At 56.5% G+C, this 230686-nt stretch carries 189 protein-coding genes, 2 pseudogenes and 1 riboswitch (2 of these 192 only partly in view); of the genes and pseudogenes, 115 read left to right on the forward strand and 76 right to left on the reverse strand.

Annotated features, from left to right (window positions below):
* The 8 genes from ACQE3E_RS04570 to ACQE3E_RS04605 all read left to right on the forward strand — a co-directional run.
* A protein-coding gene (locus tag ACQE3E_RS04570; RefSeq protein ID WP_427501271.1) for an ABC transporter permease crosses the window boundary here: on the forward strand, window positions 1–956 show its 3' portion. Its footprint begins 52 nt before the window's first position; only the last 956 of its 1008 coding nucleotides appear in the window; the start codon falls outside the window, past its left edge; it ends in the stop codon at window positions 954–956.
* Between the two features lie 421 nt (window positions 957–1377).
* Window positions 1378–1454: riboswitch (cyclic di-GMP riboswitch) on the forward strand.
* A 100-nt stretch (window positions 1455–1554) separates the two neighbouring features.
* Complete coding sequence (locus ACQE3E_RS04575) at window positions 1555–2325, forward strand: hypothetical protein (RefSeq protein ID WP_313728928.1); 771 nt, start codon at window positions 1555–1557, stop codon at window positions 2323–2325.
* A 133-nt stretch (window positions 2326–2458) separates the two neighbouring features.
* Window positions 2459–3244 carry a VPLPA-CTERM sorting domain-containing protein gene (locus tag ACQE3E_RS04580; RefSeq protein WP_313728927.1) on the forward strand — a complete coding sequence of 262 codons (786 nt, stop codon included), beginning with the start codon at window positions 2459–2461 and terminating at the stop codon, window positions 3242–3244.
* A gap of 28 nt (window positions 3245–3272) precedes the next feature.
* Window positions 3273–4133: a hypothetical protein gene (locus ACQE3E_RS04585; protein ID WP_313728926.1), complete on the forward strand. Its 861-nt coding sequence runs from the start codon at window positions 3273–3275 to the stop codon at window positions 4131–4133.
* Window positions 4133–5815 (forward strand): sialidase family protein, encoded by a 1683-nt coding sequence (locus ACQE3E_RS04590; protein WP_313728925.1) that lies wholly within the window; start codon window positions 4133–4135, stop codon window positions 5813–5815. Before ACQE3E_RS04585 ends, ACQE3E_RS04590 begins: the two co-directional genes overlap by 1 nt.
* A gap of 539 nt (window positions 5816–6354) precedes the next feature.
* A complete protein-coding gene (locus tag ACQE3E_RS04595) occupies window positions 6355–6561 on the forward strand; it encodes a DUF6494 family protein (RefSeq protein ID WP_064024387.1) in 207 nt (68 codons plus the stop codon).
* Window positions 6562–6685: 124 nt separating this feature from the next.
* The gene (locus ACQE3E_RS04600; RefSeq protein WP_313728924.1) at window positions 6686–8221 is read left to right on the forward strand and encodes a cation:proton antiporter family protein; all 1536 of its coding nucleotides are present in this window, start codon (window positions 6686–6688) and stop codon (window positions 8219–8221) included.
* A gap of 51 nt (window positions 8222–8272) precedes the next feature.
* Window positions 8273–8650 carry a VanZ family protein gene (locus tag ACQE3E_RS04605; RefSeq protein ID WP_426991116.1) on the forward strand — a complete coding sequence of 126 codons (378 nt, stop codon included), beginning with the start codon at window positions 8273–8275 and terminating at the stop codon, window positions 8648–8650.
* A gap of 4 nt (window positions 8651–8654) precedes the next feature.
* On the opposite strand, the gene ACQE3E_RS04610 is transcribed toward ACQE3E_RS04605, so the two are convergent.
* Window positions 8655–10007 carry a DUF3999 family protein gene (locus tag ACQE3E_RS04610; protein WP_427501272.1) on the reverse strand — a complete coding sequence of 451 codons (1353 nt, stop codon included), beginning with the start codon at window positions 10005–10007 and terminating at the stop codon, window positions 8655–8657.
* Complete coding sequence (locus tag ACQE3E_RS04615) at window positions 10004–12526, reverse strand: DUF2339 domain-containing protein (protein ID WP_313728862.1); 2523 nt, start codon at window positions 12524–12526, stop codon at window positions 10004–10006. The genes ACQE3E_RS04610 and ACQE3E_RS04615 overlap by 4 nt, the downstream gene beginning before the upstream one ends.
* Window positions 12527–12779: 253 nt before the next feature.
* On the opposite strand from ACQE3E_RS04615, the gene ACQE3E_RS04620 reads away from it, so the two are divergent.
* Window positions 12780–14387 carry a methyl-accepting chemotaxis protein gene (locus ACQE3E_RS04620; RefSeq protein ID WP_313728861.1) on the forward strand — a complete coding sequence of 536 codons (1608 nt, stop codon included), beginning with the start codon at window positions 12780–12782 and terminating at the stop codon, window positions 14385–14387.
* Between the two features lie 208 nt (window positions 14388–14595).
* Window positions 14596–15498, forward strand: coding sequence for a DMT family transporter (locus ACQE3E_RS04625; RefSeq protein ID WP_064024374.1), 903 nt, complete (start codon window positions 14596–14598; stop codon window positions 15496–15498).
* A gap of 10 nt (window positions 15499–15508) precedes the next feature.
* Here the strand turns inward: ACQE3E_RS04625 and recN are convergent, their stop codons facing one another.
* Both recN and ACQE3E_RS04635 read right to left on the reverse strand, forming a co-directional pair.
* On the reverse strand, window positions 15509–17188 hold the full coding sequence (recN, locus tag ACQE3E_RS04630) for a DNA repair protein RecN (protein ID WP_313728860.1): 1680 nt from the start codon (window positions 17186–17188) through the stop codon (window positions 15509–15511).
* A 1-nt stretch (window position 17189) separates the two neighbouring features.
* Window positions 17190–18077 carry an NAD(+) kinase gene (locus tag ACQE3E_RS04635; protein ID WP_168031899.1) on the reverse strand — a complete coding sequence of 296 codons (888 nt, stop codon included), beginning with the start codon at window positions 18075–18077 and terminating at the stop codon, window positions 17190–17192.
* Window positions 18078–18457: 380 nt separating this feature from the next.
* Here ACQE3E_RS04635 and hrcA point away from each other — a divergent pair, with 380 nt between their 5' ends.
* From hrcA to dapB, 5 genes are all read left to right on the forward strand, one after another.
* On the forward strand, window positions 18458–19498 hold the full coding sequence (gene hrcA / locus ACQE3E_RS04640) for a heat-inducible transcriptional repressor HrcA (protein ID WP_313728859.1): 1041 nt from the start codon (window positions 18458–18460) through the stop codon (window positions 19496–19498).
* A 51-nt stretch (window positions 19499–19549) separates the two neighbouring features.
* Entirely contained in the window at window positions 19550–20185 is a 636-nt protein-coding gene (gene grpE / locus ACQE3E_RS04645) for a nucleotide exchange factor GrpE (protein ID WP_313728857.1), read from the forward strand.
* A 71-nt stretch (window positions 20186–20256) separates the two neighbouring features.
* A complete protein-coding gene (gene dnaK, locus ACQE3E_RS04650; RefSeq protein ID WP_071155154.1) occupies window positions 20257–22185 on the forward strand; it encodes a molecular chaperone DnaK in 1929 nt (642 codons plus the stop codon).
* Between the two features lie 125 nt (window positions 22186–22310).
* Entirely contained in the window at window positions 22311–23450 is a 1140-nt protein-coding gene (gene dnaJ, locus ACQE3E_RS04655) for a molecular chaperone DnaJ (protein ID WP_071155152.1), read from the forward strand.
* Window positions 23450–24259, forward strand: coding sequence for a 4-hydroxy-tetrahydrodipicolinate reductase (gene dapB / locus ACQE3E_RS04660; RefSeq protein ID WP_071155300.1), 810 nt, complete (start codon window positions 23450–23452; stop codon window positions 24257–24259). Before dnaJ ends, dapB begins: the two co-directional genes overlap by 1 nt.
* A 48-nt stretch (window positions 24260–24307) precedes the next feature.
* On the opposite strand, the gene ACQE3E_RS04665 is transcribed toward dapB, so the two are convergent.
* Window positions 24308–24745: an NUDIX domain-containing protein gene (locus ACQE3E_RS04665; protein ID WP_064031026.1), complete on the reverse strand. Its 438-nt coding sequence runs from the start codon at window positions 24743–24745 to the stop codon at window positions 24308–24310.
* A gap of 178 nt (window positions 24746–24923) precedes the next feature.
* Here ACQE3E_RS04665 and rapA point away from each other — a divergent pair, with 178 nt between their 5' ends.
* Window positions 24924–27689 (forward strand): RNA polymerase-associated protein RapA, encoded by a 2766-nt coding sequence (rapA, locus tag ACQE3E_RS04670; protein ID WP_313728856.1) that lies wholly within the window; start codon window positions 24924–24926, stop codon window positions 27687–27689.
* 23 nt (window positions 27690–27712) lie between these two features.
* On the opposite strand, the gene ACQE3E_RS04675 is transcribed toward rapA, so the two are convergent.
* Window positions 27713–28075, reverse strand: a complete 363-nt coding sequence (locus tag ACQE3E_RS04675; protein WP_071155148.1) for a PilZ domain-containing protein — start codon at window positions 28073–28075, stop codon at window positions 27713–27715.
* Window positions 28076–28226: 151 nt separating this feature from the next.
* Between ACQE3E_RS04675 and ACQE3E_RS04680 the strand changes: the two genes are divergently transcribed.
* On the forward strand, window positions 28227–29516 hold the full coding sequence (locus ACQE3E_RS04680; protein WP_313728854.1) for a DEAD/DEAH box helicase: 1290 nt from the start codon (window positions 28227–28229) through the stop codon (window positions 29514–29516).
* Between the two features lie 55 nt (window positions 29517–29571).
* Here ACQE3E_RS04680 and ACQE3E_RS04685 read toward each other — a convergent pair whose 3' ends face one another.
* Window positions 29572–30801: a molybdenum ABC transporter ATP-binding protein gene (locus ACQE3E_RS04685; protein WP_313728853.1), complete on the reverse strand. Its 1230-nt coding sequence runs from the start codon at window positions 30799–30801 to the stop codon at window positions 29572–29574.
* Window positions 30802–31449: 648 nt separating this feature from the next.
* Between ACQE3E_RS04685 and ACQE3E_RS04690 the strand changes: the two genes are divergently transcribed.
* From ACQE3E_RS04690 to ACQE3E_RS04700, 3 genes are read left to right on the forward strand one after another with little or no spacing between them, the layout of a single operon-like run.
* On the forward strand, window positions 31450–32025 hold the full coding sequence (locus ACQE3E_RS04690; protein WP_313728852.1) for a hypothetical protein: 576 nt from the start codon (window positions 31450–31452) through the stop codon (window positions 32023–32025).
* A gap of 33 nt (window positions 32026–32058) precedes the next feature.
* Window positions 32059–32367: a rhodanese-like domain-containing protein gene (locus tag ACQE3E_RS04695; protein WP_064031031.1), complete on the forward strand. Its 309-nt coding sequence runs from the start codon at window positions 32059–32061 to the stop codon at window positions 32365–32367.
* Window positions 32368–32377: 10 nt separating this feature from the next.
* On the forward strand, window positions 32378–33082 hold the full coding sequence (locus tag ACQE3E_RS04700) for a dinitrogenase iron-molybdenum cofactor biosynthesis protein (RefSeq protein ID WP_064031032.1): 705 nt from the start codon (window positions 32378–32380) through the stop codon (window positions 33080–33082).
* 69 nt (window positions 33083–33151) lie between these two features.
* Here ACQE3E_RS04700 and ACQE3E_RS04705 read toward each other — a convergent pair whose 3' ends face one another.
* Complete coding sequence (locus ACQE3E_RS04705; protein WP_313728851.1) at window positions 33152–33799, reverse strand: DUF2959 domain-containing protein; 648 nt, start codon at window positions 33797–33799, stop codon at window positions 33152–33154.
* A 280-nt stretch (window positions 33800–34079) separates the two neighbouring features.
* Between ACQE3E_RS04705 and ACQE3E_RS04710 the strand changes: the two genes are divergently transcribed.
* Window positions 34080–34244, forward strand: a complete 165-nt coding sequence (locus tag ACQE3E_RS04710; protein WP_168031883.1) for a hypothetical protein — start codon at window positions 34080–34082, stop codon at window positions 34242–34244.
* Between the two features lie 112 nt (window positions 34245–34356).
* On the opposite strand, the gene ACQE3E_RS04715 is transcribed toward ACQE3E_RS04710, so the two are convergent.
* Complete coding sequence (locus ACQE3E_RS04715; RefSeq protein ID WP_313728849.1) at window positions 34357–35682, reverse strand: replication-associated recombination protein A; 1326 nt, start codon at window positions 35680–35682, stop codon at window positions 34357–34359.
* A 134-nt stretch (window positions 35683–35816) separates the two neighbouring features.
* Here ACQE3E_RS04715 and accA point away from each other — a divergent pair, with 134 nt between their 5' ends.
* From accA to ACQE3E_RS04755, 8 genes are all read left to right on the forward strand, one after another.
* Window positions 35817–36791, forward strand: a complete 975-nt coding sequence (gene accA, locus ACQE3E_RS04720) for an acetyl-CoA carboxylase carboxyl transferase subunit alpha (protein ID WP_064031034.1) — start codon at window positions 35817–35819, stop codon at window positions 36789–36791.
* 69 nt (window positions 36792–36860) lie between these two features.
* A complete protein-coding gene (gene tilS, locus ACQE3E_RS04725) occupies window positions 36861–38180 on the forward strand; it encodes a tRNA lysidine(34) synthetase TilS (protein ID WP_313728848.1) in 1320 nt (439 codons plus the stop codon).
* 34 nt (window positions 38181–38214) lie between these two features.
* Window positions 38215–38403 carry a hypothetical protein gene (locus tag ACQE3E_RS04730; protein ID WP_064031036.1) on the forward strand — a complete coding sequence of 63 codons (189 nt, stop codon included), beginning with the start codon at window positions 38215–38217 and terminating at the stop codon, window positions 38401–38403.
* A gap of 1 nt (window position 38404) precedes the next feature.
* Window positions 38405–38602, forward strand: a complete 198-nt coding sequence (locus ACQE3E_RS04735) for a hypothetical protein (RefSeq protein WP_071154794.1) — start codon at window positions 38405–38407, stop codon at window positions 38600–38602.
* Window positions 38603–38673: 71 nt separating this feature from the next.
* A complete protein-coding gene (locus tag ACQE3E_RS04740) occupies window positions 38674–39663 on the forward strand; it encodes a nodulation protein NodZ (RefSeq protein ID WP_082885668.1) in 990 nt (329 codons plus the stop codon).
* Between the two features lie 9 nt (window positions 39664–39672).
* Window positions 39673–40866 (forward strand): glycosyltransferase family 92 protein, encoded by a 1194-nt coding sequence (locus ACQE3E_RS04745; protein WP_071154795.1) that lies wholly within the window; start codon window positions 39673–39675, stop codon window positions 40864–40866.
* A gap of 96 nt (window positions 40867–40962) precedes the next feature.
* Entirely contained in the window at window positions 40963–41445 is a 483-nt protein-coding gene (locus ACQE3E_RS04750; protein WP_313728406.1) for a helix-turn-helix domain-containing protein, read from the forward strand.
* Complete coding sequence (locus ACQE3E_RS04755) at window positions 41364–41960, forward strand: IS630 family transposase (RefSeq protein ID WP_313728407.1); 597 nt, start codon at window positions 41364–41366, stop codon at window positions 41958–41960. Before ACQE3E_RS04750 ends, ACQE3E_RS04755 begins: the two co-directional genes overlap by 82 nt.
* A gap of 102 nt (window positions 41961–42062) precedes the next feature.
* Here ACQE3E_RS04755 and ACQE3E_RS04760 read toward each other — a convergent pair whose 3' ends face one another.
* Window positions 42063–42281: a hypothetical protein gene (locus tag ACQE3E_RS04760; RefSeq protein ID WP_281022433.1), complete on the reverse strand. Its 219-nt coding sequence runs from the start codon at window positions 42279–42281 to the stop codon at window positions 42063–42065.
* A gap of 209 nt (window positions 42282–42490) precedes the next feature.
* On the opposite strand from ACQE3E_RS04760, the gene ACQE3E_RS04765 reads away from it, so the two are divergent.
* The 7 genes from ACQE3E_RS04765 (at window position 42491) to truD (ending at window position 48919) form a co-directional block, all read left to right on the forward strand.
* Window positions 42491–44119, forward strand: a complete 1629-nt coding sequence (locus ACQE3E_RS04765) for a CTP synthase (protein ID WP_064031040.1) — start codon at window positions 42491–42493, stop codon at window positions 44117–44119.
* Between the two features lie 24 nt (window positions 44120–44143).
* Window positions 44144–44992: a 3-deoxy-8-phosphooctulonate synthase gene (gene kdsA / locus ACQE3E_RS04770; RefSeq protein ID WP_168031873.1), complete on the forward strand. Its 849-nt coding sequence runs from the start codon at window positions 44144–44146 to the stop codon at window positions 44990–44992.
* A 32-nt stretch (window positions 44993–45024) separates the two neighbouring features.
* On the forward strand, window positions 45025–46308 hold the full coding sequence (gene eno / locus ACQE3E_RS04775; RefSeq protein ID WP_313729460.1) for a phosphopyruvate hydratase: 1284 nt from the start codon (window positions 45025–45027) through the stop codon (window positions 46306–46308).
* Window positions 46309–46434: 126 nt separating this feature from the next.
* On the forward strand, window positions 46435–46704 hold the full coding sequence (locus tag ACQE3E_RS04780; RefSeq protein ID WP_064031043.1) for a septum formation initiator family protein: 270 nt from the start codon (window positions 46435–46437) through the stop codon (window positions 46702–46704).
* Window positions 46705–46707: 3 nt separating this feature from the next.
* Complete coding sequence (gene ispD, locus ACQE3E_RS04785; protein ID WP_313728845.1) at window positions 46708–47403, forward strand: 2-C-methyl-D-erythritol 4-phosphate cytidylyltransferase; 696 nt, start codon at window positions 46708–46710, stop codon at window positions 47401–47403.
* Window positions 47400–47873, forward strand: coding sequence for a 2-C-methyl-D-erythritol 2,4-cyclodiphosphate synthase (ispF, locus tag ACQE3E_RS04790; RefSeq protein WP_313728844.1), 474 nt, complete (start codon window positions 47400–47402; stop codon window positions 47871–47873). Before ispD ends, ispF begins: the two co-directional genes overlap by 4 nt.
* Entirely contained in the window at window positions 47870–48919 is a 1050-nt protein-coding gene (gene truD / locus ACQE3E_RS04795; RefSeq protein ID WP_313728843.1) for a tRNA pseudouridine(13) synthase TruD, read from the forward strand. The genes ispF and truD overlap by 4 nt, the downstream gene beginning before the upstream one ends.
* Here truD and ACQE3E_RS04800 read toward each other — a convergent pair.
* Window positions 48916–49719 (reverse strand): cytochrome C assembly family protein, encoded by an 804-nt coding sequence (locus tag ACQE3E_RS04800; protein ID WP_313728842.1) that lies wholly within the window; start codon window positions 49717–49719, stop codon window positions 48916–48918. The two genes, truD and ACQE3E_RS04800, sit on opposite strands and share 4 nt — an antisense overlap.
* 118 nt (window positions 49720–49837) lie before the next feature.
* On the opposite strand from ACQE3E_RS04800, the gene ffh reads away from it, so the two are divergent.
* The 9 genes from ffh to ACQE3E_RS04845 all read left to right on the forward strand — a co-directional run bounded on the left by ffh (window position 49838) and on the right by ACQE3E_RS04845 (window position 55935).
* A complete protein-coding gene (gene ffh / locus ACQE3E_RS04805; protein ID WP_064031048.1) occupies window positions 49838–51193 on the forward strand; it encodes a signal recognition particle protein in 1356 nt (451 codons plus the stop codon).
* An 86-nt stretch (window positions 51194–51279) separates the two neighbouring features.
* Window positions 51280–51531 (forward strand): 30S ribosomal protein S16, encoded by a 252-nt coding sequence (rpsP, locus tag ACQE3E_RS04810; protein WP_064031049.1) that lies wholly within the window; start codon window positions 51280–51282, stop codon window positions 51529–51531.
* Window positions 51532–51537: 6 nt separating this feature from the next.
* Window positions 51538–52047, forward strand: coding sequence for a ribosome maturation factor RimM (gene rimM, locus ACQE3E_RS04815; RefSeq protein ID WP_168031867.1), 510 nt, complete (start codon window positions 51538–51540; stop codon window positions 52045–52047).
* A gap of 13 nt (window positions 52048–52060) precedes the next feature.
* Entirely contained in the window at window positions 52061–52804 is a 744-nt protein-coding gene (gene trmD / locus ACQE3E_RS04820) for a tRNA (guanosine(37)-N1)-methyltransferase TrmD (RefSeq protein ID WP_071154801.1), read from the forward strand.
* A 12-nt stretch (window positions 52805–52816) separates the two neighbouring features.
* Window positions 52817–53164: a 50S ribosomal protein L19 gene (rplS, locus tag ACQE3E_RS04825; protein ID WP_064031052.1), complete on the forward strand. Its 348-nt coding sequence runs from the start codon at window positions 52817–52819 to the stop codon at window positions 53162–53164.
* 90 nt (window positions 53165–53254) lie between these two features.
* Window positions 53255–53752: a methylated-DNA--[protein]-cysteine S-methyltransferase gene (locus tag ACQE3E_RS04830; RefSeq protein ID WP_064031053.1), complete on the forward strand. Its 498-nt coding sequence runs from the start codon at window positions 53255–53257 to the stop codon at window positions 53750–53752.
* Between the two features lie 8 nt (window positions 53753–53760).
* Window positions 53761–54645: a site-specific tyrosine recombinase XerD gene (gene xerD, locus ACQE3E_RS04835; RefSeq protein WP_313728841.1), complete on the forward strand. Its 885-nt coding sequence runs from the start codon at window positions 53761–53763 to the stop codon at window positions 54643–54645.
* Between the two features lie 2 nt (window positions 54646–54647).
* Complete coding sequence (lpxA, locus tag ACQE3E_RS04840; RefSeq protein WP_064031055.1) at window positions 54648–55421, forward strand: acyl-ACP--UDP-N-acetylglucosamine O-acyltransferase; 774 nt, start codon at window positions 54648–54650, stop codon at window positions 55419–55421.
* A 94-nt stretch (window positions 55422–55515) separates the two neighbouring features.
* Complete coding sequence (locus tag ACQE3E_RS04845; protein ID WP_064031056.1) at window positions 55516–55935, forward strand: response regulator transcription factor; 420 nt, start codon at window positions 55516–55518, stop codon at window positions 55933–55935.
* Window positions 55936–55983: 48 nt separating this feature from the next.
* On the opposite strand, the gene ACQE3E_RS04850 is transcribed toward ACQE3E_RS04845, so the two are convergent.
* The 5 genes from ACQE3E_RS04850 to msrB all read right to left on the reverse strand — a co-directional run bounded on the left by ACQE3E_RS04850 (window position 55984) and on the right by msrB (window position 62830).
* Window positions 55984–58158, reverse strand: a complete 2175-nt coding sequence (locus ACQE3E_RS04850; RefSeq protein ID WP_313728840.1) for a TonB-dependent receptor plug domain-containing protein — start codon at window positions 58156–58158, stop codon at window positions 55984–55986.
* Window positions 58155–60515, reverse strand: coding sequence for an EAL domain-containing protein (locus ACQE3E_RS04855; RefSeq protein ID WP_064031058.1), 2361 nt, complete (start codon window positions 60513–60515; stop codon window positions 58155–58157). Before ACQE3E_RS04855 ends, ACQE3E_RS04850 begins: the two co-directional genes overlap by 4 nt.
* Entirely contained in the window at window positions 60508–61005 is a 498-nt protein-coding gene (locus ACQE3E_RS04860) for a YfiR family protein (protein WP_231883738.1), read from the reverse strand. The genes ACQE3E_RS04855 and ACQE3E_RS04860 overlap by 8 nt, the downstream gene beginning before the upstream one ends.
* A gap of 131 nt (window positions 61006–61136) precedes the next feature.
* Window positions 61137–62441 (reverse strand): M18 family aminopeptidase, encoded by a 1305-nt coding sequence (locus ACQE3E_RS04865; protein ID WP_313728839.1) that lies wholly within the window; start codon window positions 62439–62441, stop codon window positions 61137–61139.
* Window positions 62438–62830, reverse strand: coding sequence for a peptide-methionine (R)-S-oxide reductase MsrB (msrB, locus tag ACQE3E_RS04870; RefSeq protein WP_427501273.1), 393 nt, complete (start codon window positions 62828–62830; stop codon window positions 62438–62440). Before msrB ends, ACQE3E_RS04865 begins: the two co-directional genes overlap by 4 nt.
* A 290-nt stretch (window positions 62831–63120) precedes the next feature.
* Between msrB and ACQE3E_RS04875 the strand changes: the two genes are divergently transcribed.
* The 3 genes from ACQE3E_RS04875 (at window position 63121) to ACQE3E_RS04885 (ending at window position 65248) form a co-directional block, all read left to right on the forward strand.
* The gene (locus tag ACQE3E_RS04875; protein WP_313728838.1) at window positions 63121–64398 is read left to right on the forward strand and encodes an NAD(P)/FAD-dependent oxidoreductase; all 1278 of its coding nucleotides are present in this window, start codon (window positions 63121–63123) and stop codon (window positions 64396–64398) included.
* Between the two features lie 9 nt (window positions 64399–64407).
* On the forward strand, window positions 64408–64608 hold the full coding sequence (locus ACQE3E_RS04880) for a YgaP family membrane protein (RefSeq protein ID WP_064031063.1): 201 nt from the start codon (window positions 64408–64410) through the stop codon (window positions 64606–64608).
* Window positions 64609–64780: 172 nt separating this feature from the next.
* Complete coding sequence (locus ACQE3E_RS04885; protein ID WP_071154807.1) at window positions 64781–65248, forward strand: Hsp20 family protein; 468 nt, start codon at window positions 64781–64783, stop codon at window positions 65246–65248.
* A gap of 89 nt (window positions 65249–65337) precedes the next feature.
* Here the strand turns inward: ACQE3E_RS04885 and ACQE3E_RS04890 are convergent, their stop codons facing one another.
* The 3 genes from ACQE3E_RS04890 to ACQE3E_RS04900 are packed head-to-tail and all read right to left on the reverse strand — an operon-like array spanning window position 65338 to window position 69483.
* Window positions 65338–65961 carry an inorganic pyrophosphatase gene (locus ACQE3E_RS04890; protein WP_313728837.1) on the reverse strand — a complete coding sequence of 208 codons (624 nt, stop codon included), beginning with the start codon at window positions 65959–65961 and terminating at the stop codon, window positions 65338–65340.
* On the reverse strand, window positions 65958–66929 hold the full coding sequence (locus ACQE3E_RS04895; protein WP_313728836.1) for a transglutaminase family protein: 972 nt from the start codon (window positions 66927–66929) through the stop codon (window positions 65958–65960). The genes ACQE3E_RS04890 and ACQE3E_RS04895 overlap by 4 nt, the downstream gene beginning before the upstream one ends.
* A gap of 13 nt (window positions 66930–66942) precedes the next feature.
* Window positions 66943–69483 carry a circularly permuted type 2 ATP-grasp protein gene (locus ACQE3E_RS04900; RefSeq protein WP_313728835.1) on the reverse strand — a complete coding sequence of 847 codons (2541 nt, stop codon included), beginning with the start codon at window positions 69481–69483 and terminating at the stop codon, window positions 66943–66945.
* Between the two features lie 441 nt (window positions 69484–69924).
* Between ACQE3E_RS04900 and ACQE3E_RS04905 the strand changes: the two genes are divergently transcribed.
* Both ACQE3E_RS04905 and ACQE3E_RS04910 read left to right on the forward strand, forming a co-directional pair.
* On the forward strand, window positions 69925–71382 hold the full coding sequence (locus ACQE3E_RS04905; RefSeq protein ID WP_313728834.1) for a circularly permuted type 2 ATP-grasp protein: 1458 nt from the start codon (window positions 69925–69927) through the stop codon (window positions 71380–71382).
* Between the two features lies 1 nt (window position 71383).
* Entirely contained in the window at window positions 71384–72352 is a 969-nt protein-coding gene (locus tag ACQE3E_RS04910) for an alpha-E domain-containing protein (protein WP_064031068.1), read from the forward strand.
* A 171-nt stretch (window positions 72353–72523) separates the two neighbouring features.
* Here ACQE3E_RS04910 and ACQE3E_RS04915 read toward each other — a convergent pair whose 3' ends face one another.
* Entirely contained in the window at window positions 72524–73276 is a 753-nt protein-coding gene (locus tag ACQE3E_RS04915; RefSeq protein ID WP_071154809.1) for a peptidase, read from the reverse strand.
* 348 nt (window positions 73277–73624) lie between these two features.
* Between ACQE3E_RS04915 and ACQE3E_RS04920 the strand changes: the two genes are divergently transcribed.
* Window positions 73625–75724, forward strand: a complete 2100-nt coding sequence (locus ACQE3E_RS04920) for a cache domain-containing protein (RefSeq protein ID WP_427501274.1) — start codon at window positions 73625–73627, stop codon at window positions 75722–75724.
* Between the two features lie 322 nt (window positions 75725–76046).
* Here ACQE3E_RS04920 and eutC read toward each other — a convergent pair whose 3' ends face one another.
* From eutC to hslV, 8 genes are all read right to left on the reverse strand, one after another.
* A complete protein-coding gene (gene eutC, locus ACQE3E_RS04925) occupies window positions 76047–76823 on the reverse strand; it encodes an ethanolamine ammonia-lyase subunit EutC (RefSeq protein ID WP_313728832.1) in 777 nt (258 codons plus the stop codon).
* Complete coding sequence (locus ACQE3E_RS04930; RefSeq protein ID WP_313728831.1) at window positions 76820–78199, reverse strand: ethanolamine ammonia-lyase subunit EutB; 1380 nt, start codon at window positions 78197–78199, stop codon at window positions 76820–76822. Before ACQE3E_RS04930 ends, eutC begins: the two co-directional genes overlap by 4 nt.
* Before the next feature lie 398 nt (window positions 78200–78597).
* On the reverse strand, window positions 78598–80166 hold the full coding sequence (ubiB, locus tag ACQE3E_RS04935; protein WP_427501275.1) for a ubiquinone biosynthesis regulatory protein kinase UbiB: 1569 nt from the start codon (window positions 80164–80166) through the stop codon (window positions 78598–78600).
* A gap of 11 nt (window positions 80167–80177) precedes the next feature.
* On the reverse strand, window positions 80178–80822 hold the full coding sequence (locus ACQE3E_RS04940; protein ID WP_427501276.1) for a ubiquinone biosynthesis accessory factor UbiJ: 645 nt from the start codon (window positions 80820–80822) through the stop codon (window positions 80178–80180).
* A gap of 72 nt (window positions 80823–80894) precedes the next feature.
* Window positions 80895–81644, reverse strand: coding sequence for a bifunctional demethylmenaquinone methyltransferase/2-methoxy-6-polyprenyl-1,4-benzoquinol methylase UbiE (gene ubiE / locus ACQE3E_RS04945; RefSeq protein ID WP_427501277.1), 750 nt, complete (start codon window positions 81642–81644; stop codon window positions 80895–80897).
* An 8-nt stretch (window positions 81645–81652) separates the two neighbouring features.
* Window positions 81653–82042 carry a gamma-butyrobetaine hydroxylase-like domain-containing protein gene (locus tag ACQE3E_RS04950; RefSeq protein WP_064024251.1) on the reverse strand — a complete coding sequence of 130 codons (390 nt, stop codon included), beginning with the start codon at window positions 82040–82042 and terminating at the stop codon, window positions 81653–81655.
* 3 nt (window positions 82043–82045) lie between these two features.
* A complete protein-coding gene (hslU, locus tag ACQE3E_RS04955) occupies window positions 82046–83365 on the reverse strand; it encodes an ATP-dependent protease ATPase subunit HslU (protein ID WP_426991081.1) in 1320 nt (439 codons plus the stop codon).
* Window positions 83362–83931 (reverse strand): ATP-dependent protease subunit HslV, encoded by a 570-nt coding sequence (hslV, locus tag ACQE3E_RS04960; RefSeq protein WP_071154817.1) that lies wholly within the window; start codon window positions 83929–83931, stop codon window positions 83362–83364. Before hslV ends, hslU begins: the two co-directional genes overlap by 4 nt.
* A 214-nt stretch (window positions 83932–84145) precedes the next feature.
* Here hslV and ACQE3E_RS04965 point away from each other — a divergent pair, with 214 nt between their 5' ends.
* Window positions 84146–84592: a hypothetical protein gene (locus ACQE3E_RS04965; RefSeq protein WP_064024245.1), complete on the forward strand. Its 447-nt coding sequence runs from the start codon at window positions 84146–84148 to the stop codon at window positions 84590–84592.
* Here ACQE3E_RS04965 and ACQE3E_RS04970 read toward each other — a convergent pair.
* The 4 genes from ACQE3E_RS04970 to ACQE3E_RS04985 are packed head-to-tail and all read right to left on the reverse strand — an operon-like array spanning window position 84586 to window position 87292.
* Window positions 84586–85050, reverse strand: a complete 465-nt coding sequence (locus tag ACQE3E_RS04970) for a nucleoside deaminase (protein ID WP_427501278.1) — start codon at window positions 85048–85050, stop codon at window positions 84586–84588. The two genes, ACQE3E_RS04965 and ACQE3E_RS04970, sit on opposite strands and share 7 nt — an antisense overlap.
* Window positions 85050–86114, reverse strand: coding sequence for a homoserine O-succinyltransferase MetA (gene metA / locus ACQE3E_RS04975; RefSeq protein WP_427501279.1), 1065 nt, complete (start codon window positions 86112–86114; stop codon window positions 85050–85052). The genes ACQE3E_RS04970 and metA overlap by 1 nt, the downstream gene beginning before the upstream one ends.
* A 13-nt stretch (window positions 86115–86127) precedes the next feature.
* Window positions 86128–86976 (reverse strand): hypothetical protein, encoded by an 849-nt coding sequence (locus ACQE3E_RS04980; RefSeq protein WP_064024237.1) that lies wholly within the window; start codon window positions 86974–86976, stop codon window positions 86128–86130.
* A gap of 13 nt (window positions 86977–86989) precedes the next feature.
* Window positions 86990–87292, reverse strand: a complete 303-nt coding sequence (locus tag ACQE3E_RS04985; RefSeq protein ID WP_064024235.1) for a DUF6763 family protein — start codon at window positions 87290–87292, stop codon at window positions 86990–86992.
* 119 nt (window positions 87293–87411) lie between these two features.
* Between ACQE3E_RS04985 and ACQE3E_RS04990 the strand changes: the two genes are divergently transcribed.
* Window positions 87412–87624, forward strand: coding sequence for a SlyX family protein (locus tag ACQE3E_RS04990; protein ID WP_064024233.1), 213 nt, complete (start codon window positions 87412–87414; stop codon window positions 87622–87624).
* 37 nt (window positions 87625–87661) lie between these two features.
* On the opposite strand, the gene ACQE3E_RS04995 is transcribed toward ACQE3E_RS04990, so the two are convergent.
* Window positions 87662–88972 carry a D-alanyl-D-alanine carboxypeptidase family protein gene (locus ACQE3E_RS04995; protein WP_427501637.1) on the reverse strand — a complete coding sequence of 437 codons (1311 nt, stop codon included), beginning with the start codon at window positions 88970–88972 and terminating at the stop codon, window positions 87662–87664.
* Window positions 88973–89245: 273 nt separating this feature from the next.
* Between ACQE3E_RS04995 and ACQE3E_RS05000 the strand changes: the two genes are divergently transcribed.
* A complete protein-coding gene (locus ACQE3E_RS05000; protein ID WP_064024231.1) occupies window positions 89246–90034 on the forward strand; it encodes a PEP-CTERM/exosortase system-associated acyltransferase in 789 nt (262 codons plus the stop codon).
* A gap of 214 nt (window positions 90035–90248) precedes the next feature.
* Here ACQE3E_RS05000 and ACQE3E_RS05005 read toward each other — a convergent pair whose 3' ends face one another.
* From ACQE3E_RS05005 to ACQE3E_RS05020, 4 genes are all read right to left on the reverse strand, one after another.
* Complete coding sequence (locus ACQE3E_RS05005; RefSeq protein ID WP_396642534.1) at window positions 90249–91490, reverse strand: glycerophosphodiester phosphodiesterase; 1242 nt, start codon at window positions 91488–91490, stop codon at window positions 90249–90251.
* Between the two features lie 40 nt (window positions 91491–91530).
* Window positions 91531–93102: an alkaline phosphatase D family protein gene (locus ACQE3E_RS05010; RefSeq protein ID WP_427501280.1), complete on the reverse strand. Its 1572-nt coding sequence runs from the start codon at window positions 93100–93102 to the stop codon at window positions 91531–91533.
* A gap of 392 nt (window positions 93103–93494) precedes the next feature.
* A complete protein-coding gene (locus ACQE3E_RS05015) occupies window positions 93495–94358 on the reverse strand; it encodes a pirin family protein (protein WP_071154825.1) in 864 nt (287 codons plus the stop codon).
* 268 nt (window positions 94359–94626) lie between these two features.
* Window positions 94627–95226, reverse strand: a complete 600-nt coding sequence (locus ACQE3E_RS05020) for an FMN-dependent NADH-azoreductase (protein ID WP_427501281.1) — start codon at window positions 95224–95226, stop codon at window positions 94627–94629.
* Window positions 95227–95296: 70 nt separating this feature from the next.
* On the opposite strand from ACQE3E_RS05020, the gene ACQE3E_RS05025 reads away from it, so the two are divergent.
* From ACQE3E_RS05025 to ACQE3E_RS05040, 4 genes are all read left to right on the forward strand, one after another.
* Window positions 95297–96232, forward strand: coding sequence for a LysR family transcriptional regulator (locus ACQE3E_RS05025; RefSeq protein WP_427501282.1), 936 nt, complete (start codon window positions 95297–95299; stop codon window positions 96230–96232).
* A gap of 781 nt (window positions 96233–97013) precedes the next feature.
* A complete protein-coding gene (locus ACQE3E_RS05030) occupies window positions 97014–97877 on the forward strand; it encodes a PEP-CTERM sorting domain-containing protein (protein ID WP_427501283.1) in 864 nt (287 codons plus the stop codon).
* A 78-nt stretch (window positions 97878–97955) separates the two neighbouring features.
* Window positions 97956–98777, forward strand: coding sequence for a hypothetical protein (locus tag ACQE3E_RS05035; protein ID WP_427501284.1), 822 nt, complete (start codon window positions 97956–97958; stop codon window positions 98775–98777).
* Window positions 98758–100356 carry an FAD-binding oxidoreductase gene (locus ACQE3E_RS05040; RefSeq protein WP_071154829.1) on the forward strand — a complete coding sequence of 533 codons (1599 nt, stop codon included), beginning with the start codon at window positions 98758–98760 and terminating at the stop codon, window positions 100354–100356. The genes ACQE3E_RS05035 and ACQE3E_RS05040 overlap by 20 nt, the downstream gene beginning before the upstream one ends.
* 111 nt (window positions 100357–100467) lie before the next feature.
* Here ACQE3E_RS05040 and ACQE3E_RS05045 read toward each other — a convergent pair whose 3' ends face one another.
* From ACQE3E_RS05045 to ACQE3E_RS05075, 7 genes are all read right to left on the reverse strand, one after another.
* Window positions 100468–101595, reverse strand: coding sequence for an SDR family oxidoreductase (locus ACQE3E_RS05045; RefSeq protein ID WP_427501285.1), 1128 nt, complete (start codon window positions 101593–101595; stop codon window positions 100468–100470).
* A 43-nt stretch (window positions 101596–101638) separates the two neighbouring features.
* Entirely contained in the window at window positions 101639–103417 is a 1779-nt protein-coding gene (locus ACQE3E_RS05050) for an AMP-dependent synthetase/ligase (RefSeq protein ID WP_427501286.1), read from the reverse strand.
* Window positions 103395–104309, reverse strand: coding sequence for a hypothetical protein (locus ACQE3E_RS05055; RefSeq protein WP_313728820.1), 915 nt, complete (start codon window positions 104307–104309; stop codon window positions 103395–103397). The genes ACQE3E_RS05050 and ACQE3E_RS05055 overlap by 23 nt, the downstream gene beginning before the upstream one ends.
* A 259-nt stretch (window positions 104310–104568) precedes the next feature.
* Window positions 104569–105957, reverse strand: a complete 1389-nt coding sequence (locus ACQE3E_RS05060; RefSeq protein ID WP_064024211.1) for a TIGR03013 family XrtA/PEP-CTERM system glycosyltransferase — start codon at window positions 105955–105957, stop codon at window positions 104569–104571.
* Window positions 105958–105986: 29 nt separating this feature from the next.
* Window positions 105987–106763: a S1C family serine protease gene (locus ACQE3E_RS05065; RefSeq protein WP_313728819.1), complete on the reverse strand. Its 777-nt coding sequence runs from the start codon at window positions 106761–106763 to the stop codon at window positions 105987–105989.
* 307 nt (window positions 106764–107070) lie between these two features.
* Entirely contained in the window at window positions 107071–107841 is a 771-nt protein-coding gene (locus tag ACQE3E_RS05070; RefSeq protein WP_313728818.1) for a UDP-2,3-diacylglucosamine diphosphatase, read from the reverse strand.
* A gap of 4 nt (window positions 107842–107845) precedes the next feature.
* Window positions 107846–108358 (reverse strand): peptidylprolyl isomerase, encoded by a 513-nt coding sequence (locus ACQE3E_RS05075; protein ID WP_269454742.1) that lies wholly within the window; start codon window positions 108356–108358, stop codon window positions 107846–107848.
* A gap of 181 nt (window positions 108359–108539) precedes the next feature.
* Between ACQE3E_RS05075 and cysS the strand changes: the two genes are divergently transcribed.
* Together cysS and fchA are read left to right on the forward strand one after the other, a co-directional pair.
* Window positions 108540–109913, forward strand: coding sequence for a cysteine--tRNA ligase (gene cysS, locus ACQE3E_RS05080; protein ID WP_313728817.1), 1374 nt, complete (start codon window positions 108540–108542; stop codon window positions 109911–109913).
* Between the two features lie 9 nt (window positions 109914–109922).
* The gene (gene fchA / locus ACQE3E_RS05085; protein WP_313728816.1) at window positions 109923–110552 is read left to right on the forward strand and encodes a methenyltetrahydrofolate cyclohydrolase; all 630 of its coding nucleotides are present in this window, start codon (window positions 109923–109925) and stop codon (window positions 110550–110552) included.
* A gap of 241 nt (window positions 110553–110793) precedes the next feature.
* Here the strand turns inward: fchA and nifA are convergent, their stop codons facing one another.
* Together nifA and nifL are read right to left on the reverse strand one after the other, a co-directional pair.
* Complete coding sequence (gene nifA, locus ACQE3E_RS05090; RefSeq protein WP_064024199.1) at window positions 110794–112320, reverse strand: nif-specific transcriptional activator NifA; 1527 nt, start codon at window positions 112318–112320, stop codon at window positions 110794–110796.
* Window positions 112313–113947 (reverse strand): nitrogen fixation negative regulator NifL, encoded by a 1635-nt coding sequence (nifL, locus tag ACQE3E_RS05095; RefSeq protein ID WP_313728815.1) that lies wholly within the window; start codon window positions 113945–113947, stop codon window positions 112313–112315. The genes nifA and nifL overlap by 8 nt, the downstream gene beginning before the upstream one ends.
* A gap of 344 nt (window positions 113948–114291) precedes the next feature.
* Here nifL and rsxA point away from each other — a divergent pair, with 344 nt between their 5' ends.
* The 11 genes from rsxA to ACQE3E_RS05150 all read left to right on the forward strand — a co-directional run bounded on the left by rsxA (window position 114292) and on the right by ACQE3E_RS05150 (window position 123035).
* On the forward strand, window positions 114292–114873 hold the full coding sequence (gene rsxA, locus ACQE3E_RS05100) for an electron transport complex subunit RsxA (RefSeq protein ID WP_064024198.1): 582 nt from the start codon (window positions 114292–114294) through the stop codon (window positions 114871–114873).
* Between the two features lie 11 nt (window positions 114874–114884).
* Window positions 114885–115418, forward strand: coding sequence for an electron transport complex subunit RsxB (rsxB, locus tag ACQE3E_RS05105; protein ID WP_064024196.1), 534 nt, complete (start codon window positions 114885–114887; stop codon window positions 115416–115418).
* Between the two features lie 11 nt (window positions 115419–115429).
* Complete coding sequence (rsxC, locus tag ACQE3E_RS05110) at window positions 115430–116944, forward strand: electron transport complex subunit RsxC (RefSeq protein ID WP_313728814.1); 1515 nt, start codon at window positions 115430–115432, stop codon at window positions 116942–116944.
* Window positions 116941–118002: an RnfABCDGE type electron transport complex subunit D gene (locus ACQE3E_RS05115; RefSeq protein WP_313728813.1), complete on the forward strand. Its 1062-nt coding sequence runs from the start codon at window positions 116941–116943 to the stop codon at window positions 118000–118002. Before rsxC ends, ACQE3E_RS05115 begins: the two co-directional genes overlap by 4 nt.
* 8 nt (window positions 118003–118010) lie before the next feature.
* Entirely contained in the window at window positions 118011–118748 is a 738-nt protein-coding gene (gene rsxG / locus ACQE3E_RS05120; RefSeq protein WP_083385532.1) for an electron transport complex subunit RsxG, read from the forward strand.
* Window positions 118749–118789: 41 nt separating this feature from the next.
* Window positions 118790–119494 carry an electron transport complex subunit E gene (locus ACQE3E_RS05125; protein ID WP_064024189.1) on the forward strand — a complete coding sequence of 235 codons (705 nt, stop codon included), beginning with the start codon at window positions 118790–118792 and terminating at the stop codon, window positions 119492–119494.
* A 12-nt stretch (window positions 119495–119506) separates the two neighbouring features.
* A complete protein-coding gene (locus ACQE3E_RS05130) occupies window positions 119507–119770 on the forward strand; it encodes an RnfH family protein (protein WP_064024187.1) in 264 nt (87 codons plus the stop codon).
* A 2-nt stretch (window positions 119771–119772) separates the two neighbouring features.
* Complete coding sequence (locus tag ACQE3E_RS05135) at window positions 119773–119976, forward strand: (2Fe-2S)-binding protein (RefSeq protein WP_313728812.1); 204 nt, start codon at window positions 119773–119775, stop codon at window positions 119974–119976.
* Between the two features lie 23 nt (window positions 119977–119999).
* Entirely contained in the window at window positions 120000–120464 is a 465-nt protein-coding gene (gene bfr / locus ACQE3E_RS05140; RefSeq protein WP_064024262.1) for a bacterioferritin, read from the forward strand.
* Window positions 120465–120791: 327 nt separating this feature from the next.
* The gene (locus tag ACQE3E_RS05145; RefSeq protein ID WP_313728811.1) at window positions 120792–122093 is read left to right on the forward strand and encodes a sigma-54 interaction domain-containing protein; all 1302 of its coding nucleotides are present in this window, start codon (window positions 120792–120794) and stop codon (window positions 122091–122093) included.
* An 18-nt stretch (window positions 122094–122111) separates the two neighbouring features.
* Window positions 122112–123035: an HDOD domain-containing protein gene (locus ACQE3E_RS05150; protein WP_313728810.1), complete on the forward strand. Its 924-nt coding sequence runs from the start codon at window positions 122112–122114 to the stop codon at window positions 123033–123035.
* Window positions 123036–123045: 10 nt separating this feature from the next.
* On the opposite strand, the gene ACQE3E_RS05155 is transcribed toward ACQE3E_RS05150, so the two are convergent.
* From ACQE3E_RS05155 to ACQE3E_RS05180, 6 genes are all read right to left on the reverse strand, one after another.
* Entirely contained in the window at window positions 123046–123834 is a 789-nt protein-coding gene (locus ACQE3E_RS05155) for an elongation factor-1 alpha (protein ID WP_071154839.1), read from the reverse strand.
* A 76-nt stretch (window positions 123835–123910) separates the two neighbouring features.
* Window positions 123911–124561: a c-type cytochrome gene (locus tag ACQE3E_RS05160; RefSeq protein ID WP_313728809.1), complete on the reverse strand. Its 651-nt coding sequence runs from the start codon at window positions 124559–124561 to the stop codon at window positions 123911–123913.
* A 2-nt stretch (window positions 124562–124563) separates the two neighbouring features.
* A complete protein-coding gene (locus ACQE3E_RS05165; protein ID WP_313728808.1) occupies window positions 124564–126183 on the reverse strand; it encodes a cbb3-type cytochrome c oxidase subunit I in 1620 nt (539 codons plus the stop codon).
* Window positions 126176–126700, reverse strand: a complete 525-nt coding sequence (locus ACQE3E_RS05170) for a cytochrome C oxidase subunit II (protein WP_064024177.1) — start codon at window positions 126698–126700, stop codon at window positions 126176–126178. Before ACQE3E_RS05170 ends, ACQE3E_RS05165 begins: the two co-directional genes overlap by 8 nt.
* A gap of 9 nt (window positions 126701–126709) precedes the next feature.
* Window positions 126710–126862, reverse strand: a complete 153-nt coding sequence (locus ACQE3E_RS05175; RefSeq protein WP_168031802.1) for a hypothetical protein — start codon at window positions 126860–126862, stop codon at window positions 126710–126712.
* Window positions 126863–127024: 162 nt separating this feature from the next.
* Complete coding sequence (locus ACQE3E_RS05180) at window positions 127025–127717, reverse strand: thiopurine S-methyltransferase (RefSeq protein WP_281022474.1); 693 nt, start codon at window positions 127715–127717, stop codon at window positions 127025–127027.
* Between the two features lie 396 nt (window positions 127718–128113).
* Between ACQE3E_RS05180 and ACQE3E_RS05185 the strand changes: the two genes are divergently transcribed.
* The 5 genes from ACQE3E_RS05185 (at window position 128114) to ACQE3E_RS05205 (ending at window position 132256) form a co-directional block, all read left to right on the forward strand.
* Window positions 128114–129352, forward strand: a complete 1239-nt coding sequence (locus tag ACQE3E_RS05185) for a glutamate-5-semialdehyde dehydrogenase (protein ID WP_409521100.1) — start codon at window positions 128114–128116, stop codon at window positions 129350–129352.
* The gene (gene nadD / locus ACQE3E_RS05190; RefSeq protein ID WP_281022476.1) at window positions 129352–129993 is read left to right on the forward strand and encodes a nicotinate-nucleotide adenylyltransferase; all 642 of its coding nucleotides are present in this window, start codon (window positions 129352–129354) and stop codon (window positions 129991–129993) included. Before ACQE3E_RS05185 ends, nadD begins: the two co-directional genes overlap by 1 nt.
* Complete coding sequence (gene rsfS, locus ACQE3E_RS05195; RefSeq protein ID WP_064024169.1) at window positions 129994–130329, forward strand: ribosome silencing factor; 336 nt, start codon at window positions 129994–129996, stop codon at window positions 130327–130329.
* 90 nt (window positions 130330–130419) lie between these two features.
* Window positions 130420–131100, forward strand: coding sequence for a hypothetical protein (locus tag ACQE3E_RS05200; RefSeq protein WP_313728806.1), 681 nt, complete (start codon window positions 130420–130422; stop codon window positions 131098–131100).
* Window positions 131090–132256 carry a flagella assembly protein FlgT middle domain-containing protein gene (locus ACQE3E_RS05205; protein ID WP_427501287.1) on the forward strand — a complete coding sequence of 389 codons (1167 nt, stop codon included), beginning with the start codon at window positions 131090–131092 and terminating at the stop codon, window positions 132254–132256. The genes ACQE3E_RS05200 and ACQE3E_RS05205 overlap by 11 nt, the downstream gene beginning before the upstream one ends.
* On the opposite strand, the gene ACQE3E_RS05210 is transcribed toward ACQE3E_RS05205, so the two are convergent.
* The 3 genes from ACQE3E_RS05210 to ACQE3E_RS05220 form a co-directional block, all read right to left on the reverse strand.
* Entirely contained in the window at window positions 132253–132744 is a 492-nt protein-coding gene (locus tag ACQE3E_RS05210) for a glutathione peroxidase (RefSeq protein ID WP_313728804.1), read from the reverse strand. The two genes, ACQE3E_RS05205 and ACQE3E_RS05210, sit on opposite strands and share 4 nt — an antisense overlap.
* Before the next feature lie 63 nt (window positions 132745–132807).
* Window positions 132808–133458, reverse strand: coding sequence for a hypothetical protein (locus ACQE3E_RS05215; protein ID WP_313728803.1), 651 nt, complete (start codon window positions 133456–133458; stop codon window positions 132808–132810).
* A gap of 261 nt (window positions 133459–133719) precedes the next feature.
* Window positions 133720–135744: a reprolysin-like metallopeptidase gene (locus tag ACQE3E_RS05220; protein WP_313728802.1), complete on the reverse strand. Its 2025-nt coding sequence runs from the start codon at window positions 135742–135744 to the stop codon at window positions 133720–133722.
* Window positions 135745–135990: 246 nt separating this feature from the next.
* Between ACQE3E_RS05220 and ACQE3E_RS05225 the strand changes: the two genes are divergently transcribed.
* The gene (locus tag ACQE3E_RS05225) at window positions 135991–136722 is read left to right on the forward strand and encodes a DUF5765 domain-containing protein (RefSeq protein WP_064024157.1); all 732 of its coding nucleotides are present in this window, start codon (window positions 135991–135993) and stop codon (window positions 136720–136722) included.
* A 47-nt stretch (window positions 136723–136769) separates the two neighbouring features.
* Here the strand turns inward: ACQE3E_RS05225 and ACQE3E_RS05230 are convergent, their stop codons facing one another.
* From ACQE3E_RS05230 to ACQE3E_RS05240, 3 genes are all read right to left on the reverse strand, one after another.
* A complete protein-coding gene (locus ACQE3E_RS05230) occupies window positions 136770–137339 on the reverse strand; it encodes a hypothetical protein (protein ID WP_313728801.1) in 570 nt (189 codons plus the stop codon).
* A gap of 65 nt (window positions 137340–137404) precedes the next feature.
* Complete coding sequence (locus ACQE3E_RS05235; protein ID WP_427501288.1) at window positions 137405–139930, reverse strand: ExeM/NucH family extracellular endonuclease; 2526 nt, start codon at window positions 139928–139930, stop codon at window positions 137405–137407.
* A gap of 245 nt (window positions 139931–140175) precedes the next feature.
* Window positions 140176–141051, reverse strand: coding sequence for a carbohydrate kinase family protein (locus ACQE3E_RS05240; RefSeq protein ID WP_427501289.1), 876 nt, complete (start codon window positions 141049–141051; stop codon window positions 140176–140178).
* Window positions 141052–141255: 204 nt separating this feature from the next.
* On the opposite strand from ACQE3E_RS05240, the gene ACQE3E_RS05245 reads away from it, so the two are divergent.
* The 4 genes from ACQE3E_RS05245 (at window position 141256) to ACQE3E_RS05260 (ending at window position 148260) form a co-directional block, all read left to right on the forward strand.
* A complete protein-coding gene (locus ACQE3E_RS05245) occupies window positions 141256–142683 on the forward strand; it encodes a circularly permuted type 2 ATP-grasp protein (RefSeq protein WP_071154853.1) in 1428 nt (475 codons plus the stop codon).
* On the forward strand, window positions 142677–143618 hold the full coding sequence (locus tag ACQE3E_RS05250) for an alpha-E domain-containing protein (RefSeq protein WP_071154854.1): 942 nt from the start codon (window positions 142677–142679) through the stop codon (window positions 143616–143618). The genes ACQE3E_RS05245 and ACQE3E_RS05250 overlap by 7 nt, the downstream gene beginning before the upstream one ends.
* 74 nt (window positions 143619–143692) lie before the next feature.
* Window positions 143693–144949 carry a hypothetical protein gene (locus tag ACQE3E_RS05255; RefSeq protein WP_064024574.1) on the forward strand — a complete coding sequence of 419 codons (1257 nt, stop codon included), beginning with the start codon at window positions 143693–143695 and terminating at the stop codon, window positions 144947–144949.
* Entirely contained in the window at window positions 144946–148260 is a 3315-nt protein-coding gene (locus tag ACQE3E_RS05260; RefSeq protein ID WP_427501290.1) for a DUF2126 domain-containing protein, read from the forward strand. The genes ACQE3E_RS05255 and ACQE3E_RS05260 overlap by 4 nt, the downstream gene beginning before the upstream one ends.
* 166 nt (window positions 148261–148426) lie before the next feature.
* Here ACQE3E_RS05260 and ACQE3E_RS05265 read toward each other — a convergent pair whose 3' ends face one another.
* The 7 genes from ACQE3E_RS05265 to ACQE3E_RS05295 all read right to left on the reverse strand — a co-directional run bounded on the left by ACQE3E_RS05265 (window position 148427) and on the right by ACQE3E_RS05295 (window position 159502).
* Entirely contained in the window at window positions 148427–150040 is a 1614-nt protein-coding gene (locus ACQE3E_RS05265) for a methyl-accepting chemotaxis protein (RefSeq protein ID WP_427501291.1), read from the reverse strand.
* 136 nt (window positions 150041–150176) lie between these two features.
* Window positions 150177–151397 carry a PepSY-associated TM helix domain-containing protein gene (locus tag ACQE3E_RS05270; RefSeq protein ID WP_427501292.1) on the reverse strand — a complete coding sequence of 407 codons (1221 nt, stop codon included), beginning with the start codon at window positions 151395–151397 and terminating at the stop codon, window positions 150177–150179.
* Between the two features lie 210 nt (window positions 151398–151607).
* Entirely contained in the window at window positions 151608–154148 is a 2541-nt protein-coding gene (locus tag ACQE3E_RS05275) for a TonB-dependent siderophore receptor (protein ID WP_427501293.1), read from the reverse strand.
* Window positions 154149–154250: 102 nt separating this feature from the next.
* Entirely contained in the window at window positions 154251–155225 is a 975-nt protein-coding gene (locus ACQE3E_RS05280) for a FecR family protein (RefSeq protein ID WP_313728795.1), read from the reverse strand.
* A 61-nt stretch (window positions 155226–155286) separates the two neighbouring features.
* Window positions 155287–155901 (reverse strand): RNA polymerase sigma factor, encoded by a 615-nt coding sequence (locus tag ACQE3E_RS05285; RefSeq protein WP_231883524.1) that lies wholly within the window; start codon window positions 155899–155901, stop codon window positions 155287–155289.
* A 132-nt stretch (window positions 155902–156033) separates the two neighbouring features.
* Window positions 156034–158457 (reverse strand): Lon protease family protein, encoded by a 2424-nt coding sequence (locus tag ACQE3E_RS05290; RefSeq protein WP_313728794.1) that lies wholly within the window; start codon window positions 158455–158457, stop codon window positions 156034–156036.
* 58 nt (window positions 158458–158515) lie between these two features.
* Complete coding sequence (locus ACQE3E_RS05295) at window positions 158516–159502, reverse strand: helix-turn-helix domain-containing protein (protein ID WP_313728793.1); 987 nt, start codon at window positions 159500–159502, stop codon at window positions 158516–158518.
* Between the two features lie 130 nt (window positions 159503–159632).
* On the opposite strand from ACQE3E_RS05295, the gene ACQE3E_RS05300 reads away from it, so the two are divergent.
* Window positions 159633–160070, forward strand: a complete 438-nt coding sequence (locus tag ACQE3E_RS05300; RefSeq protein ID WP_064024560.1) for a hypothetical protein — start codon at window positions 159633–159635, stop codon at window positions 160068–160070.
* On the opposite strand, the gene ACQE3E_RS05305 is transcribed toward ACQE3E_RS05300, so the two are convergent.
* On the reverse strand, window positions 160058–161266 hold the full coding sequence (locus ACQE3E_RS05305; RefSeq protein WP_168031768.1) for a glycosyltransferase: 1209 nt from the start codon (window positions 161264–161266) through the stop codon (window positions 160058–160060). The two genes, ACQE3E_RS05300 and ACQE3E_RS05305, sit on opposite strands and share 13 nt — an antisense overlap.
* A gap of 201 nt (window positions 161267–161467) precedes the next feature.
* On the opposite strand from ACQE3E_RS05305, the gene ACQE3E_RS05310 reads away from it, so the two are divergent.
* The 4 genes from ACQE3E_RS05310 to ACQE3E_RS05325 all read left to right on the forward strand — a co-directional run bounded on the left by ACQE3E_RS05310 (window position 161468) and on the right by ACQE3E_RS05325 (window position 170545).
* Entirely contained in the window at window positions 161468–163315 is a 1848-nt protein-coding gene (locus tag ACQE3E_RS05310; protein WP_313729457.1) for an autotransporter domain-containing protein, read from the forward strand.
* A gap of 173 nt (window positions 163316–163488) precedes the next feature.
* The gene (locus ACQE3E_RS05315) at window positions 163489–165324 is read left to right on the forward strand and encodes a HAMP domain-containing methyl-accepting chemotaxis protein (RefSeq protein WP_064024556.1); all 1836 of its coding nucleotides are present in this window, start codon (window positions 163489–163491) and stop codon (window positions 165322–165324) included.
* A gap of 37 nt (window positions 165325–165361) precedes the next feature.
* Complete coding sequence (locus ACQE3E_RS05320; protein ID WP_313728792.1) at window positions 165362–169417, forward strand: response regulator; 4056 nt, start codon at window positions 165362–165364, stop codon at window positions 169415–169417.
* Between the two features lie 9 nt (window positions 169418–169426).
* Window positions 169427–170545, forward strand: a complete 1119-nt coding sequence (locus ACQE3E_RS05325) for an HD domain-containing phosphohydrolase (protein WP_071154867.1) — start codon at window positions 169427–169429, stop codon at window positions 170543–170545.
* 7 nt (window positions 170546–170552) lie between these two features.
* Here the strand turns inward: ACQE3E_RS05325 and ACQE3E_RS05330 are convergent, their stop codons facing one another.
* On the reverse strand, window positions 170553–171452 hold the full coding sequence (locus tag ACQE3E_RS05330) for a LysR family transcriptional regulator (protein WP_427501294.1): 900 nt from the start codon (window positions 171450–171452) through the stop codon (window positions 170553–170555).
* A gap of 143 nt (window positions 171453–171595) precedes the next feature.
* Between ACQE3E_RS05330 and ppc the strand changes: the two genes are divergently transcribed.
* The 10 genes from ppc to ACQE3E_RS05380 all read left to right on the forward strand — a co-directional run bounded on the left by ppc (window position 171596) and on the right by ACQE3E_RS05380 (window position 185293).
* Complete coding sequence (gene ppc, locus ACQE3E_RS05335) at window positions 171596–174382, forward strand: phosphoenolpyruvate carboxylase (RefSeq protein WP_281022494.1); 2787 nt, start codon at window positions 171596–171598, stop codon at window positions 174380–174382.
* A gap of 46 nt (window positions 174383–174428) precedes the next feature.
* Entirely contained in the window at window positions 174429–174875 is a 447-nt protein-coding gene (locus ACQE3E_RS05340) for a hypothetical protein (protein ID WP_313728791.1), read from the forward strand.
* A 152-nt stretch (window positions 174876–175027) separates the two neighbouring features.
* The gene (locus ACQE3E_RS05345) at window positions 175028–177073 is read left to right on the forward strand and encodes an ATP-binding cassette domain-containing protein (protein WP_082885306.1); all 2046 of its coding nucleotides are present in this window, start codon (window positions 175028–175030) and stop codon (window positions 177071–177073) included.
* Window positions 177057–178367: an HlyD family secretion protein gene (locus ACQE3E_RS05350; protein ID WP_313728790.1), complete on the forward strand. Its 1311-nt coding sequence runs from the start codon at window positions 177057–177059 to the stop codon at window positions 178365–178367. The genes ACQE3E_RS05345 and ACQE3E_RS05350 overlap by 17 nt, the downstream gene beginning before the upstream one ends.
* A complete protein-coding gene (locus ACQE3E_RS05355; protein WP_313728789.1) occupies window positions 178364–180154 on the forward strand; it encodes a TolC family protein in 1791 nt (596 codons plus the stop codon). Before ACQE3E_RS05350 ends, ACQE3E_RS05355 begins: the two co-directional genes overlap by 4 nt.
* Before the next feature lie 203 nt (window positions 180155–180357).
* A complete protein-coding gene (locus ACQE3E_RS05360) occupies window positions 180358–181191 on the forward strand; it encodes a hypothetical protein (RefSeq protein ID WP_313728788.1) in 834 nt (277 codons plus the stop codon).
* 81 nt (window positions 181192–181272) lie between these two features.
* A complete protein-coding gene (locus ACQE3E_RS05365; protein ID WP_313728787.1) occupies window positions 181273–181950 on the forward strand; it encodes a transaldolase family protein in 678 nt (225 codons plus the stop codon).
* A 12-nt stretch (window positions 181951–181962) separates the two neighbouring features.
* A complete protein-coding gene (locus ACQE3E_RS05370) occupies window positions 181963–183525 on the forward strand; it encodes an NCS2 family permease (RefSeq protein ID WP_313728786.1) in 1563 nt (520 codons plus the stop codon).
* A gap of 738 nt (window positions 183526–184263) precedes the next feature.
* Entirely contained in the window at window positions 184264–184803 is a 540-nt protein-coding gene (locus ACQE3E_RS05375) for an REP-associated tyrosine transposase (protein ID WP_313728785.1), read from the forward strand.
* 316 nt (window positions 184804–185119) lie between these two features.
* A complete protein-coding gene (locus tag ACQE3E_RS05380; RefSeq protein ID WP_168031754.1) occupies window positions 185120–185293 on the forward strand; it encodes a hypothetical protein in 174 nt (57 codons plus the stop codon).
* Here ACQE3E_RS05380 and ACQE3E_RS05385 read toward each other — a convergent pair.
* Entirely contained in the window at window positions 185290–185958 is a 669-nt protein-coding gene (locus tag ACQE3E_RS05385) for a Crp/Fnr family transcriptional regulator (protein WP_313728784.1), read from the reverse strand. The genes ACQE3E_RS05380 and ACQE3E_RS05385 overlap by 4 nt on opposite strands.
* Window positions 185959–186137: 179 nt before the next feature.
* Here ACQE3E_RS05385 and ACQE3E_RS05390 point away from each other — a divergent pair, with 179 nt between their 5' ends.
* Window positions 186138–186686 (forward strand): hypothetical protein, encoded by a 549-nt coding sequence (locus ACQE3E_RS05390; RefSeq protein WP_427501295.1) that lies wholly within the window; start codon window positions 186138–186140, stop codon window positions 186684–186686.
* A 604-nt stretch (window positions 186687–187290) separates the two neighbouring features.
* Here the strand turns inward: ACQE3E_RS05390 and ACQE3E_RS05395 are convergent.
* Window positions 187291–187959, reverse strand: coding sequence for a hypothetical protein (locus ACQE3E_RS05395; protein WP_427501296.1), 669 nt, complete (start codon window positions 187957–187959; stop codon window positions 187291–187293).
* A 435-nt stretch (window positions 187960–188394) separates the two neighbouring features.
* Between ACQE3E_RS05395 and ACQE3E_RS05400 the strand changes: the two genes are divergently transcribed.
* Window positions 188395–188847, forward strand: a complete 453-nt coding sequence (locus ACQE3E_RS05400; protein ID WP_313728778.1) for a helix-turn-helix transcriptional regulator — start codon at window positions 188395–188397, stop codon at window positions 188845–188847.
* A gap of 81 nt (window positions 188848–188928) precedes the next feature.
* Here the strand turns inward: ACQE3E_RS05400 and ACQE3E_RS05405 are convergent, their stop codons facing one another.
* Complete coding sequence (locus ACQE3E_RS05405; protein WP_313728777.1) at window positions 188929–190341, reverse strand: PLP-dependent aminotransferase family protein; 1413 nt, start codon at window positions 190339–190341, stop codon at window positions 188929–188931.
* 162 nt (window positions 190342–190503) lie between these two features.
* Between ACQE3E_RS05405 and ilvE the strand changes: the two genes are divergently transcribed.
* The 5 genes from ilvE to ACQE3E_RS05430 all read left to right on the forward strand — a co-directional run bounded on the left by ilvE (window position 190504) and on the right by ACQE3E_RS05430 (window position 194069).
* The gene (ilvE, locus tag ACQE3E_RS05410) at window positions 190504–191382 is read left to right on the forward strand and encodes a branched-chain-amino-acid transaminase (RefSeq protein WP_313728776.1); all 879 of its coding nucleotides are present in this window, start codon (window positions 190504–190506) and stop codon (window positions 191380–191382) included.
* 274 nt (window positions 191383–191656) lie between these two features.
* Window positions 191657–192067, forward strand: coding sequence for a MauE/DoxX family redox-associated membrane protein (locus tag ACQE3E_RS05415; protein WP_313728775.1), 411 nt, complete (start codon window positions 191657–191659; stop codon window positions 192065–192067).
* Window positions 192068–192108: 41 nt separating this feature from the next.
* Window positions 192109–192897, forward strand: coding sequence for a transglycosylase domain-containing protein (locus ACQE3E_RS05420; protein ID WP_313728774.1), 789 nt, complete (start codon window positions 192109–192111; stop codon window positions 192895–192897).
* 129 nt (window positions 192898–193026) lie between these two features.
* Complete coding sequence (locus ACQE3E_RS05425; RefSeq protein WP_313729456.1) at window positions 193027–193335, forward strand: SPFH domain-containing protein; 309 nt, start codon at window positions 193027–193029, stop codon at window positions 193333–193335.
* Between the two features lie 35 nt (window positions 193336–193370).
* The gene (locus tag ACQE3E_RS05430) at window positions 193371–194069 is read left to right on the forward strand and encodes a sugar kinase (protein WP_313728773.1); all 699 of its coding nucleotides are present in this window, start codon (window positions 193371–193373) and stop codon (window positions 194067–194069) included.
* Window positions 194070–194249: 180 nt separating this feature from the next.
* Here ACQE3E_RS05430 and ACQE3E_RS05435 read toward each other — a convergent pair.
* A pseudogene (locus ACQE3E_RS05435) lies at window positions 194250–194465 on the reverse strand (IS256 family transposase); the annotation flags it as partial.
* Between the two features lie 407 nt (window positions 194466–194872).
* On the opposite strand from ACQE3E_RS05435, the gene ACQE3E_RS05440 reads away from it, so the two are divergent.
* The 8 genes from ACQE3E_RS05440 (at window position 194873) to ACQE3E_RS05475 (ending at window position 220280) form a co-directional block, all read left to right on the forward strand.
* Window positions 194873–200167 (forward strand): amino acid adenylation domain-containing protein, encoded by a 5295-nt coding sequence (locus tag ACQE3E_RS05440; protein WP_427501297.1) that lies wholly within the window; start codon window positions 194873–194875, stop codon window positions 200165–200167.
* An 88-nt stretch (window positions 200168–200255) separates the two neighbouring features.
* Entirely contained in the window at window positions 200256–201863 is a 1608-nt protein-coding gene (locus ACQE3E_RS05445) for an MBL fold metallo-hydrolase (RefSeq protein ID WP_427501298.1), read from the forward strand.
* Between the two features lie 38 nt (window positions 201864–201901).
* Window positions 201902–205243, forward strand: a complete 3342-nt coding sequence (locus ACQE3E_RS05450) for an amino acid adenylation domain-containing protein (RefSeq protein ID WP_427501299.1) — start codon at window positions 201902–201904, stop codon at window positions 205241–205243.
* Window positions 205240–213156, forward strand: coding sequence for an amino acid adenylation domain-containing protein (locus tag ACQE3E_RS05455; RefSeq protein ID WP_427501300.1), 7917 nt, complete (start codon window positions 205240–205242; stop codon window positions 213154–213156). Before ACQE3E_RS05450 ends, ACQE3E_RS05455 begins: the two co-directional genes overlap by 4 nt.
* Before the next feature lie 109 nt (window positions 213157–213265).
* Window positions 213266–215743, forward strand: a complete 2478-nt coding sequence (locus ACQE3E_RS05460) for a TonB-dependent siderophore receptor (RefSeq protein ID WP_313728768.1) — start codon at window positions 213266–213268, stop codon at window positions 215741–215743.
* Window positions 215744–215796: 53 nt separating this feature from the next.
* The gene (locus ACQE3E_RS05465) at window positions 215797–216966 is read left to right on the forward strand and encodes a PepSY-associated TM helix domain-containing protein (RefSeq protein ID WP_313728767.1); all 1170 of its coding nucleotides are present in this window, start codon (window positions 215797–215799) and stop codon (window positions 216964–216966) included.
* 48 nt (window positions 216967–217014) lie between these two features.
* Window positions 217015–218220, forward strand: coding sequence for a sulfotransferase (locus tag ACQE3E_RS05470; protein ID WP_313728766.1), 1206 nt, complete (start codon window positions 217015–217017; stop codon window positions 218218–218220).
* Between the two features lie 56 nt (window positions 218221–218276).
* Window positions 218277–220280: a carbamoyltransferase family protein gene (locus ACQE3E_RS05475; RefSeq protein WP_313728765.1), complete on the forward strand. Its 2004-nt coding sequence runs from the start codon at window positions 218277–218279 to the stop codon at window positions 220278–220280.
* Between the two features lie 75 nt (window positions 220281–220355).
* Here the strand turns inward: ACQE3E_RS05475 and cysC are convergent, their stop codons facing one another.
* The 3 genes from cysC to ACQE3E_RS05490 all read right to left on the reverse strand — a co-directional run bounded on the left by cysC (window position 220356) and on the right by ACQE3E_RS05490 (window position 222116).
* The gene (gene cysC / locus ACQE3E_RS05480) at window positions 220356–220970 is read right to left on the reverse strand and encodes an adenylyl-sulfate kinase (RefSeq protein ID WP_313728764.1); all 615 of its coding nucleotides are present in this window, start codon (window positions 220968–220970) and stop codon (window positions 220356–220358) included.
* A 187-nt stretch (window positions 220971–221157) separates the two neighbouring features.
* The gene (locus ACQE3E_RS05485; RefSeq protein WP_064025298.1) at window positions 221158–221379 is read right to left on the reverse strand and encodes an MbtH family protein; all 222 of its coding nucleotides are present in this window, start codon (window positions 221377–221379) and stop codon (window positions 221158–221160) included.
* A 221-nt stretch (window positions 221380–221600) separates the two neighbouring features.
* Window positions 221601–222116, reverse strand: a complete 516-nt coding sequence (locus ACQE3E_RS05490; RefSeq protein ID WP_427501301.1) for an RNA polymerase sigma factor — start codon at window positions 222114–222116, stop codon at window positions 221601–221603.
* Window positions 222117–222557: 441 nt separating this feature from the next.
* Here ACQE3E_RS05490 and ACQE3E_RS05495 point away from each other — a divergent pair, with 441 nt between their 5' ends.
* The 3 genes from ACQE3E_RS05495 to ACQE3E_RS05505 all read left to right on the forward strand — a co-directional run bounded on the left by ACQE3E_RS05495 (window position 222558) and on the right by ACQE3E_RS05505 (window position 227734).
* Window positions 222558–224243 (forward strand): cyclic peptide export ABC transporter, encoded by a 1686-nt coding sequence (locus tag ACQE3E_RS05495; protein ID WP_313728762.1) that lies wholly within the window; start codon window positions 222558–222560, stop codon window positions 224241–224243.
* On the forward strand, window positions 224240–226663 hold the full coding sequence (locus ACQE3E_RS05500; RefSeq protein ID WP_427501302.1) for a penicillin acylase family protein: 2424 nt from the start codon (window positions 224240–224242) through the stop codon (window positions 226661–226663). The genes ACQE3E_RS05495 and ACQE3E_RS05500 overlap by 4 nt, the downstream gene beginning before the upstream one ends.
* Before the next feature lie 114 nt (window positions 226664–226777).
* Window positions 226778–227734 carry a FecR family protein gene (locus tag ACQE3E_RS05505; RefSeq protein WP_313728760.1) on the forward strand — a complete coding sequence of 319 codons (957 nt, stop codon included), beginning with the start codon at window positions 226778–226780 and terminating at the stop codon, window positions 227732–227734.
* A 230-nt stretch (window positions 227735–227964) separates the two neighbouring features.
* On the opposite strand, the pseudogene ACQE3E_RS05510 reads toward ACQE3E_RS05505, so the two are convergent.
* Window positions 227965–228277 (reverse strand): annotated as a pseudogene (locus ACQE3E_RS05510) (adenylyl-sulfate kinase).
* A gap of 760 nt (window positions 228278–229037) precedes the next feature.
* On the opposite strand from ACQE3E_RS05510, the gene zwf reads away from it, so the two are divergent.
* The gene (gene zwf, locus ACQE3E_RS05515) at window positions 229038–230525 is read left to right on the forward strand and encodes a glucose-6-phosphate dehydrogenase (RefSeq protein ID WP_313728759.1); all 1488 of its coding nucleotides are present in this window, start codon (window positions 229038–229040) and stop codon (window positions 230523–230525) included.
* Between the two features lie 17 nt (window positions 230526–230542).
* Here the strand turns inward: zwf and ACQE3E_RS05520 are convergent, their stop codons facing one another.
* A protein-coding gene (locus ACQE3E_RS05520; protein ID WP_064025286.1) for a hemolysin family protein crosses the window boundary here: on the reverse strand, window positions 230543–230686 show its final stretch. Its footprint extends 1167 nt past the window's final position; only the last 144 of its 1311 coding nucleotides appear in the window; its start codon lies off the right edge, out of view; the stop codon is at window positions 230543–230545.

Genomic DNA, 230686 nt, shown 5'->3' on the forward strand with positions numbered 1-230686 from the left:
ACAAAGCCACCTGGATCTGGAATTTCGTGTTTCCGGTGATTTTGATCGTCGGCATAGCGGCGATATTCGACGATCAGGACAGCGCGCTGTTTAAAGTGGGCGTGACCGGCGAGGCTAATTCGCAGATTACCGCGTTTAAGACCACCCAATATCTGCAATTCATCGACTACCCGGAACTGGATAAGGCGTTAGCCAAACTCCAGCATCATCAACTGGATATGGTGGTGCAAGGGGGGGCGGAAAACGGGTATTGGATAAACGACAGTTCCGGGCAGGGCTATCTGCTGGAAAAAGTCCTGCTGGCCGGCGATCCAGCCGCCACCTGGAAAAAGCAAGTGGTTTCCGGGCGGCGGGTACGCTACCTCGATTGGGTTTTGCCCGGCATTTTAGCCATCAACATCATGCACGGCGGTTTGTTCGGAGTCGGATTTACGATCGTCAGGTATCGCAAAAGCGGCGTGCTTAAACGCTTGAAAGCCTCGCCGGTCAACGCTTTTGAGTTCCTGTCGGCGCAAGTCGTCAGCCGGCTGGGGCTGTTGATGCTGGCGGTCGTGCTGCAATTTGTCGCGATGAACGTCTTGTTCGACTTTTTAGTGCAGGGGGCTTATGCCTTGTTGGCGCTGATAGCGGTACTCGGTTCGGTAACTTTGATCAGTCTAGGTTTGTTGATGGCGAGCCGGACCGGTAGCGAGGAGTTGGCCTTGGGCATCCTGAACCTGCTGACCTTGCCGATGATACTGCTGTCCGGGGTTTGGTTTTCGCTGGAAGGCGCACCGGCGCTGTTGCAGAACCTGACGCTGATTTTCCCGCTAACCCACATGCTGCAAGCGGCTCGCGCGGTCATGATCGACGGCGCCGGTTTGGCCGAGATAGCACCGGCGTTGATGAGCCTGGCCGCGATGACGCTGTTGTTTCTAACGACCGCCGCGCTGCGGTTTAAATGGGTGGAAGATTGAGGATCGGTCAATCCATGGAGGTCCGTGCGACTCACCGGGAGCTGGCGCATTCCGCCCGTTGATTCGACGCGGCTTAGGTTTCAATTGTTACAAATACCGGCAAATCGTTTGAATAGGTGATTTCACGCAGTTGCTGAGGCAAATCACGTGGTTTGGGTTTGTTTGGCCGTCGGTAAAAATGTTAGTCGTTGTAAAACAATGACTTTTTAATTGGCCTGGTCTTTGCTGTTAGATCAGCAACTCGGGAAATGACGATAGGTTTATGTCGGCGGGTTTGCGTTTCGCGACGCCCTCTCTAAGCCAGTATCGTTGGGTTTCGAGCCTTGGCGGCTGCCCAATGACGGCATCTTGCGCCGTTCGGAAAAGCCGCCGGAAATCTAGGAAAACCTCGCTCAAGGATTCGGGCGATGCCGCACGGAAGCGGCAATTTCGCCACATCCGCCGCGAGGCGGAGCCGGAAAGCCACGGGTCTTGGAATAAGACGGCCGGGTTGCCTTCGAACTTTGGGCTCTGCAATGGGATGTGACGCGCTTCCATCCGTATCGGGGCCTGGATTTTGCCCATTAAATCAATCTTAGATCGTTTTGTAAGGAAAACAATGAACCTATTAAACAAACACAGTTTGAAAGCGGCCTATGCCGGCGTTCTGGCAATCAGCGTATTCGGCGGCGGTCTGTTAACGGCAGGCGATGCCAACGCGGCCCTCGTTAGCGGCGTCGCGAATATGACCATCGACAATTCAGCATTTACCTCGGCCGTTGGCGGTTCCGAAGGTTGGTATATCGCCAATTTTTGGGACGAGACTTATAACGCAACGCCGATCGATCTGGACACGACCGGCGGTGTTGCTCTCAGTCAGACCGAGACCTTCAGCGTTTCGTTGCCGGTGAACGCCAATGGCACCACCATCAGCTACGGCGCGAGAAAGCAGGAGGCCACGACGATGGATGCCAGCAACACGGCGGCAGGCCAAATCGGCTTGAGCGGTGCATTTCGGATGGAACCCGCCGGTGGCGGCTCCTACCTGAACCCCGGTGATTTTTACCTGAAAAAAGCCGGTGGGACGTGGAATATCTTTACCTACAGCGCCGGTTTTAGTAGCCCCGCGCAAGATCCAGCCTTGTTCCGCTTGGTGAATGCCACCGAGTCGGTAAACGGTAACGGCGAATTATCGCTAAGCGGCGATTTGTATCTTTCCACTTTGGGTTACTCCTGGAATTTGCTGTTTAACGGCAGCACATCGGTCAAAGTGGGTACCTTCAATCTGGCGCCCGCCGCAGTGCCGCTGCCGGCCGGCGTGTGGTTGTTCGGGAGCGGATTGGTTGGCCTGTTAGGCGCTTCCAGAGGTAAATCGGGCTTATCCGCCTAAGCCTACCAGACCGCTCAACCTTCCGTCGCAAAAGGCTGCGGGGCGCTTTGCTTTCCGTTAACGGACGGGGGTAGAGCCTGAACTTGGCCGGTAAGCGACTTATTAGAAACCCAATTTTTTTCAAGGAATACGCATGAAATTTCTATACCTGATCGTGCTGTCGTTAACCCTTGCCGCGACATCCGCGCATGGCGCTACCGTATCCGGAGGTTCGCTGATTATCAATATCGATCGAGACGCTTTCGAGAACGGTATCGATTTGGATAGGACCGCTGCGCCATCCATATACGTCGAGGAATACTACGACGCTTCGCTGGCCTCAAAAACCTTTGAAGAGTTGCGCGATTACAATACGCCCGTCGATCTGACCGATTACGCGGCGAACGAAATTCCGGCCACCGGATTGAAATTTACCGTCAATGGCGCGCATGTGGCTGACAACCCGTCGGGTCGGCACAATAGCGCCACTACCTTCACGTTCGACCCTAACGACATTACCGGCACCGCGTCGGGCTCTATCGGCCTGGCCGGCGGCCTGCGCTATCGAGTGGATGTCACGCCCCCCACTAACCGGGTATTAATGGGCGACATGACGCTGACCTATAATCCCGCGGAAGCGCTAAAAACGCCGGAAAGTTCGGATTGGGTCATTTACAACACCCTCGGCTTTAAAGCGGTGGCTTTCGAGTTGTTTAACGTGGTTTCCGAGATCAACGGAAACGTGCTGTCTTTGAGCGGCGAGTTGGGTTACGGTTGGGGATTCGATCATCTTGGGGCCGGTCCGGCCCGCAATGCTAATGCGCGCATCGGTACCTTCAGCTTTCAAACCTCCGTGGTCCCGCTGCCGGCCGCCGTCTGGATGTTTATGACCGGCTTAATCGGCATGGGCGTGAGCGGTTTTCGCAACAGATCCGCTTGATCGGGATATCAGTTAACAGGAGGTTTCGATGACATGCCATCGCCTTGAAACATCAAAATACTTGACCGTGGTTTCGACGGTTTTCGCGCTGGTCGCCGGCGGATTCGTTACGCAGGCCGATGCCGCGTTGTTAAACGCGAATTCCGGAGGCACCTTCACGATGAATCTGGACCGCGATGCTTTAGCGCTCTCCAACTTCGGCTCGTTGACCCAGCCGGGATACTTTCTGGCGCAATATTTCGACACCATCGAGTCCGACTACACGGTTCGCACCGATTCGTCGTTTTACTTCAATAATCCGACGCGTGTCGAAATTTCAGCCGTGAACTTGGTACACGACATCACCCCCGTCAGTGCCAGCAACCCCAGCGGTCAGCTTTCCGGCCGCAACGTCCAAGCCACGACGCCGGACTTCTCAATCGATTCGGACACCTTGGCGGGTACCGGCACGATGGGCATGACCGGCGTCGAGATGTTTCGAGGAAGCTTTTCCGGCACCTTGCTGAACGGCGATTACTCGCTGAAATACGACCCGGAGGCGCGGCAGACCATGTGGGATGCCTTTGGCGTTTCGGGCACGCCGGGCGGCTGGTATTTGCAGAATAACGTTTCGTTTAGCGCGGTGGCTTACGAATTGGCTAATTTGCGGTTGCAGTACAGCAGTGCCGGCGATTGGATGCTCAGCGGCGATTTATTACTGTCCCCCGAAAACGCGTTCTTTTTGAAAAATACCGTCTTGGCCGATTTGGGGGATTTTTGTTTAGGCGTGGGTGCCTATAGCGGTTGCGGCCAAGTGGCCGCCGTTCCATTGCCTTCGGCGGTTTGGTTCTTCGCTTCGGGGATTGCCGGTATCGGTATCAACGGCTATCGCCGATTCAGGAGGGCGTGATGGACGTTCGCCTAGGTCGCGTCGTGCCGTTGCCGCGAGGGATTTTCGCCCATTGCTTGGGCTTGAGCGTGTTAGCGGTCTGCGGCGCGATGCCGGAAAGCGCCGCTGCGCAATCGCTGTTTCCGTACGGACCGTATTCGAGCATTCAAATGAATGTGGACCCGGCCGGCGACAATATCGCCGGCGACGCGGCTCACGAGCCGACGATCGCTCTCGATCCGAATAACCCAGACCGGTTGGTCGCGGGCTGGAAGCAATTTGCCAGTATCGCTTCGGGCAGCCGGGAAGGCGGTTGGACTTATAGCGACGACGGCGGTAAGCACTGGCATTTTCAAGGCGTGGTGACGCCGGGCGAACAACGGACCAACATCATGGTGGATGTCGATTCGGCGGGCAATTTCTACTACCAGAGTCTGCATTACGACAGCACCGGCAACTTCGCGGCGGACGTGCAGGTCTTCAAGTCGCTGGATGGCGGCGTCAGCTGGCAAGCGCCGGTCTACGCACACGGCGAAGGCGCGGATAAAGGCCGAATCGGCATAGACCGGAGCGGAACCGCCAGCGACGGCCATATTTATTTACACTGGCGGGAAGGTTTGGACGACAAGCGTTTTACCCGCTCGGTTGACGGCGGCCTGAGCTACGAAGCGCCGGTCAGCGTGCCGGAAAACCCGTCGTTCGGTACCATCGGCGTAGGTGCCAACGGCGAAGTGTATCTGGCCGGTCGTAAGGAAAGCGGCAGCTTGGTGGGTACCAAGCTGGTCTACGACGGTTATTTGTTCGCCACCTCGTTGAACGCTCGCGATCCCAACGCAATACCAAGTTTCACGACCCAAGCCATCGATATGGGCGGTTCGCCGATCACCTTCATGATTCCCAACAATCCCAACCCGCTTGGTCCGATCGGCGATATTCAAGTCGCCGTCGATCATTCGGCAGGTGCGTTGCGCAACAACATTTATCTGCTGGCTCCGGTCGATCCGCCGGGCACGGACAATCTGGACGTCAACTTTATCCGCAGCAGCGACGGCGGGCTGACCTGGTCGGCGCCGCTACGCATCAACACGGATACGGCGGACCGGAACGCCTTTCAATGGTTTCCGATGTTGGGCGTTGCCGACAACTCGCGGATCGATGCGGTTTGGTACGACACCCGAGAAAAACTCCAAGCCGGCACATCCCAGTTGTTTTATTCCTACTCATGGGACGGCGGGGCGACTTGGAGTCCGAATCGAGCGGTCACCGCGACCTTCAACACCCAAACCGGTTATCCGTTGGGCGTCGATAAAATCGGCGACTATAGCCATCTGGTTTCCGACAAATACGGCGCTCACGTGTCCTACACCGCGACCTACAACGGCGAGCAGGATGTGTACTATTTGAACGTATTTCCGGATTGCAATAACAACGGCAAATCCGACGTCTTGGACATCGAGCAACGCCAAAGCGGCGATACCAACCAAAATCATCTGCCCGACGCTTGCGAAAACATGACCGTGACCGGCGATCAAGACGGCGACCGCGATGTCGATTTACTCGACCTCAATGTCGTGCTGGCCGCTCGAAACAAACCGGCGAGCGGTGCCGGCGACCCCAGGGATTTGGATCATAACGGCACGATCAATGTGCTCGACTCGCGCAAACTGGCCCTGTTGTGTACGCGACCGCAATGCGCGAAGTAAGCTCGCGGGATTCGATACACACGTCTTGGATACGATCGCTTTAACCGTTCCCCTTCACTTCCGATTGACGTCACCGACCTGCCGCTCGGTGACGGCTTGTTCGAATCGCCGTTCCCTGCTCTCGAGAAATCGGAACTGGCATGCTTTCATGTTTGTGCAAATCATCGGTTTTATCCTACTGACACGGCTACTTGTTCTGTACCGGCGAGTAGATAAAAGACGTCACACGATGATGACCGGCCTGCTAAAACGCTCCAATCCTTCGAATCGTAGCCGTTTGGCAGCGTAGCGACTTACCACCGCTGCCAAGGTCATTGATCTATTGACTCGCGATATCGGGATCACGGCCCGACGAGTCGGCGAATTTCGGCGGAATCCTTTTCAATGTTCATGATCCGGCCGATGGCTCGGCCTCTTCGCCTATCGCTAAGCCGAGAATGCACCGATCCGTGATAATCTGCTAGCCGAGGCGATGGCGCCGCGAGTTCCGCGCGTCGATTCGTCGCTTCGACTTTTTATAACGTGCCCGGGGGATGACGATGAACGAAGATACCTTGAATTTGGAAGTCCGTAAGTTCCTGAAAACCGTTGGGATCGCTTCGCAGCGCGAACTGGAGCACGCGGTGTTGAAAGCGGTCGAGGCCGGCATACTCGAGGGTTCGGAGACTCTCGCGGTGGCGATGACCTTGGAGGCGCCCGCGCTGGGGATACGTCACACCATCGAGGGCAGTATCGCGCTGGAATAGTTTCCGCGCCTAACGTTGCGATTGGCGTCGGCGCGAGACGGCCGACGGTCCTTGACTTGTCCAGCGACTCTATTTTTAAGACCGGCCCGCATGGCTGGCCGTTTTGACTCAGCATGATTGATTTATGACCGAACTGATCTGGATCGCCGCCGCTTATTTGGCTGGCATGGTCGCCAGCCGCTTGTCGTTTCCACCCTTGGTCGGCTACTTGGCCGCCGGCTATGCCCTACATGGTTTGCAAATCGCGCCGTTGCCGAATCTTGGTCACGTGGCGGAAATCGGCATCGAACTGTTGCTGTTTTCGGTCGGTTTGAAGCTGAAGCCTTCGTCGCTGATCCGCCGCGAGGTGTTAAGCGTCGGCGGTTTGCACCTGTTGCTGACGGCGGTGACATCGGCGTTGGTGTTTTTCTGGCTGGAACAAAAGGTGACCGGCGGTTTGGTGTTGGGAGTCAGTTTGGCGTTTTCCAGCACCGTGTTGGCGATCAAGGTATTGGAAGACAACGGCGAATTGTCGACGCTGCACGGCCGCGACGTGCTGAGTATTCTAATTTTGCAGGACATTGTCGCGATCGTCTTGTTGGCGGTGGCGGACGGCAAACAACCCCAGCCTTGGGCTTTGGCCTTGTTGGCCTTGCCGCTGTTGCGGCCCCTGGCGCATCGGATTTTGTCGGCCAGTCGCGCCTCCGAATTGAAACTGCTGCTGGGAGTCTGCTTGGCGCTGGCCGGCGGCGTCGCGGCCGAACGGGTCGGCATTTCCGCCGACATCGGCGCGCTGCTGACCGGCGTGATGCTGGCGACCCATCCCAAGATCGACGAATTGACCGATCGGCTGTGGAGCTTGAAGGAGTTGTTTCTGGTGGCCTTCTTTCTGCAAATCGGTCTGGCCGATCTGCCGAATCGCGAACAGGTGACGCTGGCCTTAAGTTTACTCGGCTTGCTGCCGCTGCAAGGCGTGTTATTTTTCGGGTTGTTTCTGTTCGCCGGCTTGCGCGCGCGCACCGCTTTCGTGTCGTCGTTGGCCTTGATGACTTATAGCGAATTTGCATTGATCACGACCGGCGCGGTGGTCAACGCCGGTTTGCTGACCGAGGATTGGAAGGCGATTATCAGTTTGGCCGTGGCGGGCTCACTGGCGGTGGCGGCGCCGCTGAACCGCTACTCGCACCGCTTGTTCGGCTGGGCCGAGTGCTGGCTGGTGCGTTTCGAAAAACAATCCGGGAATCCCGACCGCTTGCCGGAATCCTTCGGTGCTGCCGAATGGCTGGTGATCGGCATGGGCCGCACCGGCGTCGCCGCCTATCGGGCGTTGTGCGAGCGCGAACAACGGGTGGTCGGGCTGGACGCCGACCCGACCGTGCTGGAAACCCTGTTGGGTAATGGGCGGCGCGTGGTCTACGGCGATGCCGAGGACAGCGAGCTGTGGAGCGGTTTGCCGCTGGAGCGCGTCAGGGGGATTTTATTGACGGTGCCGGCGTACGAGGTGCGCTGCGCCGCGATCGAGCAATTGAGGCGGCGCGGCTATCTTGGCCAGATCGGCGCGATTTGCTATCACGCCGAGGAAGCCGATCACATGAAAACGCTGGGTGCCGATTTTGTGATACATCCGCTGGTCGAGGCCGGCAATCAATTGGCCAAACAATTGCTCGAAGGCGGCGCGTAGGCTTGGCCGACATCGAACCCTGGGTAAATTACGATAAATGGATAGAAAAAGATGAGAGCATTCCGGGACTGGACCGCGTTGGCGGCGTTTTGCGGCTTGATTTTCTGGTTGTCGGCGCAGGAGAGTTTGCCGGTCAAGATGCACTTCGAGTTTCAGGACAAAGTCCAGCACGCGCTAGCTTATTTCGTGATGGAGGTGTGCAGTTGGCGGGCGTTTCGGCATCGGCTGGCTGAGCGCCGCTTACTAGGCTTGGTCAGCGTCGCCTATTGCAGTTTGTACGGGATCAGCGACGAATGGCACCAGTCCTTCGTGCCGGGGCGCGAGCCGGGCGTCGGCGATTGGTTGGCCGACAGCTTGGGCGCGGCGTTGGCGGCCGGAGCGCTTTACGTCGCCGGCCACAGATCGGTTCTGGCCTGGATCGCGCGCTGACCGTTTATTTCGGCAAGTCGCCGAGCCGCTTGCCGGCCCGGTAAAGGCTCCAGGCCAATATCGGCACCACCAACGCGATCGCGCCGAGCAGAAATGCTCGGCTGTTCAGCAAGTTTCTCAGGGAATTGTCGGCGCCAGTCTGGCCAGTTGCGAGCGCCTCGCCCAAGTTGGCCGGCGTCGGGACGATACCTTGCCGCAGCAATTCGCCGATCGCGGCGGTGTCGTACCGGGCCGGCGCCAGGCCGGCGTTTCCGTAAGTCAGGCGATACGCGCTATTGGGGTTGGCGATAAACAACAAGCGATAGTTTTTGCCCAGTCCGGTCAGCGCGGTGATTTGCAGTCGCGGATTGTCTTGATTGTGAATCACCAAGCGATATCGCTCTCCGCGTTGTTCCGGAAAGTCGATCCGGGTCTCGGCTTGCTGGATGTCACCGAAGCGCAAAGCCCGCAGTTGCCCGCTGCTTAGGGTTTGCCAAGCCGAGTCGCCGCCGCCGGTTCGAGGCGTCTGCAGTTCGACATCGCGTTGAAAGCTGGGCGTGGCGACGTCCAGCCGCAGCCCGGTCAGCGGCAGTTTGCGGCTGTCGATGTCGATTAGGGTGGCGCGTCGCTCGGCGTCTTCGTGTACCTGAAAGTCCGGCAACGGATAGTCGACGACGGTTTCGGCCTCGGCGCGGCTTTCCGAGCGCAGATGCCAGAACTCGATCCGCTCGACATGTAGTGGCTCCCGATACAGGGTTTGCGTTTCGCTGCGTTCCAATTCCTCGTGGCCTTGCATACGCCGGGTCAGCGCCGTGATTTCCGCGATCCGGGTTTGGCCGGTCTTGCCGACCAGGATTTTGAAATAGCGGTCGCCGTTGGCGGGCAAGGACACGTCGAGATTGGCGATCGCCAAGTGCCGGGAGTAATCGTAAACCGCCGCGTGCTCGGTCAGCGTCCGCCAGTGTTCGCCGTCGTTCGAGCCTTGTACCGTGAGTTCGTACTCGAAATCGTGTTGAGCGGTGATCAGCGTCAAGCCGTCGGCGGGTTCGGCGTTGTCGGCGAGGTGGACTTCGAAGCTCAGGCTGTCGCCAGCGGTTTGCAGCGCGGTGATCTGGCCGAGGCTGGGGCGGCGGCTACGGACCGTTTTGGTCGCGGCGGCCGGGCGCAACAGAAACGGTGTCTCGACGGCTTGGCCGTCGAGCAGACGTAGATCGCCGAAGTCGGCGGCGCTGGCGGCGTAGATTTGGCTGTCCAATTCCACGGCCAACAGCGCCTGACCGTTACCGGGCGCTTGCTGGACGGGGCGGCTGAATTCGGTCGCGCCCACCGGGGCGGACAGCGACAGCCAGCAGACTAAAAAGGCGTTACTGGGGCTCATCGTTTGCTCTCGGTCTCGGCGTTAGCGGCGAAGTTTTGCCGGTAGCGCATGTAGAAAAACGCGCCGCCGAGTACCAGCATGCCCAGTACGATGAAGGCGACGATTCGGTAAATTTGTTCCAGGCGGGCCAGGTCGACGAAGAACACTTTCCAGGCCACGATCGCAAACAAGACCAAACCGGCCAAGCGCAGTGCGGCGACTTCGCGGCGGATGCCGTGGTAGACCGACGTCAACGCGAACAGCGACCATAGAATCGTCACGCCGCCGGAGCGCAAGCCGGGCAAATAATGCAGCAACAGCGAATTGGTTTCCAGGCTGAGAAACGCGAACAACAATACCAGCGCCGCCGTGCCCAGCCAGCGGCGCACGTCGGCGGCGCTGCCTTCGTCGCCTTCCAGCCGGCGGAAAGCCAGGGCCAGAAACAGGATAATCGCGCCGAAGTCCAGCAGCCGCATCAGCGCCGATTCGAAGCGGTAAGTGCCGCCGTAATGCAAAGTCAGCAAACTGTCGCCGATCGCGGCGTGACCCAGCGTCAGGCCCCAGGAAGGCAAATCGAAAAACGTCAGTTTGATCGCCAGGCCGATCAGCAGCCAACGCAGGCCGGCTAACATGAGCTGGCCGGAGCCGGTCATGTAGCGATTCAGCAGTAGCGCGCCCAAGCCTAGCCAGACCAGCGTCAATGCCGGCGCTTGCAGTGGCGGATACAAGTAGGCCAGGCTGCGGTAGAGTTCCAATTGCAGCGTGACGAATACCAGGGCTACAACGATTAGTGCGATGACGGCCAAGACGCCGCCGTCCTTCAGCCAGACCGGCACGTCCTGGGCCGGCGAACAAGCCAATTCCGTCGCCGGTGCCGGTTTTTCGATCAGTGTATAGGCCAGCGCCATCGACAGTATCGGGATGCCGAAGCTGACCAGGCGTTCTATCAGCCCGAACCAGAATTCGCCCGGCGCGGCGTCCCCAGTCGCCCCTTCCGCGTATTGGCCGGGCAAATCGATGAAAGCGTAGCGGGCGACGACCAGCAAATACAACAGGTAGGCGGTTTGGCGTAAAAACGCGCTACGCACTTTGCCGGCCATCCAAATCATCACCAGTGCTTGCAACGACCAACTGACGGTGATCCATTGCTTGGACAAGATTAACGGCACCGCCACGCTCAGAAAGAACGCCGCCAAGCCGATAAACCCGACTACCAACTCTCTATCCTCGATGCGGCGGGCCAAGCAGTAATACACGTGGCCGACATAGAATGCCGACAGGGCGAGGCACGGCAACGCGGTCCAGACTTGCCCGTATTCGGTGGCGATCAACTCGTAAGCGGTGCCGAAATAGATCGCCGCGTTGACCGCCAGCGCGACCAAGTCCAGCAGCGTCGAGCGTTGCCGATTGACCAGGCAAAACAAAAACACCGTCGTCGAATACAACACGAAAAATCCGGTCAGAAACGGCAGCACTTGCCAAAAGTAGCCGGACTCGTAGCGTTGCATCGCCGCGAAAAACAGCAGATAGTTGAAGGCGAAGCCGAGAAAATTCAGTACATGCCATTGCTTGTACCAGTTCACCGCCAGAATGCCGCCGCCCAGCAACAGCATATAGCTGAACAAGCCGACGAAATTCACTTGACCGGTGGACAGCAAAATCGGCGTGCAATAGCCGCCGATGATGGCGAAGATCGCCACCAGCATCGCGTCCAGCCGGATCGCCAACGCGGCGGCGCTGGCGGTAACCGTCAACATCAAGCCGAAGGCCGGATAGGCGCCGAGCAGGTGGTAAAAGGCGTAAGCGGCGAACACGCTGAAATACAGCACCGCTATGCCGCCGCCCAACAAGCCCTGGCTGAACAAATGGTACTGGCCGCCGACTAGGCGCACGCCGCCGACGATCATCGCCAGTCCGGTCAATACGCTGAGCGCGACCCGTGCCTGTTCGCCGAGCAAGCCGTTATCGATCGAATATTTCAGAAAAAAGCCGATGCCGGTGACCAGGATTAGGACGCCGATGCGCAGCAACCAGTTGCTGGCGACCGCGTATTCGATCGAAACGCCGTCCGGACGGTGGCCCTCGCCAACTACGATCCAGTTCCAGATTTGTTGGAGTGCTTGCCTTGCCGCCAATTCGAAACGGCTCGGTTCGGCGACTTGCCAGCCGGCGGTTTGCCAAGCGTCGTTGGGAGCGGGTGTGCTCGCCGTCGGTTCGGTGTCGGCCGGTTCCGCTCGGCTGGGTTCGGGTGCCGTCGTCTCCACCGATGCGGCGCGGGGTTCGAACAATATCTGCTCCCGCGCCGGCGTTTGCGCGTCGAAACTGGCTGGCGCGGCGGCCGGACGCTCGGTGCCGACGCGTTCCGTCAACGTCAGCAGCAGTTTGCGGTCCTCGCGCAAAGCGGCGTGCAGGTCGGCGAGCGAATCCTTGATTTCCCGGTTGATTTCGCGTTGCCGGTTGAGCAGTAGAACCAGCAGTACGATTACGACGATCGGCACGACGACCGCAACCACGGCGAGCAGTTCGAAAATATCGTCCAAGGTGGGACTCCCGGTCTATAGTTAAAGCGAGCGGAGGCTGTGGCCGGCAGGGCCGGTTTCGAGCCGTTTCGCAACCTTAGCATATTTATGAAAAATGACCGGGCGGCCGCTGGAGTGGTCGTTGCCACCTGATTGCGGAGACCGGCGGAAAAATGACCAGGAACGCAATTTTTCGCATGGGTCGTTCAGGTTTCCCCGCGCGGTGCCGATGACTCGTGATAAATTTCCAAGGAATGTTAAGCGGCCCAGAACTATGAACAGTCAAACTACTATCCAATCAAAAATTCTGCTCAGCATCGCCAGCGTGTTTGTGGTGTTGATGTTGGTCAGTAACGTGTTCATGGCCGGCCGCCAGAAAGATATGGTGCAAGCGCTGGCAACCGACAAAGCTAAAAATATCGCCGCCGGCTATTTCGACGGTATCAACACCCTGATGCTGACCGGCTCGATGTCTCAGGTCGAAGTGTTGCGGGAAAAGGCTTTGTCGCATCCCGGCGTCAGCGAGGTGCGCCTGATTCGCGGCAACGGGATCGTCGAGTTGCACGGTAAAGGCAAGCCCGAGCAAGCGGTCGTCGACGAACTCGATCGGCGCGGCCTGAGCGGTGAAGCGCTGATACGCCACGGCAACGATGCCAACGGGCGTTGGGTGACCGTGGTCGAGCCGATCCTGGCCAGCAGCAATTTTCGCGGCACCAATTGCCTGACCTGCCATCCGGTCAAGGAAGGCGAGGTGTTGGGCGCGGTGCGGGTATCCTATTCGCTGGCGAGCCTGGACGACCAAATTAACCAAGATCTGATCGCCGGATCGGCGATTTCGTTGGCGATGTTCGCCGCCGGCTTGTTGCTGGTCAATATTCTGATGCGGCGCATCGTCGTCAACCCGCTGGTGACGATGCGCGACACCGTCGATGCCATCGCTCGCCATTCGGATTTGACCGCGCGCTTGCCGGTCAACAGCGGCGATGAAATCGGCCAGGTCAGCACCTCGTTTAACTCGATGTTGGCTAATTTCGCGGCGAGTTTGAACCGGGTGTCTGACGTCAGCCGTTTACTGACCGACGCCACCGATCGCATCGCCACCGTATCGAGGCAAACCTCGCAGGCGGCCAGTCAGCAGCAGAGGGAAACCGAAAACGTCATTCAGGCGATCCACGAACTGGAGGAATCGGTGAGGGATGTGCGGCACGGCGCTGACGGTGCGGCGCGGGCTTCGGTCGAGGCCGACCAGCAAGCCGCCCAGGGCGCGGAAACCACCAAAAACGCCATCGACGGCATCTATGTGCTGGTCAGCGAAATCGAGCGGGCCTCGGAAGTCATCAAGCGCCTGGACCAAAAAAGCAACGGCGTCGGCGCGGTGTTGGACGTGATCAAGGGCTTGGCCGAACAAACGAACTTGCTGGCGCTGAACGCCGCGATCGAGGCGGCTAGGGCCGGCGAACAAGGCCGGGGCTTCGCGGTAGTGGCCGACGAGGTCAGAACGCTGGCGACCCGCTCGCATCAGGCGACTGAAGAGATCGAGAAAATCATCGACCAATTGCAGCGCGAGGCCAAGGAGGCGGTGACGGTGATGGATAAAGCCAAAACCAGCGCCGAGCAACGCCGCGAACAAGTCCAAAGCGCCGATCTAGGTTTAAGCGCGATTGCCGAGCGGGTGACTCAGATTCGCTCGTTGAATTCGCAAATGGCCTTGGTGGCCGACAATCAAAGCCGTGTCGCGCAACATGTCGGCCAAAGCATCGGCAACATTGGCGGCTTGACCGATCGCACTTCGCAAGATGCCGCGCAAACCAGCGACGCCAGCCGCGAGTTGGTGCAACTGGCCGTGCAGTTGAATGAATTGGTCGGTAAATTCCGCCGTTAACGCGCTACGTTTGACAGTTTTGGCCGGTCCGGCTTATAGTCGCCCCATGAGTCGTTTTTTTTCGTCACGTTTTGCAAACAAGTCATGGCTATGGGCTTTGCTCACGGCCGTGGTGTTTGCGTTGTTCTAATATCAGTTCAAACCACCGCGGGCTCGACCGCGGTGGCTTTGTCATTTGCCTAGGGCTCGCACCAGCACAGGAGCCCTAATGAAGTCCCTTAGCACCACCTCCACTCAAACCCTGCTCGGTTACGGCCTGGCGGCCTTGGCCGCGATCGGTTTTTCCGCCAAGACGATATTGGTCAAGCTTGCCTATGTGCAAGCCGTCGATGCCGTGACGTTATTGGCGTTGCGGATGGCGTTTTCGGTGCCGTTTTTCCTGATCGTCGCGTTTCAGCAACGCGGACCCGCCGCGCGGCCGTCCCTGACGGCTCGGGATTATTGGGTCGTCGGTGTGCTCGGTTTGCTTGGCTATTACCTGTCCAGTCTGCTCGATTTCACCGGTTTGCAATATATCTCCGCCGGTCTGGAACGCTTGATTTTGTTCTTGTACCCAACCTTGGTGCTGGCGATGTCGGCACTGTGGTTGAAAAAGCCGTTCGGGTTCAGGGAACTGACGGCAGTCTTGCTGAGTTATAGCGGGATCGCACTGGTGTTCGTCGGCGAGTTGGATGGGGGCGGCGATACATTGTGGTTGGGGGCCGCTTACGTGTTTGCCGGCACGGTCAGCTATGCGCTGTACTTGCTGGGCGCGGGCCAGGCCATCGCTCGCTTGGGCGCGATGCGCTTTACCGCGTACGCAATGTTGGTCGCGTGCGCGGCGTCGATCTTACAGTTCGTGTTGACGCATCCGCCGGAGGCCTTGCTGTTGCCGATGCCGGTATACCAGTTGAGTTTGGCAATGGCGATCGTCTCGACGGTGTTGCCGGTGTTCATGCTGTCGGCGGCGATCCGCCGGATCGGTTCGGGCCATGCCTCGCTGGTCGGCACGATAGGGCCGGTTTCGACGTTGCTGATGGCGGCGGTATTCCTCGGCGAACCGATGACGCTATGGCAGGTCGGCGGGGCAGCTCTGGTACTAATGGGCGTACTGAGTTTGTCGGTGCGTTGATGCCCGCCGGCTAGGCTTCGCCGCCGCCCAGGCTCAGCATTTCTCGGGCGTGCGCCAAGGTGTTTTCGGTGATGGTGACGCCGCCCAGCATTCGCGCCACCTCCGCGACCCGTTCGTCCTCGCAGAGTTTGCGAACCGTCGACGAGGTGACTGCGGCATTTTGGTTTTTGGCGACGAATAAATGCTGATGGGCTTGCGAAGCGACTTGCGGCAAGTGCGTGACGCACAGCACTTGCCGGTTCAAACTCAGCCGGCGCAGCTTTTGGCCGACGATCTCGGCGATGCCGCCGCCGATGCCGGAATCGACCTCGTCGAAGATCATCGTCGGCGTGGTCTTATCGGTGCTGGTCGTGACTTGTATCGCCAAGCTGATCCTAGACAGTTCGCCGCCCGACGCCACCTTGGCCAAGGGTTTGGCGGGCAAGCCCGGATTGGTGCTGATCAGAAACTCGATGCGATCCAGGCCGTTGCGTTGCGGCTCGTTGCCATCCTCCCGGTCGAGCTTGACCAGGAACTCGCCGTGCGGCAGGCCCAATTCCTTGATTGCGTCGGAAATGCGGTGCTGCAACTCGTCGCCGGCCCGGCGCCGGCTGGCGGATAATGCCGTCGCCAATTCGCGGTATTGCGCCAGCAGACGCTCGCAATCGGCTTGCAGAACTTCGATGCGCTCGCCGCTATGGCTGAGATTGTTCAACTCCAGCGCGAATTGCTCGGCCAGCGCCGGTAATTCCTCGGCTGGTACCTTGTGTTTGCGGCTCAGGCGTTGAATCACGCCAATCTGGTTTTCCAGCCAGCTCAGTTGGCCGGGATCGGCTTCCTGATTCTCCAGGAAGCGCCGCAGTTGTTGGGTGGCTTCGCCGATCTGGATTTCGGCGTCGCTCAGCAATTCGACGATGCCGTTCAATTCGGCGGCGTATTGGCTTAATTCGCCGACCGAGTGGATCACGTGACCCAGCATGTCGGCGACCGATTGCTGGTCGTTGTCGTAGAGGATGTCGAGCTGTTGTTGACCGACGCCCAAAATTCTACCCAGGTTAGCCAGTTTGTTGTGCTCGTCGGCCAGGGCCTGATAATCGAAATTTTCCAGATCCAGTTGCTGCAACTCTTCTAGCTGATAACGCAGCAGCTCCTCGCGTTCGGCTTGGTCACTACCGGACTTTTGCAGTTGTTGCAGTTCTTTATGGGCTAGCCGCCAGTTTTGTTGGCAGGCGTTCAGATCGTTGAGCAATTCGGCGTGGTCGGCGAATCCGTCCAGCAGCAGACGCTGTTCGTCGGCATCGAGCAGCGTCAAATGGGCATGTTGGCCGTGGATCTCGACCAATTGCCGGCTCAGCGTTTGCAGTGTTTGCAGATTGACCGGCCGGTTGTTGATATAGGCCTTGGAGCGGCCGTCTTCGCTAACGGTGCGACGGACCAGGCATTGGCCGTCGTCGTCCAATTCGTGGTCGATCAGCCATTGGCTAACCAGCGGTGCCTTGGATAGATCGAATTCGATGTTGATTTCGGCGCGCTTGCTGCCGGGGCGCACGTAGCCGGAATCGGCGCGATCGCCCAACGCCAAGCCCAGCGCGGTCAGCAATATCGATTTGCCGGCCCCGGTTTCGCCGGTCAGCACCGACATACCGGGTTCCAGGTCCAGGTCCAGTTTGTCGACCACGGCCAGATCGAGAATGTTCAGGTTCAACAGCATGTCATTTGGCGGAATAACCGCCGCTCCAGTTCAGTTTGCTTCGCAGAATGTGGAAGAAATCGTGGTCTTCCGGGTGCAGAATGTTAATCGGTTTGTCGGCTTTTCGAATGACGATCGTGTCGTTAATGCGCACGTCCGGGATTTCTAAATGATCGCAGGTGACCAGGGCGTTGATTTGCTTGGTCTGGCTGAAACGGATCTCGATCGTGGCTTTGTCGTCGATGACGATGGACCGATTGGACAGCATGTGCGGATTCAGCGGGACCAGTACCAGCGCATTTAGGGTTGGATGCAGAATCGGTCCGCCGGCCGACAGCGCATAGGCGGTCGAACCGGTCGGTGTCGCGACGATCAGGCCGTCGGAACGCTGGGTGTTTAGGAACACGCCGTCGATGCTGGTGACGATTTCGATCATGCTCGGCGTGACCCAACGATGCACGACGACCTCGTTGACCGCGGTCTGGCGATGGATGAGTTCGCCGTCGCGGATGATGGCGGCCTGTAACAAATGACGCTGTTCGGTCTGGTAGCGGCCGTCGAGGATTTGCGCCAGGCGGCTCAGCAACTGGTCCGGAGAAATGTCCACCAGAAATCCCAGTCGGCCGAGGTTGACGCCGAGCAGCGGAGTGTCGAAATCGGCGGCGGCGCGGGCGGCGGTCAGGAACGTGCCGTCGCCGCCGACCGCGATCAGCAGATCGCAGCATTCCGGCAGCCGGTTGATGTGCATGCCGACGACGCCTTCGGCTTCGATTAGCTCGGCGCTTCGGCTATCGGTGGCCACCGAGTGACCGCGCTGCAGCAAAAAGCGGTAGAGCTCGCTGAGCGTGGCGGCGATACCCGGATCGCCGAATTTGCCGATGATGCCGATGCGTTGAAAGGGTGAAGGCATGTTTGAGCCGGGATTCAAAAATGCCTGGGATTATACAAACAATTCGAGCAGGCACTAGCGAAGCTTCGCCCTCGGCGTCGCGAGTACGTCGGTCGGCGCGGCCGGAATATCGGCGTCGGCCAAATTCCGTGCGGTTCGGTGTCGTTAACACCCTGAATTTGTTGCCAGGTAATGGCCGTGCCGCGACCAGGCATTCCCGTAGGCGTCGGGCCAATGTCTGAAATCGGGCGCTATCCACCGGCATTGCGAATGCCCGAGATCCCCGACAGGCTTGGGTTCGCACGGATTTTAGGCGGATTGACAAGGCTCCGGGCACCTGTTAGCTTTCCCCTCTGGCACTCGTTACGTTGGAGTGCTAACGAATTTTCTAGGGTGTCAATGTGGCTAGCGGACCGGATTTAAACGAAAGATCGGCGTATTTGCTGAAGGCCTTGGTTGAGCGTTACATACAAGACGGTCAGCCGGTCGGCTCGCGGGTATTGTCCAAGGATCCGCTGCTTAAGCTCAGTCCGGCCAGCATTCGCAACGTCATGGCCGATCTCGAGGAAATGGGCTTGATCCATTCGCCGCACACCTCGGCGGGCCGGGTGCCGACCGTGGCCGGATACCGTTTGTTTGTCGATAGTCTGTTGACGGTCAAGCCGCTGGCGTCCAGTGATCTGGATCAATTGCAAAGCGGTTTGCTGGCCGATGCGGACAAAACCGGCGACGTGCTCAGCAAGGCCTCCAGGCTGCTGTCGGATATGACCCATATGGCTGGTGTCGTCACCCTGCCGCGCCGTGAGATGGTCACGTTGCGACACATCGAATTCCTGCCGATGTCCAGCATGCGCGTACTGGTGATTTTTGTCACCGATGGCGAGGAAGTTCATAACAAAATCATCCATACCCAGCGTCAATTTAGCCCGGCCGAACTGCAACAGGCCGCCAATTACATGAATTCGGTTTACGCCGGCCTCAGTCTGGCCAAGATCCGCGAGCAAGTGTTGCGGGAGATGGAGCAAGATCAGCAGCGCGTCAATCAAGGCATGATAGACGCGGTTAGCATGGCGCAACTGACCTTCGCCCAACAACCCAACGACGATTACGTGTTGAGCGGCGAAACCAATCTGATGGGCTTTTCCGAATTATCCGACATGGACCGTCTGAAACAGCTGTTCGAGGCGTTCAGCCAAAAGCGCGGCGTGATCCATTTGCTGGATCAATGCCTGTTGGCCGACGGCGTGCAGATTTTTATCGGCGAAGAGTCAGGCTATAGTGCATTCGACCATTGCAGCTTGGTCACGGCGCCTTATTCGGTCAACGACGAGGTGGTTGGCGTGTTGGGCGTGATCGGCCCAACCCGGATGGCGTATGAAAAAGTGATTCCGTTCGTCGACGTGACGGCAAAAATATTGGGCGCGGCCTTGAATCCCAAATAATCGCCCTTATCGTAAGGCCGACCTAATATTTTAAGAACCACGGAGTCCCAAATGAGCCATCAGCAATCGAGTCACGAACAGCAATCCGACGCCGAATTGATCGCCGAGGTGCTGGAGCAGACCAAAGAAGCCGGCGAAGACGTTGTTGCCGAGGCAACCGAGGCCGGCGAAGTCAGCGTCGAAAGCCTGCGGCAACAACTGGAGCAAGCCCAACAACAAGCCGCCGCGAATCTGGACAAGGCTTTGCGCGTGCAGGCCGACATGGAAAATCTGAAAAAACGCGTACAAAAGGATTTGGACGACGAGCGTAAATACGGCTTGGCCAAGTTCGCCAAGGAATTGCTTAGCGTGTTGGACAGTCTCGAGCTTGGCGTGCAGGCGGCGACCGGCGATAGTCCGGAAGTGGCTAAATTGCGCGAAGGCAGCGTGCTGACCATTAAGCAATTCGAATCGGTGTTCGCCAAATTCAATATCGAAGTCCTCGATCCGACCGGGCAAGCTTTTAATCCCGAGTTGCATCAAGCCATGGCGATGCAGCCCAGCGTCAGCGCCGAACCCAATACGGTTTTGAACGTGTTTCAAAAAGGCTACATCTTAAACGGCCGTTTGCTGCGCCCCGCGATGGTGGTGGTGGCCAAGGCCGAGGACAAACCCGCCGACAGCGCGAAAGTTGACGAACAGGCTTGAAATTTCATCGATCAACCGCATATCGCCAATAACTTTTTAACTAATACCTAATTCAAGTCTGGAGAATCTCAATGGCTAAAATCATCGGAATCGACCTAGGAACCACCAACTCCTGCGTCGCGGTCCTGGAAAACGGCACCGCGCGGGTCATCGAAAACAGTGAAGGCGCGCGTACCACGCCGTCCATCATCGCCTTCACCGGCGACAACGAAGTGCTGGTCGGTCAGTCCGCCAAACGTCAGGCGGTGACCAACCCCGAAAATACCTTGTTCGCGATCAAGCGCTTGATCGGCCGCCGTTTCAAAGAAGACGCGGTACAGAAAGACATCAAAATGGTGCCTTACAAAATCATGGAAGCCAACAACGGCGACGCTTGGGTCGAGTGCCACGGTAAAAAAATGGCGCCGCCGGAAGTGTCTTCCCGCGTGTTGATGAAGTTGAAAAAAGACGCCGAAGCCTTCCTGGGCGAAGAAGTCACCGAAGCGGTCATCACCGTACCGGCTTACTTCAACGATTCGCAACGCCAAGCGACTAAAGATGCGGGCCGGATCGCCGGTCTGGACGTCAAACGCATCATCAACGAGCCAACCGCGGCGGCGTTGGCGTTCGGCATGGACAAACCGAAAGGCGATACCACCATCGCGGTCTACGACTTGGGTGGCGGTACCTTCGATATTTCCATCATCGAAATCGCCGAAATCGAAGGCGAGCACCAGTTCGAAGTATTGGCCACCAACGGCGACACCTTCCTGGGCGGTGAAGACTTCGACTTGCGCATCATCGATTTCCTGGCCGGGGAATTTAAAAAAGACACCGGCATCGATTTGCACAACGATCCATTGGCGCTGCAACGTCTAAAAGAATCTGCGGAGAAAGCGAAAATCGAGTTGTCTTCCGCCGAGCAAACAGACATCAACCTGCCGTATATCACCGCAGATGCGTCCGGTCCGAAGCACTTGAACGTCAAACTGACCCGCGCCAAACTGGAATCGCTGGTTGACGAACTGATCGAGCGCACCAAAGGTCCTTGCTTGCAAGCGATTAAAGATGCCGGCATTTCGACCTCGAAAATCAACGACGTGATTTTGGTGGGTGGTCAAACTCGGATGCCGAAAGTGCAGGCCTTCGTTAAAGAATTGTTCGGCAAAGAGCCGCGCAAAGACGTCAACCCTGACGAAGCGGTAGCGCTGGGTGCGGCGATTCAAGCCGGCGTATTGGGCGGCGACGTCAAGGACGTGTTGCTGCTGGACGTCACGCCATTGTCGTTGGGTATCGAAACCCTGGGCGGGGTGATGACCAAACTGATCGAGAAAAACACCACGATCCCAACCAATGCTTCGCAAGTATTCTCGACCGCCGAAGACAGTCAAACCGCGGTCACCGTGCATGTGTTGCAGGGCGAGCGGGAAATGGCGTCAGGCAACAAATCGCTGGGCCGTTTCGATTTGCAGGACATTCCGCCTGCGCCGCGCGGTATTCCGCAAATCGAAGTGTCGTTCGACATCGACGCCAACGGTATCCTGAACGTGTCGGCCAAGGATAAAGCCACTGGCAAGAAGCAATCCATTGTGATCAAGGCGTCCAGCGGTTTGTCGGATGCCGAAGTCGAGCGCATGATCAAGGACGCCGAAGCGCATGCCGATGAAGACCGCAAACTGAAAGAGCTGGTTTCTGCGCGTAACTCGGCGGAAGGCATGATCCACGCGACCGAAAAGTCGTTGAAGGAATTGGGCGACCAAGTCACCGGCGACGAAAAATCGGCGATCGAAGCGGCCATCAGCGACTTGCAGGGCGTGTTGAAAGGCGACGACAAGGACGCTATCGAAGCCAAAACCGCCGCGCTGACCGAGCTTTCGGGTAAACTGGCCGAACGGGTTTACGCCCAAAAAGGCGGAGCGGACGCCGCTGCCGGCGAAGCCCATGCGGCTAGCGGCCAGCAAGCCGAAGACCACAATGTGGTCGATGCCGAGTTCGAGGAAGTGAAGGACGACAAAAAATAATCCTCACCGGGGAGCCTCTCGCCGTTAACGGAGAGAGTCAGGGTGAAAGGTGTTAATCACCCTCATCGTTCCATTCATTCAACACACTAAATAACCGCTGGTAAACGCCGGCGGTTTTCTACGTTATGGCAAAAGAAGATTTTTACAAACTGTTGGAAGTCGATCGTAACGCCAGCGAAGCCGAGATCAAAAAGAGCTATCGCAAAATGGCGATGAAGTATCATCCCGACCGCAACAAGGACAATCCGGAAGACGCCGAGAAGAAATTCAAGCAAATCAAGGAGGCCTACGAGATATTGTCCGATTCGAAGAAGCGGGCGGCCTACGATCAGTTTGGTCATGCAGGCGTCGATCCGTCGATGGGTGGCGGCCGCGGCGGTTTCAGCGGGGCGGAAAGCTTTAGCGACATTTTCGGCGATGTGTTCGGCGACATTTTCGGCGGCGGTGGCGGACGGCAGCGCAGCAGCGTCCAGCGCGGCGCGGATTTGCGTTATAACCTGGAGTTGACGCTGGAAGAAGCCGTCGGCGGTACCGAAGCGACCGTCAAGGTGCCGGTGCTGGTCGCCTGCGGCGAATGTAACGGCAGCGGCGCCAAGAAGGGCAGCAGCCCGGTCACCTGTTCGACTTGCCACGGTCATGGCCAAGTGCGGATGCAACAAGGCTTTTTCTCGGTGCAGCAAACCTGTCCGACCTGTCACGGTACCGGCAAGCAAATCAAGGACCCTTGTCCGAAATGCTACGGGCAAGGCCGTATTCAGGAAACCAAAACGCTGTCGGTCAAGGTGCCGGCCGGCGTCGATACCGGCGACCGGATTCGCTTGGCCGGCGAGGGCGAGGCCGGTATCAACGGCGGTCCGTCCGGCGATTTGTACGTTCAGGTTCAGGTTAAGGAGCATCCGATCTTTACCCGCGACGGTGCGAATCTCTATTGCGAAGTGCCCATCAGCTTTCCGACCGCCTGCTTGGGCGGCGAGTTGGAAGTGCCGACCCTGGACGGCAAGGTGATGCTGAAAATCCCGCCGGAAACCCAGACCGGCAAAATGTTTCGATTGCGCGGCAAGGGTGTCAAGCCTGTACGTGGCGGAGCCATAGGCGACTTGCTGTGCCGGGTACAGATAGAAACGCCGGTGCGCTTGACCAAGGATCAGCAGGCTCTGATCGAGCAACTGCAAGTCTCCCTCAGCGGTGGCGGTAAACAACATAGTCCCCAGGAACATAGCTGGATGGACGGTGTGAAAAGCTTTTTCGACAAGTTGACGGGATGATGGCGATGCGTATCGGCGTGGTGGGTGCTTCCGGGCGCATGGGATTGTGTTTGTTGAAAGCGGCGTTAGCCGCGCCGCAAGCCGAATTGACGGTCGCGATTTCGCGGCCGGACAGTTTGGCGATAGGCAAGGATGCCGGCGATTTGGCCGGCGTTTCGCCGGCCGGCGTGCCGGTCGGCGACGATTTGGCGGCAGTCGTGGATTGTTTCGACGCGCTGATCGATTTTACCCGGCCGGATGCGACGATGGCCTACCTGGACGTCTGCCGGCAAGCCGGGAAAAAACTTGTCATCGGTACCACCGGGTTTAGCGAGAGCCAAAAAGCGGCAATCGCAGAGGCCGCGCGGGACATCGCAATCGTGATGGCGCCCAATTTCAGTGTCGGCGTCAATCTGTCGTTGAAGTTGCTGGAAACGACCGCGAAAGTGATGGGCGATTACACCGACATCGAAGTCATCGAAGCCCACCACCGGCACAAGATCGATGCTCCGTCCGGCACCGCATTACGGATGGGCGAAGTCGTCGCGGCGGCGCTGGGCCGGGACTTAAAGGACTGCGCCGTTTACGGACGGGAAGGCGAGACCGGTGCCCGCGATCGTAAAACCATTGGATTTTCGACGATACGGGCCGGCGATATCGTCGGCGAGCACACCGTGATGTTTGCCGACGAAGGTGAACGCGTCGAAATCACCCACAAAGCCAGCAGCCGGATGACCTTCGCCAACGGCGCGGTGCGCGCCGCTATTTGGCTGGCCGACAAATCCAGCGGTCTTTACGATATGCAGGACGTACTGGGTTTGAAAAACTGAGTTTTCTCGAACGCGCCCTGCGGGCCACGCACTCGAATCAGCGTCCACTTATATTCTTAGCGGCGCTATTTCTCCGGTCAGTTTATAATGACGGTAGTCGGCTATGACCAATGCGTGATCGAAGGCCAAAACCGGCGGCAAATTGTCAAAGGTAAACAAACCGCAATTCTTGGCGTCGTCGGCCGCTGTTGGCGAGCCGTGAGCTTCCGCGATGTAAACCGCCGTCGCGGTGTGGTTGCGCGGATCGCGTTGCGGATTGGAATAAATGCCCAGCAATGCAGTCAGACGAACGTCAAGACCGGTTTCCTCCGCTGCTTCCCTAACCGCGGCATGTTCAACCGTTTCACCGACATCGACAAAGCCACCCGGCACAGCCCAGCCGTAAGGCGGGTATTTGCGTTCGATCAACACGAAGGGGCGCTGCGGGTGGTCGATCAGTTCGATCAGAATATCGGCTGCAATCAAAGGCGTAATCGGTTTGGGCATCACAGTGTCCTGTTTTCGAGTGAGGGGGAGCTTGTTGGGCGGATTTAACCATGTTTTCCCCATTTTTCGGAAGCCGACGGAGTCGTTGGATCGATACCGATACCGGACGTAAAGTGGAAAGACCAGAGGCTATCGGCGATGGTCGTACGGTCGGCATAACAGACAGACAACTAAATCAATGAACGAATTTATTCCCGGCCAACGCTGGATTAGCAACACCGAATCTGAGCTCGGCTTAGGCATGGTATTGGAAGCCGAATACAATCGCGTCACGGTGCTTTTCCTGGCGACCGGCGATCGGCGGGTTTACGCGCGCGATAACGCTCCGCTGACGCGGGTCAGGTTCGCGGAAGGCGATACCGTCGAATCGGTGGAATACGTCAAGATCAGCGTACAGCAAGTGGACGAGCACGCCGGGCTGTTGACCTATATCGGTGTCGACGAAGACGGCGGATTGCAGCAAATTGACGAGATGGAACTCAACCACCATATTCAATTCAACAAGCCGCAAGATCGATTGTTCACCGGCCAGTTCGACCCGACCGCCTGGTATTTGCTGCGCTACGAAACCTGGCGGCGCCAGCAACGCCATCAACAGTCGGCGGTCAAGGGGCTGCAAGGCGCGCGCGCCGCGCTGATTCCCCATCAATTGTATATCGCGCATCAGGCCGCTAACCGCGCCGCGCCGCGCATTATGCTGGCGGATGAAGTCGGTTTAGGGAAAACCATAGAAGCCGGCTTGATCATTCAACACCGTCTGATTAACGGCTTGAGCGAACGAGTTTTGATTTTGGTGCCCGAAAGCCTGATGTACCAATGGTTGGTTGAAATGTTGCGGCGCTTCAATCTGCGTTTCAGCCTGTTCGACGAAACCCGTTGCATGTCGTTCAACGACGACGGCAATCCGTTTCAAAACGAGCAATTGATACTGTGCAGCCAACAGTTTTTTGCTGACTTTCCCGTTCGCCAGCCACAAGCGTTGGCGGCCGGCTGGGATATGGTCGTCGTCGACGAGGCCCATCATTTGGAATGGAGCGAGACCGCCCCCAGCGTCGAGTACCGTTTCGTCGAGCAGTTGGCGCAAGCGGTGCCGGGCTTGGTGTTGTTGACCGCCACGCCGGAGCAATTGGGCAAGGAGAGTCATTTCGCCCGCTTGAGATTGCTCGATCCCGATCGCTTCTACAGCTTTGCGCAATATCTGCAAGACGAAAAGCAATTCGAGCCGGTGGCGCAGTTGGCGAATCGGCTGATTTCCGGTGAGCCGTTAAACGAGGCAGAGCAAGTCGAGTTAGGCGAGTTGTTGAAACACGACAATGCCGAAGCATGGCTGAAGCAAGTCAACGACAGTAATGTCGGCGCGCGCGAGGAATTGATCAAGTTGCTGTTGGATCACCACGGCACGGGTCGGATCTTGTTCAGAAACTCCCGACATACGGTCAAAGGTTTTCCGGACCGGGAACGCCATGGTTATCCGATTCTCGGCGAGGACACCGCCGAACTCGCCGACAGTCCCTATCTGTTTTGGCTGATTGACACCTTGAAGACCCTCGGCGACGAGAAGGCGTTGCTGATTTGCCGGCGAGCCGACACCGTGATCCAGCTGGAGCAAATACTGCGACATCACGTGGGACATACCGCGGCGGTATTTCACGAGGGCATGAGTATCGTTGAGCGGGACCGAGCGGCGGCATTCTTTGCCGATGAAGACAGTCGGGCGCAGGTTCTGTTGTGTTCGGAGATCGGCAGCGAGGGGCGCAACTTTCAATTCGTGCGGCATCTGTTTCTGTTCGATTTGCCGGAAAACCCCGATTTGCTGCAACAGCGTATCGGCCGATTGGATAGGATCGGCCAAAAGCATGTGATACAGATCCACATTCCCTACCTGGTCGGCAGTTCGCGCGAGGTGTTGTTTCGCTGGTTCGACGAAGGTTTGGACGCGTTTCGACATAACGTTTCGGCGGCGTCGCAGGTGGCCAAAGCCTTGAGTGGGCCGTTGTCGGCGGCGTTGGCCAGTCGCGAGCGAGCAGCGGTTGAAGTGTTGATAGAAGAAACTCGCCAGCTGAATGCGCGCCTCGAAGCGGAATTGCAGAAGGGCCGCGATTTGTTGCTGGAACTGAACTCCTGCCGTCCGGAGCCTGCTCGGCAATTGGTCGAAGCCATTCACGCCAGCGAATCCGATGGCAGTTTGTGGCCTTATCTGGAGGATATTTTCGATTGCTACGGCGTCGACGTCGAGTACCACTCCAAGGCTTGCCATATCCTGCGGCCCAGCGAAAATCTGCGCATTTCGCATTTTCCGATGTTGCAGGACGACGGCTTGACCGTAACGGTGGCTCGGGATATTGCGTTGGCGCGCGAGGACATGTTGTTTCTGACCGCCGAACATCCGATGGTTTTGGCGGCGATGGATTTGGTGTTGTCTAGCGAGACGGGCAATGCCGCGGTCAGCGTGGTCAGGCATGCACAATTGAAGGCCGGCCAATTTTTGTTGGAATTGCTGTTCGTACTCGAGTGTAGTGCGCCGGCCGAACTGCAAATTGGCCGGTTTTTGCCGCATACGCCGATTCGGGTGTTGATAGACCAAAACAAGATGGATCTAACGGCGTCGGTCAGCCATGACAGTCTGATCGAAACCGGCGATAAGTTCGAGAAGGCCCAAATCAGTCAGTTTTTGAATAGCCAACGCCAGCATATTCAGGAGATGATCAAAGTAGCGGAACAAGCCGCTGGCGGCAAGGCCCAGCAATTGATTGGCGAAGCCACCAATCGAATGGTGGCGGCATTGACCGGTGAAATCAAGCGGATGGTCAGGCTGAAAAAAGTCAATCCGGCGATCAAGGATGCCGAGATCGAACAACTCAAGGAAATGACGATGTTATCGCACGAGAGCATACAGGACGCGCAATTGCGTCTGGATGCGGTTCGTTTCGTGATTACCGCTTGAGCCGGATCGCGCCGGACGGTGTTTTAATTGGTTTTGATCAACACGGTACTTTCGTCAAGTTCGACGCACTCGAACATCAGATCGTCTATCGACCCTTCGACGTGGTCGATGTAATGCAGGCCGCATTCGGATTCGCTGTGCTGATGCTTGATAACGCCGTGCACGCTGAACGGCGTGCCGGATTCCGGCAATATCATCGTGATCTTGATTTTGCCGACTATATCGTCCGCCAGCGGCTTGCGAAGCCGGACGCGAATGCCGCTGTAGCTAATATCGAGGATATCGGCCTCGAACGCCAGCTCCTTGGCTGTCGTGGGGTTGAAAACGATACCTGCCTGCAGGCCTCTAGGTCTTACTCTAAGGTGATTGCGCTTCTCGGGTTTCATCGTTTGGCTCCTGCGGAATGATGAAGGGCGTCCTTCCTCGGGTCATAAAATTTCAGAATAAATATAGCCGTATTTTGGACACGGTTGTCATGTCCCGAATTTTTTCCAAATTTTCCCGAATTATATGACGGAAACAACATAAGGTTAATCCATGCTATTTTCAGAACTCGGTCTTTCCGAGCAAATTCTTAGAGCCGTTGCCGAACAAGGTTACGAAACGCCTACTCCGATTCAGGAGCAAGCGATCCCGGTGATATTGCAGGGGCGGGACGTGCTGGCCGGTGCTCAGACCGGCACCGGCAAAACCGCGGGCTTTACACTGCCTTTGTTGCAATTGCTGCAACAAGCGCCTGTGAGGAAAAAGCCCCGACCTATTCGGGTGTTGATCCTAACGCCGACCCGCGAACTGGCGCTGCAGGTCTACGAGAGCGTTTGCTCTTACGGTAAGCATCTGCCGTTTTTTGCGGAAGCGATTTTCGGGGGCGTCAGCAGCAAGCCGCAAATCCAAAAATTGCAGCGCGGAACCGATATCGTGGTTGCGACTCCCGGCCGCTTGTTGGATTTGATCCAGCAAGGCTATGCGGACCTGTCGCAAATCGAGTATTTCGTGCTCGACGAAGCCGACCGGATGCTGGATATGGGGTTTATCCGCGACATCCGCAAAATTATCCAATTATTGCCGGCACGGCGCCAGAATCTGTTGTTTTCGGCAACGTATTCGCCGGAGATCAGCACGCTGGCTGAACAATTGTTGAGCGACCCGGTCGAGATTGCCGTTGCCAAACGCAATTCGGCGGCGGAAACCGTGTCGCAGTTGGTCTACGGTATCAAGCGCGAGTCCAAGCGCGAATTGCTGGCGCATCTGATCGGCGACGGCCGGTGGCAGCAGGTGCTGGTTTTCGTGCGTACCAAGCACGGCGCGGATCGCTTGTGCAAGCAGCTGATCAAGGATGGCATACGCTGCGCGGCCTTGCACGGCGACAAGAGCCAGGGAGCCAGGACCCGCGCGCTGGACGATTTTAAAAGCGGTGCGATCACGGCACTGGTGGCGACCGACATCGCCGCACGCGGGCTTGATATCGACCAGTTGCCGCATGTTGTCAATTACGATCTACCGCAAGTCGCCGAGGACTATGTGCATCGCATCGGACGCACTGGCCGGGCCGGCGCGGAAGGGCAGGCAATCTCGTTGGTCGATGCTGAAGAAGCGCAATTGTTGGCGGCAATCGAAAAACTCCTGAAAAAGTCGATTCCGCGGGTTGCCGATACAGGCTACGAAAAAGTGTCGCTGGAACCGGTTTCCGCCAAGTCTCAGTCCAAGGCCAAGCCTAAGGCAGCGGCTAAACCTCGGTCGCAAGCTCGGCCCGGCGACCGTCCGGGCGAACGTGCTCGGGGCGGCCGGCCGCCTCGAGCCGCTGCCGGTGGCGCGCGCGGGCGATGAGTGGGCCCGTCGCTTAGTGGATAGGCTACAACAGATGTATAGGATTTAGTTGTGCTTAGGCCTGAATGATTCGCTCGGTTACTTGCTTGATTTCGACGGCGCTATTTGCGATAGCGTGGTGGAAGCCGTGGGCTGTGGGCGCGGTTTCAAGTAAGTGATAGTGATCCGGACCTACGCTAATCACGCGTTGGTATGACTGAGTTTGAAGTTCGCGCAGATAAGCGATCGAATGGGTCTTGATCAAGCAATAAACCGTATCGCCTTCCTGTAGAGCCATATCGCGGGCCGCGCCGTGGGTAATTTCGGCCAGCAACGCGCCGCCGCAATCGATTTGCACAATTAAGCTCTCTCCGCTGGGAATAAGCGCGCAGATGCGGCCCTTGATCTGGTTCTGGATCGAAATGCCGCTTAAGTAGCCGCGCGACAGCGCGATGTCGTTGGCGCGGATCGATACCTGGGTCCCGCTGCCCGGAGCCAATTGCGGCCTCAGCGGCAGCGCCAACGGCAGCCCGAAACTGTCTGCCTGGGTGTGGCCGGCGGAATGGTCGTGATGACGTATGGTGACTGGCAGCAAATTGTCTATCTGACGCATGCCCAGATAGCGAAGCATGCCTTGTCCCTTGGCGATTTCCGGTAATGAGCCGCTACGCGTCACCTTCCCCTGATCCAGCACGATCAATTGGTCGGTCAAGTCGAGGATTTCCCCTAAGGATTGACTGGCGTAGAGTGCGGGCAGGTTGAGTTCGATTTGAGCGCGCTTGAGCAGTGCCAATAGCAGCGGCCGGTAGTCGTGGCCTATCGTCGCAAAGGTGTCGTCCAGCAGGAGCAAGCGCGGCGACTTCACCAGCGACCGGGCCAAGGCCACCCGTTGCCTTTCCCCGGCTGAAAGCAGCGGTAAGGGTTGGTCGAGCAGACTGCCCAATTCGAGTAACTCGATCAAGAACGGTAGCTTGAAGTTTCTCCGATGCCTCAGCGTGCGCTCGCGGGTGGCGTTCAAGTTTTCGCGGACGGTTTCGGACGGATCGGCGCAATCCAGTTGTAGTACGGCGCCTACCGGACGTTGTTCGCGCGGCATGACGATACCCTTGCGACTGTCGAACAAGATCTTGCCGTCGACCAGAATGTAGCCGCTATGCGGCTGAATGGCGCCTGCGATCAAGCCCAGCAAGGTGCTTTTGCCGGCGCCGGATTTCCCGAGCAGGCCCATGCTGTTGTCATTGATCGCCAGCGATGTGGTCAGGTCGAAATGGCCTCTGCGCAATTTGACGTTCATTTCTAACAACATGGTGGCCTCGCTAGTTTGGTGGGTGATCGTTGCTCTCGAAGAGCCAGGGTTAACCGGCGAACGCTATCGTCAACGCCCCGACTTAAAGATCGCGCTTGTCGGCAGGTTTTCTTTGACAGCTTGGCCGGAACAGGTGTTTCAGTAACAAACGAAGCGGATATTCGGTATATCATATTATATATATCGAAAGACGTGATTGTTCGTGAAACGGTTCGGGACTAACGCTGATCGAGTGCGATAGTGGCGATTTGACTGAAAGTTGTCGCACTTTGCTTGATGGGCATAATCCACGTATTTACAAGCAGTTTTTGGGCCATGGCTCTGGCCGTGGACGAGCGCGGTAGGGCATTAGCGAATTGGGGTAGTGTGTTTGGCGAGGTAGTTCGTTAATTATATTTGAGTATATCGATTCGGTAGGGGCGCTGCAAAATAGTGTTAAAGCCTACAACGGCGAACCGAAAAATCGCGTGGAATTTGTAGTGTTTGCGACATTGTTGGCGGTCGCTGTCGGCAAATCGGGGTTTTCCGATAAGCCGGAATGACCCCAATTCGTGAATAGCCCCAGTTGCGATAAGGGTATGCTTGGCTGGCAAGGCTCTTGCTTAATTAAATTGAACCGAATTTTTTATCTATTAGGAGATGTTTCCGATGTTACTCGACAGTTACAACAGCCAAGGCCTATTGACCATTTCTACGGTATTGGGCAAAACCAGCACTGCGGGTCTGACTGCTTGGCGCGGCGACTTAGTGCTGATCGAAGGTGCCATGCGCGAAGGCGCGACCAATCCCAACGACCGTAACCCGCCCAAATTATTGATCCAGCAAGCGGCGATGCTGGCCGATAGCGACAAGATCTTGTTTTTAAACGGTATGGTCTATCAGTTGGAGTCCCTTGCACTATTCGTCGAGAAATATAAAGCCGGTTTGACCGCCGATACCTTGGCTTTGATTTACGTCGAAAACATCGCCGCTCCAATGGTTGTCGAATTGGAAGGTTATACATTCAAATTGTTGCCGTACAGTGAGGGCATGGTCTGGAACGAAACGATGGAATTTCTGTACATCGAGAAAGCAGACTTGAAAGGCCAGTCCGCCGAAGACAAAGTCATCACCGTGTACGACGCGGCAAAAAGCTTTAAATTTAAAGGCGAAACGTTGAGCTACGAAGCGGCGTTGACTAAAACCATCGAAGTTAAACGCGAAGCAAGCTACGGTCCGGTGTAACGGGTCGGCGAAGCGAAACGGGGGTGAGGACTTATGAAAAACTTTAAGACGCTTACGGTGGCCGAATCCGAAGCCTTGATCGCCGAACAGCAGCCGATGATCTTGGATTGCCGGGACCTTAAGGACTATAAGGCAGGACATATCGACAATGCGATGCACGTACACGAACAGTTGCGCGACACCTTGATCAGAAAAGCCGATAAGTCCAAGCCCATGCTGATTTATTGCTATTACGGCCATGCCAGCGAGCATATGGCGGAAATGTTCGGAGATTTCGGTTTTCAGCAGGTATACAGCATGGCCGGCGGTTACGCCGACTGGAAAGAACAGCACAAACTTTAGGGGTAACGCTATGGAATTATCAAGAGATATCGCGCTCCGCATTGCGTTGGCGTCAAGAGTGTTGCCCGGCGTGGATGTGGCGTCGCTGATTGGAATTCTGCACGAAAAAGTCGGTTCGCCGTTGACCGACGAACGCCTGAAAACCATTACCGTCACCAATTTGAAAACCGGGATTGGCAGCCACGACGGCGAGGAAGATGGCGAGGATATCGACATTGGATTGGCCAACATCAAATTGGCAGTGCGTTATCTATGGGGCGAGGAAGACGGTGACGAGGGCTTGCCGGAAATCCTCCCCTACAAGGAAGGCGACATGCCGGAATCGATCCGGGTCGCGATCGCATCCAACAGCGGGCAGTCGTTGAACGGGCATTTCGGCTCGTGCATCCGGTTTTTGGTGTATCAATTGTCCAAGGACGCCATGCGATTGGTGGATATCCGCTCTACGGTGGAAGCCGATACCGCCGACGATAAAAACCTGTTCCGGGCCGAGTTGATCAAGGACTGCCATGTGTTATTCGTGCAGTCTATCGGTGGACCGGCCGCCGCGAAAGTGATTCGAGCCGATATTTATCCGATCAAGATCCCGGACGTGATCGAAGCTGAAGCACAGTTGCGCGAGTTTCAGAAAGTGTTTGACGCGCCGCCGCCGTGGATGGCCAAGGCATTGGGTAAGAGTGCCGAGGAGCGCAAGCGCTTCGCTCACCAAGATTGAATGAGGGCCGGAGTACACAATTTCGGTGTGCTCCGGTTGTTCGGTCTAACCGGACTTAGTCCGGAGTCTTCAAGACTTTTCCATGGTCGCGATAAAGCTATCCGCTTCGTTGATCGATTTTTCCATTTCAAGGACTAGCGCGGAAACATCCGATTTCACGCTATCGAGCTGGCCTTTTAGCGAAGCGATGGCCTGAGCATTTAAATTGTGCTTTAGAAACAAGACTTGGTCTTTGAAGACATTCAGTACCGGCTCCAGTTTGGACTCCGCTTTGCGCATTGCTGTCAGCAATTGCCGGTACTGGGTTTTCGTTACGGTCAGTTTTTTGCTGCTGGTTTGTCTGAGCGAGGCGTTGGTGTATTCCCTAAGTTCGGCTTCCCATTCGGCAAACAACGCTTCCGAAACGTCCTCGATATCGGCGATGCGTTTGTGAATTTCATCCGCCTTCCGCACGCTGGCATCATACTCGTCGTTTAGTTTCCGGTAGGTTGATTCCAGGTCGCCACCCTGAAAATTGGTCAATACGGTGAACTGTTCCAGTGCCGATTTGAATTGTTGCTTGGTTTCCTCCTGGGTCTCGCGGGCTTTTTCGACCCGATGTACCATGACTTCCCGCTTAGGAATGCCCAGTTTTTCCAGGCCGCCGTAATAGGCTTTCGAGCAAGCGGTAGCGGTCAGTGCAATCAGTACAAGGGTGCAATGTAAGCGACTTTTCATTGGGTCACCAGGAGAGGTTAAGGGGAAAATTGCCGCAGTGTAAAGCCAGTTTCCGGCTAAGGCTAGCCCGGAAATCGGCTTCGACAATACTGGCGGATTGCCAACCAGTCGCGAATTTTTCGACAAAGAGTGCGATATTCCTCCAATAGTCGGTCACTGAGGTTGGCATTTGATCAAGAACTGGCTTTTACTTAGTCCCGACGCCGCCAAGTCGAATAGCGATGACTTTGGTGGGTGGATTTATTAAAGCTGTTTCTTATCAAATGTCGCGGAGGTTGTCATGAACGAATTTAAAAAAGATTTAATGATAGGGGTTATTTCATTTACCGGTATTGTCGGATTTATTTCCGGCGAGTTTATTCTTTCGACTTTAATGTTCGGTGTAGCGGCTTTAATGAGTAATATCGCGGCCGAACCCACTTATCCGGTTAAGCAGTCTGTCTGATTCTCCATTGGCGGAGATTCGCAAACGAAGCATCCATCGTTCGTTTGTTTCCACGGCCTCGCAATCCCCAGGGTTGCGAGGCTTTTTTTTACGCCTTCGAAATTTGATCGCATCAGGTTTTTTTGGCCGGTAAGCCGCGCAGGAAGTTAAGCTTTTCTTTAATTTTACTTTCCAACCCGCGTTCGACCGGAAAGTAATAACGGCGGTTTTGTAAGGCGTCGGGGAAATAATTTTCGCCAGCGGCGAATGCTTGATCTTCGTCGTGTGCGTAGCGATATTCGGCGCCATAGCCTAAATCCCGCATCAGACCGGTCGGTGCGTTTCGTAGATGCATTGGAACTTCCAGCGAGCTGCTTTTTTTGGCATCGATCATTGCCGCCTTGTAGGCCGTGTAGACGGCGTTGCTTTTCGGTGCGCACGCAAGATAGGTTACCGCTTGCGCCAAAGCCAGCTCGCCTTCAGGGCTGCCCAGTCTTTCGTAGGCCTCGGTAGCGTTTAGCGCGAGTTGTAAGCCGCGCGGATCGGCGTTGCCGATGTCTTCGGCGGCCATTCGAATCACGCGTCGGGCAATGTAAAGCGGGTCGCAACCACCGTCCAGCATCCGGGCAAACCAATACAATGCCGCATCAGGATCGGTGCCGCGCACTGATTTGTGCAAAGCGGAGATTTGATCGTAAAAAATATCGCCGCGCTTGTCGAAGCGGTTTGCGTGGCCTTGCAGGACTTCGTCGATCATTCCAGGCTTAACGACTTCTCGTCCGTCCGCGGTCTCGGCTAGGTCGGCGGCAATTTGCAGAATATTCAGACTTCGTCGGGCGTCACCATCGGCGGCCTTGGCGATCATCGTCAGAGTTTCGCGGTCTATCTCGATCGGCCGCAGACCCAAGCCGCGCTGTTTATCTCTTAGCGCACACTCCAGCAGTTCGATCAGCGCGTCGGTATCGAGGCTGAGCAGTACGTAGACTCGCAAGCGCGACAGCAGCGCGTTGTTCAGCTCGAACGACGGATTCTCGGTGGTGGCGCCGAACAGCACGATTGCGCCACTTTCGATGGGCGCCAGCAACGAGTCCTGCTGACTCTTCGAAAAACGGTGAATTTCGTCGATGAATACGATGGTATTCAAGCCCTGTCGAGCCTTGATTTCTTCAGCCTCGCCCACGGCGGCGCGAATCTCCTTGACACCGGCCATCACCGCCGACAACTCGATGATATGGCTATGGGTCATGCCGGCGATAATCTTGGCCAGCGTGGTTTTGCCGACTCCCGGCGGTCCCCAAAATACCAGCGAATGCAATACGCCGTTGTCGATAGCTGCCCGCAGCGATTTGCCTTTTGCCAGGAGGTGTTGTTGGCCGATAAATTCATCAAGGCTGCTTGGTCGCATTTTGGCGGCTAGCGGCATATAGGCGTCGCGAGGACCGGAGTATTTGCTATTCATGAATGACATAAGCGTGACGGTGACCATAGGGGAGCGGTCGCACGCTAAGCGAAACCGCGGCCGAAATAGATAGGCAATATCGGCTTTTTTTAATAGAATTGCCGGCCATTTTAGAGATTCCGCTCCCGAAAGCCATGGATTTAAAATTTCTTGATTTTGAACAGCCGATTGCCGAACTGCAAGCCAAGATTGAAGAGCTGCGCAAAGTCGAGCTAGACAACAACTTCGATATTTCCGAGACGCTGAAGCAGTTGGAGCAGAAATGCGAGAGCCTGACCGAGAGTATTTTCAGCGACTTGTCCGACTGGCAGATTTCCCAATTGTCGCGCCATCCGGGACGGCCCTACACGCTGGATTATATCTCGTTAATTTTCACCGAATTCCATGAGTTGCATGGCGATCGCGCATTCGCGGACGACCCGGCCATCGTTTGCGGCTTAGCGCGCTTGGAGGGTCGGCCGGTCGTCGTGATCGGTCATCAAAAAGGTCGAGACACTAAGGAAAAAATTTACAGAAACTTCGGAATGCCGCGGCCGGAAGGTTATCGGAAGGCCTTGCGCGTCATGAAAATGGCCGAGCGCTTTCAGTTGCCGGTCATTTGTCTGATCGATACTCCCGGCGCCTATCCTGGCATTGGCGCGGAAGAGCGCGGTCAGAGCGAAGCGATTGCCCGTAACTTGTTCGAAATGTCCAAATTGCGGACACCGATTATCTGTACCGTGATCGGTGAAGGCGGCTCCGGTGGCGCGTTGGCTATTGGGGTGGGCGACCGTTTGCTAATGTTGGAATACAGTACTTACGCGGTAATTTCGCCGGAAGGTTGTGCGTCTATTTTATGGAAAAGCGCCGACAAGGCCCAGTTGGCTGCCGAGGCCATGGGCATAACCTCCGACCGCGTGCGCGAACAAGGCTTTTTGGACGAAGTCATCCGCGAGCCGGTCGGTGGCGGTCACCGCAATTTCGCCAAGATCGCCGCCAATTTGCAGGAAGCCTTGCTCAGGCATTTGGGTGAATTGCAGGCGGAAGCTGGCGACATGGACAAACTGTTGGAGAAACGTTATCAACGTATCATGCGTTTCGGCTCGTTCATTGAAGAGCCGGCCAAATAATTCCTTTGTCCGGAACATCAGCGTAGAAAAGGCCGATTTCTCTCGGCCTTTTTTTTGGAGCGTTGCCTTATGCTGAGCTTTCAGGCAGTGAGTTCCGCGCTGCCGGAGCGGGTTGGGCGTTTGTATGTCGCATACAGTGGTGGCGTGGACTCGCACGTACTATTGCACCTGTGCGCACGGCAACCGGATTGGCAAGCCAAGCTGTGCGGGGTCTACGTCGACCACCGCTTGCAAGCGAAGTCGACGGCCTGGGGCACCCATTGTCGTCGGCAATGCGAAGCGTTGGGTGTCGAGTTCTTGCTGCTGACTGTCGACGCCTCGGCTGCGCCGGGTGAAAGTCCGGAGGCGGCTGCTCGTCGCGCTCGATACGCCGCGCTAGCCGATTTGCTGGACCGCGACGATGTGGTGCTGGCGGCTCAGCACCGCGAGGATCAACTGGAAACGGTGTTGCTGCAACTATTTCGCGGAGCTGGCGTGGCTGGATTGGCGGCGATGCCTCGGATATCGCCGCTGGGCCGAGGGTCTTTGGTCAGGCCGCTGTTGAAAGTGGGCAAGGCCGAGGTATTGGTCTACGCGCGCCAGCAAGGCTTGGTTTGGATAGAGGATCCGAGCAATGCCACGAATGATTTCGACCGGAATTTTCTGCGAAACCAAGTTCTACCGCTACTGAAACAACGCTGGCCTGGGCTGGATAAAACGGTGGCGCGGTCGGCCGAGCTGTGTGGAGAGGCTGCGGAATGCCTGGACGAGTGGGCCGAAGCACAATTGGCCGCCGTATCCGGTTTGGACAGGGGCGAGCTGGCGATCGACCAACTGCCGGTTGCGGCAAGTCGCCGTCGCTTGCTGATTCGGCAATGGTTAGCTCGCAACGGCCTCCGGCCGCCGAGCCGAGCCATAACTGAAGCGATTCTGGCGCAGGTCGTCGATGCGCGTGGCGATGCGAACCCGCAATTATGTTATCAGGGCGCGCTGATTCGAAGATACCGCAAGCGCTTAGTTTGCGTGCCGGCCCATCCGGCTGTTCGCACGCACGGCGAAGTGGTTTGGCCTGACAATGCCCAGCAGATCGAATTGGGCGGCGGTTGTCGCTTGAGCAAGGAAGTTTCCGTTGACGGCATCGCTCAAGCGCTTTGGGATCGGGCTAGTGTCACGGTGAGGTTCCGGCGCGGCGGCGAAAAGTTGAAGTTGCCGGGGAGGGGCGGCCGGCATAGTTTGAAAAAGCTCTATCAGGCAGCCGGCACCCCTCCGTGGGAACGGGAGTGGAGGCCGTTGATATATCTGGATGGCCGCTTGGCGGCGGTGGCTGGCCTTTGGGTGGACGAGTGGGTCAGCGGTTCGAAAAACGAACCTTGCTACCGAGTGTCTTGGCAGTTTCGACAAAGCGTGTGATGATGAATGGATAAACCCTAGTCGGAGAAATGAGATGTTTGCCGAAGTTTTGCAGTCGGCGATCGTCGGCATGATGATCGCCATTCCCACTATCGTAATCTATAAAAAAGTGGGGTTGAATCCGCTTTGGGCTGGACTGGTTTTTATTCCGGTGTTCGGTTTATTAATCGTATTCATCCAGTTGGCCTTCGCGGAATGGCCAAACGCGCGGCGGGGAGGTTGAGATGGCGTTGTTTTTCATTTTGTTGCCCGTCTATATCTTGTTTTGTTTGTGGTTGGGATTTCGAATACTGCGGAAAGCCGGCTTTGATGGACGTTGGGTCATCGCATTATTGGTGCCGGTCTTGAATATCATCATGATTTGGGTGTTCGCATTCAGTCGATGGCCTGGTTTGCGGGAGGATGTCGATCAGGGGTTTTAGGTGGTATTTTGCTCTGATTTTCTTTTTATTCCCGAGATATTGGGTTCTCTAAAATTAGGTTGTGAAATGTTATGAATCTGAGGCATATTTGGTGGAGAATTGCTGCAATTAAAACGCCCGGCCAAGCTTTCGATGCGGTAGCTTCAGAGCTGACGCCATATTTTTATCGGCATTTTCAACGGTTAAATCGAGGCGTTTTTGCAATTGAGATCGTGAATTCCAATTTAGGGTTTTTCGCGGTTCTGAATTGGGCGCTGTTTGTTTTGCATTTCTGTAAGAAGCAGGGTTTAGTACCCTATTTAGAATTTACTACGAAGAATTATTCGGATCCGGTTTTGGGGCGCGATTGGTTTAAGTATTATTTTTCTAATCGAGCAATGTCAGCGGCCGGTTTCGCAGCCGAGTATAGGCCTTGGTTGGTTACCAAGGTTCGACGTATCAGAGATTTACGGATGCCGGGTTGGTGTTTTCACGATTTGAGCTTGGAACAAGCCGGCGAGATTTTCCGTGAATATATTGAGTTCAATCCGGTGATTTCCGCCGAGGTGGAAGCGTTCGTTGCCGAGCATTTTGCAGGTAAGTATGTTTTGGGGGTTCATTTTCGAGGTACCGATAAAGTAGTCGAGGCGCCACAAGTCGCTTGGGCGTATTGTGAACAAACGATTCGAAATTTTTTAGCGGATCACCCCAGCGTCGATGTTCTATTTGTCGCTAGTGATGAAAGTCGTTTTATTCAATATATGCTGGAAAAATTTCCAGATATTGCTGTGGTGAGCCATCAGGACCATTTTCGCAGCGATGGCATTAAGGCAATTCATAGTCTCGATGGGGGCGGCGATAATTATTCGAAAGGATTCGATGCGTTAGTTAATTCTTTGTTGTTGTCGAAATGCGACGCACTAATCCGGTCGTCGTCATTTTTATCAGCTTGGGCGTCGATTTTTAATCCAAAAGTGCCGGTGGTTTTGTTGAACAAGCCTTTGGAAGATGCGTTATGGTTTCCTGAGGTAGAGATAATGAAGCGTTCCTTGGATCATTACTTGCCTGATTTCACTGAATAGGAAGCTTGTATGAGAGTCCTGCTAAGCCTATTGAAGAGGCTGGGAAAAAAAGTCAGTCTGGATGTTGCGTATAATTTCGTTCAGTTAAATTATCCAATTTGGGTTTTTTACTTTAAGAAACTGACGTTGCCGAATTTTGGCGGTCGCCACGAGATTAAAATTTCTGGTAAGCCCGCTATCTACGATGTATTCGTTTCCGGCGATAAAAATTACGTGGTAGCTATTGGTAGATATGACCGCGTTGCCGACTGGAGTAGATTAATATGCGTATTCGACTCAGGTTGCGAAGTTATTGGGCAGGTCGTTGAGGATTTTGCCGATGAAAAGGAGGCTTATCAGGTTTCAATCATTAAATATTTGATTCCCTCTGGTTTTCGGAGTAAGCCCGTGGTTTTGATTACGTTAAAGTTGGACGGTAGTCAAATCGTTAACTCTCTCCAGCTTTCGAATCATTCGGTCGAATTGCCGCGGCATAAGCTAAGTGTGACGACGTTGATGAAGGATGAAGATAGGTTCATCCCTGAGTGGATCGCATATTATCGTATGATAGGCGTAAGTCATTTCTATATATACGATAATCGTAGTTTAAAAAGAAGGCGGATACGTAACTTGTTGGCGCCTCTAATAGCCCAGGGAATTGTGACGTTGATAGATTGGGATTATCCTTACGTGTCCGGTGCTCCCGATAATAGCTGGCGTTTTTGTCAGCGAGGACAGATGCACCATTGTTTATACAAATACGGTAGTTTTTCCGATTGGATGTTGTTTATCGATGTTGATGAGTTTATCTATCCTGTTAATGCCGAGCAAGATTTTTTGAAGTTTTTAGAGAGTCGAGAGCATCCAAATATAGCCGCGTTGCAGTTCAAGATGATCTGGTTTGGAAATTCAGGATTTGAACAGGTTCCTAAGGGTTTAATTATTAATAATTATATTCGACGTTCTCCGGAGGTTTTGTCCTTAGGTCGAGAGAAATGTGCTGTCCGGCCTCAGTTAACGAAGCTAATGTTTATTCATGGGGTTAAGGCGTGTGAGGAAAATTCATGGATGGATGTGGTGTCTCCCGAAATGTTTCGGATTAATCATTATTATGCGACTAGTTCCAAGCGTCAATTTAAGGGGTATTCGGACCATAACGACGTGGAAGATACAGGAATGAGAAAATACGTTGACTCCGTGGAAGAGTATATTGGGAAAATATAGTTGTGCTATAAATTGATATTTATCTTGTATAAGCGCTTAACAACAAATCACCATGCATTAAAATAGCGAGATTTCAGGTGTGGTGGTAGCGACAGAATGCGGGCAAGAGCAATAGAATTGAACGAAAGCGAACGAGAGCAGCTCCAGCAAATTATCAAAAAAGGGAGCGATTGGCGAGAACGGGAGCGGGCACAGACCATTTTGATGTTAGCCAATGGCCAGACAGTCATTGCGATTGCAGAACAGCAAGGCGTGAAACCGGAAGCTATACGGGAGCGGCGGCGGAAGTGGTGGAGAAATGGGCTGAACAGTTTACCGGATCAACCCCGCAGTGGTGCACCAAGTAAATTGACTGACGCGCATCGATGCCGGCTCAAAGAATGGATCGATGCGGAACCTTTAAACTGCCGGGCATTGGTCAGTCGTCTAACGACGGAATGCGACGTGACGATTAGCGCCAGCACCTTGCGGAACGAGTTAAAACGGATGGGCTATGTATGGAAGCGCACCCGTTACAGTTTAAAAAAAAGCGTGATCCCGAGCGCTTCGAGCGGGCCCAACACGACATTGCCGCACTGATTCAGCAAGCGCAAGCCGGCGAAATCGAATTGGCCTATGTGGATGAGGCCGGATTTGCACCACAACCACCGAATCGTTCGGCTTGGACCAAAAGCGGAGAAGTTCATGCCATTACCGCTAAACGCGCGCAGCGGATGAACGTCATTGGCGCTTTGCTTTCATCGGGTCGATTAATGCTGACTAAGCTGTGGCAAAGCGTCAATGGTCTGTGGTTTTTTGGCTTTCTGATGGCATTGGTCCAACGCGTCAGCAAGCCATTGGTGGTGATTTTAGATAATGCGTCCATTCATACGGCCAAAAAACTGAAGCCGTATTGGGATTTGCTGGAAGAGAAAGGTATTCGATTTTATTTCCTGCCGCCCTATAGCCCTGAGTTGAATCGGATTGAATTGCTGTGGCATAAAATGAAATATGAATGGCTGCCATTCAAAACATTTATGCCGGATGAGCTTGAGCAGGCTATTGACGAAATTGGCCGAGGGTTTGGCTCACAATACACGCTAACTTTTTGCTAAGAGCTTAAGTACAGTTGGAAAAGGTTTTGTTAGAGCCCTTTCGAAGATGTTATACGTCTAGTAGTGAGCTATGTGCCCTCCAGCTGACAGAGGGATTCCATGTCATAACGTTGGGCGAAACGACGCAACGCTGACGAATCGAAAAATCTTTAGCGACTTTCCGGCGCCGCTTCCAATAGCGTTGGACTTTACGCCTTGTTGCTCGGCAATGGCCACGATTGTTTGACTGTGGGTAACATTAAAAATAATAAAGGTGTGCGCGATCTTGTTTTGCCAGTCGTTGCCCGTCTTTTTCTCGAGATCAGGCGCTTCGTGCGACATTTCGTCGCATTCTTGGCGTTTTAACGCTTGCTAACTTGATGTACGGCAGTTGTTGTCGTGAGCTTACTGTGAGGAATGTGCCTGAGCTTTTAGTGGTTGCTGTGGGGGCGCAAGGGCTAGATTTGCCCGGCAGGCATGGGACAAAGCTGTTAAAATTCCGGTTTAGTGTTGACCCCATTGCCAGACGCTAGACAAGGCGCAAATTTTTCATGACAAAATTCATCTTTATCACCGGCGGTGTGGTCTCCTCGCTGGGGAAAGGCATCGCTGCTTCTTCCTTGGCCGCAATTTTGGAAGACCGCGGCCTCAAGGTCACCATCACCAAACTCGATCCCTACATCAACGTCGATCCGGGCACCATGAGTCCGTTCCAGCATGGCGAAGTGTTCGTCACCGAGGACGGCGCGGAAACCGACCTGGACTTAGGCCATTACGAGCGGTTTTTGAAAACCACGATGGCCAAAAAAAACAACTTCACGACGGGGCAGGTATACGAACAAGTGCTTCGCAACGAGCGTAAGGGCGAATATCTCGGCGCGACGGTGCAAGTGATTCCGCATATCACCGATGAAATCAAGCGCCGGGTTTACGCCAGCGCGGAAGGCAAGGACGTGGCGCTGATCGAGGTCGGCGGTACGGTCGGCGACATAGAGTCGCTGCCGTTTCTGGAAACCATCCGCCAAATGGGCGTCGAATTGGGCCGCGACCGCGCGGTGTTCATCCATTTGACCCTAGTGCCCTATATCAAGTCAGCCGGCGAACTGAAAACCAAGCCGACCCAGCACTCGGTTAAGGAACTGCGCACCATCGGTATTCAACCCGATATTCTGATCTGCCGTTCCGAACAAACCATCCCGGCCAGCGAACGCCGCAAAATCGCGCTGTTCACCAACGTCAGCGAGAAGGCGGTCATCACCGCGATCGATGCCGATACCATCTACCGCATTCCGCTGCTGTTGCGCGAGCAGGGGCTGGACGACATCGTCGTCAACCAATTGCGTCTGGACGTGCCGCCCGCCGATTTGAGCGCGTGGGAAAAAGTCGTCGACGGCCTGACCCACCCAACCGACGAGGTGCAAATCGCCATCGTCGGCAAATACGTCGACCATACCGATGCCTACAAATCCTTGAACGAAGCCTTGTTGCACGCCGGCATTCATACCCGCCACAAGGTCGAGATCAAATACATCGATTCCGAAACCATCGAGCAGGAAGGCACCGCTCGGTTGAAGGATGTCGACGCCATTCTGGTGCCGGGCGGTTTCGGCGAGCGCGGCGTCGAAGGCAAGATTTCGACGGTGCGCTTCGCCCGCGAGAACAGAATCCCTTTTCTGGGCATTTGCCTGGGCATGCAATCGGCTGTGATCGAATTCGCCCGCAATGTGGTCGGCCTGGAAGGCGCCCACAGTACCGAATTTCTGCCGAAGAGCCCCCATCCCGTGATCGGCTTGATTACCGAATGGATGGACGAGGCCGGTGAACTGGTCACCCGCGACGAAGACTCCGACATCGGTGGCACCATGCGCCTCGGCGCGCAAAAATGTCGCTTGAAGGACGAATCACTGGCCTTCGAGGTGTATCGAAAAGACGTGATCACCGAGCGTCACCGCCACCGTTACGAGTTCAACAACCAGTATCTGAAACAACTGGAAGCCGCCGGCATGCGTTTTTCCGGCAAATCCTTGGACGGCCGGCTGGTCGAAATCGTTGAGCTGCCGGAGCATCCCTGGTTCCTGGCTTGCCAGTTCCACCCCGAATTTACATCGACGCCGCGCAATGGCCATCCCTTGTTTTCGGGTTTCGTCGAAGCCGCCGCCAAACACAAAAAAGCACTTTAACGAGCATAAACAACAAGGTTAAGCATGCAACTCTGCCATTTCGAAGCTGGTCTGGATCAACCGTTTTTCTTGATCGCCGGCACCTGCGTGATCGAAAGCGAACAAATGACGTTGGATACCGCCGGTAAACTGAAGGAAATCACCAGCGCACTCGGCATCCCGTTCATTTACAAATCCTCTTTCGACAAGGCCAACCGCTCGTCGATGTCTAGTTTTCGCGGCTTGGGACTGGAAACCGGCCTGCAAATTCTGGAAAAGGTCAAGCAACAATTGGACGTGCCGGTTTTGACCGACGTCCACGAAGACACGCCGCTGGCGGAAGTCGCTTCCGTGGTGGACGTCATGCAGACACCGGCTTTTCTGTGTCGTCAGACCAATTTCATCCAAAGCGTCGCCGCTCAAGGCAAGCCGGTCAACATCAAGAAAGGCCAGTTCATGGCGCCTTGGGACATGGGCAATGTGGTCGCCAAGGCCAAGGCCACCGGCAACCAGCAAATCATGGTCTGCGAGCGCGGCGTATCCTTCGGCTACAACAACCTGGTATCCGACATGCGCTCCTTGGCCGTGATGCGCGACACCCAATGTCCTGTGGTGTTCGACGCTACCCATTCGGTGCAATTGCCGGGCGGGCAGGGCAGTTGCTCGGGTGGCCAGCGCGAACACGTGCCGGTACTGGCGCGGGCGGCTATTGCGGTCGGTATTGCCGGATTATTCATGGAAACTCATCCTAAGCCAGAAGACGCTTTGAGTGACGGGCCAAATTCCTGGCCGCTGCATCGAATGCAGGAACTGCTGGAAACTTTGATGACCCTCGATCGCGCGGTAAAAGCGGCGGCCTTGATCGAAAACACCTTGAACCAACAAAACAACTAAACCTACCCATCACTCCCACGGAGCAATTGAAGATCATGAGAATCGTTGATGTAAAAGCTAGAGAAATTCTGGACTCTCGCGGCAACCCCAGCGTCGAGGCCGAAGTTTATTTGGATTCAGGTGTCGTCGGCAGCGCCATGGTGCCTTCCGGGGCCTCCACCGGCGAACGCGAAGCTATCGAATTGCGCGACGGCGATAAATCTCGTTACTTGGGCAAGGGCGTGTTGACTGCGGTTAACAACGTTAACACCGTGCTGAAAGATGCCGTGGTTGGTATGCAAGCCGATAACCAAGCCGCGCTGGATCAAAAAATGATCGATCTCGACGGTACTAATGCAAAAAGCAAACTGGGCGCCAACGCCATTTTGGGCGTATCGATGGCCGCTGCCCGTGCCGCCGCGCAAGAAGCCGGTAAACCGCTGTATCAGTTCATGAACAAATCCGGCGAATTCATTCTGCCGGTACCGATGATGAATATCATCAACGGCGGTTCGCACGCCGACAATAGCGTCGATTTGCAAGAATTCATGATCCTGCCGGTTGGCGCACCAACCTTCCGCGAAGCGATCCGTTACGGTGCCGAAGTATTCCACAACCTGGCAAAAGTCTTGAAAGGCAAAGGCTTGGCGACCACCGTCGGCGACGAAGGCGGCTTCGCACCTAATCTGCGTTCCAACGAAGAAGCCATCGAAGTGATCCTGGAAGCGATCGAAAAAGCCGGTTACAAAGCCGGTCAAGACATCTACCTGGGCATGGACGCGGCGGCTTCCGAGTATTTCGACGACGGCAAGTACGTGTTGTCCGCCGAAAACCGCAGCTTCAACTCAGTGGAAATGGTCGACTTCCTGACGGCTTGGGTCGATAAATATCCGATTATCTCGATCGAAGACGGTCTGGACGAAAACGATTGGGACGGCTGGAAATACCAAACCGAAAAGTTGGGTAACCGCATCCAATTGGTCGGCGACGACTTGTTCGTTACCAACCCCGCAATTCTGAAAGAAGGTATCGAGAAAGGCATCGCGAACTCCATCCTGATCAAGGTCAACCAAATCGGCACTTTGACCGAGACCCTGGAAGCGATCACTATGGCTGGAGCGGCAGGTTACAGCGCGGTGGTTTCTCACCGCTCCGGCGAGACCGAAGATACCACTATTGCCGACTTGGTGGTTGCTACGGGCACAGGCCAAATCAAAACCGGGTCATTGAGCCGCTCCGACCGCGTCGCCAAATACAACCGTCTGATGAAAATCGAAGACGAGTTGGGCGCGAAAGCTCGCTATGCCGGCCGTGGCGCGTTCCAAATGCTGAAATAAAAAGCGTTGGTTGGGTTGATCCTTTGCGAAAGCGGAGGATTGACGCAACTTTAAGAGTCGTCGTGTTGGGTTACGCTCCGCGTTGCTTCGCTAACCCAACCTACTCTTTTCTAAAGAGACACCGCCATCAAAACCCTGATCCTTGTCATCATCGCGTTGACGCTGCACTTCCAGTACCGGTTGTGGTTCGGCGACGCCAGTTTGTCGCAGATTCGCGAGTACCGCGCGCGGCTGGAGGAATTGACCAAGGATGCCCAAGAGAAAAAAGAGCGTAACGACTCGCTGTACGCCGAAGTGCTGGACCTGCGCAAAGGTCTGGAAACCATCGAAGAACGCGCCCGCTACGAGCTGGGCATGATCAAGGAAAACGAAACCTTCTTTCAAGTGCTTGAGTAGCGCATGAATCAAATTCTCAAATGCTGGGCAGTAGTCCCGGCAGCTGGCGTCGGCAAACGCATGCAAGCCGACCGCCCCAAACAATATCTGCCGCTGGCCGGCAAGACCGTCATCGAACACACGCTTTCTAGGCTTTTGGGCTCGGGAGCTTTCGTAAAAGTCGCCGTGGCGATTTCTGTCGAAGACCCGTACTGGCCGGAGCTGGACATTTCCAAACACCCCGACGTGATTACCGCGCCCGGCGGCAAGGAACGCGCCGACTCGGTGCTGTCGGCGCTGAAATCCCTACAAGGCTTGGCCGGCGAAGACGACTGGGTGCTGGTCCACGACGCCGCGCGGCCATGTCTGACCGCCGCCGACATTCATTTGCAAATCGACAGTCTGAAGGATGACGCCGTCGGCGGCATTCTAGCGCTGAGTTCGCACGATACGTTAAAGTATGTCGATAGCGATACCATCACCGCGACCATCGACCGCAAACACGTCTGGCGCGCCCTGACCCCGCAGATGTTCAAATACGGCATGCTGCGCGACGCCTTGCAGCAAACCGAAGGCAATCCAGCGGTGACAGACGAAGCCAGCGCGCTGGAAATCCTTGGTTTCAAGCCTAAGATCGTCGAAGGCCGCCCAGACAACATCAAAATCACCCGGCCCGACGATCTGGCGCTGGCGCAATTTTATATGGAGCAACAAACATGATTCGAGTCGGTCAAGGCTACGACGTCCACCGTTTCAACGACGGCGACCACATCATTTTGGGCGGTGTCACCATCCCCTACGAAAAAGGCCTGGAAGCTCATTCCGACGGCGACGTGGTGCTACACGCCTTGGCCGACGCCATCTTGGGCGCGGCGGCGCTCGGCGACATCGGCAAGCACTTCCCGGATACCGATCCCAATTTCAAAGGTGCCGACAGCCGGGTATTGCTGCGCCACGTGTACAGCATCGTCCAGGAGAAAGGCTACAAACTGGTTAACGCCGACGTCACCATCATCGCCCAGGCGCCGAAAATGCTGCCGCACGTGCCGGCGATGCGCGCCAACATCGCGGCCGACTTGGCGGTCGATGTCGATTTCATCAACGTCAAAGCCACCACCACCGAAAAACTCGGCTTCGAAGGCCGTAAGGAAGGCATTGCGGTGCAGGCTGTGGTGCTGATCGAAAAGTGAGCGAATTTCCGTTACCGGACTGGCCTCGCGCTTTCGGCGGCCCATCCGGCACTGGTGACATTAAAATCATCCCCGAGGATTTCTTTGTCGAAGAAATTCTCGGCTTCCAACCGGAAGGCAGTGGCGAGCACGTGTTTCTATTCGTCGAAAAAATCGGCGAAAACACCGAATATGTCGCCCGGCTGCTGGCCCGCCACGCCGGTGTTAGGCAGCGCGACATCGGTTACGCCGGCCTGAAAGACCGACACGGACGCACCCGGCAATGGTTCAGCGTTTGGTTGCCCGGCAAGGTGGAGCCTGATTGGAGAATGTTGCAGGGAGACCATCTGAAAATACTGGAAGCAGTTCGCCACCCACGCAAGTTAAAGCGAGGTGTGCTACAGGGCAATCGATTCGAGATTTTGATCCGTAACTGGCAAGGCGACCGCGAACGTTTGGATGCCCAGCTCGAGCAAGTCAAGCGCTTGGGATTTCCCAATTATTTCGGCGAACAACGTTTTGGTTTCCAAGGCCGCAATGTCGCGCGAGCGGCTGAAATGTTCGGCGGTGTCAGGGTGAAACCGGAACAGCGCTCGATTTACCTGTCGGCGGCGCGGTCTTATTTATTTAATCTGATTCTGGCCGAACGGGTGGCGACCGGTAGCTGGAGTACCGGCCTGACTGGCGAGGCTTTTATGCTGGCCGGCAGTCACAGCTATTTTGCCGCGGATGAAATCGATTCGGCGCTGGCGGCGCGACTGGCGGCCGGCGACATTCAGTGCAGCGGTGCGTTGTGGGGCAAGGGCGTTAGTGGGGCTCGCGCCGATGCGCTGGAACTAGAGCAACGAATTGTCGCGGCGCAGCCGATACTGGCGCAAGGTTTGATTTCGGCTGGCCTGACGCAGGATAGGCGAGCGCTCGTGGTTAGGCCGACCGATTTGGTGTGGGGCTTCGAGAGTGAAGCGGTTTTGCGCTTAGGTTTCGGTTTGCCGGCCGGCGCTTACGCGACGGCGCTGTTGCGGGAAATTGTCGCGCTTGACGAGTCGTTAGGCCTGGTCGCGACCTAGATTTTCTTCAGGATTAACTCCAACACCAGTTTGCTGCCGAAATAAGCCAGCAACAGCGACGTAAAGCCGATCAATGTCCATTGCACGGCGCTTTGTCCGCGCCAGCCGTAGCGCAAGCGGCCGAATAGCAGTGCGGAAAATATCAGCCAGGCGAGAATCGACAACACGGTTTTGTGCGCCAGATGCTGTGCAAACAAGTCGTCGATAAACAGAAAGCCGGTCAACAACGAAATGGTTAAAAACCCCAGGCCGGTAGCGATCATTTGGAACAAAAGCGCTTCCATGGCCTGCAACGGCGGTAGCGCTAACATAAATTGCTTCGGGTGATGATGGCGCAGTTGCTGTTCTTGAATCGCCAGTAGAATGGCTTGTACCGCGGCGATATTCAAAAGGCCAAAGGCTAAAATCGACGTCAAAATGTGGACGGTCAACTGCCAGTCGTGATGGGTGAGCGGATGGGGTCTACTTGGATAGGCTACGTCGCTAGCCAAAAGTAATGCCGCCACTGGGAATACCAATACGCCGAGTTTTGCCACCGGCTTATCGAGGGCGGCAAACAGTAGTAACCAGACAACGACCAACGCGGTTAGCGACGCGGTGTTGAAAAAACCGAACGAAAAGCCGTTCTGCTCGTGGATGTTTAGGAAGGTATAAGCGCTGTGCAGGCCGGCCGCGGCCCAAGCCAATTTGAGTGGAAGTGAGGACTGTCTTTGCGCGGCAAGGATTTCTCTAGCGATTCCCGCCCCCGCGAGCGCGTAGGTCAGAATCGATAAAATGCCGATGGCTGTGCTGAGGTACATGGCCGGAAGAATCGAAAGGCGTTGCGAAGCGCTTATGTTAAACTAAGCGGCCTGATTGTCGTAATTCGATTGTTACGGCGGATCATCACCAGGACTTCAGAACTATAAAGACGTAGCTATGTTTGACAATTTATCCGATCGCCTGAGCGGTGCGCTCAAAAAAATCAAGGGTCAGGGCCGCTTGACCGAGGCCAATATCCAGGACACCATGCGGGAAGTGCGAATGGCGTTGCTGGAGGCCGATGTCGCTCTGCCGGTCGTCAACGATTTTATCGAGCAGGTGACGGAACGCGCGCTGGGTCAAGAAGTTCAGACCAGTTTGACGCCGGGGCAAGCTCTGATCAAAGTGGTGCAGGGCGAATTGGTGCGAGTGATGGGCTCGGCCAACGAAGAGCTGAATCTGCGGACCAATCCCCCCGCGTTGATTTTGATGGCGGGCTTGCAAGGTGCGGGTAAGACGACGACGGTCGCCAAGCTTGGCCGGCATTTAAAGGAAAAGAAAAAGAAGCGGGTCGGGGTGGTCAGCGTGGACGTCTATCGTCCGGCGGCAATCAAGCAGTTGCAAACCCTGGCCGACGATCTTGGTCTGAAGTTCTTCGACAGCGAATCCACCGAGCAGCCTGTCGATATTGTTAATCGGGCTATCGATGCCGCCAAGCGCCAGTTTTTGGATGTGTTGATCGTCGACACTGCGGGCCGTCTTCACGTCGACGACGAGATGATGGCTGAAATCAAGGCTCTGCATGCCGCGATCAAGCCGATAGAGACACTGTTCGTCGTCGATAGCATGACCGGTCAGGATGCGGCCAATACCGCTAAGGCTTTTCATGATGCGTTACCGTTGACCGGCGTGATTTTGACCAAGGCCGACGGCGATGCCAGAGGCGGGGCGGCGCTGTCGATTCGGCATATTACCGGTAAGCCGATCAAGTTTATCGGTGTTGGCGAAAAATCCGATGCGTTGGAGCCGTTCTATCCGGATCGATTGGCCTCGCGTATCTTGGGTATGGGTGACGTGTTGTCGCTGATCGAGGACATCGAGCAGAACGTCGACAAGAAAAAAGCCGAGCAGCTCGCCAAGAAGTTGCAGAAGGGCAAAAGTTTTGATCTGGAAGATTTGCGCGAGCAGTTGACGCAAATGCAAAACATGGGCGGTATCGGCGCCATGATGGATAAGTTGCCCGGCATGGGCGCGGTGCCGAAAGAAGTTAAGGAAAAGGTCAACGACAAGGATTTGGTGCATCAAATCGCCGTGATCAATTCGATGACCAAGCAAGAGCGGCGCTTTCCCGATCTGATCAAGGGCAGTCGCAAGCAGCGCATCGCTGACGGTTGCGGTCTGGATTTGAATGCTGTCAATCGTGTGTTGAAGCAGCACAAGATGATGGAGAAAATGATGAAAAAGTTTAGCAAAGGCAACATTGTCAACATGATGCGGGGTCTGAAAAGCAATATGCGCGGCATGAAGATGTGATTTTTCAATTTTTTCTTTTCTTGCGCGGCAAATCGCGTAGAATAGGTAGATTAAATTTTTGACTCATTGTTATCTAGGGTGTGCAGATGGTAAGTATTCGTTTGTCCAGAGGCGGCGCTAAAAACCGTCCTTTCTATCATGTCGTCGTAACCGACAGCAGAAGTAGCCGCGACGGGCGCTACATCGAAAGGGTAGGTTTTTTTAATCCTCTGGCGAGAGGCGGCGAGCAGCGCTTGGTTTTGGATACCGAACGCGTTCAATATTGGACCGCTAACGGCGCTCAGCCTTCGGATCGAGTCGCCAAACTGATCAAGGACGCTAGCAAGGCTGTTGCCTAATCCCGCTTGTCTGCCGAAGAGTATTTGAGCGTCGGTCAAATTTCCGGCGTGTTTGGCATCAAAGGATGGGTAAAAGTTTTTTCTTATACCGATCCGCGAGAAAATATCTTGGCTTACTCGCCTTGGTGTCTTAGGAAGAACGATCAAATTCGCGAGTTTAAGGTCCTAGCCGGCAGGCGCCAAGGCGCTGCCGTTGTGGCCGAACTCGAAGATTTGGATGATCGCGACGCGGCGATGGCGTTGATGGGGTCGGATATCCTGATACGTAGACAACAGTTGCCCGAGCCGGCGGATGGCGAGTATTACTGGACCGACTTAATCGGTCTGAGGGTCGTTAATCAGGCCGCTATGGAGTTGGGGGTGGTCGATCATTTGTTGGAGACCGGCGCTAATGACGTTGTGGTGGTTTCGGATGGGCAACAAGAACGCTTGATCCCGTTTCTGATGGGGCAAACAATCCTCAAGGTCGATACCGAAAAAGGCTGCATTTTGGTCGATTGGGACGCCGATTTTTGACGGCTGTTGCGGTATGCGCTTCGATGTGATCAGCATTTTTCCGCGGATGGTCGCCGACGCTGCCGCATTTGGGGTTACCGGTCGGGCGATAGAACGCGGATTGGTTGATCTTGCTGTTTGGAATCCTCGAGATTTTACTCAAGACCGACATAAAACGGTCGACGACAGGCCTTACGGTGGCGGTCCGGGCATGGTAATGAAATACCAGCCTCTACGTGACGCGGTTGCCTCGGCAAAGCTAGCCGGTTGCGCCGGAGGTGGCACTAAAGTCGTGTATTTGAGCCCGCAGGGGCGAGTGATTTCGCAAAATTTGTTGCATGAGGCCAGTCGATTCGAACAGTTGATATTGGTGGCCGGACGCTATGAAGGTGTCGATGAGCGATTTGTCGTTCAAGAATGCGATGAAGAGTGGTCTATCGGCGACTATGTTATCAGTGGCGGAGAGCTTGCCGCGCTGATTGTTATTGATGCGGTGACCCGCTTGCTTCCCGGCGTATTGGGGGATGATGAGTCGGCAAAGCAAGATTCTCATGTGGATGGCTTGTTGGATTGCCCCCACTATACGAGGCCGGAGCATGGCGAGTTCGGTGATGTGCCGGATGTGTTGCTTGGCGGAAATCATGCGGCGATCAAGCGCTGGCGTTTGAAACAAGCGCTGGGCCGCACGTGGATGCGGCGTCCGGAGCTACTCCGGAGTTTGAACTTGACGGCAGAGCAGGAGGCTTTGTTGAGTGAATTTAGAAATGAAATTGTTTAATAGGGTGTGGTTATGAGTAAAATTATTGAAGAGTTGGAAGCGGCTCAGCTTAAACAAAACGTGCCAGAATTCGGCCCAGGCGACACTGTCGTGGTTCAGGTTCGGGTTGTGGACGGCGAGCGGGAAAGATTGCAGGCTTTCGAAGGTATAGTTATCGCCAAACGAAATCGCGGCATGAATTCAGCGTTCACCGTTAGAAAAATTTCCCACGGTGTCGGCGTCGAGCGAGTGTTCCAAACTCATAGCCCCGCCGTCAGCAGTATCGAAGTCAAACGCCGTGGGGATGTGCGTCGAGCCAAGCTGTATTATCTGCGCGACCTGACCGGTAAAGCCGCTCGTATTAAAGAACGACTGTCTTAATGGTGAGGCGGCGACTCGGCGTTAAGCAGAGTCATCAAAAAAGGCAGCCGATTCGCTGCCTTTTTTTTTGTCGGACATTGGGAGTCAACGATGACGTTACACATTCGTTGGGAGGCTGTCGCGGAGGGCGAAACCTGTGTCATCGCCGTGCCATTTTGCGAAGCTAATTTAATCGTCACGATGACTGGCGATGTCGTCGTCGATGCGTCTTGGCGGACTGAGTCGGTACGCGAGGCGGTTTCTTCGTTGGCAAAGCCTTTCGTAGCGTTTCTAACGGAGCCGGAGTTTGTCGAATTGAATGTGACCATGCTGGCGCGCGGTAGCGCACACCGTAACCGGGTTTGGCGAGCCTTGTTGGATATTCCGCCAGGTAAGACCAAAACGTACGCCGAACTTGCCGCGGAATTGGGTTCCGGGCCGAGAGCGGTTGCCGGCGCCTGCCGAGACAATCCGTATGCCGGTTTGATCCCCTGCCATCGTGTCGTTGCCAAATCCGGTTTGGGTGGATTCATGGGAGAGACTTCCGGTGATTATCTGGCGTTGAAAAGCCGCTTGCTAAACTACGAAGCATCCAGGATGCAGAAGTAACCGAGGCCATGAATTCCGCTCAAGTGGTCGAGGCGTTTTTGAACGCCCTGTGGTTGGAATTAGGTCTTAGCGACAATACGTTGGCGGCTTACGCTAGCGATCTAAAACAGTTTTCAAGGTGGCTCAAGGATAAACATTTGCTTGAGGTCGATCAGACCGACATTAAGGGGTTTTTGGCGGCGCGCCATGCACAAGGTACCGGCAATCGTTCGGCGGCCCGGTTGTTATCGTGTTTGCGGCGTTTTTATGGTTATTGGCTGCGCGAGCAACGGATCGAGCGCGATCCTACCCAACTGATCGATGCGCCGAAACTGGGGCGGCCATTGCCTGATACGCTGAGCGAGCGGGATGTGGAACGATTGATCGAGGCGCCGGAGATAGGCGAATTGTTGGGGTTTCGCGATCGGGCGATGTTGGAAGTTCTTTACGCGACCGGATTGCGCGTATCCGAGCTGGTCGAATTGACGTTCGCCCAGCTCAATTTGAGGCAGGGATGGGTGCGAGTGATGGGCAAGGGCGGCAAGGAACGACTAGTGCCGGTCGGTGAAGACGCGCTGGACTGGCTAGAGCGCTATTTCGCTGGTCCGCGATTGGCCTTGTTGGCGGGTAGGCAAAGTGATTTTCTGTTCGTCACCAAGCGCGGCGAGGGCATGACTCGTCAGGCATTTTGGTATTTGATCAAGCGTTACGCTGCGGTAGCCGGCATCGATAAACCCCTGTCTCCGCATACGTTACGCCATGCGTTTGCTACCCATCTTCTTAATCACGGCGCGGATTTGCGGGCGGTACAAATGCTGCTTGGACACTCCGACTTATCGACTACTCAGATATACACTCACGTCGCTCAGCAAAGGCTGAAAGAATTACACACTCAACACCATCCGCGAGGCTAACCATGACCGCTCTGATTCATCCCACGGCTTTTGTTTCACCCGATGCCAGCTTATCCAAGGACGTTCGGGTTGGGCCGTTCGCGGTGATCGAAGCGGGGGCGGAGATCGGTGCCGGTTGCGAAGTCGGTGCGCACGCCGTGGTGCATGGTTGGGTCAAAATGGGTGCCAGGAATATCGTGCATCCTCAAGCGGTGCTGGGTGGTTTGCCTCAGGATCTCGGGTTTGATCCGGCGACGGCATCGTGGCTGGAAATCGGCGACGACAATGCGTTTCGCGAGGGATTTACCGCGCACAGAGCCACCAAACCGGGCGGAAGCACCAAGATCGGCTCCGGCTGTTATTTCATGAACAACAGTCATGTCGCGCACGATTGTTCGGTAGGCGACAAAACCATTTTCGCCAATAACGTGGCGATCGGCGGGCATGTCGATATCGGCAAGAATGTATTCATGGGTGGCGCCGTCGTGGTGCATCAGTTCTGCCGGGTCGGTGCTTACGCGATTGTTCAAGGTACAACGGGCATTAATATGGACGTGCTGCCTTTTATGCTAATCGGTGGCCGGCCGGCCAAACACTATCGCTTGAATTTGGTAGGCTTGCGCCGGGCGGGCATCGTCGGCGATCGGCTGAAATTATTGTCCGCGGCTTTCCGCTTGCTTCGGCATAAAAAATGCCTTGATGAATTGCAATCCAGCGAAGAGCTGCAATACTTAAAAGACTGGCTGGCTGCGGACTCCAAGCGCGGATTGCATGGATTTGTCGAGTTGGCTGACTGAGTTTTTTCCGTGACGGACACGCAATTTCGTATGGTGGGGGGCCGGCTAGCGGTAATCGAGCGGGCGTGTTCGCAATTTTAAGCATCCTTAGGTTATGAAAATCCACGTAGTCGATAATACCGGACAGATCCCGCCATTGTTGCTGATGTCCGAGGAAGACGTTTCGTTTTATAACGACGAAATACAGGCTTTGAATGCCGCCGAGGCCCAGCAGCCCAGCTTGATTTTACTGAGCTTCTCGTTGCGGGGCGATGAAACTCCGGACTATATCGGCTTGTTGTTGAATGCGAGTCCTGCCAGCAAGATCGTGGTGATCGGCGACGAGATCGGCGAGGACCGCATCTTGAATTGTCTGCTTGCCGGCAGTCGAGGCTACCAAAACAGCGGTCCGTTGAGTGGCTATCTGGCGAAAATGATTCAGGTTGTTGCCGACGGCGAGGCCTGGGTGAGCCGAAGAATGGTCGGTCGTTTGCTGGACGTCATCAGTCAGAATAATCTGGTGCTTAGCGTTTAATTGGTCGAATATTGGTTAGTGGCTGCAATCGGCGTGGCGGCTAGCGGTTTAAAAATGCAGAGCGGCTTCGAAGTAGAAGGTTTGGGCCGAAATCGGTAAGTTGTAGGGATAACTAGCGATGGCCGGTTCCTTGCCCTGACTGTCGAACAGGTTGCGTACCGACGCGGTCAAATCGAGCGATCCCATCAGTTTTTTGGCGTTTAACGTCAAGTCCACGGTTTGGTAGTCTTTTAACACCCGGTTATCTCCGATATCGCTAAGCCGATGCCCGACCCAATTGACTTGGGTCTGAATTTGCCATTTGGGATGAAAGTTCCAGGACAATGCGGTGTAAACATGGTGTTCTGGGACGTTGCTGACTCGCCGTTGGGTGGCTCGGTCGACCGAGTATTGCCAAGCGTAATTGCCACGCAAATTCCAGTCGTCGTAGAATTTCCAATCCCATTCGAATTCGCTGCCCAACCCATCTTGACCGGGATTGTTGACCTCGGACAGCGTGGCGCCCTGATTGGTTAATTTGCCGCCGATTAAGTCGTTGATTTCGTAGTAATAGACATTCAATGTGGTTCGCAGGCTCTTCCAGGGGCGGTAATCGAAAGCCAACTCGGTGGTTTCTATCGTCTCCGGACTCAACGAGGCATTGCCGACGAACAGCGGATTATTTTTCTGATATTGCTCGACGAAGCTAGGTGCGCGGTAGGCCTGACCGTACAACAATTTGCCGGTTAGATCGTCGTTAATATCCCAAACCAACGCGGCTCTTGGGTTCAAAGTACCGCCGAAATCCGAATATTCGTCGTAACGCAAGCCGGCCGTCAATTGCCAATTCTTGGAGATCTGCCATTCGTCCTGCAACGCGACCGACCAGATCGATCGATGGGTGTCGTTCATGAAGGCGTAGGGCGTGCCGGTGACGTCGGTCAGGTCGCCGTTGACGACTAATTGCTGGCCGTCGATGACGCCGATGCCGTAATTGCGCAGTTCGCTGACATTCAATTCCTCGTAACGGAAGCCGGTGATCAATCGGATCAGGTGGTTTTCGAACCCTTTGTAAATACTGGTCAGTTCGGTGCTCGGGACGGTATTTTTGATACCGGGGACGAAACGCATGCCATTTGGAAACGACACAAAGTTGACTAAGGTGGCGGGGTTGAGATTGCCGTTGGCATCCACGGCTAGGTTACCGTTCCCATCGATAGGTAAAACCGTGCCTACTGGAAAGTTACGGCTATTTCCGTTCAAATCGGTGTGCAGAAAACTGGTGTGAAATTGCAGTTCCCAATTTTCCAGGTCGTTCTCGGTCGAGTAACGGACGTCACCTAAATAATGGGCGCCGTCCAGCGTGCCGCTATTATCCAACGCGCCGCTGGCGCCGGCCGGGAAGCCAACGGACTGGTTGTAAGCCCAAAAGTTCAAATCCCAGTGTTGGCGCTGTAAATTCAGATGAGCGTTCCAGCGCTCGCCGGCAGTCTGCATGGCGCCGGGTGCCTGAGACGCGTGCGTGTTCAGCGCGTTATCCAATGCGGTTTGAGCATCGGCCGCCACGATACGATCCGGATTGATCCCGCTATGGCTATATTGCAGGCTACCGGCAACATCCCATTCGCCGTAATGGCCGCCGTGCTGCGCCCAGGTGCTGGTGCGGTCGGCGCTACCGCCGCGCGCGCCTAGCGTGGTACCGTTGAGGTCGCCGGCTTTTTTCGTGACGATATTGATGACGCCGGCGAAGGCGTCGGCGCCGTACAAGGCCGAGCCCGGCCCGCGAATGACTTCGACACGCTGAATGTTTTCGACCGGTACGATCATCCCCGCCATGTGCGAGCCCTGATAAGGAATCGAAAACCGGGTGCCGTTCAACATCAGCAAGACTTCCGAGTTGGTTTGATTACGCATGCCGCGCATCGTATAGGTGTAATCGTTGGTGACCGGTTGAATACTGACGTGCATGCCGGGCACGGTTTCCAGCACTTCGTGCAGCTCGGTGGCGCCCATCGCGCTGATTTGGTCGGCGGTAATCACAGTCGTGACCGCGGCGGATTGCGATACCGATTTGGCGGTCCCCGAGGCAATGCTGACCGAAATATTGGCCAGCTCGGCCGGTGACAGTTCGAGCAAGTCGGTCATGCTCTGGTCTTGACCCTGGGCTGGTTGACCGAGGCCGCATAGCAACACGGCCGGCACTACGCACCGTTTGCCGAAGACGTTGGGTTTGGGCTGACTCATAGTTCTTCCAAGGGTACCGGTTTAGCAATGCCGTAACCCTGGGCGTAATTGACGCCTAAGGTTTTCAACAACTCGAAAATATCGCGGTTTTCGACGAATTCGGCGATGGTTTTCTTGCTCATCACATGAGCGACTTCATTGATCGATTTGACCATGGTCAAATCGACCCGGTCTTCCAAAATATCCTTGACGAATAGGCCGTCGATTTTCAAAAAGTCCACAGGAAGGTTTTTTAGATATGCAAATGAAGACAAGCCGCTGCCGAAGTCGTCCAGCGAAAACAGGCAACCCTTGGTACGCAAGGAATTAATGAACTGGCGGGCGTAGGACAAATTGCTGATGGCGGCGGTTTCAGTAATTTCAAAGCATATCTTATGCGTCGGAATATGCCATTTTTGAAACTGCTCGTCGATAAAGGTCAGCATCGTTTCGTCGGACATCGACAGGCCGGACAGGTTGACCGAGCACATTTCCAGGCGTTCCAGCAGGTTCGGAGTGGTTGCCAAATGCTCGAACAAACGGGAAATGACCCATCGGTCCAACGGTGGAGCAATGTTGTAACGCTCGGCGGCCGGCAGGAACGCGCCGGGGGGAATGACTTTGCCCTGTTCGTCGATATAGCGGATCAGCGTTTCGAAATGCAGCCCTTCGTCGTTCGAGGCAATCGGCACGATTAACTGACCGTAAAGTTGGAAACGGTTTTGTTCTATCCCCATCCGGATTTTTTCGACCCATTGCATTTCGCCTTGTCGCAACGTCAATTCTTCGTCGTCGGGGCTGAAGACGTGGACGCGGTTCCGTCCTTTTTCCTTGGCGGCGTAGCAGGCGGCGTCGGCTTCCTTGAGTATGTCGACCGCATTGCCGCTGGTCAGATTGATCGGAGCGATACCGACGCTGACGCCGATATTAAAGCTACGATTTTCCCAGGCAAACTGAAAGTCGCAAATGATGTTGCGCAGTTTCTCGCAGGTCGAGAAGGCTTGCTCGACCGAACAATGCGACATCAAAATGCCGAACTCGTCGCCGCCCAGTCGAGCCAAAATGTCGGTCTTACGGACCTGGTGGCGCAGGACCTCGCCCAATTGGCGCAGCAGTTCGTCGCCCGCCAAATGACCGCAGGTATCGTTGACGATCTTGAATTGGTCCAAATCCAGGTAGCAGAGTACGTGCTCGCTCTCGTCGATTTCGGCTTGAGACACCAAACTCTGGATGTGAATATCGAATTGGCGCCGGTTGACCAGACCGGTCAGTTCGTCGTGGCTGGCCTGATAGGCGATTTTTTCCGACAGCCGGCGGGTTTCGGTGATGTCCTCGCAGACCAGTAACAAGCGCTGGAAGTTGGACTCGTCGGTGACCAGGCGCGCGGTTTCCCTGACCCAAATCACGTTGCCGTTGCGGCAAATTTTGCGGCTTTCCTGGCGATGAATCAGTTCCGGGTGGTGGCGGCAAGTCTCGAAAAACTGTTCGAAACCGGCGGCATCGTCCGGATGCGAGAAGTTGCTGATCGCGCAGCCTTGTAATTCTTCGACGCCCAAGCCCAATTGCTTCGCGCCGAAGCGGTTGACCGATACGATGCGGCCTTGCATGTCCAGATTGAAGACCATGGTCGGATTGTTGTCGTAGAGCGCCTGGTAATTGTTTTTGACCGCGATTAAGGCTTTGTTTTGGGTTTCTACGGTGTCGAGCATGTCGTTGAAGGCATCGACCAGAATGCCCATTTCGTCGCTGCTGTGCTTTTCGGCTCGTAGCGAATAATCGTGATCTTGGCTGACTCTCTGCGCGGTTTTGGCGAGCTGGGCGACCGGCAATGCGACTCGATTCAACAGTGGGACAGTCAGCAAAAAGGTGATGAACAACGCGACGAAGAGAACCGCAATAATCAAGCTGACGAATTTCAGTTCTCGCCAAATCGCCGCACTCAAGTCCGAGGCCAGATACACTGCCCCGATTTCTTCGCTGTCAACCACCATCGCCTGGTATACATACAGCATCAAATTGTCGTAATGGGTATGCAGACCGTAGGCAACGTCCGGGCAGGGTAGGGCCTGATTGTCCAGTGAGGTAAACAGATGACCTTTCTTGACGTAAACGCAAGCGCTACGCAAGTCCGGAAAACTGTTCAACGAAATCAGGTTTTCCTTGGCGACGCCGGCGTCGTCGAACATCACCGCGGCCACGCTGCGGTTGGCGATCAGACTGGCGACGGCCTGCAGATCGTCTTGAGCCTTGCGCTTGACGTCGGCGGCATTGATCGTGACGAGAATGACCAGTGCCAGCAACATCGAAAATAGGGCGGAGGTCACCGCGATTGTCAGCAGCTTCGTTTTAATGGAGAGGGCGGTAAACCATTTATTCACGGCCGCCTCCTTCCACCAACGTGGCGACTTCGATCAGTTTAGCGCTGATCGATAGTCCGCTTTGCTTCAAAGCCTTTAAGTTGATATGCAGGCGCACTTTTTCATCGTCGAGCACGAAACCTATCATGCCGCCGGATTCGGCGAAGAAGGGCTGGCTACTGACTGTCAGCGTTTTACCGAGGTTGCCGACTAGCAAGACGCCGGTCAGATTGATGTCGATGCGTTGTTCGGTCTTTTCGGCGTACAGAATCTGGCAATCCTGCGCCTGTTTTAGGGAATCGAGGTGGCGCAAACGGATAGGTTTGTCGGCGACCGTTTTGGTCTCCAGCGTGTCGAGCAGATTGCCGAACGGGTTGTCGCCAATCAAGCAAATGTTGAACGACGGCCCAGGGTTGTTTGGCCAAGTGATGAATTTGGTGAAATTGTAAAGGTAAGCGGCCTTGATTTTGTATTCCAGATTCGGTTCGTCGGCGTGCGCTGTACTTAACACCCAGCCACAGACGAGCGCTGATTTGGCGTAAAACGCTGCACGCTGCAATGCAACATTGCAGTGGGACGAAAAGATCGGAAACAAAATTATTCTCTACCGGGCAAGAGTACACGGCAAGAATAGTAGAAATACTAAGGGTTGCTGAAAAAAACCTCCAGTGCGCCGACCATGTAAGCGTGGTCGGCGACGCCGGCGCTTTCCCTGGCGCTGTGCATCGCCCACATCGGCGAGCCGACATCGACGCTACGTATACCCAGCTTGGCGGAGGTGATCGGACCTATCGTGCTGCCGCAGGGCAGATCGCCGCGATGCGCGTACTTTTGAAAGGGCACGCCGGCCTGTTGGCAGAACTGGGCGAAAATCGCCTCGGATACGCATTCGCTGGCGTAGCGGTGATTGACGTTGATCTTAATCACCGGTCCGTGATTGACCAGGATTTTATGGCCCGGCTCGTAGGCGGCCGGAAAATTGGGCTGGTAGGCGTGCGCCATGTCGGCGCTGACCAGAAAACTTTGAGCCAGCGCGCGCGGATAATTGTCTGGCCGATCGCCGCATGCCCCGGCAATTCGAGACAGAACGTCGGCCAGGAAGCTGCCGGCCGCGCCCTTGTTGCTTTCGCTGCCGACTTCTTCGTGGTCGAAAAAGGCGCATACCCGGGTAGCCGCCACGAGTTGTTCCCGGCAATTCAGCAAGGCGGTCAGGCCGGCGTGGCAGGACGCCAAATTGTCGAGTTGGCTGTCGGCGATGAATTGTCGATCCGCGCCCCAGAACGCACCTTTTTGGCTGTCGTGGACGTTGAGCTCCCAGCTTAAAATTTGGTCCTCCGTCAAGCCGGAAGCCGATTCCAGTAGGCCGTAAAACACGTCGTTTGCCGGGCTATCGCCCGGCAGATTGGCTAGCAGCAGCGGCAGCTCCGTTTGTTTATTCAGTTTGAGGCCATCCTCGTTGACGGCGCGGTTCATATGGATGGCCAGGTTCGGCAGACGCAACAGCGGCTCGGCAAATCGGACCAGCGTCGTGGTCACGCTACCATCGCCGTCGCGGTAAGCGATGCGTCCGGCCAGACTTAAATCGCGGTCGGCGAAAGTGGCTAAGATCGGCCCGCCATAAACTTCGACGGCAATGCGTACGAATCGATCGCTGTCGACGACCGGTCGTGGCTTTACCCGCAAACCCGGAGAATCGGTATGGGCGCCAAGGATCTTGAATCCGGCTTCGGCCGGCGCGGCGGCGCCGACGATGAACGCAACGATGGACGAAGCGTCTCGAATCACATAATATCGGCCGCCAAGGCTTAACGGCCAGACTGCGCTTTCCTCCAGTTTTTGGAAACCGCGCGACAGCAGGCGCTGTTCCATGGTGGCAGCCGCGTGCCAGGGGCTGGGGCTGGCGTCGATGAAATCCAGTAAATCTTGAGCGAGTTGCGGAGAGGTCATGACTTTTCTAGATCCAACGCAACCGAGTTGATGCAATAACGCTGACCGGTCGGTTGCGGACCGTCCGGGAAAACATGGCCGAGGTGGGCACCGCAGGAGCGACAGGTGACTTCGATGCGACGCATGCCGTGACTGGTATCGAGCGACTGCTCCAGACTTTCGCCGGAGATGGGAGCCCAGAAGCTGGGCCAGCCGCAGCCGGAGTGGAATTTTTGATCGGACGAAAACAAGGGTTCGCCGCAACACACGCAACGATAGACGCCAGCCTCCTCGCAATCGGTATACTTGCCGGTGAACGGCGGTTCGGTACCTTTTTCTCGGCAGACGTGGTATTGCTCGGGGCTGAGTTTTTCGCGCCAGATTTGTTCGCTATCGTCTTGGTCGGCCATATCGTTATTCCGGAAATTTGCTGGGATGTCGCATTGTACCCAGACTTGATCCAAGGCCAAAGTGTGTCGCGCCCACGAATACCCACCGCGAGTGCGCGAATGTAACAATCTTCTATAGTTACGGACAATTCGGGTGAGGTCCGGATTCGAGGAAGGGTAGATTTTGGTTGCGTATGTTAGAAAATTCTAATATTCTAGGTTTCGCACGGTCGGTGGCTTTTATAACACGATAAAGAATAACGATAGACTCGGCCGCGTATTCGTTTAGACATCAGCGAGAGGAGCATGTCATGGCAAGAATCGTAGTATTAGGCGCGGGCATCGGTGGCGTGCCGATGGCGTATGAAATGAAGGAAATCGTCGGCAAGGCTCACGAAGTGGTCGTGATATCCGACACCCCGACGTTCCACTTCGTCCCTTCGAACCCGTGGATACCGCCGAAATGGCGCAAGCCGGAAGATTTGAAAATCGAATTGGCGCCGGTGATGGCCAAGAAAGGCATCAACTTCATACAGAAGTCCGCCAGTAAAGTCGATCCGGCCAATAATAAAGTCGATCTGGCGGACGGCACGTCGGTGGAATACGACTTTTTGGTGATCGCCACCGGACCTCGTTTGGCCTTCGACGAAGTGCCCGGTTTGGGGCCGCACGGCGGGCATACCTCGTCGGTTTGCCACGTCGATCACGCCGCATTGGCCTCCGATGATTGGGACCGCTTCATGGACGACCCCGGCCCGATTGTCATCGGCGCGGTCCAGGGCGCATCCTGTTTCGGTCCCGCCTACGAATACCTGATGATTATCGAAACCGAATTGCGCAAACGCAAGATTCGCGACAAAGTACCGATGACCTTCGTGACTTCCGAACCCTACATCGGCCATTTGGGCTTGGGTGGCGTCGGCGATACCAAAGGGTTATTGGAAAGCGCTTTGCGCGATAAGACCATCAAATGGATCACCAACGCCAAGGTCGACAAAATTGAACAGGGCATGATGTATGTCACCGAAGTTGACGACGACGGCAACGAAAAGAAAAAGCACGAGGTGCCGTTCAAGCATTCGATGATGCTGCCGGCTTTCACCGGTGTCGACGCGGTACGCCACTGCGGCGCCGAAGGCCTGACCAACCCGCGCGGCTTTGTCATCGTCGATGAGTATCAACGTAACCCGACCTATAAAAATGTTTACTCGGTCGGCGTTTGCGTGGCCCTGCCGCCGGTTGAAAAAACCCCGGTGCCGACCGGGACCCCGAAAACCGGTTACATGATCGAATCGATGGTCACCGCGACCGCGCACAATATCCGTGACGAATTGGCCGGCAAACAGCCGACCGACAAACCGAGTTTGAGCGCGTTGTGTCTGGCGGACCTGGGCGATAGCGGCGTTGCCTTCTTGGCCGTACCGCAGATTCCACCGCGTAACACCACTTGGTCGGCTCATGGCAAGTGGGTGCATCTGGCGAAGATTGCGTTCGAAAAATACTTTATGCGCAAGGTTAGAAAAGGCATTAGCGAACCCTTCTACGAACGAATGATGTTGAAATTCATGGGTGTGGTGCGTTTGAAATAGGAGGTCCTTATGTCCATCGATCGCTGGGTGATGGCGTTTGCCGGTTCGTTCATCTTGTCGAGCCTGGCCTTGGCGCATTGGCATTCGCCGAATTGGTTATGGTTTACCGCCTTTGTCGGTGCGAACCTGCTGCAAGCCGCATTCACTGGTTTTTGTCCTCTGGCGATTATTTTGAGAAAGCTCGGCGTCAAGCCTGGCCGCGCATTTTAGTCGTTCCCTCTCGGTCGGGCCGCGCAGTCAAGGCGGCCTGACCTTTTTTTCGCTTGACGGATAGTCAATCGCCTATTTTAGGACTTGAAATTTTGCAAAGCGCTCCTAAATCCAAGTCGGACGAACCGTTAGCCGGTTCGGTAACCGTGATCTTGAAATTTAGGAGGATGGAATGATGCGAGTCGAATACACCCCAATATATCGTCCTAACCTGGCTTCCGGCCAATGGGCCGCTATGCTGGACGGGATTTTGCAAACCGATCGGGCCAACTACGATTACCCACCTTACGACATTGAACTCGTCGAGGATAAACAGTACGCGATCAGTTTAGCGGTAGCTGGTTTCTCCCCGGAACAACTCACTATCGAAACCGAAAACAAGGTGTTGACCGTTAAGGGCGAAAAACCACGGGCGGGCGATAAACGGCATTTTTTGCACCAAGGCATTGTCAGTCGTAATTTTGAGCGACGCTTCAATTTGGCCGAACACATTGAAGTGGCGGGCGCCCATTACCGCGACGGCATTCTGACCGTGCGCTTGACTAAGCGAGTGCCGGAAGCGATGAAGCCGCGCCGCATCGAAATCGATAGCGCCGGTCAAGTTTTAAGCCACGACGCGGCTGAAGTTAGCGTGGTTTGAGTTCCGCGGATCGAAGCGGTTTTTCCTGAATGAAGGTCGCCGGGTCTTACCGGCGGCCTTTGCACGGATAAAACGGCGAGCGGGTTGCACTAGCCGTCGTCTTGGCAGCCGAAATGGTATTGGTAGTCGGCCATCGACCGTTTAATCACTTCGTGCGCTTCCTGTCTACCGTAGACGTGAGTAATTTCGCAAACGCTTTTCTCGCTGGGTAGGTGTTTGTAAGTCAAAAAGTAGTGTTTCAGACGGTTGATGTAGGATTCCGGACAATCGGAAACGTCGCGCCATTGCCGGTAAAACTCGTCGCCCTTCATCACCGCGATGATCTTGTCGTCGGCCTCGCCACCGTCCAACAGGCGGAAACCGCCGATCGGTATTGCTTGCAGCAAGATGTCGCCGTGCGTCACGCTACGTTCGCTGAGTACGCAAATATCCAACGGGTCGCCGTCGCCCTTGCTGACCGGCCGGCCGGATTGCACGGCTGCATATTCGGCGATTTTTTCAGCGCAATAGGTGCGCGGGATAAAGCCGTACAGGGTCGGAATCATATTGGAAAATTTCTGAGGTCGGTCGATTTTCAGATAGCCGCTGTGTTTGTCGATCTCATATTTGACGGTATCGGACGGCACGATTTCGATAAATGCGGTGACGATGTCCGGAGCGCTATCGCCGGGAGCGATGCCGTGCCAGGGATGAGCTTTGTGTAGGATATTCATGGAATCGGAGGAGTTGGATTCAAAGGGGTTATTTTAGCCGGGTTATCGGCGGCGGCGCTTGTCGGGTTGCCGCGAATGCCGACTGCGTCAGGTTCGAGATTTTCTACGGAGACGGAGACTGTCAATTCGTGATTCTGGCCGCCGAAAATCACGCCCTTCAGCGGTGCGACGTCGCCGTAGTCGCGGCCCCAGGCCACGGTAATATGGCGGTCGCCGGGCAGTTGATTGTTGGTGGGGTCGAAATCCAGCCAGCCCAGTTCCGGCAGAAACACCGAAAACCACGCGTGCGAGGCGTCGGCGCCGATCAATTTTTCGACGCCCGGCGGCGGTAGGGTTTCGATATAGCCGCTGACATACCGGGCCGCCAAGCCTTGCGAGCGGATGCAACCAATCGCCAGGTGGGCGAAATCTTGACAGACTCCGCGCCGATGCTCGAGCACTTCGCTCAGTGGGGTCGCCAGATTGCTGAAATGCGGATCGAAAGTAAAGTCGCGGAAGATACGCTGCATCAAATCGTGAACCGCTTCGATCAACGGTCGGCCGGGCGTGAAAGACGCGCCGGCATACTCGGCTAGGTCCGCCGAGGGCGGGATATAGGGCGACGTCAGAGAGAATTGGCGGGCCTCCTGCATCGCTTCGCCGGTATCGGCGGACAGTGCCGCCTTGACGCTTTCCCAATCGGCCGATTCGCACCAGTCCAACTGGGCCGGCGCCGGGGAGACGACAATATCGCTAATGGCGGTGACCGCGAATTCCCGATGGGGTTCTCGGATTGAAAACCAGGTGACCCTGTTGCCGAAAAAATCGCTGCGCAGTCGGTAATCGCTGGGCTTGGGGCTGATTTCCAGCGTCGAGGCCAGCAGTTGTTGGTGCGGGCACGCGCGGGGCTGCATCCTGACTTCGTTGTAAGACAGGGCTACCATGTCGCGATAACGGTAACGGGTGGTATGGGTAACGCGGTAGCGCATGCGGCCTCCTGCCTCAAGACAGCGATTGCGGCGTGTCGCCGTGACGGAAATAGCCGGCGGTCAGCGTATCCGATAACGCCGCCAGCAACGCATAAATCCGGCTGAGTTGTTGATCCAGGGTCTCCCGCACGCCGGATTTCTCGACGACCAGCCAAGTGTCGATGTCGGTCAGATTCAGTATGCAGTTGGCTTCCAGCATCAAGCGCTGCGCTGGGCCGAGCCGGCCGGTTTCGGTTTCCCTCGGCAACTTGTCGGCATGCTCCTGCAAGCGGGCGATTTGATACGCCAGCGAACGCGGATTGTTGGGGTCCAGTACCAGCAGCTCCAAAAACGACGCCAATTCCGGGTTGCTGCGGTAGTGTTGCCGATAACAGATCAAGTTGTCGCTACACTCCAGCAAGGTCTCGATCAGTCTGGTTTCCGCGCCTTCCGGCAGCGGCTCGGCAAATCCGGTCCGCAACACCGAAATCAATTGCAGACCCCGCTCCAGGCGACGGCCGATGTCCAAAAACAACCAACCGTTGCCTCGCGTCATGCTTTCCATCACCAAACCGCTGAATGCGGACAGCGACGTGACCAGTTGATCCAGGTGCTCTTGCATCGTCCACAAACCGGTTTTACCGGCGCGTTTGGTGTCGGCGATTTGCTCGCCAATTTCGTCGATAACCCGCCAAGTATCGGACGACCATAAATCCCGCACCGCGTAGCCGGCTTGTTGCAAGCCCCGCACCGAATTGGGCAGGCTGCCGGGTCGGGTATCGTCCTGCATCAAGGCCAGCAGTTCCGGCTCAGGCGCGCGCAGGAGCTTGTCGTCCGCTTTCTTGCCGAAGAAGCCGGGATAACTACCGGTCAGACTCGTGACGCAGTGCAGCAGGCGATGCAGGCTGGGCGGATAGTCGGGATGGTCGCTGTCCGGGTTAATCACCAACCGCTTCAACGTCGCCCGCAACAGACGCACGCAGCCTTCGGCGCGTTCCGCATTGCGGCCCACCCAAAAAATATTGTCGGCGGCTCGGCTCGGCAAGGCATTGCGCAATCCGGGAGGTCCGCCGGCGCTGGCCGGGCCGGCGCTGGCCGGCGGGGATTGCGGTTCGGTGGCTATGACCCAAGTATCCTTGCTGATGCTGCCGAGTTGATTGGTAATGTAAACGTCGCCATAGTTGGGCGCGCTACGGGTCAGGCCTCCGGGCATCAGTGCGTAGCCGCCGGCCCTGGCCACCGCGAAACAACGCAGCAAGGCCTGGCGCGGTTCGAAGCCTTCGCCGACCATCGACGGCACGGTCGAGAAACTTTCGTATTCCTGGGCGACGTAAAAGGCGGGGCGGGCTCGGATACGCTCGCGCCAGACCTCCAGCTGCGACTTGCTGAGCTGGTGGCCGAACACCGCGTGTTCGCCGGGTTGCCGGTAAATCGGTTTGATGACCAGACGTTTCAGATTGGCGAGGACATAGGACAATTCGCCGGCCTGACCGCACCACCAGGTGGCGATCGAATTCAGCTTTAACGGTTGGCCGAGAAAGTGTTGTGCGATACCGGGCAGGAAGGCCAACAGACCGGGGTTTTCCAGAATCCCGCTGCCGAGCGGATTGGCGATCGCGACATTGCCGCGTCTGGCCGCTTCCAAAAGGCCGGGCACGCCCAGGCGCGAATCTTCGCGCAGTTCCAGCGGGTCGCAATAATTGTCGTCTACCCGGCGCAGAATCACGTCGACCCGTTGCAAACCGGTGAGCGATTTTAGCCAGACATAACCGTCGCGGACGGTCAGGTCGTCGCCTTGCACCAGTGGGTAGCCCAGGTAGGACGCCAGGTAGGCGTGTTCGAAAAAAGTTTCGTTGAGCGGGCCGGGGGTCAGTACCACCACCATCGGCGTGTGGGCGGTTTGCGGAGCGATCGCGTTCAGGCCGGCCCGTAGCGCCTGAAAGAATCGGGCCAGTCGGTGGACCTGAGCATCTCGAAACAGGCTCGGCAATACCCGCGACATCGCCAAACGGTTTTCCAATGCGTAACCGGCGCCCGACGGCGCTTGGGTGCGGTCGCCCAGTACCCACATCTTGTTGTCGGGGCCGCGCGCCAAATCGGCGGCATACAATACCAATTGTTGCTCGCCCGGCAAGCGCACTTGATCGCAAGCGCGCAGGAAGCCGCCGTGGTTGTATATCAGCTCCAGCGGCAACAGGTTCTTTTTGATCAGCGTGCGCGGGCCGTACAAGTCGGCCAATACCAGATTCAGCAATTCGGCGCGTTGCAACAGGCCGGCTTCGATATCGAACCACTCGTTGCCGGAAACGACGAAGGGTACCGGGTCGAGCTGCCAAGGTCGGTTCAGGCCGTCCGGATCGCCGTAGACGTTATAGGTGACACCGTTCTCACGCAACAGCCGTAGCGCTTCGCGATACCGGTGAGCCAGTTCCTCGGGTCCCAACTGTTGCAGAGCCTCCATCAAATGCCGCCAATGCGGCCGGACGCGACCGGATTTGTCGAGCATTTCGTCGTAGACGCTGGGGTTCAGACGATAGCCGGGGGATAACGCTTCTTCTAGCAATAACTGGCTCATGGGCTTAGTTTGCCGGTTTAAGTCGTTTGGCGCAATTTGCGGTGGGAAGCCGAGCGATTTTTGCTGGGTCGGGGTGAGCGCGGAGTCAATGGCGGTCCTGAGTTGACGAACGATAAGCTAAGCGACAGCAAATTTCGCGCCTAAGTGTATATCGGGAGACCCGCGGGCGGGCGGGCAACGATGTGGCAGCGAGGGGCGGCATTTTCGTGTGTTTCCGACCGCCAGTATCCGTAGCGGTGGTTCGATTGTCCGATTTTTGGGCAGCTGTTGGCAATATGCACAGCTTTGGTGAATACCGCGCTTTTTCCGGGCTTTTTGGCATCAGGCTTGCATTGACGAAATGAAACCCGCGCAAACGGCGCGGGGTGAGTCCGGAATCGGCTTTTGTGCGCCAACTTAGTGCGGTCCGGCACCATAATAGCGATAACCAGGGATGCCCGCATGAAGTCCGAGCAATCGATATGGGCGCAATACCGCGCCAACCAAGCCTACGACGAAATGATGGATGGTGGCGGCCAGCCGCGTCAAACGTGCGCCACTTTGAGTCAGTACTTGCAATCCTTGGGCATGGAAGCCATCAAGGGGCGCCTGTCGGCCGCCGAGGCGGCGATATTGGAGATGGGTATTACCTTCACCGTCTATAGCGACGAAGGCAACATCGACCGGGCTTGGCCGTTCGACATCATTCCGCGCTTAATCGATTTTCAGGAGTGGCGGGGCATTGACGCCGGCTTGCGGCAGCGTTTGCGGGCATTGAACCACTTCATCGACGATGTTTATAACGAGCGGCAGATCATCAAGGACGGCGTGGTGCCGACCGAATTGATTGCGAGTTCCAGCAATTTTCGGCCGGAATGTGTCGGGTTCAAGCCCAAGTTCGGGGTTTGGGCCAATATCTGCGGTAGCGATTTGGTACGCGACGGCGACGGCGTGGTTCACGTACTGGAAGACAATTTGCGGGTGCCGTCCGGCGTGTCTTACATGATCGAGAACCGGGTCATCACCAAGCGAGTGTTTCCCGAGTTACTCGAGAACTTGAACATACTGCCGGTGGACGACTACCCGACCCAATTGTTCGAAATGCTGACGTCGATTGCGCCGAGACCGGAGGATCAGCCGCAAATCGCGGTATTGACGCCCGGAATTTATAACTCGGCATACTTCGAACATGCATTTTTGGCTCAACAAATGGGCGCCGAGTTGGTCGAAGGCGGCGACCTGGTGGTCAAGGACGACGATTGCGTGTACATGCGCACCGTCAAGGGTTTGGAAAAAGTCGACGTGATCTATCGGCGGATCGACGATATGTTCCTCGACCCGGAGGTGTTTCGGAAGGATTCGGTGCTGGGCGTCAAAGGCTTGCTGAGGGCTTGGAAGGCCGGCAACGTGGCGTTGGCGAACGCGCCCGGCGCCGGCGTCGCCGACGACAAGGTGGTGTATGCCTACGTGCCGGCGATGATCCGCTACTATCTTAACGAAGAGCCGCTGTTGCCCAACGTACCCACCTATCTTTGTAGCGATCCCGAGCAATGCGCCTACGTGCTGGAGCATCTGGCCGAATTGGTCGTCAAGCCGGCAAACGAGTCCGGCGGTTACGGCATGTTGGTCGGGCCGCATGCCACCCAGAAAGACATCAAGCAATTTCATAAACTGGTCCAGGCCAATCCGCGCAACTACATCGCGCAGCCCACGCTGGCGCTTTCGACCTGTCCGACCTTGTGCGGCGATCGGTTGGAGCCTCGCCACATCGATTTGCGGCCGTTCATCCTGCAAGGCGAGCGCGGTTTCGTGACCGCCGGCGGTCTGACCCGCGTCGCGTTAAAAGCCGGTTCGCTGGTCGTTAACTCGTCGCAGGGCGGCGGCAGCAAGGACACTTGGATCATCAACCGGGAGAAATGACATGCTATCTCGCTCCGCCGAACGTCTCTATTGGCTGGCCCGCTATCTGGAACGCACCGAGAACACCGCTCGCTTGATCAGCGCGACGATGCACTTGATCTACGATTTGCCCTACGGCGTTGAAATGGGCTGGCACAATCTGCTGAATATTTGCGGCGTGGAGGCCGGGTTTTACCAGCGCTTCAAAAACCCCAGCGAGCACAATACCACCCGTTTCCTGTTGGCCGATACCGGTAATCCCGGTTCGCTGTTATCGTCGTTGTCGGCGGCGCGGGAAAATATCCGCACCAGTCGCGAACTGATGCCGGACGAAGCTTGGGAATTGGTCAACGAAATGTATCTGTACGCCAACAACCATCTGGACAGTTTGTCGAATCGGCGTGGCCGGGCTCAGTATTTGCAGGAAATCATGGCAGGTTGCCAACGCTTCACCGGCTTTATTTACGGCGCGATGAGCCGAAACGACGCTTACCGTTTTTTATGCATCGGCCGCAATATCGAGCGCGCCGACATGACCAGCCGGATCATGGATTTCGGTTCGGTGCTGTTGGCGGAAAACCGTAGCCACAAGATGCGCGAGTACGAAACCATTCTATGGATCAATGTCTTGAAATCGCTGAGCGCGGTGTTGATGTATCGCAAGCAGGTGCGTCAGCGCATCAAGGGCGAGGATGTGTTGGACTACTTGCTGAAGAATCCGGATTTTCCGCGAGCGGTGCTGCATTGTCTGGACGAGATCGCCCATTGCATCAAGCGTTTGCCCAATGCCACGGCCTTATTCCCGCATTTGGAAGCCCTGGAGAATCGCATCCTGGCTGTCGATCTGCGTCAAACGCCGCCCGGCGAACTGCACGCATTGCTGGACGATCTGCAAACCCGTTTCGACGACTTGCACCGGCGCATCGCGGCCGCCTGGTTTTTCGACGCCGACAACGGCGAAGCGAGCATGGAGTTGGAAAAGGCGGCTTAACTGTTGCCGATTCGGCGAAGGAACGGGCGGGCGGTTCGGCAGGGCCGGCGAAACAAGTCCTCCTTCGCGCCACCTAGATCGGACGCGAAGGGTGGGCGCTTGGGTTCAGACTTTGCGCCGTGACTATGCAGATACGACGCTTTTCATCTGTCCGGCCGCTGCGTTCCCCGGTTAAAAGCAGCCCGGTAGCGGTTTAGCGTCATCCTTGCTGAATTGCGGCAAGGTCGCGAAGGCCTCCTTTAGCTTTTCGTGCCACATCCGCCGCAATTGAATCAGGTATTCGTTATCTTCCTGAAAGCAGTAATACTCGTCCAGCTTCATCGCATCCTTCGTGTAAATCAACAGTTCCACCGGCGCGCCGACGCTGGCGTTGCTGCGCATCGTCGAATCCATCGAAATCAGGCAACAGCGGCCGGCTTCGTGCAGGTCGGTATCGATTTTCAAAAATCGATCCAGCACCGGTTTGCCGTATTTGTTCTCGCCGATTTGCAAATAAGGCGTTTGCCGCGAGGTGGTGATGCAATTGCCCTCCGGGTAAACCAGATAGGCGCCGTGCGGCTCCTGGGCAATCTGGCCGGCCAGAATGAAGGTTGCCGACGGATTGAAGCTGCTTTGGCCGTCGTCGGTGTGGCGGCGCTGTTTTTCCACGCTGATTCGACCCAAATACTCGGCGGCTTCGGACAAGTAATGCACGGTGTTCAAATTGATTTCCGCGTGTTCCTTGACGTCGCGCTTGATTTGGTCGATGACCGACTGCGTGGTGGCCAGATTGCCGGCGCTGAGCATGACGATCTTGCGGTCGGGGTTGGTGTTGAACGCGTGCATCTTGCCGTAAATGCTGACATTGTCGATGCCGGCATTGGTTCTGGAATCCGAAGTTAACACCAGTCCGTCCTTCAACGAGACTGCAATACAGTAAGTCATGCGCGCTGCCTGAAATGAAGTAATCGGTTCAGTGTACTAAAGTCGGCGAGTCAGGCCAAGCCGACCGGCGCAATTGCCGACACGTCGGCGGCGGATAGGGAATTTATCAACAATATTAACCAGATAGCTTGCATGGAATCTGGCGGAGTTGGTGCGGCAGACCGCACCGTGCTGGTGCGACAGCTACCGTCGCCGCGCCGGTCGGCCGGCGCCGGCCGGCGAAATTCGTGGTTTCGATCGCTTGGTACGGTTTTTGTTTCCCGTTTGGCGGCCGCACGGAGATCGGCGGCGTGTAGTGCGGGAAGCGTCGATCCGCGTCGGCGCTTCCCGCAATGCATCGACGATGTCATGCAATTCGTACCGGAAGTCGGCGATTTCGCCGGCGCCGGTCGGGAACGCTGTTTCAACCTACCGCAAACAAGGAGTTTTATGCAGGCACTTTTGGAAAACAGTTCGGATAAATTGTTGTCGGCGATGCCCGACGTCAAGACGTTCGAACGGCAGCTGGCGTCGTTAAACGATTGGTGGGGCAAAATCGCGCTGATCGGCAAAATCAATAGCCACAATGTCGCCGCGACGATATTGGACGACATGAATCAAATCCAGGGCAAATTCGGCGAGCTGCAAAAAAAGCTCACCTACAATCTGCTGCTGGAGAACGTCCAGAAGCTGGTATTGGATAACGCGTCCAAGGCCCAGGTGGCGATCGATTTACTGGTGCGGAATTTGTTCGAACGGACCGCCGACGTCGGATTTCTGGCGACCGACGACGATATTCGCGCCTTTCTAAGTCTGGCCGCGCCAACCGCCGAACAAACCGCGTTCATTGAAGACCGGCTGCGCGAATACGTTAAAAAATACAGCGTTTACGACGAAATTCTGGTGTTGGATACCCAGGGGCGGGTCAAGGCGCATCTCGATAAGCACAATCCGGTGACGGTGTCGTCGGATCCGCTGATTTCGGAAACCTTGACCGGCGGCGCAGCCTATGTCGAAACCTTCCGATATTCGGATTTACAGCCGGATCGCCGCCACTCGTTGATCTATTCCTGTCAAATTACCGAAACCAACCAGCGCGATTCCAAACTGCTGGGGGTGTTGTGCCTGTGCTTTAAGTTCGACGACGAAATGCGCGGGATTTTCGCCGACCTGCTCGGCGCCGGCGACGACGGTATTCTAGGGGTGCTGGGCGACGACGGCCGCGTGATCGCCAGCAGCGACGAATTATTGTTGCCGGTCAATACCTGGTCCAGCGTCGAACGCTCGGTACGCATCGCCCGTTATCACGGCGCCGAGTACATCATCAACACCCGTGCCAGCAACGGTTATCAAGGCTTTCGCGGTTTGGGCTGGTGCGGACAAATGATGACCGCGCTGAATCAGGCGTTTAGCCGCGATCCAATGGCGGCGGCCAATCAGCCGGACATCATGGAGCAGGCCAGCAGTTTTCCGCCGGAACTGCGCGACATCCGCAAGGCGTCGGCCGCCATCAACGACGATCTCGGTTTACTGGTATTGAACGGCCAGATCGCCTCGGCCCGCAAAAACGCCGCCGAATTCATGCCGGTGTTGGAAGCGATCAAACAAATCGGCACCGATATCGCCAGCATTTTTACCGCCTCGGTCAACAGCTTGCAGCAAGCCACCGTGATGTCGTCGCATCTAAACAACGCGGGCTTTTTGGCTTCGTTGGCGGTCGACATCATGGACCGCAATCTGTACGAGCGCGCCAACGATTGCCGTTGGTGGGCATTGACCTCGGCATTTCGTCGTCACCTGGCCGCCGGCAGCCCCGATGCCGGCCAGCGGCGCGAAATCGCCGATATTCTGCAATACATCAACGCCTTGTACACGGTTTATACCAATCTCTATGTTTACGACGCCAACGGTGACATTGTCGCGGTGTCCGATCCTAACCAACAGGCCTTGGTCGGCGGCCGGGTTGGCGACGATAGCGGAGCGGTCACGGCCCTGAAATGCCCTGACAGCCAAAGCTATCGGGTCTCGCCTTTTGCCCGTTCGGCGTTGTACGCCCAGAGACCTACCTATATCTACAACGCAGCGATCACCGATTTGGCCGATACGACCCGGGTCGTGGGCGGAATTGGCATTGTTTTCGATAGCGAGCCGCAATTCGCGGCGATGTTGAGCGACGTATTGCCTCGCGACGAGCAGGGTAGTCCGGTGGCGGGTTGTTTCGCGCTGTTCGCAGATCGGCAAAAGCGGGTCATCGCGACCGCTGGCGACTCGGATTTGGGCGCCAGCGAGTTGTTGGATTTGGACGGTGCCTGCTTTCGCTTGCCGGCCGGTCAGCGCGAATCCCGAGTGGTGCAATACCGCGAACGAAATTACCTGCTGGGTAGTGCCGTGTCCAAGGGCTACCGGGAATACAAAGTCGCCGACGGCTACGTCAACGACGTGATCGCCTTCATCTTTATTCCGTTCTGAATCTACCCGAGGCGGCCGATCGCCCATTCGCCGTTTAACTTTGGGTGTTCGGCTGACTAGGGCATGGAAACGCAGTCTTGAATTCTCGGGGGGATAAGGCTTTGTCTTCCGGGTAGCTCGCATTGCCAATTCCGGCCCTTGCTCCACCCAACTTTTGCACATATTGGCTGTTTGGAAGCATTACTAATCCAACAAAGTTTTGCTTACTACGGCGATACTTAAAAATTAGGTACGTTCTAATTTTCAAGCTTAGAATGAAAATGCCCGGTATTTTTCCAGGTTGCATCTAATTCAAACCAAGCGGATCTGTCGGCTCCATACGCTAAAAACAGTCCAAGCTGTTGGCGTCCTTGCTGGTCGGCAACCAGCCGCTCGGCATGTCGTCTTTCAAGGCCACGCCGGAAAGTCCGCGCCGCAGCGCTTGCGCGCTCAGATAAGCCAGTTTGATCGCGGCGGCTTCGTAAGCCAGGCCCTGTGGCGGGCGGATGTTGGATAGGCAGTTGCGGTCGGCGTCGGTATTGCCGAGGCGCGGCGCGTGGGTCAGGTAAATGCCCAAGCTGTCGGCGGCGCTTAAGCCGGGGCGTTCGCCGACGATGATGACGGCGAGTTTGGCTTGCAGCAGTTCGCCGATTTCGTCGGCGACGGCGACGCGGGCTTCCGGCACCAGACAAATCGGAGCCAGGGTCAGGCCGTAAGCGCGGTAAGCGGCCGTCACCGCTTGCAATAGGTTGAAAGCGTGGCGTTCGACCGCAGTCGAAGACAGACCGTTGCTGACGATCAGCGCGACGTCGGAGCCGGTCGGGTTCAGCGCCGTCAGTTGGGCGCGGCTGTCTTCGGTCAAGCGCCGGCCCAAGTCCGGTCGGCGCAAATATTGAGCGCGATCCGCAATCGGCGTGTTCAGTACCAAAACCGGCCAGCCGGCATCGGCGACTGCATCGGCACAGGCGCGAACCGCCCACGGTTGATGCACCGCGTCCCGAGCCGCGGCGTGAGCGGCGTTGAATTCCAGTTGCGCCGAGGTTGGCAGCGCGCAGCCGGCCCGGCCCAGCGCGATGCGAGCTTGAGTGTAACGGCGCAGTTCCAGCCAGGGATCGCTCATGCGGTCAGTTCGCCGCGAAATTGGCCGAGCAGCCGGGACGCGTCGCGGCGGTCGGTTAGGCGGTTATTGTCGAAGATGCCCAGGCTTTCCAGCCAGGCTTCGAATTCCGGTGCGGGGCGCAGGCCCAGCGCTTCGCGCAGATACAGCGCGTCGTGGAACGAGGTGCTTTGGTAGGCCAGCATCACGTCGTCGGCGCCGGGTACGCCCATCACGAAATGGCAGCCGGCGACGCCGAGCAAGGTCAGCAAGGTATCCATGTCGTCCTGGTCCGCCTCGGCATGATTGGTGTAGCAAATGTCGCATCCCATCGGCAGGCCGAGCAGTTTGCCGCAAAAATGGTCTTCCAGACCGGCGCGGATAATCTGTTTGCCGTCGTACAGGTATTCCGGGCCGATGAAGCCGACCACCGAATTGACCAGCAGCGGATCGAACTCGCGGGCGACCGCGTAGGCGCGGGCTTCGCAGGTTTGCGCATCGACACCGTGGTTGGCGCCGGCGGACAATGCGCTGCCCTGGCCGGTCTCGAAGTACATCACTTGATGGCCGACGCTGCCGCGCCGTTGCTCGTCGGCCATCGCCCTGGCTTCGCGCAACAGAGCTAAATCCACGCCGAAGCTGCGGTTGGCGGCTTCAGTGCCGGCGATCGACTGAAACACCAGATCGATCGGTGCGCCGCGCCGCATCAGTTCCATCGTGGTGGTGACGTGGGCCAACACGCAGGCCTGGGTCGGGATCGCGTAGCGTTGGATGATGCCGTCGAGCATTTCCAGCAAGGCGCGGACATTGTCCAGGCTGTCGGTGGCCGGATTGATGCCGATTACCGCGTCGCCGCTGCCGTACAGCAAGCCGTCGAGAATGCTGGCGGCGATGCCGCGCGTGTCGTCGGTCGGATGGTTAGGCTGCAGCCGGGTGGATAGCCGACCCGGCAGTCCCAAGGTATTGCGAAATCGGCTGACCACCCGGCAACGGCGGGCGACCGCGATCAGATCCTGATTGCGCATGATTTTGCTGACTGCGGCGACCATTTCCGGCGTCAATCCGGGCGCCAGCGCTGTCAAGTCGGTTTGACCGGTCAGCAGCCAATCGCGGAATTCGCCGACCGACAAACCGGCGACCGGCGCAAATGCGCGCTGGTCGTGGCGATCCAGGATCAGGCGCGATACTTCGTCGTATTCCGGGTCGATCAGAGGCTCTTCTAAGAAGCGTTGCAGCGCGACCTCGGCCAGACAACGCTGGGCGGCGGCCCGTTCGATCTCGGAATCGGCGGCCAATCCGGCCAATTCGTCGGCCGCCCGGCGCGGCGATGCCTTGGCCATCAACACCCGTAGATTCGCAAATTGAAAGAAGCGGCCGTTAACGGCGGTCGAGTAGGGCATTCCGCGAGCGAAAATTGATTGATGATTGGACCGCGAGCATAAGCCGGTTTTATGACCGATTCGTGACACTGGCGAGCGCATGCTTGCCGCAAACTGGGGTATCTCAAAAAGATCCGTTGTCACGTGTTTTGGGCCGTCCATGTTTCGACTTTGCTCAACACGAACGGCCTAAAACACACTCACTTACCCGGTGAATAAAAAATCCAGCTTCCACTTCAGAGGGTGTCGTAAAAGTCGAAACAGAACCTTCTCCTCGCGGGAGAGGGCAGGGTGAGGGGGATAAAATCAATGCCTTACCTTGATATTTCCCCTCACCCCAACCCCTCTCCCGCAAGGAGAGGGGCTTTTACGACACTCTTCTTCAGTGGATGTTACGCGGTGTCGGGCGCGGATTGCGGTCAGTAGTTGAGACCGGGCAATTGGAGGATCAGCGCGGCGCTGATCATCGCGGCGGCGGTCAAAATGGCCCACAGCGAACGGCGGTTGTTGGATTTGAGCTGTTTGCGCAGCAAGACCATTTCGCGCTGGTGGTGCTGGATTTGTTGCTGCATCTGGGCGGTGCTCTGCAATGCGTGCAACATCAGGGCCGGGATTTCCGGCAGTTGCTCGGTGATTTCCGGGAGTTTGCCCAGCAGTTCCTTGAGCTTGGCGGCGGGTCCCATCCGTTCCTTGAACCAATTCTCCAGGAAGGGTTTGGCGGTTTGCCACAGGTCCAGCTCCGGGTAGAGCTGCCGGCCCAGGCCTTCGATGTTCAGCAAGGTTTTTTGCAGCAGCACCAATTGCGGTTGGACCACCATGTCGAAGCGGCGGGCGGTCTGGAACAGTCTGAGCAACAGCAGGCCGAAGGAGATGTCTTTCAACGGCTTTTCGAAGATGGGTTCGCAGACGGCGCGGATGGCTGCCTCGAATTCCTCGACCCGAGTCGTGCTCGGCACCCAGCCCGACTCGATGTGCATTTGCGCGACCCGCCGGTAATCGTGGTTGAAAAAGGCCAGGAAATTCTCGGCCAGATAACGCTGATCGGAATCCGACAGGCTGCCGACGATGCCGAAATCGACCGCCAGGTATTTGTCCGGCAGTTGCACGAAAATATTGCCGGGGTGCATGTCGGCGTGGAAGAAGTTGTCGCGGAATACTTGGGTAAAGAATATTTCCACGCCCCGTTCCGCCAGTTTCTTGAAATCGGCTTGGCCTTCGCGCAAGGAGTCGATGTCGCCGACCGGAATACCGTAGATGCGTTCCATCACCAGCACTTTGCGGCGGGTCAGCGGCCAGTGGATTTCCGGAATGTAGAGCAACTCGGAGTTTTTGAAATTGCTGCGGATCGCGCTGGCGTTGGCGGCTTCGCGGACCAGGTCCAGTTCGTCGAGTATGGTTTTCTCGAACTCGGCGACGATTTCGACGGCGCGCAGGCGGCGGGCATCCGGCCAGAAGCGCTCGGCCAGTTTGGCGAATTCGAATAGCAGCGCGACGTCCGAATGAATCTTGCCGGCGATGTCCGGGCGCAACACCTTGACGATGACTTGCTCGCCGCTGTGCAATTGCGCGGTATGCACTTGGGCGACCGAGGCCGAGGCCAGCGGCGTCGGATTGAATTCGGCGAAGGCTTCGCCCAGGGTTTGGCCGAGTTGCTGCTCGATGATTTTCCGGGCCGTTTCGGCCGGAAAGGGCGGCACCTTATCCTGGAGCTTGACCAGCTCCTCGGCGATGTCTTCCGGCAGCAAGTCTTTGCGGGTGGACAGGGTTTGGCCGAATTTGACGTAGATCGGCCCCAGGTCTTCCAGGGTTTTGCGGATGCGGACGCCGCGCGGCAGCGTGGTGCGGCCCAGCCAGTAGTTGGGCGAGCAATAGGCCAGAAAGCGGATGGCCCGGAACAAGCGGGTTTTCAGCACGATTTCGTCCAGACCGTGGAACATCATCACCCAATTGATATGAATCAGGCGCATCAAGGTTTTGGGACGAATCACAAGCAGTCCTTTTAACGGGGTTCGGTGGGTGGAGTGAGGGCGGCGGCCAGCCGGTCGAGGCGAGCGGTCAGCCGGTCGGCATCCAACCGGAGTTGGTCGATCTGTTGAAAGACTTGCTCGGCTTCCGGTTTGGCGGGCAGTTCGCGGGTCTCTTCCTGGAGAAATTCCTCCAGATTGAGTTTAAACGTGGTCAGGCCATGCCGCGACCAGGCGCGGCCGCCGCGCACCCAGCCGGCCAGGCGGTGGGCCAGGTCGGCGCCGGCGTAGCGGGCCAACTTGGCTTCCCAGGCGATGTCCAGTTTTTCGAACAAGCGCTGCAGCTTGCGGGCCAGTTGGGTATCGCCGGCCAGTGTGACGTCGCCGCGAAACAGCGAGCGCATCGGCGTGGTGCTCAAGCCCATCAGGCCCAGAGCGGCCAGCGAGCCGCTCAAACTGGCATCGGGTTCGCCGGCGTAACTCTCCAGAATCTGGATACGCCGGGTGCCGGGACACAGGAACAGTTCGGCGCCGAAGGGCTGAATGCGCAACGCGATGACCTTGCCGGCCATCGGCGCCAGATAGTCTTCGAGGTGGTCGTCCAGCACCAGATACTGGTTCAACGCGGTTTCCAGCGCGGCTACCAGTAGGGGTTTGACTTGCAGAAAATCGTTCGCCATTAGCCGTTCGTCGATCGGAGCTGTTGCGGACAATCGCGCGCTACCATCCGGGGTCGATGGAAGCCGCGGCGCTTAAAACTTGTAGCCCCGGTGCACCGCGACGATACCCTGGGTCATATTGAAATATTCGCAGCGCTCCAGACCGGCGTTTTCCATCATTTGTTTTAGTTCGTCCTGCTTCGGGTGCATCCGGATGGATTCGGCCAGATAGCGGTAGCTTTCCTCGTCCTTGGCGACGACCGCGCCGATTTTGGGCAGCAGATTGAACGAATAAAAGTCGTAAACCTTTTCGGTAATCGGATCGGTCGGATGGGAAAATTCCAGTACGATGACCCGGCCGCCAGGTTTCAAGACTCGGTACATCGAACGCAGCGCGGCGTCCTTGTCGGTGACGTTGCGCAAGCCGAAACCTATCGTCACGCAATCGAAGGTATTTTCGGCGAACGGCAGGCATTCGGCGTTGACCTGGGCGTAACGGATATTGCCGGCCAGACCTTTGTTGACCAGGCGTTCGCGACCGTTGCGCAGCATCTCTGCGTTGATGTCGGCCAATACCACTTGGCCCTTGGCGCCGACCCGTTTCTCGTACAGCATCGTCAAGTCGCCGGTGCCGCCGGCCAGATCCAGTATTTTATCGCCTTCGCGCACATTGGCCAGTTGTACCGCGACCCGCTTCCAGATCCGGTGAATGCCGAACGACATCAGATCGTTCATCAGATCGTAGTTGTTGGCGACCGAATCGAACACGCCGCGCACCATCGCGACTTTTTCCGAGACCGGTACTTGTTTGAAGCCGAAATGGGTAGTGTTGTCGTTAGTCATGGTGGCGTTTAATGAGTAATGGGCGAGCGGCGGCTAATGCCGGCGGCTTGGAGTTCTTCGAGATATTGCGACCAGAGCAGCGGAAAGTCCGAACCCAGTTTGTACAACAAGTCCCAACTGTAAATGCCGGTATCGTGGCCGTCGCTGAATACCAGTTTGACCGCGTAATTGCCGACCGGCAGGATGTCGGTGATGGCAACGTCCTCCTTGCCTGTTTGCAGGGTTTCCTGGCCGGGGCCGTGACCGACCGCTTCGGCCGACTGGGTGTAGACGCGCAGGTATTCGGCCGGCATTTCGAAGATGCTGCCGTCGTCGAAATGGATTTCCAGTATACCCGAGACCTGGTGCAGCTTGATTTCGGTCGGGACGTGGTGGCAGGGCGGAATTTCGATACGCATGGCTTATAAGATATAGCGGCTGAGGTCTTCGTCGTCGGCCAGTTCCAGCAAATGGGCGTTGACGTAGGTGGCGTCGATGGTCACGGTTTTCTCCAACAGGTCCGGGGCGTTGAAGGACACGTCCTCCAGCAACTTCTCCAAGATTGTGTGCAAGCGGCGGGCGCCGATGTTCTCGGTTTTTTCGTTGACCTGCCAGCCCAGTTCGGCGATGCGGCGGATGCCGTCGGCGGTAAATTGCACGTCCACGCCTTCGGTTTTGAGTAGCGCCTGATATTGCTCGGTCAGCGAGGCGTTGGGCTCGGTCAGGATGCGGACGAAGTCTTCGGCGCTAAGCGCGCTCAGTTCGACCCGGATCGGAAAACGGCCTTGCAACTCTGGAATCAGGTCTGACGGTTTGGTCAAATGAAAGGCTCCGGATGCGATGAACAGCACGTGGTCGGTCTTGATCATGCCGTATTTGGTGCTGACCGTGCTGCCTTCGACCAGCGGCAACAAGTCGCGCTGCACGCCTTCGCGAGAGACTTCGCCGCCGCCGATTTCGCCCCGTTTGCAAATCTTGTCGATCTCGTCCAGAAACACGATGCCGTTTTGCTCGACGGCTTGTAGCGCCGTTTGCTTGATGTCTTCCTCGTTGACCAGTTTGCCGGCTTCTTCTTCCTGTAGCAGTTTCAGCGCGTCCTTGATTTTCAATTTGCGGGTCTTGGTGCGGCCGCTGTTCAGGTTTTGAAACATGCCCTGTAACTGATTGGTCATTTCTTCCATGCCCGGCGGCGCCATGATCTCGACACCCACCGACGGCGCCGCGACATCGACTTGAATTTCCTTGTCGTCGAGATCGCCTTCGCGCAGTTTTTTACGCATTTTCTGGCGGGTGGATTCCTCGGTTTCCGACAGCATGCCGCCCTCGGCGCGCGGCAGCAGAATGTCCAGCACCTTGTCTTCGGCGGCGTCGGCGGCGCGGTTTTGCACTTTTTCCATTGCCGCGACGCGAGTCATTTTGACGGCGGTGTCCACCAGATCGCGGATGATGGATTCCACGTCGCGGCCGACGTAACCGACCTCGGTAAACTTGGTGGCTTCTATTTTAATGAAGGGGGCGTTGGCCAAGCGGGCTAGGCGGCGGGCGATTTCGGTCTTGCCGACGCCAGTGGGGCCTATCATCAGAATGTTCTTCGGAGTGATTTCCTCGCGCATGCCGGCATCTACCTGGCCGCGGCGCCAGCGGTTGCGTAGCGCGATAGCGACCGAGCGCTTGGCGTCGGCCTGGCCGACGATGTGCTTGTCCAGTTCGCTGACGATTTCTCTTGGGGTCATTTGACTCATGGTTGTTCTTGCTCCGCCGGTTTGGCTTCGGCGTCCAATTCTTCGATGCGTAAATTGTGGTTGGTGTAGATACAGATGTCGGCGGCGATGTGCAGTGACTTCTCGACAATGTCGCGGGCGCCGAGTTCGGTGTTTTCGTACAAGGCGCGGGCCGCGCTTTGCGCGAACGCGCCGCCGGAGCCGATCGCGATGAAATCGTATTCCGGCTCGATCACGTCACCGGTGCCGGAAATGACCAGGGTGGTCTTGCTGTCGGCGATGATCAGCAGGGCTTCCAACTTGCGCAGCGCCCGATCGGTGCGCCAATCCTTAGCCATTTCGACGGCGGCGCGGGTCAGATTGCCGCGGTGTTTTTCCAGTTTGCCTTCGAAATGTTCGAACAGGGTAAAGGCGTCGGCGGTGGCACCGGCAAAACCGCCTATCACCTTGTCGTGGTAAAGCCGGCGCACCTTGCGGGCGTTGGCCTTCATCACGGTGTTGCCCAGCGTGACCTGGCCGTCGCCGCCGATCACGACTTTGTCGCCGCGCCGCACGGACAATATGGTGGTACCTTCGAAACTCGTCATGTTTTCAATCAACGGAACGGGGAAAGCCGAGGATTTTACATGTTCTGGATTGCGATGGGGAGAAGTTTGCTGGGGCTCGCCGGCCGGCCAAGCGTTGAACTATCGGGCGAAACTGATTAAAGTGAGGCGGCCGGATAGGTGGTGCCGTTAACGCTGCCGTAGAGCGGCGGCCGGGACGGCTTTCGATCATTAGAATAACAACAAGGGGATCAACATGAGAGGTTCATCAGGCTGGAAACGCGCGGCCTTGCTGTGCGCGGTGTTCTTTTCGGGCGCGGTAGCGGCGGTAACGCCCGACGAAGAAGAAAAACAGCAATGTAAAAAACCCAAATTTCGGGACTTCGAGCCCGCGCACATGGCGGAAGTGGCACCGGGCGTGCCGTTGTCGTTTCACGTTTCGCCCAACGCCGACCCGTTTACGATCACCGCCGAGGCACGTGGCGAGAAAATGAAAGTGGATGTTGTCAATAAAAAGACCTTCTATCTGGTCAATACGACTTTACCGGCGCTGAGCGGCGGGTTCGCCAGGATACACGTCACCGCGAAAGCCGCCGAAAGCAAGACCATCGCTAGCGGTTGCCTGGGTCAGGATGGTTGGCTGCTGAAAATCAAGGGGGCCGAGGCGCCCGCGAAAACGGCGGTGGCGCCGGCCGCTCAATAGCGGATTTTGTCGGTTTTGGCCTGCCAACGGCGGAACGGCAGATCCGGTTCCGCCAGCGGCAGTCGGCGCATTGCGATTCGGCGGTGCTCGGCGGCCTTGCCGATTTCGTCGTAGATAAAGCCGTCGTCGAAACCGGCTTGGGCCGCGTCGTGGCGGTCGCTGGCGTAATACACCGCCTTTAGTCGCGCCCAATAAATCGCGCCCAAGCACATCGGGCAGGGTTCGCAACTGGTGTAGAGCGTGCAGTCGGGCAGCTGAAAGTCGCCGAGCGCCCGACAGGCCAGACGGATTGCCGCGACTTCGGCGTGAGCGCTCGGGTCCAGGTCGGCGGTCACCCGATTGCCGCTGGCGGCGATGACTCGGCCGTCCCGGACGATCAGCGCGCCGAACGGTCCGCCGCCTTGTTCGACATTGGCGGTGGCCAAATCCACCGCTTGCTGTAAAAAGCCGGCGTCCATTAGAGGCCCAACGGGTTGTCCGGGTCGATGCCGGTCATGAACGGCAAACGCCGGTCTTCGTTGGTGATTTGGTAAACCTTGCCCAGCCAATTGTTGAACACCGCCTTGGCGGAGTCGCGCCAAGTAATGTCCAAATGGCCGAGTATCTCCTCCTCGGGCAGGGCTTTTAGCGGTCTGGCGCCGTGCCGGGCGGCCTTGACCTCCGCTTCGTACTCGGACAGTAGGCGTTGCGTCGCCGGATCGAAGTAGTTTTCCGGGAACGGCGGGTAATCGTCGCGCTCGGCTCGGTAAAACCGCAGTACCTCGCGCTTGTATTCCTTCAGCAGGCTGATGTCGTCGTATTCCGGATGGCCTTGGAAGAATACGATACGGAAGCCGTCTGGACTGACCGCCAGATGTACGCCCGCCTGATCGCTGGCCACCAACACTTTCAATCCGTGTTTTGCCATGTCCGCTTGAAAGACTTCGTTGTAGCGCGAGTGCGGTACGTCGAAGCGGGTGTTGATTTCGGCCACCAACGGATGGCGGCGGTCGACGACCTTGTGCGAGAACACTCCCCAGCGTTTGCTGGGCAAGCGGGTGCGCTCGACGCCGTAGCAGTGTTGGATCAAGGCATGGGTGGCGAGGCAGGAGCACAGGACCGACGTGACGTTTTGCTTGGCCCATTCGAAGACTTCGGTCAACGGTCCCCAAAACGCTTCGTCCTGCAAGTGGTCGTGGGTGACGTTGGCGCCGCTGATGATCAATGCATCCAGGCCGTCCCGCTTGATTTGCTCGAAGGATTCGTAATAGCGCTCGATATGAGCCAGCGCTTCAGGGCCGCGTTCCAGGCCGGCGATCGTGAATGGATGAACGTGAAATTGGGCAATCTGATTACAAGCGCCGACCAGCCGGAAAAACTGGCGTTCGGTGGCTTCCAGCGCGGCATCGGGCATGATGTTGAGCAGGCCGATATGCAATTCGCGGATGGATTGGCCTAGCGCGCGCGCCGGACTGAGGATTTCTTCGCCTTCGTCGCGCAGACGGCCGAAGGTCGGCAAATCGGTATGGGCAACTAGCGGCATTGCGGTAGAGGCCTCATGCGCTTTGGCGGTCGATGGCCGCGGCGATCAATTCGATGAAATCTTGCTCGCTTTGAATCCGGGCCGTTTCGTCGGCGCTAACCGTGTAGCCGTATTGGGCGGCAATCGCTTCGTAGCGCGGCACGCGGGCCTTGAACAGCTCCGGAAATACCCAAGTGACGAAGTCATCCGGCGGAATTTGGTCGGTCGAGGCGTAACCGCGTTCGCTCATGAATCGCGCCAGCTTGGCATCGACGAATTCGGGGCGGTAGTAGAGCGGTTTCGGATCTTGCTTGGCCCGGTCGATGATGGTTTGCTCCAGCGCTGGCGGAATCTGGATGTAAACGATCAGCGTGTGCTCGGCCAGCGTTTCGAGAACCTCAGGGCAATCGAGTTCGCAGACGCTACCGCCTGCGTCGTTCAAAAAATGTTTGTAGCCGTAAATCGCTTCGGCCTTATGAATGAAATCCGGCACGTCGTTCATCGCCGCGATTTCGGCCTGATGGTGTAGTGCCTGCCGGCGCTTGAATTCGGCCAGCGTCAGGCCGCCCTTGGCCGGATCGCCGATTTTGCCCAGGAAACTCGATACCGGCGCCAGATTATCGACGGTAATATTGTTGCAGATGTAGATCGAGTCCGATTTAAGCAGCTCGCGCAAAAACGGCACGCCCATCGCCTGCTGTTTGATGTTGTCCAGGATGGGTTCTTCCAAGTACTTGGTGCCGATCCGGTAATCCCCGGAATAGTGGAACCATTTGTCCTTGGGCAGTTTGTTGGACAAGGTAGTCTTGCCCGCGCCGGACATGGCCAGCAGCGTGATGCTCTTGGATTCCCAGTCCAAGAATTGTTGGGCGGTCATTTTCATAAAAGGTGATTGCTTAATCCAAAAAATCGCTGATATCCAAATCTTCCGAGTCCGGGCGGGCGTGGCGATCGGGATCGGTATAGCCGAGATCGTCGGCCTCCAAATCGTCGAACGGCGCGCTCCAGTCTTCCGGATCCTCGATATAGTCTATCGTCGAGTTGTACCAACTTTCGTTGTCGTATTCGCCCAGATCGCCATTGGCGTATTGGACTTCGATGTTGTCGTCGTTGCCTTCGATGGCGACGACCTTGAAGGTGAGGTTGCTTTCCAAGTCTTTATACCAACGGCCGATCACCGGGTCTGCGATAGTAGTCATCGTTGCGTCCTCGCTAAGTGGTTTACCCGCCCAATGATAGCGAGTTTGCCGAGACTGTGCGAGCCGAGTCGCCGGCGAATTCGGTTAGAATGGCGATTTACTCTTGGTCGGTACAGATCATGAACGTGGATAGAATCATCGAATTGGAGATCAGGCAGGCGTATCAGGAAGACCTGATACAGGCCCTGAATCAGGTGGTGGCCGGTCAACAAATCCAGATCGGCAAACTGGAAGAAACTTGCAAGTTATTGCACGACAAGATTAAAAGCCTGGGACATGCCATTAACGATGGCGGCGGAGCGCAGGCGGACGAGCGTCCGCCGCATTATTGAACCGGCCGGCATCCGGCCGGGCTGTGCTTCCCGCCGTTTAGCCGGCCTTGACGCGCCGACGCGGCGTTTCGGCGCTAGCGACCGATTTGGCGGATGGCGGCAATGCCGTGCAATCCAGATTTTTAGAATGCAGTCGCCGGCAGAAATCGCGGCTGTCGTCTTGCGCCAGCCCGGTCCAAACGGTTTTCCAAAACACGCCGCCCTTGAATTTTTGGCGGACGATACGAGCTTGGCCGGCTTTGGCTAGCGGGCCGAGCGCGCTCCTGGCGCGTTTCAGATTGACGTCGGCGTCGATCTTGCGCGCGAAATTGCCCATCGCGACCGACCAGGCGCGCTCGCTGGAATGGCTTTTGACGCTGGCGGTATGGGTTTCCGGGACCGCCTTGCGGCGTTCCGAATGGCCGGGATTGATCCGAATCGGCTCGTAACGGTTGCTGCCGGAGTCGGCGCCCATCTGCTCGGCGCTACCGGCGCAACGATTGGAAGACAACTGGAACGGCGGCGGCGCGCCGCTGCCGTCTTGCAATTGGCTGATGTGGCTGCCGTACAAGCCGCTGGCACTGTTGGTAAAGCCCAGGTCCAGCAGGTTTTCCATTTGTTGAAAGCGTTCGGCACTACTGTGCGCCCCCAACAACACGCCGATCAAGCGATGGCCGTTGCGTTTGGCCGAGGCGATCAGGTTGTACCCGGAGCCGCAAGTAAAACCGGTCTTCAGGCCGTCGGCATCCGGATAGCTTTTCAGAATGCGGTTGGTATTCGGCAGAACCCGGCCCTTGTAGCGAAATTCGGTCGCCGAGAAAAAACGGTAGTGCTGCGGAAAGTCGCGGATCAATGCGGCGGACAACAAGGCTAAATCGCGAGCGCTGCTGATCTGGCCGTCGTCAGGCAGGCCGCTGGCGTTCTGAAACGAACTGTTATACATGCCCAGCCGATGCGCCGTTTGGGTCATCATCGCCGCGAAATTGCTTTCGGTACCGCCCAGATGCTCTGCCAGCACCACCGCCGCGTCGTTGGCCGAGCGGGTCGTTACCGCCATGATGGCCTGCTCGACGGTCAGGTTTTGGCCTTGGCGCAAGCCCAACTTGGAGCTGGGTTGCAGCGAAGCGTGTCGGGATACCGTGACTGTGTCGTTCAGGTGCAGGTGACCGGATTCTATCGCCGAGAACGTCATGTAAATCGTCATGACCTTGGTCAGCGAGGCAGGATACCAGCGATGCGTGGAGTCGGTTTCGTGAACGACTCTGCCCGTATCGGCATCGATGACGATGGCCGCGTAACGGGCGGCGGCCGGCGAACCGTGCAGCAGCAGGCAGGCGATTGAGGCGAGGGCTAGGTTTAGGCGCGGCACGGTACTCAAGTTCTTACTTTGCTCCAAGTAGGTGGTGTAAGGTTTTGACTGGATTATTTAATCAGAATAATCGCTTTCAAAAAAGGCTTATTTTCGAATCGGTGACCAAATATTCTGGAATTTTTTTGGGCAAGCTTAGCCGGTTTTTTGCTTGAACAAAAGGGCAATTGCGGTTTGTAAATGCTTAAAATTGTTATATTATCTAAGCTCGGGGCTGCTATTTGACAAACAGTCTGGGCAGCAAGGGATCTATAGTCGTCGGGATGGTGTCGCTTGATTGAAGAAAAACGTTATTTTGACAATAGTTTTGATGTGTTTCTGGCTGATACGCCCGAGAGTCTGGAAATCCATTACAACCTCCGGTTTCGGGTGTATTGCGATGAAATGGGCTACGAAGACAAGGAGCGGTTTCCCGATAGATTGGAGAAGGATTATTGGGATGAAAACGCCGTCCATTTTTTGGTCCGCCATCGCGATAGCGGCTGTTGGCTGGGAGCCATGCGGTTGGTCAAGCCGAGAGGCTATCGGTTTCCGCTCGAGGATCGCTGCACCCCCTACCAGCCTCTGTCGGTGAATCAATACCGCAACTCGGTGGAAATTTCCAGGCTGTGCGTGCTGCGGGAAGCGCGGCGCTTAAACTTGCACAGGCGGCCGGCCAAGGTGTTGGCCAACGGCGAAGTCGATCGGCGTGTCAGTTTCCTGCAAGATTATAAAAACTTGAGCCGTAGCGTGATGTGGGGTTTATATCGGGCGGCCGTCGTGTATTGCCGGCAAACCGGAATCAGAGACTGGTACATCCTAGTCACGCCGTCGTTGGCGCATGCGGTCAAGCGCGAAGGCTTTGAAATGACTCAGATCGCCGAACCTTGCGGGTTGAACGGCGTGCGTACCGCGTATCGATTGAGCGTGGCGCATATCCTGAAAAACCCGATATGGGAACACGACTACAAGCGCGATTTTCTGCGCTACTCCGAGCTGAACGATGAATTCGCCGCCTATGGCTATTTACGCAGGCCGCTACGCCAGATCGGTTCGGTTTCCTATATTCAGCCGCGCTATTAGAAAAACTATAACGGCGGAAATCGATAGACCGGCAACTCGGTTGCCGATCATCGACAGAAGAGTGCCGCAGCGCTAGTCACGGCGTTAGTCCTTGAGCGTTCCAGCTTGCTCGAGCCATTCGGCAAACAGGGCGCCAGACGTGCAAACTGGGTTTGCTCGCCTGGCTTTTCCGTATCAACCACCGCCGGCTTGGCGAAACTGGGGTCAAGCCGAATCAATCCTCGCGATGCCGGCCGCGGCGGCATTGACTAAAGGTCGAGTCGGCGTTCGCCGAGGCATCGCGAGCCGCCACGCCGGTGTCCGGGAAGTCGGTGAATAAGCCATCCACGCCTAAATCGAAGTAGTAGCTCATTTCCTGTTGCGGGTCCGCGAAACCGTAACCGCCGGAGTCGTTGCGGAAGGTCCAGCTATGCACCTGCAAACCCTTGTCGTGCGCCATTTCCAGTACGCCGGTACTGCCGTCCACTCGGCGGTCGTGAAGGTCTATGCTACCGTCGCCGGTACGGTCCACGCCATCGGCCACCGTTTTCACCAGATAAGGTTTCCATGGGCCGATTGCGTCGGCATAGGACTTAACGAAATCCAGGCCGGTTTCGCTTAACAAATCCGCAAAAGTGCGCGGGTCGCCGGCTTTAACGAAATCGTAAGGCTGTTTGTAAGGCGGAACCAGCGACAGCGAACCATCGGCATTGACATCGTCGGCGTCGATCAACTGCACCAAGCGAATGTCGGTTTTCCTGCTCAGATATTGCAGATTGCCGACTTCGAAGGATTGGATGAACACCGGCGCGCAGGCGCTATCGCCGTAGGCGGCGTGCAATTTGGCCAACAACTTGTTTTCGAAGAAATTCCGGCCGAACAGCGGCCGGCGGTTGGCGGCTTTCAAGTCGGCGTGATAGGTGGAATGCTTGATTTCCGGATAAATGCCGATGGTCCGGCCGGTTTCCCGGCTTTTTTGCTTGGCCAGCGCGATGACTTCTTCCAGTGTCGGAATTTCATACAGGCCGTCGTAGGCGGTGTTGGCCGGCCGCGTTTGCGGTAAACGTTCCCTGGCGCGCAGGGTTTTGATCTCGGCCAACGTAAAGTCGCTGGCAAACCAGTCTTCGTATTCGACACCATCCACCATCCGCTTGGTTTTGCGGCCGGCGAATTCCGGGTGATTGGCCACGTCGGTGGTGCCGCCTATCATCGGCTCGTGGCGGGCGATCATCTGGCCGTCCTTGGTCAACACCAAATCGGGCTCGATGAAATCGACGCCCATCTCGATTGCCAGCGTATAGCCCGCCAATGTGTGCTCCGGCCGGTAACCGGCGGCACCGCGATGGCCGATGACGAGAGGGCTGGTTTGCATGGTGCCGTGATCTCGGTGATAGGAATGGGCGGCGGCGGTGCCGGGCCCAGTCAATATAGCCAGGGAAACGGCCGCCGCCGGCAGGTTGTAAAGCATTTTAAACATGTTGGCTCCTTAGTTAAGGAAAGGTGAGCTTCCTAGGATATTAATCGCGGCGTTCGCCGTCGGCGGGCAGTACTTTGCTGAACACCGTCGCGCCATTGATGTCTTTCAACGCAACCCGCAGGGCTCGGCTGCGCTGGTCGATATCGACTTGACCGAAGAACTGCAAGCCGGCGTACGGTGACAGGTTCACTTGACCGGCCGGTGGCGCCTTGCTGAATACCACTTGCGGGCCGAAGGTGCCGTCGGTGCCGTTCGGGCCGAACGAACCGGCGTTCAGCGGGCCGGCGACGAATTCCCAGAACGGCGCGAAATCTTTGCTGGCGGCCTTGCTTGGGTCGTAATAGTGCGCGGCGGCGTAATGCACGTCGGCGGTCAGCCACACTACGTTTTTGACGTGCGCGTGTTTGATAAAGCTCAGCAAGCGGGCGATTTCCAGCTCGCGGCCGGCGGCCGGACCATTGTTGCCGTTGGCGATCGCTTCCCAGCGCGGCGTGCCGTCCGGCAAGCTACCGTCGCCGATGTTCAAGCCGATCGGCATGTCGGCCGAAATGATTTTCCAGGTGGCGTCGGAGCTGGCCAAGGCTTCTTCCAGACGAGCCAGTTGTTCCTCGCCCAGGAATGCGGTTTCCTCGCTTTCGGAGGTTTGCAGATTGGCGGTGTTCGGACCACGGTAGCTGCGCATGTCTAAGACGAACACCTCCAGCAACTTGCCGTAAGACAATTTCCGGTAAACCCGGTCGGATTCTTCCGCACCGTGCGGGCGTAGCGGCGCGTATTCGTGGAAGGCTTGGGTGGCGTGGGCGATCAGGGTCGGAATATCCTTGATGGTATAGCGCGCGTCGTTGCTCAGGTCCTTGGCATCCGACCAGTTGTTGACCACTTCGTGGTCGTCCCATTGCCAGATTTGCGGTACTTCGGCGTTAAAGCGGCGCAGATTGGCGTCCAGCAGGTTGTATTTGTAGCGGCCGCGAAACTCGTCCAGCGTTTCGGCTACTTTGGAGACTTCCGGCGTGACCAGATTGGTCCAAACTTGGCCGTTCTCGGCGACCACGCTTTCTTTAATCGGGCCGTCGGAATACACGCTGTCGCCGCTTTCGATGAAGAATTGCGGTTGGACTTTACGCATCGCTTCGTAGATTTTCATGCCGCCGAAACTTTCGTTGATGCCCCAGCCCTGGCCGGCGATGTCGCCGCCCCACACAAAGCGGATGTTGTCGCGTTTGCCTATCGTGTGGAAATGCCCGGTCACCGCCGCGCTGGCATTGCGAGCGTTGGTCAAGTCTTCGAACCAGACCTTGACGTAAACGTCTTGGCCGGCCGGCAGATCGACCAAATCCTGGCGGGCGGTGAAATCGGATTCCGGCGTTGCGTATGGGCCGCGAATCGTCACCGGATTGGTGAAGTCGGCATCGAACGCATATTGCACGAACATGCGCGCCGGACGGTCGGCACGGCTCCACACCACGGTTCTGCCCGGCAGCGGATCGCCGAATTGGATGCCTTGCGGCATTTGCGGGGCGTCCACCGCGCAAGCCGGGTTTGTTAAAGCGGCAATGGCCGCCAGCAGCGCCGATTGGCCGGCGATACGGGTAAATCTGCTTAATTTACGCATGTTTAATTCCAGGGCTGGGTAGAGGAGGCCGGGATTATAGGCAGCGCAAAATGACAGGATGATTAAGCGGAGCCGCTTGATTTCTCGAGGGAATCGGCGGGATCGGGTGGCGGGAGGGATTTGGAATGCCGCTTTTTTATCAGTCGTTCGTCGCGCGGATTTGGGCCGTGGCGAAGTCGTGGCAGACGCATCGAATGCGCCGTTAAGTCCGCCCGGCTGTTGCTGCCGGGCGGAATGAGCTGGCGTGCTGCTTTGCGTTGCAGGACACAGGCGGAATGCACTCGCCGTGTCGTTTCTTTCGCGCGTGCGTTTGGCGCGAAGGTTTGGGCTTGCGGCGCGGTCGGTTTACTGAAGACGTCGTGGCCGAGTTCCGGTGGGGACCGGTCCCCGGTTTACAAGCGGCCGTTTTGGTAGTCGTCTATCGCTTGCAGAATTTCGGCCTCGCTGTTCATCACGAACGGGCCGCGCTGCACAATCGGTTCACGCAGCGGCCGGCCGGCGATCAGTATGGCTTGGCTGTCCTGTTCGGCGATCATCACCACGCCGTCGCTTTCCGACCGATTATTTAACACCGCCAATTGCCGAGCCGCGAGCTTGCGCCCGCCGACCGTCAGCTCGCCGCGATAAACGTAGATAAAGGCATTGCGGTCGGGCGGCAGCGCTTGGCTGAATGCGTCGCCGGCCGGCAAGTGCAGATCCAGAAACAACGGTTCGGTGACCGGCCGTTGTATCGCGCCCGCCACGCCATGACTGTCGCCGGCAATCACGCGGAGCAGGCCGCCGTTCGGTAGCTCGAGTTCCGGTATCGCCGGGCTTTGCACGTCGAGGTAGCTGGGGGGCTGCATTTTGTGCGCGGCCGGCAGATTGATCCACAGTTGAAAGCCTGCCAACAAACCGTCTTTCTGCTCCGGCATTTCCGAATGGATAATCCCGCGTCCGGCGGTCATCCACTGTATCCCGCCGGTTTCCAATAACCCGGCGTGACCGGCATTGTCGCTATGCCTCATGCGGCCGGCCAGCAAATAGGTCAGGGTCTCGAAGCCGCGATGCGGGTGGCTGGGGAAGCCGGCGACATAATCGCCGGGGTTGTTGCTGCCAAAGGCGTCCAGCAATAGAAACGGGTCCAGCCGTTTTTGTAAACTTGGCGGTATCAGCCGCGTCAGTTGGACGCCGGCGCCGTCGGTTGTGTTAAGCCCGGTGACTAATTGTTCGATAGTCCGGGAGTGATTTACGGTGGAAGCGGATGTTGGGCTCATCGGTTGATCTCATTTTAATTGGGCGTGTTTAAGGTCCCTTCGGCATCGCGCGGGGACCGAGCGGCATCGGCACAGTTCCTGATCCGAGCGTGGCGTTTCCCTGAGCGGAGCGTGGCGTTCCCTGAGCCGAGCCGAAGCATCCCCTGAGCGGAGCCGAAGCGGTCCCTGAGCGGAGTCGAAGGGAACATGCCGGTCGATTCAATCATCGGCAGGGCAAATCCTCGAGGGGGTGACGGATTTGGAACTCGCCGCAGGATGGGGCCGCCGGTCATATTTCCAGCGCGGCAATTTCCAGTTCGGCTTGCCGCAAGGCCAGTTCGGCGACATCGCCGCTTCTTGCCAGGCCTTCGGCATGGATGAACGTCAGATCGGTCATGCCCAAAAAGCCCAGCATCGTTTGCAGGTAGGGCGTCATCGTATCCAAGGGAGTGTCACTGTGTTGTCCGCCATAAGTTAAGGTTAAATAAACCTTTTTGCCGCGCAACAAGCCTTCCGGGCCGGACTCGGTGTAACGAAACGTCAGGTCGGCGCGGGCAATGGCATCGAACCAGGCTTTGAGCTGGGCGGGAATCCCGAAGTTGTACATCGGAACGCCCAGCACGATACGGTCGGCTTGTTGGATTTCGTCTATCAAGGCGTCGAAACGTTCCGCCAAGGCCTGCTGTTCTGCGTCGCGCTGTTCGGCCGGCGTGAACAACACGCCGAGAGCCGCGCCGTCCAACAGCGGTGGAGAGGATTGCGCCAAGTCGCGTTTAATTAACTCGGAATCCGGATAGGCGGCTTGTAACTTTTCAGTCAATAGTGTCGCCAAATGGCTGGAGTGGCTTTGTTCGCCGCGAATGCTGGTGTTGATTTGCAGAAGGTTCATCGTTGGTCTCCCAAATGTCAGTGGATGGGGCTACTATAATTCGGGATAATCAAAACGATAAGACGTGAAAATGGATAACATTATTCCACTAGAGCAACAATATCCCGGCATCGAGCCGAACGATTTGTGGCTATTCGCCAAGGTGGCCGATTGCGGCAGCTTTTCCAGGGCCGCCGAAGCGGCGGGATTGCCCAAGTCGTCGTTGTCTAGGCGCATCGCGTTGCTGGAGCAGCGTCTGGGCGAGCGTTTGTTGCAACGCACGACGCGTAAGTTGACCCTGACCGAGCTAGGCGAACGTTTGCGGGAACATGGTCGGCAAATCGGTGAGGAAACCAACGCGGCGGCGGCCTGGGCGGCGCATCGGCAAGTGACGCCGTCCGGTCGGTTGCGTTTATCCGTTCCCGGCGATTTCGCCAGTTTGGCTTTGGCGCCGCTGTTAGCCGAATTCGGGGAACGCTATCCCGATGTGGTGTTGGCCCTGGATCTATCGCCGCGACGGGTGGATTTGGTTGGGGAAGGCTACGACTTGGCGATTCGGGTCGGCGAATTGGCCGACGACACGACGTTGGCGGCTAAGCGCCTGGACCGGTTCGAATTCGGTTTGTACGCGGCGCCACACTATTTGGCGCGCGCCGGCACGCCGGATCATCCCCGGCAATTGGCGGAGCATACCGCGTTGCATCTGGTAGCGGCCAATCAAGAAATCGCGCCCTGGCGGTTGCGGCGCGGTGAAGAACTTTGGACCGGCCTGCCGCCCGCGGCGGTCACCGCCAATTCGCCGGAGTTATTGGTTAAACTGGCTCGTCTGGGTCGCGGTATTGTCGCGGCGCCAAAAGTCTACGGTGAATTGAGTTTGCATACTGGTGAACTGGTGCGTTTGCTAGCGGACTGGCAACTTCCCGGTGTCGATGTCTGGGCGGTATTCCCAGGCCGAAAGCTAATGCCGACCAAGACTCGAGTGTTCTTGGATTTTTTGGCGGAGCGCTTCGGTAAGCAGGCAAGCTAACGAAAATGAAGTGATTTGTTATCCTGGATAATGAGAAAGATGGGCGTGGCGGTTTTGGTGGCGGTCGACCTCGTTTCAACACAGGTGTATCCGAATTTTGCCCAATGACTTTCATGGTGAAGTGGGCGGCTGTCCGTTTGGCTGGTTCGAGAAGTCAGCCAGGAATGAAAAGCGCCAGTCGCTTAGTCCGCATAATGCCGATAGTGTAAGCGTTTTTGTGTAAACGGCTATTAGTAGGTAGGAAACTGCCATTCCCTAAAGGAGAAAAAATGACCGCATCAAAAACCCGGAGACTGCGCACAAAATCTCGTTGGCTGGGCGTCATTCGCGCACTCTCAGCTCCAACGCCTTGATCCGATCCGAATAGCTACTAGTGGCTTCATTTGCGCGTCATTCGTTTTTCGGGTTTGCCTCAGCCAGCGGCGTAACGTTTCAGCCGTACGGCGAAACTTCGCTGAAATCGACTGAATCGCCGCCCATTTCGACGGATATTCGCCTTGATGTACTCGCACCATGCGAATCGCTCGCTGTCGGATTTCTGACGAATAATGGTTTGACGTTTTCTCTTTCATTGCTCCATTCACGAAAAGGCGGGAACCTCCCCAGAAATCCGGGGCGCTTCAGCTTTTTTGAGAATGTTGTCAGTTTTTTTTACAGGTCGAATGGGATGGTGTTGGCCTTCGAATAAAAATATCAATAGTTTCAGTGTGTTGAGATTTTGGCACGCTGAGTGCTTTAACAGATTCGAGTTTCTCTTTATATCTTAACTTTGGAGGTAAGCATGAACACTAAACTCACTTCAGCAATTTTTGTGGGTGCTTTGTCCGTATTTGGCGCTAGTGCGGCTAGTGCAGTCACGGTGCAGAATATTAATTGGGATCCGAATGCCGTCAACGGCAATCCTGGTCAGCCAGCTGATGATTTCGTTGGCAAAACCACCTACACTCAGTGGTTTCAAACCGCTTCGGCAGAAAACACGTTTTCGCCAAGGCTTACCATCGATCTGGTTAACCTCGGAGCTCTGGCCGGAAGCAGCTTGACGGGTACTGGCATATTCGCCGAGTTCAACGGTATTAACTCAATTGTTGGCGATCCTAGCCCAGATACTAATCCAGCTGACTTCGCTACCAATGTTCAGTTAACCTATGGTTTTGGTGGCATTGTAGTGAATAGCGTTGATTTAACCAATCCTGCGGTTCCGGTTTTCACCCTTGATTTGAGCAGCGCTTGGGTTAACATCTATTCCGACGCCGCTTTGAATTACGGTAATACATTGCCAGAGACAGTAGATGCGGTTGATACTACTTATTCCGAACCGTTCCTTAAGCTGAAAATCGATACATTGACGCTGAATACTATCGTGGCAGGCAGCAATTTGTTTGGGTCAGTCGATGCTTACTTCTCTGTTATCGGTGGTGCGGCGGCAAGTTATTTCGACACTGACAATCAAACCAATACCAACGGTGGGGTTTCGGATTTGTTTTACACCTCCAGCTCTCAGTTTAAAAATGGGGACAACTTTACTACCGGTACAGCCGAGTTGACTGGTGACACTCGTACAGTTCCAGAGCCATCGTCCTTAGCGTTGTTGGGTTTGGGGATGATGGGTTTTAGCAAATTTTCTCGCCGCAAATTCGCAGCTTGATTTTCTAGATTTTACGTTCATTTGGACTAGAATGCCCTCCTTGCGAGGGCATTTTGCTTTTTATGGTTTTTCATAACGATGAAGCGTATCCATTTATTTGAAATAGAAGACCAAAGCTGGTGTCCGGGATCTATTCGGGACAGCGTTACCGACTTTCTTCAATACATTGTCCGAATATTCAATTTATATGATCCCATTGTATCGCTGTTGTGGGAAGCCATTGCAAGAGAAGGTAGACCTAGTCGAGTGATTGATCTTTGCGCGGGTGGAGTAACATGGCTCGCTATTATTGATAAGATGAAGTTCGCGAATGGCGGGCTAGATATGAGCGTTACGTTAACGGACTTATACCCTAACGTGGAGGCCTTCAGAAGTGCAAAGGCTCGCTATCCGAACGATTTTGAGGTTTGTGTTGACTCGATAGACGCCGCTAACGTTTCTGTTGATCTACAAGGTTTTCGCACATTGTTTTCGAGCTTTCATCATTTTACGCCGGATTTGGCTCGTTCAATTCTGCAGAACGCTGTTGACCGTCGTGAGGGGATCGCTGTTTTTGAGAGTACTCAGAGACATATATTGTTGATTGTATATATGTTGTTCACCCCTCTTTTGGTTTGGGTATTGACACCTTGCATTAGGCCTTTTCGCTGGTCAAGACTGATTTTTACCTATCTGATTCCTGTTGTTCCCTTTGTGGTCTTGTTTGATGGAGTAGTCTCGTGCCTTAGGACCTACTCAGTTGCTGAACTTCAAGAAATTGTGGCTACTTTGAATGCGCCGGAATATCGTTGGAAGATCGGTTTGAAGCGTGTTGGGTTTTTACCGGTTGGTGTGACCTACCTAATAGGCTATCCTTCTGATAACCACACAGGAGAAGCCGATGAAAAATTCGAACCTTGAAAATGCTATTGCGGACTGGAAACGTCATCCCGAGTTGGCCGAAGATTCTGTCATTTTTCCTCAGTCGCTGATAACTTCGACTTTGGCTATTGACCGTCGGATCTTTGGAACGCTTATTCCTAAGTCTAGGGCGGCAGTAGAGGCGGCTGTCCTCATCGCCAATAAACATCAAATTCCTCTATATCCTATAAGTACTGGTCATAATTGGGGTTACGGCTCCGCGAGCCCTGCTCAGGACGGATGCGTTCTTGTTGATTTGTCAAAGATGAAGTCGTTGGAGTTTGATTCGGAGACTGGTTTACTGACAGTTGAGCCAGGAGTCACTCAGCGCCAACTAGATATGTATCTCAAAGAAAAGAAATATATGTATTTGGTTCCCGTGCATGGAGCTGGCCCCGATTGCAGTTTGGTTGGCAACGCTTTGGAGCGCGGTTACGGTATAACGCCTTATGCTGATCATTTTGGCGCGGTGATGAGTTTGGAAGCTGTTCTGCCGAACGGTGAAATTTATCGTTCCATGATGGAGGGATTGGGAGGAGATGAGATAGATAAGGCTTTCAAGTATGGGATGGGGCCTTACTGTGACGGTTTGTTCTCTCAAGGCAATTTTGGAATTGTGACGAAAATGACGATAGCCTTGGCGCCTAAGCCAGAACGAGTCGAGGCTTTCTTCTTTGGCGTAAAAAAGTCTGACGATTTGGAGTTGGCCGTAGAAAAAGTGCGGCAGGTTCTTAGAGAAGTCGGTGCGGTGACGGGATCGATAAATTTGATGAACAAACATCGTATGTTATCGATGTCGGAGCCATATCCGAAAGATCGAGTCGGTGATGACGGAATGATTCCGGACGATATTTTGAAAAAGCTGATGAAGCGCAACCAGATCATGGAATGGACGGGAGTTGGTGCGATCTACGGTAACAAAAAAGTCGTGAAAGCGGTTAAGGGCGAAATCCGCAGAATATTACGGCCAGTAGCTAAGCGCCTTGTGTTCTTTACGCCGGAAAAGGTCAGATTGTTATATGGTGTAGCACGAGCGCTGCCAGTGATTCGTGAAATGCATCTTGTAAAGATTTTGGACTCTCTAAACAAGAGTATGCAGATATTCGCCGGAGAGCCCAGTGAAATAGCCTTGCCACTTGCGTATTGGCGATCAGGGACGATACCAACTGACGGTGCACCTATGAATCCGGATGCTGACGGTTGTGGGCTAATATGGTACTCCCCACTTCTTCCAATGAAGCCTAAATTGACCAGGGCTTTTATTGAAATGGTTACAAAAATTTGTATTAAATATCAGATGGAGCCATTAATTACGCTAACGAGTATTTCCGATCGCTGTTGGGATAGCACGATACCAATTTTGTTTGATAGGCAAAATTCAGAAGAGGTTGCTCGTGCTCATGCGTGTTATCACGAGTTGTTGGATACCGGTATAGCATCAGGATTTATACCTTATAGGCTGGGCATTCAGTCTATGTCTTTGCCAAGCGAAAAAAATGCAGTACCTTCTTTCTTGCAAGTTGTAAAGAAAGCAGTGGATCCGAGTAATATTATGGCTCCGGGTCGTTACGGATTGTGATTCTTGGCTCATTCAGCAATGTAGTCGTTAGCAAAATCAAAAGGTTTAATAAATCATAATCCTTCGAAAGACAGGTTGTATATACTTGAGCATTGCGCAAAAAACCACTTGTTATTTAAATCGCTGGCGAGTCCAATATCGTGTAATTACTGTTTGAAAATATGTGTGGGTTAAAGGTGGCTGGATCGGTAGAGTCTGCACTGATAATTGGTTGTCAAAGCTGGTCCGAGCCTCTAAATATGCTAAAAAAAAAGGAAATGACTTTGTTTTTCGGCGGGTGCTCTTCGGGATAAAATGTTTAGTAGCTTTGGTTAATATATTGAAAGCCCATAGTGGAATAGATATAACTTTCGGTATATCTAAAACATGCTCCTTTGATATACATTGTAATATTTTTATTATATCGACTAATTTTAATGCTTGATCGGGTCCGGAGCAAAGATGAAATATTTTTCCAACGAAATCTAGTCTTTGCGAGCTGGTTTTTATACATTTTGCAACATAATCAACTGGTATTATATCCAGCTTTGCGTTGCCGAGGTGCGGTAATAGTCCAAATGTAAGGCGCCCTGACAGAAAGTCACAAATATAATAAAAAATTTGGAAGTGAATGATCTTACCTGTTTCGGAGTGTCCGACAACCATACTCGGACGGTGTACAGTTACAGGTAAATTGAGTTCGAGCATCTTTTCTCTTAAGTAATCTTCTGCTTCAGCCTTGGATTGCTCGTATGTGTTATGAAATGCTCTCGTTTCGGTAATCCATGTTTCCGGTATTGAGCCGGACATCTTGCCAGCTACCCCAATAGTGCTGACATATTCTACCTTCTGCAATACTCCCGCCACTTGGCAGGCGTGAGCCAGTTCTACAATGTTTTTGACGGCGCTCAATGCGTGTTTGCGAGCCGTGTCCAGCGGCAGATTCATCCGTACCACGCCGGCGCTATGGATAATGTGCGTGCATGAATTAACGATTTCTCCATAGGCTTGCTCGGATAGGGCAAAGCGCGGCTCATCGGTGTCCCCTTGTAGTAGGCTAATCCGTCGGCGCGCGTCGTCGGCTCGAGTGGTATCCAGTTCCCAGAATTCAATCAGTTCCTCTAGTCGTTGCCGGAGGTGCTCGGGTGATTTCGCGCGGATTAACAACCAAATTCGGTTTTGTGGTTCTTCCAGCAATAGCGGTACCAGCATGCTGCCGATAGCGCCGGTCGCGCCTGTGACGAAGTAATTGGATTTCATCGTTATTCCTTGGGTGCGATTGGACGATCTGCAAAAGGACTTGTCAGGCCGGTAACTTCAGCAGCACGATATTAGGTTCAATCAACAGGGGTTGCTGGTGAATAGTTGAATCGCCATTGTCTAATGCGTCGTAAAGCTGGTTAATCCACGTTCCGTAATCTCTTTGAATATTCCTCCGCAACAGCTTTAAATTACGCGTCAGTTCATTTCTTTCGACCGACAGTGACGAAAAGCTTAACACAGCACCGACCGGGCGCTTGTAATTGGGTAATTCCGCTGCGGTTTCGGCGAGCGTCTTCGCTAATTTTCTGGCGAAATCGAGCATTTCGTTGGCGTCTTCCGGTCGTTCGGCCCCCACGGTTACCAAGGTTGTCAAAAACTTGCGGTTTGCGCCGAATACAACCGCGTGCTCGATTTTACTATGGCTTTTTAACAAGTCTTCGATTTCGACAGGGGCGATTTTGCGGCCGGTGGAGGTCTTAAACACGTCGGATTTTCGCCCGGTCAGGCGAATGTAGCCGTGTTCGTCGATCTCGGCATAATCCCCGCTCGCCAAATAACCGTCCGTCGTTAATCTGCGGTCTTCTTGTTGTTCCGCTACATAGCCACCAAAAACTCCGCTGCCTTTAACGAGTAATTCACCGTCTTCCGCAAGTATTACCCTATTAGGGCTTAGTGGTTTACCGACAGTGCCGAATCGGTAGTCGTTGCCGCGGTTCGCGGCAATCGGAACAACGTTTTCGCTGAGACCGTAGGACTCCAGAATCAACAGCCCTGTTGCGTAGAAGCGTTTTAGCAGCCAAATTGGTATCGGAGCGGAACCGCTAATCAAATATCGAATGTTGCATCCGAACAATGATGTAAACGACTTGAATAGGTGGCGATTGATAAAACGAAATAGGCATCCGACCGGCGAATCGTTTTCCCCCGCAGACAGACAATAGCAGAGGAGGTGATAGATAGGTTTTGGTTGTCTATTTAATTTGTTCTCGACTTCTTGATAGAGCTTTTCGTAAAAACGCGGGACAGCAATAAAGACATGCGGGTTGATTTGAGGTAGATATTCAATGATTTTTTGCGGCTGAGTTACGAAAAATATTTCCGAACCTCCAGCAAGCGCACATAGGTTTACAATGCGTTGAAAAAGATTCGATAACGGCAACCAACAGACCAAATGGCAGGGGGCTTGGCCAATTTCCGGGAAGGTGTCCAATATGGCTTGAATAGCGGTGACGATCTGTTCGTGTCTGTACGCTATTCCCTTGGGGGTACCGGTGGTGCCGGAGGTGAATATGATCGTTGCAATGTCGTTGGGGAATATCGCCGTTGATAAAACCGTGTGGTCGAGTTTTTCGTCGAGGTGGTCGTGAATGGTCACCGAGTGAAGCTTGCTCTTACCGGATTCGCTGGCATCTTCAAGTGAAATAACGGTGGATATTTGATTAAAGACGCTGTCGCCAAATTTTTCCAAACGTCCAACTCGATCGATAATCATGGCATCGATTTTGACCAGAGTGGAGATGGTTTCGAGATGTTCCGAGGTTTCTTCGGGATCTATCCCGACAATGATACCGCCGAGCATCAGAATAGCGTGATGAGCCAACTCCCATTGGCTTGAGCTTGCCGCCAAAACAATGACGGTCTGCCCTTTTTCGATACCGAGAGTCTTTAGCTGCCAAGCTAGATCGACTGCCTGTAAATAGAATTGGCTGATGTTGGTGGGTGACCATTGGCCGTGAATATCGAGCGACCAATGAGCGTTAGCGTTCGGAGTTTGCCTGGCTCTTGTGGCTAACAATTCAGGGAGCGTCGCTCTTTGCATTTTGCAATCTCCTTGTTGCTATCATGGGTGGATCGTAAGCACCCAGTGGGTGGTTTACGGTCAATTCCTTTTCCGATAGGTCAAGCCATTTCAGGCTTCTTGTCACCTCACTGCCTAAAAATACTTTCTTTTTGAGCATAAAGTCGATTATAGGCACGAGTATGCGCCATTGGTTTACATTGGCCTTGCCCTCGCGTATTAATGCGGAAAACTCCGGCAGATATGGGTTGTACCCAAAATGCTTTAAGTCTGAATACATTAATAGCCAATTGATTGGATAATTGCTGAATATTGGGCTGGCGTGCTTTCCGGATTTTACCAAACCCAGTTGCACGACTTTTTGCATGATCTGTTCCTGGTTGTAAGGCCAGGCGTGATAGGGTGCTAAGTATCTGGGAAATACAGTTCCGGAAGGATAGTTCTGGGGATTGAAAAATCGGGAAAGCTCTAGTTCGTCAAATTCGGTGCTGGTTTTCAGTGCCGGTGGCGTCCAATTGACTTTGGCAATCAAATCCCTGGAGAACTCGTAAAGCATTCGTTCAGGTTCGGGTTGGCCGGGCGAATATCCGGCCAGTATCAGCGGAATATTTTTTTCGAGGGCCAACTTAATGGCATCGCCCTCGAATAGCGGGGCGTAGACGTACGACACGGTGTATACCGCGCCGCGCGGTTCCTGATTTTTCAGCAAATGCCGGAAGAGCTTTTGGTAAAACTGCTCGGAAGGCCGGTAAACGACATGGTCTATGTCCAGCTTATTCAGCGTGCGGCGAATATTGTCCCAGGCTAACGGCGGAATATTGATGTCGGTGGTGAAGGCCAGAACCTTAAGGCCGTATTCGACTTTTAACTTATAAAGTAAATAAATGCTGTCCTTACCGCCGCTAAGCGGCACCAAGCAATCGTATTCCGCTTGATTCTTACACTCGCGCAGGGCTTTTTCCAGATCGGCTTCGCGTTCGGCACGCTGTCTATCTAAAATTTGGCTGTCTTCCGGTTTATAGTTTTCGCACAGATTGCAAATCCCATTTTTGCCGAGTATGACTCCGGGTACCGCATCGGATATTAAACATTTAACGCAGTTTGCCATAATAGTTCCAGGGACAGGTTCTTAATTTCGCGCTAACAGGCGAGGGGTGTTGCGCTCGGTAAAACTATCTGGCTCCCTTACCCCATAAGATGACCTCGACGGTGCTCATCATGATGGTCAAATCTAAAAACAGACTGTAGTTTTTTACATAATATAAGTCATATTGCAATTTCTGCAGGGTGTCGTACTCGCTGGCGCCGTAGGGGTAGCATAGCTGCGCCCAGCCGGTGATACCGGGTTTTACCCGGTGCCTTTCCTTGTAATAGGGGATGCGTTCTTCGAAACCTTGCACAAATTCGGGGCGTTCGGGTCTTGGGCCAACGAAGCTCATGTCGCCTTTCAACACGTTCAGCAGCTGCGGAAGCTCGTCTATCCGATATTTGCGGATAAACTTGCCGACCTTGGTGACTCTGTCGTCTGTTTGCGCGGCCCATTGCGCGCCGTTTTTTTCGGCATCCACTCGCATGCTGCGGAATTTGATGACGTTAAATACCTCGCTACGATAGCCTACCCGCCGCTGCCTATAAAATACCGGCGCGCCAAAGCCGCTTTCGACGTAGATCGCCATCATGGTCAGCACCATGATCCACCAACTGACGGATAGCAATAACAAGCTGGCAATCACGTCGAACGTGCGTTTGACGATAGGGCGGGTGCCGTCGTTAACGAAACCGTCGGAGAACACCAGCCAACTCGGGCTTAACGTTTCCAGATATATCAAGCGCTGTTCGCGCTCGTAAAAGGTTTGCAAATCCATGATTTGAACGCCGGACATCTTGACGTCCAGCAGCTCGTCGACAGGGAGCTTTTTGCGCCTATCGTCCACCGCGATGACAATTTCGTCGACCTCGGCGGCTTCGACAATGTCGTTCAAGCGCAATTTCTCGTTGAGTGCGATGGCGTGCGGTACGTTGATGGGTTCGTCTTCGAGTGTCACATAACCGACAATTTCGAAGCCGCGATAAATGTAACTGGAATTGATGACGCTCAATTCCCCGGCGCGCTGGCCGCAACCGATGACCAGTACCCGGCGCTTGAGTTTTTCCAAGTTCACGAAACGATAAAACAGGTGGCGGGTCAGCAGTAGCCCGGCGTAGGAGAGAATCAACGCGGAAATCAAAACGCTACGTGCCAACATCAGGTCTGGAATCACGTAGTAGATAAATGCCAACATGAAAACCGCAATGGCGAACGCAAAACTAATACGCTGTAGGATATTGTATTCTTCCTTATCGAGCGTTTTCCGGTATAGCCCCAACGCCGAGCACGCGGCGGTAAATACCATTGAGTACATCAAGGCGGCGGCTCCCAGTTCGTTGGAGGTATACCAGGAGGCCGTATAGAGAAAACGGACTGTCGCGCCACAATACATCGCCAGAAAAAAGACCAGCCATTCCAGGATTAACAGCCATAAATAAGCCGTTGAAATATAGTGTCGAAAGATTCGAATCATATTGGGTGCGAATTACGGTCCGGGAAGAATTATTGGAGAGACGTTTGGCCGGCCAGTGCTCGGATGTATTCGGCCGGAATGGCATAAGTGATGCCACTGGGGTTGGTGATGGCGTTTTCCTTGCTGCCTTGCACGAACACCTTGTTGATGATGCCGACGACCTTGCCCGAGTCCGGATCGTAAAGCGGGCTGCCGCTGTTGCCCGGATAGGCGGTCGCGTCGAGTTGGAACACGTTGTACGGGGTCTGCAGTTTTCTCAGCATGTTCACATTCAATTGATTGGTGGCGATGGCTGGGATTGCATTGGGCGAAATCGCTGAAACCATGGTGTGATGGGTGACAGGGTATAAGCCCAATACCATGCCGATCGGATAGCCGGTAAAAGCGAATTGCTCGCCTTCTTTAACCTTTCGCGAATCGCCGATTTCCAGCGGCGGCAGTTTGCCGCCTTCGAGCGTCAGCATCGCCAAGTCATGCTCTCCGTCCACGCCGGCAATATTCGCGATCAACATGTGCTCTTTTTGGTCCTGTAGATAGAACACCGCGAAACGCTCCAACCGGGCGCCGTCCAGCTTTTTCTCGAGCACATGGGCATTGGTGACGATCCGGTCGCCGTTACCGACCGCAAAGCCGGTCGCCAAAAACAGCGCCCTGGGATTACGGGTAGGCATGTAAGTTCCGACAGCAACCACGCCGGGTTTGATAAGGGCGATGGTATCCGGAAGTTTGTTGTCGTTGGCAAGCAAGTCGCCACTGGCGGCAAGCGTTAAAGCACTACCCAGAAAATATGCCGCTAAGTTAATCATGCAGAACTGTCGAGGGGGTCATACGAAGCCATGCCTAAAGTTTAGCCTATCTTGTCGTCAATACTAACACCCTGCCGAGAGTAGCGGCGCAAATTCGTTGGTGGTTCGATCCAAGCAGAGTTTTGGCTTGGAAACGGTTCGGTCGGGATGGCTGGATGAATTTGGAGACGCGGAGTCGCTACGGTTGGTTTTTTCCCGAAACAGCGGAACTTGACCGGCATTGGCCGGTCTACTTGGGCGGAGATAGTGCAGCCGGTAGCGCCGCGATCGGGAAACAGTGAGATCCCGTTCCGCGTTACCGGTTTTTTTATGGGTATAGCCTTTCCTGCTGAAACGAGGAGCCGTTCCAGCACAGTGCGCTGGCGCCGTCCATCGTCCAGTCAGCCAGCACGAAACGCTTGGCATGGCGGCCTTCCAGCAGGAATTCGTGCAGGTTCGGGCGATGGGTGTGGCCGTGTATTAGAATGTCGCAGCCATGTTGGCGCATCGTTTCGGCGACGGTTTGTTGATTGACATCCATGATTTCATCCGTTTTGCCGCGCTTATGATAAAAGCTGCGTAGGCGGTACCAGCGCGCGGCCAACAGGCGAAGTATCAATGGTTTGCTCAGTACATTGTTGCGCCACCGAGGATTACGGGATTTTTTCCGAAACGCTTGGTAAGCCTCGTCGTCGGTACAGAGCAAATCGCCATGCGTCAATAAAACTCGGGTGCCGTTCAAGTCGATAACACTGTAATCGTCCAACAACGTGACGCCGGTTTCCCGACAAAACTGTTCGCCCAGCAAAAAATCCCGATTGCCTTGCAATAAAAAAATCCGGATTCCAGCTTCGGTCAGCGCTCTTAATGCCTTTTTGATACTTCGATTCGGCGGAGTTTTGTCGTCGTCGCCTATCCAGGCGTCGAAGAGATCGCCGAGTATATAGACGGCTTGGGCGCGCGGGACTCGGTACTTTAAGAAATCGAGAAAGCGCCGGGTTAGTCCCGGCTTTTCCCATGCCAGATGCAGGTCGGAGATGAACAGAATATCCGGGTGTAGAGACGCCTGCTTCGGCGTCTCTAGCGAGGATTGCGGCATGGCGTTATTCGACGACTTCGGCTTTCTCAATGACGATGTCGGTTTTGGGGACGTCTTGATGCATGCCGCGGTTGGCGGTGGGTTGCTTGGCCATCGCATCGACGACATCCATGCCTTCGACGACTTCGCCGAATACCGCATAGCCCCAGCCGCTAGGCGTTTGGTTGGTATGGTCTAAAAAGGCGTTGTCTTTATAATTGATAAAAAATTGCGCGGTGGCCGAATGAGGATCGTTGGTACGGGCCATCGCGATGGTGCCGCGCTTGTTTTTCAGGCCGTTGTTCGCTTCGTTTTGGATGGTGGCCTTGGTGGCTTTTTGATTGAACGACGTGTCGAAACCACCGCCTTGAGCCATGAACCCCGGAATGACACGATGGAAGATCGTGCCGTTATAAAAGCCGTCGTTCACGTAGGCAATGAAGTTGGCCGTCGATGCAGGCGCTTTGACGGCGTCGAGTTGGATGACGATGGTGCCTAGCGTGGTGGTCAATTTGACTTTGGATTGGGAGTCCGACATTTTGTTTTCCGTTGCAAATGAAAGGGTTGAAAATAAAAACAGCATCAGGTAAGCGAACCGGTTACGCATGAAATATCCTCGTTAGCGCTGTAAGCGGCGAATTCTATGTGTTTTTATGTTGAAAGAGAAGCCGGAATCTTGGTAGATTGCGGAGTCTTTGCGCCGTAATCGATCAACGCCGATGCTGAAAATTTACAACACCCTGACTCGCAGCAAGCAAGAATTCATTCCCCGGGAACCCGGCAAGGTCGGCATGTACGTTTGCGGCATGACTGTTTACGACTATTGCCACGTCGGCCACGCTCGGGTGATGGTGGTTTTCGATACCGTGGCCCGCTATTTGCGCCATGCGGGATACCAACTGACGTATGTGCGGAACGTCACCGATATAGACGATAAAATCATTCAGCGCGCCAACGAAAACGGCGAAGCCTTTACCGAATTGACCGAGCGTTTTATCGCCGCAATGCACGAGGACGAAAGGGCGCTGGCGGTATTGCCGCCGGACATCGAGCCGCGCGCTACTCAATCGATTGCCGACATCATCCGGATGATAGAAACGCTGATCGACAAGGGCTACGCCTACGTCGGCGGCAATGGCGACGTGTTTTACGCGGTCAGCCGTTTCGACGGTTACGGCAAGCTGTCCGGCAAGAACATCGAAGATTTGAATGCCGGCGAACGGGTCGGCGTCGATACGGCCAAACGCGATCCGCTGGATTTCGTGTTGTGGAAAATGGCCAAACTCGGCGAACCGGCCTGGGAGTCGCCTTGGGGCATGGGGCGTCCCGGCTGGCATATCGAATGCTCGGCGATGTCCACCTGCTGCCTCGGCAATCACTTCGACATTCACGGCGGCGGCATGGATTTACAGTTTCCGCATCACGAAAACGAGATAGCCCAGTCCGAGGGCGCCACCGGTCAGCCCTTCGTCAATTATTGGATGCATAACGGTTTCGTTCGGATTAACGAAGAGAAAATGTCCAAATCATTGGGCAATTTTTTTACGGTGCGAGAGGTGCTGAAACAATATCGGCCGGAAGTGATTCGGTTTTTTATACTGTCCAGCCACTACCGCAGTCCGCTGAATTACGCCGACGAACAGCTCGACGAAGCCGGCACCGCGTTGACACGTTTGTATACGGCACTGCGCGGCGTCGAAATCGCCGACATCGACATCGACGTCGATTATCGGCTGCGTTTCGAGCAAGCGATGGACGATGACTTCAATACGCCGGTGGCCCTGGCGGTACTTTTCGATTTGGCTCGCGAATTGAACAAAACCGAACACAAAGCCCAACTGGCGACGACGTTAAAGCGTTTGGCCGGAATTTTGGGATTGCTGCAAGACGATCCGGACGATTTTCTGAAAGGCGGTAGCGGCGCGGACGGTTTATCCGAGGCCGACATTGAAAGTTTGATTGCCGATCGTAAAGTCGCCAAAACCAATAAAGATTGGGCGCGAGCGGACGCGATCCGGGATCGCCTAAAAAGCTCGGGCGTCATTCTGGAAGATGTGGCCGGCGGGAACACCATTTGGCGGCGGGAAAACTGAGAGACAGAAATGACTGAAATCAAAGATCAATCCGTTCAACTGTTTCTCGACGAACTAGCCAGCAAACAAGCGACACCGGGCGGGGGTAGCGCGGCGGCGCTGTTGGGAGCGCAAGGCGCTGCGTTGGTTTCGATGGTTTGTAATCTGACGATAGGCAAACCCAAATATGCCGAAGTCGATGCCGAGATGCGGGCGTTGCTGGTCGAAGCCGAGAGCTTGCGCGAAACTCTGATCGGCATGATCAAGGCCGACGTCGAGGTGTTCGATCGCTTGATGGCCTGTTACGGCCTGCCCAAGACCACCGATGCGGAAAAAGCCTACCGTTTGGAGCGGATTCAGGCGGTGCTCAAAGAGGCCACCGATGTGCCGCTGGCCTGCGCCAAGGCTTGCGCGCAAGCGATTGCATTGAGCCGGGTTGCGGCCGAAAAAGGTGGGCAGGCGGTAATCAGCGATGCCGGCGTCGCGGTGATGGCGGCCTATGCCGGCTTGAAAAGCGCGGCGCTGAACGTTCGGATCAACGCCGGCGCCTTGAAGGATAGGGCGTTTGCCGACAGCCGAATGGCGGAGTTGCAAGTCTTGTTGACGACAGGCGAGCAGGAGGCCGATGCCATTTATCGGATCGTGCAAGACAAACTTTAACTCGCCAATCGCCCAAATCAGCCGCTCGACTATCGGGGCGTTTGCTTTGAGCTGTCTAGGTTACAACAGGTCCAAAGCCGATAAGTTAAGTGCTTACGGTCGATCTAGGCTGGGCTGAGCGGAAGCCGAACTAAGCTGCTGGCTGAGCGGAGCCGAAGCCAACCGTTCGCTTCGGCTCTGCTTAGCGAACGGCTTAACCTAACGGCAACGGCAGTTGCAGCAGGCTTAGGCGCGGATTGGCTCAAAGCTGTTTGACGTTAATATTCAAGGTTTGAATCCGATAGGCGATCTGCCTAGGCGTCATATCCAACAATCGAGCTGCCTTGGCTTGCACCCAGCCGCTTTGCTCCAGCGCGGCGATTACTCTTTCCCGCTCGTCCATGTTTTCGTCGTGCAGATCGATTTGCTTAATTTGTTGCGGCGTCCGGCCGATGCCAATTTCGCTTTCCAGCCCGGTCGCGGCAATTACGTCGCGATCGATGACGCCGTCCTGGCTCATAATCGCGGCGCGTTCCAGGCGGTTTTCCAATTCGCGGACATTGCCGGGCCAGTCGTGTTTCATCAAAATGCGGATCGCGCTTTCCTTGACTTCCAGCGGCCGGCCGCCTTGTTGCTTGGAAATCCGGTTCAGTAAAAAGCTGGCCAGTTCCGGAATGTCTTCGATGCGCTCGCGCAGCGGCGGCATATTGATAGGCATCACGTTCAGCCGGTAATACAAGTCCTCGCGGAAGTTGCCGTCGGCCACCTCCTGCTCCAGATTGCGGTTGGTTGCGGCGATGATGCGGACGTTGACTTTCAGGGTGCGGACGCCGCCGACCCGCTCGAATTCGCCCTCTTGCAATACCCGCAATAGTTTGGCTTGGAACGAAGCCGAGATTTCGCCGATCTCGTCGAGAAATAAGGTGCCGCCATCGGCCAGTTCGAAGCGGCCCTTGCGTTGACCGATCGCGCCGCTGAACGCGCCTTTTTCGTGACCGAACAACTCGGACTCGAGCAAGGTGTCCGGTAGTGCCGCACAGTTCAGTTTCAGAAACGGGCCGTTGGCGCAGGCCGAGTTGAAGTGGATGGAACTGGCGACTACTTCCTTACCTGTGCCGGATTCGCCGCGAATTAAAACGGTGGTATGCCATTTTGCGACCTGACGAATGATGTCGAACACCTTCAGCATCGGTTCGGAATGGCCGATGATGTTTTCGAAGCGATAGTTTTTGACCAGAGTCTGTTTGAGGTAGTCGCGCTCGCTGGCCAGTTCGTTTTGTTTGCGTTCCATGACCCGCAGCATGTTGACGCTGTGGGCGATCAGGTTGGCAACCATTTCCATGAAGCGGGCGCGTTCGCCGAGGAAGCCTGCGTCGCATGGCTGAGCCGCCAGGATGCCGACTACTTCTCCTTGTTCGACGGCCAGCGGCGAGCCGATGAAGGGTAGGTCGGGGTTGTATACGCCGAGCCGGCTTAAGAAGCGCGGTTCGTCGGCGATGCGCTCCACGACGATGGTGCTGCCTTCGTCCAAAATCGCACCGACCAAGCCTTCGCCGGGTTGGTAGCGGACCGAACGGTCGATGTCTTCGCCGTAGATTTCGCAGATGCTCATGCTGTCGTCTTCAATGTCGCGTAGCGTGATCATCCCGAAATGCAGGCCGGTACGTTTGTGCAGTATCTCCAATATCCCCTTCAGTTTGGTTCTCAGATCGTGGGTGCTATTGAGAAGTTGGCTGACCAAATACAGGGTGTCCAGTTCCGATTCGACCAGTAGTAATCTTTCACTCATGGATGCTCACCATGGCTGAGTTTTTTTGACAGGGAAAACTGAGTTTGAAACTGCAGCCGTTTTGATAGTCCGGATCGATTTCGATCATGCCGTTGTGCTGGTTGACAATTTCCTTCGCCATTACCAGCCCCATGCCGGCCTGTACGCTGCCCATCGTCGGCGAAGTGGTGAAAAACGGTTCGAACACTTTGCTGCGTTGATTCGCCGGGATGCCGGGGCCGGTATCGTCGATAGCCACGTGTACCCAGGCGCGGTCGCTGGCGGTGCTGATCTTGATCAGCCGTTCGCGACTGCCGGCACGGTTCATGGCATTGACCGCATTGTCGATCAGTTGTTTGAACAGCATGCGCAGTTTGTTCTCCGACCCGAGGATAGAAGGCAAAACCGGATTGGGCAACCAATCGACGACGATGCCGTTGGCTAGAAACTTGGTGCTGTAGAGCAGCATTACCTCGTGCAGCAGTTGATTCAAATTGACGGGTACGACCGCCGATTCCGGGATCTCGGGCACGCAGCGTTGCAAAGTCGCCAGGGTTTCCTCGCCCATGGCTTGTACCTGACTGAGCAGGTCGCGCAACGGCTGGTTGTGCGAGTCGTTGCGCTGACTCATGATCTGTATCGCCGCGTGAATTTGATTGAGCGGCTGGCGGATTTGGTGCATCGCGCCCAACAGGGTTTCGCGGATGCTGCGTATGTGTTCTTCCTCGGTCAACAAATTGCGCAAAGTCTGAATCTGCAGTTTTTCCTGCTGGCGACGCTGTAGTGTGATGTCGTTGACGCTCAACAATAGATAGTCTTTAAACTGCTTGGCGAAGAAAGTGTCGGCGCAGACGTCGTTTTCGGTAAACCAGTTGCCGGAGCAGGAAAACCAGCGGGTGCCGCGGATGCCGGTGCCGTCGTAACGGATTTCCCGGTTGGTGAAGCCTTGGCGAGTCGTGGCGGCGTTCCACAGATCGCCCATGTCCTGCTCCAACGCGTCGAGGAAAAACAATGCCGGTTCCGGTTTATCCAGTTCGCTGATCAGCATCTTGTACATTTGGTTGTCCAGGACCACCCGCTTGTCGCTGTCCAATACCGCCATCGCCACCGGCGATGCGTTCAGCACCGATTCGATCAATTGCTTTTGGTTACTGACCTGCTGTTCGACGTGGTGAGCCTGGGTGACGTCCCGGTGCATGCCGATGTAATGACTGATGGCGCCGCGTTCGTCGAACATCGGCGCGATCGTCAGGTCCGCCAAATAGCGGTCTCCCAGTTTACGCCGGTTGACCAACTGGCCGTGCCAAACTTGCTTGCGGGAAATGGTGTGCCATAGGTCGTAATAAATTTGCCGGGGCGTGGACTTGTCGGAGAGCTTGGATTCGTTTTGGCCCAGAATTTCGGCGGCGTGGTAGCCGGTCACTTGGGTGAAGGCGTCGTTGATATACAGGATATTGGCTTTTTTATCGGTGATCGATATGGCGACCGGGGCTTGTTCGACCGCTTTCACGAACAGCGAGAAAGGTAGGGTTTGGTTTCGCTTGTCGCCGCGCTTGGCCGGGGTGGTATCGGCCTGGCCGGGCGCCAACAGATTGGCCGTGTCGATCTCGATTTCGCCCAGCATGAAGTCACGGGTGGATTTGGTCATGGCAAACTGCTCTCTAGGTATATTCCGGATGAATGATTGTTGCCCGCCGAGCAATCGACAGCAAAGCCGGCGGCAAGGGCGACCGGCTCCGGGCCGGTATTTCCTTAAAAGCATATGCAATTTGGACGCCAAAGTTGGTAAGGCTAGTCTGCTGTTGCTTATTCCCGGCTAATTGTAAGGTTTACGACATTTATTTGCCCGCTTGTTTTGAATCTGTGTTTTTTGGCACAGAGCTTACAGGAAACCTGAGCCCTGATTTCGCGGGATTCGGCGGGTATTCGCCGAGATAGTCGCTTGGCACGGATGATGCTGAATAGTTAACACTACACAAGGTTCTTAAAACGATGAGCGAATACTTATTGCTGATATTGGGCACGGCGCTGGTAAACAACGTGGTGCTGGTCAAGTTCCTCGGATTATGCCCGTTCATGGGCGTTTCCAACAAACTTGATACCGCATTGGGCATGGGCTTGGCGACCACCTTCGTACTGACGCTGGCCTCGGCCGCGAGTTGGGTATTGGAGCACCGCTTGCTGTTGCCGTTCGACATCGGCTTTTTAAGAGTGTTGGGTTTTATTTTAGTGATCGCCGCCGTCGTGCAGTTCACCGAAATGGTCATTCATAAGACTAGTCCGGTGATGTATCAGGTGTTGGGTATTTTCTTGCCGCTGATCACTACCAATTGCGCAGTCTTGGGCGTGGCCTTGCTAAACATCCAAGAACAATACAACTTCGTCCAAAGCCTGTTGTTCGGCTTTGGTTCGGCATTGGGTTTTACCCTGGTGATGGTGCTCTTTGCCGGTCTCCGTGAACGCTTGGCGTTGATGGCTGTACCGGCACTTTTTTCAGGCACCCCCATTGCGTTTATCACCGCCGGCATTATGTCGCTGGCATTCATGGGATTTGCGGGTCTATACAGCAAATAAGAGGCGCAGCCATGTACGTTTTATCCGCGATAGTGATTTTGACCGCTCTGGGCCTGTTTCTGGGCATCAGTCTGGGCATTGCCGCTAAATATCTGAAAGTGGAATCCGATCCGCTGGTCGAGCGAGTGGAAGAATTAATGCCGGGTTCGCAGTGCGGCCAATGCGGCTTTCCAGGATGTCGGCCGGCGGCCGAGGCCGTGGTATCCGGCGCCGCGCCGGTAACCTTATGTCCGCCGGGCGGCACGGCCTTGGTCGAGCAACTGGCCAAACTGCTGGGTGTCGATGTCGACTTGAGCCAGACTCAGGATCAAGAACCGATGGTCGCTAGGGTCAGCGAAGAGACGTGCACCGGTTGCACTCGCTGCTTTAAGGTCTGCCCCACCGATGCGATCGTCGGCGCACCAAAACAAATCCATGCGGTCGTTGCGGATGCCTGCATAGGCTGTAAAAAATGTGTGGAAGTTTGCCCGACCGAGTGCCTGCAAATGCATCCCGTCGAAGTCACCTTGCGGAACTGGCGCTGGCCCAAGCCTTTGGCGGCGTAAGGAAAAAGTTTATGTTTGGATGGTTTGAAAATCCTAGATTACGCGGCGGCGTCCATGCCGAAGAGCATAAGAGCGAAACGGCGAAGCTGAGTATCGCCAGCGGCTTTCCGATTCCGAAAAAGCTCTACATTCCGGTGCAGCAGCACGTCGGCAAGCCCGCCGAGCCAGTCGTCAAGGTCGGCGAAAGAATTCTAAAGGGTCAACTACTGGCCTATAGTCAAGGCACCATTTCGGCGCCGGTTCATGCACCAACATCGGGCGTTGTCGCCGACGTGAAAGATTTTCCGGCGCCGCATCCGTCCGCGTTGCCGATTCGAACCGTTGTCATCGAAAGCGACGGACACGACGAATGGGCGCCGCTGGAAGTGCCCGACGATCCGTTTGAACTTGATGCGGAAACGATTTGCGCGATGGTCGGCTCCGCGGGCGTGGTTGGCTTGGGCGGTGCGGTGTTTCCGTCCGCCGTTAAACTCAGTCTGGGCCGAAAAAGCAAAATTCATACATTGTTGATCAATGCTGGAGAATGCGAGCCCTACCTGACCTGCGACGATAGGTTGATGCAGGAAAAAGCCGACGAAATTGTCGCCGGTATCCGCCTGATGCTGCGAGGCATGGGCGCGCCCAAAGCGATGGTCGGTATCGAGGACAATAAGCCGGCGGCGTATCAGGCCATGCGCGATGCTTGCCGGGATTATCCGAATATCGTGGTATCCCAAGTCCCGACCCGCTACCCGATGGGCTGGGACCGGCAGATGCTGCGTTATCTGACCGGTCAGGAAATTCCGGCCGATGGCCGAGCCGCCGATATTGGCGTCGTGGTTCACAACGTGGCGACCGCCCACGCGGTTTACAAAGCGATTTGTCTGGGTCAGCCGTTAATTTCCAGGGTGGTTACCGTATCCGGTGCCGCCGTTGCCCAACCTCGCAACGTCGAAGTGCCGATCGGCACCTTGATGTCGGAAGTGCTGGCATTCTGCGATTGGGATAAAACCAAAATGGCCCGCTTGGTGATGGGCGGACCGATGATGGGCGATGCGCTGCCTATCGCCGACGTACCGGTAGTCAAGGCGTGCAATGGTATTTTGGCTCTAACGGCCGCCGAAATCGAAGAGCCCGAAGTGCAACCGTGCATTCGCTGCTCGAGTTGCGTCACGGCTTGCCCGGTGGGTTTGCTGCCGTTGGAAATGGCTAGCCGGATCAAGGTTAACCAACTCGATGCCGCAGTCGATCTGGGCTTGAAGGATTGCATCAGTTGCGGCAGCTGTTCCTATGTTTGTCCTTCGAATATCCCGCTCGTGCATTACTTCAAATTCGCGTCCGGCGAACTGGTCAAGCGCCAGCAGGCCGATCACAAGTCGGAACAAACCAAACGTCTGATCGACGAACGCAATCAGCGAATGGAGCGCATCCGTCTGGAAGCCGAAGCCGAGGCGCAACGTGCTCAGGAAGCCCGCGCCGCCCGTTTGGCCGCTCAACAAGCGCAGCAGGCACAACAAGCCCAGGCGAAAGCGGAGGAAACCGTATGAGTGTAAAACCGGTTAGTGGTCCTCACGTACTGGCTACCCGCCGTTCCGATCAGATCATGCGTCTGGTGATTCTGGCGATGGCACCGTCCGTAGGTTTCGGCGTGTTGCTATTCGGTTGGCCGGCCTTGTATTTGCTGGTTGTCACGGTCTTCTCGGCGCTGGCCTTTGAAGCGTTCTGCCTGAAATTGAAAGGCGTCGCGGCCGGACCCTATTTGCGCGACGGTTCCGCGATCGTCTCCGGCCTGCTGGTGGCGATGACCTTGCCGCCGTGGGCACCCTGGTGGATAGGCGTCGTTGGCGCCGGTATCGCTATTGTGTTGGGTAAGCATGTCTATGGCGGTCTGGGACAAAATTTATTTAATCCGGCGATGCTGGCCAGGGTGGCCTTGCTGATTTCATTTCCGATCGAAATGACGACGTGGGCGAACGTATCGCCGCTGTTCACCGGGCCTGGCGTGTTCGACAGCTTCGCAATCACATTTTCGGGCTTAAGCAACGCTGATGCGGTAACCGGTGCGACCACGCTGGGCCTGGTCAAGACCGAATTTTCACAAGGTCACGTATTACCCGGCATATTGAGCGACTATTCCGGCTTCTTGGCGATGTTGGGTTGGGAGCGCGGTAGTCTCGGCGAAACTTCGACGCTGTTGATTCTCGGCGGCGGCCTGTGGCTGATGCGGCAGGGCGTGATCCAGTGGCATATCCCGGTTTCGTTGTTGGCGACGATTTTCCTGCTGTCCTCCGGCTTTCATTTGTGGGACGCCAAACATTACTTGAGTCCGTGGGTGCATTTGAATTCCGGCGCAGTCATGCTGGTGGCCTTCTTTATCGCTACCGATTACGTGACCTCGCCGAATACGCCGCAAGGACAGGTGATCTTCGGCGCCGGCTGCGGCTTGTTGATATTCGTAATTCGTTCCTGGGGGGGGTATCCCGAGGGCACCGGTTTTGCCATTTTACTGATGAACGCCGTGACTCCATTGATCGATCATTACATTCGGCCGCGTATTTACGGACGTTACCGTAGCGGTAAACCGCTAGACATTTCCAATTCCTGAGATTGCCGATGAGTTCCGATCCCGTGCAAAAACAAGCGGCTGGCGGCGAAGCGCTGGCGGCGGCGATTTCCGCAGGCAAAACGCTGAAACGTAAGCTGGCGGTCTGGCTGGAGCCCGAGAATTTGCAGGCATTGCGGCCGCAATTGCAATTTCAGGCCGGCGTTTTGGCGGGTTTCGCGTTATTGGCGGCGCTGTTGCTGGGCTTGGCCGATCTGGCCACCCGAGGCGTGATCGCGCTGCGATTGCAGGAAGACTTGCAGGCCAATTTGGCTCAGGTGGTGCCGGCAGATTTGCACGACAATAACTTGTTGGAAGATAGCGTGATGTTGGATTCCGCCGATGCGAATCTGGGCTCGCCGCAAACGCAGGTGTATCTGGCCAAGAAAGCCGGCGCGGTCAACGCGGTGTGTTTCAAGCTGATCGCGCCGGACGGATATGCGGGACCGATCAGTCTGGTCATGGGTGTGGACCGAAACGGCGAAATTCTGGGCGTGCGGGTGATTGCCCACGTCGAAACGCCGGGTCTCGGCGACAAAATCGAAATTACCAAATCCAAGTGGGCCTTGTCTTTCGACGGCAAATCGCTGGATAACCTGACCGTCGAACAATGGGCGGTCAAGAAGGACGGCGGGGTGTTCGATCAATTCAGCGGCGCGACCATCACGCCGCGTAAAGTCGTGCAAGCCATTCGGCGCGGTCTGGAATTCTATCGCGTCCATCAAGCCGAACTGCTGGCCGCCGAATAGCCGCATCCTGGTAAACCACGTTTTCGTTTCGGAGTGTATCCATGAATCTTTCGATATTGTTTTCCGAGCCCTACCGCAAAATCGCCAAAGACGGTCTGTGGGACAACAACGTCGTATTGACCCAGAATTTGGCCTTGTGTCCGCTTTTGGCGGTGACCGGTACCGCGACCAACGGGCTGGGCATGGGCTTGGCGACGATGGTGGTGATGCTGGCGTCCAATGCCGCCGTGTCGGCCAGCCGGCATTTGATTCCGGCCGAAATTCGGATTCCGATCTTCGTGTTGTTGATCGCGGCGCTGGTGACCTTGGTCGATTTGTTTCTGAACGCCTGGATGCACGAGTTGCATAAGGTGCTCGGTTTGTTTATTCCGCTGATCGTTACCAACTGCGTCATTTTGGGCCGGGCCGAAGCCTTCGCCTCCAAGCAGGAAGTGTTGCCGTCGATGTGGGACGGCTTGATGATGGGCGTCGGCTTCACCGCCGCGATGGTGGTGCTCGGCGCGATGCGGGAAATCAGTTCGGCGGGTACCTTGTTCGCGAATGCGTCGGTATTGCTCGGCGAAAGTTTTCAATTTCTGGAAACCGTGTTGATTCCGGAATACAAAGGTTTTCTGCTGATGGCGCTACCGCCGGGCGGATTCATCATGTTGGGATTCATGGTGGCCTTGAAGCGACTGTTCGATCGCAAGGCCGCCGAAAAACCGGTCCAACCGGCCGCGCCGATCGAAGCAGCCGTCGTCGAATAACCGAGGTCAACGATGAACGTAGGAGTTTGTTACGCTCAAGCGGACCGGCAAATCTGGATGCGTCTGGAAGTGCCGGAAGGTAGTACCATCGCCGAGGCGATAGAATTATCCGGTGTTTTGAGCCAGTACCCGGAAATCGATCTGGAAACGCAAAAGGTCGGGATCTTCGGCAAACTGGCCAAGCTCGATACCGTGGTCAAGGAAGGCGACCGGGTGGAAATCTATCGCAAAATTACCGCCGATCCCAATCAAGTTCAGCGGCGCCGGGTGGCTTAGCCATGTACGTCTGCGTTTGTAAGGCATTTACCGAACGCCAGCTTGATGCGGCAATCGCCAGTGGAGTATCCTCGCGTAAACAATTAACCAATTGTTTCGGGGTTGGCGGCGAATGCGGTAAGTGCAACCGGGAGCTTTCGCAACGATTGCTCGGCAAAGCATCTTCCGGCTGTTCATCCAGCATCCATGCCGTGACCAATCATTAAAACGAATCACCGGGAGAATCGACATGCAAGGCGATAAAAAAGTCATCGAGTTTTTAAACAAAGTGTTGGAAAACGAACTGACCGCGATCAACCAGTATTTTTTGCACGCGCGGATGTTCAAGAATTGGGGTTTGCACAAACTTAACGAAAAGGAATATCACGAATCCATCGACGAAATGAAACATGCCGATCGCTTGATAGAGCGGGTGTTGTTTCTGGAAGGATTGCCCAATCTGCAAAGCTTGGGGCGCTTGATGATAGGTGAGAATCCCAAGGAAATGCTGGAATGCGATCTTAAACTGGAACAACTGGCGTTGCCGTTGTTGAAGGAAGCGATTGCCTATTGCGAGTCGGTGGCCGACTACATTTCGCGCGAATTGTTGGAGCATATTCTGGAAAGCGAGGAAGAACATATCGATTGGCTGGAAACCCAGCTGGATTTGATCGAAAAACTCGGCATTCAAAATTACCTGCAATCGCAGATGTAATCCCTATTTCGCCTCTTCCATCCGACCGCCTCCGCGTGGCTGTATGGAAGGGGCCAAGCTTCGTTTTCTCACGTTATCTTCTTTCGAACCTCCCCGTTCGCGTAAAACCGGGTACCGATGGTGTTGGCGTTCGTCCGCCGTTTTTTCCGAAGACATTGCGGAGCGCTGATCGCGCCAACGGGATTTTTCCCAGCGCTCAGCAGAATCGTCGGTTTCTCGCTAAAATGACAGCTTGATTCTCTACCGGCCGGACCAACGAACGACACGCATGGCTTGTCCGACGTCCAAGGCCAACGATCGCCAGTTCGGTGCCCACTGAAAGGATTTATGCTGCAAAACGCCTTTACGCTCGAATCATTGCTGGAGACTCACGATCTGCCGTTCGTGATCATCAATGCCGATTTAAGGATCGTCGCGGTGAATCGCGCTTGGGAATTAAGTTTTGGCGTCGATAGGCAGCAGCAGGTTGGTCGGCCCTGTTGCGCCGATAGCGGTCGCTGCCGCCACCGGCAATTGTTTCAGTCCTTGGAAGGTTACGCGGGCGTTCATGGCGGTGTCGGTACCGTTCCGCCCGAGCTGTCGTTCAATGTACGGGGATTTCCGCTGCTGGATGCCGATGGCACGCTGTATTTGGGTGAAACCCTGGCTCCGATCAGCAAGCCGACCGGTGCTTACAGCGGGCCGACGATGATAGGCCAGTCGGCGGCGTTTACCCGCTTCAAATCCACGTTGTTGCAAGCCGCCGTCAGCCAGGCGCCGGTGATGTTGTTGGGCGAAACCGGTACCGGCAAGGAATTGGCGGCCGAATTCGTGCATCGCCAATCGCCGCGCGCCGACGCGGATTTCGTCATTGTCGACTGCACGATACTGGGCGAGGATTTATTCGAAAGCGAATTGTTCGGCCACGAGAAAGGCGCGTTTACCGGCGCCGCCGTCGCCAAAAAAGGCCTGTTCGAACTGGCCAACGGTGGTACCTTGTTTCTCGACGAAATCGGCGATCTGCCGTTGTCGCAGCAACCCAAATTGCTCCGAGCCTTGGAAAGCGGCCAGTTTCGCCGGGTTGGCGGAACGACCATGTTGAAGTCGGACGTGCGTATCGTCTGCGCCACGCACCGTAATTTGGCCGATATGGTTAAAGCGGGCCGGTTTCGCGAGGACTTGTTTTACCGGCTTTCGGTGTTTCCGGTGGACGTGCCGCGCCTGCGCGACCGCAAACAGGATCTGCCGGTGTTGATCGATTTTTTTCTGGAGCAGCTCGGCGGTCGCGACGGCCGTACTTATCGGCTGAACCAGCCGGCTTTAATCAAATTGCTGCAGTACGGATGGCCGGGTAATATCCGCGAGTTGCGCAATTGCTTGCAGCTCGCCGCCGGCTTGTCGCAAAACGGCGTGGTCTCGGAGGCTTGCGTGCATTTCATGCAGCCGCTGAACCAAGCGGCTGCGGTCGAAGCGACGGTCGCGGCAACGCCGGAGCGCAAGCCCTGTTTGAACAGTTTGGCGGAATTGGAAGCCGATTTCATCAACAGCCTGATCGTCAAATATCAAGGCAACCGCAAGTTGATCGCCGCCGAAATGAACATCAGCGAGCGCACGCTTTATCGCAAACTAAACCGTTTGAATTTGAATTAGGTCGCGGAGCATATCGTTATGGAAGCCAATCTTATCAACTGGACCTTAACCAGCATCAGCCCGCAACGCAACGGATTCACGCCGCCGCGCGACATGCGGGAGACCGTGGCTCAAATCAAGGCCTTGCCGCCATTGCCGGGTAGCGCGATGCGTATCTTGAAACTGACTTCGGACCCGCATGCCGACGCCGCCAAGTTGGCGGAAATCATCGAGCTTGATCCTTTGTTGACCGCTCAGATCATACGCTGGGCCAGTTCGGCCCTGTACGGTTACCGGGGCAAGATCACGTCGGTGCATGATGCGATAACCCGGGTGCTGGGTTTCGACTTTGTCATGGATCTGGCCTTGGGCTTAGCCGTATTGGCGCCGTTGAAAGCGCCCAAGGACGGGCCGATCGGCACCCGGATGTTTTGGACGCATGCGCTGGCCAGTACTCAGTTGATGGCCAAATTAGCAGCGGCGATGCCGGAGCCGAGTCGGCCGTCGACGCAAGCCTTGTTTTTGGCGGCGCTGATGCACAACATTGGTTTTCCGTTGCTGGGCCATCGATTTCCGGACGAATTCGCCTATTTGAGCGGTTTGATCGCCGCCAATCCCAGCTTGGTGGTATTTCACCTGGAAAACTTCGCGTTCGGCGTCAATCACGCCGAAATAGGGGCGTGGCTAATGAACGATTGGTCGATGCCCCGATTGGTAACCGACATCGTTTATCATCACCACAACCCTTGTTACCGAGGCGACAATTACATGCTGAATTTGCTGACTTTCGCAAACGACAGCTTGCTCGGCGAACTCGGGATCGGCGATGCCGCCAATCAGACCTGTTCGGAGCAGGCGCTCGAGCAGTTGGGCCTGACGCAGGACGCGTGCCGGGAAGTACTGGACAGGCTGAATGACGATCTGGCCAAGGTCGTCGCCACCGCCGAACAGCTGACCGAATAAGCTCGCGCCACTAGTCGCGCATGACCGCGTTGCGGCGGTCCTTGCGTTTCAACACGCCGCCCAATATCCACATTTGGTACATCGATACTGTCCACATGAACGCGAACGCCACGCCGAGGCCGGCACCGGCGAGAATCACCAGTAGCGCGAAATGCGGATTAAGCTTGGTCAACCACCAGGATGCGATGTCGATCAGTAAAAACAAATACGGCATCACCACGGCCGGATATTTGTACTTACAAGGCACGCCGGTACTGAAGCTGAAAATAATACCGACGAACATGAAGATAAAACTGATCCCAAACAGGTGGATGTGCGAAATGCGTATCAGCGATTGAAACGTGGCACCTTCATTGGAAGCGGCCAGTTTCTTTAAATTGTCGAATCGGCCGAAGTCCGGCAACGAGCCGGCGGAGGCGTTGTGGCACATCAAGCAGCGGGTCTCGACAATCGGCTTGATGTCCCGATCGTAAGTCGCTTCCTCGGCGCCGTCCCGCACCCACTGGATGATTTTGAAGCGTTCCTGGTCGGGGGCGTTGTACTTCATCGAACCGTTCAGTTTCGATTCCAACACCGAACCGGAGCGGTCGCCGTAATAGCTGTAGACGATGTCGTCCAACGACAGGCCGAATTTGCCGTCGGCCATCCCGTGAGTGAACAGGATTTGAATCAGCGCCATCAGATAACCGGCGCCGACCGTGGTCAGATAACCGCTGAACAGCAGTTTGATCGAGGTGCCGAAGCTGATCAGATTGATGCCTTTACCGGCGCGGTCGAGAGTAGGTGGATCGCAGTTCATGGCGCAATTCCGAGGCTAAACGAAAATACCGTCCGGCGCGTGAGCGCCGAACGGGCGAGGGCGATTTTCGCGCTCGCTATTGTTGACTATTCTGGTAGTACAAGCCAAGCGCCTCGATCTCGGAGTCGCTTAAGGTCTCGGCCAGAATCCGCATCCTGGCGTAGATGTCGTTGTGGCGTTCGCCGGATTTAAAGGCGCGCAAGCTGGCGGCCAGATAATCCCCGCTTTGGCCGGACAACGCCGGAACGTCCTGCGCTTGCCCCTTGCCGTCGGTGCCGTGGCAAACTTCGCACGGCGGCAATAAGCGCTGCTTGTCGCCGCGCTTGACCAAGTTTTCGGCGGTCGGGTAGGCGTCTTTCGCGTTCGCCGACAAAATCGCCGCAGGTCGAGTCGAAAACCACGCCGCCAAATCGGCAGCGTCTCTCGGCGTTAGGCCTTTGGCGATACCGTTCATCAGTGGATTTTGCCGGCTGCCGTCGCGGTAGTCTTGCAGTTGTTTGAATAAATAAGTCGGCAATTGGCCGGCGAGCGAGGGGTAGGTCGGCACGGCGCTGATGCCTTGCTCGCCGTGGCAGGCGGCGCAGGCTTGCGCCAGTTCCCGGCCTTTTTGCGGATTGCCGGATTCAACCAAGCTCAATTGCTCGGCGGTCCACGCCAGTTTCGACGAGGGTTCGGCGCAAACCAGCACGGGTGTCAGTACTGCGATCAAGCAGAATAGGTTTTTCATGATCAGACCCCCCATCTGCCGGAACCGAAGGTTTCCATCAGGAAGAATTGCAAAATCGGGTAACCGAACGCAATCAACATGAATACCGCGATGACCGCGTTCCACAATCCGAAACTGTTCAAATAGGCTGGTAAATCCCGGACCGGACGAATCGGTTCGGCGTATTCGACTTCACCACGGTAGGCTTCCGTACCGCACTGGGTTTTATACAGGTTGTAGAGCAACATGCCGGAGGACACCAGCAGGATCGTGCCGCCGAAGATCATCGTGACTTCGTAGGGCTCCCAGGACAAGGTCAGCAAGTTGTTGTAATTGACGCTGTCTATCCGCCGCGGCTGGCCTAGCAAACCCAGAATGTGCCAGGGCGTGGTCATGATGATCATGCCGACGAACCAAGTCCACAATTGGGTGATCGCCAACGACGGGCAATGCAGCGGCTTGCCGGTCAGAACCGGCCAGAAATAATAGGCGATCCCGAAATACATGATGATGGTCGTGCCGCCGAAGATCAGATGGAAATGGCCGGATACCCAGGCCGTGTTATGTACCATCGCGTTCATTGCATAGCTGGCGTTGACCAGGCCGCCGAAGCCACCGAAGATCAGCATCAGCAAGCCCAGAATTAGCGCCAACACCATTGGGTTGTTCCACGGCAGCGCGGCGATCCAGCCGAACAAGCCCTTGCCGCCGTTAAGGCGGCCGGCGATTTCCAGCGAGGCGATCACGGTAAAACCGGTGATGAAGGTCGGCAACGTGACGACGAAGGTGCCGATCGCGTGCAGGATTTTCCAGCCGTGGCCTTGCTCAGGATCCATGTACAAATGGTGGAAGCCTATCGGCAAACTGAAGACGACCAACAGAATGAACGCGGCTCTGGCCATTTCGTCGCTGAACAAATAACCGCCGGCCTGTTTGGGGACCAGGGTATAAAACGCGGTATAGGTCGGAATCAGCCAGAAATAGACGATGGGATGCAAGGTCCAGGCGAACAGCGTACGAGCCAGACCGGCGTCTATCGTATCTATCCAGCCTAAGGCCCACGGGATCAATTGAAATAGGACTTCCACCGCGACGCCGACGCTGGTCCACAGCCACAGAATCGCATTGGCCGTGGTGGCGAACATCGCCAACGGCACCGCTTGGCCAGGATGAGCTTTTTTCCATTGCATGTACATCACGATCATCGACACGCACCAGAACCACGAGCCGACCACCAGCAAGGTCGCGCCAATATAAAACAGCGGGTGGGCCATCAACGGCGGATAAAAGGTAAACAACACCGAGGCCTTGCCCAGCAGCAACGGCAGCGCGGCCAGCACCACGCCGGTCAGGGCAACGCCAAAACCGCTCCAAGCAAAACTTAGGTTCCAGATTGGCAGTTTCAGTGTGCTGGTGGCCACGTAGTAGCCGAAGCCCATGATGAAAAACGTCGTCAGTACAAAGCCCATCAGCACGCCATGGGTACTGACCGAGGCGTAATACACTTCCCGCGACTCCAAAAAGCCAAAGAAACCGCTACGTTCAATGACTTGGTACAGCCCCATCAACGCCGCCAAACCGAAGGCGGCGAACGCGACCCACAGATGGGTCAGCGCCAGTTTTTTCGCGCTTGCGTTATCCATGTTGTTCTCCCCCTTGCTTGGCCAGCGCGTCCCACTCGGCCTTGCCTACCACCTTGATGTTGCTCCACATGTGGGCGTGGCCCATGCCGCAATACTCGTTGCACAGCAAGGGATAGTCGCCGGTGTGGTGCAGTTCGGTCTTGACCTGGGCGACATAGCCCGGCACGATCATCGTGCTCATGTTGGTCATCGGCATGTGGACGCCGTGGATGACGTCCAGGCTGACCCAGCGGAAGGTGATCGGCGTTTCCGCCGGCACCGTGAGGGTTTTTGGGAAAAAGCCGTAGCGGCCGGCCACCATGCGCACCGTGACGCTGCCGTCCGGGTTGCGGCTGGCGCCGAGTTTGTCCTCGGCGAATTCCTTGGACAAATGCAGTTTGGCCGAGTCTATGGTTTCGACATTGCTCGGCGCGTGTATGCCGTGCAGCAAGGCCGAGCCGAGAATGGCCGAGACGAACACGCCGGCGATACCCAGCGCGACACCGGCCCAATTTCGTTCCAGTTTATCGATATGCATGGTGCCCCCTCAACCGATATGGCCGCGCGGCAGGAACACCCCGTAATACATCAGCAGCCAGGCGATCAGCATGCCGCCGCTGACGATCAGCATCAGCGCCCAGGTGCCGACCGGCGAGCTTTCCAGGATTTTTTTTCGTTCTTCTTCACTTAATCGAGTCATACCCATCCTTCCTGTTTAATTATTTTTAGGAATTGAGCAATAAGCGCCGACTCGCGGCCCGTCATTCTTGGCGATGACTATTCCCTGGTTATTGCAAGGGAGATGATACCCTGATCGCGTGCGGACGCAAAACGCCAAGGTGGCGCTCGCGTTCCAACCGCTTTAATGCGGGTGGGCGTTGAGGCGATACAGCTTGTAATCGACGAACTCCCCAGCTTCGGTCAGCGTTTCGGCATGGGTGAGCTCGATGTCGAAATGTTCGGCGTAAAGGTGCCGTACTTCGGCGGCGATCTCGGGGTGCGTGGCAACCGTTTCCGTGGTTTCGGCTTCCTCGGCGGTCAACAGAAAAATCTTGTCGGTATCGGGCAGAATGCGCTCCAGATGTGCGACGTAAAGTTTGCGAACCTCTTCCGGCAAGGCAGTCAATGCCGCGCGGTCGTAAACCGCGGCGACGGTGCCGAGATCGGTAGCGGTCAGCGAAAAATAATCGCCACACAATATCGTCAGGCGATCATGCCGCCACGCCACGAATTTGCCGATTTTTCGACGGCTGGGTTTCAAGCTGTTCTCGCGGAAAAACGCCGCGACAGCAACCGGGCTGAGTTCGATGCCAATCACTTCGTGGCCTTGTTCCAACAACCAGATCAGATCCAGGCTCTTGCCGCACAACGGCACGAATACGCGACTGCCCTCGGCCAAGTCCTGTCCGTTCCAAAAGCGGCGTAGTAAGGGATTAACCGCGGCTTGATGGAAGTCGTCGCGTTGGTCTCGCCAAAATTGCAACCAAAGCGGATTGTCGCGGGCGGTGGCGGCGGACGAGGAAGGCGTGGCAGGTTGCTGGGCTCGGTTGGACATGGCTGACTCGCTGTGCGGTAGGGTTGTGCTTCGAAAAGGTTCTGATCGAACGGGCACAACGCTTCGAGAGAAGAGCGATGCAGGCCGAAAAGGCGCTTGCGGCGGCGGAGCGACTGGGTCAAAAGTGCCCGCTGGGGTCAAGGGTAACACGCGGGCCGGCTGTCGTGCGGGAATTTGTCCGGTTTGGCGCGTGACCAAGCCGCGCTTCGATCTGAGCGCGGTCATAATGGTCGAACCGAGGCCGGCGAAATCGGTTTGTGTCGGCCGTGCGACCGCTGGGTTGAGAGGGCTGGACCCGCGCCGGGGCGACCGTTGGCCGCCCCGGCGCGGGTCTGGGTTATAATGGCGGTTTTTTCAAAATCAACGAGTCGTAACATTGTGGACGTAACCCGCTACATGCAGCAATTGGGCAAGCAGGCCAGACAGGCCGGTCGCGAGATCAGCAAGGCCGATACCGGCCGCAAGAATCTGGCCCTGGTGAAAATCGCGGAAGCCTTGGCCGCCAACGCCGACACGTTGATCGCCGAAAACGCCAAGGATTTGCAAGCCGGCCAAGCCAACGGCCTGGATGCCGCTTCGTTGGACAGGCTGGATCTGACGCCGGCCCGTATCGAAAAAATGGTCGAGGGCTTGACCCAAATCGCCGCGTTGCCGGACCCGGTCGGCGAAATCACCAACCTCAGTTACCGGCCGACCGGCATTCAAGTCGGACAAATGCGGGTGCCGTTGGGCGTGATCGGTATCATTTACGAATCCAGACCGAATGTCACCGTCGATGCCGCCGCGCTGTGCCTGAAAGCCGGGAATGCCTGCATTTTGCGCGGCGGCTCCGAAGCCATTCATTCCAATCGGGCCATCGCCGCCTGTATCGCGCAAGGTTTGGCCGAGGCCGGACTGCCGCAACAGGCGGTGCAAGTCGTCGAAACCACCGACCGGGCGGCGGTCGGCGCGCTGGTGACGATGAAGGAATTCGTCGATGTGATCGTGCCGCGCGGCGGTAAAAGTCTGATCGAGCGGATTAGCGCCGAGGCGACCATCCCGGTCATCAAACATCTGGACGGCATTTGCCACGTTTACATTGATGTCAAGGCCGATCTCGACAAGGCGGTGGCGATCGCGTTGAACGCCAAAACCCATCGCTATGGCGTCTGTAATGCGATGGAAACGCTATTGGTCGCCGAAAGCGTTGCCGGCGCGGTATTGCCCATCCTGGCCGAGCAATACGCCGCCAAGGGCGTGGAGTTGCGCGGCTGCCTGAAAACCTGCTCATTGATTCCGGGCGCGGTCAGGGCCAGCGAAACGGACTGGCACACCGAATATTTGGCGCCGATTTTATCGATCAAGATCGTCTCCGGCATCGACGAGGCGATAGACCACATCAACACCTATAGCTCGGCGCATACCGAAGCCATCGTCACCGAGGATTTCACGCTGGCCCGGCGTTTCTTGCGCGAGGTCGATTCCAGCTCGGTGATGGTCAACGCCTCGACCCGTTTCGCCGACGGCTTCGAATACGGTCTGGGCGCCGAAATCGGCATCAGCACCGATAAATTGCACGCGCGCGGACCGGTCGGCTTGCACGGCTTGACTTCGTTGAAATACATCGTGTTGGGCGACGGGCATATCCGCCAATAATGATCGGCGTTTACGGCGGCACCTTCAACCCGGTTCACTACGGGCATTTGCGGACCGCATTGGAAGTGCGCGAATGCTTCGAATTGGACGACTTGAAAATGATTCCGTGCCGGGTGCCGGCGCATCGCGGCGAGCCGGATGTTTCGGCGGAGCACCGTTTGCGGATGCTCGAATTGGCGGTCGCCGGCACGCCCGGTTTGAGCGTCGATAGACGCGAACTGGACCGGCCGGGACCGTCCTACATGGTGGATACCCTGCAATCGCTGGCGGCGGAGTTGCCGGGGTCCGGCTTGGTGCTGTTCGTCGGTGCCGACGCCTTCACCGGTCTGGAAGGCTGGTATCGTTGGCGGGACCTGTTCGATTACGCCCATATTGTGGTGATGACCCGGCCAGGCTTTCAACCGTCGGTACTTGGCGATTTTATGCGAGCCCGCCTCGCGGCGCGGCGGGACGAGTTGCGCGACGCCAGGGCTGGCAAGTTGTTTTTTCAAGCGGTGACCTTGCTGGACATTGCCGCGACCCAAATCCGCCGGATCGTCGCCGACGGGACGAATCCTAGATTTTTATTGCCGGACGCCGTTCTGGCCTATATTCAACAACATCAACTTTATCGAGCAAGCTCGACATCTACGGAAACCTGAATGCAAAGTACCGAATTAGCCCAATTGGTCCAAACCGAACTGGATCTGCGCAAGGCCCTGCATATCGCGACGTTGGACGTACGCGACAAGACCAGCATCACCGATTTTATGATCGTCGCGACCGCGACCTCGGCGCGGCACGCCAAGTCGCTGTGCGATTACGTTGTCGTGAAAGTTAAGGAAAACGGCATCCAACCGATCGGTACCGAGGGCGAGCAAGGCTCGGATTGGGTTTTGCTGGATCTCGGCGACGTGATCGTGCACGTGATGACCGGCCAGGCTCGCGAGTTCTACCAGTTGGAAAAACTCTGGTCGGTACCGGCCAAATCCGCCTGAGCCCGGAGCCGGCGCGGCCGATTTAAATTGGCCGTCCTCCTCAAGATTTCGGCCGGTCAGTCGATGACTAGGCTAGCCCGAGGAGGAACCATGAACACCCTGAGACTGCTTCAAATCATCCCGCTGTTATGGCTGGTGGGCTGCGCCGGGCCGGCCGGCAAATCCGCCGCTCTGTCCGAATCCAAAACGCTAAGCGCCAGCGGTATCAGCCGCTTCGACGACAGCGGCGCGCTGAACGTCAAGCAACGCTGGCAGCAAGCCCAGCAGAATGCCAAACTCGACGCCTACCGAGATTTGGCCGCTCAACTTTATCGCGAGCCACTGCCCAACGGTTCGACGGTCGGCGCCCAAGTGATGCGCGACGAAGCCTACCGCGTCTACGTCGATAGCTATTTGCGCGAAGCCCGTCCGGCCGACTACCGTACCGTCCGCGACCATCTGAAAGCCAGGCTGGACCTGACCTTGACGCCGCGCTTTTATCGGTGCATGGCCGGCGACGCGGGGCAGGTCGGGCAATGTCAGCAACAGGACCAAAAGCTGGCTTTCACCCGATTGGGATACCGGGAGGCTACCATGGTTTCAGCGAATCTGGCTTGCGGTAACCGGGATTGTAGCGACCAATACCACGTCAAGGGCTTTTCCAAACAACCCAATGTCGTCGATGATGTCTTGCTTGATGCCGGCATGTACGACAGCGAATGGACAATCAACACCGGCGCGCGTACGCTGTTGAATTATTTCCTGACCAACGGGTTCCTCAATGCGCTGTAACGGCTTTAGCCACGTTTTACTGATTTTGCTGTTGGCCGGTTGCGGCGGCGCCGGTACGCGAGACGATAGCGCCAGCGATTTGGCGGCCTCGCGACAGGTTAGCGCCGAGGGTAGCGCAGCGATTGCCGGTGCGAATCGCGAGGCGGCTCGGCGGGCCGCTATCGACAACGCGGTCGACGCGGCTTCGGCTCGGCTGCGGCGCGGCAATCGCGGCGACCAGTTGATCAGCGATATCAAGGTGGTCGACGAATGGCAGGACGGCGCCGTCTACCACGTGCAAGTGCTGGCAATGTTGGCCGACAGCGAGCGTTGCGTGTCTCCCTATCGCAAGAAGATTGTCGCGACCGGCTTTCCGATTATGAACGCCGATCAGCTCAGCGGTTCCGAGAGCCAGGATTTGTACAGCGGCATTCCTCGCGAGATCAACAATCGACTCATGGAAACAGGCGACTTTATCGGCCGCAACCTGACCAATGCCGCGCTGTACGCCCGACCGGACATCGCGCCGGAGTTGGTGCCGGCCGAGGGCAGCGGTGAATCCATGGTGTTGAACGTGGCCCGCCAGCAAAACGCGCAGTTCGTGCTGTCCGGCGTGATACGCGATTTTCGGATCGAATCCACCGAGTACGTGCGCGGCACCGGCGTGTTGGCCGATCTGAAATCGTTGGTCCGCGATTTTGTCGGTCGGCGCAGCGTCGGCATCGACGTATTCGTTTACGACGGCTTTACCGGGGCGCTGTTGTTTCAGCAGCGCTACACCGACTCCATCGTCGGCGATGTCAGCCTGCCGACCGGCTACACGGTCGGTAGCGACCGCTTCAACGCGACGCCTGCCGGCCATAAGATCGATGAGATCATTACTCAGGCTTCGGAAGACATACACAAAATGTTCGGCTGTTACCCGTTCGCTACACGGGTGGCGCGGGTCGAATCCGGCCGCGTCGTGATTGCCGCCGGGGCGCAAGATAAGGTCAAGGCCGGCGACAAATTGATGGTGTATCCACTGGCCCAGAATCGGGCCGATACCGGCTTGGGTGACCCCAGCGGCATTTTGACCATCGTCGACGTTAGTGCCGCGACCGCCGTCGGTCAAATGGACGCCGGCGCCGCCATTGTCCGGCCCGGCGACTGGGTCAAGAGTTTTCAGTCGCGTTAAACGGTTTCCGCCAATAAGGCTTCGATGTCGCCGCGCAAAGTCTCCGGAGCGGTCAGTGGCGCGTAGCGTTGTTTGACGCAACCATCCCGGCCGATCAGAAATTTGGTGAAATTCCATTTGATCGCTTCCGAACCCAGCACGCCCGGCGCGCTAGCCTTCAGAAATGCGTACAACGGATGTGCGCCGTCGCCGTTGACTTCGATTTTTTCGAATATCGGGAAGTCGATTTGATAATTCATCGCGCAAAATTCGCCGATCGCCTGGCTGTCGCCGGGTTCCTGGGCGCCGAATTGATTACACGGAAAGCCCAACACCGCGAAGCCTCGGTCTCGATATTCGCGGTATAGCGCTTGCAAGCCTTGGTATTGCGGGGTGAAGCCGCAACGGCTCGCGGTATTGACGATCAACAGTACTTGGCCGCGGAAGGTGTCGAATGCCAACGGCGCGCCGCTCAGGGTGACGGCTGAAAACCGGTAAATAGTGTCCATGGTAGCTTTGTCGATGAATGTGGGTGGCCCGGACCGGCAGAAGCCGGTCCGGGGCGTTGACCCTCAGGCCGGAAAACCGCCGGTTAGGCGTTTGTCCAGTTCGGTTTGCAACAGCGCCGCGTAATGCCGCTTCAACGCGGAGTCGGTCGGTTGCGGCGGCAATTGGGATTGTATATCGGACAGCAATTGCGTCAGTACGTGCCGTTTCAACACCGAGTCCTCGGGCAGCTGCGCTGATTTGGGTATGGGGCGGGCCGGCTGGTGGCCGGCTGCCGACGCCGGTCGCACTGCGGATGCCGTTTCGAGTGCCGCTTTTTGCATTGCGTCGTAGTGTCGGCGCAGCACGGAATCGGTGGGATAAGGTCTCGCCCGTTGCTCGCGCTCGGCGAGGCGCATCGCCAGATAATGGCGGCGCAGCACCGAGTCTTCCGGGATCGCCGTATCGCTTGCGGTATGCGGCAAGGGCACCGAGGAGACGGCGCCGAGGTTGACAGGCGCGGCGCTCGGTTTTGCAGGCTCGGCGCATGTCGGTTCCGCCGCGGGCGGCGCGTTCAGGTGTTGTGGGTTCGCGTCGGCTGGCATTGCCGAACCAGGCGTTGCAATTTGCGCGGTTTCCAGCTGCCGGCGAAGGGCGATCTTGCGTTTGATCGCCCAGACCAACAGACCCAGCAGCAATAGCGAAAAAATGGTTGAGACGACGATAATTTGGATCATGAGCTTTCCCCTGGTTATTGTTGTTATCGATCCGGAATGGACGTCGGGCCTGCAGTGGTTTCAGGCTGAGCTCGGCCCAGCGGCACGGTCCGGTTCAAAGCATCGTTGCGCTTCCGCGTTCCGTTCGTCCTGGTGCCGGCGTTACCTTGGCGGTAGCGCTTTCGGGGCGCGGCGATCGGTCGGCGGCTGGCCGGCCAATCGGGGTGATTTATATCATAAATCCTTGAAAAACTTATGAAGTCTATTTAAGTGGCGTCCGCGTCACTCGATCGACGGTACGCTCACTTGGGTCTGCCGGTATGCGCTGACAAAGGGCGCGGTATAGTTGGTCGTGGCGGTCTGGTCGGACGAATGTATCGACCCGGCCGGATAGCCGCAGGGGCCGCCGGCGCACTGCGTGCTCAGGGACGGCGACGAGAACAGCAGGATTTGCGGGCTGTAATAGCTCATGATCGTGCCGAACAGGTTGTCTATGCCCCAGGCGTAGGAATATTCGAACTTGCCTTGCAAGTTGCTAAACTCCCGGTCGTGGACGTTACCGAGCGTATGGCCGATTTCGTGGGCGAAACTGCCGGTGGTGCAATAGTAATTATCCGATTCCAAGGAATACCCGTCGCCGACCACCGCATAGGCCAAGAACGGATAGGCATCGCCGCCGTTGTAGAACCCCTGGTAGGCGATGCCGCACATCTGGCCCGACGCCAAATGGTAGAAGGGACGGAAAAATACCACCACATCGGCGCCGTAGCGGTTGCGCAGAGCCTCGACATTGGCAAACGCGCCGTTACCGGCGCCCAGATCGTCCAATGCGGTGTTGTCGAGGTTGGTTTCGGTATAGGCGCTGGCTTCGGTATGCACCAGGCGCAGACTGGCGTGGATGCCCGAGTCCCGGTAAGCCTGGTTGCTGACATCGACCAGATATTGAATGCGCTGCTTGGCGTAATCGGCGCTTTGCCCAACCGTGGTGTAGAGCACCATCACGTCGACGACGTTGGTTTCGGTGGTATTGCCGCCGCCGTTTCCGTTATTACCGTTATTTTCGGTATTGCCTCCGCCGGTCTCGTTCAGTCGGGCGGCGTAATCGGCTTCGGCTTTTTCGGCCTTGGTATTGGCCTTTTTATACGCGGCGATCTTTTTGTTGTAGGCGGACAGTGCCGATTTTTCGAATTTCTTGACTGCCTTGAGGTTGGTGTTGGCCTGTTTTTCAGCGGCTTTGGCGGCATTCAGCGCGGATTTGGCGCTGGCGACCGCCGCTTGCAAGGTTGCGTCCTTGGGTGCCGATTTCAGAGTCTGCTTTCGGCTTGCCAGCTCGGCTTTCGCGGTTGCGGTGTTTGCCTTGGCCGCGGTCAAGGCGGTTTGCGCGTTGGCGACCAGTTGTTGGTTATCGGTGTAATTGCCGTACAGATTCGTGGCTTCCTGATTCAGCGCGGTGGCGTCCGCCCTTAGCGACTCGGCTTTGGTTCTCAGGCTTTCGGTCGATAGGGTGGCCTTGGCCATTTCGGTTGGCGCCGGCAAACCCGACGGTTCGATATGGTCGCCGTCGAAACCGCCTGCCGTCAGGCCGGAATGCTGCAGGTCGACCAGCACGGCGGCCCCCCCGGCACCTTCGATCAAATATTCACCGTCCGGCGTGTAGAGATTGCCCATCAGTCCGGCCGCGCCGACGGACAGATTCAGCCGGTACCCCAGACCTTCGTCGGCGAGATGGCCGGTCCAGGTCGATGAGCCGTCGGCATGGTCGGTGCGGCGGTCGTGTTCGACTTGGTATTGACCGATCGGCAGATCGAGAAGTGCGCGGTCGCCGGCTTTCAATTGCCGCAACTGGGCCATTGGCAGCTCGACCGGCATGGCCGAGCCGGGTTTCAGGCGGCGGTAACGTTCCGGCAGACCGTCGACCTTGCGGGGTTCGATAGCGATGCCAGCGGATGTCGGGTCTACAAGGCCGTTGTGACGGCGGCCGCTGATCAGAACCGAGCGAATCGCGCCGGGTTCGCCGACCAGCGTGTAGTTGTAATCCTCTAACAATTGCGCCAATGCCGCAGGCCAATCGGCGGCGGCCAGCTTGCGATTCAAACGGTCGGATTCCAGGCCGGCGGCGATCCGGAAGCCGAAGCCGCCGCGATTGGCGATCGATGCCGCCGCCTGGGCCAGGGTTTGATCGCGAACCACGTGATAAATCGGATGCGGTGGTTCGACCAAAGTCGCGCGCGCGCCGTCGGCCAGCGCACTGGTCGCGCCGAGCCAGACAGCCAGAGAGAGGTAGCGTAAGTTTTGGTTGATTTTCATCCGCTGATAACCTTGAATGTGACGGGCTTCGCAATTTCTGATCAAGAATACCACAGCTCGGACTTCCGGAAAACCGATTGACGAAAGATTTAGTCCGTTAGGAAATAATCCGGTTAAAACCATAAAAAGCTGCAATAAATGCCGGGGCCGTGTATCGTTCCCAGGCCGAAGCCCGAAATTACCGGCCGAGGCGAGAGGAGGCCACCGGCGTGGCTGTTTTGTCTGACTTTTTGATACGGATTCACTATGTGTTTTAGCGCCGATATGTCGTTGGGCTTGGGCGTCGCGGGTTTGGCCGCGGCGACCGTGACTGTGCTGGACAAGGACGAAGCGTTTTGGGTCAGGTTGGCCCGCGCTTACGCGATTTTTCATTTTTCGCTGATGGAATTCATTCAGTTTTTCGCCTATCCGGTCGCCGACCAATGCGGCTACGGTACCAATCTGCTGCTTAGCGAATTGTCCTCGGTACATATCAGCCTGCAGGCCTTCGCGATCATGCCGGCCTTGGCGACGTATTCGAGCGACCCGGCGGCCTTGAAGAAGGCCTTCATCGCCGGGGCGAGTTTAAGCGGCTTGTTTCTGGTGTTCGGCCGGCTGCCGAACGAGTGGCAATTGTTCGGTTTGGAGCCCAATTTCATCGGTCGGATGAACTCCTGCCTGTTCATGGGCATTTATCATATCGGTTATGCCATTTCCAGCGCCTTCGGTACCTTGGTGACCCACGGTTCCTTGTTCGCGCTGGCGCTCAGCGGTTTCGTCTGGAAGCACAACTGGCGGATCGCGTCTTACCATTTCGGGATGGCGATGATGACGCTGTTCATGCCGCAATGGTTGTTCGGCGTCAGTACCGGCGAGGCGGCGGCGATGTATTGCTTTTATTCGATTCCGATCACCGCCAGCTTCATGCCGCAATTCAAAAAGTTGTTCGCGGCGCGGCCGGACGACTGGTCCGGTCGGTTCGCCAAGCAGCAATCCTGAATCGAGCCGGGCCGGGGCCCGGCTTTTTTCTGGCCGCCGCCCAATTTTCAGGCGCGGCGTCCGCCTCTAACGAGCATCGCCGCCATACCGGATGCAAACAGCAGCGCGCCGGTTGGTAACGGTACCGCGACGATGCTCAGGTTGAAATCGGCGGCAATCGCCACCGGTCCCCGGTTCAAAAAAATCAGGCCTTGATTCGGATCGGCCAAATCGCCGCGTATGCCGACGATGGCGCTACCCGCCGCCAGCGCCCGAAAGTACAGCGTGGCGAGTGTGATATTTGCCGGCGTGTCGTCGGCGCTCAGTCCGGGAAAGGTCGAGCCGGCCGCGGTTAGGCCCACGGCGGCAGAATCGTCGCTAAACACCGGATTCACGCTGACGCCGGTCCATTCCAGACGTTCGTCGTCCAGATCGCCGAGGTTTAGACCGAAGGCCAGCAGCAACTCGTCCGAGTCCGCGTCGCCGAACAGGTCGTGAGCGACCACGTCGGCCGCGAAGGTATCGCCGACAGTGACGGTCGAGCTCCGCGGAATCAGGCTAAGGCTCAAGGTGGCAGCGTCCGCGGTAGGCCACAAGCCGACAGCGGTCAGAATCAAAATACAACTCAGTGTTTTCATGGCATGTTCCGGTAAATGAAAGTAAAAAGCGGCCGGTCGGCGTCATGCCGACCGGCCGTGCCGGCTTAGAGGCCGGTCGCGGCGGTTTGATACCGCTGGTAGTGGCCGTACCAGGTCCGGTAATCCGTGTAGGAAACGCAGCCGTTATTGTCGTAATCCGCTTCGCGGTTGAACGTCTGCCGGCTCGCGCATTGGCCGATTTGCGCCTTGGCCGCGGCGGCATCGGTGCTGTCCACATCGCCGTCGCTGTCCAGGTCGCCGGCCACGAATAATTGCACCAACAAGGGGTCGTGGTCGGACGAGCGATAGGCGTCGGCGGCGTAAAAGTCGGCGATCTGCCCGGCCGATTTGAACTCCTCGTTGTAATCCAGCGCCCTCGGCTCGTCGGCGTTGATGTGCCACTCCGAGACGGCCTTGACTTGCGGCGCTAGAGCGGTATTTGCCAAGGCGTGATCCAGATAGCCGGAAGCGCCGTCGAACACGTAGCTGTAGGCGGCGTGATTGCCGACCAGATTCTCCAGCAGATTGCGATAGCCGGCCGATTTTAGGGCGCTGATCGGATCTTCCTCCGCGTAGCTGTTCAAGTCGCCGACGATCAACGCGTTGGCGGAGCCGGCATGGGTGGGGTCGGTGGCGAGCCACTGGGTCAGCACCTGGGCGGCGGCGGTGCGAGTCAGATTGCAATTGCCTTGGCCATCGCCGGTATCCGGATCGTTGACATCGTCGCAAGCCGATCCCTTGGATTTCAGGTGGTTGACCGCGACGGTCAGCAACTTGTTGGAGGTTTTGTCGCGGAAAGTCTGGGCGATGGTCGGCCGGTTCTTGGTATCGATAAATGCCGGGTCGAAGGCTGAGCTCAGAATGGCCGCCGGACCGATCGGAGAGGCCTTGGCCGGTTTGTAAATCAGACCCACGGCGATTTCGTCGCTGCCCACCGGCGAGACGCCCGGGTTGATATAGGCATAGGTGCCGGGGCCGGCGGCTTGATTTAGCCCGGCCACCAGGTCGGCGATCGCGCTGTTGGCGGCGTAGCCGTCGTTCTCGATTTCCATCAGGCCGATCACATCGGCGTTTAGGCGAGTCAGGGCCGCGACGATTTTGGCGCGTTGCTTGGCGAATTCGGCCGGGCTGTCGGCGCCGCGCGCGGTTGGGAAGCCGCCGCCGTTGCCGTCGCCGTTGAAATAATTCAAGACATTGAAGCTGGCGACGGTCAAGGATGTGCGTCGGTCCGGCGTGGGCGCCTGGTCGCGCGGGTTGTCCGCATTCAGCGTCAATGTTTGAGTCGGTTGCAAACGGTAGGCGCCGAAGTCGTACGCCAAGATCCCGGTCGCGCCGCTTATGCTGTCGCCGACCCTTAAAGTATTGGCGGCACTCAGACCGGCCGGCTCGGGGTAAATCACGGGATCGGGATTTTGCAGATTGGCGCCGTCGTCAACCAGCAGTTGATTGGCCAGGTTTTGCGCGGCGATGGCCAGGGCCGGCGCGCCGGGCTCGGCGGCTTGGGTCGGCGTTAGCAGACGGCCGCCCGACGAGAGTAGGAATTCGCCGTAGCGAGCCAGATTGTAGTTTTCGGTGACGGTCAGGGTTTGCGGCAGGGTTACCAGCATGCCTTCTCGGCTTTCCTGCCGGTTGTCCGGGCCGAACGGCAACTCGACCGCGACGGCGGCCGGCAGCGCCTGTCCGCTGGCGCAGACTTGCGGCGGCGAGACGTTTTCCAGTCGAGTCATGCCGTAGGTTTCGGCGACGTTGCCGGAAATGCGTACCCGGTCACCGACATGGATCGATGCGGACGCCGCTATGAACAGGCCTTCCGAAGTGGTTGGATCGGCGTCGGTCTCGCCGGCGGCTTGCTGGACGAAGAAGCCGTTCAGTTTGGCGCCGCCGCTGAAATCGGCGGTGACGATGGCCTCTATCGTCTGGCGTGTGCCAACCAACGGACTGTCGATGTCGTTACCTTGGATCGCGCTAATCTCGGTGGCGGGATCGCCGCATTTGTCGGTCGAGTCCGGCGGCGCGGCGGCAAAGCTTTGACCAGCGTTGACGGCGCCGAAGTTGTCGTCGGATGCGCTAGCCCAAAGGAAGTCTTCGTAAACCTGACCGCTACCCTGCAATTGCAGCGAAAATCCCACCGGCGTGGCGCTGGACTCGGACACGCCGATGTCGGTGCCGGCTTGGCCGGCGGCCGGTCCGCCAACCGCGTTGAACGTGCCTTCGTAGCTTAAAAATTGTACGGCGACCTGATTGGCATCGACCAAAGCGATCCCATCCGGCGCGCCGTTTTGAATGCCATCGGTCGGAAAGCCGAAACTCAAGGTTCCGAAGCCGCTGCCCGATTGGTCGGCGATGACGCCGCTTAACGTCGCGGTTCGGTAATTGGCGCCGCCGTTGCCGTTGTAGAGCACCAACGACCAACCGCTAAGGTCGGTACCGGCCGGGCCGGCGATTTCAACGGCTTCGCCGCTGTCGGTGCCGGTGTTATCGTAATGGATTTCGTTGATGAATACCGGCGTGGCGGCTTGAGCGCCGCCGAATAAGCCCAGCGCGGCCAGCGTGGTCAGTGCCGGTTTGAAGAGGGGTCGTCTTCTGAACATGGTCGGAGTATCTCGGAAAAAAATGTAGACGCGAACGGGCGCTTGGCCCGGCTAGGCCCGACCCGGTCTGAAGCCCGGCCGAGCCGAGCCGAGCGGGTGCTTGAGCCGGCGATCATTTTGGCGTTAAAACGCCGACACTGGGTTAAGGATGCGTGACGGTTTGCTGAAGATTACGTGAAATGTAATACAGGCTCGGGCCAATGTTTGGACCCTCGCCGCGATCACGGTCGGCCCGCCCGGCGGGATTATTGCCAGCCGGCCAGGATGTGTTGATAGAAAGCGGGGTCGTCGACTGTCGCGCCGTGCCTGCCGACCAGCGCGGACGCGAAATCCTGCGCGCGGCGTAGCGTTAGCGGTAAGGGCCAAGTGGAGGCGATGCCGTGCAGCAGCACGGCGGCGAAGGCGTCGCCGGCGCCGACCGTGTCCGCGACTTCGAGCCGGGCGTTCGGGGTGACGCCGAGTAGTTCGCCGTCGGGCGTCAGAGCTAGTGCGCCTTCTTCGCCGCAGGTGACGAAAATGCCTTGCAAATCGAATTCTCGAACGATCAGGCGCATTTTGTCGGCGATATCCTGAGTGCCGGGGAAGAGTTGGGCCAGCTCGGTGTCGTTCAGTTTCAGCCAATCGGCGCCGGCGATCAAATCGAAAATGCGGCCGGGTTGCCACCACGGTGCGCGCAAATTCACGTCTAAAAACACCGGCCCGCGCCAGGCGCTCGCTAGATCGGTCCACGTATGGCCCGAAACCTCGCCGCGTAGCGCCAAACTGCCATGATAGAGCAGGCCGTCGCCGGTCCCCGGCTGGACAGGCTGGATAAAGTCGTAAGCTTGGCGGTCGAGAATTTGGTAATCGGGTTGGTCGTCGGTTATGCTGACCGCCACGGTGCCGGTCGGCCGACTCGGGTCGATTTGCAGGTCGGACGGGTCCATATCCCAGCGGGTCATCGCGGCCAGGATGTCGTTGCCCGCCGCGTCGCCGCCGACCCGGCTGATAAAGCGGGGCCGGTCGCCGAAGGCTTGCAGATGCCAAGCGACGTTGAACGGCGCACCGCCCAGTACTCGGCTGCCGTCGGGGAAACAGTCGAACAACACTTCGCCGAATAACGTAATTTGGGCTTTATTCATTGGTTGAATCGCGGATGGTGGTACAAGTCACTTACGATAGTCAAAGCCGGCGAAATTGCCAACGTATTTGCGCCGAGTGGTCGTTTTGGGGCGAGGGTGCGCAGGGTTTGCGCCAATTTGGTGCGTTGGTCGGCCGCGTTGGGCCGTCCGGACCGGTTCGCCATCGTTTGACCGGGTTGGCATGTGGATTGCTGTAAGGAGCTTATGAAGCCACTGAATTATTTCGACGAAATGCGGACACCCGACGGCAGCGTGCGGGCGCTCTATCAACCCTTTGCGGACTGGTTGGACGGCATCGATCAGGCCCAGCTGATGCAAAAGTCCCGAGAGGCGGAGATGTTGTTCCGCCGGGTTGGCATCACCTTCAACGTCTATGGCGACGAGGCCGGCGCCGAGCGGCTGATTCCGTTCGATGTCGTGCCGAGGATTCTGGCGGCCAGCGAATGGCGGCAATTGGCCGACGGCGCGATTCAGCGGGTGAGGGCCTTGAACGCGTTTCTGAACGATCTCTACCACGATCGGGAAATCGTCAAGGCCGGCATCGTGCCCGCCGCCATGCTGGAAAACGAAATGTACCGCCCGGAGATGCAGGGCGTCGCGGCGCCGGGTGGTATCTACGCGCACATCGCCGGCATCGATATTGTGCGAACCGGCGAGAATCAATTCTACGTGCTCGAGGACAACTTGCGGACGCCGTCCGGCGTGTCCTACATGTTGGAGAACCGCAAAATGATGATGCGCTTGTTCCCGGAATTATTCCGCCGCTATGCGGTGGCGCCGGTCGAGCACTATCCGCAAGTGCTGTTGAACAATCTGCGAGCGGTGGCTCAGCCCGGCGTGCAAGATCCGACGGTGGTGTTGCTGACGCCGGGCGCCTACAACAGCGCCTATTTCGAACATGCGTTTCTGGCGCAGCAAATGGGTATCGAACTGGTCGAGGGCCAGGATTTGTTCGTCGAGGACGATCTGGTGTATATGCGCACCACCGACGGTCCCAAGCAGGTCGATGTGATTTACCGTCGTATCGACGACGACTTCATCGATCCTAAAGCCTTCCGGCCGGATTCGCTATTGGGCGTGCCGGGTATCGTCGAAGCCTATCGCAACGGCGGCGTGACGCTGGCCAACGCGATCGGTACCGGCGTTGCCGACGACAAGGCCACGTATACCTATGTCCCGGACATGGTTCGGTTCTATCTGGGCGAGGAACCGATCCTGTCCAACGTGCCGACCTACAAACTGGCGGAAGCAGACGACCGCAAATACGTGTTGGAGCACCTGGACGAACTGGTGGTCAAGGAAGTACAGGGTTCCGGCGGTTACGGCATGTTGGTCGGTCCGACCGCTTCCAAGCAGCAAATTCTGGAGTTTCGTGATCGCATTCTGGCCGATCCGGATAATTACATTGCCCAGCCGACCCTGGCGCTGTCGACCTGCCCGACCCTGGTCGAAGCCGGCGTGGCGCCGCGCCACGTGGATCTACGGCCCTTCGTGCTGTCCGGCAAGACCGTGACCTTGGTACCCGGCGGTTTGTGCCGGGTCGCGATGCGGGAAGGGTCGCTAGTCGTGAATTCCTCGCAGGGTGGCGGGACGAAGGACACTTGGGTGTTGAACGAGGACAAACCATGCTGAGCCGCACCGCCGACCATTTGTACTGGATGGCGCGCTACATCGAGCGCGCCGAGAACATGGCCAGGGTCCTGGATGTCACCTACCGGATGTCGCTGGTCGCCAACAGTCCTTACGACGAAGCCGCGCGCTGGAAACCGCCGGTGCTGATCGCCGACGATATCGAGGTATTCGAACGCGATTACGGGACCTATACCGCCGCCAACGTGATTCGCTACATGGCGCTGGACGAACGCAATCCGTCCAGCATCGTCAGCGCGCTGGGCGCGGCGCGCGAGAACGCCCGCGCCGTGCGGGTCGCGATGTCTTCGGAAATGTGGGAAACCGTCAATGCGTTGTGGATAGAGCTAAGGCAACGCATCCGCGGTGGCTTGCCCGAAGCCGAAATCGGCGAGTTCTGCGATTGGGTCAAGTCCCGTTCGCACTTGTTTCGCGGCGTTACCTTCGGCACGATGTTGCGTGACGACGGTTACAAATTCGTGCGGATCGGTAGTTTCGTCGAACGGGCCGACAACACCGCGCGGCTGCTGGACGCCAAATTTCAACTGTTGTTGCCCGACGCCGATCAAACCACCGAAGTCGATTATTACGAATGGAGCTCCTTGCTGCGGTCGGTTTCGGCGTTCGAGGCTTACCAGAAAGTGTTCCGCGATACGCTGGAGCCCTGGAAAGTCGCTGAATTGCTGGTGTTGCGCGACGACATGCCGCGTTCGCTACACGCCTGCTACGACGAACTGGCGCCGATCCTGGAACAGTTGTGCGGCCGGCGCGGTCGAGAATGTCTGCGCTTGGCCGGCGAAAACCACGCACGCCTGCATTTCGGCCGGATGAGCGACATCGTTCGCACCGGTTTGCACGCGTTTCTACAAGATTTCATCGTCCGCAACAATGCGTTGGGCGTCGAGATACAGCGTACCTTTCTGAACGGTCCGTCCTGAAGAACGCCCCTAAAAACGTCCCTAGCGGCAGGACCGGTTCGGTTAATGGATAGTTACACTCACGAGGAAATTGGATGATCAATTCACTGATCCACCCCAGGCACGGCGACAAAGCCAATTCCGCCTGGTTCGACGAATTTCTGGTCAAACTGTTGGAAAACCGCGACCGCACCGGCCTGACCGAGATGATCCGCGAGATCGACGCGATGATGATTACCGTCGAGCCGGGTTGTTCGGCCGCCTATGTCAGCGAACTGGCGCTGATGACGCCGTACCATTATTTGGTGACCTTGGAAACCGAATCGCATTGGACCCATATTTTGCGTATCGACATGAATTCGCCGGATCTGCTGGTCCGCGAAGTGCGCGATGCGGGGCGCGGCGATATTTTTCGGGCCTTGAACGAGGTCTACCCGATCGGCGCCCACAAACCCAATTCGCGCTACATGGGCGAAGTGTTTCGGGTCAGCAACCTGCACGAGGTGGTCGAACAGCAAAAGTCGCGGGAGATTCGCTTCTTTAACCAGGACCAGATCCGTAAGCTGGGTTTGCCCGGCAACATGGCCATCGTCAAGCCCTCGCCATACACCCACAATATCGTCGGCTACTGGGAACGGCCGCCCGAAGATCTGCGAGTCTACGCATTAGGTAACAGTATCATTCGCGACGACGTCAATCGCGGCTATCTGGAAGCCAAGGAAATGCAGGCCGAGCTGGGTCTGGAGCGGCTGATTCAGCCCATCGACCATCTGGCGACTCGGGTATACAGCCAGAATCGCGAAGTGGCAATCCTGGAGTATCTGACCTTGTCTAGTTACTTCTATTGGGGTTCTTACGATATCGCCAACCAGAACTCGTCGACCAACGTCACCAAAAGCATACACTATGCCGAGGAGAGTTTTAGTCCGGCCAAGGTGTTTACCGCCGCCAATCAACCCTATTTCGTCAATCATTTGGTCGGTCTGCCTTCGCCGACCGAAAATTTCGTCCGCAATTACGGGCCGCGCCTACATCACGTGGCGCTCGGCGTCGCCGACGGCGATACCGGCGGCCGGGCCAACATCGACTACGTGGTCGATGCGATTCGCGCCAAGGGCAAGGACTTTTTGCTCGACGTGATCGGCTCGCGCGAGGAAGGCTTGAAGCAGATTTTTTCCAGCGCCTCGGAACACTCGTCTCTGATTGTCGAATACGTGCAGCGCTTCGGCGATTTCGACGGCTTTTTCACCAAACAAAACGTCGCCGAGCTGACCCATGCCGCCGGCGTCGAGGAAAATCTGCGGCTGCTGCAAGCGGAAAGCGAAGCCGCCAACCCAGTGGTAACTCCATGAGCATCAAAGTCGCGATCAATCACAAGACCTGTTACCGCTACGACCAATCGATACAGCTCAGTCCGCACGTACTGCGGCTGCGGCCGGCCGCGCATTCGCGGACGCCGATCAGCGCCTATTCGCTGACCATCAAGCCGGACAAGCACTTCATTAACTGGCAACAAGACCCGTTCGGCAACTACCTGGCCAGACTGGTGTTCCCGGAAAAAACTCGCGAATTCTCGATCGAAGTCGATCTAATCGCCGAAATGACGGTGATCAATCCGTTCGACTTTTTCCTGGAGGAATACGCCGAAAAATACCCGTTCGGCTATCCCGAACAATTGGCCAAGGAATTGGCGCCGTATCTGGAAGTCAAGGACGACGGTCCGTTGTTGGGCAAATTTCTGAAAACCTTGGATCGGAGCGAACGCGGCGTCGTCGATTTTCTGGTCGATATCAATCAAGCCGTGCACAAGGCTGTGACGTATTCGATCCGGATGGAACCCGGCGTGCAGACCTGCGAGGAAACCCTGGAGCGTAAAGTAGGTTCTTGTCGGGATTCGGGCTGGCTGTTGGTGCAGGTGTTGCGGCATATGGGATTGGCGGCGCGCTTTGTGTCCGGTTATCTGGTGCAGTTGACCGCCGACGTCAAGGCGCTGGATGGACCGTCCGGCACCGAAGAAGACTTCACCGATCTGCACGCCTGGACCGAGGTGTACATCCCCGGCGCCGGTTGGATCGGTCTGGATCCGACTTCCGGCCTATTCGCCGGCGAGGGCCATATTCCGCTGGCCTGTACCGCCGACTATGTCAGCGCGGCACCGGTCAGCGGCGGCTTCATCGGCAAGGCGGAAACGTCGTTCGAGTTTTCCAACCGGGTCAGCCGTATCTACGAAGACCCGCGCGTGACCAAACCCTATACCGACCGGCAATGGGAGGAGATCGATCTGCTCGGCGAAAAGGTCGATGCCGAATTGAGTCTCGGCGACGTCCGCTTGACGATGGGCGGCGAGCCAACCTTCGTGTCCATCGACAACATGGACGCGCCGGAATGGAACACCGCCGCAGACGGTCCCGAGAAGCGCAAGCTGGCCGGCAAACTGCTCCGGCGTTTGCGCGAGGTATTCGCACCGGGGGGCATGTTGTATTTCGGGCAGGGCAAATGGTATCCGGGCGAACCGTTGCCGCGCTGGCAAATGGCGTGTTTCTGGCGTAAGGACGGTGTGCCGGTATGGAAAAATCCGGCGCTGTTCGCCGATGAAACCAAGGACTACGGTTACGGTCGCGAGCAGGCCGACGCTTTTATCCGCGAATTGGCAAAACGCTTGGGTCTGCGCGGCGATTGCATCCTGCCGGGTTACGAAGATCCGTTGTACTACCTGCTGCACGAAGGATTGTTGCCGGAGAATATCGATTTCAGCCATGCCGATTTGAAGGACGATCTGGAGCGGCAACGCTTGGTCAAGGTGTTGAGCGCCGATCTCGGCGCGCCTGCCGGTTACGCGTTGCCGCTGTACTGGGATTACCGAGCCGGTGTGTGGTGCAGCAGTCCCTGGCGGTTCAGACGCGGCGACATGTTTCTGGTGCCGGGCGATTCGGCGATGGGTTTGCGTTTGCCGTTGAATAGCCTGCCCTGGGTGGCGGCGGCCGATCGCGATCCGTTGATCGAACGCAGTTTGTACGACGCGGTGCCGCCGCTCGGCGACATCGATTCCGAAGTCAGCCGCCGCTACAGCAAGACGGTCAAACAAGACCCGCTGCACCCGAACGAAATGGCGTCGGCCGACGACCGCGCTCCGCACGCCGGCGGCTGGACGCCGCACACCGCGTTAACGGTTGAAGCTCGCGAGGGCCGGCTCTATGTGTTCCTGCCGCCGACCCAGGAGCTTGAGCATTATCTGGATATCGTTGCCTCGGTCGAAGCCGCCGCCGCCGCGCTGAAAATGCCGGTCGTTATCGAGGGCTACCAACCGCCGCACGATTTGCGCTTGTTGCGCTTGCCGGTAACCCCCGATCCGGGTGTCATCGAGGTCAATATTCATCCGGCCGCCAATTGGAAGGAACTGGTGTTCAACACCACTTCGCTTTACGAACAAGCCCGGCTGACCCGGCTCGGCACTGAAAAATTCATGCTGGACGGCCGTCACACCGGCACCGGCGGCGGTAATCACGTCACGTTGGGCGGGATCACGCCGGTGGACAGCCCGATGTTGCGCCGGCCGGATTTGCTGCGCAGCTTGATTACCTATTGGCAACATCATCCATCGCTGTCCTATTTGTTTTCCGGCTTGTTCCTAGGTCCGACCAGCCAGGCTCCTCGGGTTGACGAGGCCCGCAACGACAGCTTGTACGAGCTGGAGATCGCCTTCCAGCAAATGCCGGACGGCGAGGTGATGGCCCCGTGGCTGGTCGATCGCCTGCTGCGCAATCTGCTGGTCGATATGACCGGCAACACCCACCGCAGCGAGTTCTGTATCGATAAACTCTACGCGCCGGGCGCCGACGCCGGCCGCTTGGGTCTGCTGGAGCTGCGCGCCTTCGAAATGCCGCCGCATGCCCGTATGAGCTTGATGCAGATGTTGCTGCTGAGAACGCTGGTGGCCTGGTTTTGGCGTCAGCCCTATAAAAAGCCGCTGGTGCGCTGGGGCACCCAATTGCACGACCGCTTTATGTTGCCGCATTTCGTGGCGGCCGACATTCAGGATGTGGTGCGCGATTTGCAGAGCGCCGGCTATGAGTTCAAGGCCGAATGGTTTGCGCCGTTTTTGGAGTTTCGTTTCCCGCGCATCGGCACGCTACGCGTCGGCGACTTGCATCTGGAATTGCATCAGGCCATCGAACCCTGGCACGTGCTGGGCGAGGAAATCACCAGTACCGGCACGGCCCGCTACGTCGATTCGTCGGTCGAGCGCTTGCAAGTCACGCTGAGCGGCACGATGGGCGACCGCTACGCATTGACTTGCAACGGTCGCTTGGTGCCGCTACGCGCCACCGGCAAGCAAAGCGAGATGGTGGCGGGTATCCGCTATCGCGCCTGGAATCCACCGTCGGCGCTGCATCCGACGATAGGCGTGCAAGCACCGCTGGTGTTCGACTTGATCGATACCTGGAACGGCCGGTCTATCGGCGGTTGCACCTATCACGTCAGCCATCCGGGTGGGCGCAGTTACGAGACCTTGCCGGTCAACGCCTACGAAGCCGAGGGGCGCCGGGTCAGCCGTTTCTGGCAACACGGCCATACGCCCAGCGTCGCGCCTTTCGACGTGCCGGCGGAGGATATCAACAAAGACTTTCCGTTTACGTTGGATTTGCGCTGGCAAGCCAGATAATCGGTTTTCTCATGCCCGCGCCGACTGGCCGCGGGTTAGGGAAATCCGGTGGCTGGATCGGCCGACCGGCGCGCCTCGGTCGTCGTGACGCGATTGCCGTCTTGAATCGGGCGCGAAACGGTGCTGTTGAGTTTCGAGCTTCGCGCTATCCCAGCGCTCTGCCCGGCTAAATCTTGAAACGTTGCGCGGTCTGGCGCATCGCGGTAGCAATGCCGGCCAGATTACGCGACAGCTTGGCGGTTTGTTCGGCCACGTCGCTGTTTTCGTCGCTCATTCGGGCGATCTGCTCGACATGCACCGCGATTTGCTGGCTGGCTTCGCCCTGCTCGCGGATCGCCCTGGAAATCGCATTGGCTTCGGCTTCGCTATCTTGGGTGCGTTCGGTGATCAATTTCACCGAATTTCCCGCGCCGTCGGCGACGGCGACGCCGGTTTCCACTAACGCGACCGCTTCGGTCATTCGGGCCCCGGCATCCTTGACGCCGGCTTGAATGGCAGTGATTTTGACGCCGATGTCGCGGGTTGCCACCGCGGTACGCTCGGCCAGCTTACGAACTTCGTCGGCCACCACCGCGAAACCGCGGCCTTGTTCGCCGGCTCGCGCCGCCTCGATCGCGGCATTCAACGCCAGCAAATTGGTTTGTTCGGCGACGTCGCGGATGACTCGAATAATTCCGGAAATTTCCTCGGAGGCGGCGCCCAGATGTTGGACCGACATCGAAGTCTGTTCGATGCGCGTGGCGATTTCCCGCATCTGCCGGATCGAATCGGCAATGACAGCGCCGCCGCTGCGGGCGGCATCGCCGGACTGGTGGGCCAGGTCGAAAGCGCGAGCGGCGTTCTCCGCCACTTGATTGATGCTAACCGTCAACTCCTCGACCGTCGCGGCCATGCTGGCGGCGGCTTCCGACTGGCGTTCCGAGCTTTGCGAGGCCAGATCGGCAGTCGTCAGCAGCCGTTCGGCATTGCTGGCGTTGTCGGCGATACCGTTCAGCAGATCGCGTAGCGCCGCTTGTATCGCGGCGGCGACCCGATTCACCGCGTCGGCGGTTTCGCCGATTTCGTCGTGCTTGTCGACGTTGGCTCGCAACGAAAAATCCAGGCGCTCGGCGATTGCCGTCGTCGTCGTATCGATATGTCTGAGCCGGGGCACGATGGCTTTGAACAACCAGGCGTTCAAGCCGATGGCGGTCAGCAACACGGCCAACGTGACGGCGACGGTCAGCGTTTGGCTGGACTCGGTTAGCGTATTGGCGTCTTGCTCGGCCTTGTCGGCATTGGCTAGACTGGCTTCGACCAAGACGTCTATCGTCGGCAGCAACTCGCGAAACGCGGAGCGGCCGGCGCCGCGAAAATAACTCAGCGCCGACTCGTATTCGCCGGCTTTGATCAAGGCTTCGAATTGCTGGTGGCTTTGCAGATAGGCTTGCAATTTATCCCGGTACAGCCGGTGGCGGGCGATTTCGTCGGCGCCGGTCAGCAGCGGTAGCAAGGCTTGTTCGTGACTTTGCAAGTCGGCCGAATTTTTGTTCATCCGGTTTAGCGTTTCGGCAATCTCGTCGGCGGAGCGGGTCAGCAGCAGCTGGGTTTCCCGGTTGCGGTAGTCGATCAGCGCCGACTTCATCGCCTCGGTGTGGCGGATCTGCGGCAACAAAACATGGTGAGTATGTTCCAGCGTGTCGGCAATACGATTCAGCCCGACCATGCCGATACCGCCGACCACGGCGGTTAATAGGAATACCGCGACGAACGCGAAGATGAGTTTTTGCGAGATGCGCATGCCGTCTGTCCTTGGCTGAACGGAAAAAATGAGAGCTTGGCCCGCTTGGCTGGACCGGAGATCATAAGTTTAGCCAAGTTTGACGGCGGCGAAGCAATGAGGACGTCGAGGAGGGCACTTCCCGTTGTGTCGGGAATCAACTCGGGTGGCGTTTAGGCCGTCGCTTTTGCCGCCAGCGGATGAAGCCGGTGACAAACAGCGTTGGACACGCCAAACCGGTGAGAAACACCAATATCCGCCCGGTCATCCCGAAGGCCTGACCGGAATGCAGCGGCCATTGCCAGTGGGTGAAGATTTCCCCGGCCGTAGCGGTCGGCAGGCTGGGGTCGTCCAGATCCAGAATCTTACCGCTGTAACGGTCAATCACCGTGCAGCGGCGTTCCAATAGGCTACCGGGCGCATCGACGCCGTCCTGGCAAACCGTGTAAGTCTGGTTTGGATTCGGCGCGCCGTAAATCCAGTGCGGCCGGCCTGTTGGGTATTGTTTCAATGCGATCGCCACCGCTTCGTCCATGCCGATGGCCGGCGCATCCGGCTTGGGCGCCGCGGATTGAAACCAATAGCGGTAGGTTACCGGCGAGAACAATTCCAGCACTGGCACTACATTGTGCGGCAGGACTAGGTACGCGCCGGAGAACAGCACCGGCACCATCACCAGCAAGGTGTAAAAGCCGCTGATTTTATGCAGATCGTAATTGAAGCGAACTTTGCCGGCTTTGGCTTTAAACGTCAGTGCTTGCCGCCAATGCCCGGTCAGCGGCCACCAGACGATCAGGCCGGTCAGCGTCGAGATGATCAGCAATGCCGCCGAGATACCGACGATCACCGTACTGATGTCCTCGGATGGAATCAGCAGAGCGTAATGTAGTTCGAACATCAGGCCGATAAAGGTGTTGGGTTGCCAGTTGTCGGATCGGCCTTGCAGTAGTTTGCCGGTGACTCGCGCCGTGTAAGGGTCGACCGCCACCAGCCAGCGTTCAACGGCTCCGGCGTTTGGAAAGGCAAAGTTCAATTTGAACGCTGCCTCCGCGTTGCGCGGATAAGTGGCGAAGGTATGCTTCGCGGTTGACGGCATCGCTTGCCGGCCGACCTCGAAAATTTCCGCCAAGGGTCGATATTCGGCATGCTCCGGTGGTTGCACCGTTAACATCTCGGTGTGCAACCATTCGTCGATTTCCGCATGAAACACCAGAATACTGCCGGTGATGCCGTAAATCGACAGCAAAAACCCCAAGGTCAAACCCAACCAGAGATGGGCAGTCAGCCAGCGTTGGCGCCGAGCTTTCAAACGAGTCAGGCGTTGGCTTGGAGTATGGCGAAGAGGTATCGTCGCTAAATTATCGGTTTTGATGTCCATGGTTTTAGTCGAAAACAAATTTGGTCGTGACGGCAAAAGCATCTAGTCATCAATAGGACGTCACAGCAAAGAAAATCCCCACGTCGATTGGCATTTGATCAATATTTGTCGGCACATCTGTCACGGTTGGGTTAAGTGGATTGGCTGCATTGAGGTCGATCTGGTATATCCCGACTTATTGAGCTGTTGAATATGCCTTGCCAAAACGGACTAAAACTCCAAGCGTACCGAACCCATGGCTGTCAGTGGCGCACCAGGGTAAATCCCAACTCGCGGCGGGGCGTTTTGAAAAGGATCGGTGGATTCGTAGTAGGTTTTATCCAGCAGATTGCGGACATTAAATTGGGTGATCAAGCGGGATTTGCCAAGCTGATAGGTATAGCTGGCAAAGGCATCCAAGCGGGCATAGCCGGGTAATACAAAGGTATTATCGTTGTCACCTTGCCGTTGTCCCGCGGCAAACAAACCCAGGCCAAAACTCAAACCGTTCAACGGTTCGTAGTGATGAATATCGTATTTGAGCCATAAACTGCCGGAATGCTCCGGCACATTGTTAAGACGGTGGCCCTGCAGACCGGAAAAATCTTTGGTGATACGCGCATCGGTAAAGGCATAGTTGCCGATGATGCTGATCTCGTTGGTCAGCCGTCCGGCCATATCCAACTCAATACCTTGACTGCGCGCTTTGCCGATAGCCGCACTGGCGAAAGGATCGGGGCTATTGAAATCGCGGGTCATCAAGTTTTCTTTGGTTAAATGGTAATACGCCAGTGTCGTGGACAGGCGCTGGTCGAAAAACTCGGTTTTAAACCCGGCTTCGAATTGTTCGCCGATTTCCGGATTAATCGTCGCGCCAGTGGCGGTTATGCCATTGTTGGCCCCGAAAGACGTGGTCCAATTGCCGTAAATACTGGCCCAGGGCCAGGGCTGATAGAGAAGACCCACTCTAGGGCTAAAGCCCTCGTCTCGACGCGAAGGTAGGGCTGCATCGGCGGCGCTAGCCGAATTACCTATGCCCAAGCCGGTTCTTGCCCAGTCGTAACGACCGCCGCCCAGGATATGCACTTTATCCCACAGGGTAATCTGGTCCTGAAAATACGCGCCGTACCAGTCGTCCCGGAACAGGTAATGGTTAGCCCCACCGTCGGAGGGTGTTGTCAGCGCATCGGCGTAATAGGCCGGGTCGATGCCGTATTGGGGATTATAAATATCGATCTCCAAACCCGGCACCGGATCCTGGTAGTTGCCGTAGAATTCATAGCTGCCGACCGCGCGCAAGTAATCGACGCCAATCAGGGTTTGATGACTGACTCCCATTAAGTCGAATTTCCCAGTTAAATCTAGATTGGTCGTATAGGTTTCGTTGTCGGAGGTTTGAGAAAATATATTCCGTGCATAGTGGCGATTGCCCGTGCTCGGATCGAGAAACTGTTCGACGGTAAAGCCATTGGCGGGTTTGACTGAGATATTTTTATCGTAAATAAACGAAGCCAGGAACCGATTGCGTAAGGTCCAGTTGTCGTTGAAAGCATGGCTTAGATTGAAGCCAAGGTTTACCTTGGAGTTAGTATCGACCGGATCGTTAGGGTCGATAAAGGATCGGCTAACCGGAATCGGTGCCGGGCGATTGCCGATAGCGAACAAACCTCTGTCAACCTGATAGTCCTCATGTAAGGCCTCGACCTCCAGTGACATTTCAGTTGCATCACTGGGCCGCCAGGTCACCGATGGATTGACCAGCACCCGGTCATTAAAATTAAAATCCCGAAACGATTTGTTGTTTTGATAAGCGCCGGAAAAACGATAGCTTAATGACTTATCGCCGGTTATCGGTCCGGTGGCATCCCATTCGGTTCTATAAAAATCGTACGCGCCGAAACGTTGCTCCACCGAGTAATAGGTCTCGTCGCGAGGTTTTTTTGTCACTAGGTTAATTAAGCCGCCAGGCTCGATACGGCCAAACAAAACCGCCGCCGGACCTTTCAATACTTCGACGCGCTCCAGATTCGCCGAATCGAATTGAGCCCCCTCGCCAATACCCAGGCCGTTGGCGACCAGACCGTTTCGATAAACCCGCCCGTTCCTAAAGCCACGAACGATGTAGGCATTACTCAGGCCCAAGGACGATTGCGGACGTATGCTGCTGACGTTTTCGAGCGCGTCTTTAATGGTCGTGGTTTTTTGATCGTTCATTACCGCTCTGGGTACGACTTGAATCGATACCGGGGTTTCCATGATCGGCGCATCGGTTTTGGTGGCGGCGCTGGCGCTGGTGCGGTTGTAGTCGGGATTATAAGGATCGCTGTCGGCATAGCCGGATTTGCCTGTTACCGTCACCGCCGGCATAGTCGTAGCCGTTAGGGGCTCAGCTACCGCGTTTTTTTCCAATTTCACGGTATTGCCATTATTGAATTGGTAGCTTATCCCTGAACCCTTTAGCAAGCGCGTCAACGCGGCTTCCAATGAATACAGTCCGCTAACGCCCGGCGAATCGATACCCTTGACCAGTTCCGAGTTGTAAACGAATTGCACGCCGGATTGTTCGGCCAGGGCGCTGAGCGCGGCATACAGCGGTTGCGGGGCGATGCTGAAGGCGCGGGTTTCGCCGTTGACGGCGGTGCTGTCGGCTTGGCTGGGCAACGGCAGAGCCAGGGCTGCAAGGCTGAAACACAGCGACAAAGTCTTGATGCCGCGCGATCGGCCTGGCGGGGTTTTGCCGGTTCCAATGGCCGGGCTTTCTGTATTTCTCATGGATTGGGTCCTCAGTGAATGTGTTCAAGCTGAGAACGATTGGCGGCTAACAAAGCCGTACAAGTCAGCCCGCGACAAATTGTCGCAGGGCTTCGCGGCCGGCTAGGATCGTAAAAAGATCAGCGGGCCGGCACGTACCACTTTGATGGGCAGGGTTTGTTCCAGTGCTGTCAGCCAGGCGTCGATGTTTTGGATATCTACGGCGATATTGACTTCCCGTTCCGCCAACCGATCGTTCAACAGCCGGATCGGGCCGCGCCGGTAGCGGTTGATTTCGGAGATAACCTGCTGCAAAGGTACGAAGTTCATCAACAAGCGACCACGCCGCCAGGCGTCGGCGCTGCTTAATTCCGCCGTTTGCGGCGTACCCAGCCTATCGGCGGTAAAAGCCAATTGTTGACCCGGTTGCAGCGTGGCGCTGTCGGTTTGCGCGCCGTGCGTGGAAGGCCGACTGCTGCGCACCTTGCCTTGCAGCAGCGTCACCGCGCCGGCCTTACCGTCGTATCGAACGATAAAGCGGGTGCCCAGGGCCTCGGTCGTCGTGGCGCCAGTAGCGACACGGAACGGCCGACTGGCATCGTGCGCGACATCGAATTCGGCTTCGCCGCGCAGCAATACGATGCGGCGTTCGATGCCGTTGATCGAGACATCGATCGCGGTGTCGGTATTCAAATGAACGATGCTGCCGTCGGCCAGTGCGATCGAGCTTTGCTCGCCAATGCGGGTGCGGTAATCGGCCAGCGGATGTTGCAGATAATCCGGATAAAAACCGGCCAGCGCCGCCAGCAATAGCGACGCGGCGGCGGTAGCGCTCCAACCGCGTCGAAGCACGCCGCTGGCCCGTCGCCGCTTGGCCGAGGCCAGACGTCGCCGGCGATCGGCCAGCAGCGGCTCCGGCAGGACTTGCCACAGTTGGGCGATGTCTTGATAAGCTCGCTCGTGCGCCGCATCCGCCCGGCGCCAGGCGGCGAACGCGGCGGCGGTTTCCGCCGAGACCGCGCCGGACGTCAGACGCACGTGCCACTCGACGGCGGTGCGGCGCGCGCGGTCTTCGAGAGTTTCGGGCGTATCGGTCATCGGCGGGTGGGCAAACGGTTTAGGGAAATCACTATAACGAATCGGCGCGGGCTAAACCATATTAGGTGTCCAGGGCTTGGCGGCATTGCAGTAGGGCGCGGGCCAATTGCTTCTCCACCCAGCTCAGGGAAATGCCCAGACGCGCGGCGATTTCGGCGTGGCTCAGCCCTTCGATCCGGCTTAGATACAAGATGTCGGCGCATAAATCGGGCAATTCCGCCAGCGCGGATTCGATTTGCCGCCAGTCGTCCCGCGCTTGCGCGCTGCGCTCGGGCGACGCGGAAACATCGACTTCAGTGGCGCCGCCCAGGTAGTGGTCGAGCAAATCGTGATGGCGTTTCTCGGCGCGCAGATAATCGATCGACAGATTGGCCGCCACCGCGTAAAGCCACGCGCGCACTTCGCCTTCGCTATTCGGCGGCGGCTTCAGCAAGCGTAGTCGCAGGTAGATGTCTTGAATCAGGTCGGCGGCGGTGTCCGGGCAACGCAGGCGTTGTTGCAAAAAGCCAAGAATCCGCGGTCGGTGGTCGATAAAAATTCGATAAATGTCGTGTTCCGAGAATGCCATCCGCGACCAGCCGCCGATCCCAAGTTGCCAAACGTGGCAAATCCCAAAGCGGAATGCGTGCCAGATTCGTTGGTTTGTACGGTGGACCAGCGTTTTCGGGCGGTTCATGACGACGAATCAGCGGCTCGGTGGTTCGAGCTCGGGTTAAAACTGTGTGATATGCCTCAGCGCTAGGGCATATACCTCACTCAGGCGCCGATCCGAAGGTGGCGGAAATTATCGAATCCATGGTGTTCGGACTCAATCGATACCGGTTCTAGGCTTGCCGCCGTCGCTTGCTTCGCGGCCCGAAAAGGCCTGGACCGAGCGGCTAAACGCTTGGAGTTGGGCGTCGATTCGGCCGTTGAAGCTATCCGCCGGATAGCGGCCTTGGTCGTCGGCGCGGCCGATGTCCGTTCCGGTCAGCAAGGCCAGTGCTTGCTCGACGCCGCCGACCGGGTATATATGAAACTGGCCGGCTTGGGCGGCATGCACCACGTCCCAACGCAGCATCAAATGCGGCACGTTGCCCGCCGGGATGATGACACCCTGCGTGCCGGTCAGGCCGCGGGCGTTGCAAATGTCGAAGAAGCCCTCGATTTTTTCGTTGACGCCACCGATGGGCTGCACCTGGCCCAACTGGTTGATCGAGCCGGTCATCGCCAAGTCCTGGCGTAACGGTACCTGCGCCAGCGACGACAAAATCGCGCACAGCTCGGCCAGCGACGCGCTATCGCCCTCGACATGGCCGTAAGACTGTTCGAACACCAGACCCGCCGACAGCGAGAATGGCGTATCGCGGGCGTAACGGGCGGCGATGAAGTGCGACAAAATCAGCACGCCCTTGCTGTGTAGCGGGCCGCCGAGTTCGGTTTCGCGTTCGATGTCGACGATCTTGCCGTTGCCCATTCGGGTAGTCGCGGTGATGCGGGACGGCTGGCCGAACGCGAAATCGCCGACTTGCAACACCGACAAACCGTTGATTTGACCGATCACCTCGCCGTCGGTATCGATCATCAACGTGCCGCGTTGGATATTTTCGTAGAGCTTTTCGCGGATCTTGTCGAGCCGGCGGGTCTTGAGGTCGATAGCCTGTTGTACGTCGCTGTTGGCGATGGCGGTATGGCCGTTTTCGCCGGCCCAGTAATCGGCCTCGGTCAGCAAATCCTTGATCGTGCGCAGATGGGTCAGCAACTTGTCGGCGTCGCCGGCCAGCCGGGCGCTGTGTTCTATCACCCGCGCCACCGCTTGCCGGCTCAATGGCCGCAGCTGTTCGCGGCGGGCTATCGTCGCCAGCAAGCGAGCGTATTCCAGCGTGCCGCCGTGCCGGTCCATGCTGCCTTCGAAATCGGCGGCGACCTTGAAATAGTCCTGAAATTCAGGATCGTAATAACCCAGTAGGTAATACAACATCGGATCGCCGAGCAAAATGATCTTGACGTCCAGCGGAATCGGTTGCGGTTCCAGCGAGGTGGTGCTGATCAGGCTCAACGCCCGTTCCAGCGACTCGATGCGTATCTCGCCGGCCTGCAAGGTACGTTTCAGCGCTTCCCAAGCGTAGGGTTGTTGCAGCAGTTTGCGAGCGTCCAGAATCAGATAGCCGCCGTTGGCCTTGTGCAGCGCGCCGGGCTTGATCATTGTGAAATCGGTGATTAGCGAACCCATCTGCGCTTGATGGTCGATGCGGCCGATCAGATTGGCGTAGTTCGGCAAATCCTCGCAAATTACCGGTGCCGAGCGTTTGCGACTGAAATCGACGATCAGATTGACCTGATAGCGCTTGAACGGCTGCGGTTCCTGCGGTATTTCCAGGAAGGACAGGGTTTTTTCGCCGTGCGGCATGAAGTCGCGGACATGCTCTACGATGTCTATTTGCACCGCGGTCAGATAGTCCAGAATCGGCTGCCACTTGGCGTATTTTTCCTTCAGCTCGTCGATCGAGTGATTGACCGCCAACTCGGCCATCTCCCGATTCAAGGCTTGCAGCTTGCGCTTGGTTTCCTTGCGCCATTGCGGAAACAGTTTGATCGCATCCTGTACCCGTTCCTGCAAGCCCATCACCGTGTCGTGGTAGTGGCGTTGCTTGTCCTTGTCGAGTTTGCCGAATTGTTCCGGCGTCAGCGGTTCGTTGTCGTCGTCGGCCGGCAGAAAGGCGTAACCGGTCGGCGTTTCGGTGAAGATGATGTGCGCCTGATCGGCGTCGTCGCGGATTCGGTTCAACACGTTGAGTTCGCGCTGGCGCGATTCGTTGTCCAGTTCGCCGGCCCGCGAGCGGTATTCGTCGCCGTCGAACGCCGCCGGAATCGCCACGCTGAGTTCGTCGATCAGTTCGGCCATGTCCGACTGAAAGGCTCGACCCTGACCGGGCTCCAGGCCGATCGCCTTGGGTTTGGACGGCTGCGCGAAATTGTGCACGTAACACCAGTCCAGCGGGACCGGCTGGCGATGCGCCTCATGTTCAGCCAGTTCGCGGACGATGGTCAGCTTGCCGGTGCCGTCGGGTGCCAACGCGAAGATGTTGTAGCCGGGCTTGCGTAGCCGGACGCCGAACTTGATCGCTTCCAGGGCTCGCGTCTGGCCGACGACGATGTCCAACTCCTCCAGTTCCTCGGTGGTCGCGAACGGCAACTCCTCCAGGCTGCAGGCTTTATAAAGCAGGGTCGGCGCGAGTGCTGGGATGGTCATCGGGTAAAGTCCTTGTCGAAAGATCGCGGGTTAATGGCGTGTGGCGCGCCGGTGAACGTCAGAACGTATCGTCGGCGCCGGCTGGGTAGTCGCGCGGCGGGCAGGCGTAGCGTTGCTTGAAGACCCGGCTGAAGTGAGCCATGTCGTTAAAGCCCCAACGTAGCGCGACTGCGGTCAGATTGCGGCAGGCGGGCGGACCTGCGCGTAACTCGGCCGCGCAACGCGCCAACCGGCGTTCGCGGACGTAACGCATCAGCGAGGTGTTTTCGGCGCCGAACAAGTCATTCAAATAGCGGGCGGACAGCCCCAGTTCGCGGGCCAAGCGGGCCGCGTTCAGCTCGGGATCGGCCAAGCGCGATTCGATGTGGCGTTTGGCGCGGTCCAGCGCGGCGGCGCGGCTGGCCGACAATTCGAAGCGGGCCGGCCGCAGTTCCGCGAAAGCCTTGACCAACAAATCCTGGAGCTGCTCGGCGATCAGCGCGGTTTCGTCGGCCTTCAACGTGGCGGCTTGCGCCAGCGCGGTCCGCGCCAGGGCGCCGGCGACGGCGGCCAGCCCTTGTTCGCCCGGCAGGCGTAGCGCGGTGCAATGTTCGACGCCCGGCAGGCGGGCACGCAACAAGGGGCGCGGAATGGCCACCAGCAGCTTGGCGAAACGGTCCGGGCAGTCGATGCGGTGGGCTTGGGTGGCGTCGTATAAGGTCCAATCGCCGACTTGCGGAAAGGCCTCGCGGCCGTGCTGGCGCAAGCGGTAACGGCCGTCCAGCAGCAGTACCGCGAAATAGGCGTCTTGGCTGGCCGAATCCGGTTCGCCTGGCAAGCTGCGCAAGCCCAACGGGTTGGAGCGGATCGCCGACAGACGCAGATTGGACCAGTGATGTATCGTCATTTCGTTGAACAAGGGCTGGTCGGTGGGCGGCTCGACGTCGACTCTGGCGTATTCGCGGCCGATGACTTCGCGCAACCAGGCCTGCCGGTGGGACGGCGCGATGGTCTCGGTCGAGTAAAAGTCCGCGTGTATGGGCTGGTCGTCAATACGTTTGGTCATGGCTGATCTGGGTTGGCGAGCGCAACATACTATTGGCGTAAGTGCCGTTTTGGTCAAGCGTCGGGGCCGATTCGGACAAGCGGGCGAGCGCCGAGCACGTTAGCATACGGTTTTTTCCTAGAGGTCCGCGATGAATTCCTTATCGAATCCGAATCCCCTATTGCTGAAAGGCGCCGGTTGCTGGCTGTTGGTCGCGCTGGTCATGGCCTGGTGTCTGGTCGGTCTGCACTTCGAGTTGGCGCCGCTCCAGGCCTTGTTTCCCGGCAAGCCGGCCCGCTTGCTGCAGGCTCATCTGGACTTTTTATTGATGAGCGCGTTGCTGTTGGGCTTTTACGGCGCTCGCTTTCCGCTGCCGGCTATTGCCTGTTGGGCCATGGTGATCGGGGCGTTCACCAACTCCAGCCTGTTTTTACTGATGGCGATGTTTCCGGTGCTCGACGACCCGGCCGCGACCGGCGTGGCGGTCGCGGTCTTCAAGCTGTATACCTTTGCCAGCATCGTCACGACCAGCTTCGGTTTTGGCCGCGCGGCTTGGGCGGCGGTCAGACACGCCGCTCAGTCGGCTTGAGGTCGGATCTCGATTAGGCTCAGACAGCGTTCGGCGATGGCTTGTGCTTGGGCGTCCGGCTCGAATCCGGCGTATTTCGCCGCGAAAGCTGAGGCCGCGGCGGCGTAGTTCGGCCGCGCGCTCAGGTCCTTGAGCAATGCGCGGAAATTGGGCTTGAGGGTTTCGGCCGGTAGCTGGATGCCGGCACCGACTTCGACGATGCGGCGGGCGTTGATGGCTTGCTCGATCTGCATCGGCAGCACCAATTGCGGCTTGCCGGCCAATAGACAGGCCGCGCCGGTAGCGGCGCCGCCGTGGTGGACGGCTAGATCGCAAGTACCGAGCGCCGCTTCCAGGCGTAGCGGCTGAGCGCAAATATGTAGATTGGCGCCGGCGTGTTGGTCGGCAAAGGCCGCGGACGCGCCGGGAATGTGCAGCAGGCACGACCAGCCGCTGGCGGCTAGCGCTTGCAGTAGAGGGCCCAGGGCAGGGTACTCCGGGCGCAGGTAGCCGAACAGCTTGAGTGCCGAGCCGGTCGGCCAGCGTGGCTCCGAGCCGGCGGTCGCATGCAGCGCCGGGCCCCAATAACGGGCGGAGACGCGTTGCGGATAGGCGTCCAGTTCCGGCCAAGTGCACAAAAACCTTTCGGCGGTCTCGAACAAATCCGCCAATGTCCGCAACGTCGGTGCTTCCAGCCGAGCCGCGACGGCGTTGGCTCCGGCCAGCACGCGCGCTTCGGTGTCGGCCAACTCGCGTGGCGCGGTCGGTAACCAGGGACGTAACGCGGGCAGGGGGTGGCTGGCCGGCGGAATTTGAAAGCCGCCGCCGAACAGCGCCCCGGTCAGCGGCAGACCGCGCGCGGCCAATTGTGCGGTCGGCGCGTGGTCGAACACCAGCAGGTCGGGTTTCAGGTGCCGATACAGGGCACGCCAAGCGTTTGCTCGGCTGTAGAGCGCGGCCGGGTCGGTGTAGCCGGTGTTTGCTAGTATCCCGGCGTAATTCAGCGCCGCCGGTAGCGGCCGGCCGTCCGGCCAATAGACCGGCGCTTGCAAATAGCCGAAAGCCTCGTCGCCGAGTAGCACGTCGGCGAATTGCAGATTTTTCAGCACAAAAATCACGTCGTGCCCAGCCTGTCGCAACCGTCTCGCCACCGGCAAGAACGCGGCGATATGGCCGTAACCGGCGCCCAATTCCCAACAATACAGAATACGGCTCATCGCCGGCATGCCATTGGGCTGGAAACACTAGGGGAGGCCGGAGATTGCGCATTCCGCGATTCGTTTCGGGCCGTTGGTCCCGGCGGTTCCGCACGGGACGCGGTTTCCGCCCGCCGCTCCGGATTTCCCGCCGCGCCATTCACAGAACGCTGCCCAACGGCTATCTTTAACGCTGTCATTTTTTTACCGTGTCATCTCGTGATGTTATTACCCTTGGCAAACCCGGATAGCGGCGCTATCCCAGCCGCCGGTCCGGCGTGTCGTAAACCAGCGTACCCGTTCAGTGTTCTCGAGCCGCGCAACGTCGCGTCCAAGTCGCTTATTTTAGCGGCCTTCGCGGCGTTGGCTTCGGCGCCGTCGGCGGTCGAGGCTTACACGCTCGACTTTTCTCCAAGCAGTTACAGCGTCGACGAGGCCGGCGGTGCCGTTGAGGTCACCGTCAATTTGGCATTGGGGCGGAGCGATTACGGTAGTTGTTTCGTCTCCGGCGTGGTTTCCGCCAGCGGTGGTACTGCCACCGCCGGCAGCGACTTCAGCATCTCCGGAGGCGATTTCAGCTTGGATGCGGTCCAGAACGGCTCGGCGACCGTCGTGGTCAACATTAACGACGACAGCGAGGTTGAGAGTAGCGAGACGATCAATCTGACCTTACAGTATCAGCCTGACTGCGACGGTTCGATCAATGTCGGCTCCGGGGCCACGATTTCGATCGCCGATAACGATGTCGCGCCAACGCCAACCCCGGATCCGACCCCAACGCCCGATCCAACCCCGACCCCGGATCCAACGCCGACGCCTGATCCAACCCCAAATCCGACGCCCAATCTGACCAACGATCCGGGCTTCTCGCCAAACCAACAAGCCATCTACGACGGCCTGACCTCCGCTTGCGAAAATGCCAGCGGCGCTTTGGCGGCACGTTGCGAGACCATCACCAATAACGATTTGAACCAGGTGATTCCGGATGAAGTGGCGGCTCAAGGCGCCGCCGCGATCGATTTCGGGTTCAAGCAGTTTTCGATTATTCACGGCCGTATCGTCAATTTACGAAATTCGGGGTCGCAAGGTTCGACCTTGCTCGGGTATTCGACGATCAACATCAACGGCGAGATCCTGCCGGTCGGCAAGGCTTTGCTGGCGGCCTTGAGTCCGGCGCGCGGCGGCGCGGCCGGCGACGATCCCGCCGAAGATCCGTTTCGGGACAGTCCGCTGGGCTTTTTCATCAAGGGCCAATTCAACGTCGGTCAGCGTAACGCCAGCTACAAGGAACAGGGTTACAAGGTCGACCGCAAGGCCGTCACGCTAGGCGTCGATTACCGGTTTACCGACGATTTCGTATGGGGCGCCTCGTTCGGCTACGGCGGGGCCAACACCGATTACCAACGCAACAACGGCAAAATGGCCAACGATGCTTACGAGTTTTCGTCCTACGGCAGCTACTTTCTCCCCGCCGACTTTTATGTCGATTGGATCATGAGCTATGCATTGCACGCGTTCGAAATGGACAGGCGCTTGAATTTAAGCGACATCGATACCGTCGCGCGCAGTTCGGTCAACGGCGACCAGTACGGCATCAGCCTGGGTCTGGGCAAGGATGTCGCCATCGATAGTTTCGTGCTCAATCCCTACCTACGTTGGGAGTACATCAACACGCAAGTCGATGCCTATCGGGAAGCCGGCGGCGGAGGTCTGGGTTTGACCTACGACCGTCAGGCCATGGAGTCGGTCACCTCGACGATAGGCGCGCAAGCCAGCAAATCGGTCAGTACCCCCTGGGGGGTGTTGACGCCGGGCGCTCGTTTCGAATGGGTGCATCAGTATATGAACGACAGCCGCGCGATTCGAGCCCGCTTCAGTCAGGCGGCGGCCGGTACCGGTTCGTTCAGCGTCGCCACCGAGAACCCGGACCGGGACTATTTCAATTTGGGCGGTTCGCTGGCGATGACCTTGCCGGAAGGGCGAGCCGGCTTCTTACGTTACGAATACCGCGCCGGCCAAGCCTATATTTCCGATCATACCGTCGAGCTCGGGGCCAGGATTCCGTTTTAAGCACCGGATTTTGCAGGTGCTTGGTCGCTTGCTTGGGTAATAGCGTTGACCGGACGCTATATAGCCATGCGAACCCGCCGCCGACCAAATCCGGAACTAGGGTCGATTCGGGTCTATGCTTTCTTCACGAGGCCGTTTTTTGCGTATCGGCCGCTAGCCTTCTGGGAGGGGAAATGGAAAGTTTTGCGAACTTGTCGATTCGGGTGAAAACCGCGATTCCGATTGCGTTGATGTCCTTGGTGTTGGTCGTGGTGGCCGGGCTCGGCTACAACTATCTATCGAAACTGGGCGACCACACCCGGCGCCTGGGCGAGGTCGAATTGCCGGCGCTGGCGGTGTTGCTGGAAAGCGACCGCGACATGTATCAGGCGATGCTGGCGGAACGTACCCTACAATCGCCCGGTTTGGACAGCGCGGCGGCCGACAAACTCAAGGCGTTTCACGCCGAGAACCTGCAACAGGCCCGTACTCGCTTCAGCAAGTTTCTGGCCTTGTCCGACCTGCCGAATGCCGGCCAGTACGAAGCCCGCTTCGATTCTTCCTTTCAGGCTTGGGTTAAGCAAAGTCAGGCCAATATCGCCTCGGCATTAGCCGGTAAGCCTGCCCCCTATCAAAAAGGCGAGGCGGATTTCGAGAAAGCCCGGGCGGTCATCAACGAATTGACCGAGTTGGTCAACGCTCAAGCCGACAGCTTGCGCGCGGCCGCCGGCGCGGACGTGGCGTTCAGCGTGCGGGTGTCGTTGGCGGCGCTGTCGGTGGGATTGGCCTTGGCCTTGGCCTTTGTGTGGGTCTTTCCTCGGCATATTGCCGAGTCGCTGCGACCCGCACTGGACGCGGCGCGGCGCATGGCCGACGGCGATTTGAATTTCGAGCTGAAGACCGAACGTACCGAGGAGACCGGTCAGTTGCTAAAGGCGATGGAAAGCGTCCGGCTCAGCCTGCGGGCCATGGTGGCCGATACCGAACTACTGGTGGGCGCGGTGTCCGACGGGCGACTGGAAGTCAGGGCCGACGCGGACCAGCATCGCGGCGCCTATCGCAATATCGTCGCCGGAATCAATCGGACCCTGGAAGCGATCGTCGAGCCGGTCAGCGCCGCGATCGCGGTCCTGGAAGAGGTCGAACGCGGCAAATTGACCCGAACCCTGGACGGTGACTATCGCGGCCAATTCCTGAACTTTAAAAATACCGTCAACAACACGATCAACCGTCTGGCCGAAACCATCGGTCAGGTGATGCTGGCGGCCGATGCGTTGCGTAACGCCGCCGAGCAGATCGACGCCACTTCGCAAGCCTTGGCCAGCGCCGCTAGTCAGCAGGCCAGCGGGGCCGAACAGACCAGCGCCAGCATCGAGCAAATGGCGGCCAGCATCGAACAGAACGCCGATAATGCCCGGATTACCGACGGCATGGCCGGCGAGGCCGCGCAAGAGGCAGCGACCGGCGGCGCGGCAGTTCGGCAAACCGTGACGGCGATGCAGCAGATCGCCGCCAAGATCGGCATCATCGACGATATTGCCTACCAAACCAACATGTTGGCCTTGAACGCGGCGATCGAGGCGGCGCGGGCCGGCGACCACGGCAAAGGCTTCGCGGTGGTCGCCGCCGAAGTACGCAAGTTGGCGGAGCGCAGTCAGGTCGCGGCTCGGGAAATCGGCAAACTGGCCGAAACCAGTGTCGAAACCGCCGAAAGCGCCGGTAACTTGCTGGACCATATCGTGCCGGGCATCGCCAAAACCTCGGAGTTGATTCGGGAAATCGCCGCCGCGTCGCATGAGCAGTCGATTGGCGTCAGCCAGATCAACGCGGCGATGTCGCAAATGAACCAAGCCACCCAGCAAAACGCGTCGGCCAGCGAACAGTTGGCCGCCACTGCCGGCGGCATGACTGGACAAACCGACCAACTGTTGGAATTGATGCGGTTTTTCGACATAGGCGAAGCAGCGGGGCCCGCCGCCGAAAAATCCGTGCGTCCGGACGCGCCGCGCGGACGATTCAAACGTTTTTGAATGAGGGTCGCGGCTTTTTGAACGGTTGGGGACGCTGATGACGTCACGATTTTTCAATCGCTTCTCTCTGGGCACAGCGAGTTTGGCCGGATTGGTCGGGGTCGTCGGCTTTGCGGTATTGATGGGATTTAGCCTGTGGCAGGAACGGCTACAGCGCATTGCCCACGCCCGGGTCGAAACCGAAAACATCGCTATGGTCCTGGAAGGGCACGCGCTGGCGACCGTGCAAAAAATCGATTTGATCTTGAACGACGTACTGGGCCATTTGCGGGCCGACGATATGAAGGCGCGCTTGGGCGACCAGACCGAACGCGCGTTGGAACTGCATCGTTTGCTGATGGACAAGGCCGCCAGACTCAACGACGCGGCTATCATCGAAACCGGCGCGATTCAGGTGTTCGATGCCCGAGGCGATTGTCTGTACAGTTCGCTGGACAGCCAGCCGCCGATCAGTATCGCGGATCGTGAATATTTCCAACGCCATGGCGCCGACCCCAGCGTCGGTTTGTCGATCTCGCCGCCGCAGATTTCCAAGACCCTGGGTCTGCGAAAAATCTCGCTGACCCGGCGCATAGACGGTCCGGACGGCCGCTTTGCCGGTGTCGTCAACGTTGTGACGCTGTTGAGTTCCTTCGAAAAGTTTTACGCGACACTGGATTTGGGCGAACACGGCGCGGTCGTGCTGCGCGACGACGCGATGCGCTTGCTGGCGCGTCATCCGATGCTGACCGAGGACGCCGCCCAACCTTTTCCCGACCACCCGGTGCTCGGTTTTGTCGCGCGCGGTAGCGATCGCGGTCATTACGTCGAAATCAGTCCGGCCGACGGCGTCAAACGCCTTTACAGCTTCCGCCGGGTGGGCCATTACCCCTTATTCGTACTGGCGGCCATCGCCGAGCAGGACTATCTGGCCGAATGGTACGAGCACCTGCGCTGGTACGGGGCCGCCGGTCTGCTGATCGCGCTGTTGTCGCTGAAATTAATGCTGACCGCCCGTTACGGTCTGCTGAAGTGGCAGAGCAACGAAAAAAAATACCGCTATATCGTCGAAAACGCGCCGATCGGCGTCTTCCAATGCGACAACCAGGGCAAACACCTGTTCGCCAACCTGACGATGGCTCGGCAGTTCGATTGCGAGTCGGTCGAAGAATTCATGGCTACTTATGGTGGCGCCGACTTTCGCTTCGCCGACTCCACTCAATTATGCAAGGCTTTGGAATCCGACCGGGAAGTCCGCGAATTCGAAACCCGCGCCGTGTTGGCCGGCGGCCATACCAAATGGTTCTCGCTGTCGGCCAGGGCCGACGCCAACGGCGTCGTCAACGGTTTTACGCTGGACGTCACCGACCGCAAGCAAACCGAGGAAAAATTGCGGATGTCCGAAGAGCGCTTGCGGCTGACGCTGGAAGCCGCGCAAATCGGCATTTTCGACTGGGATGTGGTCAGCGATCGTTTCGTGGTTTCGCCGATTTACTACAGCATGTTGGGTTACTCGCCCAAGGATGGTCAAGGCGACCGCGAAGAATGGCTGGAGCGGGTGCATCCGGACGACCGGGCGATGGTGGCCGGCAAAATCAACAGCGTGTTGGCCAAGCAAGCCGACGCCTACACCTACGAGGCGCGGATCCGCCACGCCGACGGCGAATACCGTTGGTTGAGCGCCAAGGCTTTCAACGTGGAACGCGGCGCGGACGGCGCGGTCGGACGCGTGCTCGGCATTCGGATGGATGTCACCGACCGGAAACGCAACGAAGAGGAATTGGCGCATTATCGAGATCATCTGGAGCGCTTGGTCGACGAACGCACCGCCGAACTGCTGGAAGCCCGGAAGCTGGCCGACGACGCCAACCGCGCCAAGTCGGATTTTCTGGCGAATATGAGTCACGAAATCCGCACCCCGATGAACGCCATCATCGGTTTGACCCGCTTAGCGTTGGATACCGAGCTTAGTCAACAACAACGCGATTATCTGGGCAAGGTATTGAATGCGTCGCAGGCTCTGCTGGGCATACTCAACGATATTTTGGATTATTCGAAAATCGAAGCGGGCCGGATAGACATCGAGGCGGTCGATTTTTGTTTGGAAGATATTTTGCGCGCCACCGCCGATTTGTTTTCGTTTCGGGCCGAGGAGAAAGGGATCGAATTGTTTATCGACATGGCCCCGGACGTGCCGGAGTGGCTGGTCGGCGATCCGTTGCGGCTGAGCCAGATTGTCGACAATCTGGTCGGCAACGCCATCAAATTTACCGAGCGCGGCGAAGTGCATTTGAAGGTCGAGCAAAAAGAGATCACGGCGGACGCGGTGTGCTTGCGCTTCGCGGTGCGCGATACCGGGATCGGCTTGACGGCGGATCAGGCCAATCGCTTATTCCGGCCGTTCGTGCAGGCCGAGGCCGGCATCACCCGCCGTTTTGGCGGTACCGGCCTGGGCCTGACGATTTGCAAACGCCTGGTCGAGATGATGCGCGGCCGCATCGCATTGTCGAGCGAACCGGGGCGCGGCAGTACGTTCGTGTTTACCGTGTGGCTGGGTTTGCCGGATCCGCAAAAACCGCGAGCCAAGCCCGGCCGCGGCTTGCACGACTTGCGGGCGATGCGGACGCTGGTGGTCGACGATCAGGAAACCTCTTTGCTGATTCTGCGGACCATGCTGCAAAGCTGGGGCTTTCAAGTGACGACCGCCGACTCCGGCGCCGCCGGTTTGCGGTTTTTCGAAGAGGCCGAACGCGACGGTCAACCCTACGATTTGTTGATCCTGGATTGGAAAATGCCGGCGATGAACGGGCTGGAGTTCGCTCGGGCCTTGGCCGAACTGAAGCCGGAGAATCGGCCGCCGATTACGGTAATGGTGACCGGTTTCGGCCGAGAAGAACTGGCCGCCGCCACCGACGGCGCCTTGATCGACGCGATTGTCGGCAAGCCGGTGACGCCGTCTGAAATGTTTGACGTTTTGATGGCGCTGCAACGTCAGGAGCACGTTAGGTCGAAACCGACCGCCGACGTGTTCGAAACCAGCCGGGTGTTGTTGGATGGCATACGCGGCGCCCGGATTCTATTGGTCGAGGATAACGAACTCAATCAGCAAGTGGCTAGAGAGTTTTTGACGAAAAGCGGATTGTCGGTGGAGCTGGCTAACAATGGGCAGGAGGCCGTTGATCTGGTGCAGCGCCAGCGTTTCGATGCGGTGTTGATGGATTTGCACATGCCCGTCATGGATGGCCTGGAAGCGACCCGGCGAATTCGGGCCCTGGCGGAGGGCCGGCATTTACCGATCATCGCGATGACGGCGGCGGCGATGGCGCAAGATCGCGAGGCTTGCGCGTTGGCGGGCATGAACGGCCACGTCGCCAAGCCGGTTGAGCCGCGAGAACTCGCCGAAGTGCTGGCGCGCTGGGTCAAGCAGGGCGGAGAGCGGCCGGTGACGATACTTGAGTCGGCCGGGACCGTCGATGCGGCGCCGGCCGCGGTCGATAGCGAAGCCGAAATCGCCGGATTGGCGCGGGCCTTGCCGGGCGTTTCGGTCGGGGTGGCGTTGCGACGCATGGGCGGTGATCCGCTGTTCTATCGGCGCTTGTTGGCACGCTTTGCCGAGCGTCATGGCGATGCCGGCGCGCAAATTCGGCGCTTGGCGGGCGACGGCGATAATGAAGCGCTCTATCAGCTGGCCCACAATCTGAAAGGCGAGGCCGGCAATTTGGGCCTGGACAGCATTGCCGGTCCGGCCGATCGATTAGGGCGCTTGCTGAAATCCGCCGGCGCCCAAAACTGGGCCGAGTTGGCGGCAACCCTGGCGAGCGAATGCGAGGCGATGACGGCGCGCTTGGCCGCGCTGACACTCGATGCCGCCGCTGTCCCGGCGGCGCCGAGCGGCGGTGGGGCGGGGGAGTTTTGGCCGCGCCTGACCTTGCTCGAGCAGCAGTTGCGGAGTAAAAGTTTGGAGGCCCGCCATCTGGTCGACGAACTGGAAGGAACGCTGGACGATCCGATTTTGGCGGAGCAATTCGCCAAAGTCGTCCAAGCGGTCAAACAATTGCGTTACGACGCTGCGTTGGTCGAATTGGCCACACTCGGCGAAGACCGTAGACCTTAGGAGTAGAACATGAGCGCGCAAAACAAGGCTCAACGGGTTTTGATTGTCGACGATTCGCTGAGCAATATTGAGTTACTGGACCACATCCTGGGGAGGCATTACGCCACCAGCTTCGCGACTAACGGTGCCGAGGCGCTGGAACTGGTCGACCGGTGTCCGCCGCATTTGGTGTTGCTGGACGTGGTGATGCCGGGCATCGACGGCTACGAAGTCTGCCGGCGCTTGCAAGCCGATAACGCCACCCGCGCCATTCCGGTGATTTTCTTAACTAGCCTGGACAGTCCGGTTGACGAGGAATACGGTTTGTCGTTGGGCGCCGCCGATTTCATTCACAAGCCCGTGTCGCCGCCGGTGGTGTTGGCCAGGGTGCGCAATCATCTGGCCCTGGCCGATACCACGCGAGAGCTGCGCCGGCACAACGAAAATCTGGAGCAGTTGGTGGCCGAGCGCACCGAGGAGTTATTGCAGCGCAACCGGCAATTGATCGCGGCCCAAGGCTCGGTGATCTCGGCGTTTTGCGCGCTTGCCGAGGTCCGCGATAACGAAACCGGCAATCACATCCGGCGCACCCAAAATTATGTGCGCGAACTGGGTGAAGCCCTGCGCGGCCACCCGCGGTTCCGAAATTGCTTGAACGACGAAACCATCGAGTTGATGTACAAAACCGCGCCGCTGCACGACATCGGCAAGGTGGCGATTCCCGACGCGGTGTTGCTGAAGCCCGGTAAATTGACCGATGCCGAGTGGGTGATCATGAAACGGCATTGCGAGGCCGGTCGCGACGCGATCGTGTCGGCGGCTCGCGAATTCGGCGACGGCGAGGGGGCATTCCTGGAGTGCGCGGCCGATATTGCCTATTGCCATCACGAGCGTTGGGACGGCAACGGCTATCCGCGCGGTTTGCGCGGCGATAGCATTCCGATTAGCGCCCGGTTGATGTCGGTCGCCGACGTCTACGACGCACTGACTACCAAGCGGGTTTACAAGCCGGCCTTCAGCCATGCCGAATCGGTGAAATTGATCTGGGAGGGGCGCGGCAGTCAGTTCGATCCCGACGTCACCGATGCGATGACGGCGCTGGCAGGCCGCTTCGAGGCGATAGCGGAGCAATACCGCGACGGCGAATAAGACGCCGTCACAACCAGCCGTCCCTGGCGTGGTCGAGGATCGCGGTGACGGCCGGATGTTGCTGTTTGCGGCGTAGCGTGATCGCGTAAAAACGTTCCAGCACCGTTTCGATCCGGCCCAACACCTCGACGCCGTATTGCCGGCAAATTTCGCCGGCCACCGCGCTCGGCGCGACGAACAGGCCGGCGCCGCCGGCGCCGAACGTCTTCAGCAGCGCGCTGTCTTCGATTTCGGCCTGAATGTTGGGACTGATCCCGTTGGCGTCGAACCATAAGTCCAACGAGCGCCGCAGCGCGGTATTGCCGGTCGGCAGCAAGAACGGCGCGCCGGTCAGCGAGCGCGGAAAGCGATCCCGATAAGTCGCCGCCAAGCCGGGACTGCCGAACACGCTGACATCGCATTCGCCCAGAAAGTGGTTGAAGGCCTTGGCGCCGCTGGCCGGGGTCAGCGGCGTATCCGACATTACCAAATCGACGCCTTGCACGGCAATCTCGGCCAACAGCCGGTCGGCCTTGTCTTCGTAGCAATGAATCTGGACCGGTTCCGGCAAGCGGAAAACCGGTTCGATCAGCCGGTACACTGCCAACTTGGGCAATGCGTCGGATACGCCGACCGTCAAGCGCCAGGCTCGCCCGGTCGGCAGGCCTTTCAAGGTATTGGTCAGTTCCCGGCCCAGCGTGAATATCTCGTCCGCGTAATGAAACACCACCCGCCCGGTATCGGTTAGCAGCAACTTGCGGCCGCTTTTGAAGAACAACTTGTCGCCGATGGCTTGTTCGAATACCGCCAGTTGGCCGCTGACGGTCGGCTGAGCCAGATGCAATTTTTCGCAGGCCCGAGTGATGCTGGCTTCGCGGGCCACATGCCAAAAATAAAACAAATGCTGGTAATTGATGCGTTCCTGCATGGCCTTTACATAGAAATTTTCGATGTATTTATTCTAATCTTTCTATTTAACAATACCAAAGACTAGCGTTACGCTATCGACAAAGTGGCCGGCCCGCTTTTTGCTGCTCGATGCGGTAACCGCTGACCATGATGGAGACTTAAGTGACTAAACATACCGACGATAAACAACTGCGCCGCTCGATTCGTTTGCTGAGTTCGATGTTGACCAGAGTGTTGAAACACCAAGGCCAACGCGATGTGGAGGAATCCGTCGCGCAATTGCAGCGACGCTTCGCCGCGCTGATGCGCGACAACACGCCGGCCCGGCGCAAGCCCCTGCAGGATGTCGTCGAGCGCTTGGACGCCGACGAAATCGGTCAGGTGGTCAGAGTGTTCAACCAGTATTTCAGCCTGTTGAGCATCGCCGAGGAGTCGCATTCGCTAGGCCAGCGCCGCCAGCGCCAGACCGGGCATTTCTGGCCGGGCTCGTTCCACGACACCTTGTGTACCTTCAAGGAATCCGGCATCGGCGCCGAGCAAGTGCAGACCTTGTTGGCTGATTTGCTGTATTTGCCGGTGATGACGGCCCATCCGACCGAGGCCAAGCGCCGCACCGTCAAGGGCGCGTTGCGCAATTTGTTTTTGACCCACGAACAGATTGACGGCAGCCGGCAGGGTCCGGGCCGTAAGGCGGCATTGGAACGCTTGCAGGCGCAGATTCAGTTGCTGTTGCGCACCGATGAAGTGCGCGGTCGCAAGCCCGGCGTGGTCGACGAAATCGATACCGGCCTGTTTTATTTTCCGCTGTCGCTGTTCGAGGCGACCAGCAAGGTTTACCGGAATTTCGAGGAATCGATGGTCGATGTCTACGGCGAGGAAGCGGCCGCCGGCGCGCGGATTCCCAGTTTCTTGAAGTTCGGATCGTGGATAGGCGGCGATCGCGACGGCAATCCCAACGTCACCCCGGAAACCACGGTGCTGGCGCTACGGCTGCAAGCGCAAGCGATCCTGCTGGAGTATGCGCGGCGTCTCGATGCGTTGCGCGGCCAGTTGTCGCATTCCTACGGCTTGTGCGAATTGACGAGCGAATTCAGTGCCAGTCTGGAAGCCGACCGCACCGCATTGGGGCCGGCGGTGGCCGAATTGGCGCGGCCTTATCTGCAAGAGCCCTACCGCCATAAATTGACCATCGTCAAATACCGGATAGAGCAGGGCTTGGAACGCATTGCCAGGCGCTTGCGCGGCGACGCGGAACCGGCCGATTGCCACGCCTATCCCAGCGTGGCCGAATTCCTGCGCGATTTGCGTCTGATCGACCGGTCGCTGCGCAACCACGGCGACGCCAATATCGCCGAACTGGAATTGCACGACCTGATTCGCCTCGCCGATACCTTCGGCTTTCATTTGATGCATCTGGACGTGCGCCAGGAATCGACCCGGCATAGCGAGGCGGTGGCCGATATTCTCGGCGCGGCCTTGGGCATCGATTATCGGGCGATGAACGAGGAGGATCGCTTGCAATTGCTCGGCGAGGCGATCGCCGCGCCGGGCGGCTTGATGTTCGATCCGGGCGCGTTGCCGTCGGCAACCCGCGAAACCCTGGCCTTGTTCGAAGTGATGGCCAGCAGCCGGCGCGAGATCGGTCCGGACTGCTTCGGCGAATACGTGATATCGATGACCCACCACGCCAGTCACGTTTTGGAGGTGATGTTACTGGCCGCCCAGTGCGGCTTGGTTGGTCGGATCCGAGGTCATTGGTACTGCAATATCGGCGTCAGCCCGCTGTTCGAGACGATAGACGACTTGAACCGGATCGAGGAAGTATTGAACGACTTGTTCGATTCGCCGACTTACCTGACCTTGCTGAAGGCCTCCGGCCGTCGTCAGGAAATCATGCTGGGCTATTCCGATTCGTGCAAGGACGGCGGCATCCTGGCTTCGGCGTGGGGCTTGTACCGGGCGCAACGCCGCATCGTCGATATTTGCGATCGGCGCGGCATCCGCTGCCGCTTGTTTCACGGCCGCGGCGGTACGGTTGGCCGCGGCGGCGGTCCGACCCACGAAGCGATTCTGGCGCAACCCGCCGACAGCGTGCGCGGTCAGATCAAGTTTACCGAGCAGGGCGAGGTGTTGTTCTATCGCTATAACAACATGGAAACCGCGATTTACGAACTGACGATGGGCGTGACCGGTTTGTTGAAGGCCAGCGCCAGTCTGGTGCAACCGGTCCCCCCCGATAACCCGGAAAATTTGGCGGTGATGGACGAGTTGGCGAGGATAGGCGAACAAAGTTATCGGGATTTGACCGAGCGCACGCCGGGCTTTTTGGACTATTTTTACGAATCGACGCCGGTCGGCGAAATCGGCCGCTTGAACATCGGCTCGCGGCCGTCGCACCGCAAGAAACAGGACCGCTCCAAAGAGTCGGTGCGGGCCATTGGCTGGGTATTTGCCTGGGCCCAGTCGCGGCAAACCTTCCCGGCTTGGTACGGCGTCGGCCTCAGCGTATCGACCTGGTGCGCCGGTCGAAGCGAGCGGCTGGAGCAATTGCGAACGATGTACCGCGACTGGCCGTTTTTTCGCAATTTGCTCAGCAACGCTCAGATGGCCTTGAGCAAGTCGGACATGGAACTGGCGCGGGAATACGCCGGCTTGTGCGTGGACCCGGAAACCGGCAAACGCGTGTACGGCTTGATCGCCGGCGAGTATCAACGTTGCGTGGAGTGGGTGTTGGATGTGGCGCAAATCGATAGGCTGTTGGCCGATAACCCTAGCTTGGCCGACTCGTTGCGCCGCCGCGACGCTTATCTGGGGCCATTGAATTTCTTGCAGGTCTGCCTGCTGCGCAAGGTGCGAGAAGACGATGCCGGCGCCGGCGACAGTCCTTGGCTGAATCCGCTGTTGCGCACGATCAACGCGATCGCCGCCGGCATGCGCAACACCGGCTAATTTCGCGGCGGCTGGCCGGCGCCACGACAGTCGTTAGGGAGGCAGCATGATTAACGAAATCGTTAGTGGATCGACCGGCGTCTTGGCGAATGCCTACGCGGCCGCGAAGCGCCGTTATGGCGGCCGGCGTTTGGCCTACTTCGTCGCCGCGCTGGTGATGTTGAGCTTCGGCGATACGCTGTTGCCGCTGATCGGCCACGGCGTGCACGTGGCGATAGAAATCGTCGAGTGGCTGTTGGAGCATTGGTTGGAGGCCGCCTTCGGCTTATCGCCGCGCCAAGCGGAAATCACGGTGTTTTGGCTGGGCATCGTCGCGATCGGTTACGGATCGTGGCGGGTCGCACGGGCCGCGTATCTGGCCGCACTGGCCTGGCGGCGCGATTTGGCGGTGCGTTGGCGGGCAAACTCGGCGGGGCGGGCGTATTGGCCGGCCTTGGCGCGCTCGGCCTTGGTGTTCGGCGCACTCGGCTCAACGCTGTTGATGTTCACTTGACAGTAACGGCGGTGATGTCGCGTCGGCCATCATGAAACGTGGCTGCGGGAGTTGCCCGGCTGGATACGGTCTTGGGATCGGCGCGCGCGTTCGAACGACTTTAATGGGGCCGGCACCTGCCGATTCGTCAATCCATCAGGACTCGTGAAACGATGCGGACCTTACAAGCATTTTTGAGCCGACTGTTGGCGCTGCCGGAAACCGGACCGGTTCCGGACCCGCCGGCGAATTTGACCGAACTCGCCGACCGTTTGGGTCTGCGTCTCGAGCCGGCGGTACTCACGCCGAACGCCGCCGCCGAAACCTCGGCGCCGCAAACCCCGTTGCTGGCCGAACTGGCCGAGCGGGAGGGGTGGTTGGTGTTGTCGGGCTTTCGGGCCGGTTCGGTGCGGGTCGCGCTGATTCACGGCGACGCCGTCGAAGAGCGTTTGATCAAGCCGGCCGAGGTCGCCGGCTTGCTGGGCTTGAGCGGCGACCGTTCGACCGGGTGGTGGCTGATACAAGCCAGGGCGCCCTTGGCCAACGCGGTGAGTCCCGACGGCCACGGCCATCTGCCGCCTTGGCGGCGTTTGGTCGAGTTGCTGCGCGCCGATTTACCCGATCTTTGGCTGGTGCTGGGGCTGGCCTTGGGCTCCGGCTTGCTGGCCCTGGCGTCGCCGGTCGCGGTGCAGGCACTGGTCAACACCGTGGCGATGGGCGGCATGGGCCAACCTCTACTGGTGTTGGCGGTCATCCTGTTTTTCTTTCTGACTTTCGCCGGGGCGGTTCACGTACTCGAGGCCTATCTGGTCGAAATCGTTCAGCGCCGGGTGTTCGTGCGCCTGGCCAGCGATCTGGCCCACCGCTTGCCGCGAGTGCGGCGCGAAACCGGCGACGCTCACCACGGCGCCGAATTGGTGAACCGTTTTTTCGACGTGCTGACCTTGCAAAAGGCCGGTTCGGCCTTGTTGCTGGACGGCTTGAGCACGCTGGTGCAAACCGGCGTGGGTTTGCTGATGCTGGCGTTTTATCATCCGTTCCTGCTGGCCTTCGATGTGGTATTGCTGTTCCTGATCGGCTTGATCGTGTTTGTATTGGGGCGGGGCGGCGTGAAAACCGCAGTTCAGGAATCCATTACCAAGTACGCGTTGGTGGCTTGGCTGGAAACCGTGGCCGCCAATCAGCAGATTTTCAAATTTTCCGGCGGGCCGCGCTGGGCGGTCCAGCGGACCGACGAGTTGTCGCTGAGCTATCTGGACGCCAAGCGCGGTCACTTTCGGGTGTTGCTGCGCCAAATCGTCGGTTCGTTGGCCTTGTACGCCGTCGCCAGCACCGGCTTGTTGGCGCTGGGCGGTTATCTGGTGATCGACGGGCATTTGACCTTGGGGCAATTGGTGGCCGCCGAATTGATCGTGTCTTCGGCATTGATTTCGTTGATCAAGTTCGGCAAGCATCTGGAAGGGTTTTACGATCTGATGGCGGGGACCGATAAAATCGGTCATCTACTGGACTTGCCGTTGGAGCGCGGCGATGGCGAGGCCTTGCCGGCGGCCGGCGCGTTGGCGGTGAACGTGACCCGGCTCGGCTTTGCCTACGGCCAGCGCCGGCCGGTTTTCAAGGACTTGAGCTTCGCGATCGGTGCCGGCGAAAAAGTCGCGCTGCTGGCCGGACATGCCGCCGGCAAGACCACCTTGGTCGAACTGCTGTGCGGCTTAAGGCCGGCGGCTAGCGGCCGGATTGAAATCGGCGGCGTCGAATTGGGACGCTTGCGCTTGGAAAATTTGCGGGACCGGGTCGCGCTGGTGGGTCGGTCGGAGTGGGTGGCCGACACCTTGTTCGAGAACGTGCGGCTAGGCCGGTCGGATATCGACGCCGAGGCGGTCAGGCAGGTCTTGGAGCGCTTGGGTTGGACGCGCTTCGGCTACGACGCGGCGCTCGACGCGCTGGCCACCGAGTTGACGGTGGGCGGCGCGCCACTGTCGGCCGCGCAAGGCCATTTGGTGCTGCTGGCCAGGGCGATGGTCGGTCGGCCCGGCATTTTGATCGTGGACGGCTTGCTTGACGACATGAGCCAGGACTGGCGCGACGCGGTGTTGGCGACTTTGTGCGCCGCCGACGCGCCGTGGACTTTGATCGTGACGACCGGCGTGCCGGCGGTGGCAAGCGGTCTGGCGCGCGTCATCGAGTGGGGAGGAGAGGGCGATGGACGAATGGCATAACCGCTTGTCGGCCCTGGCGGCCGCGCATACGCCGAGGACGGTCGGGCGTTGGGCGCGGGCATGCGTCTGGGTGTTCGTGCTGACGCCGCCTGCCTTGTTGGTGACGCCCTGGCAGCAAAACATCCACGCCAGCGGGCGAGTGTCGGCGTTCGCGCCGCTGGAGCGTCAGCAAACCGTCGAGGCGCCGGTCGGCGGCCGTATCGTGGCCTGGCATGTCAAGGAAGGGGACAAGGTGAAGTCCGGCGAAGTGTTGCTGGATATCGCCGATGTCGATCCGAGGTTGTTGGAGCGCCTGGCCGGCCAACGCGACGCGGCCGCCGCCAAATTGGCCGCCAAGCAAGACGAGTTGAACGCCTACCGGTTGCAGCTCGACAATCTGCAAGCTACTCGGGATTTGCAGGTCGCGACCGCGCAATATCGGCTCGACGTCGCCAAACAACGCGCCCGCGCCGCCGCCGAGGCGATCGCTTCGGCCCGCGCCACGCTGGACGCCGCCAGTTTGCAGCGCGAGCGTCTGCAACGTTTGCTCGGCGACGGCTTGGTGTCGCAACGCGAGTTCGAACTGGCCGAGCGCGACGGCGTCGTGGCCGGGCGCGGTCTGAACAGCGCCCAAGCCAGTCTGGAAGGCGCGCTGGCCGAGCAGCGCGCCGCCGAAGCCGAGATCGGCCGGATTCGCGCCGACGCCCAGGCCCGCATCGATTCGGCCAGCGCGGCGGCCAACAAAACCCAGAGCGAACTCGAGGACGGCCGCGCCAGCCTGTTAAAGGCCGAAGTCGATGTGTCCCGCCAACAATCGCAATCGATTACCGCGCCGCGCGGGGGCAGTGTGTTGCGCCTGCTCGCCAATCCGCAGAGCGACTTGGTGCGCCAGGGCGATCCGCTGTTGGTGCTGGTGCCGGACCGCGACGTCAAGGCCGTCGAATTGTGGGTGGACGGCAACGACGCGGCGTTGATCACGCCCGGCCGCCACGCCCGCCTGCAATTCGAAGGCTGGCCGGCCTTGCAGTTTGCCGGTTGGCCGGAAGTGGCGGTCGGTACCTTCGGCGGCAGCGTCGCCTTCGTCGACGCCAGCGACGACGGCAAGGGCAAATTCCGGGTTCTGGTGATACCGGACCCGGCCGACCGCGAATGGCCCAGCGAGCGCTTTTTGCGCCAAGGCGTGCGGGTCAAGGGTTGGATATTGTTGAATCGGGTGACGATGGCCTACGAATTGTGGCGCCAGTTGAATGCGTTTCCGCCGCAATTGACCGTCGAGGCGCCGATCAACGATCTGGTCAGGCAGAAGCTGAAATGAGCAGGCGGCGAACTCACTACCTTGGCTTCCCAAACGTCTGCCCGGCGCTTAGCGGCTTAGTCTTGCTGCTCGCGCTGGGCGGCTGCGCCGGCTATTTCGATACCGCCCCGGACCGCCGACTGGCCAAACGCGTCGAGGAGCGGCTGCAAACCGATCAAGGATTGAACTTGCCGGCGCTGTCCGCCGCGCCGCCGCAAACCGTCGAACAGGCTTTGCCGCGCTTCAAGGAACGCTTGGTTACCAACTTGCCCAAAGCGCCGCCCAAATCCGTGCAGCCCCGACCCGAGCGGCCGGCCGCCGAGCCGGAAGCCAGCCGGCGCCTGTCGATCGCGGCGGTGCGCGGCTTGGCGCTGGAAAACAATCTGGATCTGAAAATTGCTCAAATCGACCCCAAGCTGGCGCAATTGGCGGTCAGCGAGGAACAAGCCAAATTCGACGATTTGATCTTCGCCAAGGCCAAGTACGGCCAGAAGAACACCCCGGCCGAGAATTTGGATGTCGTGACCTTTACGCCCAGCGACGCCGACTCGCCGCTGAAAAACGAAACCGATAAATTGACCGCGATTGCCCAACGCACCGAAGGCTTGGAACTGGAGGCCGGCGTGGTGATACCGCTGCGTACCGGCGCCAAGGTCACCATTAGCGCGCCGTTCGACGCCAAGAAGCAATATCGCGGCGTGGCTTCCGACCAATACCGCAATGCGCTGCGCTTTTCGATCAGCCAGCCGTTGCTGCGCGACGCCGGCATCGCCAACAATGTGGCCGGCATCCGCATCGCCCGCTACGAACAACAGGCGGTCGATGTCAAAACCCGCTTGCAGGCGATTCGGGTGCTGGCGGCGGTCGAGCGGGCGTATTGGAGTCTCTACGTCGCCTGGGGCGAGTTGGACGTGCGCCGCCAGCAATACGAAAATGCCGCCGGCAATCTGGCGATGGTCAAAAAACGGGTCGGCGAAGGTTTGACCGCCGCGGTCGAAATCAATCGCGCCGAGATCGGCGTCGCCGAGCGGCTGGAAACCTTGATCGTCGCCGAAACCACGCTGAAAACCCGGCAACGCCAGCTCAAGCTGCTGTTGAACGATGCCAATCTCGATTTGGATTCGCCGACGGTCTTGATCCCGGAAACCGAGCCGACCTTGTTGGAATTCGGCTTCGATCGGGAACAATTGGCGGCGCGGGCCTTGGACGGGCGGCTGGAGTTGCTGGAACTGGAATTGAAGCTGGCCGCCGACGCCACCAAAATCGATTACCTGGAAAATCAGACCTTGCCGATGTTCATGCTGGATTATCAATATGCCGGCTTGGGGCGCGATACCGGTTCGATCAACGGCGCCTTCGATCAAACCCTGAGCGGACGCTATTCCGACTGGTCGGTCGGCTTGCGGATGGAAATTCCGTTGACCAATGAATTGCGCCGCGCCCGTCTGGACAAGGCGGTGCAGGAGCGTCTGCAACGCTTGACCACCAAGCAATTGCGCGAACTCAGCGTGCGCCGGGAGATTTACGATGCGCTGGACGTGTTGGGCCAGAACTGGCGGCGCATATTGGCCGCGCGGCAAAACGTGCTGTTGGCCGGCTTGAATTACGACGCCGAACTCAAGCAATTTCGGGAAGGCTTGCGAACGATGACCGAAGTACTGGAAACCCTGACCCGGCTGGGCGAGGCGCAATTGCGCGAGGTCAGGGCGGTCGGCGATTATCAGGTGGCGCTGGTCGATCTGGCTTTCGCGACCGGCACCGTGCTCGGCCATAGCCGGGTCGATTTCGAGCAGGCGGCGGCGCGCTAACGCCGATTGCCGGATCGCCAATCGGGCAAGAAAAGGAAAAAACCGGGTTTACAGCGATCCGCTATCGGTCTATCGTGGCAAGGCGTCTTTTGCCGCTTAGTTTGCAAACTACCTTTCGTTGATTAAGGGTATCGCGGCGCTTGCCGCCGTCGGCCGGGCATTCCGTCGCCGTCGCGATGATCTTTTTTTGGGGAGGAATGACGATGCAACGCAAATCTTTCAAATGGCTGGGATTGGCGGCGATGGCCGGATTCGGCCTGACCAATACGGCTCTGGCCAGTCAAACCGTCTGGGACGTCGGGACCGCCGAACTGCGCTTCGACGCCGACGAATTTTTGTTTTCGATCGCTGACGACGGCGCCAACGCCAGCGGGAACGTGCAAGTCACGCCGATCCCCGCCGCCGAACTGGCAATCATGCCGATCGCCAACGGTTTTAAAGTGGACTTCGGCGGCCGGATGCAAGTCTACGACGATACCCACGGCTTGACCGACAACGGCGTGGCAGGGCTCGGTTCGATCGATCTGAAATTCAATTTCGCGCCGAAGGCCGGCTACCGGATTAGCGGCTACAACGTGGCGTTCACCGGCCGGTATTCGTTTCAGGGCAACGCTTATTCGTCGGCTTATCTCAATCTGTCCGGCGACGTGCGATCGGTCGACGACCTATTCGGGAACCACGGTTTCGGCGTCGGCGGCGCGCCGGCCAATCAGTTCACCGCTTCGATACTGGCCGTGACCCAGGTCGAGGCTTACGAGCAAATCGTCGGCTACACCACCGAATGGGTGTCGGTATACATTGGCACCGAATACAGCGATCCGAATTGCCAGGAAGACGGTTGCCCGCTTCAAGACGTTTACGAACGGATGCAAGTCGAAACCCCGGTTTACGACTGGTACGACATTCCGGGCTACGCCACGATCGCCATCGACAGTTTGAGCCTGTCCGCCAATCTGGAACCGGTGCCGTTGCCGGCCGCGGCCGGGTTGTTCGCCGCCGGCCTGCCGTTGTTACTGGTCCGCCGCCGCGCGGGGTGATCGCCGGATTGCCGCCGATTTGCTTTCCCGGCCGGCATTCTCAATAATCGCAAGCTGTTTTGACTGTCACGGATTGCGATTATGTTCGAACTTTATTTAGACAGCGCCGATCTGGGCGCGATTCACGCTCTCTCCGCCAGCTTGCCGCTGGCTGGTGTCACGACCAATCCGACTATTCTGGCCAGTAGCGGTCAAGGCTTGCAGCAATGGCTGCCGGCCCTGGCCGATATTTTCCGCGGACAGCTTCGGGTACACGTACAAGTCGTGGCGGTGACGACCGAAGCCATGGTCGCGGAAGCGCTCGAACTGGCGGCATTGCCCTACGACATTGTCGTCAAGATACCGGCGCATGCGCCTGGTCTGGCCGCGATCAAGCAAATCAAGCGGCAGCACGACATTCCGGTATTGGCGACCGCGATTTACAGCGTGCAGCAAGGCTGGTTGGCGGCGCTGAACGGTGCGGACTATCTGGCGCCGTATTTGAACCGGATCGACAACCTGGGTCAGGACGGCCTCGGCGTGGTGGGCGACTTGCAAGCGCTGATCGACCGTTACCATTTGCCGAGCAAATTGCTGGTGGCCAGCTTCAAAAACGTCCAGCAGGTCTTGCAGGTCTTGAAGCTCGGCGTCGCGTCGGTAACGCTGCCGCCGGACATCGCCCGTGCCATGTTGGCCGCGCCGGCCACCGACCGGGCCGTCGAGGCGTTCTCGCTGGATTGGCGCGGCGTACACGGCGAACGGCTGTCGTTTCAAAGTTAAGCCGGAACTACGATGCCAAGCGATGCGCACACGTCGTTCCGCTGGTGGCGGGCCGGCGATTTGGACGGCTTTTTCGGCCTGTTTGTCGATAACCTGATTCAACTGATCCTGATCGTGGTGCTGTGCGGCAACCTGCTGCAAATGCCGGGCGAACTGGTGTTTGGGCGGATTTTGCCCGGCGTCGCGGTCAGTCTGCTGGTCGGCAATGGCTTTTACGCCTGGCAGGCGCGCCGGCTAGCGTTGGCGACCGGCCAAGCGCAAGTGACCGCGCTGCCCTACGGCGTCAACACCGTGTCCTTGTTCGCTCACGTGTTGTTCGTGATGAAGCCGGTGTTGGAGCAAAGCCACGACGCCGAATTGGCCTGGCGGGTTGGTTTGGCGGCCTGCCTGGGTTCCGGCGTCATTGAGCTGGCCGGCGCCTTTCTGGCCGGCTGGGTTAAGCGCATCACGCCGCGCGCGGCCCTGCTGGCGACGCTGGCCGGCATCGCAATCACGTTCATTGCCATGGATTTTTGCTTTCGGATATTCGCCCAGCCCTTGGTCGGCTTGCTGCCGCTAGCGGTGATTCTGCTGCAGTACATCGGCCGATTGCGCCTACCTTTCGACGTGCCGGCCGGTCTGGTCGCGGTGGTGTTGGGCACCGGGTTGGCTTGGGGCTTGGGGCGGATGGATGCCGCCGCGTTGAACGCCGCGTTCGCGCTGAATCCGCAATGGCCGGCGTTGTACCTCGGCGATTTGCTGGAAGCGACTTTCTCGAACTATTTGCTGCAATTTCTGCCGGTCATCGTGCCGATGGGCTTGTTCAACCTGATTGGCTCGCTGCAAAATCTGGAAAGCGCCGAGGCGGCCGGCGACCGCTTCGGCGTGCGTAGCTCGCTGGCGATGAACGGCGTCGGCACAATCGCGGCGGCCTGCTGCGGCAGCGTGTTTCCGACCACGATCTACATCGGTCATCCCGGCTGGAAAAAGATGGGCGCCGGCGCCGGCTATTCGGTGGCCAACGGCGTCGCTATCACCATGCTGTGTCTGTTGGGCTTGGTCGGCTGGGTGGCGGCGTTGGTGCCGGTCGAGGCCGGCGCGGCTATTTTGCTGTGGATAGGCATCACCATCGCCGCCCAAGCCTTTCAGGCCACGCCGGCCGACCATGCCCCGGCGGTCGTGGTCGGTTTCTTCCCGGCCCTGGCGGGCTGGGGCCTGTTGATGTTGGAAAGCGGCTTGCGTGCCGCCGGCGCCAACGTCGAAACGGTCGGCTTGACCGCGTTGACGCAACAGTTGCCGATCGCCGGTTTGATGGCGCTGGAACGCGGTTTTATTTTCACGTCGATGATTTGGTCGGCGCTGACGGTCTGTTTAATCGAAGCCCGCTACCGCGCCGCCGCTTATTGGGCGCTGGCCGCCGCCGCGATCAGCGCCACCGGCCTGATGCACGGCTACGCGATCGCCGGCGGCGCCATCGTCAACGCCTACGGCCCGGCCACGACCTGGCCCTTCGTCGCAGGCTACGCGGCGATGGCGGCGGCGTTTTGGATGGGCGGCTGGCGGGCGTCCTGCAAAAAATCGGGAGTACAAATCTAGATTTGTACTCCGGCAAATTGCCTGCGTCGCTTGGCGGCTTTGAGTTGATCGCGGCATTGGTTAGGCCACAGCCATCCGTCAAGCGTTTTTCTAGGTCTATATCGTTAGGGTTAGCTGCGCGGAGATAGTTTCAGGTAGGCACACCTGGACATCTCCCGGAGTACAAATCTAGATTTGTACTCCATGACACGACGCTTGCTCTGGTGGACAAAGCCGACTGACCGGGAACTCGCTAGCAGAAAAATAGCGGATTTTCCGGCGAGAGCGGCGTTTCCGAGTGCAACTCCAGATGGGGGCGTCGGCTGATAGGTTGCAAAGCTTCTGGGGTTATCGCGCCTGCGATAAGTTTTCGCCATCCGCTTAGTCCATTCTCTTAAGATGTTGGCTCGGGGTCTGGTTGTCCGTTAGCCGGAGTACAAATCTAGATTTGTACTCCAAGCACGACGCTTGCTTTGGCGGATAAAACCGACTGAACTGGAAACGCGCTAGCCGAAAATTAGCGGACTTTTCGACGAGAGCGGCGTTTCGGAGTGCAAGTCCAGTTGGGTTCGCCGGCTGATAGGTTGCGAAGCTTGGCGTTTATCGCGCCTGCGATAAGTTTTCGCCATCCGCCTAGTCCACACTCTAAATATGTTGGTTCTTGGTCCGGTTGTCCGTCTCCCGTAGTACAAATCTAGATTTGTACTACCGATAAATTTCGTTAGACTCGGAAGAGGACTTTCCGGGGAGTTGAAGCCGATGTTTAAGAAAGGTCGACACGCGCCGGCGCATTTACAACTCGATCGCGCGCAATATTTCGTCACTGGTGCGATTTATCGAAGGCGGCCGCTACTGCGAGACCACGACGTTAAGCAATATTTGTTGGAAACCATGCGGGATTGTCTGGCCGAAAAAGCTTGGCAACTTGAACACTGGGTGATACTCGACAACCACTACCATCTGACGGCGACCAGCGCTCTTGGGAGCGACTTGCCGAAAATCTTCCGCAAACTCCACGTGTTGTCGGCCCGCTATATCCTGGACCGCCAACATTCCGAATTACCGATTTGGTGGAACTATTGGGACTACTGCCCGCGCGACGAACGCGACTACTACGTGCGCTTGAATTATCTGCTGAACAACCCGGTTAAGCACGGTTACGCGAGCCGCTTGGAGGACTACCCGTATTCCAGTTTTGGTCAAACCTTGGCGAGTTTGGGGCGCGAGCGTTTGGCCAGGCAATTTACCGAGCACGCCGGTTATCGTAGCCTGAATTTGCCGGAAGATCGGGACGATTAGCGGGAATACAAATCCTGAGTTGCACATCCAAGCTTTGATGCCCGCTAAAAATGGATGCGGTTTGGCGGTATTAAGCCCTAATCAAGGCTGGAATTCACGACCGTTGGGTTGGCGGCAACGCATTGTCGAAAGAAGACAACAAACTCAAAGCCGGCAACCGGTGCCAGCGACTCATTGGAGTACAAATCTAGATTTGTATTCCGCCTCGGTGACTTAGTCACTGATCGCCATTAAGCCCAGGGTTACATTGGCATCGTCCGCCGCCGCCAGCCGGTATCGCGGGCGTTCCGATAACTAAAAACGGTAGGTAATGGCTATGAGAGACTTGATCTTCGGTTTTGCCGAGAGCATTTTGCATATGAATCTGCGCGATCCGCACGACATTCCGTTCGCATTGCCGCTGATGTTGGCGGCGGGTTTGGGTTTTATACTGGGTTTTATCTTCATCCAATTGCTGGGCAACGAACAACGCCAACAGCGCGACGATTAGTCGCCGCCGGTCAGCAATCCCCGCAACGCGGCGGCGTCGACGATTTCGATGCTGCCGCGCTGCAAATTCAACCAACCCAGGCTTTCGAAGCGCTTCAAGTGTCGGGATACCACTTCCCGCACCGAACCCAATTCCAGCGCCAGTTCCTGATGGGTTTTGTGGATCGTGGGGCCGTCGGCCGCCAACAGGGTTTGCGCCAGGCGCTGGTCGATGCTGGCAAAACTCAGCGCCGCCATCCGCTTGATCACGTCGGCCAGCCGCGTCGAGAAATTGCGAAACACGAATTCGCGGAAGAACGCCGACTGCTGCAGGCAGCGGTGGAACACGTGGGCCGGAATCGCGAAGGCGCTAACGTCGGTTTCGCTGTAACCCTCGGCCGGATACTGGCTGTCGCCGAGCAGGCAGGAGGTGGTCAGCACGCAGGAGTCGCCCGGCAACACCCGGTACAATAACACCTCGCGGCCGTCGGCCGACAAAATCTGCGCCTTGACGCTGCCGGACAGCAGCAACAAATAATGCTCGCAAGTCTTGCCCGGATAAAACACCTGCTGCCCCGCCGGCACCGTCACCAGCGTCGCCGCCTCCATTAATTGTTCCACCACCGCGTCCCGGCAACCGGCGAATTCCGGGAAGCGGTCTTTCCAGGCGTTGGCGTGTTTGAGCATGGCGGTCTCCGGCGGGATTTTTGTGGCTGGATTATAAGGCGGTTTGGGGGATTGAATGGGGTTTGAGCGTTGGGGCTGTCGCGCGCTTGGTCGGTTTGTTAGAATGGATTTGATTTGGTGTTTCACGGCGTAGCGTGTGAAATACAGAACTATCTAATAACTAGTTAGAGGACATCACCGTGATTTTTGATGCCGACACAATTGCAAAGATCATTGGGCCAGTTCTCTCGCTCGTCCTGGGCGCCCTGTTCAAGCACTACACGGAGGCCCGAGCTAGGCTCGTGTCATTCATCGGCCACGTCTCATCCTTCACGCTGCAAGACGAGAAACGAACGGTTGTTCACGCCCACAGCGTTGTGGTGAGAAACGCAGGCCGTAAAGCGGCACACAACGTCCGCCTGTCGCATACAGTGCTTCCTCCCAATGTCACAGTTCATCCGCCTGTGCAGTACACAATTGAACGAAACCCCGAGGGGGCGGGTGAAATTCTCATCCCCGTGCTGGTCGCAAAGGAGCAAGTCACCGTTTCCTATCTCTACTTCCCGCCGCTCACTTGGAACCAAGTTAACGCAAGCACCAAGTCTGATGAAGGCTTTGCGAAGATTCTCAACGTCATCCCAATGCCACAACCGAGCAAGGCCGTATTGGCGGCAGTGTGGTCCCTCATCTTCGTGGGTGCTTCGTTCCTTTTCTACTGGCTCGCCAAGTTGGTGGCCTATGTCCTCTAACCTTTCGTTCCAGTTGCGTAGGGTGGGCACGGCGTTTGTGCCCACGCGGATTGAAAGCAAATCTATCTTGTGTTTCGCTAACGCGTAGCTGATTTTAACGTCGGGTCTCGGCCCGACAGCCGAGTTTCTTTCTTTTGCTTGGCCTCGGCAATTGCTCCTGCATTGCTCTACCTCCTGCATCCATGCAGTCGAAAAGAAAGTATCCAAAGAAAAGGCCACCCCATGCCGCTTATATCCTGCGCTCCTGCGGGTTTGAACGGGGTTTTTGGAAGGGCTATCCATAGCCCTCCAAAAACGCGATGCATCCCTGCATCGCCCCTAACGGGCAAATCCGCTCAAACCCTCCGGTGCTCGGCGCGGCATCAGGGGACAACCCCCGTCGCGATTGTAACGTTGCCCAATCAGCCCGCGTAGGTACGATTAGCGGTAGCGTAATCGTACGCATGTTGTTGACTTTGCCGCGACTGATTTTAATGTCGGGTCTCGGCCCGGCATCAGGGGACAACCCCGTCGCGATTGTAACGTTGCTTAATCAATACGCTCAGCCTTGCAATCTCTCGCTGCGGAGCTTGGCGCCGTGAGATAGTCGCATTGGAGTACAAATCTAGATTTGTACTCCAATGCGTGGCTTGGGCGGCTCCGGTTGGGAAGAGCGGGGTTGAATCGCGGCTGGTCGGCCGAGCGAAAAACACTCGGCGTCGAGTATCGCGGGGTCGACATCGGGTAAAAAATACTCGGCGTCGAGTATCGCCGGGTCGGCGTCGGGCAAAAAACACTCGGCGTCGAGTATCGTTGGGTCGACGTCGGGCAAAAAACACTCGGCATCGAGTATCGTTGGTTCGGCGTCGGGCAAAAAAGACTCGGCGTCGAGTATCGCGGGGTCGACATCGGGTAAAAAATACTCGGCGTCGAGTATCGTTGGTTCGGCGTCGGGCAAAAAACACTCGGCGTCGAGTATCGTTGGGTCGACGTCGGGCAAAAAACACTCGGCATCGAGTATCGTTGGTTCGGCGTCGGGCAAAAAAGACTCGGCGTCGAGTATCGTTGGTTCGGCGTCGGGCAAAAAATACTCGGCGTCGAGTATCGTTGGTTCGGCGTCGGGCAAAAAATACTCGGCGTCGAGTATCGTTGGGTCGACGTCGGGCAAAAAACACTCGGCGTCGAGTATCGTTGGGTCGACGTCGGGCAAAAAACACTCGGCGTCGAGTATCGTTGGTTCGGCGTCGGGCAAAAAAGACTCGGCGTCGAGTATCGCCGGGTCGGCGTCGAGCAAAAATGACTCGGCGCCGCATGTCGCTGGTGGTCGGCCCTAGCCGCGTAGGGTGGGCACGGTGTTTGTGCCCACGCGGATTGAAAGCAAATCTATCTTGTGTTTCGCTAACGCGAAGCTGATTTTAACGTCGGGTTTCGGCCCGACAGCCGAGTTTCTTTCGCTACGAAAACCATCCCTGGTTTTCGCCCCGCGGGCCAGCCTATTGGCTGTTCAAATTCGTTCCAGACGAATTTGTGCTTGGCCTCGGCAATTGCTCCTGCATTGCTCTACCTCCTGCATCCATGCAGTCGAAAGAAAAGTATCCAAAAGACAAATCCGCCGGGAGCGGATTTGGACGCCATTCTTCTCCGTTCCACTAGCAATGTTGCCTGTCTCGTTTTTTGTGTACGGCCATCGGCTTGGTGCAGCTAAGGTGGCCGCGGACTTCTTGAAATCGTGGTCTGCCCGCTTGCCGCAACTCATCAGTCGGCACTGGACAGCTTGTGCGAGACTTTGTTGGACTTGTTGGACTTGTTGGCGTTGGCCGAGATTCGGCCTAACGCTATCCAGTCGTCGCGGTCTCAAGCCGTTACCGTACTGGAAATCAAACGCCATGTCGAACGGCGACTGGCCGATCCGGCGCTGAATGCAAGCGGCATTGCCCAAGCCGTCGGACCGTCGCCGCACTATATCAATGCCCTGTTCGAACAAGAACAGCAATCTCTGATGCGCTATGTTCTGCAGCGACGCTTGGAGCGCTGCCATCAAGCGATCGCACGACGGCAAACGGCGGGATTGACGATTTCGCGGATTGCCTTTCGTGGGAGCTTTAACGAGTTGGCGCATTTCAGCCGGGTATTTAAAAAGCAATATGGCGTGTCGCCCAGCGCATTGAAATTAGCGGAGTAGACTTAGAACCAGATTGTTCTGGTGCAAACGTCTGTTCGATGAGGCCTCTTTGAATTGCAGGGGAGGGCAGTAAAACCCAGGTCATTGCCCGCCGACCATCTGCGCCAATCTGACCAAGGCCTGATTGACCCGTTCGTCCCAATCCACCGCGCAATTCAGGCGGATGAAATTGCGGTATTTTTGCGTCGCCGAGAACATTGGACCGGGCGCGATGCTGATGCCTCGCTCCAATGCTCGCCGGCTCAACGCCGTCGCATCGACCGTTTCCGGCAACTCCACCCAGATCACGAAGCCGCCCTCCGGCTGGGTCACGCGGGTGCCGAGCGGAAAATAAGCGCCGATGGCCGCCGTCATTCTGTCCACCGCTTGCCGGTATTGGTTGCGCGCTTGACGCAGATGGCGTTCGTAGCCGCCCTTGGCCAGCATTTCCGCGACCGTCAATTGCGCGTGAGTCGGCGTCGCCAAGTTGCCGACGTATTTCAGGTACTCGGTTTGCTCCAGGTACGGTCCCGCCACCAGCCAACCCACCCGTAAACCGGGGCACAGCGATTTGGAAAACGACGAGCAATACAACACCCGGCCTTCGCTGTCCCAGCTTTTCGCCATAGCCGGCCGTTGCGGGCCGAAACCCAAGTCGCCGTATATATCGTCTTCGATCAGCGCGATTTTATGGCGGTTGACCAACTCTACCAGCGCGCGTTTGCGTTCGTCGCTCATGCAGTAGCCCAAGGGGTTGCTGTAATTGGGCACCGCGATACAAGCCTTGATCGGCCATTGCTCGCAGGCCAGTTGCAGTGCGTCCAGCGCGATGCCATCGCGCGGATGGGTCGGAATCTCGATCGCGCGCAGTGATAACGATTCGATGACTTGCAACAGCCCGTAAAAGGTCGGCGATTCGACGGCGACGATGTCTCCCGGCTTGGTAACCGCCCGCAAGGCTAGCGTCAGCGCTTCCTGGCAGCCGTTGGTGATCAGGATGTCGTCGGGATCGACCGGGCAGCCCTGTTCCGACATGCGCCTGGCAATTTGTCGGCGCAATTCCGGTTCACCCGGTGGGAACTCGTAATTGGCAATGCGCTGACTGTAACGGCGGGCGACACTGGCCGACAGCTGGGCCATTTTTTGTGTCGGTAAAAATGCCGCCGCCGGCACCGCCGCGCCCAATTGCACGATCTTCGGATCGTTGGTGGCCTTGACCAGACGCAATACCCATTCCTGACCCGTCACCAGCGTTGGTTCGCGCGGCGGTGCCGACATCGTTGGTTCATGCAGCGAACTGCGTGGGCGCGGTTTGACGTAATAGCCAGAACGCTGCCTGGCTTCGAGATGGCCCTGATCCTCCAGCAAACGCAAGGCGCTGACCGCCGTCGCGGTGCTGACTTGGTGCTGCCGGCTAAGCTGGCGTACGCTGGGCAGGCGTTCCCCTGGCCGGTACAGATTCTGGGCGATGGCGTTATATAAATGTTCGGCGAGGTTTTCGTAACGAAGATTCATGGCGGCGAGCAATACAGTTTCGGCGCTTGGCAACAGATACAATTCAATTGTGGTTAAAATTGTATCGATATAATTAACAGAGTTTGCATCTGTATCGATTGCCGGATCATAGCCTAAAGTAGCGCCTCCAACCAACTCATTAGAACAGCTCAGGAGGATACGATGGTCAAGCAATCGGTAACTTGGTTGAACGGCCAACTGCTACCCACAGAACAGGCGACCGTTCCGGTCAACGACCACGGTTTGTTATACGGCGACGGCGTGTTCGAAGGCATACGCTTTTACAAGCGCCGTGCCTTCCGTCTGCAACGGCACTTGCAGCGGCTACAGCTGTCGGCGCGGGCGATTGCGCTGGCAATACCACTCTCCACCGAAGAATTGAATGCCGTGATCGAACGACTGATCGAAGCGTTTGCCGACGATGACGGCTATATCCGCCTGATGGTGACGCGCGGCGCCGGACCGCTGGGCTTGAATCCCAATAGCTGCGTGTTACCCAATGTCATCGCCATCGCCGACCAGTTGACGATGATTGCAATCGCTGAACAACAGGCCGGGGCGAGGTTAATCGTGTCCTCGGTACGCCGTTTGCCGGCCGACGGCCTCGATCCGCGCATCAAAAGCCTGAATTATTTGAACCACATTCTGGCCAAAATCGAAGCCAACCATGCCGGCGCCGACGAAGCGATACTGCTCAACGGCCAAGGCCGGGTGGCCGAAGGCACCGCCGACAACATCTTCCTCGTCCGCGACGGCCGCTTGCTGACGCCGCCGTGCAGCGAAGGCGCGCTGGAAGGCATCACCCGAGAATTGGTGTTACAGTTGGCGCAAGACAATGGCATCGAAACCAGGGAGCAGCCGCTGGGCGTTTACGACCTCTACGCCGCCGACGAATGTTTCTTGACCGGCACCGGGGCGGAACTGATTCCGGTCGCCAGTATCGACTGGCGATCATTGCCAAATTGCCCCGGCCCGGTATTCCAACGCTTGCAACAGGCTTTTCGGCGGACCATAGACCAAGAGTGCGGAGTGGTCTTATGAATTCATTGGAAAATTTGCAGTTGCAGGCGCGATACAGCCAGTGGGTCAATCAGCGTCTGTACGGCGCTTGCGCATCCTTGCCGGACGCCGAACGCAAATAGGTATGCGCAATGCGGCCGACGCCGGCAAGCGTTTAGAACTGGGTAAAAGCGCGCTTAAAGCGTTGGGGGTATTGTGAGAACGACGATGCCTAACCGGACAACGACTGGGATGCCGGTAAATTTGCCGCGACGATTGTCGATGCGCCGTATCTTTTAGCACCTGGAGACTTACCATGATTGAACAATCAACTCTAAAAGACGCCGAACGCGTCGTTCGCGTGCTGATGGCGATCATTCTGCTCACTGCCGGCACCAGCAAGTTTTTCAGCCACGGCGGTTTTTTCGAATACTACGCGGGGTTGTTTCAAGGCGACCTTCGTATTCGGCTTCCCACATGGCTGGTCAAGGCTTACTTGTACGCGATACCGTTCATCGAAATCGGACTCGGCTGCGTGCTTCTCAGCAATCGCCATAAAATACTTGCCGTTTATGGCTGGTTCGCCTTCATGCTAAGCCTGCTCATCGGTCACTACATCCTGCAAGAATGGTCTTCCGTCAATCAGATGCTCGACTATTTCTTTCTAGGATTGCTTTGCCTGGTATTGCCCAGGCATCAATCGTGGCTTAGACGGGACATTGCATGACTGACCGGCGGATCCGGACGCTAGGGTTCTAGGTGTGCAGCGTGAATTTTAGACCACTGACGCGTGTTGTCGCGGTCCTGCTTTTGCTTTCCGGCACTGTGTTGACTGGCTACTATGCCAACGAAATCCGTGTTGCGCGTAGCGAGACGCCCAAAATTCTAGCCCTAGCCTGGCAAACCCACGGCAAACGGATCAGCTTACGGGATCTGCCGCTCCAACGTTTGCAATGGCTCCTGGCGATCGAGGATCCGGCCTTTTACCAACACCAAGGGGTGGACCTCTACACACCGGGTGCGGGCATGACGACGATCAGCCAGGGTTTGGTCAAGCTGTTATATTTTCCAGACGGATTTCAGAAGGGTATCGCCAAGATTCGCCAAACCTTGATAGCCCGGTACGCATTCGATACGCTGGTGTCGAAAGAAGAACAACTGGCGTTGCTGCTGAATACCGCATACCTGGGGCAAGTGAACGGTGTCGCGATTTATGGTTTTTCCGCCGCCGCCGAAACCTATTTTCACCGGAATTTTGCCGCCCTTTCGGATGGAGAATTCAAGTCGCTGGTAGCCATGCTTGCCGCTCCGGACCGGTTCGTTCCCGGTTCTTCCGCGCTGCTTGAGCGCACCGCACGAATCAACGCATACCTGTCGGGCGCGTACCAACCGGCGAGCGTTCTGGATACAGAGTACGACGGTAAGACTAAAGGCTCGCTCGGAGAAGAGGTTTTTATGGCTATGCTACGGCTCATCACAGGCGCAAAACCGCAGATTCAAGCCAATTCAGCGGTCAGGCACAGCCAACCCGTAATTCCGTCAGGCCCGTCACATTAAGTCAGGCTCGGTGAGTCACATTTGAAATGGTCTAATAATCCCGGACGCTTCTAAAGGCAGAATTCATACTACTTAAAAAGGTGGTCATAAGTAACGACAAAAACGCCGGATTCAGGATCAACGTTTGTCATTAAAACTGTCAATGGCAAGGTTCGAAAAAAAGGCAAAGGCTTGAGCTTTTTCTACAATGTCGCCACGGCTTCGATCGCCGCCGTACCGGTCAGTGCTCAGGAAGCTCCCTTCATTTTCAAGCTGTTGACGGCAGACTTTCAATCTGTGACTGTGCAAGGCCAGATGACGTATCGTGTGGCCGAGCCGGAAAGCATGGCCGAGATGCTGAATTACAGCCTGAAAAACGACGGTCTGACTTATGTTTCGGAAGACCCATTGAAACTGTCGGATATCAGTGGCGTCTGCAAGAGGCCGAACGGACGCTGAAAGCATTGGGCCGGTTTCAACTGCTGGAACGGCGTTTGCTGCCCAATTACCAGTTTGGACCAACTGATATCGTGGTCACCATCGGCCAGGATGGACTGGTAGCCAATACCCTGAAATATCTCGAAGGCCAGCCGGTCATTGCCATCAATCCCGATCCTGATCGATGGGATGGGAAACTGCTGCCCTTCGAAATAGGGGAGTTACAATCAGTGGTGACGCGTACCCTTGCCGGCAAGTCGGCTTGCAAAACCATTACCTTTGCTGAGGCAAAGACCAATGATGGTCAACGCATTCTGGCAGTCAATGACCTGTTTGTCGGACCGAAAAGCCACACTTCGGCCCGATACCTGCTGTCGTGGAATGGCCGAGAGGAAACTCAATCATCGTCAGGCATCATTATCTCGACAGGCTTTGGCTCGACAGGCTGGTTTCAGTCGATCTTGGCAGGGGCCTTAGGCGTTTCCGGCAGCGAGTCCCATCCGCTTAAGAAGGGTTTTGCCTGGCATGAACAACGCTTGCAATTTACCGTTCGTGAACCGTTTCCGAGCCGGACTACCGGTACCAGCTTGGTATTCGGCGCCATCACACTCGCCACGCCGCTCAAACTGGAATCGCAGATGCCTGAAAATGGCGTGATCTTCTCGGACGGTATTGAAACCGACTACTTGGCATTCAATTCCGGTACCGTGGTGACGATCAGTTTGGCAGCGACTCAAGGGCAATTGATCGTTTGAATTTGGAATTTGACACATATTTAGGTATTTCAACGCCCCCGCCGGTTTCAAATTGAAACCAATCTGACGCCAACAACAAAAGACCAGCTTTGGCACTGATGGGTTTTTGAAGTATCAAATGCTCGGAACCGGCCATAGGACTAAGAGAAATAGTCAAATCTGGTGTACGGCTGAATTGAATCAGGCGGCCATCTGCTGGGTTTCTTCAGTTTTCCACGTTTCCGTGATGACAGCGATGCCGTCCTGAAAACGGATGCCCTCAATCACCTCTGGCAGGCGTTTAAATCCGCGTATCTTGCGCCAACTTTTTTCGGCGACCAGCGCCAGTCGGAACACCAAACCCAACAAGGTATTGCGGGACAGGCAATTCTTAGTGCAGGTCGTTCGATGGCAAATAAAATCAACAACTTGTTAATGAAAGTTTGGCTTTGAAGGAGGGTGAATGTTTTCTTCTGGGTTTTTGGACATCTTCTAATGGACTGTTCAATTTCTCGGCGCAAGCCCTCCCAACTGCATCATCCGGGCAAAAACGGACAGATTGCAAGGGTGCTTTTGACCTGTTGCTACGCCAACACTATGGTGGGGAAATTATTTCCGTTAGTCGTCTCCATTTCAAATAACCGGTTTCAAGGAACGTTAGGTTTCTATTGTCAACCGACTAAAGCGCTCAAGCGCTACCGGTTTTACGCCACTTAGTAACAAGACAAAAGCAACACGCGATTATGAATTGCATTTGAAATTAGGGGCGGAAATTCAAAGACGAAATTTCATTCAACATTGGGTTGGATAGAACCGGAGGCAAGATGTTAAACGAGCGACATTATTTTGATGGTTCCGCCAATGATGTTTTAAGGGTAGAAGGAGCCACTTCTCTGACGGATGTGTTGCAGCGACGCGCAGAATGTCATCCTCACCGGATTGCGTATACATTTTTGGATTATGGCGCATCAGGCCAGCATTCGCTGACCTATGGCGAACTGAATGCAAAATCCAGGCAATTAGCCGCATTGTTGCTGCAGATGGGTTTGCAAGGTGAGCGAGCCTTATTACTCTATCCGCCCGGCCTAGATTACATCGTGGCCTTTTTTGCTTGCCTTTGTGCAGGGGCGATTGCTGTTCCGGCCTATCCGCCGAGTAATAATCGGCATATGCCCAGACTACAGGCCATTCTTGATGACAGCAAAGCCAAAATAATTCTTACCACCCAGCAAGTTGCCAAGAACATTCGTCATTTTCCCAGCGCCACGGGTAATTTGTTAGACAAGCATTGGTTGCAAACTGATGTCGTCGAACACAATGTCGATGCAAGCTCATGGCAGGCCCCTATCCTACAAGCCAAGGATTTGGCCTTTCTACAATACACCTCGGGCTCTACCGGCGACGCAAAGGGGGTGATGATTAGCCACGGTAACCTGATGGCTAATCAACAGTTAATCAAACGCCGATTTGGCCACGACGAACGGTCGACTGTGGTCGGTTGGCTCCCGCTTTATCACGACATGGGCCTGATCGGTAATGTCATGCAACCCCTGTATTGTGGCGCCAGTGCAATTTTGATGGCGCCGATGGCGTTTTTGGAAAAACCGCTACGCTGGTTGCAAGCCATTAGCGATTACCGTGCGCATACCAGTGGCGGTCCTAACTTTGCTTACGATTTGTGCGTCCAAAAAATCAATCGCGATGAATTGATGGGGATTAATCTCAGCAGTTGGCAATTGGCATTCAATGGCGCCGAGCCTATCAATCCGCTGACCTTGCAACGATTCAGCGACGCATTTAAGGCATGTGGATTCCAACAGCGTTCATTTTATCTCTGTTATGGCCTGGCCGAAGCAACATTACTGGCGACTGGCGGCGATAAACAATCCCTTCCAAAGATTCGCGCATTCGATAAAGCTGCCTTGGAACAACGCATAGTCCATTCGATTGATGATAATCAATTGAATGCCAGAAGCCTTGTAGGATGCGGAACCATCGATATTCATGATGGACAAGACTTGCGTATTGTCGATCTTGATAACGCCACTTGTTGCCCGAATGGTCGAATCGGAGAAATCTGGCTGAGCGGTCCCAGCGTGGCCCAGGGCTATTGGCAAAACCCCGAGATGAGCGGTAAAGCTTTTGTCAAAGATTTCAAAGGCCAATTCTGGCTACGCACGGGTGATTTGGGATTTATAGACAAGGGTGAATTGTTCGTTTCCGGGCGCCTAAAAGACCTAATCATTATTCGCGGTCGCAATTATTATCCGCACGATCTTGAATATGCTGTTGAAACGGCAACCGATGCTTTGAACCCTGCCTCAACAGTGACATTTTCGGTTGATGACGGCGATGGTGAAAAGCTGATTGTGTTAGCCGAATTAAAGCGCAGTCGGGTCAGACAAGGTGATTATCGAAGCGAATTCTCTGCCATCCGTACCCGATTAACCGAAGAATGCGGTATCCAAGCCGACCAGATTTTGTTTCTAAAACCCGGCGCTATTTTAAAAACCAGCAGCGGAAAACTTCGGCGAAATGCTTGCCGTGAACTTTTTATCCAGCAGGGGTTTGAGTATATCGCCATCGACAACTTACGAGTGTCGGGCGAGGTATCACAGTCTCTAGTGAATGTTGATTCGGGGGCAAACGAACGCCGCTTATTGCGCCAAGCTTTACTCAAGATGAATAGCAGCAATGCCGCCGACTTATTGGCGGAACATCTTGCACTGAAAGCCTCGGGATTATCCGGATTGGCCGCAGGTACTGTCGAGTCAAACCATACACTATCGCAACTGGGTTTAGACTCGTTGAAAGCCGTGGAAATGAAATATTTCATCGACGACTTGCTGGGTATCGATCTACCCATCACTGACTTACTCGGTAGCTCAACCTTATCTGCTTGTGCTGTAACTGCGCTGAATCAGGCCAAACATGCGGCAAACCTACCCGTTTCTCTTGCCAATGTCGGCATAGAGAAGGCATCGAACTCTGCTATGTCATACAACCAAAAGGCATTGTGGACACGCGCACAAATAGCACCCAGCAATGCCTCGCACCACATGTCCATAGCATTGCAAATCAGGGACGAATTAAACCGCGAAGCGCTGGGTCGCGCACTGATTGAATTGCATGAGCGTCATGCACAATTACGTGTTGGGTTTAAGCTGGGCACTGATCAACATCCGGTTTGTCTAGCTATTGACCAAGTAGGATTGCTGGAACAGGTTGATTGTTACGACTATTCGCAGCAAATCACGAATCTGCAAAATTTCGTCAACAAGCCGTTTGACCTGGAACGTGGACCGTTACTGAGATGCGGGGTATTCAGTTGTGATGATGACTATCCTGTTCTGGCATTTTGTGCGCATCATTTGATCGTCGATTTTCGTTCTCTGCAAGTATTGCTGACGGAGTTACAAACACTCTATTTAGCTCAAAGCGCCGGTCAGACATCTCTATTGTCATCCTCTACTTCGGTTTACTCGGATTATGTCGCATGGCAACGGAATTATCTGGACAGCACTGCCGCAGAACAAGACTTGAACTATTGGCGGCAGCAGCTGGCTGGTGAGTTACCCAGGTTGGAGCTGCCAGGTGAACGTTCATCAGCCGGTGCCGATTCATACCAAAGCGCTGCAGAAACGCTACATATTTCGGCTGAAACGTTGCAGAAGCTTAAACGATTGGCCGCAACCCATCACACCACGCTGTATACGCTGTTATTGAGTATCTTTAAGACCCTGCTGTACCGCTACAGCGGTCAAACCGATCTAATCGTCGGCAGTCCAACCTTAGGACGGCCTAAACGTGAATTTGCCGATTTAGTGGGTTATTTTGTCAATCCAGTCGCATTGCGTAGTCGACCTCATGGCGAACAGCCATTCTGCGATTACTTGGCTCATGTCAATACCACCGTGCTGGAAGCGCTCAATCATCAACAATATCCCTATGCTTTGTTGGTGGAAAAGGTTTTGCATCGCACTGCCAACGATATAGCACCATTTCGGACCTGGTTCGTGTTGCAGTCCGCAGATGATCCATTGGCGGCGGCGCTGGCCTTGGGACAATCGGGTATTACTGGCCAATGGGGTGATATTGCGGTTGAAACGGTTGCCTTGCCGGAACGATCGGAAGAGTTCGATTTGGCCTTGCTATGCGCGGAAATTGATCAGGGTTTGAAGGTCGTGTTTAGCTATCGTTGTGACGTCATGAGCCGCTTGACAGCACTGCGTATGCTGGGACATTTTCAATGTCTTCTGAACGGCATATTGGCGGAACCCACCACCCGTTTGAGTCAATTACCGTTTTTGACTGTGCCGGAAAAACAGCAGCTGGCTGCCTGGAATAGCACAACAACTTGTTACCCAGAGCACCGGAGCATCGTTGATCTATTTGAAGCGATTGTAGATAGCCAGCCCCAGACCACGGCTTTGATATTTGGCGAGCAGCGAATTTCCTATGCCGAGTTAAATGAGCGAGCCAACCGGTTGGCGCATTATCTGATCGCACAAGGTGCCGGTCCGGAGCGTCGCATCGCGTTAAGTATGCCCCGTGGTTCTGCCCTATTGATCGGCATGTTGGCCATCTTGAAAGCAGGTGCAGTGTATGTACCTGTTGATCCAAGCTATCCCCAAGAACGGCAGACTTATTTGTTTCAGGATGCTGGGGCTGATTGGTTATTAACTGTGATGTCCTTGGCACCGGCTTTGGATTCCGGCCACTTGGTGAAAATCTGCGTCGACGAACCGCATGAGTTCGGCGCATACAGTGCGACTAACCCATCTGTTAAGCGATTTCCGACATCCGCTGCCTACCTGATTTACACCTCCGGATCGACCGGGCGCCCCAAAGGGGTGGTGGTCAGCCATGCCAATCTGTTGCATTCAACATTGGCGAGAAGCGCTTATTATCGCGAACCGCTTGATTGTTACCTGCTATTACCGTCGTTTGCATTCGATAGCTCGGTTGCGGGCATTTTCTGGAGTTTAAGCCAGGGAGCCGCGCTGTGTTTGCCTGACGACAACCTGCTTAAAGATCCGCTGGGTTTGGGAGCCTTGATTGAGCACAACCAGGTCACCCACCTGTTAACCCTGCCCTCGTTATATCAACTCTTGCTGGAACATCTGCCCAGCGTTGCTTTGCAAAGCCTGCGCACCGCCATTGTCGCTGGTGAAGCCTGCCCAGGTGTCTTGACTGAACTTCATCACACACGTTTACCGAACGTTGATTTATTCAACGAATACGGTCCGACCGAAGCCACCGTTTGGTGCAGCGTATATCGCGTACAACCGACCGATTGTGATGCGACTCTGCCGATAGGCACTCCCATTGCCAATATGCGCATTCATATTGTCGATGCGGCAATGCAGCCTCTTCCAGTCGGTGTGGCAGGCGAGTTGCTGGTTGGCGGCGAGGGTATTAGCCGTGGTTATCTCAGCCAACCCGGTTTGACCGCAGAACGCTTTGTACCTGATCCGTTCGCACACAATGGTGGGCGCTTATACCGAACAGGGGACCGAGTGAGGCACCGGACAGACGGAAATATTGAATTTTTAGGGCGTTTCGATCAGCAAGTCAAAATCAGAGGCTATCGCATTGAACTCGGTGAAATCGAAGCCTGCTTATTGCGTCATCCAGGCGTGAATGCCGCCGCCGTCATCGTTCGAGAAGACGCACCGGGTATGAAGCGTCTGGTCGCCTATTGGAGCGGTGATGCTTCGGTTCAGGATAAGTTGAAGTCTCTGCTTAAGGATGGACTGCCCGACTACATGCTGCCATCGGCATTTGTATGGCTTGAGTCCATGCCATTGAATGCCAATGGCAAGCTGGATCGCAAAGCCCTGTCAATGCCGGAAATTCGGACCGAGGATCAAGACACCTTTGTGGCGCCGCGCGACGAGGCCGAGGAAGCGGTAGCGTCTATTTGGTGTGAAGTGTTAGGTATTGATCGCTTGAGCATTCACGACGACTTTTTCGAACTGGGAGGACATTCACTCGCCGGCGTGCAAGTGATGGCAAAAATACAGGACATGTTTGCAATCGATCTACCCGTCAACGTGTTGTTCGAGGCAACGACACTAGCCAAATTCGTTGATCGCATGGCTGAGTGTCAGAGTTAGGAAGGATGACGAATTGCATAGATTGTTGGGGCGAATTGGTTCGCATCCAACGGCTTGATAACAAATTAATGAATAGGAAACGGAAGCCATGAACGACAGAGCCCTATACCGACTTGCCGATTCCACTGCAGTAGAAGCTCTGGTTGATTACTGGGTTGCCTGGCCGCACACTTTTTCGCCGGTCCCCTACAGTCTGCATATGCTGAATTATCAGAAGAAAAATCTGACCTCATATCTGCAAAATCCCGAAATTCATCTTAAATCCAGCGCCAATCCAAAACTGCTGGGTGGCCCTTTTGTCAACGTACCGATCGACAGGGTGGCTGACATTGCGCAAATGTTGGAACGTATGGGCGGTGAGCATGCGGAAAGTCTGCAAATGGCCGAAGATCTCATCGCTTTTCAGAATCTGCTGGATCGAGAGGCTATCGGGCAAAGTCTGGAAGTGTATTACCCTCAGCTACCCCAGTCGTTACGCGGTTTCGTCGAACTGCTCTATGACTATAACAACCGCCCGATTGTCCGCTGTATCGAGAGCCTTCTTTATAAAAGTCGGCATTACAAAAAGCACTTGCAATCGTTACGGCTTTTTACCCAAACCCACGACAGAGTCCGTGCGTATTATATGAGTACGCCACGCCTGCCCGATGACGATAGCGTATCTTGGCAGATTCCGTTTGCCGAGTTGGCCGTCGACGAATTATTCAAACTGGATAGTCAGCCTCAATCCCTGGGCTATATCCGGGAGGTTCTGGGCTTGGATGCTTGCGACGAAGATAAACTGATCCGTTTATTAACCGCGCAATCGGCTCGCACTGCCGAACCCTGGCAGGGTCCAGGTCCGCGCCTCCGATACCTTGGTCACGCCGGCGTTTTAATCGAAGCCGCTGGTATTGCCGTGCTGATTGATCCCTTCATTGCTGTAAAACCCAGTCAGGGTGGAATAGATCGTTATAGTTTTCAAGATTTGCCGGCACATATCGATTACGTGCTAATTACTCATGTTCATCATGACCATTATGTCTTCGAAACCCTATTACGGTTACGGCACAAAATTGGTTGCCTAGTTGTACCTAAAAGTTCGGGCATTTTTTATGCCGATATCTCGATGAAACTGTTGGCCAGAGAATTGGGTTTTCAGCAGGTCGTTGAAGTTGATCCGTTAGATAGTATCTCGTTTACCGGTGGTGAGATCGTCGCGGTACCTTTCCTGGGCGAACACAATGATTTGCCTTTTGCGAAAAGCGCCTATTTAGTTCGCGCCGGGAACCGGAAATTGTTGTTTGCTGCCGATTCGAACTGCCTGGATAAGCACATGTACCAGAATCTATGTGCTGAATATGGATCTATCGACACGGTGTTTTTAGGCATGGAATGCATTGGCGCACCGCTCTCCTGGGTTTACGGCGCTTTATTACCTAAGCTGCCGGATCACAAGCACTGTCAGGCCAGACGCTCCAACGGCAGCAATGCCGAAGGCGCATTGCAATTACTGGAAGCCGTCGGCGCCAATCGCGTCTACGTCTACGCCATTGGTCGCGAGCCGTGGCTGCAATATTTCATGGCGCTGGAGCCGGAAGACGACGATGCCTACATTCGCGAAATCAACAAAATGTTAACGGTTTGTCATGAGCGTGGCTTTAGCGATGCCCGGCGTCTATATGGATGCGACGAGATTTTTCTAGGCCAGGATTAAGTCGGCTCTCTTTTATCAACTTAAGGATTCGACACGACATGACTATCTCAACCGCTAACCCTGTTTCCGTAACAACTGATCGCTCGCGTTTGATTGCCCGCCTCGGGCAGAATACCACGGCTGACTCGATAACGAAGCGCGCAGCTGGTGAAACGGCGCCTTTATCCTATTCGCAAGAGCGCCTATGGATTATGTCGCAATTGGAGCCGGACAATCCGATTTATAACGTTGCCGGAGCTGTGCGGCTTGATGGCGCTTTACGCGGCGAGCTGTTGGCGCAAGCCTTGAGCGAAGTGGTCCGGCGCCACGAAATTTTGCGCAGTCGTTTTTTGGCGTTGGAAGGGGGGCCCGGCCAGCAAGTCGAAACCGAAGCGCAATTGCCGCTGGAAGATTGGGATTTGTCGGCGTTGGCGGAAAACGAAAAAATGCCGGCTTTCGAGACGCGGGCGCAAGACTTCATTCGCCGTCCGTTCCGGCTAGACCTGCAGCCGCCGCTTCGGGGAGCATGGGTTGACTTGGGCGGCGAGCGGCATATTTTGTTGCTGGTCTTACACCATATGGTGTCCGATCGTTGGTCGGTCGCGGTGTTGATGCAAGAAGTCGCGACCCTTTACCAAGCCTTCGCCGAAGGCCGGCCGTCGCCTTTACCGGAACTGGCGATTCAATACGCCGATTATTGCGTTTGGCAACGCGGCCGCGACGCGCAACGGCAAAGCCAATTGGAATATTGGACGGCCAAGTTGGCCGGCGCGCCGCCGCTGCTGGAATTGCCCTTGGACCGTCCGCGGCCGCCGCAGCCTAGTTACAGCGGCGAAGTTTATCGCTTCGAATTAAGCGAGGATTTGAGCCGGCAAGTCAAGCAATTGGCCGGGCAACACAAGGCCACATTGTTCATGGTCATGGCGGCGGCGTTTTCGGCGCTGTTGCACCGCTATTCCGGCAGCCGGGATTTTTGCATCGGCTATCCGGTGGCCGGCCGCAATCGTAGCCAGGTTGCCAGTTTGATCGGTTTTTTCGTCAATACTTTGGTGTTGCGTTGCCGGGTCGAAGGCGAAATCTCTTTCGCCGACTGGTTGGCTCAGCTTCGCGAACAAGCCTTACAGGATCAAAATCACCAAGAATTAGCTTTTGGACAGTTATTGGATGCCCTGAATCCGCCCCGCAACCCCGGCCATGCGCCCTTGTTTCAAGTGATGCTGGCGGTGCAGAACGTGCCGGTGGCGGATTTTCGGATGGGGAGTCTGAATGTTTCACCTTTGACGTTAAACAACGGCGCCGCCCAGTTCGATTTGACCTTGTTCGTCGACGAAGGCGAGGGGCGTTTAGCCTGCAGTTTCGAGTACGCCAAAGACTTATTCGCCGCCGAAACGATAGAGCGGATGGCCGGGCATTTACGGGTTTTGCTGGAACAAGCGGCGGCCGAGCCGAAGCAATCCTTATGGCAATTGACGGCTTTGCCGGCCGAACAGTACCGCAGGATCGTCGAGGAATTTAACACCACGGAGCGCGATTATCGAAGCCGGCCGCGATTGGTTCATGCCTTGATCGAGTCTCAATCGGCCAAGACCCCCAACGCCGCAGCCTTACGTTTCGAGGCCGATTGCCTGAGTTATGCCGAGTTGAATGCCAAAGCCAATCGCTTGGCTCACGAGCTGATCGGGCGAGGCGTGGGGCCGGAAGTCCTGGTCGGCGTTTGTCTGGAGCGTTCGCTGGAAATGGTGGTCGCGTTGTTGGCTATCCTGAAAGCCGGCGGGGCTTACGTGCCGCTAGATCCCGATTATCCGGCCGAACGGCTGCGATTTATGCTGGCCGATTGCGAGCCAAGATTGCTGATTGGCCGGCAAAGTTTATGCGGAGCTTGGCCGGAGCCGGCGCTTGCCGGCGTTAGGACGCTGTTGCTCGACGACGCCGATACCGAGGCCGCGATCGCTTTACGTTCCGATGTCAATCCCGATGCGGCGGCCATGGGCTTGGCGCCGGTCAATCTTGCTTACGTTATTTATACCTCCGGTTCGACTGGCCAGCCCAAAGGAGCGATGAACCAGCACGACGCGGTAGTTAACCGTTTGTTGTGGGCGCAAGACCAATATCAGCTGACGGCTGGCGATAAGGTGATGCAGAAAACGCCCTTCAGCTTCGACGTGTCGGTTTGGGAGTTTTTTCTGCCGTTATTGGCGGGCGCCGAACTGGTGCTGGCTCGCCCCAAAGGCCATCAAGAGCCCGACTATTTGCAGGACTTGATCGAAGTGGCCGGCGTGACGACCTTGCATTTCGTGCCGTCTATGCTGCAGGCCTTTTTGCCCGGTTTGGATGCGGCAAAATGCCGTTCCTTGCGGCAAGTGCTATGCAGCGGCGAAGCCTTACCGGCGGCTTTGACAGCAAGGTTTCACGAAGCCTTGCCGAACGTGGCCTTACATAATCTGTACGGGCCGACCGAGGCGGCGGTCGACGTGACGGCCTGGCTGTGCCAACAAGACGATGGCGCTACGCCGCCTATCGGCCGGCCGATTGCCAATACTCGGTTATACATTCTCGATTCCGCGTTGCAGCCTGTGCCGTTGGGGGTTATCGGCGAAATTTATATCGGCGGCATTGCGGTCGGTCGCGGTTATTGCCGCAAGCCGGCCTTGAGCGCCGAGCGTTTTCTACCCGATCCGTTTGCGGAAGGGGCGCGGCTTTATAAGACCGGCGATTTGGGGCGCTGGCGCGCCGACGGCGGCATCGATTATCTAGGCCGCAACGATTTTCAAGTCAAGTTGCGCGGTTTTCGCATCGAATTAGGGGAGATCGAAAGCCGTTTGGCAGCCTGTGACGGCGTCGGCGAGGCGGTCGTGGTAGCCCGTGGCGATCGTTTAGGCGACAAGCGTTTGGTGGCTTATTTGACCAGCCGTTCCGGCGGCGAATTATCGCTTGGCGAATTGCGCCAGCAGTTGGCGGCCGATTTGCCCGATTACATGTTGCCGGCGGCCTTCGTACTGTTGCCTTCCTTGCCGTTGAACGCCAATGGCAAGCTCGATAGAAGCGCTTTACCGGCACCGGACACGGAGACTGTATTAGGCCGGGAATACCAAGCGCCGCAAGGCGAGGCGGAAGCGGCGTTGGCCGAAATTTGGCAAGACTTGTTGGAACTCGAGCGTGTTGGCCGTAACGATCATTTTTTCGAATTAGGCGGCCATTCCTTGTTGGCCTTAACGCTAGTCGAGCGCCTGCGGCAACGAGGTTGGAATTTGCCGGCCCGCGAGGTATTCGCCCGGCCGCTATTGGCGGATCTGGCGGCAGCGATCGCCGAGGATGAGGCGACCGACTGGATACCGCCGAATCTTATTTCCGATGCTTTTTCATTATCCGCTAATACGCCGACGGAGGAATTCCGGCTATGAGTTTGAACGCTGTTTTTTCGCTGCTGAAATCCCGGAATATCGCCTTATTGGAAGAAGAAGGCGAACTGGTGATACGGGCCCCGCAGGGGGCGATGGACGAAGACTTGCTGGCGCGGTTGAAACTACATAAGCAGGGTTTGCTGACTGCCTTGCGTAACGGCCGAGATGTATCGATTACGCCGCAAATGCTGACCCTGGTCGAATTAAGCCAGGAAGAAATCGATGCCATCGTCGCAAACGTCGACGGCGGTGCCGCCAATATTCAAGATATTTATCCCTTGGCGCCGTTACAGGAAGGTATCTTGTTTCATCATTTGCTGGAAAGCCAAGGCGATCCTTACGTTACGCGGACCCAAATCGTCTTCGAAAATCGGCGCTATTTGGATCATTTTCTCGCGGCCTTGCAAACCGTGATAGAGCGGCACGATATTTTACGCAGCGCTATGCATTGGCAAGGCTTGCGGCAGCCGGTGCAGGTCGTGCAGCGCCGGGCGAAATTGCCGGTACACGACTTATACGGCGGCGACGCAGAAGCCCGTTTGTCGGCGACAACGGACCCCAGACAGTGCCGGATGAATTTGCAACAAGCGCCTTTATTGCAGGTTTACATCGCCGCCGAGCAGGACGGTTTGGGTTGGCGTTTGGTGTTACTGAATCATCACTTGATCGACGACAACTATACCTTACAGTTGGTGTTGTCGGAAATTCGCTTGTTGCTGGCCGGGCGCGGCGACGAGTTGCGGGCGCCTTTGCCGTATCGCAATTTTATCGCCAGGATGCGCCGCACTTCGCAGGCCGAACACGAGGCTTATTTTCGAGAGCAACTGAGCGACGTTTATGAGACTACTGCGCCGTTCGGTTTATTGAACGTGCAAGGCGACGGCGGTAAAGTCGAAGAAGCGACCTTGCGCTTGGACACGGAATTATCGCGGCGGATACGCGATACGGCGCGCAGTTGCAGCGTTAGTCCGGCCGGTTTGCTGCATGCCGCTTGGGCGGTGGTGATGGGGCGTTGCAGCGGCCGCGACGACGTAGTGTTCGGTACGGTTTTGTCGGGGCGTTTGCACGGCGGTGCCGGCGCCGAGCGTGCGGTGGGAATGTTCATCAATACCTTGCCGATCCGCGTGCCGTTAGGGCGGCACGCTTGCCGCGAGGTGGTTGCGTTGACGCATCGGCGCTTGAATAGCTTATTGGCTCACGAACAAGCCTCGTTGGCGACGGCGCAACGCTGTAGCGCCGTGCCGTCCGGCACGCCGCTGTTTACGACCTTGATCAATTATCGGCATGCGGCCATCGTCGAGGCGGACGATAAGGCCTTGATGGCCTGGGAGGGGGCGCGGGTCTTGTTCAGCGAGGAGCGCAGCAATTATCCGTTGACGCTGGCGGTCGACGATTTCGGCGATGATTTCGCATTGACCGTGCAAGCGGCGCCGGGAATCGATCCTTTGCGTATCGCCGACTATATGAGAACCGTTGCCGAGGGTTTGGACGATGCTTTACGCCACGATCCCGATAAAGCGGTTGCCGAAATCGCCATGTTATCCGCAGCCGAGAAGCGGCGATTATTGTTCGATTGGAACGCGACCGAAGTCGACTACCCTGAGTCGTCTTGCTTACAGGCCTTATTCGAAGCTCAAGTCGAAAGGACGCCGAACGCCGTTGCCTTGAGCTTCGAAGACAACAGTCTGACTTACGCCGAACTGAACGCTAAAGCCAATCGACTAGCGCATTATTTGATCGAGCACGGCGTCGGCCCGGACGTGCTGGTGGGTATCTGCATCGAGCGCTCGTTGGAGATGGTGATCGGCCTGCTGGGCGTCTTGAAGGCAGGCGGGGCTTACGTGCCGATCGATCCTCACTATCCCGAAGAACGGCTGCGTTACATGCTGGACGACGCCGGCGTCAGCCTGCTGTTGACCCGTTCCGGTTTGGCGGAGTTAACGGATTTCGATCGGCAACGCAGTTTTTATTTGGACGCCGATTGGCTGCAGGCGGCGTTTTACCCGGCACACAATCCCGCCGTTCGCAACCGGTCGCAGGACTTGGCCTACATCATCTACACCTCGGGCTCGACCGGCCAGCCCAAAGGTGTGGCGGTGGCGCACGGCAATGCGCTGCATTCGACCCAAGCGCGGTTTGCTTATTATGCCGATCCGGTTCGGGCCTATCTGTTGCTGTCGTCGTTCGCCTTCGACAGCTCGGTGGCCGGCATCTTCTGGACGCTGGGGCAGGGCGGTTGTTTGTGTTTGCCGAGCGAGGAGGCGGGTAAAGACCCTGCGGCTTTGGCCGCTTTGATCGAACGCCAGCGGGTTTCGCATCTGTTGGCCTTGCCGTCGCTGTATACTTTGTTATTAGAGCAAGCGTCCGAAAAATTGAAGAGCCTGAAGGCCGCCATCGTCGCCGGCGAAGCCTGCGCCACCGAAGTCGTTAAGCGTCATTTCGCTATTTTGCCGGTCGTCAAACTCTACAACGAATACGGCCCGACCGAGGGCACAGTGTGGAGCAGCGTTTACCAAGCCGGTTCGGACGACCTCGATCGGACGTTGGCGATCGGTAGGCCGGTCGCCAACGTCCGCCTGTATATTCTGGGCAAATCACTCAATCCGCTGCCGGTTGGCGTCGCCGGCGAACTTTACATCGGCGGCGCCGGCATCGTGCGCGGCTATCTGAACCGCCCCGAGCTGACGGCCGAACGTTTTATCCCCGATCCGTTCCAAGCCGGCGGCGGCCGCTTGTACAAAACCGGCGACTTGGCTCGCTACCGGGCCGACGGGGCGATCGAGTTTTTGGGGCGCATCGATCACCAGGTAAAGATTCGCGGTTTCAGGATAGAACTCGGAGAAATCGAAGCCGAGCTGCTGAAACAGCCGGCGGTCAAAGAGGTGGTGGTCGTGGCGCGCGAAGAGCAACCCGGCGACAAACGCTTGGTGGCTTATCTGGTGGAAGATCAGCATGGCGCCTTGGTCATCGACGAATTGAAAGTCCAACTCAAACAAGCTTTGCCGAACTACATGGTGCCCAGTGCCTTCGTGGTGTTGGACGAGATGCCGCTTTCTGCCAACGGCAAATTGGACAGGAAAAAACTGCCGGCCCCGGACATCGGCGAACAATTGAAAAAGCCATACGTCGCGCCGCGCACCGAAACCGAAACCCTGTTGGCCGAAATTTGGCGGGAAGTGTTGGGCGTGGAAAAAGTCGGGGTCGAAGACGATTTCTTTGAATTGGGCGGGCATTCGTTGTTGGCGACCCAGCTGGCGTCGCGGGTGGCTAAATGCTTTTCGATCGATTTGCCGCTGCGCAGCGTGTTCGAGGCCGGCAACGTCGCTACGTTGGCGGAAATAATCGACGACGAAAAACGCGCTCATCCGGGCGTCGCAATGAATGAGGACAAATTTACCATCGCGGCGGCCATGCGTTCGGCGCCCATCCCATTGTCCTTCGCCCAGCAAAGGCTATGGTTTCTGGATCAACTGGAACCTGACAGTCCGCTCTACAACATTCCGGTGGCGTTGCGTTTGTCCGGCCGTTTGGATCTTGCCGCCTTGAGGCAAAGTTTTAGCGAGATCGTTCGTCGCCACGAAGTATTGCGGACGATATTCGAGACGGGCGAGGACGGCGAGCCGGTGCAAAAAATATTGCCGAGTTTGACACTCGAGATCGACAGTGTGGATTTGACCTCTACCGACCGGCCCTGCGTTTGGCAGGCGCTGTGCCGCGACGAAGCCGCCAAGCCTTTCGATTTGCGCCGGGGGCCGTTGATTCGGGCCGGCTTGCTGATGCTGGACGACAGCGGCGACAGCCAGGACGCCATCCTGATGCTGACCGTGCATCACATCGTCTCGGACGGTTGGTCTTCGGCGGTCTTGGTCAAAGAGTTTGCCGCGCTGTACCGGGCTTTTGCGCGGCATCAAGCCTCGCCGCTGGCCGAATTGCCGATCCAATACGCCGATTTCGCCTGCTGGCAACGCCATTGGCTGAGCGGCGAGGAATTGGATAGGCAAATAGGCTACTGGCGCGAGCGCTTGCAAGGCGCGTCCGGTGTCTTGGAGCTGCCAACCGACCGGCCAAGGCCGGCGCTGAAGACTTACCGGGGCGCTCATTTCGGTTTCGAAATCCCGCCGGCATTGGCTTTGCAAGCCAGAGCCGTGAGCAATCGATACAACGTTAGCTTGTTCATGCTCTTGCTCTCGGTATTCAAACTCTTGTTGAGCCGCCATAGCGGCCAGACCGACCTCTGCGTCGGCACCCCGTTCGCCAACCGTAACCGCCAGGAAATCGAAGATTTGATCGGTTTCTTCGTCAACACCCTGGTGTTGCGTAGCGACTTATCGGCCAATCCGCCCTTTGCCGAGCTGTTGGAGCAAATCAGGGCGACGGTATTGGACGCGCAAAACCACCAGGATTTGCCGTTCGAAAAGCTGGTCGAAGCCTTGCAACCTACGCGCGATCCCAGCCGCAGTCCGTTGTTCCAAGTCATGTTCGTGCTGCAAAACCGCGACAACCTGACCTTGAGTTTGCCTGATGTGGAGGTCGCCGTGCTCGAAGACGACAGTCGAACCGCCAAGTTCGATCTGACCCTGCACATCCAGGACTGGCCGGACGGTCGCTTGGGCGGCAGCTTCGAATACAACAACGATTTGTTCGACGCCGAGACGATGGCAAGATTGGCGCGGCATTACTTGATATTGTTGCAAGCGGCGCTCGAGTGTCCGCAAACACGGATTTTTGAATTGCCGTTGCTGACCGATGGCGAAAAACGGCAACTTTTGCAAGAGTGGAACGCTACCGAAGTAGAGTATCCGCAAGGCCGTTGCATTCACCAGTTGTTCGAGGCTCAAGTCGAGAAAACGCCGGATGCCGTTGCATTGAGCTTCGAAGATAGCAGCCTGACTTATGCCGAACTGAACGTCAAAGCCAATCAGCTGGCGCACGCTCTAATCGATCGGGGCGTCGGCCCGGATGGGTTGGTGGGTATCTGCATCGAGCGTTCGTTGGAAATGGTGATCGGTCTGCTGGGCATTTTGAAGGCCGGCGGGGCTTACGTGCCGCTCGATCCTCACTATCCCGAGGAACGGCTGCGTTACATGCTGGACGACGCCGGCGTTAGCCTGCTGTTGACTCGGCAAGGCTTGACGGAGATGTTGGCGGGGAATAATCGAGGCGTAGGGTACGCACCGCGTGCCTTGGCTGAACCCGGTGTTGGCGCCGGACCGGTACGCGGTGCGTACCCTACGGACGACGTCGGCCGGCGCCCTCGCCCTCTCCCAGCGGGAGAGGGCCGGGGTGAGGGGGCATTAAAAACGCTATGTCTGGACAGCGATTGGCCGGCCATCGCCCCATGTCCTGAGCATAACCCCGAACCGTGCAACCACCCGCTGGATTTGGCCTACATCATCTACACCTCGGGCTCGACCGGCCAGCCCAAAGGTGTGGCGGTGGCGCACGGCAATGCGCTGCATTCGACCCAAGCGCGGTTTGCTTATTATGCCGATCCGGTTCGGGCCTATCTGTTGCTGTCGTCGTTCGCCTTCGACAGCTCGGTGGCCGGCATCTTCTGGACGCTGGGGCAGGGCGGCTGTCTGTGCCTGCCGAAGGACGAAGCGGGCAAAGACCCGGTCGCCTTGGCGGACTTGATTGAACGCCATGGGGTTTCGCATCTGTTGGCCTTGCCGTCGCTGTATACTTTGTTATTAGAGCAAGCGTCCGAAAAATTGGACAGCCTGAAGGCTGCCATCGTTGCCGGCGAAGCCTGCGCGACCGAGGTGGTCAAGCGTCATTTCGCCGCTCTGCCGGCCGTCAAACTCTACAACGAATACGGCCCGACCGAAGCCACGGTGTGGAGCAGCGTCTATCAAGCGAGTTTGGACGACCTCGACCGGCCGCTGGCCATAGGCCGGCCTATCGGCAACGTCCGTCTCTATATCCTCGACAGCTACCTAAATCCGGCGCCGGTCGGTGTGGCCGGCGAGTTATATATCGGCGGCGCCGGCATCGTGCGGGGTTATCTGAACCGTCCCGCCTTGAGCGCCGAACGCTTCATTCCCGATCCGTTCCAAGCCGGCGGCGGCCGCTTGTACAAAACCGGCGACTTGGCCCGTTACCGGGCCGACGGCGCGATCGAGTTTTTGGGCCGCATCGATCACCAAGTCAAAATTCGCGGTTTTAGGATAGAGCTGGGCGAGATCGAGGCTCGGTTGCTGCAACACCCGGACGTCAAGGAAGCCGCGGTGCTGGCGAGGGAAGATCAACCGGGCGACAAACGACTGGTGGCCTATTTGGTGGAAGACCAGCTTGGAACCTTGGTCATCGATGAATTGAAAGTTCAACTCAAACAAACTTTGCCGGACTACATGGTGCCCAGTGCCTTCGTGGTGTTGGACGAGATGCCGCTTTCTGCCAACGGCAAATTGGACAGGAAAAAACTGCCGGCCCCGGACATCGGCGAACAATTGAGAAAGCCATACGTCGCGCCGCGCACAGAAACCGAAACCCTGTTGGCCGAAATTTGGCGGGAAGTGTTGGGCGTGGAAAAAGTCGGCGTCGAAGACGACTTTTTCGAACTGGGTGGGCATTCGTTGTTGGCGACGCAGTTGGCCTTTGCCGTTCAAAATCGGTTGCGACTGCCATTTCCGGTCAAAGCCGTGTTCGAAAAACCGACCGTAGCGGAGCAAGCCGGCTGGTTAAGCGGCGAGGCCGACGAAGAAAGTCTCGATCTGCAGGTCGAAGCCGGGCTGGGTAGCGATATTCTGCCCTTGCCGGCCAAACCGGCCGAGCTTGGGCAATCTCGCGCTCTGCTGCTGACCGGAGCGACCGGATTTCTCGGCGCATTTTTGTTGGCCGATTTATTGGAACAAACCCAGGCCCATGTTTATTGCCTGATCCGCGCCGCCGACGAAGCGCAGGCCTTTAGCCGACTGGAAAAGCAATTGGCACGTTATGACTTACTCGAGCGCATTGATTGGCGGCGAGTGATTCCTGTGTGTGGGGATTTGGCGTCCGAATGCCTGGGGCTTAGCGAAGATCGTTACCGAGAAATCGCCGCCGGCGTCGATGCGATCTTCCACAACGGTGCATTGGTCAATTTCGTTCAGCCCTACCGGGCCTTGAAGGCCGCCAACGTGTCCGGCAGCGTCGAAGTCTTGCGTTTGGCGGCGACGGAGCGGCCGAAAGCGATTCATTACGTTTCTACCTTGTCGGTATTCGCCGGCAATCCCTCGAATCCGCAAGGTTTTACGGAAACAGACGAACCGCGACTTAGCGACGCATTGGTCGGCGGTTACGCGCAAAGCAAATGGGTGGCGGAGGCCATATTGCGCAAGGCAAGCCTGCGAGGCTTTCAGGTAGCCGTCTACCGGCCGGCGACGGTTGCCGGCGACAGCCGTAACGGCGTCTGGAATACCGACGATTTTTTATGCCGCGTCTTCAAGGGCTGTATACAGATGGGCCTGGCGCCGGAAGTCGACAGCCGTTTGGACATGGCGCCGGTGGATTTCGTCAGCGGGGCGATCGTGGCCTTGGCGCAAGAAACTGATGTTGCCGGCGGCGTTTTTCATTTGAATCATCCCTATCCGCCAACCGCAAATGCCTGGTTCGATTGGTTTATTGCCGCCGGTTTTCCGTTGCGCAAGGTATCGACTCGGCAATGGCGGGCGGCAATGCTCGCCGCCGCGGAAACGATAGCCGATTTTGCGTTGGTGCCGTTGCTGACGCTCTTTGCCGAGGAGGCGGAGCCGGACGGGGCAGCGGATAGTGACGAAGCCGCAGGCTACGACTGCTCGGCAACGCAACGCAGGCTTGCGGCGCGAGGCATGGCTTACCAACCCATTGAAGATACCTTGCTGGCGCGTTACCGCGACTATTTTGTACGTAGCGGATGGATAGACGCCGGCAAGATCGAAAAAAACGGCGAATGACGATGGGGAGAACCGGGTGTGCAGTCGTCTTCCGAGTGTAAAGCGAATGCAACAGCCTGGGCTTCGGGTGGACGCTTTGTAATTCATTCTTTAACCATCGGATCAAATCATGAGTCATTCAGGAAAACATTGCGATTTCAAGGCTAGCCGGCAACAAAAGGGAAATAGGCCGCGGCATGCCTTGAAGGCGGTTGCGCTGTTGTGCGCGATGGCGGCTTCGAGCGGGGCGATTGCGGAAAATGCCGGCAGCGGCGAGGTTTACAAGTTCAATATCTCCGCCGGCGACATGTCCGCGTCGCTGAACAAATTGGCGGAAACCGCCAACTTAGAGCTCAGCTATCCGGCCGCGATGGCGAGCGATATGAAATCCAATGGCCTGAAGGGCAATTACACGGTCGAGCAGGCGTTGCAACAACTGTTGAAAGGCAGCGGACTGAATTACCGGGTGGCCGGTGGGAATTCGATTACCGTGGAGAAGGTGGCTGTGGCGCAAGCGAACGATGCGACGACGATGGCGGCGGTGACTGTGACAGGGGCTAGGCCGGGATACGATGCGACCGATCCTTACACCAAAGATTATGCGGTTCCCAGTTCCAGTGCCGCCAGTAAGACGGAAATGGCATTGATGGAAACGCCGGTCAATATCCAGATTGTGCCTCGCACCATCATGGATGACCAGCAAGATATCGAAATCACCGAAGCTTTAAGTAGAAATGTCAGCGGTGTACAAAGGAGCATGGATTACGGCGATCTGTACGAAAACTTTAATATCCGGGGATTCAGCACCAATTTTTCCACCTATCGTAATGGGTTGCGGCGTTATACCAACTATTCCGATCCTGCGAACATCGAGCAAGTAGAGGTTATTAAAGGCCCGGCAGCGGTGCTTTACGGGCAAATTCAACCCGGCGGCATGGTCAACGTCGTCACCAAACAAGCTCTGGATAAACCCTATTACTCTCTGCAGCAACAATTCGGTTCCTACGACCAATATCGTACGACGGCTGCGGCCACCGGCCCCATCGACGACGCTAAGACACTGAAATATCGGTTCGACGCGTCCTACCAGGATTTAAGCTCGTTCAAGAAATACGTGGGGGACGAGCGGGTATTTATCGCGCCCAAACTGAGTTGGACGCCTAATGACCGATTCGAGGCCAATGCCGAGTTGGAGTTCAAGCACGATAAACGTGTGAATGACAACGGAATACCGACGATTGGTAATCGTCCGGCGCCGGTAGCATTTAATACCTACCTTGGCGATGTGGCGAAAGGCCCCACCATGAATTCCGTGCTGACGGCATTTGATTGGTCTTACAAATTTAATAACCAATGGAAAGTGACGAACCGGTTTATGCACGAGGATTGGGATATCAATTATTTCGACCTTCAGCCTCAATATATGCTCAACGCTACAATGTTAAGGCGATTTCCAATAACTGGCGTGGCCTATCATGATACTTATGGAACCAACCTGGATTTAATTGGAAATGTCGAGTTGTTCAATACCAAACACGAATTGTTAATCGGCGGCGATTTCTCGAGAAGAACCCGAAAAGCCGATAAAAACCGATTCGCGTGTTGTAACGGGAACAACACCGGCGGAACGGTTGATATCTACAACCCGGCTTATAATACCGTTGACTTGGCCGCTATTTATTCTTCGCCTTACGACTATGCGGTGAGAGAGAAAGAAGAATGGTTTGGTGTGTATTTTCAAGATCATATTACCTTGTTTGAAAAGCTCCATATCTTGGGCGGCGGCCGCTACGATTGGGCAACTTTTGGACGAGGTTTCGATTTTGCTACGGGTAGCTATGATGTGGCGAGCGCCAATTATAAAAGCACCGACAATCAAAAGTTCAGTCCGCGGGTTGGTATTTTGTATCAGCCGATGTCATGGCTTTCTGTTTACGGTAACTATACCGAATCCCTTGGTAGTGCCAATACCGGAATGGTCTATGAGAACCAATCCATTAAGCCTGAGATTGGCGAGCAATTCGAGGCTGGTTTTAAAACGGAGTTCTTCGATCAGAGACTAAGCAGCACCGTATCTTTCTATCATCTGACAAAACAGAATATCCAGCTTTCTGATCCTATTCATACCGGTTTCACCGTGACAGCCGGAGAGGCTCGAAGCCAAGGAATTGAGGCCGACCTTAAGGGGCGTGTCACCGATGATTTAAATCTGATCTTAACCTATGCCTATACGGATGCCAGAATAACCAAGAATGGTGAAAATTCCGATGGGGCATTGGGGAAGCGTCTAATAAATGTGCCGGAGCATCAGGCAAGCTTATGGGGAACCTATCAATTTACTCCCGAATTTAAAGCAGGTATCGGCGGAGTTTTAGTGGGTTCGAGAGCGGGGAAAACATGGACTGATCTAGAGTTGCCTGGGTATGCGCGAATGGACATGATGGCCGCTTATGTTAAGCCGATCGGTAAAACTCGCCTAACCACGCAATTAAATATCAATAATGTGCTCGACAAAGAATATTATGCCGGTGCGACTCAACAAGGGGCAAGTAATACTATTACCGGTAATCCTATTACCGTAATGGGATCATTAAAGTTGGAATATTAATTTTAATCCATAGTGCCGAGCTTTATAGTTCAGACATTAGTTTCGAAAAGCGTATGAAGACCTATCGCAACAATATTCGAAAATTCTGGCTTAAACTGCATTTGGCGCTGGCGCTTAGCGTCGGTCTGTTGTTCGTGATTCTGGGTTTGACCGGTTCCTGCAATGTGTTTTATTACGAGTTGCGGGAATGGAATCTTGCTAAGCCCATGGCTTTATCGAATCAGCAGCCTTTACCGCTGGATCATCTTCTGCAAATCGTCCAAACCGAACATCCGCAGCGCCAAGGTAGTTGGTCCTTGTTGTTGCCGGGCTACGGAGCCGATTATTTGCTGGCCGAATACCTCAATCCCGAAGAAACCCGGAGCGAAATGTTCGCGCCTCTGGAAGTATTGGTCGATCCCTACACTGGCCGCATCGCGGAGCAGAGTTTCTGGGGGCGAACCCTGCCCAGCAAGCTTTACGAGATACATGCCGCTTTAATGCTGGGGACGTTGGGCAAGGAGGCCGGCCAACTCGGCTTTAACACGGTTAGCTCGCTGGGGGCTCTATTGTTTCTATCTTGTTTGAGCGGCCTGTATTTATGGTGGCCGCGCACCGGTAAATTCAAGAAGGCATCGACTATCAAAGCGCATGCCAGCTCGGAGCGATTTTATTATGACGTACATAAAACCGCCGGATTTTATGGCTCTTTGTGTTTGCTCATTCTGGCCTTTACCGGATTTGCTTTCGGTTATGAAAATGTTTTTCGCCCCATTGTGGCATTGTTTTCGCCAGTTGCTAAAGAGCATTTGCAAGTGCCCGAATTGAAGTCGACTCGACTAAATGCACAACCGCCGATGACGGTCATGCAGGCCGTGGCTGTTGCAGACCGTATCTTTCCTGGCGCGGAATTACGCATGATCAATACGCCTGACGGCCCGGACGGCGTCTATATGGTCGCCAAGAAACAAGCCGGCGAAGCCAACCGCAAACGGCCGCGCAGCAAAGTTTGGATAGACCAATACAGCGGCAAGGTGTTGGCCGTGCAAGACCCCAACCGCTTTACTGCCGGCGAAACGTTTTTCAATTTGTTGTGGCCTCTCCATGATGGGCAGGCGTTTGGTCAGCTTGGACGCATTGTTTGGTGCATGGTTGGTTTTTTGCCATTCATTTTGTATGTCAGCGGTGTTTTGTGGTGGTTACGCAAGCGGAAGGCACAAAGAATGCGCACCAATACGACATAAGAAGCATATGTGTGGAAAGGGTTTTGGCGTTTAACTATGGAATTTAGGATGAAAAATAATAGTGCGAATCTGGCAACTACTTTTTCGGGTAGGCCGATTTTTATTTTATCGTGCGTTAGGTCAGGCTCTACTATGCTGAGGTATATTTTGGATACCAATCCTAATATTTGTAGCCCAGGACATTTAAACTTAGGTTTATTATGCTCAGGATTGTATAAGGCTTCTTATTATTCTATAGGAAGTTTGCCTGATATTAAGACTGAAGAGCAAAGGGATGTATTCGCTATTCACGAATCAAGAGCGATTATTCATCAATTGATGGATAAGTATGTGCAAGGAAAAGGAGGGAAACGCTGGTGTGAGAAATCAACAGATAATGTCGATTATGCCGGGCTTCTCGAAAAACTTTTTCCTGAAGCACAGTACATATGTCTCTATAGAAGCTGCTTGGACGTAGTCTATTCATGTATAAAGACCAGTCCCCTAGGGTTTATGGATGAGTTGTCACCCTATGTTCAGAGACAGCCTACAAACTTTGTTGCTGCAGTCATTGAAAATTGGTTGGAAAAGACAGAAAAGCTTATTCGTTTCGAGGAGAATTACCCCGATAAATCTATCAGGGTTAATTATGAGTTCTTGGTCAATAATCCTCGGGATGAATTGTATCGTTTGTTTGCTTTCTTGGGTGAAGATTGGAATAGCGAGTTGTCGAATTCTATATTCAAAGTGTCGCACGATCAAGGGCCTGGCGATAGTAAAGTCAAGTTCTCCTCTGAAATCAGAAGAGATTCTGTTGGAAATGGAGTTCAAATACCATTTACGGCAATCCCCGAAGCTTTGGTGAATAGGGTTGATACTTTGCATCAAAAATTGGGTTATCCGGTGTTAGAAGATTTGTATCGCTATAGCTCTGACTGTGTTGGTTATGACAGTGTAGATTATGGCAGCTTATTTGAAAATCTGATTGTTAGTATTCAAAAAGTAGAAAATAAAATTACAATTCATGGGGTATGTAAGTTAATTGTTTCTGGGTTAAAAGGTCGAGTCTGGAGGATTGAAGCGAATACCGGAGAGCTTCGCTTTCTCAATGGCGATGGTCCAAGTGATTGTGTTGTTTCCACTTCATATGTAGTGTTTTGTAAATTATTGTCGAAGGAAACGTCCGTTCTAAAATCTTACGAAAATGGAGAAATAGCCGGAGATGGAAATATCAGTTTGGCTTTTGAGTTTGGGAGGTTGATTTTTGGCGGGTAAAAAATTATATGGTATAGGAGGTTTTAGGTTTTTTATTTTATGATTTTGGAGATGGCATGTATATTTTGGGGATGTCTGGTGGTATTGATAGGATATTGGATAGCTCTATCTTGCCTCATATAGGCTTGGGTCATGATTCTTCGTCTCTTTTGTTAGGAAACGGAGTAGTCGCTTACTCCATTGAGGAGGAGCGGCTGAACAGAATTAAACATACCAATAAATTATGTTCGTCGTCGGCATTTTTTTGTTTGAAGTCTACGCATAAAACACTGGAAAGTTTGGATGCCATTGCTATTTATGCAAGTGAAAGTTTTTTAACTTCAAAACTCAAAGAGTTTGGTTTGTACGTGCCTGATTTAAGTGTTTTCTGCGATATTAAACATTTATATCAATTTATTTTCGAGAGAGAGTTCGGCGTCTTGATTGCTAGGGATAAGTTTTATTTCGTCAATCACCATTTAGCCCATGCCGCAGGTTCGTATTATTTATCCGGTTTCGATAAGGCTTTGATTTTAACCATAGACGGCGAAGGCGATGATGTATCTTCGATGGTTATCGATGCCAACGGCAAGAATTTTAATGTTTTAAAAAGTAAATCGGTTGCCGATTCGTTGGGACATTTTTATTTAAAAGTGATTGCCTTTTTGGGTTACAAGGATTTTGACGAATACAAAGTCATGGGCTTGGCGCCTTATGGCAACTCCGCCGTTTATCGGGACAAACTTAGCCGTTTTTACGAATTATTAGCGGACGGCGATTACCGCATTCATGCCGATCGTATTTTGGAGTTGTACGAGGTCTTAACGCCGAGGAAACGCGGGGAAGCTTTTTCTCAAGTGCATATGGATCTTGCGGCGGCCCTGCAGGAGGCGTTAGAGTCTATCGTCTTCCATGTGCTTCGCCATTATCAAGTTTTGACTGGCCATACCCGTTTGGCAATCAGCGGAGGCGTCGGGCAGAACAGCAGTATGAACGGCAAAATTTTAAATTCGGGTTTGTTCGAAGAAGTTTTCGTGCCGTCGTTTGCTGGCGACTCCGGTTGCGCTTACGGCGCGGCGGCCTATGTGGCGCATCAATTACTGCCCGATTTACCGTTTAAAAAAGTAACTCATGCTTATTGGGGGACGCCGATTCACGAGGATGAAGTAGCCGAGGTCTTAGCGCCGTGGCAGGATTTCGTGACGATCGAAAAATTGCTTGATCGCTCGGAACAAGTGTCGGATTTGATTATCGACGGCGCGGTGATCGGTTGGGTGCAAGGCCGCTCAGAATTTGGTCCACGGGCTTTGGGCAATCGCAGCATTATTGCTGATCCGCGCGTGGCTTCGCATAAGGAAACCATTAATGCGATGATCAAGATGCGGGAAAGTTATCGACCATTTGCTCCATCAGTGTTGGTTGAACGTGTCCGCGATTTTTTTGAGGTGCCGGGTAAGCAGGAAGACTTTCCTTTTATGTCTTTTGTCTTGAATGTCAGACCAGGGTGGCGAGAACAGTTGCCGGCTATTACCCATGTTGATGGCAGCGCCCGATTGCAAACGGTTAACAAAGATGATAACCCGCGTTATTGGGAGTTGATAGAAGCCTTCGGCCGTAAGACTGGTATTTCTATTTTGTTGAATACTTCGTTCAACAATAACGCTGAACCTATTGTCGATAGTATTGATGATGCTGTTGTCTGTTATTTGACATCAGGTTTGGATTATCTCGTCGTTGGCGACTATTTGGTCACCAAAAAAGACTGGGGCAGCGACCAAATGGCAACACTAATAGTCACTTTGCCGAAAGCGGCTATTTTAAATCGGGAAGATAAGTATTTAAATCATACCGAGCGTGGATTTAGTTATTTCCTAACTTGGAATTATGACACTACGCGGCGCTACGCGCTTTCGGATGTTTGGTACTATGTTTTGCAACAAGCTGATGGTTTACTTACACTTCAGGAGTTGATGATTAATCTGGGATTTTCGGGGGAACAGCAAAGTCAGATTTTTGAAGAGTTACCGAGTTTGTGGTCGGATCGCTTGATTATTTTTCATCCGGGAAGTGTTGCAAATTAACGGTGTATTCTGTCGATATTTGGTTTGAGTGCTGGAACGGTTGATCCGCTTCTGAGTTCAGGTCGTTTTAAAGATCTAGGTAAGGCTGGGAGACATAATGCCCACTTTATGCAAGTGATTAAGGATATGGGTTAAACATTCCTCAATACTCATCTGATCCGTATCGATCACTATCTCCGGGTTTTCAGGTGGTTCGTAGGGGGATGAAATACCGGTGAAGTGCACTATTTCGCCGAGTCTTGCTTTTCGATAGAGTCCTTTAACATCTCGTTGCTCACAGACCGTCAAATCGCAGTTGCAGTAAATTTCTATAAAATCCCCTTCGGCTACCGTACGTCGGGCCAGCTCTCTTTCTAATCTGAAAGGCGAAATGAAAGCCGTTAGGGTTATGGTTCCGGCGTCGAGCATTAATTTGGCAACTTCCGCAATTCGACGAATGTTTTCTTTTCTATCTGAGTCTTCAAAACCTAAATCTTTTGAAAGACCGTGTCGGATGTTATCACCATCCAATACAAACGCACTGCATCCTCGTTGATGAAGTTGCGCCTCCACTGCATGGGCTATGGTTGATTTGCCCGCCCCAGACAAACCCGTAAACCACAAAATGACCGACCGATGTCCGTTCAAGGATTCCCGGTGTGATCGTGATACTTGGGAATGATGCCAGACAATGTTTTTGCGGTATTCCATGCGCATAAATCCAATCGATAGTGATGTGGTAATGATGCAAGCCATTAACGACTTTTCTTTACAACGGAGACGATTATTGCCGTTAAGTTACTCAGTAAACTGCCTTTTTAGAGGTGGGTGCGCGGACAAGGTAAGCAAAAAAGTGGACGTTTTTAGAAAAAGGGCACCTCCATATGCCCTTTTTTCTTTATTCCAACCCCGCCTCCCGCATATGTTGCCGCAGGCTTAGCGGCCGCATGTCGGTCCAAACTTCCTTGATGTAATCCAGACATTCCTGCTTTGGGCCTTTGGGGCCGACGGCGCGCCAGCCGTTGGGGATTTCCTTGTAGTCGGGCCAGATAGAATATTGTTCTTCGTGATTGACGACGACTTGGTAGGTGGTGGTGTCTTCTTCTTCGTCCCAGCTCATTGGGCCCTCCGGATTCTGTTGAAAAGGCGGTTGGTTTTAGGCGGTCTCGCAAAGTCCATTGCCTGAAAAGTTTTGTTAATTAGAACGGCTCGGTTCTTTACCGGCAACGGTTATTGCTTCTACGTCTGTCGATGGTAACTGCGGCGAATTGGCGCAGCTGTTTGTTCGACCATCGAGGCGGAGTGATTCCGTGGAGAAGACGACTTTAGGGGCTGTGTTCCTCAGTCGTTGCTTAAATCGGCTTGGCGATTTTTGAACTGTTTGCGGCAGTGGAGTAGCGCTCGGGCTAACAGTTTTTCGACCGCGCTGTCGGAAATGTTCAACTCGACCGCGATTTCCGCGTAGGTCATGCCGTATACCCGGTTCAGCACGAATGCTGTTTTGGCCCGTTCGGGCAGTTCGTCGACGATGCTAGAAAAAATCGCCAGCTTTTCGTTGACCAGCGCCAAGTGTTCTTCCGAGGGGGTTTCTTCGGCGATGTCCAGCGTGGGTTCGGTGCTGTAGACGTGTTTTTCGGTGACCTTGCGGTGCTTGATGTGGTCGTAAGCCAGATTGCGGGCGGTGCGGAATAAAAAGCCGCGCGGATGCTCGATGACTTGTTTTTGCGATTCCCTGGAAAAAATGATGAAACATTCCTGTACCAAATCTGCGGCGATTTCCGGGCAATCGACTATGCGTGCCAAGTGCTGTTGTAGTTCCGTTTGATGATTTAAATATACGGACTCAATATTCATCATTAACTCCCTCTGGCTAATCGGTTGGGCTGCCTGGCGTTGGATTGCCGGGCCGGCTCTGGCGGCGTTGACAAATCCGGGTGCGCACGATTGCAAGCAGTGCCGGCGACCAAGTGTGGGCCGGGCTGACTGTTGGGGGGTGGGGCGGTTCCGGATATTATGCTACCGCCTCAAGCAGCAGGTTTTACGCCAACTGACAGTTTAGCCAATATCAAGGGCTTAGCCATCGCCGACGTCGGAGTTGGACCGTCAATGCGCGAAATGGCTTAATAAAAAATAGGCATATAACATAGATTAATTTTATGACCCTTTGGATATGCCTCATTCCGGTCGGCACCGGGATGGGGTGGATTTGTTTTATAGGCGTCTTCTAATATAAGCCGTAGCCGGAAATTGCTAGCTTTCGACCTTGGCTTTTTCTCAACCGGTATTTATGGGGTCAGTATGCTGAAGTTTTTATGGCGTTCGTCTTGGGTCACGATGGCTGGTGTGATGTTGACGGGCATTGTCGCAGGTTTGAGTAACGCCGCCCTGCTGGCGTTCATCAATACCCGGCTGGCCGGCGGCTTGACCGACTTTGCCGATCCTGTCTGGTTTGCCGGTTTGGCGTTGACGGTTTTGACTAGCCGATTTGTATCGCATTATTGGCTGAACCGTTTCAGTACCAAGACAATCCGTGACTTGCGCCTGCACATCAGTCGCCTGATCTTGCGCGCTCCCTATCCCGACTTACAGCGGTTCGGTAAAGCGCAATTGCTCGGGCATTTGACCGAGGACGTGACGGCTATTGCCGGCGCCAGCGAGCTGTTTCCGGTTTTATGCATCAACTTCGCGATCGTCGCCGGTTGCATGGCTTATCTGAGTTGGTTGTCCTGGCAATTGGCTGCGGTCTTGGCCGGGGTGATTTTATTCGGGATTACCACGTTTCAGCTTTGCAAGAACATCCCGACCCGCTACGTGCGCGGAGCTCGAGAAGAATACGATCGCTTGAGCCAAGGTTTCTGCGCACTAACGGAGGGCGTACGCGAATTGAAGTTACACCGGCATCGTAGCGAGGCTTTTGTCGCCCGATCGCTGGCAGCTAGCGCCGAAGCGTACCGGCGCGACAGCTTGCGGGCGGCGGCAGCCTATTTGGCGATCAATCAATGGACACAACTACTGTATTTCCTAACGATAGGCGTCATTTTGTACGGATTTCCGGTGTGGCGCTCGGTCGGCGCGGAGGTGATCTGTGGCTATATTTTGGTGTTTTTATTCATGATGTCGCCATTGACGATTTTGACCAGCAGCTTGCCGGCGTTCAGTCGGGCCAAGGTTGCGTTACACAAGGTTTTACAGTTGGACGATAGCTTGGCTGGGACGCTAACAATTGATTTGGCGGAGCCGGACGGGCCGCGCTTCGACAGGTTGGCGATGCGCGGCGTGACCCACGCCTTCCACCGCGAGAAGGAAAACCGCCAATTTCGGCTAGGGCCTATCGATCTGGATTTCCGTCCGGGCGAGCTGGTGTTTCTGGTGGGAGGCAACGGCAGCGGTAAGACCACGCTGGCGATGTTATTGCTGGGTTTGTATCACCCGGAGCAAGGCACGGTCATTTGGAACGACAGCGTGATTCACGCCGGTAACCGCGATGTCTACATGCAAAATTTTTCGGCGATCTTCGCCGATTTTTATTTGTTCGACGCGTTGTACGGCGTGGATGTCGCTAACCGGCAAGCTTTGATCGACGATTATCTGGCGCGCCTGCACTTGAGTCACAAGGTTGAAATCGTCGATGGCGCCTTTTCGTCGGTGAACTTGTCGCAAGGTCAGCGCAAACGCTTGGCTTTGTTGGCGGCGTATTTGGAGGACCGGCCGTTTTATGTGTTCGACGAATGGGCGGCCGACCAGGATCCCGAATTCAAACAAGTGTTTTACGCTGAATTATTGCCGGCGCTGAAGGCTAGAGGCAAGACGGTATTGGCAATTACTCACGACGATAAATATTTTCATCTGGCCGACCGCTGCATCAAACTCGAAGAAGGGCGAATTACCGCAATCGAATATCCGCAGGCCTACCGGCAAACGGCTGGGGCGGAGACGGGGGCCTCTATCGAGGCATTGGCGTCGAGTGACGGGGGAATTCGATGAGGCGAGTTACCAAATGGGGGCTATACGTCGGTTCAGCGGTATTGGCGCTGGCGACCGTCGCAGCCGGCCTGGGGTATTGGTGGTTGGCGCGCTCGCTGCCGGACTTGGATGGGGAGCGGCGCTTGCCGGGGCTTGTCGCGCCGGCAAGCATAGTCACCGATCGCCACGGCATACCGCTCATCAGCGCCGATAGCCGCGTCGACGCGGCGCGAGTGTTAGGGTATCTCACCGCGCGCGATCGCTTGTTTCAAATGGATTTGATGCGTCGTAAAAATGCCGGCCTATTGGCGGAAATCTTTGGCGCTATGGCATTGCCCAGCGACATTCAGGCTAGAACCTACGGATTTTCGGATCTGGCTCGGCGAGTATTGACCAAGCTGCCCCGGGCGCATCGCGACTATCTGGAAGCTTACGCCGACGGCGTCAATAGTTACTTGGCGCAAAATTCGGTTTTGCCGTTCGAGTTCGATGTATTGAGTTATCGGCCGGAGCCCTGGAAGCCGGAGCACAGCCTATTGATTGTATTGGGAATGTTCGAAAATCTGACGGCCAGGGTAGAGAGCGGCGAACGCATGCTCAGCGTTATGGCGCAAACCTTGCCCGTCGACGTTGTCGAATTTTTAACGCCGGATAGCGATCGCTATACCGATAGCCTAATGCGTCATACTCTGTCGCTACGTCCTCCGAGGCCGGTGCCGGTTGCGGCGCTGCAAACGCTGCTGGCTCGCCGCGACGCAGCAATCGGGTCGTTGGCGGCGGCGCCGGCCGAAACCCTGGCCGGTTCCAACGCCTGGGCGGTGGCCGGCGCCAAGACCGTCGACGGCCGGGCGATTCTCGCCAACGATATGCATCTGGGTATCAGCGTGCCCAATATTTGGTACCGGGTGGAGCTCGATTATCCCAAAGTGCGGGCGGCGGGATTGAACTTGCCGGGCACGCCAATTCTGGTGGTTGGCAGTAATCGCCACGTGGCTTGGGGCATGACGAATCTGGCCGGTGATTTTCTGGACCTGGTCCGGCTGGAAATCAATCCGGACGATGCCGACCAATACAGGGTTGGCGCGGAGTGGCGGACTTTCGGCGAACGCCGCGAGACAATTTCCGTCAAGGGCGGCGAGTCTAAGATCGTGACGGTTAGGGAAACGATTTGGGGCCCGGTGGCCCGGCAGGATTTGTTGGGTCGGTCGGTCGCGATTCATTGGGCAGCATTGGATGCGGATGCGGTCAATCTGGAGATCATGGCGTTGGAGCAGAGCGAAACGCTGAGTCAGGCTCTGGATATCGCCAACCGCGGCGGCGGTCCCCAGTTGAATGTGCTGTTGGCCGACGATGTAGGCCATATCGCCTGGACCGTCACCGGTAAGATTCCGCGCCGCTTTGGCGGTGATGGCGCGGTCAGCCGTTCCTGGGCGGATGCTCAAACCGGCTGGCGCGGCTACTTGGCACCTGGGGAGATGCCCAGGGTCATTGACCCGCCGGAAGGCTATTTACTGAGCGCTAACGAACGGCGTTTTGCCGCGGATTTTCCGGTTCCTGTCGGTCATCAATTTGCACCGGGTTTTCGTGCCTACCGAATTAATCAGCGTTTGGCTCAGATGACTCAGCCTAGCGAATGGACGCTGTTTAATCTGCAACAAGATACCGACACCGAGTTTTACGCCTACTACCAACAGCTGGCGCTGCAATTGTTGACGCCCGAGGTTCTGGCGCAAAGACCGGCCTTATCAGGATTGAGAGACTATTTGTTGAGCTGGAACGGTCGGGCCGATACCGGCAGTTTGGGCTTGCCGGTGTTGATCGAGTTTCGCAAGCAATTGATCGACACCGTGTTTACGCCGTTTTTGAGCGCCTGTAAGCAGGCGGATCCGAGTTTTGTTTACGCATGGAGTTATGTCGACACGCCGCTGCAAGCGCTGCTGACTGCCCGCCCGGCGGTTTTGTTGCCCGATCCCGGCGCGCGGAGTTGGGAGGCGTTTCTGTTGGCGCGCCTGGAGGCCAGTGCCGCCGCCGTTGCGAGCCGTTTTCCCGGTCTGCCGCTGATGGAACTGACTTGGGGGCGGCAAAACGTAGTCGGTCACGCCCATCCGTTTTCCAAGGCCGTTTCCGCATTGGCGGATTTGTTGGATATGCCGCGCCAGCCTCTGGCCGGTTGCGGCGGCTATTGCGTTAGGGTCACCGGACCTGACTTCGGTGCCAGCGAGCGTTTGATCGTGTCGCCTAACCATTTTCAGGAGGCGATTTTGCATATGCCCGGCGGCCAATCCGGGCATCCGTTATCGCCGTATTACCGCGATCAACAGCCCTACTGGTTGGTGGGCTTGCCGCTGGCCCTGACAGTCGGCAGACCGGAGCACACCTTGCTGTTTAATCCGGTACCGGCAGCGGGACAAAACTCGGCGGCGGCAAGCCCGATTCGTTAAAATGTAATTTAAATTAAAGCTTTGACGTCCGTTGAGACCCGTTTGGGGTAAGGTTGAGCGGGGTGTAAAATCCCGTTGGACCTTACGGTTTTTTTATCCGATGAGTACAGTGCCTTGGAATCCGAAATTGAAGATGGCATAGACGAACAGGCCGTCGCTTGGTTCGTTCGGTTGCGCGCCGATAACGTCAGCGGGCAAGACGAAACATTGTTTCTGGAATGGTTGGAACAGGCCGAAACGCATCGTAGCGCGTTTTACGAAATTTGTTTGCTGTGGGGGGACCCTGATTTTTTACACTGCTTGATCGGCAATGCCAAAAAACACGGTATCGCGCCGAGTCTCAAAAAAAAACGTTACATTGAGGCTTGGCGGTATCCTGTATTGGTTGCCGCGTTGGTGGTGTTGGCCGTGGGGGTGGCGAGACCGCTGCGCGTGGCCTTGAAAGCCGATTACAGCTCGGCATTGGGCGAACGTAAAACCGTGAAACTCGCCGACGGTTCAACGGTGATGTTGAATACGGGTAGCGCCATAGCAGTTGAGATAGCCGGCGAACAACGCATGGTTGAACTGCTGCAAGGCGAAGCTTATTTTGACGTCAAACCCGACCCCAATCGGCCGTTTATCGTGCGAGCCGACCGTTCGACGACGCGCGTGTTGGGGACGCATTTCTTCGTCGATCGCCAAACCGACGGCGACAGAATCAGCGTGTTGTCCGGCCGGGTGGAGGTATCGGAACCCCGGCGTTGGAAGGAGGCGCTGGTATTGCGCGACCGGGAAGCCGTCACGGTTTACGATAACGCCATCGGCCAGCCGCAAACGATGGACTCCGCCCTGTCCACGTCGTGGATCGACGGCTATCTGGTTTACGAAAACGAAACCCTGGAAAACGTGATGCGGCAAATTAACCGCTATCACGCCGGTACAGTGTATTTTAAGGATGATGATTTGCGGCAAATACGCATCAACGGCCGGCTCAAAATTCGGCGGTCGCGCGAGATGTTCGATGTCTTGCGGCATTCCATGGCGCTGAAAATGACCTATCTGACCGATTGGTTGGTAATCGTCGGCTAGGTTTGCGCGAAAGTCGGCAGGTTTCTTTATCCTAGTTCGAATGACGAAAACGTGAGCGGGGTTGTTACAGTTGTAAATGACTTGAGTTTTTTACGTTCTTGCTGGTCCTAGGGCGTTGCGGCCCAGTGCATAGCTGACCAAGTGCACGGTAAGAGCCGTTTTCCAATGGCATGGTTAGCTCTTAATGATGCCTTCCGTTCTTAAACAGTTCAGCGTTTCAGTATCCAGGATCAACTCTGGCCCGAGTGGCACATCATAAGTCGAAATACCTGTGAACTCGGAATCTTGCCAAGTCTGGCTGCGCGATAAAGCTCTTTAGCGTCACGACGCTCGCAAATTGTTACATCGCATCGACTGTAAATTTCGATGAAATCTAGCCGTGACGCTAGCTCCCACCAGTTCGCGTTCCAATCGGAAAGACGAAATGAATGCAGTGTAGGTGATATTGCCTGCCTCCAGCATCAGCTTGGCAACCTTCGCGACGCGGCAGATATTTTCTCGACAGTCGGCCACGCTAAATCCTAAGTCGAGGGAGCCAGACAAATCCCTTGATCGCCCAGGCGCGGCACGATCTAGTTGGGCGGACAGTCCGCAAATTCATCCGAATTGGCTACGGCCAGGACGTCGGCGCCGTGGCCCCGGCCTAGTACGTAGGTGTCTTGCCGGTGCCGCGGGTCAGCGCCACCTTGTCCGTCCAAAGTGTCGTTGCCAGCCAAGCGGGAGGGGCTGTTGGCGGCGCTGTTGCCGGTAAGCCGATTGTCCAAGTTCGTTAACCAGAGCGGAATTTTTTCCAGAAATCGGCTCCATGGCAAATGTTGAAAGCCATTTGATATCAAAACTTGATATGCGTCCTGGAAAAAGTTAGACGCCCATTTTGTTCAAAAAGTGGAAAATTTTCCACGCAGACTTACAAGCGGGTTCGAATCGCTGCCTGTCGGCAGGGCGAAAAAGACTAAAAAGCCTCTCCAATAGGCTGGCTAGATTCTGGCCGAGAGGTTGTTGAGCAACCCGCTCGATCTGTCGCCGCGAGCTTGGCGTCAGGGGATCGTCGTATTGGAGTACAAACCTAGATTTGTACTCCGGCCGCGTGGTTTTAGCCGCTCCGGTTGGTGGGAACAGCGGGTTGGAATCGCCGATGGTCGGCCGGGCTAAAAAGACTCGGCGTCGAGTACCGCCGGTGCTTAAGCGAGTTGGCGAAACGAAAGGAGGCGCATGGCGTTTGATTTGGCGCGCGACTCGACGCGTTCGGCGAAATCGGGCACACTGACCGTCAGACCAAATAAAGCGGCCAGGAGCGTGGGCGATGACGACAGAACCTTGCACGTATGTAATCTTTGGAGCGACCGGGAATCTGGCGCGGTTGAAATTGATGCCGGGCTTTTACCATCTGGAGCTGGAGAACAAGTTGCCGGATGGTTGTCGGATTGTCGCGGTCGGTCGGCGGGGCTGGGATAGGGTGATCTGGTTGGCCGAAGTGAAGGCGATGTTGCGCGAGCGGGTGCCGGACGACTTGGATGACTCGGTGTTTGCCAGGTTCGCCGAGCGCCTGGACTACCATCGCGGCGACATGGATGATCCTGCTTGCTATCAGTCCCTGGCCGAGGTCTTACAAGGCCAGCCCCAATTTTCTAAAAATATTGCGTTTTATTTGGCGATTAGTCCCGGCGACTTCGGTAACGTCATTGAGGCCCTGAGTCGGGTGGGGCTGTTGAGCGAAGACGACGGCTGGCGGCGGGTGATCATCGAAAAACCGTTCGGCTACGATTTGGAAAGTGCCCAGGCCTTGCAAAAGCGCTTGAGTCGCTATTTGAGCGAGGATCAAATCTACCGAATCGATCATTACCTCGGTAAGGGCATGGTGCAGAACGTATTGGTGTTCCGCTTCGCCAACGTGATGCTGGAACCTTTATGGAACCGCAATTACATCGATCACATTCAGATTACCCATGCCGAGGATTTGGGTATCGGTAGTCGCGGCGAATATTACGATAGCGCTGGGGCGTTGCGCGACATGTTGCAAAGCCACTTATTGCAGTTGCTGACGCTGGTGGCGATGGAGCCGCCGGTTTCGATGGACGCCGAGTCGCTACGAGACGAAAAGGTCAAGGTGTTGAAATCGATTCGGCCGATTCCCAAGTCGGCGGTGCATGCTCATACCTTTCGAGGTCAATATGCCAGGGGCAATATCGGCGGCCAGAAAGTGCCGGGATATTTGGAAGAGGCCAATATTCCGGCGGACAGTAGTACCGAGACCTACGCGGCGATCAAGTTGCTGATCGATAACTGGCGTTGGCGCGGCGTGCCGTTTTATTTACGGACCGGCAAGCGCATGGCCAAGGGTCAGTCGTCGATCGCGATTTGCTTTCGTCATCCGCCACTGCAATTCTTCCGAGATACCCACGTGCATTGCATGACGCCGAATTGGGTATTGATGGGTATCCAGCCGGATGAATGTATACGCATCGAGATGACCGTCAAGGAACCGGGACTAGAAATGCGAACCCGCACTACCAGCCTAGACGCCAGTTTTCGTCATCCCGACGAGCGGCGGGTCGATGCTTACGAAGATTTATTATTAGACGTGATGAAGGGCGACCGTTCGCTGTTTTTGCGATTCGACGAAGTCGAATACGCTTGGCGCATCGTTGATCCGATCTTGCAAACCTGGGCGATAGAGCGCGATTACATTGCCACCTATTCGGCCGGTTCCTGGGGGCCCGACGACGCCAAGCGCTTGTTCGAGAAAGAAGGTCAGTATTGGCGCAGTTCCTTACTGCCGGAGTGCCGCTGAGGTCGCGCGCCCGCTTTTTAGTCCTTGGGATAGACCAACACCCATTCGATGCGCGGTCCGTTCATCTCCTTAACGACGATGTCGAAGCGGTTGAAGGCGATGCGTTCGCCGACGTCGGGAATGTCCTGCAGTTGTGCCAGGATCATGCCGCCCACCGAATC

It is taken from the genome of Methylomonas sp. MED-D (genome assembly GCF_050276835.1).
Lineage (GTDB): Bacteria > Pseudomonadota > Gammaproteobacteria > Methylococcales > Methylomonadaceae > Methylomonas > Methylomonas koyamae_A.

What these genes read in the sequence shown, in the direction of transcription:
- ACQE3E_RS05475 (WP_313728765.1), top strand. Translation starts at nt 218,277, where the DNA reads ATGTATATTTTGGGGATGTCTGGTGGTATTGATAGGATATTGGATAGC.
- ACQE3E_RS04760 (WP_281022433.1), bottom strand. Translation starts at nt 42,281, where the DNA reads ATGTCGCACGAAGCGCCTGATCTCGAGAAAAAGACGGGCAACGACTGG.
- ACQE3E_RS04950 (WP_064024251.1), bottom strand. Translation starts at nt 82,042, where the DNA reads ATGCGTATCGAAATTCCGCCCTGCCACCACGTCCCGACCGAAATCAAG.
- ACQE3E_RS05035 (WP_427501284.1), top strand. Translation starts at nt 97,956, where the DNA reads ATGAAGCGTATCCATTTATTTGAAATAGAAGACCAAAGCTGGTGTCCG.
- ACQE3E_RS04990 (WP_064024233.1), top strand. Translation starts at nt 87,412, where the DNA reads ATGAACGTGGATAGAATCATCGAATTGGAGATCAGGCAGGCGTATCAG.
- ACQE3E_RS05240 (WP_427501289.1), bottom strand. Translation starts at nt 141,051, where the DNA reads ATGAATAAAGCCCAAATTACGTTATTCGGCGAAGTGTTGTTCGACTGT.
- xerD (WP_313728841.1), top strand. Translation starts at nt 53,761, where the DNA reads ATGAATTCCGCTCAAGTGGTCGAGGCGTTTTTGAACGCCCTGTGGTTG.
- ACQE3E_RS05175 (WP_168031802.1), bottom strand. Translation starts at nt 126,862, where the DNA reads ATGACTCGATTAAGTGAAGAAGAACGAAAAAAAATCCTGGAAAGCTCG.
- eutC (WP_313728832.1), bottom strand. Translation starts at nt 76,823, where the DNA reads ATGAGCGATCCCTGGCTGGAACTGCGCCGTTACACTCAAGCTCGCATC.
- zwf (WP_313728759.1), top strand. Translation starts at nt 229,038, where the DNA reads ATGACGACAGAACCTTGCACGTATGTAATCTTTGGAGCGACCGGGAAT.
- ACQE3E_RS05275 (WP_427501293.1), bottom strand. Translation starts at nt 154,148, where the DNA reads ATGAGAAATACAGAAAGCCCGGCCATTGGAACCGGCAAAACCCCGCCA.
- rsxB (WP_064024196.1), top strand. Translation starts at nt 114,885, where the DNA reads ATGTACGTTTTATCCGCGATAGTGATTTTGACCGCTCTGGGCCTGTTT.
- ACQE3E_RS05370 (WP_313728786.1), top strand. Translation starts at nt 181,963, where the DNA reads ATGCCAAGCGATGCGCACACGTCGTTCCGCTGGTGGCGGGCCGGCGAT.
- ACQE3E_RS05185 (WP_409521100.1), top strand. Translation starts at nt 128,114, where the DNA reads ATGCAGCAATTGGGCAAGCAGGCCAGACAGGCCGGTCGCGAGATCAGC.
- ACQE3E_RS04940 (WP_427501276.1), bottom strand. Translation starts at nt 80,822, where the DNA reads ATGGCGAACGATTTTCTGCAAGTCAAACCCCTACTGGTAGCCGCGCTG.
- ACQE3E_RS05040 (WP_071154829.1), top strand. Translation starts at nt 98,758, where the DNA reads ATGAAAAATTCGAACCTTGAAAATGCTATTGCGGACTGGAAACGTCAT.
- lpxA (WP_064031055.1), top strand. Translation starts at nt 54,648, where the DNA reads ATGACCGCTCTGATTCATCCCACGGCTTTTGTTTCACCCGATGCCAGC.
- ACQE3E_RS05385 (WP_313728784.1), bottom strand. Translation starts at nt 185,958, where the DNA reads ATGCTCAAACACGCCAACGCCTGGAAAGACCGCTTCCCGGAATTCGCC.
- ACQE3E_RS05265 (WP_427501291.1), bottom strand. Translation starts at nt 150,040, where the DNA reads ATGCGCATCTCGCAAAAACTCATCTTCGCGTTCGTCGCGGTATTCCTA.
- ACQE3E_RS05065 (WP_313728819.1), bottom strand. Translation starts at nt 106,763, where the DNA reads ATGATTAACTTAGCGGCATATTTTCTGGGTAGTGCTTTAACGCTTGCC.
- ACQE3E_RS05205 (WP_427501287.1), top strand. Translation starts at nt 131,090, where the DNA reads ATGCGCTGTAACGGCTTTAGCCACGTTTTACTGATTTTGCTGTTGGCC.
- nadD (WP_281022476.1), top strand. Translation starts at nt 129,352, where the DNA reads ATGATCGGCGTTTACGGCGGCACCTTCAACCCGGTTCACTACGGGCAT.
- ACQE3E_RS04750 (WP_313728406.1), top strand. Translation starts at nt 40,963, where the DNA reads ATGCGGGCAAGAGCAATAGAATTGAACGAAAGCGAACGAGAGCAGCTC.
- ACQE3E_RS05310 (WP_313729457.1), top strand. Translation starts at nt 161,468, where the DNA reads ATGTTATTACCCTTGGCAAACCCGGATAGCGGCGCTATCCCAGCCGCC.
- ubiE (WP_427501277.1), bottom strand. Translation starts at nt 81,644, where the DNA reads ATGACTAACGACAACACTACCCATTTCGGCTTCAAACAAGTACCGGTC.
- ACQE3E_RS05325 (WP_071154867.1), top strand. Translation starts at nt 169,427, where the DNA reads ATGAGCGCGCAAAACAAGGCTCAACGGGTTTTGATTGTCGACGATTCG.
- ACQE3E_RS05125 (WP_064024189.1), top strand. Translation starts at nt 118,790, where the DNA reads ATGAATCTTTCGATATTGTTTTCCGAGCCCTACCGCAAAATCGCCAAA.
- ACQE3E_RS05280 (WP_313728795.1), bottom strand. Translation starts at nt 155,225, where the DNA reads ATGACCGATACGCCCGAAACTCTCGAAGACCGCGCGCGCCGCACCGCC.
- ACQE3E_RS05200 (WP_313728806.1), top strand. Translation starts at nt 130,420, where the DNA reads ATGAACACCCTGAGACTGCTTCAAATCATCCCGCTGTTATGGCTGGTG.
- ACQE3E_RS05365 (WP_313728787.1), top strand. Translation starts at nt 181,273, where the DNA reads ATGTTCGAACTTTATTTAGACAGCGCCGATCTGGGCGCGATTCACGCT.
- ACQE3E_RS05315 (WP_064024556.1), top strand. Translation starts at nt 163,489, where the DNA reads ATGGAAAGTTTTGCGAACTTGTCGATTCGGGTGAAAACCGCGATTCCG.
- ACQE3E_RS05250 (WP_071154854.1), top strand. Translation starts at nt 142,677, where the DNA reads ATGCTGAGCCGCACCGCCGACCATTTGTACTGGATGGCGCGCTACATC.
- ACQE3E_RS04700 (WP_064031032.1), top strand. Translation starts at nt 32,378, where the DNA reads ATGGAATTATCAAGAGATATCGCGCTCCGCATTGCGTTGGCGTCAAGA.
- ACQE3E_RS04610 (WP_427501272.1), bottom strand. Translation starts at nt 10,007, where the DNA reads ATGAGCCCCAGTAACGCCTTTTTAGTCTGCTGGCTGTCGCTGTCCGCC.
- ACQE3E_RS05165 (WP_313728808.1), bottom strand. Translation starts at nt 126,183, where the DNA reads ATGGATAACGCAAGCGCGAAAAAACTGGCGCTGACCCATCTGTGGGTC.
- ACQE3E_RS05500 (WP_427501302.1), top strand. Translation starts at nt 224,240, where the DNA reads ATGAGGCGAGTTACCAAATGGGGGCTATACGTCGGTTCAGCGGTATTG.
- ACQE3E_RS04595 (WP_064024387.1), top strand. Translation starts at nt 6,355, where the DNA reads ATGAACGAAGATACCTTGAATTTGGAAGTCCGTAAGTTCCTGAAAACC.
- ACQE3E_RS05380 (WP_168031754.1), top strand. Translation starts at nt 185,120, where the DNA reads ATGAGAGACTTGATCTTCGGTTTTGCCGAGAGCATTTTGCATATGAAT.
- ispF (WP_313728844.1), top strand. Translation starts at nt 47,400, where the DNA reads ATGATTCGAGTCGGTCAAGGCTACGACGTCCACCGTTTCAACGACGGC.
- ACQE3E_RS04575 (WP_313728928.1), top strand. Translation starts at nt 1,555, where the DNA reads ATGAACCTATTAAACAAACACAGTTTGAAAGCGGCCTATGCCGGCGTT.
- ACQE3E_RS05345 (WP_082885306.1), top strand. Translation starts at nt 175,028, where the DNA reads ATGCGGACCTTACAAGCATTTTTGAGCCGACTGTTGGCGCTGCCGGAA.
- fchA (WP_313728816.1), top strand. Translation starts at nt 109,923, where the DNA reads ATGACTGAAATCAAAGATCAATCCGTTCAACTGTTTCTCGACGAACTA.
- ACQE3E_RS04730 (WP_064031036.1), top strand. Translation starts at nt 38,215, where the DNA reads ATGTTTGCCGAAGTTTTGCAGTCGGCGATCGTCGGCATGATGATCGCC.
- ACQE3E_RS05465 (WP_313728767.1), top strand. Translation starts at nt 215,797, where the DNA reads ATGAAGACCTATCGCAACAATATTCGAAAATTCTGGCTTAAACTGCAT.
- ACQE3E_RS05160 (WP_313728809.1), bottom strand. Translation starts at nt 124,561, where the DNA reads ATGAAAAACCTATTCTGCTTGATCGCAGTACTGACACCCGTGCTGGTT.
- ACQE3E_RS05270 (WP_427501292.1), bottom strand. Translation starts at nt 151,397, where the DNA reads ATGGACATCAAAACCGATAATTTAGCGACGATACCTCTTCGCCATACT.
- nifA (WP_064024199.1), bottom strand. Translation starts at nt 112,320, where the DNA reads ATGAGTGAAAGATTACTACTGGTCGAATCGGAACTGGACACCCTGTAT.
- accA (WP_064031034.1), top strand. Translation starts at nt 35,817, where the DNA reads ATGGATTTAAAATTTCTTGATTTTGAACAGCCGATTGCCGAACTGCAA.
- ACQE3E_RS05135 (WP_313728812.1), top strand. Translation starts at nt 119,773, where the DNA reads ATGTACGTCTGCGTTTGTAAGGCATTTACCGAACGCCAGCTTGATGCG.
- ACQE3E_RS05150 (WP_313728810.1), top strand. Translation starts at nt 122,112, where the DNA reads ATGGAAGCCAATCTTATCAACTGGACCTTAACCAGCATCAGCCCGCAA.
- dnaJ (WP_071155152.1), top strand. Translation starts at nt 22,311, where the DNA reads ATGGCAAAAGAAGATTTTTACAAACTGTTGGAAGTCGATCGTAACGCC.
- ACQE3E_RS04690 (WP_313728852.1), top strand. Translation starts at nt 31,450, where the DNA reads ATGTTACTCGACAGTTACAACAGCCAAGGCCTATTGACCATTTCTACG.
- ACQE3E_RS04930 (WP_313728831.1), bottom strand. Translation starts at nt 78,199, where the DNA reads ATGCCCTACTCGACCGCCGTTAACGGCCGCTTCTTTCAATTTGCGAAT.
- ACQE3E_RS04625 (WP_064024374.1), top strand. Translation starts at nt 14,596, where the DNA reads ATGAAGTCCCTTAGCACCACCTCCACTCAAACCCTGCTCGGTTACGGC.
- tilS (WP_313728848.1), top strand. Translation starts at nt 36,861, where the DNA reads ATGCTGAGCTTTCAGGCAGTGAGTTCCGCGCTGCCGGAGCGGGTTGGG.
- ACQE3E_RS05020 (WP_427501281.1), bottom strand. Translation starts at nt 95,226, where the DNA reads ATGAACCTTCTGCAAATCAACACCAGCATTCGCGGCGAACAAAGCCAC.
- ACQE3E_RS05340 (WP_313728791.1), top strand. Translation starts at nt 174,429, where the DNA reads ATGATTAACGAAATCGTTAGTGGATCGACCGGCGTCTTGGCGAATGCC.
- ACQE3E_RS04920 (WP_427501274.1), top strand. Translation starts at nt 73,625, where the DNA reads ATGCAATTCGTACCGGAAGTCGGCGATTTCGCCGGCGCCGGTCGGGAA.
- ACQE3E_RS05485 (WP_064025298.1), bottom strand. Translation starts at nt 221,379, where the DNA reads ATGAGCTGGGACGAAGAAGAAGACACCACCACCTACCAAGTCGTCGTC.
- ACQE3E_RS05495 (WP_313728762.1), top strand. Translation starts at nt 222,558, where the DNA reads ATGCTGAAGTTTTTATGGCGTTCGTCTTGGGTCACGATGGCTGGTGTG.
- ffh (WP_064031048.1), top strand. Translation starts at nt 49,838, where the DNA reads ATGTTTGACAATTTATCCGATCGCCTGAGCGGTGCGCTCAAAAAAATC.
- ACQE3E_RS04705 (WP_313728851.1), bottom strand. Translation starts at nt 33,799, where the DNA reads ATGAAAAGTCGCTTACATTGCACCCTTGTACTGATTGCACTGACCGCT.
- ACQE3E_RS05360 (WP_313728788.1), top strand. Translation starts at nt 180,358, where the DNA reads ATGCAACGCAAATCTTTCAAATGGCTGGGATTGGCGGCGATGGCCGGA.
- ACQE3E_RS04605 (WP_426991116.1), top strand. Translation starts at nt 8,273, where the DNA reads ATGAGAGCATTCCGGGACTGGACCGCGTTGGCGGCGTTTTGCGGCTTG.
- ACQE3E_RS04900 (WP_313728835.1), bottom strand. Translation starts at nt 69,483, where the DNA reads ATGAGCCAGTTATTGCTAGAAGAAGCGTTATCCCCCGGCTATCGTCTG.
- ACQE3E_RS05220 (WP_313728802.1), bottom strand. Translation starts at nt 135,744, where the DNA reads ATGAAAATCAACCAAAACTTACGCTACCTCTCTCTGGCTGTCTGGCTC.
- kdsA (WP_168031873.1), top strand. Translation starts at nt 44,144, where the DNA reads ATGCAACTCTGCCATTTCGAAGCTGGTCTGGATCAACCGTTTTTCTTG.
- ACQE3E_RS04600 (WP_313728924.1), top strand. Translation starts at nt 6,686, where the DNA reads ATGACCGAACTGATCTGGATCGCCGCCGCTTATTTGGCTGGCATGGTC.
- ACQE3E_RS04980 (WP_064024237.1), bottom strand. Translation starts at nt 86,976, where the DNA reads ATGAAAATGACCGCCCAACAATTCTTGGACTGGGAATCCAAGAGCATC.
- ACQE3E_RS05255 (WP_064024574.1), top strand. Translation starts at nt 143,693, where the DNA reads ATGATCAATTCACTGATCCACCCCAGGCACGGCGACAAAGCCAATTCC.
- ACQE3E_RS04635 (WP_168031899.1), bottom strand. Translation starts at nt 18,077, where the DNA reads ATGCCTTCACCCTTTCAACGCATCGGCATCATCGGCAAATTCGGCGAT.
- ACQE3E_RS04580 (WP_313728927.1), top strand. Translation starts at nt 2,459, where the DNA reads ATGAAATTTCTATACCTGATCGTGCTGTCGTTAACCCTTGCCGCGACA.
- ACQE3E_RS04850 (WP_313728840.1), bottom strand. Translation starts at nt 58,158, where the DNA reads ATGAGTCAGCCCAAACCCAACGTCTTCGGCAAACGGTGCGTAGTGCCG.
- ACQE3E_RS04910 (WP_064031068.1), top strand. Translation starts at nt 71,384, where the DNA reads ATGCTATCTCGCTCCGCCGAACGTCTCTATTGGCTGGCCCGCTATCTG.
- ACQE3E_RS04765 (WP_064031040.1), top strand. Translation starts at nt 42,491, where the DNA reads ATGACAAAATTCATCTTTATCACCGGCGGTGTGGTCTCCTCGCTGGGG.
- ACQE3E_RS05350 (WP_313728790.1), top strand. Translation starts at nt 177,057, where the DNA reads ATGGACGAATGGCATAACCGCTTGTCGGCCCTGGCGGCCGCGCATACG.
- ACQE3E_RS05145 (WP_313728811.1), top strand. Translation starts at nt 120,792, where the DNA reads ATGCTGCAAAACGCCTTTACGCTCGAATCATTGCTGGAGACTCACGAT.
- cysC (WP_313728764.1), bottom strand. Translation starts at nt 220,970, where the DNA reads ATGGAATACCGCAAAAACATTGTCTGGCATCATTCCCAAGTATCACGA.
- ACQE3E_RS05290 (WP_313728794.1), bottom strand. Translation starts at nt 158,457, where the DNA reads ATGACCATCCCAGCACTCGCGCCGACCCTGCTTTATAAAGCCTGCAGC.
- ACQE3E_RS05440 (WP_427501297.1), top strand. Translation starts at nt 194,873, where the DNA reads ATGTTAAACGAGCGACATTATTTTGATGGTTCCGCCAATGATGTTTTA.
- rapA (WP_313728856.1), top strand. Translation starts at nt 24,924, where the DNA reads ATGAACGAATTTATTCCCGGCCAACGCTGGATTAGCAACACCGAATCT.
- ACQE3E_RS04715 (WP_313728849.1), bottom strand. Translation starts at nt 35,682, where the DNA reads ATGAATAGCAAATACTCCGGTCCTCGCGACGCCTATATGCCGCTAGCC.
- ACQE3E_RS05030 (WP_427501283.1), top strand. Translation starts at nt 97,014, where the DNA reads ATGAACACTAAACTCACTTCAGCAATTTTTGTGGGTGCTTTGTCCGTA.
- ACQE3E_RS04755 (WP_313728407.1), top strand. Translation starts at nt 41,364, where the DNA reads ATGGAAGCGCACCCGTTACAGTTTAAAAAAAAGCGTGATCCCGAGCGC.
- rsxC (WP_313728814.1), top strand. Translation starts at nt 115,430, where the DNA reads ATGTTTGGATGGTTTGAAAATCCTAGATTACGCGGCGGCGTCCATGCC.
- ACQE3E_RS05245 (WP_071154853.1), top strand. Translation starts at nt 141,256, where the DNA reads ATGAAGCCACTGAATTATTTCGACGAAATGCGGACACCCGACGGCAGC.
- ACQE3E_RS05450 (WP_427501299.1), top strand. Translation starts at nt 201,902, where the DNA reads ATGACTATCTCAACCGCTAACCCTGTTTCCGTAACAACTGATCGCTCG.
- recN (WP_313728860.1), bottom strand. Translation starts at nt 17,188, where the DNA reads ATGCTGTTGAACCTGAACATTCTCGATCTGGCCGTGGTCGACAAACTG.
- ACQE3E_RS05215 (WP_313728803.1), bottom strand. Translation starts at nt 133,458, where the DNA reads ATGATCCAAATTATCGTCGTCTCAACCATTTTTTCGCTATTGCTGCTG.
- ACQE3E_RS05050 (WP_427501286.1), bottom strand. Translation starts at nt 103,417, where the DNA reads ATGCAAAGAGCGACGCTCCCTGAATTGTTAGCCACAAGAGCCAGGCAA.
- msrB (WP_427501273.1), bottom strand. Translation starts at nt 62,830, where the DNA reads ATGGCCGACCAAGACGATAGCGAACAAATCTGGCGCGAAAAACTCAGC.
- ACQE3E_RS04865 (WP_313728839.1), bottom strand. Translation starts at nt 62,441, where the DNA reads ATGACCTCTCCGCAACTCGCTCAAGATTTACTGGATTTCATCGACGCC.
- ACQE3E_RS04875 (WP_313728838.1), top strand. Translation starts at nt 63,121, where the DNA reads ATGGCAAGAATCGTAGTATTAGGCGCGGGCATCGGTGGCGTGCCGATG.
- cysS (WP_313728817.1), top strand. Translation starts at nt 108,540, where the DNA reads ATGCTGAAAATTTACAACACCCTGACTCGCAGCAAGCAAGAATTCATT.
- ACQE3E_RS04710 (WP_168031883.1), top strand. Translation starts at nt 34,080, where the DNA reads ATGAACGAATTTAAAAAAGATTTAATGATAGGGGTTATTTCATTTACC.
- hslV (WP_071154817.1), bottom strand. Translation starts at nt 83,931, where the DNA reads ATGACGAGTTTCGAAGGTACCACCATATTGTCCGTGCGGCGCGGCGAC.
- ACQE3E_RS05060 (WP_064024211.1), bottom strand. Translation starts at nt 105,957, where the DNA reads ATGATTCGAATCTTTCGACACTATATTTCAACGGCTTATTTATGGCTG.
- ACQE3E_RS05415 (WP_313728775.1), top strand. Translation starts at nt 191,657, where the DNA reads ATGATTGAACAATCAACTCTAAAAGACGCCGAACGCGTCGTTCGCGTG.
- ACQE3E_RS05210 (WP_313728804.1), bottom strand. Translation starts at nt 132,744, where the DNA reads ATGGACACTATTTACCGGTTTTCAGCCGTCACCCTGAGCGGCGCGCCG.
- ACQE3E_RS05455 (WP_427501300.1), top strand. Translation starts at nt 205,240, where the DNA reads ATGAGTTTGAACGCTGTTTTTTCGCTGCTGAAATCCCGGAATATCGCC.
- ACQE3E_RS05300 (WP_064024560.1), top strand. Translation starts at nt 159,633, where the DNA reads ATGAATTCCTTATCGAATCCGAATCCCCTATTGCTGAAAGGCGCCGGT.
- ACQE3E_RS05230 (WP_313728801.1), bottom strand. Translation starts at nt 137,339, where the DNA reads ATGAAAACACTGAGTTGTATTTTGATTCTGACCGCTGTCGGCTTGTGG.
- ACQE3E_RS04665 (WP_064031026.1), bottom strand. Translation starts at nt 24,745, where the DNA reads ATGCCCAAACCGATTACGCCTTTGATTGCAGCCGATATTCTGATCGAA.
- ACQE3E_RS04905 (WP_313728834.1), top strand. Translation starts at nt 69,925, where the DNA reads ATGAAGTCCGAGCAATCGATATGGGCGCAATACCGCGCCAACCAAGCC.
- rpsP (WP_064031049.1), top strand. Translation starts at nt 51,280, where the DNA reads ATGGTAAGTATTCGTTTGTCCAGAGGCGGCGCTAAAAACCGTCCTTTC.
- ACQE3E_RS04735 (WP_071154794.1), top strand. Translation starts at nt 38,405, where the DNA reads ATGGCGTTGTTTTTCATTTTGTTGCCCGTCTATATCTTGTTTTGTTTG.
- ACQE3E_RS05445 (WP_427501298.1), top strand. Translation starts at nt 200,256, where the DNA reads ATGAACGACAGAGCCCTATACCGACTTGCCGATTCCACTGCAGTAGAA.
- ACQE3E_RS05355 (WP_313728789.1), top strand. Translation starts at nt 178,364, where the DNA reads ATGAGCAGGCGGCGAACTCACTACCTTGGCTTCCCAAACGTCTGCCCG.
- ACQE3E_RS05075 (WP_269454742.1), bottom strand. Translation starts at nt 108,358, where the DNA reads ATGTCGGACTCCCAATCCAAAGTCAAATTGACCACCACGCTAGGCACC.
- ACQE3E_RS05115 (WP_313728813.1), top strand. Translation starts at nt 116,941, where the DNA reads ATGAGTGTAAAACCGGTTAGTGGTCCTCACGTACTGGCTACCCGCCGT.
- ACQE3E_RS04915 (WP_071154809.1), bottom strand. Translation starts at nt 73,276, where the DNA reads ATGACTTACTGTATTGCAGTCTCGTTGAAGGACGGACTGGTGTTAACT.
- ACQE3E_RS05025 (WP_427501282.1), top strand. Translation starts at nt 95,297, where the DNA reads ATGGATAACATTATTCCACTAGAGCAACAATATCCCGGCATCGAGCCG.
- ACQE3E_RS05045 (WP_427501285.1), bottom strand. Translation starts at nt 101,595, where the DNA reads ATGAAATCCAATTACTTCGTCACAGGCGCGACCGGCGCTATCGGCAGC.
- ACQE3E_RS05070 (WP_313728818.1), bottom strand. Translation starts at nt 107,841, where the DNA reads ATGCCGCAATCCTCGCTAGAGACGCCGAAGCAGGCGTCTCTACACCCG.
- ACQE3E_RS05470 (WP_313728766.1), top strand. Translation starts at nt 217,015, where the DNA reads ATGAAAAATAATAGTGCGAATCTGGCAACTACTTTTTCGGGTAGGCCG.
- trmD (WP_071154801.1), top strand. Translation starts at nt 52,061, where the DNA reads ATGCGCTTCGATGTGATCAGCATTTTTCCGCGGATGGTCGCCGACGCT.
- ACQE3E_RS05330 (WP_427501294.1), bottom strand. Translation starts at nt 171,452, where the DNA reads ATGCAGGAACGCATCAATTACCAGCATTTGTTTTATTTTTGGCATGTG.
- ACQE3E_RS05305 (WP_168031768.1), bottom strand. Translation starts at nt 161,266, where the DNA reads ATGAGCCGTATTCTGTATTGTTGGGAATTGGGCGCCGGTTACGGCCAT.
- ACQE3E_RS05010 (WP_427501280.1), bottom strand. Translation starts at nt 93,102, where the DNA reads ATGCGTAAATTAAGCAGATTTACCCGTATCGCCGGCCAATCGGCGCTG.
- ACQE3E_RS04965 (WP_064024245.1), top strand. Translation starts at nt 84,146, where the DNA reads ATGAGAGGTTCATCAGGCTGGAAACGCGCGGCCTTGCTGTGCGCGGTG.
- ACQE3E_RS05015 (WP_071154825.1), bottom strand. Translation starts at nt 94,358, where the DNA reads ATGAGCCCAACATCCGCTTCCACCGTAAATCACTCCCGGACTATCGAA.
- ACQE3E_RS05235 (WP_427501288.1), bottom strand. Translation starts at nt 139,930, where the DNA reads ATGTTCAGAAGACGACCCCTCTTCAAACCGGCACTGACCACGCTGGCC.
- ACQE3E_RS04970 (WP_427501278.1), bottom strand. Translation starts at nt 85,050, where the DNA reads ATGGACGCCGGCTTTTTACAGCAAGCGGTGGATTTGGCCACCGCCAAT.
- ACQE3E_RS05225 (WP_064024157.1), top strand. Translation starts at nt 135,991, where the DNA reads ATGTGTTTTAGCGCCGATATGTCGTTGGGCTTGGGCGTCGCGGGTTTG.
- ACQE3E_RS04880 (WP_064031063.1), top strand. Translation starts at nt 64,408, where the DNA reads ATGTCCATCGATCGCTGGGTGATGGCGTTTGCCGGTTCGTTCATCTTG.
- dnaK (WP_071155154.1), top strand. Translation starts at nt 20,257, where the DNA reads ATGGCTAAAATCATCGGAATCGACCTAGGAACCACCAACTCCTGCGTC.
- bfr (WP_064024262.1), top strand. Translation starts at nt 120,000, where the DNA reads ATGCAAGGCGATAAAAAAGTCATCGAGTTTTTAAACAAAGTGTTGGAA.
- ACQE3E_RS04985 (WP_064024235.1), bottom strand. Translation starts at nt 87,292, where the DNA reads ATGACTACTATCGCAGACCCGGTGATCGGCCGTTGGTATAAAGACTTG.
- hslU (WP_426991081.1), bottom strand. Translation starts at nt 83,365, where the DNA reads ATGAGTCAAATGACCCCAAGAGAAATCGTCAGCGAACTGGACAAGCAC.
- ACQE3E_RS04675 (WP_071155148.1), bottom strand. Translation starts at nt 28,075, where the DNA reads ATGAAACCCGAGAAGCGCAATCACCTTAGAGTAAGACCTAGAGGCCTG.
- ACQE3E_RS05170 (WP_064024177.1), bottom strand. Translation starts at nt 126,700, where the DNA reads ATGCATATCGATAAACTGGAACGAAATTGGGCCGGTGTCGCGCTGGGT.
- ACQE3E_RS05005 (WP_396642534.1), bottom strand. Translation starts at nt 91,490, where the DNA reads ATGTTTAAAATGCTTTACAACCTGCCGGCGGCGGCCGTTTCCCTGGCT.
- ACQE3E_RS04885 (WP_071154807.1), top strand. Translation starts at nt 64,781, where the DNA reads ATGATGCGAGTCGAATACACCCCAATATATCGTCCTAACCTGGCTTCC.
- ACQE3E_RS05130 (WP_064024187.1), top strand. Translation starts at nt 119,507, where the DNA reads ATGAACGTAGGAGTTTGTTACGCTCAAGCGGACCGGCAAATCTGGATG.
- ACQE3E_RS05285 (WP_231883524.1), bottom strand. Translation starts at nt 155,901, where the DNA reads ATGAACCGCCCGAAAACGCTGGTCCACCGTACAAACCAACGAATCTGG.
- ACQE3E_RS05490 (WP_427501301.1), bottom strand. Translation starts at nt 222,116, where the DNA reads ATGATGAATATTGAGTCCGTATATTTAAATCATCAAACGGAACTACAA.
- ACQE3E_RS05180 (WP_281022474.1), bottom strand. Translation starts at nt 127,717, where the DNA reads ATGTCCAACCGAGCCCAGCAACCTGCCACGCCTTCCTCGTCCGCCGCC.
- ACQE3E_RS04740 (WP_082885668.1), top strand. Translation starts at nt 38,674, where the DNA reads ATGAATCTGAGGCATATTTGGTGGAGAATTGCTGCAATTAAAACGCCC.
- ACQE3E_RS05405 (WP_313728777.1), bottom strand. Translation starts at nt 190,341, where the DNA reads ATGAATCTTCGTTACGAAAACCTCGCCGAACATTTATATAACGCCATC.
- ACQE3E_RS04585 (WP_313728926.1), top strand. Translation starts at nt 3,273, where the DNA reads ATGACATGCCATCGCCTTGAAACATCAAAATACTTGACCGTGGTTTCG.
- ispD (WP_313728845.1), top strand. Translation starts at nt 46,708, where the DNA reads ATGAATCAAATTCTCAAATGCTGGGCAGTAGTCCCGGCAGCTGGCGTC.
- rplS (WP_064031052.1), top strand. Translation starts at nt 52,817, where the DNA reads ATGAGTAAAATTATTGAAGAGTTGGAAGCGGCTCAGCTTAAACAAAAC.
- ilvE (WP_313728776.1), top strand. Translation starts at nt 190,504, where the DNA reads ATGGTCAAGCAATCGGTAACTTGGTTGAACGGCCAACTGCTACCCACA.
- ACQE3E_RS05460 (WP_313728768.1), top strand. Translation starts at nt 213,266, where the DNA reads ATGAGTCATTCAGGAAAACATTGCGATTTCAAGGCTAGCCGGCAACAA.
- ACQE3E_RS05295 (WP_313728793.1), bottom strand. Translation starts at nt 159,502, where the DNA reads ATGACCAAACGTATTGACGACCAGCCCATACACGCGGACTTTTACTCG.
- ACQE3E_RS05320 (WP_313728792.1), top strand. Translation starts at nt 165,362, where the DNA reads ATGACGTCACGATTTTTCAATCGCTTCTCTCTGGGCACAGCGAGTTTG.
- ACQE3E_RS04890 (WP_313728837.1), bottom strand. Translation starts at nt 65,961, where the DNA reads ATGAATATCCTACACAAAGCTCATCCCTGGCACGGCATCGCTCCCGGC.
- ACQE3E_RS04695 (WP_064031031.1), top strand. Translation starts at nt 32,059, where the DNA reads ATGAAAAACTTTAAGACGCTTACGGTGGCCGAATCCGAAGCCTTGATC.
- ACQE3E_RS04830 (WP_064031053.1), top strand. Translation starts at nt 53,255, where the DNA reads ATGACGTTACACATTCGTTGGGAGGCTGTCGCGGAGGGCGAAACCTGT.
- rsfS (WP_064024169.1), top strand. Translation starts at nt 129,994, where the DNA reads ATGCAAAGTACCGAATTAGCCCAATTGGTCCAAACCGAACTGGATCTG.
- nifL (WP_313728815.1), bottom strand. Translation starts at nt 113,947, where the DNA reads ATGACCAAATCCACCCGTGACTTCATGCTGGGCGAAATCGAGATCGAC.
- rsxA (WP_064024198.1), top strand. Translation starts at nt 114,292, where the DNA reads ATGAGCGAATACTTATTGCTGATATTGGGCACGGCGCTGGTAAACAAC.
- ACQE3E_RS04745 (WP_071154795.1), top strand. Translation starts at nt 39,673, where the DNA reads ATGAGAGTCCTGCTAAGCCTATTGAAGAGGCTGGGAAAAAAAGTCAGT.
- ACQE3E_RS04590 (WP_313728925.1), top strand. Translation starts at nt 4,133, where the DNA reads ATGGACGTTCGCCTAGGTCGCGTCGTGCCGTTGCCGCGAGGGATTTTC.
- ACQE3E_RS05260 (WP_427501290.1), top strand. Translation starts at nt 144,946, where the DNA reads ATGAGCATCAAAGTCGCGATCAATCACAAGACCTGTTACCGCTACGAC.
- ACQE3E_RS04895 (WP_313728836.1), bottom strand. Translation starts at nt 66,929, where the DNA reads ATGCGCTACCGCGTTACCCATACCACCCGTTACCGTTATCGCGACATG.
- ACQE3E_RS04845 (WP_064031056.1), top strand. Translation starts at nt 55,516, where the DNA reads ATGAAAATCCACGTAGTCGATAATACCGGACAGATCCCGCCATTGTTG.
- ACQE3E_RS05375 (WP_313728785.1), top strand. Translation starts at nt 184,264, where the DNA reads ATGTTTAAGAAAGGTCGACACGCGCCGGCGCATTTACAACTCGATCGC.
- rsxG (WP_083385532.1), top strand. Translation starts at nt 118,011, where the DNA reads ATGAGTTCCGATCCCGTGCAAAAACAAGCGGCTGGCGGCGAAGCGCTG.
- ACQE3E_RS04620 (WP_313728861.1), top strand. Translation starts at nt 12,780, where the DNA reads ATGAACAGTCAAACTACTATCCAATCAAAAATTCTGCTCAGCATCGCC.
- grpE (WP_313728857.1), top strand. Translation starts at nt 19,550, where the DNA reads ATGAGCCATCAGCAATCGAGTCACGAACAGCAATCCGACGCCGAATTG.
- ACQE3E_RS04680 (WP_313728854.1), top strand. Translation starts at nt 28,227, where the DNA reads ATGCTATTTTCAGAACTCGGTCTTTCCGAGCAAATTCTTAGAGCCGTT.
- ACQE3E_RS04800 (WP_313728842.1), bottom strand. Translation starts at nt 49,719, where the DNA reads ATGTACCTCAGCACAGCCATCGGCATTTTATCGATTCTGACCTACGCG.
- metA (WP_427501279.1), bottom strand. Translation starts at nt 86,114, where the DNA reads ATGCCGCTAGTTGCCCATACCGATTTGCCGACCTTCGGCCGTCTGCGC.
- dapB (WP_071155300.1), top strand. Translation starts at nt 23,450, where the DNA reads ATGGCGATGCGTATCGGCGTGGTGGGTGCTTCCGGGCGCATGGGATTG.
- ACQE3E_RS05155 (WP_071154839.1), bottom strand. Translation starts at nt 123,834, where the DNA reads ATGAACTGCGATCCACCTACTCTCGACCGCGCCGGTAAAGGCATCAAT.
- ACQE3E_RS04685 (WP_313728853.1), bottom strand. Translation starts at nt 30,801, where the DNA reads ATGTTGTTAGAAATGAACGTCAAATTGCGCAGAGGCCATTTCGACCTG.